This is a genomic window from Nocardioides oceani (genome assembly GCF_030412965.1).
GTDB classification, from domain to species: Bacteria; Actinomycetota; Actinomycetes; order Propionibacteriales; family Nocardioidaceae; genus Nocardioides; species Nocardioides oceani.
The window spans coordinates 460,060-690,745 of the sequence record NZ_JAUHJQ010000001.1 but is presented as its reverse complement, the minus strand read 5'-3'; the positions used below and the strand labels follow the sequence as shown (position 1 = coordinate 690,745).

Genomic DNA, 230,686 nt, shown 5'->3' with positions numbered 1-230,686 from the left:
GACGTAGGGGCTGGTGCCGAGGCCGGCGCTGACGTGCAGCCAGGCGGAGCCGGGATCGCCGGGGCCGGAGTCGGCGGGGTGGCGGTGCAGGCCGCGGGCGCGGGCCGGCTCGAGGTCGCAGTTGGTGGTGAGGGCGCGGCCGCCGGGGAGGCAGACCTGCCCGCCGTGGGTGTGCCCGGCGATGACGGCGTCGCAGTCGTCGGCGGCGAAGGCGTCGAGCACCCGGAGGTACGGCGCGTGGGCGACGCCGAGGCGGACGTCGGCGTGCCGGTCGGCGCCGGCGACGCCGGTGACGTCGCCGAGCCGGTCGTAGCCGAGGTGCGGGTCGTCGACGCCGGCGAACCCGAGCGTGGTGTCGCCGACGGTCAGCGCGCCGGTGCGGTTGGTGAGGTCGAGCCACCCGGCGTCGGTGAACCCGTCGACGAGGTCGCGCCACGGCAGCTGCGGGGTGTCGGTGTGCCGGCGCCCGTCGTCGGGGAGCAGGTAGCGGACCGGGTTGCGCATCGTCGGCTCGAAGTAGTCGTTCGAGCCGAGGACGAAGACCCCCGGCACGTCCAGCAGGGGCCCGAGCGCCTCGCGCAGCGGTCCGACGCTGTCGCGGTGGGCCAGGTTGTCGCCGGTGTCGACGACCAGGTCGGGGCGCAGGTCGCCGAGCCCGGCGATCCAGTCGAGCTTGCGGCGCTGCCCGGGGGTCACGTGCAGGTCGCTGAGGTGCAGCACGCGCAGCGGGCGGTGGCCCGGGGGCAGCAGGGGGACCTCCACGCGCCGCAGCGTGTAGGCCCGGGCCTCGCACGCGGCGTACGTCGCCAGGCCGAGCCCGAGGGCCGCCCCGGTCGCGGCGACGGCGGCCAGCGAGCGGGCGGCGACGGGGAGCGGGCGCATCCGGCAAGGCTGCCACAATGGCCCCATGAGCCAGCTCAAGGACCGACTGCGCACCGACCTCACCACCGCGATGAAGGCCCGCGACGAGGTGCGCTCCTCGACCCTGCGGATGGCCCTGACGGCGGTGACCAACGCTGAGGTGGCCGGCAAGGTGCAGCGCGAGCTGAGCGACGAGGAGGTCGTCGACGTCCTCTCCGGCGAGGCGAAGAAGCGTCGCGAGGCCGCGATCGCCTTCGACGACGGCGGACGCAGCGAGATGGCCGCCAAGGAGCGCGCCGAGGCGGCCGTGCTGGCCGACTACCTGCCCGAGCAGCTCTCGGTCGAGGAGATCTCCCGCATCGTCACCGAGGCCGTCGAGCGCACCGGCGCGGCCGGCGAGGGCATGAAGGCGATGGGCAAGGTGATGGGCGCCGTGCAGCCGCAGGTCAAGGGTCGCGCGGACGGCGCAGCGGTGGCCGCGGAGGTACGCCGCCAGCTCGGCTGACGGCGTACGTCGGGGTCACTCGTCGTCGAAGTCGTCGTCGTCGAAGTCGTCGGTGCCGCTGGAGTAGCTGGTCACCGACGACGGCGGCGTGAAGGACTCCGCCGGCAGCTCGTCGAGGATGCCGCGCATGGCCGAGCCCCACATCGGCGCCGCGTAGTAGGAGCCGGACGCGTTGTAGATCGTGGTCGGGCCGAGGCTGACGCCCTCGAGGCTCTTCGGGGTCCCGGACTCGTTCGCGCCGGCGATCATGGCGGCGGCCGCCATGTTCGGCGTGTAGCCGACGAACCACACGGCCTGGCCGTTCTGCGTGGTGCCGGTCTTGCCGGCGGCGTCGCGGCCCAGCGCCTGCGCGGAGGCGAAGCCGCCCTCGATCACGCCGCGCAGGATGTCGTTGACGGCGTCGGCGGTCGTCTCCTGCATGACCTGCTCGCACTCCGGCTCGTACTCCTTGAGCACGGTTCCGCGGGAGTCCTCGATGGCCACGACCGGGTGGGCGTCGCAGTGGAGGCCGCGGGCGCCGAAGGTGGCGTAGGCCTCGGCCATCTCCAGCGGGCTGGCGTCGGGGATGCCGAGGACGAACGACGGCACCCGCTCGGGCAGGCCCGGGCCCTCGCCCTCGGGGTTGGTGAGGTCGACGCCCATGGCCTTCGCGAGCTCGTAGGGCTCGCAGATGCCGGTGAGCTGCTCGAGCTGGGCGAAGTAGGTGTTCACCGACTCGCGGGTCCCGCGGTACATGTCCATGTAGCCCGAGGAGGTCGAGTTGCCGACCGGCCAGGTGCCGTAGCCGTAGGGCTCGCCGTCGCAGTCCTCGAACTCGTACTCCGGGATCACCATCTCCGGCTGCGCGTCGAAGCTCTGCGTGGTCGGGACCCCCTGCTCGATGGCCGCCGCGAGCACGAAGACCTTGAACGTCGAGCCGGGCTGGAAGCCGGCGGAGTCGCCGTACTTCTGGTTGACGACGTAGTTGAGGTAGGTCTGCCCCGCGGACCGGTCCCGGCCCATCGGGCGGGACTGGGCGATCGCGCGCACCTTGCCGGTGCCGGGCTCGACCATCGCGAGGCCGCCGATCGCCTCGGACTCGGGGTAGACGGCGCTGGTGACCGCCTCGTCGGCCGACGCCTGGGCCTGCAGGTCGATCGTCGTGCGGATGGTGAGGCCGCCGGAGAAGATCAGGTCGCGGCGCTCGGCGGCGGTGCGGCCGAGCGAGCGGTCCTTGAGCAGGTAGTTGAGCAGGTAGTCGCAGAAGAACGGGGCCCGGGCGTTGACGCAGCCGTTCGGCGTGGTCTGCACGTCGAGGCCGAGGTCACGCTTCTTGATGCGCTCGACGCGCTTGCCCTTGACGATCCCCAGCTCGGTCATCCGGTCGAGGACGACGTTGCGCCGCGCGACGGCGCGGTCGGCGAACTTGGTGGGGTCGTAGCCGTAGGGGTTCTTGACCAGCCCGGCCAGCAGCGCCGCCTGCGGCAGCTTGAGCTCACTGGCGTTGACGCCGAAGTAGTGGCGGGCGGCGGACTGGATGCCCCAGGCGCCGTCGCCGAAGTAGGCGGTGTTGAGGTAGCGCTCGAGGATCCAGTCCTTGCTGTGGCGCTGCTCCAGCGCGACGGCGTACCGCAGCTCGCGGAGCTTGCGCGCGTAGCTGTCGTCGGTCGCCTCGCGCTGCTCCTTCTTGTTCTCGGCCTGGTCGACGAGGGTGAGCTTGACCAGCTGCTGGGTGATCGAGGAGCCACCCTGGACCACGCCGGAGCTGGCCTGGTTGGTGATGAAGGCGCGCAGCGTGCCCTTCAGGTCCAGGGCGCCGTGCTGGTAGAAGCGGTAGTCCTCGATCGCGACGATCGCCTTGACCATCACCCGGGAGACGTCGGAGAGCTGGACGTTGACCCGGTTCTGGTCGTAGAGGGTGGCGATGGTCTCGCCGTCCTCGTCGAGCACCTGGGTGCGCTGGGCGAGCGCCTCGGTCTCGAGCTCCGCCGGCAGCTGGTCCATGGTCTCGGCGACGTTCTTCGCGCCGATGCCGACGACGCCGGCGAACGGGATCGCGAGCCCGGCGACGACGACCCCCAGGACGGCCGCGACGGCGAGCATGACGCCGAGGTGGGAGGCCACCCGGGCAGGGGTGAGGTGCTCGGGGCGCTGCGCGGTCATGCCTCCAGGCTACGCGAGCGCGCGAAGCCCCAGTGCCGCCTGACACCGGGGCACTAGTCATTTCGGGCTATGCCACTTGGGCTGAACGTGTCTGTACCGGTTCCGCGAGCCGCCTTTACCTTGGAGGCCGAGGGGACTTCCCGGGTAGGCGTCATGGGGACGCGCACCTATCTCGGAGCAGATGTGGGGACATCATGTGGGTTGAGGACTGGACGCCGCGCGCTGCCTGCAAGTCGGCGCAGCCGGACCAGCTGTTCGTGCGTGGAGCCGAGCAGAACAAGGCCAAGCAGCTGTGCGCCGGGTGCCCGGTGCGCACCGAGTGCCTCGCGGAGGCGCTCGACAACCAGATCGAGTGGGGGGTCTGGGGCGGCATGACCGAGCGGGAGCGTCGTGCGCTGCTGCGTCGCCGCCCGAACGCCTCCTGGCGCACGGTCCTGGAGTCGGCGCGCGAGCAGTCGGCCACCGCGCCGGCGAACCGGCCCGCCTCCGTCTGACCGACCGCTCGGCGGGTCGCGGACGGGTCGCCGACGGCGATCGGGGTCGACTTACCAGGGGAGTCCCGCACTCATCGGGGCAGATCTCCCCTGAGAAGTGCAGCGGTCACCGGTGAACCGGGGACTCCTGCAGCCCGCCGGCCAGCAGCTCGCCCACCCGGCGCAGCCCGTCGAGGTCGTGCACGTCGCCCGCGAGGGCGGGGACGACCGCGGTCGGCACGTCGGGGTGGGCGGCGGCGAAGCGCTCGCGCAGCGTCGCCTCGCGCTCGACCATCCGCGTGCGGTCGGCGTGCAGCCGCAGCAGGCCGGCGGTCAGCGACGCCGGGTCCTCCCCGCGCAGCCGGGCGGCGGCGGCCATGGCCTCGTCGCCGGACAGCTCGCCGCGCGGTGCCGGGCTGGCGCGGTTGACCACCAGGCCGGCGAGGGGCATGCGGTCCTCGCCGAGCCGCTCGACGAAGTACGCCGCCTCGCGCAGCGCGTCCGGCTCGGGCGCCGCGACGACGAGGAACGCCGTCTCCTCGGCCTGCAGCAGCGCGTAGGTCTTCTGCGCCCGCGCACGGAACCCCCCGAAGACGGTGTCGAGCGCCGCGACGAACGTCTGCAGGTCGCGCAGCACCTGCCCGCCGAGGATCTTCGTCAGCGCGTTGGTGATCAGCCCGAACCCGGCGGTCATCAGCTTGGCCGGGCCGCGGGCCGGGGCGAGCATCAGCCGGATGAACCGGCCGTCGAGGAAGCTCGAGAGCCGCTCGGGCGCGTCGAGGAAGTCCAGCGCCGAGCGGGACGGCGGGGTGTCGACGACGATCAGGTCGTAGGTGCCGGTCCGTTGGGCGTCGCCGTGGATCTGGCCCAGCTTCTCCATCGCCATGTACTCCTGCGTGCCCGCGAACGAGCTGGACAGCGCGACGTAGAAGGGGTTGGCGAGGATCTGCTCGGCCTTCTCCGGCGTCGCCTGGCTCAGCACGACCTCGTCGAAGGTCCGCTTCATGTCGAGCATCATCGCGTCGAGCCGCCCGCCGGCGGCCCCGTCGACGCCGACGACCGGCCGCGGGGTGTTGTCGAGCATCGCGATGCCCATCGACTGCGCCAGGCGCCGGGCCGGGTCGATGGTGAGCACGACGACCTTGCGGCCCCGCTCGGCGGCCCGCAGGGCGAGCGCGGCCGACGTGGTGGTCTTGCCGACGCCCCCGGAGCCGCAGCACACGATGATCCCCGTGCCGCGGTCGTCGAGCAGCGCGTCGACGTCCAGGGGGCCGGTCGCCCGCCGGCCGCTCAGCGGCCCCACCCGTGTCCGGTTCCCGCTCATCGGTCCTCCCTCATGCCAGGCCCTGCGCCCGCAGCTCGCCGGCCAGCTCGTAGAGCCCGCCGAGGTCCACCCCGCCGGGCAGGCGCGGCAGCTCGTACGTCGGGCGGTCCAGCGCCGCGACCACCTCGCGCTGGCTGTCCTCGAGCCCCCGGCGCTCGGCGTGGTCGTGCGCCTCGGCCAGCAGACCGGTCACCAGGTCGTCGTCGGTGGCCAGCCCGGCGTGCGCGAGCTCCTCGGCCACCCGGGCGGCGTCCAGCGTGCCGGCGCGCGCGGCCACGAGGTCCTCGGCGTCCAGGTCGCGCGGGCGGACCAGGTTGACCACCACGCCGCCCACCGGCAGCCGTGCCGCCTCGAGCTCGGCGATCCCGTCCGCGGTCTCCTGGACCGGCATCTCCTCCAGCACGGTGACCAGGTGCACCGCGGTCCGCGGGGAGCGGAAGAGGGTCATCATCGTGTCGGACTGGTTCTTGATCGGGCCGACCTTCGCGAGCCCCGCCAGCTCGTCGCTGACGTTGAGGAACTGCACGATCCGGCCGGTCGGCGGGGCGTCGAGCACCACCGCGTCGTACTGCGTCGCGCCCTTGTTGCGGCTGTTGCGCTGCACGGCCTCGAAGACCTTGCCGGTCAGCAGGACGTCGCGGACGCCGGGCGCGATCGTCGTCGCGAACTCGATGACGCCGAACTTGTCGAGCGCGCGGCCGGCGCGGCCGAGCTTGTAGTACATCGCGAGGTACTCCAGCAGCGCCGCCTCGGGATCGATGTGCAGCGCGTGCACGACGCCCGGCGGGCCGGGCTCCCCGGGGACGGGCAGCCCGGTGGCGATCCGGCGCTCGGCGTACGGCAGCGGGTCGACGTCGAACATCCGGGCGATGCCCTGGCGGCCCTCCACCTCGCACAGCAGCACGGTGCGCCCGGAGGAGGCGAGCGCGAGCGCGAGGGCGGCCGCCACCGTCGACTTCCCGGTGCCGCCCTTCCCCGTCACCACGTGCAGCTGGACGCCCGGCCAGTCGGTCATGGGGGCGAGCGTAGCCAGCACCCGCCAGCGCGGGTGATGATGCGGCGATGACCTCCGCCGACGCGCCCACCGACGGTCCCGCCGAGCCCGCGGCACCGGGCGGAGCGCCGCGCTGGAGGGTCGTCGGTCCGGGGCTGGTGGTCGCCGCCACCGGCGTCGGCGCGGCGGACCTGGTGGCGACGCTGGTGGCCGGCGCGAAGTTCGGCTACACGCTGCTGTGGGTGGCCGTGCTCGGGGCCGTCATCAAGGTGGTGCTGGTCGAGGGCGCCGGTCGCTACTCGCTGGCCACGCAGCGGACGATCTTCGAGGGCTGGCGGAGCCTGGGCCGCTGGACGACGTGGTACTTCGCGCCGTACATCCTGGTCTGGGGCCTGGTCTACGGCGCCACGGCGATGTCGTCCTCGGCGCTGCCGGTCGTGGCGCTCTTCCCCGACCTGCCGCTGCGGTGGACGGCGATCGCCTTCGGGCTCGCCGGTCTGGCCCTGGTGTGGTTCGGCAGTTACGCGGCGTTCGAGAAGATCACCGCCGCGCTGGTCGGCGTCATGTTCGTGACCGTCGTCGGCGCGGCCGTGCTGACCCTCCCCAACCTCGGCGAGGTGCTGCTCGGGCTGCGTCCGGTCCTCCCCGACGACTCGCTCGTCAACGTGCTGGGCATCGCGGGCGGCGTCGGCGGGACGATCACGCTGGCGGCGTACGGCTACTGGCTGCGTGAGAAGGGCTGGCACACGCCGCGCTTCATGCGCGTGATGCGGATCGACAACGCGGTGGCCTACGCCGTCACCGGCGTCTTCGTGGTCTCGATGCTGGTGGTCGGTGCGGAGCTGCTCTACTCCGCCGGCATCGCGATGGAGACCGGCGACCAGGCGCTCGTGCAGCTCTCCGACGTGCTGACCGACCGGTACGGCGAGGTGTTCGGGAAGGTCTTCCTCGTCGGGTTCTGGGCCTCGTCGTTCTCCTCGCTCATCGGCGTGTGGAGCGGCGTCAGCCTGATGTTCGCCGACTTCGTCGGCAACCTGCGTGACCTGCCCTCGGGCCACCCCGACACCCGCACCGGCGGCCGCCTGTTCAAGGGCTACCTCCTGTGGCTGACCTTCCCGCCGATGCTGCTGCTGCTGCTCGACGAGCCGGTCGGCCTGATCCTCGCCTACGGGGTGCTCGGGGCGCTCTTCATGCCGTTCCTGGCGATCACCCTGCTGGTGCTGCTCAACAAGCGCCGGCCGGGCGCCCTGCCTCACTCCGACGTGCCGCAGGAGTGGCGCAACGGCTGGCTGTCCAACACCGGCCTGGTCGTGTGCGCGGTGCTCTTCCTGCTGCTCGGCGCCAACGAGCTGCGCGAGGTGCTCGCGCCGTACGTCCCGTTCCTGGAGGGTTGACCCGTGACCACCCCGAAGCCGGAGCTCGAGGAGCTGGTCGTCCCCGATGCCGCCGCGTGGCGCGCCTGGCTCGAGCGGCACCACGACGACTCGCCCGGCGTGTGGCTGGCGCTGACCAAGAAGGGCGGCGACGCCACCACGTTGACCCGGGCCGACGCGCTCGACGAGGCGCTGTGCTTCGGCTGGATCGACGGGCAGGCGCGCAGCCGGGACGCCGGCACGTCGCTGCAGCGGATGACGCGGCGCACGGCCCGTAGCCGCTGGTCGCAGGTCAACGTCGGCTTGGTCGCCCGGCTCGAGGCGGAGGGACGCATGGCCCCCGCCGGCCGGGCCGCCGTGGAGGCGGCCCGGGCCGACGGGCGGTGGGAGGCGGCGTACGCACCGCCGTCCACGGCTGAGGTGCCCCCGGACCTGCTGGCGGCCGTCGCCGCGGACCCGCGGGCCCAGGCGATGTTCGACGTGCTGACCTCCGCCAACCGCTTCGCGCTGGCGCACCGTCTCGGGGCGGTCAAGCGGGCCGAGACGCGGGAGCGCAAGATCGCGGAGTACGTCGCCATGCTGGCCCGCCACGAGACGATCCACCCGCAGCGGGCCAGGCCGGTGACCGGCTCGTCCTAGTCCAGGGCGAGCCCGGCCGCGGGGGCGACCCTCGCGGCCCGGCGTGAGGGGAGCACGCCCGCGAGCAGCCCGGCCGCGGCGGCGACCAGCACGACCACCGCCAGCTGGCCCCACGGGAGCACGACCGCCGCGTCGTCGACCGCGACGTCGACCATCGTCCGCACCGCGACCCAGGCGAAGACCACCCCGATGACGGTGCCGAGCACGGTCGCGACGACCGAGAGCAGCACCGCCTCGGCGGCGAGCATCCGGCGCAGCTGGCGCCGGGTGAGGCCGAGCGCGCGGAGCAGGGCGTTCTCCCGGGCCCGCTCCAGCACCGAGAGCCCGAGGGTGTTCCCGATCCCGATCAGCGCGATGGCGACCGCGATCCCCAGGAGCGCCACCACGGCGCCCGTCAGGATGTCGAGCTGCAGCTCCACCCATGCCCGCTCGGCGAGGCCGTCGTGCAGGTCGGCGTCGGCGGTGACCGCCACCGCGCCGAGGTCGCCGGTGAGGTCCTCCACGTCGACCCCGTCGTCGGCGCGTGCCCAGACCGCCCGCGGCAACGGGTCACCGCCGAGGGAGGCGAGCGTCGCGGTGTCGACGAGGCCGGCCTCGCCCCAGCCGTCGCCGGTGCTGACCCGGAGCCGCTCGGTGTGCCCGTCGACGGTGACGTCGACCCGGCGGGGGACGTCGCCGCCGGGCAGCAGGTCGTGGGGGAGCGTGACGACGCCGGCCGGGGGCTGGGTGACGGTGGCGTCGCGGATGACCGCGGCGGCCGGGCCGACGTCGAGCAGCGGCACCCGGCCGATGCCCTCGACCCGCGCGACGACGCCCTCGAGGGCGACCGCCTCGACCACGCCGTGGGTCGAGCGGACGTCGGGCAGCACGGTCTCCGCCAGCGGCGCGGCGGGCGAGGTGAGGGTCAGGTCGACCGGGTGGGAGAGGTCCATGTCCTCCGCGACGGCCGAGCGGGAGCTGGCCAGGCCGGTCAGCACCGCGGTGGTCAGCGTGACGCCGACGAGGAGGGAGGCGGCCGTGGCGGCGGTACGCCGGGGGTTGCGCACGGCGTTGCCGGTCGCGAGGCGCGGTGGTGCCGTGCAGGGGAGCCCCGGCGAGCCGGACGAGTGCCGGCACGACGAGGGGGCCGAGCACCAGGACGCCGGTGAAGGCGAGGGTGCCGCCGGCGACCATGACGCCGACCGAGTGGCCGGCGATCGCGACGACCAGGAGACCGGCGCCCGCGGCGACGGCGAGGAGCCCGGTCGCGGTGCGGAGCCGGCCCGCGCCGCTGCGCAGGTCCATGCCGGTGTCGGGGCGCAGCGCGGTCAGCGGGCTGACCCGGACGACGGTGCGGGTCGGCAGCCACGCGGCGACGACGGTGACGAGCAGACCGACGGCGAACGCGGCGGCGTACCACCGCGGGGAGACCGCGGCCTCGCCCATCGTGCCGGCGGCCAGCTGCGTGCGGGCGATGGCGACGAGGGCGCGGCCCAGCAGGGTGCCGACCACCAGGCCGAGACCGGCCGAGAGGGCCCCGAGCGCCACGGCCTCGAGCCGGACCGAGCGCAGCAGCTGGCGGCGGGTCGCTCCGACGCAGCGCAGCAGCGCGAGGTCGCGCCGGCGCTGGGCGAAGAGGATCGAGAAGGTGTTGGCGATGACGAGGACCGAGACGAACAGTGCGATGGCGGCGAAGACGAGCAGCACGATCGCGATGACGTCCACCTCCTGGGTGATCTCGGCCTGCCGCTCCTGGACGAACTCGTCGGTCGGCGAGACCCGCGCGGAGGTGCCGCGGGCGGCCTCCCGGGCGCCGTCGCCGGCGTAGGCCACGCCGTCGACCCACAGGGTCGACGACCACCGCTCGAGGTCGCCCCAGGAGAGGTAGAGGGCGGCGCCGGCCGAGGCGGACGGGCTGTCGACCAGGCCGACCACCTCGGTGTCGAGGGCCCGGCTGCCGGCGCCGACCCGGACCCGGTCACCGACCGCGAGCCCGGTGGCCTTGGCGTCGTTGAGGTCGGCGACGGCCTCGCCGGCTCCCGTGGGCCACCGGCCCTCGCGCAGCTCCTGCCAGCGCAGGGCCTCGTCGTCGGCGATCGGCGCGAGGGCGACCCGCTGGCCCACGACCGCGCCGCTCGCGGTCACCGGCTGGGTGACGTACCCGAGGACCGCTGCGCTGTCGCCGGCCTCCTCCGCGCGCCGGACGACCAGCGCGGCGTCCTCCGCGGAGAGCTCGGAGACGACGGCGTCGGACCCGCGGTAGGGCAGGCCGACGCCGGCCACGAGGCCGTCCTTCGTCGCCGCGGACAGGGCGCTGGTGACGACGACGAACGAGACGCCGATGACGACCGCGACCGCGGCGGCGACGTACCGCCGGGCGTGGGTGCGCAGCGAGGCCAGCAGCACGGTCCTCATCGCTCGCCCCGCAGGGTCGCGACGAGCTCGTCGGTCGACGGCTCGACGAGGTGGGCGCGGATCGCGCCGTCGGCGATGACGACCACGTCGTCGGCGTACGCCGCGGCGTCGAGCTCGTGGGTGACCATCACGACGGTCTGGCCGAGCTCGCGCACCGAGCGGCGCAGGAAGCCCAGCACCTCCGCGGAGGCGGCGCTGTCCAGGTTGCCGGTGGGCTCGTCGGCGAAGACGATCGCGGGCTCGGCGACCAGCGCGCGGGCGATCGCGACGCGCTGCTGCTGGCCGCCGGAGAGCTCCGCGGGACGGTGGCCCAGCCGGTCGCGCAGCCCGAGCACGTCGACCACGAGGTCGTGCCGCTCCCTCGCCGCCCCGGTGACCTTCCGGCCGGCCAGCTCGAGGGGGAGCGCGATGTTCTGGCCGGCAGTGAGCATCGGCAGCAGGTTGAAGGCCTGGAAGACGAACCCGACGTGGTCGCGGCGGAAGAGCGTCAGCTCGGTGTCGTCCATCCCCTCCAGGGCGCGGCCGGCCACCTCGACGGTGCCCGACGTGGGGACGTCGAGCCCGGCCAGGCAGTGCATGAGGGTCGACTTGCCGGAGCCCGAGGGGCCCATGACGGCGGTGAACCGGCCGGCCGGCAGGTCGAGGTCGACGCCGCGGAGAGCGTGGACGGCGGCGTCGCCGCGGCCGTGGACGCGGGTCAGCCCGCGGGCGCTGGCGGCCAGGGTGCCGCGGCCGGACGGGGCCGGGGAGAGGGTGCTCGTGGTCATGGCACGAGCGTCGTCGTCGGGGGCGCCGGGGTCGTCAGCCCGCGGGCGGGACCCGGCGTACGACTCAGGTCGTACGCGCGAGCCCGGTCTCGTACGCCAGGACGACCAGCTGCACCCGGTCGCGCGAGCCGGTCTTGGCCAGCAGCCGGCCGACGTGGGTCTTGACGGTCGTCTCCGCGACCACGAGCTCGGCGGCGATCTCGGTGTTGCTCAGCCCGCGACCGACCAGGGCGAGGACCTCCCGCTCCCGCTCGGTCAGCACCGCCAGGCGGTCGTCGGCCGGCTGCTCGGCCGCGCCCCGCGGGTCGGGCAGGACGGCCGCGAACTGCTCCAGCAGGCGCCGGGTCGTGCTCGGCGCGACGACCGAGTCGCCGGCGTGGACCGTCCGGATCGCGCCGAGGAGCTCCTCGGGCCCAGCGTCCTTGAGCAGGAACGCCGCCGCGCCGGCGCGGATCGCGGCGAAGGCGTACTCGTCGAGGTCGAACGTGGTCAGCACCAGCACGCGCGGCGCGTCGGGCTGCGCGGCCAGCCGCCGGGTGGCCTCGACGCCGTCCATCCGCGGCATCCGCACGTCCATCAGCACCACGTCGGCGCGGGTGACGGCCAGCCGCTCGAGCGCCTCTGCGCCGTCGCCGGCCTCGCCCACGACCTCGAGGTCGGGCTGGCTGTCGACGAGCATCCGGAAGCCCCCGCGGACCATCTGCTGGTCGTCGACGAGGAAGACCCGGACCCGGTCGGCTGCGGGTCCGCTCACGCCGGGATCCTCGCAGAGACGGCGAACCCGCCACCGGGCCGTGGGCCCGCCTCGACCGTGCCGCCGTGCACGGCTACCCGCTCGCGCATGCCGAGCAGCCCCAGCCCCCGGCCGTCGTCGTCGGCGCTGGCGCCGCGCCCGTCGTCCTCGACGCGGAGCACCACCGCTCGGCCGCGGCCGACGCCGGTGAGCTCCACGTCCACGCGCACGGACACGTCCGGCCCGGCGTGCTTGCGGACGTTGGTGAGCGCCTCCTGGACCACGCGGTACGCCGTGAGGCCGACGCCGTCGGGCACCTCGCCGGCGGCCGCCGGGTCGGGCAGCCGCGCCTCGACCCGGGCGCCGGCGGTGCGCGCCTCGGCGACGAGCGCGTCGAGGTCGCCGAGGCCCGGCTGCGGGCGCAGCGCAGGCAGGCCGCCGTCACCCGTCGCGTCCTCGGCGCGCAGCAGCCCGAGCATCCGCCGCATCTCGGTCAGCGCCTCGCGCCCGGTCGAGGCGACGGTCTCCAGGGTGCGGGCCGCGACGTCGGGGTCGGTGCGGGCGGCGTACCGGGCACCGTCGGCCTGCACGACGATCACCGACAGCCCGTGCGCCACCACGTCGTGCATCTCGCGGGCGATCCGCGCCCGCTCGTCGGCCGCGGCGAGCGCCACCTGCTGGGCCGCCTCCCGCTCGACCCGCTCGCTGCGCTCGACCAGCGCGTCGACGTACGCCTGGCGGGTGCGGCCGAGCGTGCCGAGCGCCCACGCGGTCGCGGCGACCGCGCCGAGCAGGAACGCGTTGGTGAGCACGGTGACCCGCGGCTCCGGGGACCCCACGGTCCAGTCGAGGGCGGCGGTGAGCGCGGCCACCGCGCTGACCGCGAGCGCCGCCCAGCCGTGCGGGGCGGCGGCGTACCGGGCGACGGAGTAGACCGCGACCGGCCACGCGGTCTGCCCGAGCGAGGGCTCGTCCTGGACCAGCACCTGGAGCGCGTGCGCGGCGGTGACCGCCCAGAACACCGCGACCGGGTGGCGGCGGCGCCACAGCAGCGGGAGGAGCTCGAGGAGGGCCACCCCGACGGCCAGCAGCCCGACGGACCAGCCCGCCGGCAGGAGCGGCAGCGCGAGACCGGCGACGAGCAGCACGTCGAACCACCACCGCCCCCGCGGGCCGAGCCGCAGCGGCCGGCGCAGGAGGGTGGGGGACGGCGCGGCGGTCACCCGCCGAACCCTAGGGCGGCGTCCGGCCCCCGCGCGTCCGACCACGGGAGGACGTCGGGTGGCCGCGAGTAGGGTGCGGCCCATGACCAAGTGGGAGTACCTGACCGCCCCGATCCTCACGCACGCGGCCAAGCAGATCCTCGACAACTTCGGGGCCGACGGCTGGGAGCTGGTGCAGGTCGCGCCGGGGATGAACCCCGAGAACCTCGTCGGCTACTTCAAGCGCCCGGTCGAGGGCTGAGCGGTGGCGGCGACGCCGGCGGCGACCCCTGAGGAGCGACTCGCCGAGCTGGGGCTGGAGGTCCCGGAGGTGGCGGCGCCCGTGGCGGCGTACGTCCCGGCCGTCCGCGACGGCGACCTCGTCTTCACCTCCGGCCAGCTGCCGATGCGCCAGGGCGAGCTGCTCATCACCGGCAAGGTCGGTGGCGAGGTGAGCGCCGAGGAGGCCTACGCCTGCGCCCAGCAGTGCGCCCTCAACGCGATCGCCGCGATCAAGGCGCAGGTCGGTGACCTCGCGAACGTCGAGCGCGTCGTCAAGGTGACCGCGTTCATCGCCTCCACCCCCGACTTCACCGGCCAGCCGGGCATCGCCAACGGCGCCTCGGAGCTGTTCGGCAACGTCTTCGGCGACGCCGGTGTCCACGCCCGATCCGCGGTCGGCGTCCCCGTGCTCCCGCTCGACGCGCCCGTCGAGGTCGAGGTCGTCGTCGCGGTCCGGGCGGGCGCGTGAGGATCCCGCTGCCGCCGGTGCCGCTGCCCGAGCACCTGCTCGCCGTGGCCCGGGAGTACGACGACGGCACGCGCGCCCCCGCCCAGCCGCGCGACGCGGCGACGGTGGTCGTGCTGCGCGACGGCGCGGACCCCGCCCTCGGGCCGGAGGTCTACCTGCTGCGCCGGCAGGTCTCGATGGACTTCGCCGGCGGCATGGCCGTGTTCCCCGGCGGCGGGGTCGACCAGCGCGACTTCGACGCCTCGGTCGGCTGGGCCGGCCCCGACCCGGCCGCCTGGGCCCGCCGGCTCGGCACCGACGAGGAGCTCGCCCGGGCCCTGGTCTGCGCCGCGGTCCGCGAGACCTTCGAGGAGTCCGGCGTGCTGCTCGCCGGCGAGTCCGCCGGGACCGTCGTGGCCGACACGACCGGCGAGGACTGGGAGGCCGACCGCGAGGCGCTCGTCTCCCGGGAGCTGGCGATGACCGAGTTCCTCAACCGGCGCGGGCTGGTGCTCCGCACCGACCTGCTCGGCACCTGGGACGGCTGGCTGACGCCGGTCTTCGAGCCCAAGCGCTACCGGACCTGGTTCTTCGTCGCCGCCCTGCCCGAGGGCCAGCGCACCCGCGACGTGTCGACCGAGTCCTCCTCGGTCACGTGGCTGCCGGCGAGGGTCGCGGCCGACCAGGCGGACGGTGGCGAGCTGGCGATGCTGCCGCCGACGTACCTCACGTGCCTGGAGGTGGGCACCCACGCGTCGACCGACGAGGTGCTCGCGGCGGCGGAGGGGCGCACGGTGGAGATGTTCACGCCGTCCGTCGAGCCGCTGGGTGAGGGGTGGACCCTCTCGATGCCCGACCGGCTGCGGCCGCTGGTGGCCGAGCGGCGCCGCCCGTGACCGGCGCGTCCTGGACCGGGGGCGCCTTCGGGGAGCGCGGCTCGTGCGTGCTCGCGCCGAACCCGGACCTGATGACGCTCGACGGCACCAACACCTGGGTGCTGCGCGAGCCGGGCGCCCGCCGCTCGGTCGTCGTCGACCCCGGCCCGTCGATCCTCGAGCACCTCGACGCGGTCGCGGAGACGGCCGGCGAGGTCGGCGCGGTGCTGCTGACCCACCACCACCTCGACCACTCCGAGGCCGCCCGGGAGTTCGCGGAGCGGGTCCGCTGCGGCGTCCGCGCTCTCGACCCGGCGTACCGCCTGGGGGCCGAGGGGCTCGGCGACGGCGACGTCGTCGAGGTCGACGGCCTCGAGGTGCACGTCGTGGCCACGCCCGGCCACACCGCCGACTCGCTGTCGTTCCTGCTGCCGGCCGAGGGCGCGCTGCTCACCGGCGACACGGTGCTCGGCCGCGGCACCACCGTCGTCGCGCACCCCGACGGACAGCTGGGGGCCTACCTCGACAGCCTCGACCGCCTGCACGCGCTCGCCGAGGCCGCCGAGGCGCGGACCATCTGGCCCGGGCACGGTCCGGTCATCGACGACGCGCTCGGCGTGCTCGACTTCTACATCGCCCACCGCCGCGACCGGCTCGCCCAGGTCGAGGCCGCCGTCGCGGCGCTGCAGGACGTGCCGGCCGCGGAGCTGCCGCGCCGCGTCGTCGAGGTCGTGTACGCCGACGTCGCCCCGGTCCTGTGGGGCGCGGCCGAGCTGTCGGTGCGCGCGCAGCTGACCCACCTGGGCCACCTCGGCCACTGACCCGCCCGACTTGCCGCGAAGTCCCCGCGCGGCCCGCGCCGCTCTGGCAGCCTGACGCTCGGCCGGACCGGGACGACGGGTGGGAGGACGCCGCGATGCGCGTGCGCACCGCTGGAACGACGATCGTGGCGGCGCTCGTCGCGCTGCTGGTCGTGGTGGTCGTGGTCCCGTCCCTGGCCGCGCCGGCCGGGTCCGCGGGCGCCCCCGCCGCGGCGCCGCTGCGCCCGACCTACCGCCTCGAGGTGGTCACGGCGAACATCGACGGCGCGGAGCACCGCCGGAGCGGGGACAAGCTCGCGACCGTCCAGCGGGTGGTCGAGACCTCCGCGCCGGACGTGGTGATGCTGCAGGAGGTGTGCTTCGGGCACTTCCGCCGCTTCGTGGCCGCCAACCGCTCGTGGATCGGCGCCGGCGAGGGCTGGCGCGACCACTTCCGGTTCCAGAAGCTGCGCCGGCACCCCGGCTGCGCGCGGGACGGGCGGGTGCAGCGGCACGGGCTGGTCATCGCCTCACGGCACCGGCTCAGCGACGTCGACACCCACCGGCTGCCCAACCCGGGCGCCCGCACGCCGCACCGGTTCCGCATGCTGTGCGCCGACGTCGCCGTCCGCGGGCCGCTGCTGCGCTTCGCCGACGACGCGGTCCGCGCCTGCACCCTGCAGCTGCGGGCCGGTCGCGGCCGCACGTCCGGCGCCGGGCCCGCCCGTCGCGCCCAGGCCGTCGCGGCACGCCGGGTGCTGGCGCCGCTCGTCCGGGGCGACCGGGCGGCGGTCGTGCTCGGTGGCGACTTCAACGCGGTGCCGAAGAAGGGCACGATGAGCGAGCTCTACCGGCTCTCCCGCAGCGGCTGGCTGACCAACCGGCGCGGGCTGTTCTTCGAGGCCGACCAGACCGGGGCGTACGGCGCCCGCCCGGCCGGCCGCGGCGCCGGCCTGGAGCAGATCGTCTGCCGGGTGACCCCGCGCGTGTGCCGCTGGGGCGAGCCCACCCACCGCTCGCGCGGGCACAGCCGGAAGCTCGACTACCTCTTCTTCGGGGTCAACCGGGCCGAGCCGGCCGCGACCACCGGCCTGCTCGGCACGCAGGAGCACCTCGGCGGCGACGTCGTCCGCTCGCCCTCGGCCTCCCACGAGGTGTTCCGCGGCTGGGCCGACCTGGCGCTCGACCTCTCCTGACGGCCTGCCCGGGCGCCGCACCGGGCCGGGGCCACGAACGCGGCGCGGCGACAGGCGGAGCGGGGAACGGGTGGGTCAGCGGGCGCGGCGGGAGAGGCGCTCGACGTCCATGATGACGACCGAGCGGGGCTCGAGGCGCAGCCAGCCGCGGGAGGCGAAGTCGGCCAGCGCCTTGTTCACGGTCTCGCGGGAGGCGCCGACCAGCTGGGCCAGCTCCTCCTGGGTGAGGTCGTGGTGGACGTGGACGCCGTCGTCGGCGGTGCGGCCGAAGCGGTCGGCGAGGTCGAGCAGCGCCTTGGCGACGCGGCCCGGGACGTCGGAGAAGACCAGGTCGGCGACGACGTCGTTGGCCTTGCGCAGCCGGCCGGCGAGCTGCGTGAGCAGCCCGCGGGCGACGACCGGGCGGCCCTCGAGCCACCGCAGGAGGTCCTCGTGGGAGAGCGAGGCGAACGACGCGTCGGTCACCGCGGTCACCGTCGCCGAGCGCGGCCCGGGGTCGAAGAGCGAGAGCTCGCCGAACATCTGGCCCGGCCCGAGGATCGCGAGCAGGTTCTCACGACCGTCGGAGGAGGTGCGGCCGAGCTTCACCTTGCCGTCGAGCACGATGTAGAGCTTGTCGCCGGAGTCCCCCTCGTGGAAGAGCACGTCGCCGCGGCGCAGGCGGCTCTCGGACATCGAGGCCCGCAGCGCCGTGGCCGCCTCGTCGTCGAGCGCGCTGAACAGCGGCGCCTGACGCAGTACGTCGTTGTCCACGGGTCCTCCTCCTCGACGGGCCCACCGGGCATGGGTCACGTCCGCGGGAATCCTACTCAGTGCCGTTGCTCACAAGCACCACCGGCTCGGGCGGTCGGCGCGTCGCGCGTCCGGACGGCCCGTCGTCGGCGGAGGTCCGTACCCTTGGCGCCGTGCCAGCCGAGCCCGTCGTGGAGTCACCGACCGCGCTGGTCCGCCGCGCCCGCAAGATCGACCGCGTCCTCGCCGAGACCTACCCCGAGGCGCGGTGCGAGCTCGACTTCGCCAACCCCTTCGAGCTGCTGGTGGTCACGGTGCTCAGCGCGCAGACCACCGACCGCCGGGTCAACGCCGCGCGGCCCGCGCTGTTCGCGGCGTACCCCGACGCCAAGGCCATGGCCGCCGCCGACCGTGCGCACCTCGAGCAGCTGGTTGGGCCGCTGGGCTTCTTCCGGGCCAAGACCGAGTCGCTGCTCAAGCTCAGCGCCGCCCTCGTGGCCGACCACGGCGGCGAGGTGCCCCCGCGGCTCGACGACCTGGTCAAGCTGCCCGGGGTCGGCCGCAAGACCGCGAACGTCGTGCTCGGCAACGCCTTCGACATCCCCGGGATCACCGTCGACACCCACTTCGGGCGGCTGGTGCGCCGGTTCGAGTGGTCCGCCGAGACCGACCCGGTCAAGGTCGAGCACGCCGTCGGCGCGCTCTTCCCGAAGCGGGACTGGACGATGCTCAGCCACCACCTGATCTGGCACGGTCGCCGCGTCTGCCACGCCAAGAAGCCCGCGTGCGGCGCCTGCCCCGTCGCGCGCTGGTGCCCGTCGTACGGCGAGGGCCCGACCGACCCGGAGACGGCTGCGGCCCTGGTCAAGACCCAGGGCCCGGCGTGAGCGCGGGCGGGCCGGCGCGACCGGGGCTGCCGGACTGGATGCAGCCGGTCGCCGAGGCGGTCTCCAGCATCGAGGCGACCGACCTGACCCGGTTCGTGCCACCGGAGGACTCCGACGCGCGCGAGGGTGCGGTGCTCATGCTCTTCGGCGAAGGTCCGCGCGGCGGTGAGGTGCTGCTCACCGAGCGCGCGCACGACATGCGCAGCCACCCGGGCCAGGTGTCGTTCCCCGGTGGGTCGATCGATCCGGGGGAGACGGTCGTCGAGGCGGCGCTGCGCGAGGCCGAGGAGGAGGTCGGGCTGGTGCCGTCCTCGGTCGACGTGGTCGGCTGCCTGCCCCAGCTGTGGCTGCCGCCGAGCAACTTCGCCGTCACGCCGGTCGTGGGCTGGTGGCGCGAGCCGTCCGACGTCTCGGTGGTGAGCCGCGCCGAGGTGCATGCCATCCACCACGCCGCGATCGCGGACCTCGTCGATCCCGAGAACCGGGTCACCGTGCGCCACCCGGTCGGCTACACCAGTCCCGGGTTCCTGATCGGGCCGAAGCGCGACGTCATCCTGTGGGGCTTCACCGGCGGGATCATCGCCCGGCTGTTCGACTTCCTCGGCTGGACCCGGGAGTGGGACGCCTCGCGGGTGCGCGACCTGCCGGCGTACATGCTCGCCGGCGACTCCCGCGTCCAGCGCAACGCCCGCGCGGGCATGCTGGACATCGAGGAGCCCGAGCGGTGAACGCGCTCGACTGGCTGCTCGTGCTGCTGGTCCTCGCCTACGCGCTCTCGGGCTACTGGCAGGGGTTCGTCACCGGCGCCTTCGCGACCGCGGGGCTGCTGCTCGGCGGCCTCGCCGGCGTGTGGCTCGCGCCGGTGGCGCTCGGCGACGCGGCGCCGTCCCTGGTGGTCTCGCTCGGGGCGCTGTTCATCGTCATCCTGACCGCCTCGCTCGGCCAGGCCGTGCTGCAGTACGCCGGCGCCCGGATCCGCGACCGGATCACCTGGCAGCCCGTGCGCGCCCTCGACGCGATCGGGGGCGCGGCGCTCAGCGCGGCGGCGGTGCTGCTCGTGGCCTGGGCCCTCGGCGTGGCGATCTCCGGCTCCGCGATCGCGGGGGTCACGCCGCTGGTGCGGGGCTCGAGCGTGCTCGCGAAGGTCGACCAGGGCCTGCCCGGCTCGGCCGACGCCGTGCTGGAGTCGTTCAACGACGTGGTCGGCACGACGTTCTTCCCCCGCTACCTCGAGCCGTTCGCACCGGAGCGGATCGTCGAGGTCGGCCCCGGCCCGCGGCGGCTGCTGCGCGACCCCGACGTCGAGGCCGCCCGCGAGAGCGTGCTGAAGATCCGCGGCACCAACGGCTGCGGCCGCGGGATCGAGGGGACCGGGTTCCTCTACGCCCCCGACCGGCTGATGACCAACGCCCACGTCGTCGCCGGCGTGGCCGACCCCGAGGTGGAGATCGACGACTCCTCGGTGCCGGCGTCGGTCGTCTACTACAACCCCGAGCTCGACGTCGCGGTGCTCGCGCTCGACAGCGGCGACCGCGGCCTGCTGGCGTTCGACGAGGGCGCGGAGCCCAAGGACGGCGTGGCGATCCTGGGCTACCCGCAGGACGGCCCGTACAACGTCACCGCCGGCCGGATCCGCTCCGAGCAGCGGCTGCGCTCGCCCAACATCTACGGCGACGGCACGGTCATCCGCGAGGTGTTCTCGCTGCGCGGCCTGGTCCGGCCGGGCAACTCCGGCGGACCGATCGTCTCCTCGACCGGTGACGTCGTCGGCGTGGTGTTCGCCGCCTCGGTCACCGACGACGACACCGGCTACGCGCTCACCGCCGAGCAGGTCGCCGACGCCCGGCGCATCGGCGTCACGAACACCGAGGAGGTCTCGACCGGCGACTGTGCCGGCTGAGGCTCCCGGTTCCGTCTCCGGCAGGTCCTGGTCGCGGCAACTGCCTGCGTTCCCCTCGGGGCCCGGGGCGGAACCGGTGGCCGCGGGGTCACCGGGGTGCTGGGCCGCCGGGGTCGTGGGTCGCCGGGGTCGTGGCGTCAACAATCGTTCAATTGAACGGTTGCGACGGGGTGGAAGCGCTCCCACCCGTCACAACCGCGCAATTGAACGATCGTTGACCGGCCCCAGCCCCTAGCCCCGCGGACGCCCAGCCGCGGGAGGTGGGCGGTCAGTGGCTCAGGACTGGCCCTTGAGCGCGCGCGGGATCTCGCGGCCCTGCTCGATGGCCTTCTCCGGCGCGCGGACCTGCTTGACCTTCTTCAGGCCGACGAAGCCGAGCAGCCCGGCGAGCAGGAGGTAGAAGGCGAAGACGATCAGGAACGCCCAGTGCAGCTCGAGGCCCTTGTCGTCCCAGTGGATGAAGTAAGCGATCGCGACCGACAGCATGATGATCGCCAGCACGGCGACGAAGCCCGCCGCGGCGAAGAGGCCGACGCCGATCCCGCCGGCCTTGACGCTGACCTTGAGCTCGGACTTCGCGAGCTGGATCTCCTTGGAGACCAGCGTCGAGATGTCGCGGCTCGCGTCGGCGACGAGGCGCCCGATGGTGGGGTCGCCCTCCTGCGGCGGCCTGACCGGATGCGACATTCGTTCGTTCCCCTTGCGTCGAGATGTGGGCCTGACCCTACAGAACCCCTCCGAGCACGGGATCAGTCCTGGGCGCGGTCCTGCTGGTAGACGTCCGGTACCCCGTCGGCGTCGTCGTCGCGCTCCTCCGCCTCGCAGATCCGGCGGTAGACGCGGTTGCGCGCCCGCAGCACGACGGCGGCGAGCACGGTGGCCGCCAGCGAGCCGACCAGGACGCCGACCTTGACGTGGTCGTCCTGGGTGCCCTTCCCGAAGGCGAGCTCGCCGATGAGCAGGGAGACGGTGAAGCCGATGCCGGCGAGCATCGCCATGCCGATGACGTCGACCCAGGCCAGCTCCTCGTCGAGGTCGGCGCGGGTGAAGGTCGCCAGCAGCCAGGTCGACCCGGCGATGCCGACCGTCTTGCCCACGACGAGGCCGAGCACGATCCCGAGCGCGACCGGGTCGGCCAGCGCGTCGACCAGCCCGTCGAGACCGCCGACCGTGACGCCGGCGGCGAAGAACGCGAAGACGGGCACGGCGACGCCGGCCGACAGGGGTCGGACGACGTGCTCGAGGTGCTCGGCCATCCCCGGGCCGTCCCCGCCGTCGCGGCGCAGCACGGGCACGCTGAAGCCGAGCAGCACGCCCGCGACCGTCGCGTGCACGCCGGACTCGTGCACCAGCACCCAGGTGAGCAGCGCCAGGGGGACGAGCAGCCACCCGGACCGGATCCGCTTCTGGACGAGGAAGGCGAACGCCGCGAGCGGGAGGAGGGCGAGCGCGAGGTACGGCAGGTGGAGCTCGTCGGTGTAGAAGAGCGCGATGATCGTGATGGCCAGCAGGTCGTCGACCACGGCCAGGGTCAGCAGGAAGGTGCGGAGCCCCGCGGGCAGGTGGGTGCTGATCACCGCGAGGATCGCCACCGCGAACGCGATGTCGGTCGCCGTCGGGATGGCCCACCCGGACAGCTCGCCACCGAAGGCGGCGTTCCACGCGACGTACACGGCGGCGGGGACGGCCATGCCGCCGACCGCCGCGGCCACGGGGAGTGCCGCGCGCCGGGGGTCGCGCAGGTCGCCGGCGACGAACTCGCGCTTGAGCTCCAGGCCGGCGACGAAGAAGAAGATCGCCAGCAGGCCGTCGGCGGCCCAGGTGCCGACCGTCAGGTCGAGGTGGAGCGACTCCGGGCCGATCCGGAAGTCGCGCGCCGCCTCGTAGAGGTCGGCCCACGGCGTGTTGGCCCAGACGATCGCCACCAGTGCGCCGACGATCAGCAGCATGCCGCCGGTGGTCTCCGCGCGGAGCACCTCGGCGATGCGGGTGTTCTCCAGCAACGAGGGGCGGCGGAAGAGGCGGTCGCGCTGGCCGGGGGACTGCGGCGCGGGCGGCGTGGGCGGGGTGCTCATGGGTGCTCCAGGGGTCGGGGAAGAGACGCCGACCAGACTTCCCGGCACACCGGTGACGACCTTACCCGCCGACGCGTGACCTCCTGCCCGGGCGGCTCGTTCCCTCCGTGTGAACGCATCCGTCCGGCGCCCCCGTCGCGCCCTCGCCGCCCTGGTCGGCTCCGTCGTGCTCGCGCTGGTGGCCGCCGCCGGGGGGCCCGCGGCGCAGGCGGACACCGGCGACGACGTCGTGGTCGAGAAGTCGACGACCGACACCGGCGACGCGGAGTCGTCCTGGCGGTCCTACCTCGAGCTGATGCTGGTCCCGTCGATGCCGACCGACTACCAGCCCTCGGACGAGTCGCCCGGCGTGGACGGGCCGCGCGCCTGCCCGCCGGCGCGGTGCCGGGACTTCCGGGTGCCCGTGCCGTCGGACGTGAAGGTCACCAGCAACATGGTGCGCGTCCTCTTCCCCGTCGGCTACAAGGCGAAGAAGAACAAGAAGAAGCGCTACCCGGTCGTCTACCTGTTCAACGGCGCCCGCAGCCCGTACATCCGCTGGAGCGTCGGCACGGAGCTGACCGCGGTCACCCGGCCGCTCAAGGCGATCTTCGTGATGCCCGAGGGCGGCATCGGCGACGAGGCCGGGATGTTCAGCGACTGGAAGGACGGCTCCTGGCAGTGGGAGACCTTCCACACCGAGATCCTCACCCGGTGGGTCGACCGCAAGTTCCGCACCAGCGGCAAACGGGGCGCGGTCGGCGCGTCGATGGGCGGCCTCGGCGCGATGGCCTACCCCGCCCGGCACCCGGGGCTCTACCAGGCCGCGTTCACCCTCTCCGGCGCTGTCGACACCAACCTGATGGTCGGCAACATCCTCCCGCCCGAGATCGCCAAGGCGATCGGCATCAGCCCGCCGAACCTGCTGCGGGTGTGGGGCAACCCCGTCCTCGACCGGGCCGAGTGGGACGCCCACAACCCCGTGGCGCTGGCGCCGAGGCTGAAGGGCGTCGAGCTGTTCGTCGCCTCGGGCACCGGCTCGTCGAGCACGGTCAGCGAGACCACCGACCCCCTGCACACCGGCTACACCGAGCAGCTGATGTGGACCGGTCACCGGACGTTCCTCGAGGCGCTGACCCGCGCCGGCGTGCCGTACTCCGCCTGGATCCGCCAGGGCGGCGTGCACAACTGGCCCTGGTTCGACGCCCCGCTGCGGTGGGGGCTGCCCAAGGTGGTCGCCGCGCTGCAGTGAGCGCCGCGTCGACGGCCGGGATAGTCACGGACGTTTTCGTCCTCCGAGGGGGTAGTCAGGGACGTTTCTGTCCGTGACTACCCTCTCGAACGGGTACGGCGGGGGGTCAGTCCTCGGCGCCCTTGCCGGAGGTGAGCTTGCCGGAGATCAGGTCCATGACCGTGGAGTCGGCGAGCGTGGTGACGTCGCCGACCTCGCGGTGCTCGGCCACGTCGCGGAGCAGGCGGCGCATGATCTTGCCCGAGCGGGTCTTGGGCAGCTCGGGGACGACCATGATCTGCCGCGGCTTGGCGATCGCGCCGATCTCCTTGCGGACGTGGTTGCGCAGCTCCTCGACGATGTCGTCGCCTCCGTCGCCCGCCTCGTCGCGGAGGATGACGAACGCGCAGACCGCCTGGCCGGTGTCGGGGTCCTGCGCGCCGACCACCGCGGCCTCGGCGACCTTGGGGTGGGAGACGAGCGCGGACTCGATCTCGGTGGTGGAGAGCCGGTGGCCGGAGACGTTCATGACGTCGTCGACCCGGCCGAGCACCCACAGGTCGCCGTCGTCGTCCTTCTTGGCGCCGTCGCCGGCGAAGTACCACCCCTGCTGGGCGTAGCGCGACCAGTAGGTGTCCTTGAACCGCTGGTCGTCGCCCCAGATGGTGCGCAGCATCGAGGGCCACGGCTCGGTGAGCACGAGGTAGCCGCCCGAGCCGTTCGGGACCGACTGCCCCTCCTCGGTGACGACGTCGGCGGAGATGCCCGGGATCGGGATCATCGCCGAGCCCGGCTTGCCGTGGGTGACGCCGGGGAGCGGGCTGATCATGATCGAGCCGGTCTCGGTCTGCCACCAGGTGTCGACGACGGGGGTACGGCCGCCGCCGACGACCTCGCGGTACCAGACGTAGGCCTCGGGGTTGATCGGCTCACCGACCGAGCCGAGGACCCGCAGCGTGGACAGGTCGCGGGCGTCGGGGATCTCGCGGCCCTGCTTCATGAACGACCGGATCGCGGTCGGCGCGGTGTAGAAGATCGTGACGCCGTACTCCTCGATGATCTGCCACCAGCGGCCCTTCTCCGGGGAGTCGGGCGTGCCCTCGTAGAGCACCTGCGTCGCGCCGTTGGCGAGCGGGCCGTAGACGATGTAGGAGTGGCCGGTCACCCAGCCGATGTCGGCGGTGCACCAGTAGACGTCGGTCTCCGGCTTGAGGTCGAAGACCGCCCAGTGGGTGTAGGCGCAGCCGGTGAGGTAGCCGCCGGTGGTGTGCAGGATGCCCTTGGGCTTGCCAGTGGTGCCGGAGGTGTACATGACGTAGAGCGGGTGCTCGGAGTCGAAGGCCTCCCATTGGTGCTCGGTCGGGGCCTGCGCGACCGACTCGTGCCACCAGACGTCGACCGCGTCGTCCCACTCGACCTCCTGGCCGGTGCGTCGGACGACGAGCACCTTCTCGACGGTGTGCCCGTCGCGGTCGGCGGCCTTCGCGCGGGCCTCGTCGACGGCCGGCTTGAGCGCCGAGGGCGCCCCGCGGCGGTAGCCGCCGTCGGCGGTCACGACCACCTTGGCCTGGCAGTCGGTCAGCCGGGAGGCGAGCGCGTCGGAGGAGAACCCGCCGAACACGACCGTGTGCGGGGCGCCGATCCGGGCGCAGGCCAGCATCGTGACGACGGCCTCGGGGATCATCGGCATGTAGATCGCGACCCGGTCGCCGGCGCCGACGCCGAGCTCGGTCAGCGTGTTGGCGGCCTGGCTCACCTCGGCCTGCAGCTCGGCGTAGGTGATCGAGCGCTTGTCGTCGACCGGCTCGCCGACCCAGTGGATGGCGACCTTGTCGCCGCGGCCGGCCTCGACGTGCCGGTCGACGCAGTTGTACGCCGCGTTGAGCCTGCCGCCGACGTACCACTTCGCGAACGGCGGGTCGGTCCAGTCGAGCACCCGGTCCCACGTCTGCGTCCAGTCGAGGCGCTCGGCCTGCTCGGCCCAGAACGCCTCCCGGTCCGAGGCGGCGCGGGCGTAGGCCTCCTCCGTGAGGTTGGCGTCCGCGGCGAGGTCGGCCGGCGGCTCGAACCGACGGTCCTCCTTGAGGAGGTTGGACAGGGTCTCATCGCTCATCGTCAAGCTCCTGGTCGTCCGGCGGGGGTGGCCCCCGCCACAGTAGTGAAGGGTCGTGTGCCCCGGAACGCGGGCGAGCGCGTCCCGGGGCACACGACCCGGGGTGGGTGGGGTCAGTGCTGCACGGCCTGCTCGGCGCCGGCGCCGGTGAGGGCGCGGACCTCGAGCTCGGTGTAGCGGTCCTCGGCGGCGGGCTCGCGGCTGGTGACCGTGCCGAGCCAGCCGAAGAAGAAGCCCAGCGGGATCGACACGATGCCCGGGTTCTCCAGCGGGAACCAGGAGATGTCGATGCTGGTCGGCAGCAGCGAGAGGTTCTTGCCGGTCGGGTCCTCGCCCTTGCCGGAGACGACCGGCGAGAAGATCACCAGGCCGACCGCCGAGATCAGGCCGCCGTAGATGCTCCACAGCGCACCGCGGGTGTTGAAGCGGCGCCAGAACATGTTGTAGATGATCGTCGGCAGGTTCGCCGAGGCGGCGACCGCGAAGGCCAGCGCCACGAGGAACGCGATGTTGAGGCTCTGCGCCGGGATCGCCAGCAGGATCGAGACCAGGCCGATGCCGGCGGCCGCCCAGCGGGTCACCTTGATCTCGTCGGCCTCGCTCGCGGTGCCCTTCTTGATGACCGAGTTGTAGATGTCGTGGGCCACCGACGCCGAGGAGGTCAGGGTCAGGCCGGCGACCACCGCGAGGATCGTCGCGAACGCCACCGCCGCGATCAGGGCCAGCAGGATGGCGCCTCCGGTCGAGCCGGCGCCGCCGCCGACGGACTCCGCGAGCAGCGGTGCGGCCAGGTTGCCCGAGGCGTCGAGCTCACCGGACTTCCGCAGGCCGGGGATGTCGAGCAGCGCGGCGGCACCGAAGCCGAGCACCAGGGTGAACAGGTAGAAGACGCCGATCAGCCCGATCGCCCACAGGACCGACTTCCGCGCGTCGCGGGAGGTCGGGACGGTGTAGAAGCGGATCAGGATGTGCGGCAGGCCGGCGGTGCCGAGGACCAGCGCGATGCCGAGGCTGATGAAGTCGATCTTGCTGGTCGCGGTGGCGCCGTACTTCAGGCCCGGCTCGAGGAACGCCGAGCCCTGGCCGGAGTTGCTGGCCGCGGCGCCGAGGAGCTCGGAGAGGTTGAAGTCGAACTTCGCCAGCACCAGCACGACGATGAGCGCCGAGCCGGTCATCAGCAGGACCGCCTTGACGATCTGCACCCAGGTGGTGCCCTTCATGCCGCCGACGGTGACGTAGAAGATCATCAGCGCGCCGACGCCGAAGATGACGATGTTCTTGACCGCCTGGTCGTCGACGCCGAGCAGCAGGGCCACGAGGGCGCCCGCGCCGACCATCTGCGCGAGCAGGTAGAAGATCGACACCACGACCGTGGAGGTCGCGGCCGCCATCCGCACCGGGCGCTGCCGCATCCGGAAGGCCAGCTGGTCGGCCATCGTGTAGCGGCCGGAGTTGCGCAGCATCTCGGCCACCAGCAGCAGCGCGACCAGCCACGCGACGAGGAAGCCGATCGAGTAGAGGAATCCGTCGTAGCCCGAGAGCGCGATGGCGCCGGAGATGCCGAGGAACGACGCCGCCGACATGTAGTCGCCGCCGATCGCCAGGCCGTTCTGGACCGGCGAGAAGGACCGACCGCCGGCGTAGAAGTCGGCCGTGCCGGAGGTCTGCCGGCTGGCCCAGAACGTGATGCCGACCGTCAGCGCGACGACGGCCAGGAACAGGATCGTGGTGAGCACCTGGTCGTCCATCAGCTGGCCCCTCCCTCGTGGTGGCGGCGCGGCGAGTGGGTGCCCAGCTGCGCGACGTACTCCTCGTTGAGCTGGCGGGCCAGCGGGTCGAGCTTGCCCTCGGAGTAGCGGGCGTAGAGGAACGCCAGCCCGAACGTCGTCGCGAACTGCAGCAGGCCGAAGACCAGGGCGACGTTGACGTTGCCGACGACCTTGGTGTCCATGAAGCCGCCGGCGTAGTTCGACATCAGGATGTAGAGCAGGTACCACGCCAGGAAGGCGGCGGTGGCGGGCAGGACGAAGCCCCGGTAGCGCTTGCGCAGCTCGTGGAACTCCGGGGCGGCGGACAGCTGGTCGTAGACCGGATCGTGGCGGCTCGCCTGGTCCGGCACGTCGGGCGGTGTGGTCACCGAGGGGCCCCTCTCGTGGCAGGTGTCGATCAGGTGTGATCGGCGTCACCGTAGGAGTGGCGGCGGTCACGTCGGCAGGTCTGCGCGTCGGTACGTCGCCCAGCGGTGACCGCGCGTCGGTGAGCGGTCGGTCGGACGCGACGAACGGTCGCCTCGGGACCGGCCGTGAGGCCGTGGCCGTGAGGTCGTGAGGCCGTGAGGACTGTGAGGTCGTGAGGACAAGTTGACGTCCCCGAACCCGCGGTCGACGGCGGGAGTCACATCCGGCGCCGAGGGTCGGGGTCATGACGACGACCGCACCCACGCCGGAGGTCGCTGCCGCGGCGCCGCCGGCCACGCGACGTACGACGCGGCGCACCGGACGGTGGATCGACGACTGGCGGCCCGAGGACGAGGCGTTCTGGGCCGGGACGGGCCGGGCCGTCGCCCGCCGGAACCTCGCGTGGTCGATCTTCGCCGAGCACCTAGGCTTCTCGGTCTGGCTGATCTGGAGCGTCAGCTCGGCGTTCCTGGTGTCGATGGGCTTCGACTTCACCGCCCAGCAGCTGTTCCTGCTGGTGGCGCTGCCGAACCTGGTCGGCTCGCTGCTGCGGCTGCCCTACACGTTCGCGGTGCCGCGCTTCGGCGGGCGCAACTGGACGATGGTGAGCGCGGCGCTGCTGCTGGTGCCCACGCTGCTGTTCGCGTACGCCGTCCAGCAGCCGGCCACGCCGTACTGGGTCTTCTGCCTGATCGCCGCGACCGCCGGCCTCGGAGGCGGCAACTTCGCCTCCTCGATGGCGAACATCAACTTCTTCTACCCCGCGGCCAAGAAGGGCGCCGCCCTCGGCCTCAACGCCGCCGGCGGGAACCTCGGCGTCTCGCTGATCCAGCTCTTCCTCCCAGTCATCGTCGGCGGCGCCGGGATCTTCGGGATGGTGCAGGCCTCCGACGGCGGCATCCACCTCGAGCGGGCGGCGTGGGTCTACGCCGGGCTGGCGGTCGTCGCGACGTTCGCCGCCTGGCGCTGGATGGACAACCTCGGCACCGCGGTCTCCCGCCCCCGCGAGCAGCTGCGCGTGGTCCGGCACCGGCAGACCTGGGTGATGGCGTTCCTCTACGTCGGGACGTTCGGGTCGTTCATCGGCTACTCCGCGGCGATGCCGCTGCTGATCAAGCTCAACTTCTGGGTGCCCGAGCCGGCGCCGCTCGGCACGGGGATCTTCTTCGCCTACTACGCCTTCCTCGGGGCGCTGGTCGGGTCCGCGACCCGCCCGCTCGGCGGCTGGCTGGCCGACCGCGTCGGCGGCGCGAAGGTCACCCTCGGCGCCTTCGCCGCGATGATCGCGGCGACCCTCGCGGTGCTGTGGACGCTGACCCAGCTCACCCCGAACCCCACGCAGGACCCGGCGATCGCCACCGACAACCGCTCGTGGTTCCCGTGGTTCCTCGCGTTCTTCCTCTGCGTCTTCGCCGCCACCGGCATCGGCAACGGCTCGACGTACAAGATGATCCCGGCGATCTGGCGCACCGAGGCGGAGCGGGCGACGACGCCCGGCACGCCGGAGCGGTCCGCGGCGCTCGACGCGGCCACCAAGCAGGCCTCGGCCGCCATCGGCGTCATCGGTGCCGTCGGCGCGGTCGGCGGCTTCCTCATCCCGCTGGCGTTCAGCGCACCGTGGGTGGACGACCCGATGGCGGCCACCAAGGGCGCGTTCGTCGTCTTCACCGCGTTCTACGTCGTCTGCGCCGGGGTCGTGTACGCCGGGTTCCTGCGGCGCCGCGCGGGCGCCACGGGCCTGGCCCGGGCGGGGATCTGACCGTGGCCGGCACCCGCACGCACTGCCCCTACTGCAGCCTGCAGTGCGGCATGACCCTCGAGCGGGTCGGCCGCACGCTGGAGGTGCAGCCCTGGCCGGAGTTCCCCGTCAACGAGGGGGCGCTGTGCCGCAAGGGCTGGACCGCCACGGGGCTGCGGGGCCACCGCGAGCGGCTCACCACGCCGCTGGTGCGCGACCGGGCGACCGGGACGCTGCGGGCGGCCGGGTGGGACGAGGCGCTCGACCTCGTCGCCGACCGGATCGAGGCGGTGCAGGCCGCGCACGGGAGGGACGCGGTCGCGGTCTTCGGAGGCGGCGGCCTGACCAACGAGAAGGCCTACCAGCTCGGCAAGCTGGCCCGGGTCGCGCTCGGCACCAGCCAGGTCGACTACAACGGGCGCTGGTGCATGAGCTCGGCCGCCTCGGCCGGCAACCAGGCCTTCGGCGTCGACCGCGGGCTGCCGTTCCCGCTGGCCGACGTGGAGCTGGCCGACGTCGTCGTCCTCGTCGGGTCCAACCTCGCCGAGACCATGCCGCCAGCGGCGCGCCACCTCGACCGGCTCCGCGAGCGCGGCGGCCGCGTCGTGGTCGTGGACCCGCGGCGCACCCCGACGGCGGACCGCGCCGACCTCTTCCTCCAGCCCGTGCCGGGCACCGACCTGCCGCTGGCGATGGGCGTGCTGCACCTGCTGGTCGCGGCCGGCGCCGTCGACGAGGAGTACGTCGCCGCGCGCACGACCGGCTTCGACGCGGTCCGCCGGTCGGCCGCCGCGTGGTGGCCGGAGCTGGTCGAGCGGGTCAGCGGGGTGCCAGCCGACCAGGTGCGCGAGCTCGCGGCGCTGCTGGCCGACGCCGAGCGGGTGATGGTGCTGACCGCCCGGGGCGCCGAGCAGCACAGCCAGGGCACCGCCACGGTGCTGGCCTGGCTCAACGTCGCGCTGGCCCTCGGGATGCCCGGCAAGGTCGGCGCCGGCTACGGCTGCCTCACCGGCCAGGGCAACGGCCAGGGCGGCCGCGAGCACGGCCAGAAGGCCGACCAGCTCCCGGGCTACCGGATGATCGACGACCCGGCCGCCCGCGCGCACGTCGCCCGCGTCTGGGGCGTGGACCCCGACAGGCTGCCGGGCGCCGGCCGGTCGGCGTACGAGCTGCTGGACACGCTCGGCACCGACGACGGCGCCCGCGCGCTGCTGGTGCTCGGCAGCAACATCGTGGTCTCGGCGCCGAACGCCACCCACGTCACCGAGCGGCTCGCCGCGCTCGACCTGCTCGTGGTCGCCGACATCGTGATGTCGGAGACCGCGGCGCTGGCCGACGTGGTGCTGCCGGTGACCCAGTGGGCCGAGGAGACCGGCACGATGACCAACCTCGAGGGCCGGGTCGTGCTGCGCGAGCGGGCGGTCGCCCCGCCCGAGGGGGTGCGCAGCGACCTGGAGGTGATGGCCGGCCTGGCCGAGCGGCTCGGGTCCCCGGTGCCGTTCGCGACCGACCCGGCCGAGGTGTTCGCCGAGCTGGGGCGGGCCTCGGCGGGTGGACGGGCGGACTACGCCGGCATCTCGCACGAGCGGATCCGCGCGGAGCACGGGGTGTTCTGGCCGTGCCCCGACGCCGACCACCCCGGGACCCCGCGGCTGTTCGCGGACTCCTTCGCCACGCCGGACGGTCGCGCCCGCTTCGTCGCGGTCGACCACGTCGGCGCCGCGGAGCAGCCGGACGCGGCGTACCCGCTCCACCTCACGACCGGCCGCGTGCTCGCCCAGTACCAGTCCGGCGCGCAGACCCGGCGGGTGCGCGACCTGCCCGACGACGGGCCGTTCGTCGAGCTGCACCCGATGCTGGCCGAGCGGATCGGCGCGCGCGACGGCGAGCCGGTCGTGGTCACCACCCGGCGCGGGGAGATGAAGGCACCGGCGCGGGTGGTCGCCACGATCCGGCCGGACACCGTCTTCGTGCCGTTCCACTGGGTCGGCGCCAACCGGCTGACCAACGACGCGCTCGACCCCTCCTCGCGGATGCCGGAGTTCAAGGCCTGTGCCGCGGCGGTGCGCGCATGAGGGCCGGGCGGGCGGTCGAGCGGGTGGTGGTCGTCGGGGCCGGGATGGCGGCCGTCCGGCTCGGCGAGGGCCTCGCGGCCGGCGGGGCGCACGACGTGACCCTCCTCGGCGACGAGCCGCACGCGCCGTACAACCGGATCCTGCTCTCGGCCGTGCTCGAGGGCACCCACGACCCCGCGGCGCTGGCGATGCCGCTGCCGGACGGCGTCGACCTGCGGCTCGGCACCCGCGTCGTCGAGGTGCACCGGGACGAGCGGGAGGTCGAGCTGGCCGACCGCAGCCGGGTGCCGTACGACGCGCTCGTGCTCGCCACCGGCAGCATCCCGACGCTCCCGCCGATCCGCGGGCTGGTGCGCGTCGACGGGCGGCTGCACGAGAAGGTGCACGCCTTCCGCAGCCTGGCCGACTGCCGCCGGCTCGACGCGGCCGTGTCCGGCGCACGCCGCGCCGTCGTGGTGGGGGGTGGGCTGCTCGGGCTCCAGGTCGCCCGGGCGCTGAGCGTGCGCGGCCTCGACGTCGAGGTCGTCGAGGGCGGTGAGCACCTGCTGCGCAGCCAGGTCGACGCCCAGGCCGGGCGGATCATCGCCCGCGACCTGACGCGGCTCGGGGCGACGGTCTACGCGGGGACGCGTGCCGTGCGCCTCACCGACGCCGGGCTGGTCCTCGACACCGGGGTCACGCTCGACACCGACCTGGTCGTCCTGACCGCGGGCGGCCGGCCGTCCACCGCGCTCGCCCGCCGCGCGGGCCTGGAGGTACGCCGCGGCGTGGTCGTCGACGACCTGCTGCGCACCAGCGACCCGCGCATCCTGGCCATCGGCGACTGCGCCCAGCACCGCGGCCGCACCACCGGCTTCGTCCCGCCCGCCTGGGAGCAGGCGCGCCTCGCCGCGGCCCACCTGGCCGGGGAACCGGTCGCCTACACCGGCACTCGCAGCGTCGCCCGGCTGCGCGCCACCGGGCTCGACGTGGCCGTGCTCGGCGACCCGACCACCACGCAGGGCGAGGTCGTCGAGGTCACCAACCCGGTCGTCGGCTCGCACCGCAGGCTGGTGGTGCGCGAGGGGCGGATCGTCGCGGGCGTGCTGGTCGGCGACCTGTCCCGCATCGGCCTGATCACCCAGCACTACGACCGCGGCACCGTCCTCGGCCCGACCGAGCCCGGCCGCCTCCTGATGCCCGACGCGGTCACGGCCGCCACGCCGGTCGTGCTGCCCGACGACGCCGAGGTCTGCGCGTGCGCCGGCGTCTCAGCCGGGCGCGTGCGCGCCTGCTCCTCCCTCGCCGACGTGGCCACGTCCACCCGTGCCACCACCGGTTGCGGCGGCTGCGCCTCCGCCGTCCGCGACCTGCTCGCTGCTCGCCCACTGGAAGGAACCCCCCGATGAGCCCCCACCTGCGCAAGACCCTCGTGGTCGTCGGCCACGGCATGGTCGGCCACCGCTTCGTCCAGGCCGCGATCGAGCGCGGCCTGACCGAGACCCACGACGTCGTGGTCGTCGGGGAGGAGCCGCGCCCGGCGTACGACCGCGTCGCGCTCACCTCGTTCTTCGAGGTCGGCGCCGAGGCGCTGTCGTTCCTGCCCGACGGGGAGTACGACGACCCGCGGGTGCGGCTGCTGCTCGGCACGACCGTCGAGGAGCTCGACCCGGTGCAGCGGACCCTTCGCCTCTCCAGCGGCACCGAGGTCGCTTATGACGAGCTGGTGCTCGCGACGGGTGCGGCCCCGTTCGTGCCGCCGGTGCCGGGCCACGACCTGCCCGGCTGCTTCGTCTACCGCACGATCGAGGACCTCGAGGCGATCCGCGACGCGGCCGCCGGCGCGCGGACCGGCGTCGTCGTCGGCGGCGGGCTGCTCGGGCTCGAGGCGGCCAACGCGCTGCACGGCCTCGGCCTGGAGACCCACGTCGTCGAGATGGCGCCCCGGCTGATGCCGGTCCAGGTCGACGACGCCGGCGGCGCGACCCTCGCCCGCCACGTCGAGGCGCTCGGCCTGCGGCTGCACACCGGCGTCGCGACCAGGGCCGTCGTCGGGCGCGACGGCAGGGCGGCCAGCCTGGACCTCGGAGAGGAGACCGTGGAGGCCGACGTCGTGGTCTTCTCCGCCGGCATCCGGCCGCGCGACGCGCTCGCCCGCGCCGCCGGCCTCGACCTCGCCGAGCGCGGCGGGGTGCTCGTCGACGAGCAGTGCCGCACCTCCGACCCGCACGTCTGGGCGATCGGCGAGTGCGCCGCGCCGGCGGGCCGGATGTACGGCCTGGTCGCGCCGGGCTACGCCATGGCCGAGGTCGTCGTCGACGCGCTGCTGGGCGGGCCGGGGTCGTTCACGGGCGCGGACATGTCGACCAAGCTCAAGCTGATGGGCGTCGACGTGGCGTCCTTCGGGGACGCGTTCGCGACCACCGAGGGTGCCCTGGAGCTGGTGCTCGCCGACGCCGTGGCGGGGGTCTACAAGAAGCTCGTCGTCTCCGAGGACGGCCGCCGGCTGCTCGGCGGGATCCTGGTCGGCGACGTGTCGGCGTACGGCGTGCTGCGCCCGATGGTCAGCTCCGGCATCGAGCTGCCCGCCAACCCCGAGGAGCTGATCCTGCCCGCGGGCCGCGGCGGCGGGGAGGTGGCGCTCCCCGATGAGGCGCAGGTCTGCTCCTGCAACGACGTCAGCAAGGCTGACATCGTCGCGGCCGCCGCCTGCGACGGCACCACCCGCGCCGGCGCGACCTGCGGGTCGTGCAAGCCGCTGGTGAAGAAGGTGATCGAGGAGTACTACGCCGCCCAGGGCCGCACCGTCGACCGCAGCCTGTGCGAGCACTTCGCCATGACCCGCCAGGAGCTCTTCGACGTGGTCGCCGTCCACGGGTACACCGGCTTCGACGAGGTCGTCGCCGCCCACGGCACGGGCCGCGGCTGCGACGTCTGCAAGCCGACCGTCGCCTCGGTGCTGGCCTCCCAGCTCGGCCAGCACGTGCTCGACCAGGGCCGCGCGACGCTGCAGGACACCAACGACGCCTACCTCGCCAACATCCAGCGCAACGGCACCTACTCCGTCGTCCCGCGCATCGCCGGCGGCGAGATCACCCCCGAGGGCCTCATCGTGATCGGCGAGGTCGCCCGCGACTTCGGGCTCTACACCAAGATCACCGGCGGGCAGCGGATCGACCTCTTCGGCGCCCGGATGGAGCAGCTGCCCGACATCTGGCGCCGGCTCGTCGACGCCGGCTTCGAGTCCGGCCACGCCTACGGCAAGTCGCTGCGCACGGTGAAGTCGTGCGTCGGGTCGACGTGGTGCCGGTACGGCGTCCAGGACTCGGTCCGGATGGCGATCGACCTCGAGCTGCGCTACCGCGGGCTGCGCTCGCCGCACAAGCTCAAGGGCGGCGTCAGCGGCTGCGCGCGGGAGTGCGCCGAGGCGCGGGCCAAGGACTTCGGGATCATCGCGACCGAGAAGGGCTGGAACCTCTACGTCGGCGGCAACGGCGGCGCCACGCCGGCCCACGCGCGGCTCCTGGCCGGCGACCTCGACGACGAGACGCTGGTGCGCTACCTCGACCGGTTCCTCATGTACTACATCCGCACCGCCGACCGGCTCCAGCGCACCGCGCCGTGGATCGACTCCCTTGAGGGCGGTCTCGACCGGGTCCGCGAGGTAGTCGTCGACGACGCGCTGGGGCTGGGCTCGGAGCTGGAGGCGGCGATGGCACGGCACGTCGCCGGCTACCGCGACGAGTGGCGCGACACGCTCGAGGACCCCGACAAGCTGCAGCGGTTCGTCTCGTTCGTCAACGCGCCGGACGTGCCCGACCCGCACATCGGGTTCCGGGCCGAGCGGGGCCAGGAGGTCCCGGCCGAGCCCACGGGCCCGGTCGTCCTCGGCACGTCCATCCCGGTCGGGGCGCCCCGGTGAGCGGCCGCGCGGGCGTGGAGGTGTCGGCGGCGGCGTACACGCTGGTCTGCGGGCTGGACCGGATCCCCCGCGAGGGAGGGGTCTGCGCGCTGGTGGACGGCGCGGCGGTGGCGGTCTTCCGGACCTACGACGACGAGGTGTTCGCCCTGGGCAACTACGATCCCTTCTCGCGGGCGTCGGTGCTGGCCCGCGGCATCGTGGGCACGCGCGGGGAGGTCCCGTTCGTCGCCTCGCCGATGCACAAGCAGGCCTTCGACCTGCGCACCGGGCAGTGCCTCGACGACGCGGCGGTCCGGGTACCGACGTACGACGTCGCCGTCCGCGACGGGGCGGTCCTCGTGGGACCGGCCAGGGAGAGCCCGGAGGAGGGGACGTGACCGAGCCGCTCCCGCTGGGCGGGTACCGCATCGGCGTGACCGCCGCCCGCAAGGTCGAGGAGCAGATCGGCCTGCTCGAGCGCCGCGGGGCCGAGGTCGTCTGGGCGCCCGCGCTGTCGCTGGAGCCCAACCGCGTCGACGACGCCTCGCTGCGCGCCGCGACCGAGGAGGTGCTGGCGCGGCCGGTCGACATGTTCCTGGCGACGACCGGCATCGGGATGCGCACCTGGTTCGAGGCGGCCGACTCCTGGGGCCTCGGCGACGCCCTCGTCGCGGCGATCGGCCACGCGGAGATCCTCGCGCGCGGCCCGAAGTCGGTCGGGGCGCTGCGCCGGCGGGGCCTGCGGGAGCTGTGGGCGCCGGAGTCGGAGTGCTTCGAGGACGTCCTCGAGCACCTGCGCGGCCGCTCGCTGGAGGGCATGCGGATCGTCGTTCAGGAGCACGGCCAGTCGCTCTCGATGGTCGCCCACGCGCTGCGCCGGCAGGGCGCCGACGTCACCGTGGTGACCGTCTACCGCGTCGAGTCGGCCGAGGACCTCGACCCGCTCTTCCGGATGATCGACCTGGTCGCCGACCGCCGGCTCGACGCGGTCACCTTCACCTCCGCGCCGGCCGTGGCCGCCCTCATGGACGCCGCCGGCCCGACCGGGCGCCGCGACGACGTGGTCGCGGCGTTCCAGGCCGACGTCGTCGCCTCCTGCGTCGGACCGGTCACCGCCGCGGCCTTCGAGCTGTGGGGCGTGCCGACCATCCACCCCGAGCGCAACCGGCTCGGCGCGATGGTCAAGCAGCTCGAGACCGAGCTGCCCTCGCGCAGCGCCGGGGTCAGCGTCGAGGTCGCCGGGCACCTGCTGCTGCTCCACGGCGAGGAGGTGCTCCTCGACGGCGCGCCCGTGCGGCTGTCGCCGGCACCCTTCGCGCTGCTCCAGGCGCTGCTGGTCAACCCCGGGCACGTCGTCTCACGACGCGAGCTGCTCGCCGCGCTGCCCTCCGGCACCGCCGGCTCCGAGCACGCCGTCGAGATGGCCGTCGCCCGGCTGCGCGCCGCCCTCGGCACGCGGATCGTGCAGACGGTCGTCAAGCGTGGCTACCGGCTCGCGGTCACGTCGTGACGCTGCTGGTCACGGTCGCCCACGGCACGCGCACCGCCGCCGGGAACGAGGTCGCCCGCGGGATCACCACCGCGGCGGCCGGCCGGCTCGGCCTCGCCGGCGTGGCGGCGTACGTCGAGCTGGCGGAGCCGCTCCTCTCCGACGTCGCCGCCTCGGCTGCCGGCCGCGGCGAGGCCGGTGTGGTCGTGCCGCTGCTGCTGTCCACCGGGATGCACGTGCGCTCGGACCTGCCGGCGATGGTGGACGGCTCGTCGCTCCGGCTCGGGCGCCAGCTCGGGCCGCACCCGCTGCTCGCCTCGGCGATGGTCGACCGGCTCTTCTCCGCCGGCGCGGCCCCGGGGTCGCCGGTGGTGATGGTGGCGGCCGGCTCCACCGACCCGCTCGCCGTCCGCGACCTCGAGCGCTCCGCGGTGCTCCTCTGCCGGGCCTGGGGCGCGCCCGTGCGGTGGGCGACGCTCACCGGGCTCGGGCCGCGGCCGGCCGAGGTCGTGCGGCCCGGCGACGCGGTGGCGCCGTACCTGCTGGCGACCGGCTACTTCGACCGCCGGCTCCGCACCGACTGCCTCGACGCCGGCGCCTCCGTCGTCGCCGACGTCATCGGCCCGCACCCGCTCGTCGTCGACCTGGTGGTCTCGCGGGCCTGGGCGCTGCTGCGTGCACGATCGTTCAATTGCTGAGTTGTGGACGTGTGCAAGCGCTTCTACCACGCAAGAATCGCGCAATTGAACGATCGTTGACGCCGCAGGGGCAGCCGCAGCCGGGACCCTCGGGGCCGCCGGATCACCCCCGGTCGAGGTCGAGCGCCTCGGGCGTGTGCAACCGGACCATGAACCGGCCGGTGTGCGCGGGGACCCGCGAGCGGGTGGCCAGGGACACGCCGACCATCGTGGCGAACGCGAGCGGCACCGACCACGCGGCCGGCTGCTCGAGCAGCGCCGTCGGCCAGCCGGCAGGTGCGGCGGCGGAGAGGGTCATCGCGACCGCGGCGCCCGAGCCGAGGCCGCCCGCGGCGAGACCCGCGATCGCGCCGGCGTCGGTGAGCCCGCGCCACCAGATGCCGAGCAGCAGGAGCGGGCAGAACGTCGACGCGGCGACCGCGAAGGCGAGCCCGACCGCCCGGGCCACCCCGACGTGCGGCGCGGCGAGCGCCATGAGCAGCGGGACGACCACCGCGACGACCGCGCCGACCCGGAAGGCCGTCACCCCGGCGAGCCGCCGCCCGCGCCACGCCCGACCCGTGACGTCCTGCGAGAGCACGCCCGCGACCGCGATGGACAGCCCCGAGGAGGTGGAGAGGAACGCCGCGAACGCGCCGGCCGTCACCAGGCCGGTCAGCGCCTCGCCGAGCAGCCCGGGGACCATCAGCCGCGGCAGCTCGAGCACCAGCACGTCGGAGCGCCCGGAGGCGGCCAGCTCGGCGGCGTACGCCCGGCCCAGCGCGCCGTAGACCGGCGGCAGCAGGTAGAAGAGCCCGAGCAGGGCGAGCACGACGAGGGTCGTCCGGCGGGCGGCGCGGCCGTCGGGGTTGGTGTAGAAGCGCACGACCACGTGGGGGAGGCCCATGGTGCCGAGGAAGGTCGCGACGACGAGGGAGTACGTCACGTAGAGGCCCGGTCCGCCGCCGGGGGCCAGGGGTGCCGACCACTCCTCCGCGGGCATCGGGGCCGCCGCGCCGGGCCGCCCGTCGGCGTACCAGACCGCGACCAGGACCGCGGCGGGGAGGAGGAGCGCCCAGAGCTTCAGCCAGTACTGGAAGGCCTGGACGAAGGTGATGCTGCGCATGCCGCCGGAGCTGACGTTCGCGAGCACGACCGCCCCCACGACCACCGGACCCACCCAGGTCGGCGCCCCCACCGCGGAGCGGAGGGTGAGCCCGGCGCCCTGGAACTGCGGGTAGAGGTAGAGCAGCCCGATCGCGACCACCAGCACCGAGCAGACCGCGCGGACGCGCCGCGACCCGAAGCGCGCCTCGGCGAAGTCGGGCAGCGTGTAGGCGCCCGAGCGGCGCAGCGGCGCGGCGACGAGCGCGAGCAGGACGAGGTAGCCGGCGGTCCAGCCGATCGGGTACCACAGCATGTCGGAGCCGAAGGTCAGCACGAGCCCGGCGACGCCGAGGAACGAGGCGGCCGAGAGGTACTCCCCGCCGATCGCGCTCGCGTTGAGCCGCGGCCCGACCGAGCGCGAGGCGACGAGGAAGTCGCTGGTCGTGCGGGAGACCCGCAGCCCCCACGTGCCGATCGCGAGGGTCGCGACGGCGACCAGCACCACCGCGACGATGCCGGGGGCGCTCGTCACTCCCGGACCTCGCTCATCAGCTCGAGGAAGTCGGCCTCGTTGCGCTCGGCGCGCCGCACGTAGTGCCAGCCCAGCAGCACGAGGAACGGGTAGACCGCGACGCCGAGCAGGACCCACGGCAGCGGCGCCCCGAGCAGCCGCACGCCGGTCAGGCCCGGCCAGACGTGGAAGGCCAGCGGCAGCGAGCCGACCACCACCGCGAGCACGACCAGCACCCGCACCGCGAGCCACAGCTGCTCGCGCAGCAGGGAGCCCATGTAGACCTCGCCGAGACGGGTCTCGGCCTCGATGTCGCGCGTGCGCGCCCCGGGGGTACGTCGCCGGGCCGGCCCGGTCACCCGGACCCGCTCGACCCGGACCCGCTCGACCCGCGCCCGCTCGGGCGGCTGCCCGCTCATGCCCCCGACCGGCGCAGCAGCAGGTCCCGCAGCTCGCGGGTGTGCCGCCGGCTGACCCCCAGCTCGGTGCCGCCAGCGACGACGACCGAGCAGCGCCCGGCGTCCATCCGCAGCTCGGCGACGTGCGCGAGCGAGACCAGCAGGGAGCGGTGGATGCGCACGAAGCCGGCCGGGCCCCACTCCTCCTCCAGCTGGGAGAGGGCGGTCCGCACGAGGTAGGACCCGGTCGCGGGGCCCTCGCCGACGTGCAGCCGGGCGTAGTCGCCCTGCGCCTCGACGTGGGTGATCGCGGACCGGTCGACGAAGCGGGTCACCCCGCCCCGCTCGACGGGCACCTGGACGTCGTCGCGCACCGGGGAGGGCTCCGCGCCGGCCTGGCGACCGCCCGTCGCCTCCACCACGCGGCGTACCGCCTCGGCCAGGCGGTCGGCCCGCACCGGCTTGAGGACGTAGTCGACGGCCCGCACCTCGAACGCCTCGACCGCGTGCTCGTCGTGGGCGGTGACGAACACGATCGCCGGCGGCGTGCGGAACCGGCTCAGCACCTGCGCGAGCTCCAGGCCGGTCAGCCCGGGCATCTGCACGTCGAGGAAGACCACGTCCACGTCGGCCTCCTGCAGGATCCGCAGGCCCTCGGTGGCGGAGTCGCTGGCGAGCACCTCGCGGATCCGGGCGTCCTGGCCGAGCAGGAAGCGCAGCTCGTCGAGCGCCGGCCGCTCGTCGTCGACGACGAGCGCCCTCACCGGTCGGCCCTCACGGGTGCACCCCGGGCGCGAACTTCGGCACGCGGACGACGACCTTCGTGCCGGCTCCGGGCGCGGTCTCGACGACCAGCCCGAAGTCGTCGCCGAACGCGTTGCGCAGGCGCGCGTCGACGTTGCCGAGCCCGACGGAGTCGAGGGAGGCGTCGCCGGCGAGCGCGCGGCGTACTCGCTCCGGGTCCTCGCCCACGCCGTCGTCCTCCACCTCGATCACGCACTCCTGGCCTCGGTCGTGCGCGGTGATCCGGATGTGCCCGACGCCCTCGGCCGACTCCAGGCCGTGCCGCACGGCGTTCTCGACGAGCGGCTGGACGCAGAGGAAGGGTACGGCGACGGGGAGCACCTCGGGGGCGATGCCGAGGGTGACCTGCAGCCGCTCGCCGAACCGCGCCTGCTCGAGCAGGAGGTAGCGCTCGACGGACCGCAGCTCCTCGGCGAGCGTCGTGAAGTCGCCGTGCCGGCGGAAGGAGTAGCGGGTGAAGTCCGCGAACTCCAGCAGCAGCTCGCGGGCCCGGTCGGGGTCGGTGCGCACGAAGCTGGCGATCGCGCCGAGGGAGTTGTAGATGAAGTGCGGGCTGATCTGCGCCCGCAGCGCGCGGACCTCGGCCTCCATCAGCCGGCGGCGCGACGCGTCGAGCTCGGCCAGCTCGAGCTGGCCGGAGACCCACTGCGCGACCTCGTCGGTCGCGCGGGCGAGGCCGGCGGTGGGGTACGGCGCGAACGCCTGCAGGGTGCCGACCACCCGCTCCTCGACGACCAGCGGCGAGACCACCGCGGTGCGCACCGGGCAGCCGGGCTCCTCGCACGGCAGGTCGGCGCGGTCGAAGCTGCGGGTGCCGCCACGCTCGACGGTGGCCGTGACGAGCACGGGCACCCGCGCCTCGTGGTGCTGGCCGGTCCCGTCCCAGGCCAGCAGCCCGGCGGTGTCGGTCAGCGCGAGCGCGGGCGTGCCGAGCAGCGCCCGCAGGTGCCGGATGCTGCGCTCTGCCGAGCCGGCCGTCAGCCCCTCGCGCAGGGCGGGGCTGGCGAGGCTGGCCGAGTGCAGGGCGCGGAACGTCGCCCGGTCGGCCTCGCTGCCGAGGTGGGTGCGCCGCCAGGCCCGGACCACGCTCTCGCCCCCGCCCGCCCGCTCAGCGGAAGTCGATCAGGAGCATGTCGGTGTCGGTGCCGTCGGAGATGGTGTCGGTCATCGGGTCCCGCGGTCCCTCCGGCTCCTCGAGGGCCACGCCGGCGTCCTCGCGGACGACGGTCGCACGGAAGCACCGGGCCAGGTAGGGCAGCTGCATGCCGTCCATCCCGCGGCCGTACTCGTCGTAGAACGCCACCACCTCGGCCAGCTTGGCCTCGCGGGCGTCGGCGTCCAGCGTCGCGACGTTCGAGCGGGAGAGCGCCAGGTCCTGGATCGACGCACGGTCGACGACCTGCCAGTGCTTGAACGAGGCGTCCTCGACGAAGCCGAAGTGACCGGAGACCACCACCGGCCCGGCCGGGTCGTCCTGGTGCTCCTGGGTCCCGATGAGCGCGCCGAGCCGGCGGACCCACGGGATCCGGAGGTCGGTGACGTTCCAGACCAGCGCCAGCCGGCCACCGGGGCGCAGCACGCGCGCGATCTCCGGCAGCGCCCGCTCGTGGTCGAACCAGTGGAAGGACTGCGCGGCCACCACCACGTCGACCGAGGCGTCGGGCAGCGGGAGGTCCTCGGCCGCCGCCCCGCTCACCGGGACGTCGGGCAGGTGGCGCTTGAGCACCTCCAGCAGGGCCGGGTCCGGCTCGGTGGCGTGCACGTCGTGGCCGAGGTCGACGAGGACCTCGGTGAGCTTGCCGGTGCCGGCGCCCACCTCGAGCACGGTGCAGGCCTCGGTGCCGGCGAGCCACTCCGCTGCCGCTCGGGGGTACGACGGCCGGCCGCGGTCGTAGGCGTCCGCGACGCCGCCGAAGGAGCGCGCGGGACCGGTGGCCGCGCTGGTCGCGGGGGACTGGTCTGCCATCGGGCCGAGGTTACCGGCTGCGTACCCTTCTCGCCGTGACCGCCGATCCGCTCGCCTGGCTGGTGTCCCTCGAGGGAGTGCCGTCCGCCTACGCCGCGACGCGCGACGGCATCGACGCCATGCTCCGCGACCGAGGGCTGCGTCGGACCTCCCCGGAGACGACCGGCGACTCGCTGCTCCGCGGCGCGCACGCCAGCGCCGTGCTGGAGGGGTCGGCCTCCTCGCTCGAGGACGTCCGTGCGGGCACCGGCGACGCGATCGCCCAGGACGCCGTCCGCGTCTCGACCGAGCTGCTCGGCCTCGCCCCGCTGCTGTCCCGGTCGCCGCTGCAGGCCCTCGCCCGGCTCCACGCCCTGGCCGCCCGCGGCACGCTCGCCGACGACGAGCTCGGCCGCCCCCGGGGTGCTGAGTCCGCGGCCCGGCTGCGCGACATCGCCGCGCTGCTGACCAGCACCACCTCCGCGCCCGCCCTGCTGGTCGCCGCGGTCGTGCACGCCGACCTCGTCTCCGTCGCGGCCTTCCCGTCCCACAACGGGATCGTCGCCCGCGCGGTCGAGCGCCTCGTGCTGGTCGCCCGCGGGGTCGACGAGAAGTCGCTCGTCGTGCCGGAGGCCGGCCACCTCGCCAACCGGGCGGCGTACGAGTCGAACCTGCGGGGGTACGCCGGCGGGACCCGCAACGGCGTCCACTCCTGGCTGCTCTACGCCCCGGAGGCGTACGCCGCCGGCGCCGACGCCAGCCCGCTGCGCGACTGAATCGTCCCCCGCCGGGACCCGAGCCCGGACATGCAGGTGGCACCCGAATCAGGACGAGACTCGAGTGCCACCGCTGACACGTGGATCATGGCTACCAAGCGTGCATCATCGTTGCTGCCGCGGAAGTCTTCCGAGTGCAGGCGCCCTGAAAAAGGGTGGATCGCCGCGTGGGTACCTCGGTCCCCGTGTACGTCTGTGGAGTTCTGGCTCCCGTTCTACGCCGGTCCGGCAGCCTGATCAACCCTTGACATCGGGCTCGCGGAGTGGGCGGGCGTGTCGCGCCGCTCAGGCCCCGACGCGCCGGCGCCGGGCGTTGGCCCACAGCACGCCACCCACCGCGGCGATGCCCCCGACCGCGAGCGCGGCCAGCGTCGGTCCGGCCGGCGGGAACGGCACGCGGCTGCGCAGCGCGACCGGCTTGACGAAGACCAGGACCGGCCAGCCCTTGCCCGTCGCGACCTTGCGCAGGTCGCGGTCGGGGTTGACGGCGTACGGGTGGCCGACGGCCTCGAGCATCGGCACGTCGGTGATGGAGTCGCTGTAGGCGTAGCACTGCTCGAGGTCGTAGCCGCGCTCCTCGGCGAGCTGCCGGACGGCGTTGGCCTTCTCCTCGGCGTAGGCGTAGTACTCGATCTCGCCGGTGTAGCGCCCGTCGACGATCTCCAGCCTGGTCGCCACGACGTGGTCGGCGCCGAGCATCGCGCCGATCGGCTCGACCACCTCGCTGCCGGAGGTGGAGACGATGACGACGTCGCGCCCGGCGAGCCGGTGCTCCTCGATGAGCGAGACGGCCTCGTCGTAGACGAGCGGGTCGACGACGTGGTGGAGGGTGTCGGCGACGATCTCGCGGACGGTGGCGACGTCCCAGCCGCCGACCAGCTGGGAGAGGAACTGGCGCAGCTTCTCCATCTGGTCGTGGTCGGCGCCGCCGACGAGGTAGACGAACTGGGCGTACGCCGAGCGCAGCACCGCCCGCCGCGAGATCAGCCCCCCGGCCTGGAAAGGCTTGCTGAAGGCCAGCGTGCTCGACTTGGCGATGATGGTCTTGTCGAGGTCGAAGAAGGCCGCGGTCGGGCGGGACATGTCGCCATCGTAGGGCGCGGGGCATGGGCCCGGACGCGTCCACAGGAACCCGTCGAGTGCGGTTGTCCACAGCCCGACGTACGCCGCGCGGGCGCCGTCGGCGCCACCGGGAACGGTTCCCGCCATGCACACACCCCTCCTCGCCACCGCCGACCCCGCCCTCCTCGACGACCTGCGCCGGCTCGCCGCGGCCGCCGGCGTCGACGTCGAGGCGGCGCCCGACGCCGTCGCCGCGCTGCGCCGCTGGACCGGCCCACCGCTCGTGCTCGTCGGCGCGGACCTCGCCGGCGAGCTCGCCCACCTCGGCCCGGCCCGGCGAGCCGGGGTGCACGTCGTGACGTGGGGGCCGCCGGGGGAGTCGAGCTACCGGGACGCGGTCGGGGTGGGCGCGGAGTCGGTCCTGGCGCTGCCGCAGGCCGAGGCGCGCGTGACCGAGGTGCTCTCCGACGTCGGTGAGGGCGGTCCCGCGCCGGGCGTCGTGCTCGGCGTTCTCGGCGGCTCCGGCGGCGCGGGCGCGACCACCTTCGCCTGCGCGCTCGGCCAGGTCGCCGCCCTCACCGGGCGGGCGCTCGTCGTCGACGCCGACCCGCTCGGACCCGGGGTCGACCGGGTGCTCGGCCTCGACGGCTGCGAGGGGTTCCGCTGGGACGCGCTGTGCCGCACCACCGGGCGGCTCGGCGGACGCGCCCTGCGCGAGGCGCTGCCGCGGCGCGGCGGCCTCGGCGTGCTGGGGTGGTACGCCGGCGCGAGCGAGCCGCTGCAGCCCGGCGCGGTCCGGGAGGTGCTGTCCGCGGCCCGCCGGGGCCACGACACCGTCGTCGTGGACCTGCCACGCTCGGTCCACGGCCCACCGGGGTCGGCCACCGACGAGGTGCTCGCCCGGTGCGACCAGGTGGTCGTGGTCGTGCGGCCCACCGTCGCCGGCGTCTCCTCGGCCGCGCGGCTCTGCGCCCGGCTGCCCGACCCGGACCGGGTGCGCCTGGTGATCCGCGGTCGCGGGGTGCCACCCGCCGAGGTGGCCGGGGTGTGCGGCGTCCCCGTCGTCGCGACCGTCGCCGACCAGCGCGGGCTGCACGAGTCGATCGACCTCGGTCTGGGGCCGGTCCGCTCGCCCCGCTGCCACCTCGGCCGGTCGGCGGAGGCGGTCCTGACGCGCATCGCGGTCCTCGGGGTGGCCGCGTGAACCCGGCCGGCCGGGACGGCTCGGTGACGCCCGAGGTCGTCGAGGCGGTCCGCGAACGGCTGGCGCGCACGCCCGGTGACCTCACCCCGCACCGGGTCGCCGAGGCCCTGCGCGACGCCGGGCGGCCGGTCGGCGACGCGGCGGTCCTCGCGGTCCACGACGCGCTGCGACGCGACGTCCTCGGCGCCGGGCCGCTCGAGCCGCTGCTTCGCCTTCCCGGCGTCACCGACGTGCTCGTCAACGGCCCGGACGCGGTCTACGTCGACCGCGGCGAGGGCCTGGAGCGCACCGAGGTCCGGTTCCCCGACGACGCGGCGGTACGTCGCCTGGCGCAACGCCTCGCCGGTCTGGGCGGGCGCCGGCTCGACGACGCCGTGCCCCACGTCGACCTGCGGCTCGGCGACGGGTCCCGCCTCCACGCGGTCCTCGCGCCGCTGGCCCGGCCGGGGACGACCATCTCCCTGCGCGTGCCGCACGCGCGGACCTTCACCCTCGCCGCGCTGGTGGCGGCCGGGATGCTGACGCCCGAGACCGCGCGGCTGGTCCGCGCCGTGGTCGACGCGCGGCTGGCGTTCCTCGTCACCGGCGGCACGGGCACCGGCAAGACCACCCTGCTCGCGGCCCTGCTCGCCCAGGTCGACCCGGGGGAGCGCCTGGTGGTCGTCGAGGACTCCTCCGAGCTGCGGCCCGACCACCCGCACGTCGTGGGGCTCGAGGCGCGGCCCGCCAACGTCGAGGGCGCCGGCGAGGTGGGCCTGCGGACGCTGGTGCGCCAGGCCCTGCGGATGCGCCCGGACCGGATCGTCGTCGGCGAGGTCCGCGGCGGGGAGGTCGTCGAGCTGCTCGCGGCCCTCAACACCGGGCACGACGGCGGCTGCGGCACCCTCCATGCCAACTCGGCGGCGGACGTGGCCGCCCGCGTGGAGGCCCTCGCCCTGGCCGGCGGCCTCGACCGGGCCGCCGCGCACAGCCAGCTCGCCTCCGCCCTCGACGTCGTGCTCCACCTCGTCCGACCCCGCGCCGGCGGTCGGCGGTTGGCGCAGGTGGCGGTGACCGAGCGCTGCCCCGACGGCACCGTCCGGGTCGTGCCGGCTGTCGAGGTGGCCGCCGACGGGACGGTCCGCGCGGGGCCGGGCGCCGACCGGCTCGAGGAGCTGCTCGCCCGGCGGAGCGCGGCGTGAGCGTCGTGAGCGCCGTCGGTCCGGCGGAGGGCGCGGTCGCCGCCTCGCTCGCGGCGTCCGTCGCCGCCGGGGTCGTCGTGCTGCTCCTCCTCCCCGCGACGCCCCGCATGGCGGCGGCCGGGCCCGGGGCGGACCGCCGGGCGGGACGGCTGCCGCTGGGCCTGACCGTCCCACTCGCGTGCGGCCTGCTCCTGCTCGGCGCAGGTGCCACAGCGACCGCGCTGGCCGTGGTCGCCTCGCTCGCGGCCGTCGGCGCGCGGTCGCTCCTGCGCAGCCGGCGCCTCCAGCGAGAAGCGCTGACCGCCGGCGACCACGTCCTCGAGGCGTGCGACCACCTCGCCGCCGAGCTCGCGTCCGGCCAGCCGCCGGGCGCGGCGCTGGAACGGGCCGCCGCGTCCTGGCCGCCGCTGCGCCCGGTGGCGGCCGCGCACCGGATGGGCGCCGACGTGCCGTCCGCGCTGCGGCAGGCCGCCGCCCGTCCGGGCGCGGGCGACCTCCGCCTCGTGGCCGCCGCCTGGCAGGTCGCCTCGCGCACCGGCCAGGGCCTGGCCGACGCTGTCGACCGCGTCGCCGCCGACCTGCGGGCAGCCGGGGCCACCCGGCGCGTCGTCCGCGGCGAGCTGGCCTCCGCCCGCGCGACTGCCCGGCTGGTCGGGTGCCTCCCGGCCCTCGCGCTGCTCATGGGCTCCGGAGCCGGCGGCGACCCGTGGGGCTTCCTGCTCGGGCACCCCGTGGGTCTGGCCTGCCTCGCCGCCGGGCTCGCGCTCGGGTGGGCCGGGCTCGCGTGGATCGAGGCGATCGCCCGCGACGTGGACGGTGCGACGTGACCACCGTGGTGCTGGCGGTCGTCGCGGCCGGCCTCGCCGCCGCACTGCTGCCGCCGGCCCGCGAGCGGCTGCCCGCCGTCGGCCCGCCCGCGCCGGCCGAGGTCGACGAGGCGGGGTGGATGCGGCGGCACCGGCCGGTCCTCGCGCTGCTGAGCGGGGCGGCGGCGTACCTCTTCCTCGGCGGGCCGGCCGCTCCTGTCGCGGGCCTGTCCGCCGCGGTCGGCGCCTGGGTCGTGCTGGGCCGGGCCGAGCCGCCGCAGGTCCGGCGGCGCAGGGAGGCGGTCCGCCGGGAGCTGCCGCACGTGGTGACGCTGCTCGCGACGGCCCTGCGTGCCGGGTCGGCTCCCGGTGAGGCGGTGGAGCTCGTGTGCCGGGCGCTGCCGGGGCCGGCCGCCGACCGGCTCGCGCCCGCCGCCGCGCGCCTCGCGCTGGGCGTCGACCCCACGGCGGTCTGGGCGGGGCTGGGCCAGGACGCCGAGCTCGCGCCGCTCGGCCGCGCCCTCGCGCGGGCGCACACCACCGGTGCGCCGGTGGTGGCCACGGTCGAGCGGCTGGCCGCCGAGCTCGCCGCACGGGCCCGCGGAGACGTCGAGGACCGCGCACGGACGGTCGGCGTCCGCGCCGCCGTGCCGCTCGGTCTCTGCCTGCTGCCGGCCTTCCTCCTGGTCGGCATCGTCCCGCTCGTGGCCGGCCTGCTCGGCGAGCTGACCGGGTGACCGGCCCGCTCGCGTCCACAGCCGATGCTCCCGCGCCCCGCTCCACAGGGCGGCCCCGACCGCCCCGGAGCGGACCGTCCCGGCGAGCACGCTCGTCGCACCCGGCCACGCCCGTGGCCCCGTCCTCGAAGGAGCACGACATGTCCCTCCCGCCCATCCGCACGCGCCCGTCACGACCGTCCCGCAGGACCCGCAGGGAGGACGGCATCACGACCGCGGAGTACGCCGTCGGCACCGCCGCGGGCGCCGGCCTCGCAGGGCTGCTCTACAAGATGCTCAGCGGCGGCTTCGGCAACGAGCTGCTGACCACCCTGTTCGACCACGTCCTCGGCCTGCTGGGCATCGGATGACCCGCCGCGCCGACCGCGGGCCCACGAACCTGCTCCGCCGACCCGACGAGCGCGGCATGGCGACCGCTGAGCTCGCGCTCGTGCTGCCGGCGCTCGTCGCGGTGACCGCGGGCCTGGTCTGGCTGCTCGCGGTCGGCGCGGCCCAGGTCCGGGTCGTCGACGCCGCCCGGGAGACCGCACGGGCGGCCGCCCGGGGGGACGACGACGCCTCGGCGGTGGCCCGCGGCGAACGGGTCGCCCCGGCCGGCAGCCGGGTCGTCCTCCGGCGGTCCGGCGGGGAGGTGGTCGCGGAGGCGACCGGCGAGGTGGACGGGCCCGGCGGGCTGTTCGACGTCATGCCGGCAGTCACCGTGCGCGCCACGGCCCACGCGCTCGACGAGGCGGCCGTCCCGTGAGCCGATCCGTGCACCGGTCCGTGGACCGGCCGTCGCGTGCCGGGGACGAGCGCGGCTCGGTCACCCTGTTCGCGATCGGGTGCCTGGCGCTCCTCCTGCTGGTGGGGTCCGCCCTCGGCGTCGTCGCCGCCATGGTCCGCGCGCACCGCACCGCCCAGGCCGCGGCCGACCTGGCCGCCCTGGCCGGCGCCGCCACGATCGGCGGCCCGGGCGACCCCTGCGCGGCCGCCGCGACGGTTGCCGACCGGAACGGCGCCGCGCTCCTCGCCTGCACCGTCGAGGGTCGCGACGTCCGGGTCCGCGCCCAGGCCCCCGGCCCACGGTGGATGGGCCAGGTCGCCGACCTCGCCGCCGAGGCCCGGGCCGGCCCTTCCTGACCGCCCGCTCAGCCCTCGCCGAGCAGCACGTCGAGGAGCGCGGCGGCGCCGTGCTTGTCGAGCGGGTTGTTCTGGTTGCCGCACTTCGGCGACTGGATGCAGGAGGGGCAGCCCTCGTCGCAGGCGCAGGAGCGGATGGCGTCGCGGGTGGCGCCGAGCCACTCGCGTGCGGCGGCGAACCCGCGCTCGGCGAAGCCGGCACCGCCGGGGTGGCCGTCGTGGACGAAGACGGTGAGCATGCCGGTATCGGCGTGCAGCGCGGTCGAGACGCCGCCGATGTCCCAGCGGTCGCAGGTGGCGAAGAGCGGCAGCAGGCCGATCGAGCAGTGCTCGGCGGCGTGGGCGGCGCCGGGGAGGTCGCGCTTGTCGAGGCCGGCCTCGGCGAGGGCGTGCTCGGGAACGGTCCACCACACGGCCGTGGTGCGCAGGGAGCGGGCGGGCAGGTCGAGCGGCTCCTCGCTGACCACCTCGCCGCTGGGCTGGCGTCGCTTGAGGTAGGAGACGACCTGGGAGGAGACGTCGACGTCGCCGAAGGCGAGCCGGCAGTCGCCCCAGCGGCGGGCGTCGCGCTCGGCCACGATGGTGATGTCGGTGACCCCGCGCGCCGAGGTGGAGTAGTCGACCTCGGCCCGGTCGACGACCGCCACGTGGTCGTCGAGGTCGAGCTCGGAGACGAGGTAGGTCTCGCCGCGGTGGACGTAGACCGCGCCGGCGTGGGCCGTGCCGTGGGCGCTCGAGGCGTCGACCGTGCCGACGACCCGGCCGGTCCCGCCCTCGACGAGCTGCACCGGTCGCCCACCGGCCGAGCGGATGTCGGCCAGGTCGGCGGCGCGCCGGCGGTCGGTCCAGAACCAGCCGCGGGGCCGCTTGCGCAGCAGCCCGGCCGCGGTCAGCTGGTCCACCACGGCGGGGGCGGTCGGGCCGAAGAGCTCCAGCTCGTCGGCCGCGAGCGGGATCTCCTGCGCGGCGGCGCACAGGTGCGGCCCCAGGACGTAGGGGTTGCCGGGGTCGAACACGGTCGCCTCGACCGGCCGCCCGAGGAGGGTCTCGGGGTGGTGCACGAGGTAGGTGTCCAGCGGGTCGTCGCGGGCGACCAGCACGCCGAGGGCGTCCTGCGCGCCGCGACCGGCCCGGCCGACCTGCTGCCACAGCGCCGCGCGGGTGCCGGGGAAGCCCGCCATGAGCACGGCGTCGAGGCCGCTGACGTCGATCCCCAGCTCGAGGGCGTTGGTGGCCGCCATGCCGGTGATCTCGCCGCGCCGCAGCGCCTGCTCGAGCGCGCGTCGCTCCTCGGGGAGGTAGCCGCCGCGGTACGACGCGACCCGGCCCGGCAGCGAGGGGTCGACCTCGGCGAGCAGCCCGGCCGCGGTCATCGCGACCTGCTCGGCGCCCCGGCGGGAGCGGATGAAGGCCAGCGTGCGGACGTCCTCGGCCACGAGGTCGGCGAGCAGGTCGGCGGTCTCCGAGGAGGCCGCCCGGCGGACGGGTGCGCCGTTCTCGCCGGTGTAGGAGGTGAACGGCGGCTCCCACATCGCCAGCGACACCTGCCCCCGCGGCGAGGCGTCGCCGGTCACCGCGAGGACGTCGAGCCCGGTGAGCCGGGCGGCCGCGACCTCGGGGTCGGCGACGGTGGCGGAGGCGAGCACGAACGTCGGCGAGGCGCCGTACGACGCGCACACCCGCCGCAGCCGCCGCAGCACATGGGAGACGTGCGCGCCGAAGACCCCGCGGTAGTGGTGGCACTCGTCGACGACGACGTACTGCAGCGAGCCGAGGAACTGCGACCAGCGCTGGTGCCCGGGGAGCAGCGAGCGGTGGAGCATGTCGGGGTTGGTGAGGACGTACTCCGCGTGGTCGCGCGCCCAGTCGCGCTGGTCGCGGCCGCTGTCGCCGTCGTGGGTCGTCGCCCGGACGTCGAGCCCGAGCTCGCGGATGCCGGCGAGCTGGTCCTGCGCCAGGGCCTTGGTCGGCGCGAGGTAGAGGACGCTCGCGCCGCGCTGGCCGCGGCGACCGCGGCCGGCGAGGATGCCGGACAGGGCGGGCAGCTGGTAGGCCAGCGACTTGCCGGAGGCGGTCCCGGTGGCGAGGACGACGTGCTGCCCGGCGTGGGCGGCGTCCGCGGCGACGGCCTGGTGGCGCCAGGGCCGCTCGACGCCGCGGGCACGCAGGCCCGCGACGACGCCGGGGTCGGCCCAGTCCGGCCAGTCGGCCGTCACGGCGGCCCGCGGGGGGAGCGTCTCGAGGTGGGTGAGGCGGCCCTCGCGTCCCGGGACCGAGGACAACCGGTCGACCAGGTCGGCCACGGAGGGCCGGTGCGCAGCGGTCGAGGTCACCACGCCAGTGTCGCAGGGGCCGGGGACAGAGCCTTCTTTACTGTCTTTGTGCACCGTGCCGGTCCGCGTGGTTTGATAGTGCGGGCCGAGTGTGCGGGCCGAGTGTCGGGGCACGGCGCCGACCACGTACAGTCGCCAACGACCGGACAGTCTCCAGGGAGAACACGTGGACCTGACTCTTGCGACGCGCGACGTCGATGGGACGACCATCGTTGCCGTCGGTGGCGAGATCGACGTGTACACCGCTCCCAAGCTGCGCGACAAGATCACCGAGCTCGTCGCCGCCGGGGTCTACGACCTCATCATCGACATGGAGGCCGTGGAGTTCCTCGACTCCACCGGTCTCGGCGTCCTCGTCGGCGGCCTGAAGAAGGTCCGCGCGCACGACGGCTCGCTGCAGCTGGTCTGCACGCAGGACCGCCTGCTGAAGATCTTCCGGATCACCGGCCTGGCGAAGGTCTTCGTCATCCACGACTCCGCCGACGCCGCCCTCGCGAGCAGCTGACCCGGCCGCACCGCTCCTCCGCACGGCCGCGCCCACCGGGCGCGGCCGTCGTGCGTCTGGAGGCTCGACGGGCGGGCTCGACCGGTGGGCCCGGCCGGCGACGCGCCGTGTGACCCAGGTCACGTCGTCGTGCCTCCCGGCGGCTCGGCGTGCGTAGACTCCGGCTCGATCGTGACCTGGATCACGTCGACGTCGCTGCCGTCGTGACCGCACCCCGCACTCCCAGGAGGTAGCGCATGACCGGGATCCATCCCGCCGTCGTAGCGGTGGAAGGAGGGAACCTCGTCCTCGTCATCGTGGTCGCGCTCATCGCGCTCGGAGCGATCGCGATGGCGGTGATGTTCCGGCAGGAGGTCCTCGCCGCCGGCGAGGGCTCACCGAACATGAAGACGATCGCCACGGCGGTCCAGGAGGGCGCCAACGCCTACCTCCAGCGGCAGTTCCGCACGTTGGCGGTCTTTGCCGTCGTGGCGTTCTTCCTGCTGCTGGTCCTCCCGGCCGACGACGCGGTCGTCCGCGTCTTCCGCTCGGTCTTCTTCCTCGTCGGCGCCGGCTTCTCCGCGGCCATCGGCTACCTCGGCATGTCGCTGGCGGTCCGCGCCAACCTGCGCGTCGCCGCGGCCGCGGAGACGACCGGCCGTGAGCCGGCCATGAACATCGGGTTCCGCACCGGCGCGGTCGTCGGGATGGCCACGGTCGGTCTCGGCCTGCTCGGCGCGAGCCTGGTGGTGATGTTCTTCCAGGACGACGCCCCCGACGTCCTGGAGGGCTTCGGCTTCGGCGCCGCGCTGCTCGCGATGTTCATGCGCGTCGGCGGCGGCATCTTCACCAAGGCCGCCGACGTCGGCGCGGACCTCGTCGGCAAGGTGGAGAACAACATCCCCGAGGACGACCCGCGCAACGCCGCGACCATCGCCGACAACGTCGGCGACAACGTGGGCGACTGCGCCGGCATGGCCGCCGACCTCTTCGAGTCGTACGCCGTCACGCTGGTCGCGGCGCTCATCCTCGGGTCGCAGGCGTTCGGCGACAAGGGCCTGGTCTTCCCGCTGCTGGTCCCGGCGATCGGCGCGCTCACCGCGGTGGCCGGCGTCTACCTGTGCAAGCCGCGTGCCGGTGAGAACGGCCTGACCACGATCAACCGGGCGTTCTACATCTCCGCCGGCGTCGCGGCGCTGGCCTGCATCGTGCTGTCCTTCGTCTACCTGCCCACCAGCTTCGGCGAGCTGACCGGCGTCCCGCAGGGCGGCAGCCCGCTCGACCTCGCCTTCGGCTACGACGCGGCGGAGGGCAACCCCGCGCTCATCGCGGCCCTCGCCGTGGTCATCGGCGTCGTGCTCGCCGCGGCGATCCTGGCCCTGACCGGCTACTTCACCGGCACCGAGTTCAAGCCGGTCCAGGAGGTCGGCCGCACCTCGCTCACCGGCCCCGCGACCGTCATCCTCTCCGGCCTCTCGGTCGGCTTCGAGTCGGCCGTCTACACGACCCTGGTCATCGGCGCCGCCGTCTTCGGGGCGTTCCTGCTCGGCGGCGGATCGCTGTCGATCGCACTGTTCGCGGTCGCGCTGGCCGGCTGCGGACTGCTCACCACCGTGGGCGTCATCGTCGCGATGGACACCTTCGGCCCGGTCTCCGACAACGCCCAGGGCATCGCGGAGATGTCCGGCGACGTCGGCCCCGAGGGGGCGCAGATCCTCACCGAGCTCGACGCGGTCGGCAACACGACCAAGGCGATCACCAAGGGGATCGCGATCGCGACCGCCGTGCTGGCGGCGAGCGCGCTCTTCGGCTCCTACATCGGGACCGCGATCGACAAGCTCATCGAGATCGAGCGCGGGGACGACGACACGCTGAGCTTCTTCGTCTTCAGCCCCGACGTGCTCGTCGGCCTGCTCATCGGCGTCTCGGTGGTCTTCCTCTTCTCCGGCCTGGCGATCAACGCCGTCGGCCGTGCGGCCGCCGCGGTCGTCTACGAGGTACGCCGCCAGTTCCGCGAGATCCCAGGGATCATGGAGGGCACGGGCCGCCCGGAGTACGGCAAGGTCGTCGACATCGTCACCCGTGACTCGCTGCGGGAGCTGGCGACGCCGGGCATCCTGGCGATCCTGGCCCCGATCGCCGTCGGGTTCGGGCTCGGCGTCGGCCCGCTGGCGGGCTTCCTGGCCGGCGCCATCGGCGCGGGCACGCTGATGGCGGTGTTCCTCGCGAACGCCGGCGGGGCGTGGGACAACGCCAAGAAGCTCGTCGAGGACGGCCACCACGGCGGCAAGGGATCGCTGGCCCACGAGGCGACGATCATCGGCGACACCGTCGGCGACCCGTTCAAGGACACCGCCGGCCCGGCGATCAACCCGCTGCTCAAGGTGATGAACCTGGTCTCGCTGCTCATCGTCGGCGCGGTCGTCTCGCTCACCGTGGGGGAGGACGCCAACCGTCCGCTCTCGGTCGTCATCGCGCTCGTCGCCACCGCCGGCATCGTGGTGTCGGTCGTGCTGTCCAAGCGGCGCTCGGTCGTGATCGGGGACGACGACGGCAACCCGACACCGCCGCCCGCGCCCCCGGCCCCGCCCGTCGGCGCGACCGACCCGGTCGTCGGGTCCGGTCCCGTGCCGACGACCGACCCCGTCGGCGGCCCGGGGATCGACGAGCACCCGACGCGGCCCTACCAGTCGCCGACGCCCTAGGCCGCACTCCGGGCGCCACGCGGCGTACCGGCACGAGAGCCCCCGACGCGACCGCGTCGGGGGCTCTCGTGCGTTGCGGGTGGGGCTACTTCTTCTTCAGCACGGTCAGGACGACCGCCGCGGACCGCGAGCCGGCCGCCGTGGTGCTGCCGGCGTACACCGCGCGCAGCTGGTGCTTGCCCGGCTTGAGCTTGGGCAGGGTCACCGACTTGCGGCCGTTGTCGGAGGCGCGGACGACGTACTTCTTGATCGCCTTGCCGCGGTCGAGGACGGTGACCGAGCCCGCCGGCGTGAGGCCGTCGGCGCCGAGCCGGATCGTGAGGACGCCCTTGGCGCCCCGGGCGATCTTCTTCTTCGCCAGCCCGACGGTGACCGTGCTGCTCGCCTTGGCGACCTGCTGCGGGTCGGTGCTGGCGCGGCCGGGCTGGTAGCCCGTCCGGGTCGCCGCGACGACCGCCCAGACCTGCTGGCCGGCGTCGGCGCCGCGCACGACGTACGTCGAGCCGGTCTCGCCGAAGATCGCCTGGTCGCCGCGCATCCACTGGTAGGCGAACTGCACGGGGCCGGTGCCGCTCCAGGTGCCGGGGCTGATCGACAGCGTGCGACCGATGACCGGCTGGCCGCCCAGGGTGGGCGCGCTGATGACCGTGGGCGCGTCGCCGAGCACCGGGGTGACCTCGGCGCTCGAGACGGTGGTGAGGTCGCCCTTCTTGCCGGTCGCCCGGAAGGTCAGCGCCTTCTGGCCGTCCTCGGGGGCGACGGTGTAGGTCAGGGCGGTCGCGCCCGGGATCGGGACGCCGGAGCGCAGCCACTGGTAGGTGGTCTCGACGCCGTTGCTGTCCTTCCACGTCGGCGCCGTCGCGGTGAGCAGCTGGCCCACCTTGGCCAGGCCCTTGATGCTGGCCGCCGTCTCCACCTTCGGAGCCTCGGCCGCGGCGCCGGGCAGCTGGACGGCGGAGGTGATCATCTCCAGCGGCAGGAAGCCGAGGAGCGTGGTCGTCACCTTCGCCGCGACCTGGCAGCCCTGCTGCGCCTCGGTGGGCACGAACTGCCACGGGTCGGCGCCGCCGGGCAGCGTGATGAGCGAGCCGTCGCAGAGCCACGAGACGTCGAACGACAGCAGCGTGGCCAGGTTGACCGGCAGCGTCTCGAACAGCGGCTTGGTGAGCTTGAGGACCTCGCCCACGCCGGGGATCGTCTCGAGCGAGAGCGACGGCGGCGTGGTCGGCGCCGGCAGCCCGGGGACGCCGGGCAGACCCGGCAGCTCGGGCATACCAGGCAGCCCGGGGATGCCCGGCACGCCGGGGATGCCCGGCAGGGGCGGCAGCCCGGGAAGGTCCGCGGCCGGCGCGGCCGGTGCGGCGTGCGCCGGGGTGACGGCGGAGCCCGCCACCAGCCCGGTGCTGATCAGTGACGCGGTGGCGACGGCGCCCAGGGCGCGCTTGTACGACTGCATGTTTCCCTCCCATGTCGGCGTCCTCCCACGGACGCCGGAAAAGTGCTTCCTCCGCTCGCGACGGTACGGCGGGGAGTGACGTGGGACACGCGGATCGTCCGCGGGGCCCCGGTGGTCTGGACCGGCGGGGCCGGTCACTTCTTCTTGACGACCTTCAGCACCAGGACCTTCGAGGCCGACGGGGCGGTGGTGCGGGAGCCGACGTAGGCGACCCGGATCCGGTGCTTGCCGACGCCGAGCCTGGGGAGCTTGATCGTCCGCTGGCCCGCCACGGACACGGTCTTCAGCAGCCGCTGGCCGTCGTGGACCTCGACCTGGCCGGTCTGGGCTTTCCCGGCTGCCTGGAGCGCGATCCGCAGCGTGGCCTTGGTGCCCTTGCGGACGGTCCGGCTGGTCAGCGAGGCGGCCGTGGTCGAGGAGAGCCGGGCGATGCTGACGGCACGGGAGGTCTCCGAGGCCTCGGTGAACCCGGCGGCGGTCGCGGTGACCACGACGCTCAGGGTCCGGCCGATGTCGGCGACCTGGGTGAGGTAGGTGGGCGACGTGGCGCCCGGGATGGTGATGCCGTCGCGGCGCCAGACGTAGGTGAACGTCGCGCCCGGGGCGTTCCAGGTGCCGGGGGAGGCGGTCAGCGTCTGGCCGACGACGGCCGGCCCGGCGATGCTCGGCGGGACGGTCGCGGTCAGCGGCTCGGTGGCCCCGACGGTGACCGGCGCGGTGGTGGCCGTCCCGGCGGCGTACCCGGTGCGCGTGCCGGTGACCCTCGCCGACAGCGCCCTGCCCGCGTCGGCGGCGGTCACGACGTACGTCGCGGTGGTGGCGCCGGCGATCGGCTGGCCGTCGCGCAGCCACTGGTAGGTGTTGGCCGTCGTGCCGGTGCCCGACCAGGTCGGCGGCCTGACGGCCAGGGTCTCCCCGACCTCGGCGACGCCCTGGACGGCGGGCTGCACGGTGGCGGTGGGCGCGTCGCCCTGGGCGACGGTGACCGCGCTGCTGGTGGAGACGGTGGGCTCGGGTGCCTTGTCCCGCGTGCCGGTCGCACGGACCGAGAGCGCCTTGCCGAGGTCCTCGGCGGTCGGGGTGTACGTCGCCGTGGTGGCGCCCGCGATGGGGGCACCCGCGCGCAGCCACTGGTAGGTGGTGACCACGTCGGTGGCGTTCTCGTCCCACACCGGAGGCGTCGCGGCCACGAGCGTGCCGACCTTCGCGGTGGCGGGGACCGCGACGGCCTTGGTGGCGACCGGCGACTTCACCGCGCCGGGGAGGTTCTGCAGCGGGATCTCGACGACGCTGGTGATGCCCGAGATCGGGACGCCCAGCACGGTGGCGATCGTCTTCGCGGCGAGCTGGCAGCCGGCCTGGGCCTCGGTCGGGACGAAGGTCCAGAAGCCCTGGGAGCCGGGGATCTCGTTGCCGTCGCACAGCCAGACGATGTCCAGGTCGAGGACCCCGAGGAGGTTGTCGACGACGGGCTCGGTGACCGAGACGGCCTGGCCGACGCCGGGAACGCCCCCGAGCAGGTTCAGGACCGGGTTGGTGACCAGCGCGATGAGGTCGCCCAGCCCGTCGGCGGACTGCGTCCGGACGACGGTCGCGGGCTGCGCCGGGGCGGCCTCGGCGGCGCCGGCCGTGCCGAGCGCGAGGCCCGAGGACAGCAGGGCGGTGGTGGCGAGCGCGCTCAGGGCGCGGTGGTGCGTGGGCATGCGGGTTCCCTCCCCATCGGACGCCCGAGCCGGTGCCGGGCGTGTGGTCTGACGACGCGCCGAGCGCGCCATGTCGTGTTGCTCCCCACCTCCGAACCTAGGGGCTCCGGGCTCGATTAGGAGGGCTCTTTGACCGGGTATGGCCCGATCGGACTAGTCCACCCGGGCCATGCCCGGCGACCGGTCCCGTCGACCGGATGACCCGTGCGGGCGGTGGGGGGTGGTCATCGAGGCCCTAGGCTCGATCCGATGAGCACCTCCGCCTCCGACCTGCCGGCACGTCTGCGCGCCGCCCTCACCGTCGCCGGGTTCACCTACGACGCCGTCGCCGAGCTGCTCGGCCCGCACGCCCATGCCGCGCTCGCCCGTAACGAGACGACGCCGGGGCTGCGGCGCACGCAGGGCGGCTCGCCGCTGGAGACCCTGGTGCGGCTGTTCCTGCTGCAGACGCCCGTCGAGCTGGCCGCGGCCGAGCGCGCCCTGCCCGACCTCGTCGACCGATTGGCCGCCGAGGGGCTGGTGGAGCAGACGGTCGGCGAGGTGGCCGCCCGCCTCGACGTCCGGCCGTACGCCGCCGACGGCCGCGACCTGTGGGTGGTCAGCGACCTCACCCCCGGCCTCGACGGCGGCCCGCAGGCGGTCGGCGCCGACCACGTGCTGGGCATCAGCTCGGCGTCCACGTCGCTGGCGCAGCTGACGATCCGCGAGCCGTTCGGCCGCGCGCTCGACCTCGGCACCGGCTGCGGCGTGCAGGCGCTGCATCTCGCGACCCACGTCGACCAGGTGGTCGCGACCGACGTCAACCGGCGGGCGCTGTGGGTCACCCGCTTCAACGCGGCCCTCAACGAGGTCGCCGGCAGCATCGACGTGCGCGACGGGTCCTACTTCGAGCCGGTCGCGGGCGAGCGGTTCGACCTCATCGCGACCAACCCGCCGTTCGTGATCTCGCCGGCCACCGGCGAGCGGCTGGTCTACCGCGACTCCGGCCTGCCCGGCGACCGCGTCGTCGAGGACATCGTCCGGGCGGCCCCGGCGCACCTCGCGGACGGCGGCTGGTGCCAGGTGCTGGCCAACTGGGCCGTCGTCGAGGGCCGGTCGTGGGAGGAGCGGCTGGGCCCGTGGATCGCCGACGACTGCGACGCGCTCGTGGTCCAGCGCGAGCTGCTCGACCCCGCGGCGTACGTCGAGCTGTGGCTCAAGGACGCCGGCCAGCACGGCGCGCCGGACTACCTCGTGCGCTACGACACCTGGCTCTCGTGGTTCGAGGAGCAGGGCGTCGAGGCGATCGGCTTCGGCTGGGTCAACCTGCACAAGGTCGGTGCCGGCGCGCGCCGCCGTACCTTCCTGGACTGGCCCTACGACGTCGAGCAGCCGATCGGCCCGGCCATCGCGGCCTGGGGCCGAGCGGGCGGGGTGCCGGTCGGTCCCGAGGCGGTGCTGACGACCCGGGAGGACGTCCGGCAGGAGACCGTCGGCCCGGTCGGCGCCGAGGACCCCGAGGCGATCGTGCTGCGCCAGCAGCGCGGGCTGCGCCGGGCCCGCCAGGTCGACACCGTCGAGGCGGCCCTCGTGGGCGCCTGCGACGGCGAGCTCGGTGTCGGGCAGATCCTCGACGCCGTCGCCCAGCTCACCGACCGCGACGCGGCGGAGACCCGCGCCACCTACCTGCCGGTCGTGGCCGAGCTCGTCGAGGAGGGCTTCCTCACCGCAACTCGCCCGTGAGCGGCATCGCCGGCCGATCGGCCAGCTCGCTGCCGAGCACCGCGTCCACGGTCAGCGACAGCACCGGCTCGGGCCCGCAGGAGGCCTCGTGGACCACCACGGTCCCGCTCGAGCCGTCCTCGGCGCTCGAGAGCTCGTTGTGGTGCTCGGGGCCGGCGTCGTCGGTCGCGAAGAACAGCAGCAGCGGGTTGTCCTCCGAGCCGCCCGGTCCCTCGAGCGGCAGGCGGAGAGTCGTGCCCGGCGCGAGCACGGAGGGCCGCGCCTCGATGTGGAGGAAGGGCTCGACCAGCCGCTCGTCCTCGCCCCGGCCCACGAGCTCCGGCCGCGTCTGCGCGGTGATCGTCCCCTCCGTGCAGGTCACCTCGACGCCCTCGAACGTGTACGTCGTGCCGTCGGCGAGCGTCGTGCCGAGCCCGTCCGCCGGGGGCTGGGTCGCGACGTCGACCGCGCGGTCCGGTTCGCCGCCGGTGGTCACCGCAGCCGCGCCGACCCCGCCGACGAGGACGAGGGCGGCGAGCCCGGTCGCCGCGCGGCGCCGCCGGCGGCGTACGACGATCCGGCGCCGGACCCGGTCCGGACCGTCGGCCGGCGCCCGCAGCGTGGCCCCCAGCCGGTCGTAGGCGGCGCCGATGGCCGGGTCGTGCTCGGTGGTCTGGTTCATCGCACTGCGTCCTCTCGTCGGGTCGAGCCCGGGACGGTGGGGAGGTGGTGGCGGGCGTGCTCCCGCAGCCGCTCGGTGCCGCGGGACAGCTGGCTCTTGACGGTCCCCTCCGAGCAGCCCATCCGCTCGGCGATCCCGCGCACGTCGAGGTCCTCGACGTAGCGCAGCGCCAGCGCGGTGCGCTGCCGCGGGCTCACCGTGGCCAGCGCCTCGACCAGCCACCCCTCGGCCTCGCCGGCGTGCTGGACCGGCGTGCCCGCGCGCTCGCCGCCCCCGAGCAGCGGCAGCTCGCGGCGCAGCCGGCGGACCCGGTCGATGTTGAGCCGGACCATCACCGTCCGCGCCCACGCCTCCGGCACGTCGGGCCGCCGCCGGTCCCACCGCTCGCCGAGGCGCGCCAGCGTCTCCTGGGTGAGGTCCCACGCGTCGTGGGGGTTCGCGGTCAGCGCGTGGGCGAGGCGCAGCAGCACACCCTGGTGCGCCGCCACGAAGTCGGCGAAGTCGGCGTCGCCGGCGGCGTCGTCACCTGGCACGGGTCGTCTCCCTGGTCGTCCTGGTCGTCACTGTCCCCCCTCTGACGGTGGCGCGCGCCGGAACGTTGAGGGTCGTGTGCCCGAGGTCGCGACGGGGCGCGTCGTGGGGCACACGACCGGGCCCGTCGCCGCACCGCCGGGGCGGGCGGGTGGACAGCACGCGCTACCGTGAGCGGCCGTGAGCCCCGGGAACCGCGGCTCCGACCCGGCAACGTGAGGAAATGACAGGTCCGTGGCACACAAGTTGGTGATCGTCGAGTCCCCGGCGAAGGCCCAGAAGATCGGGGGCTACCTCGGTCAGGGGTACGTCGTCGAGTCCTCGGTCGGCCACATCCGTGACCTGCCGCAGTCCGCCGCCGACACCCCGGCGAAGATCAAGGACAAGCCGTGGGGCCGCCTGGCGGTCGACGTCGACAACGGCTTCGAGCCGTACTACGTCGTCCCGAAGCGCTCCAAGGACCAGGTCAAGAAGCTCAAGTCGCTGCTCAAGGACGCCGACGAGCTCTTCCTCGCCACCGATGAGGACCGCGAGGGCGAGGCGATCGCCTGGCACCTGCTCGACGAGCTGAAGCCGAAGGGCATCCCGGTGCGCCGGATGGTCTTCCACGAGATCACCGAGCCCGCGATCCTCGCCGCCGCCGAGAACCCCCGTGAGCTCGACATGGACCTCGTCGAGGCCCAGGAGGCGCGCCGCATCCTCGACCGCCTCTACGGCTACGAGGTCAGCCCGGTGCTGTGGAAGAAGGTCATGTCCGGCCTCTCCGCCGGCCGCGTGCAGTCGGTCGCGACCCGCCTGGTCGTCGACCGCGAGCGGGAGCGGATGCGCTTCCGGGTCGCGTCGTACTGGGACCTCGACGCCACCTTCGACGCCGGCTCGAAGCACGACCAGCGGATGTTCCCGGCCAAGCTGCACTCGGTCGACGCCGTCCGCGTGGCCCGCGGCTCGGACTTCACCCAGGACGGCGTCCTCAAGGACGGCGCGAAGGTCGTGCACCTGGACCGGTCGCGCGCCGAGGCGCTCGCCCAGGCGCTGCAGGAGAGCACCTTCGAGGTGCGCTCGGTGGAGTCCAAGCCCTACCGCCGCTCGCCGTACGCGCCGTTCCGCACCACGACGCTGCAGCAGGAGGCCAGTCGCAAGCTCGGCATGAGCGCGAGCGTGACGATGTCGGTCGCGCAGCGGCTCTACGAGAACGGCTTCATCACCTACATGCGCACCGACTCCTCGACGCTGTCGGGGGCCGCGGTCGACGCGGCGCGGTCGCAGGTGCGCGAGCTGTACGGCGCGGAGTACCTCCCCGACGCCCCCCGCACCTACGCCGGCAAGGTCAAGAACGCCCAGGAGGCGCACGAGGCGATCCGCCCCGCGGGCGACACCTTCCGCACCCCCGGCCAGACCGGCCTGACCGGCGAGCAGTTCCGGCTCTACGAGCTGATCTGGATGCGCACCGTCGCCTCCCAGATGAAGGACGCCACCGGCCAGTCGGTGTCGGTCCGCATCGGCGGCACGGCCGCCACGGGCGAGGACGTCGTGTTCTCGGCGAGCGGCCGCACGATCACCTTCCACGGGTTCCTCAAGGCGTACGTCGAGGGCACCGACGACGGCGGGCAGAAGGACGACGCCGAGACCCGGTTGCCGGTGCTCACCGAGGGCGACGCGCTCTCCGCGGCCTCGATCGCCGCCGCCGGCCACGAGACCAAGCCGCCCGCGCGGTACACCGAGGCCACGCTGGTCAAGGAGCTCGAGGAGCGGGAGATCGGCCGCCCGTCGACGTACGCCTCGATCATCAAGACGATCGTCGACCGCGGCTACGTCTACAAGAAGGGCACCGCCCTGGTGCCGGCCTGGCTGGCGTTCTCGGTGATCCGGCTGATGGAGGAGCACTTCCCCCGGCAGATCTCCTACGAGTTCACCGCCCAGATGGAGGACGTGCTCGACGAGATCGCCGCCGGCCGCAAGGACCGCGGCACCGAGCTGGCGGAGTTCTACTTCGGCTCCGGCGACGTCGAGGGCCTCAAGAAGCTCGTCGACGGGCTCGGCGACATCGACGCCCGGGAGCTCGCGACCTTCCCGGTGGGCGGGCCGGACTCCGGCATCCACCTGCGCGTGGGCCGCTACGGCCCCTACCTCGAGGGCCCCGACGACGAGGGCAACCCGATCGGCAAGCGGGCCAACGTGCCCGACGACCTGCCGCCGGACGAGCTGACCCTGGAGAAGGCCACCGAGCTCTTCGCCAACCCCGCCGGCGAGGAGATCCAGCTCGGCCGCCACCCGGAGACCGGCCTCGAGGTCGTGGCGAAGAACGGCCGCTTCGGCCCCTACGTCACCGAGGTGCTCCCCGAGGACGCCCCGAAGTCGGCCAAGCCGCGCACCGGCTCGCTGTTCAAGTCGATGTCGCTCGACACCGTCTCCCTCGAGGACGCCGTCAAGCTGCTGTCGCTGCCGCGGGTGGTGGGCACCGGCGAGGACGGCGAGGAGATCACCGCCCAGAACGGCCGCTACGGGCCGTACCTCAAGAAGGGCACCGACTCCCGCTCACTGGCCTCCGAGGACCAGCTGCTGACGATCACCCTCGACGAGGCGCTGCGGATCTACGCCCAGCCCAAGCAGCGCGGGCGCGCCGCGGCCGCCCCGCCGCTCAAGGAGCTCGGCAACGACCCGGTCTCCGGGCAGCCGGTGGTCGTGAAGTCCGGCCGGTTCGGCGAGTACGTCACCGACGGCGAGTACAACGCCACCCTGCGCAAGGACGACACCGTCGAGTCGATCACGATCGAGCGCGCCGCCGAGCTGCTCGCCGAGCGGCGCGAGCGCGGCCCGGCCAAGAAGGGCGCCAAGAAGACGACGAAGGCGCCGGCCAAGAAGGCGGCGGCGAAGAAGACCACCGCGAAGAAGGCCGCCACCAAGAAGACGGCGGCGAAGAAGACGACGAAGGCCGCGGCCAAGAAGGCCTGACGGGCGTCGCTGCTCAGGAGTCCCGGACCGCCCGCCCGTGCGGGCGGCCCGGGTCGTCGTACGCCGGGTCCGGCTCGCCGGCGCGGTAGGCCTCGAGCTGCGCGCACACGGCCGTGCCGTAGAACAGGCCGGTCGCGCTCAGCCACGACCACAGCAGCAGCGCCATGATCCCCGCGAGCGGGCCGTAGGTGTCGCCGAACGACCCGCTCAGCCGGACGTACGCCGCCAGGCCGGCCGCCGCGAGCAGGCTGACCGCCACGGCGGTGGCCGAGCCGAGGGCCAGCCAGGACAGCGCCGGCTGGCGTCGCCGCGGGGCGTGGTCGAGCAGCACCGCGATCGTCACGACGAGCAGCAGCAGGCCGGTCGGCCACCGGGCGACGTCCCAGGCCCGGTCGGTGCCCGCGGACCAGCCGTAGACCTCGACCATCGCGTCCCCGAACGCCCCGCCCGCGACGAGCAGCAGGAAGCCGAGCCCGACCGGCACGGCGAGCAGCGCGGTGAGCACCGCGGCCCGGCCGTACTTGTGCAGCGCGGGCCGGTCGCGGCGGATGCCGTAGATCCGGTTCGTGCCCCGCTCGACCTGGCCCATCGCGGTCGTCATCGACACCAGCGACAGCAGCAGGCCGAGCACGAGCGCCACCTCGCCGGCGTCCTCGCTGCTGTCCCCGCCGGCGACCGCCCCCGCGAGCGCGTCGCCGCCGCCCTGGCCGGGGGAGACCTGCTGGACGGTCAGCGCGACGACCTCGGCGAGGCGCTGCTGGTCGAGGTCGGCGGTGAGCCCGGTGAGCGCGAGCAGGAACGGCACGACCGCCAGGCAGGCCTGCAGGGCGAGCGCGCGGCTGTTGGTGAACCCGTCGCCGTACCGGAAGCGCACGAAGGAGTCGACCGCCACGCGCCGCAGGCCGTGGTGGCGTGCGAGGTGCCAGGCGTCCTCGGCGTCGAGCTCGTCGCCGTCCATCTCGGTCGTGACCGGGACCGTGCGCGCGGTGGTCATGGCCGGGGAGTCTGGCAGGCGCCCGGCGTTGGCCGGTGTCGGTGCCCCCACGTAGGTTCGGGCCGTGCACCCAACGACCGGCGTCCTCGTCTGCTTCGAGGGTGGCGAGGGCTCGGGCAAGTCCACCCAGTCCCGCCGGCTCCGGGCATGGCTGGAGGAGGAGGGGTACGTCGTCGTCTCGACCTTCGAGCCCGGCGACACCGAGGTCGGCCGCGAGCTGCGCCGGCTCGTGCTGGACCCGGCGACCGGCGCCCTCGACCCCCGCACCGAGGCGCTGCTCTACGCCGCCGACCGCGCCGAGCACGTCGCGCGGCTGGTGCGTCCCGCCCTCGAGCGCGGCGAGGTCGTGGTGATGGACCGGTACGTCGACTCCTCGCTGGCCTACCAGGGCGCCGGCCGCGACCTGGACGTCGCGATGGTCGAGCGGATCTCGCGCTGGGCCACCGACGACCTGCGCCCCCACCTGACCGTCGTGCTCGACCTCGAGCCGGAGCAGGGCCTGGAGCGGTTCGCCGACCGCGACAAGATCGAGGGGGAGTCGCTGGACTTCCACCGCCGCGTGCGCGAGGCGTTCCTGCGGCTGGCGCAGGCCGACCCCGACCACTACCTCGTGCTGGACGCCCGCGCGCCGGTCGAGGAGATCGCGGCGACCGTCCGTGCGGGGGTCGAGCCGCTGCTCGGGCAGGCCCGGCGATGACCGCGACCGTCTGGGAGTCGCTGGTCGGTCAGGGCCGCTCGGTCGAGGCGCTGCGGACCGCGGCCGAGGGGCACGGCATGAGCCACGCGTGGCTGTTCACCGGCCCGCCGGGGTCGGGGCGCTCGAACGCCGCGGTCGCCTTCGCGGCCGCGCTGCAGTGCGAGCAGGCCGGCTGCGGCAGCTGCCACGAGTGCCGCACCGCGCTCGGCGGGTCGCACGCCGACGTGACCGTCGTGCGGACCGAGAAGCTCTCCATCGGCGTCGACGAGGTGCGCGAGCTGGTGCGCCGCTCCGCGCTGGCCCCCGTCGGCCGCCGCTGGCAGGTGCTGGTCGTGGAGGACGCCGACCGGCTCACCGACCAGGCGTGCAACGCGCTGCTCAAGGCGATCGAGGAGCCGACCGACCGGACCGTGTGGATGCTCTGCGCGCCCACCGTCGAGGACGTCCTGCCGACCATCCGGTCGCGCTGCCGGCTGGTCACGCTCGCGACGCCGGCGACCGACGACGTCGCGAGGTTCCTGGTCCGGGCCGACGGCGTGGAGCCGTCGCTCGCGGCGTACGCCGCCCGCGCCAGCCAGGGGCACATCGGTCGCGCGCGGGCGCTCGCCCGCGACGAGGGCGCCCGGGCCCGGCGCGCCGAGGTCGTCGGCATCCCGGTGCAGCTGACCAGCCTCGGCGCCTGCATGCGCGCGGCCTCCCGCCTCGCGGAGGTCACCAAGGAGGAGGCCGACGTGCTGACCGGCGAGCTCGACGCCCGGGAGAAGGCCGACCTGGACTCGTCGTACGGCGTGGTGGAGCGCGGACGCCGGCCACGGGAGTACGCCCCGGCCCTCGCCACGCTCGAGCGGGGCCAGAAGACCCGCGCCAAGCGGCGCCACCTCGACGTCGTGGACCGCGGCCTGATGGACCTGGTCTCGGTCTACCGCGACGCCATCGCCATCGCCACCGGCGCACCCGCCGAGCTGGTCAACTCCGACATCCGGCCCGCCGTCGAGCAGGTCGCCCGCACCTCGACGCCGGAGCTGAACCTGCGCCGCATCGGCTGGATCTTCGAGGCGCGCGAGCAGATGCTGGAGTTCAACGTGCCGGTCGCGCTGGCGCTGGAGTCGATGATGGTCGCGCTGCGCGTGCCCGACCAGGGGAGCCGACGATGAAGCAGGGAACCGTCCGGGTCATCGTGCTGGTGCTCGTCGCCGCGCTCGTCCTCGGCGGCATCGGGATCGCGATCGCCGGGCTGTCCAGCGGGTCGGGCTCCGACGGCTCGCCCGAGGACGCCGCCCGCACCGTCCCGGCGCCGACCACGACGCCGGCCCCGGGCGCGCAGGACGCGCCCCGCCCGGCCCTGGCCCGCTTCTACGAGCAGGGCCTGGACTGGCAGGCGTGCGGCGACCAGGAGTGCACTCGGCTCACCGTGCCGCTCGACTACGCCGAGCCCGGCGGCGAGACCATCGAGATCGCCGTCCTCCGCGTCCCGGCGCAGGACCCCGACGCACGGATCGGCTCGCTGGTGGTCAACCCCGGCGGGCCCGGCGCACCCGGCACGACGTACGCCGCGCAGGCCGGCCTGGCGTTCGGCGACCGGCTGCTGGAGCGCTACGACCTCGTCGGCTTCGACCCCCGGGGCACCGGCTTCTCCGCGGCGGTCGACTGCGTCTCCGACGAGCAGCTCGACGTCTTCCTGGCCGCCGACCCCTCCCCCGACGACCGCGAGGAGGCCGCCGCGCTCGAGCAGGCCCAGCGTGCCTTCAACGCCGGCTGCGCGGCCGAGTCGGGGGACCTGGCGAACCACGTGACGACCGTCGAGGCCGCCATGGACATGGACGTGCTGCGCTCGGCGCTGGGGGAGTCGACGCTGGCCTACTTCGGCGCGTCGTACGGCACCAAGCTGGGGGCGACGTACGCCGAGCTCTTCCCCGACCGCGCCGGTCGTCTCGTCCTCGACGGTGCGGTCGACCTCTCCCTGACCCCGCGGCAGCAGGCGCTGGGCCAGGCCGAGGGCTTCGAGACCGCCCTCCGCGCCTACGTCGAGGACTGCGTCGCGCAGGCCGGTTGCCCGCTGGGCGACTCGGTCGAGGGTGGGCTGCAGCGGCTGACCGACTTCCTCGACCAGGTCGACGCCGAGCCGCTGCCCGCGGGGGAGCGGGAGCTCGCGGTCGGCAACGCCTTCTACGGGATCGTCACGCCGCTCTACAACCGCGAGTACTGGTTCCTGCTCAGCCGCGCGCTCGGTGCGGCGTTCGGGGGCGACGGGGTGCCGCTGCTGCAGCTGGCCGACGCGTACGCCTCGCGCGGCCCCGACGGCTACACCGACAACAGCGCCGAGGCGATCCTCGCGATCAACTGCCTCGACGACCCGACCGCCGTCGACCCCGCCGACGTGCCGACACAGGTCCCGGCCTTCGAGCGGGTCTCGCCGACCTTCGGCGAGGTCTTCGCCTGGGGGCTGGCCGGTTGCCTCGGGGTGGAGTCCGAGGCGACCGTCGAGACCCCCGAGGTCGACGCCTCGGGAGCCCCGCCGATCGTCGTGGTCGGCACCACCCGCGACCCCGCCACCCCCTACGCCTGGGCCGAGGCGCTCGCCGACCAGCTGGAGTCGGGGGTGCTCCTCACCCGCGACGGCGACGGGCACACCGGCTACCACTCCGGCAACGCGTGCGTCGACGACGCGATCGAGGGCTACCTGCTCGACGGCACCGTCCCCGAGGACGGCCTCACCTGCTGAGCGGTCCTCGTTGCCGGCTCGGGCGTCGGGTCGGTGGTCCTCCGGCGGCGTGTCCAGCGACCCTGTGGTCGCTTCACACGCCGCCGGCGGCGTGTGCAGCGACTGTGTGGTCGCTTCACACGCGTTCCGGTCAGCCTCGGCCTCAGCTGATCAGCTCGTCGATGCGGGTGTAGGCGTCGGAGCTGCCGGCGACGACGCGGCTGGTGCGGCCGTCGATCGAGACGGGTACGTCGCCGACGAGCGTCACGCGGCGTACCTCGCGCCGGTGGTTGTCGAAGTCGGCGACCGCGTAGTGCTGGGTCGCGCGGTTGTCCCACATCGCGACGTCGCCGGGCTGCCACTGCCAGCGGACCGTGTTCTCCAGCCGCGTGACCCGGTCCTGGAGGAGCTTGAACAGGGCGCTCGACTCGCTGGTGTTGAGCCCGACGAACCGCTTGAGGAAGTGGCCGAGGACCAGCGAGCGCTCGCCGGTCTCTGGGTGCACGCGCACCACGGGGTGCTCGGTCTCGTAGTAGGTCGCGCGGAACTGGCCGCGGTCGAGGGCGTCGCGGTCCGGCGAGTCGCCCTCGGGGTCCTCGGAGCTGGCGACGTAGTCGTACTCGTTGGTGTGCACCGCCCACAGGCCGTCGACGAGCGCGCGCAGCGGCGGGGTGAGCGCGTCGTACGCCGCGACGGTGTTGGCCCAGACGGTGTTGCCGCCGTACGGCGGGATGGTGACGCCGCGGAGGATGCTGATGGCGGGGATCTTGTCGACGAAGGTGACGTCGGTGTGCCAGCTGTTGGCGGCCATGCCCTTGGTGGCGTTGAGGCTGAGCACGTGGGCGCTGCCGGTGTTGACCGTCGGGTGGGCGGTGGTGAGGGCGCCGAGCTGCTGGGCGAAGGCCAGCTGGCCGGCGTCGTCGAGGTGGTCCTGGCCGCGGAAGAAGACGACCTTGTGGGCGAGGAGCGCGGCGCGGACGGTCGCGACGACCTCGGGGTGGAGGTCGGGGCCGAGGGTGACGCCCTCGACGACGGCGCCGATCCGGCCGCCGACCTTGCGGACGGTGGGCAGGGTGGGCACCGGCGCGGTCGTCGTCGAGCCGGCGGGTCGGTCCAGGGTGCTGGTCATGCTTCCTCCTGCTAAGTCGAGTGAGTAACTCGACAATAACAGGGGACCGGGTCAGCGTCGGTGGACCGGCTCGGTGATCTCCTGGATGCGCCGGGTCGCCAGCTCGATCATGAGCTGCGCGGCCGGCGAGAGGATCGCGTCGGCGCGGTGGACGATCGCGAGGATGTCGTGCTGCCGGGGCCGCAGGGAGGTCCAGCCGGCGTTGGGGGCGAGTCGCGGGAGCAGCTGGTCGACGACCCCGCGGGGCACGACGCTGTCGGCGAGGCCGCGGCCGACCAGCTCGACCGCGGTCTCGACGTCCTCGACCTCGATCCGCGTGACCGGGTTCCGGCCGGTCTCGTGCAGCATCTGGCGCAGCACGATCCGGGTCGAGTCGTTGGCCCGCCAGGTCGTCTCCGGCATGACGAGGGAAGCTTGCGAGAGCCGGGCCGCAGTGACCGGCGAGGCGACCCGCTCGGGGTCGGCGGAGATGTAGACGAGCTCGTCGCGCGCCACCGGGGTGATCGTCATGCCCTCGCTGGCGGCCGCGGCCACCGCGATCATCGCCGCCTCGAGCCGGCCGCGGCGCAGCTCCTCCTGCACGTCGGTGGAGTTCTGGCCGATCAGCTCGACCCGCACGCCGGGGTAGCGCTCGAGCACGTCGGCGACGAGTCCCGCGCCGGCGTACAGGCGGGCGGTCCCGAACATCCCGAACCGGATGGTCCCGGTCTCCAGCGAGCGCACGCTCTGCACCGCCCGCTCGGCCTCGTCGATCGCGCCCAGCACGCGCTCGGCGTACGGGCGCAGCGTGTCGGCCACCGTCGTCGGGACCACCCCGCGGCCGACCCGGCGGAACAGCTGCACGCCCAGCGACTTCTCGAGCGCGCGGATCTGCTCGGAGACCGACGGCTGGGCGTAGCCGAGCTCCTCGGCCGCACGGGTCAGCGACCCTTGCTCGTAGGTCGCGAGGAAGCATGTGAGCTGGTGCACAGAAAGCATAGGTCGAGCCTATGTCGTGCGAAGGAAACTCAGGCTACCCCTATGACTGGAGCGCCTCCAGAATGGAGTCAGCACCCCTGCATCCCGACTCGAGAAAGGACCCGCCGTGTTCACCCACGTCTGCACCGCCTGCGCCAAGCGCCAGCTCATCTTCCCCTCCCAGGTCACGGCGGTCGCCGAGAGCGAGCGGGGCCCCGTCGCGACCTTCACCTGCTGGTGCGGCGCCGAGCAGTCGGCCCTCTACACCCTCGCCCCGGCGAAGCCGGCCAAGGTCGTCCTCGCGGCCTGAGCAGGGCTCCCGCCCGCACGCGTACGCCGGTTTCGCACCCGGCAGGCGGCGTCCGTATACTCACCCGGGTTGCCCGGCAGGTCCCGACCGCGCCGGGCAGCGCGCCGCCTTAGCTCAGTCGGTAGAGCGATTCACTCGTAATGAATAGGTCGTCGGTTCGATTCCGACAGGCGGCTCCGACGAGGGCCCTCGACCAGCAGCGATGCGGTCGGGGGCCTTCTCCGTCGGGGTGGGGTCGGGCCGATGTCCCACAGAGTCCCACCAGACCGGGCTGGCCCGAGGCTCGCGAACATCTCGGCGCTGACGGGCGTCTCAGCTGTCATGCACACCTCGAGAACCGCCGGCGCATCCGCCCTGGCGAGCCTGCTCCTCTCCACGGTCCTCAGCATGACCACGGGTGGTGCTGCGACCACGTCGGCGGAAGCGGCGGCCTCGCATCCGACCGTCGCGGCCACCGAGGCCGTTCGAGCTGACAGGCTCGCCGGCCGCCAGCTCCACCTCGTCACCGGTGCGCGAGTGCGTCTGCCGGCCGCGCTCGGGCTCAGATCCGTCCTCCTCGGCACCGCAGACGAGGGCTGGGTGCTGGGATCAGGCGGGAAGTTCCGCATGCTCCGTCCGGACGGGCGCCTCACCACGATCGGTCCTCAGAACACCACCGACCTCTATGTCACCGAGATCCTCTCCGACGACGTCGGCCGCATCGCGAGCAGCACCACTGCCTACGGCTGGGTCGACGTGCACGTCGTCGACCTCGACGGTCGCCATCTCCTCGACGAGAGCGTGGAGAACATCGGCGGCGAAGTGCTTGCTGCCCATGACGGACGGGTCTACGTCGGCGGTGGCGACGGTCTCGACGTGCTCGAGGAAGGTTCAGGGTCCGCTGTTCGCCTGACCACCCGGTCCGTTCGTCTCGTCAGTGTCGAGCACGACGTCATCTTCGCCCAGCCGAGGAAGAGCTACCACCGGTGGGGCCCGACCAGCTTGAGCGATCCGGGGAAGCTCCGTTGGCGCGCGGACTTCGAGCCAGAAGCCCTGTCGCCTGATGGACGCCACGTCGTGGGAAGCGATGGCACAGTTCGCGCGATGGCAGACGGGCACATCGTGCGTCGCTTCCCCGTCGCGACTGACAACGACGAGATCTACCGCTACGTCGGCTGGGCCTCGAACAAGCGGGTCCTGACCGAATCGGTCACAGGAGGACGCAGCAGGCTGCTCGCGTGCGCTGTCCCACTCGGCACATGCCGACCCGTCGGCCCGAGGGCCGCACAGGTGTCCGTGCCGACCAGCCACGCTGGTCCCTACCGGACGCCGTGAATCCGGCCCGGGGCGAGACGGCGCTTCCCATGCCAGCGGCCCGGATGCAGGGAGGTGCCGCAAGCGTCGGGAGGGCCGGCCCGGCACCGGGGCCCGGGACTCCATGCGCTGGCCGCCTCCTTCGGCCGCTCCAGGGTCGCCACGGAGCTCGTCGAACCTCCGGCGCTCGCGGAGGTCTTCACCGTCCTGGAAGCGCGGTCCGCCACGACAGCCCGACGCGGTGCGCCGGCGAGGGGCGGAGGGATGCCCGCGACGCGATCGCGTGACATCGGCGGGTGCGTGCGCGCGGGGTTCGGCCGAGAATGCGTTCGTGACGCCCATCCGCCCGGCAGCCTCGACCGCTGTGCAGCCTGGTGCGTCGCCGCGAGTGACCCTCCAGTTCCATCCGGATTGGCCCTACCGGGACGGCATGGTCATCGAGTCCATGGCCCGCGACAGGGTGTATCGCTCGCAGTTCGAGACCGGAACCTCCAACGGAGGGCTGACCGCCTTCACGGGCGGTGACCGTTGGCGTTGGGAGAGCCGGCTCTTCGAGGGGCGCTACGACGACGCGCCGCCTTCCTCGCGCCCGGTCTACGGTGCTTGGAACCGGAAGCTGGACCCGTATGGCGGTGCTGTCCGGTTCGGCTCCGCGTACTTGCGGCTCCGAGCGGAGGTCACCCACCGCTGCACGTTCTGCTTCCCGGACTCGGTCTTCGAGCCTGTCGATGTCGGCGATGCCAGCCTCCTGCCACACCTGGGCCAGATCGCGGATGAGTCCGGGTTCGACGACCTCGACGACTGCGTCGAGGCTCACGTCCACGGCGGGGTGAGCCTTCCCAGGGACGTCGAAGCGGTCGTCCTGGACCCGTGCTTCCGTGGGACCGGAGTGGAGTACGCGGCTCGTGCGTTGGGCTGCGGCGTCGAGTTCCATCCCGGCTTCAGGGCGTCGCCCGATGACTTCGACGTGGAGTACCGCGGTCCGCACATCGTCGATCTCGCGCGGTCGCTGGGGAACGACCTCGACCCGGAGGTGCTCGGAGCGGCAGCCCGTTCTGGTCGACACCCCCCGCAGCACATCAAGCAGGTGTGGCACTGCCTGGCCCGGTTCGGGCGCCAGCAGCGTAGGACCTGAGGGGTCCGGCGCAGCCGCGTCGCCTTCCCGCCTGCCATCGGCGGAGGCGGTCCGGTCGCGTGGAGCAGGAGCGCTCTGTGCGGCCCCATCATGCGGTCACCAGCTCAGGGCGCGGTCGGGAGCGATCCGCTTCGTGGCTCGGGGTTCTCCACTCGTGAGGAAGGTCGTCGATCCGCTTCCGACAGGCGGCCCGGTGTGAGCGAGGCAACGCCGCGTGGGGCACCGGACGCGGAATGCCGGGCGGCGGAGCCGGTTGACCATGGGTCCCCTCGCGGTGCCGTGACCCGGCGGCCGCGGCCCGACCCAGCACAGACGCAAAGGACCCCGCGTGTCGAACACCCCCTCGGCCGGATCCACCCCGCTCATCGAGGCGCCCCGGCGCAAGCGTTGGCCGCTCGCGCTGGCCGCGCTGGTCGCGGTCGCGATCGTCGTCGGCCTGGTCGTCGTCCTGACCGGCGGCGACGATGACACCGCCTCGGACCGCCGCTCGGTGCGGCTCGGCGTCGTCGGCGCCAGTGACCCGTACTGGACCGACTTCCAGGACGCGGCCGCCGACGCGGGCATCGACGTGGAGATCATCGACTTCTCCGACTACAACCAGCCCAACCCGGCCGTCTCCGAGGGCGAGCTGGACATGAACCAGTTCCAGCACATCGTCTTCCTCGCCGACTACAACGTCGCGGCCGACGACGACCTGCAGCCGGTCGGCGCGACCGCGATCTACCCCCTCGGCCTGCACTCCAAGCAGTACGACGCGGTCGAGGACATCCCCGACGGCGCCACCGTCGCGGTGCCGAACGACGCGAGCAACCAGGCCCGCGCGCTGGTGCTCCTGCAGTCGGCCGGCCTCATCGAGCTGAAGTCCGGCGGCACCATCTTCTCCGACCTCGCCGACATCGACGAGGACGCCTCCCGCGTCCAGGTCGAGGCGCTCGACGCCGCGCTGACCGCCACCTCGCTGGACGACCTCGCGGGCGCCGTCGTCAACAACGACTTCGTCGAGCGGGCCGGCCTGGACTTCGACGACGCGCTCGCCCAGGACGACCCGAACGACCCGAAGGCGCTGCCCTACGCCAACATCTTCGCGGTCCGGGCCGACGACGTGGACGACCCGACGTACCGCGAGCTGGTCGAGATCTACCAGGAGACCCAGGTCGTCCAGGACGGCGTCGTCGACGTCTCCGGCGGCACCGCGGTCATGCTCGACACCCCCGTCGAGGAGCTGCAGGCCTCGCTGCGCGAGGTCGAGGCCGACACCCGCGCCGCCGAGCAGGACTGACCCGGCGCACCGGAGGACGACCGATGACCCCCACCCCCAGCACCCCGTCAGGTGATCCGCTCATCCGCCTCGCGGACGTGAGCCGGGTCTTCCCGGCGCGCTCGCGCCAGGGCGCCGCGGTGACGGCGCTCGACCACGTCGACCTCGACGTGCGGGCCGGCGAGGTGCTCGGGGTGGTGGGCTACTCCGGCGCGGGCAAGTCGACCCTGCTGCGGCTGGTCAACGCGCTCGACCGGCCGACGAGCGGCACCGTGACCGTGGCGGGCCGGGAGGTCAGCAGCCTCTCCGAGCGCGCGCTGCGGGAGGTGCGCCGCGACATCGGAATGATCTTCCAGCAGTTCAACCTGTTCTCCTCCCGCACCGTGTGGGGCAACATCGCCTACCCGCTCACCGTCGCCGGCGTCCCGAAGGAGCGGCACCGCGAGCGGATCTCCGAGCTGCTGCACTTCGTGGGCCTCGCCGACAAGGCGCACGCCCACGTCGAGCAGCTCTCCGGCGGCCAGAAGCAGCGCGTCGGCATCGCCCGCGCGCTCGCGACCGACCCGCGGATCCTGCTCGCCGACGAGCCCACCAGCGCCCTGGACCCGCAGACGACCGGGGAGGTGCTGGCCCTGCTGCGGCGGGTCAACGAGGAGCTCGGCATCACCATCGTGCTCATCAGCCACGAGATGGAGGTCGTCCGCTCGCTGGCGCACCGGGTCGCGGTCATGGAGGCCGGCCGGGTGGTCGAGCTCGGCGACACCTACGACGTGTTCGCCGCGCCGCAGCACCCCGCGACGCAGCGGTTCGTCAGCACGCTGGTCGAGAAGGGTCCCGAGCCGCGCGCGCTCGGCCGCCTCCGCGAGCGGCACCCGGGCCGGATGGTCACGCTGTCCTTCCGCGACGGCGCCGCCTCCCCGGCCGACGTGTTCGCGGCGTTCATCGAGCGCGGCGTCACCTTCGAGCTCGTGCACGGTGGGGTCGAGGACGTCCACGGCCGGACCTTCGGCCACCTGACGTTCGCCCTCACCGGCGACCCCGCCGCCGTCGCCGACGCGGTGTCGTACGTCGCCACGCTGGTCGAGGTCTCGGCACCCGGGACCGCGGACGGGCCCGACCACCGGACGGAGGCCTCCTGATGGACCGGCTGCTCGAGCTGGACTCCCTCTTCTGGGAGGCCACCCGCGAGACCCTCGGCATCGTCGCCGCCACCCTGCTCCTCGGCGGGATCGGCGGGCTGGTGCTCGGCGTGCTGCTGCACACGACCCGGCCGGGCGGGATCGCCCCGAACCGGGTCGTGCACGTCGTGCTGAACCTGGTCGTGAACTTCTTCCGGCCGATCCCGTTCGTCATCTTCATCGCCGCGGCGCAGCCGGCTGCGCGGCTCGTCGTCGGGACCGGCATCGGCAACCCGGCGATCATCTTCGCGCTGTCGGTGGCCGCCTCGTTCGGCATCAGCCGGATCGTGGAGCAGAACCTCGTCTCCGTCGACCCGGGCGTGCTCGAGGCCTCCCGCGCGATGGGCGCCGGCCGGCTCCGCACGACCCTGACCGTGCTCCTGCCCGAGGCGCTCGGCCCGTTGGTCCTCGGCTACACCTTCGCGCTGGTGGCGATCGTCGACATGTCCGCGGTGGCGGGCGTCGTCGGCGGCGGCGGGCTCGGGTCGTTCGCGCTGACCTACGGCTACCGGCAGTACGAGCCGGTCGTCACCTGGGCCGCGGTGCTGGTCATCGTGGCGCTCGTCCAGGTCGCGCAGTTCGCCGGCAACCGGCTCGCCCGGGCGGCGATGCGGCGGTAGCCGCGGCCCCGGTGGACCTGGGTACCGGGCCGGGGATGGACATCGGAGGAGACGACCAGGTCGACGGGTGCGTGCGCGTCCGCGGCGCGAGCGAGCACAACCTCAAGGACGTCGACGTCGACCTCCCGCGGGACGCGATCGTGGCGTTCACCGGGGTGTCCGGCTCCGGCAAGTCCTCGCTCGCGTTCGGCACGTTGTACGCCGAGGCGCAGCGCCGCTACTTCGAGTCGGTGGCGCCGTACGCCCGGCGGCTGCTGCACCAGGTCGGCGTGCCCCACGTCGAGGAGATCACCGGGCTGCCGCCGGCGGTCGCGCTCCAGCAGCGCCGGGGAGGGACGAGCTCGCGCTCGACGGTCGGGACGATCACGACCCTGTCGAACCTGCTGCGGATCCTCTACTCCCGCGCCGGCACCTACCCCGAGGGCGCCGACCACCTGGCGGCCGAGGCGTTCAGCCCCCACACCGCCGCCGGCGCGTGCCCGCAGTGCCACGGCGTCGGCGTCACCCACGACGTGGCCGAGGACTTGCTGGTGCCGGACACCTCGCTGAGCATCCGCGAGGGCGCGATCGCCGCGTGGCCGGGCGCCTGGCAGGCGCACAACCTGCGCCGGATCGTGAAGAACCTCGGCATCGACGTCGACCGCCCCTGGCGCGAGCTGTCCGCGGAGGACCGGCACTGGCTGCTCTTCACCGACGAGCAGCCCTCGGTGCTCATCCGGCCGCAGGACAAGGACGGCGGCGGTGGCCGCGACTACATGGGCACGTTCCGCAGCGCCCGCCGGCACGTGCAGCAGACCCTCGCGAGCTCACCGAGCGAGAAGATGCGCGAGAAGATGCTGCAGTTCGTGCGCAGCGCCCCGTGCCCGACCTGCGGCGGCAGCGGGCTGCGGCCCGAGGCGCTCGCGGTGACCTTCGCCGGGATGACGATCGCGGAGGCGAACGCCACGCCGTTCACCGATCTCGTCGAGCTGCTCCGGCCCGAGGCGAAGGGCGACCCTGACGAGGCGTCGGTGCGGATCAGCGCCGACCTCGTCGCCCGGATCGAGGTCCTGCTCGGGCTGGGCCTGGGCTACCTCTCCCTCGGCCGCGGGTCGACCACGCTGTCCCCGGGCGAGGCCCAGCGGCTGCGGATCGCCACCCAGCTGCGCTCGGGCCTCTTCGGCGTCGTCTACGTCCTCGACGAGCCGTCCGCCGGGCTGCACCCCGCCGACGCCGAGCCGCTGCTCGCGGTGCTCGACCAGCTCAAGGCGGCGGGCAACACGCTGTTCGTCGTCGAGCACGACATGGACGTCGTGCGGCGCGCGGACTGGGTCGTCGACATCGGCCCCGGCGCCGGCGAGGGCGGCGGGCAGGTGCTCTACTCCGGCCCGGTCGCGGGCCTGGAGGAGGTCGAGGCGTCGCTGACCGGCGCGCACCTCTTCGGCCGGGCCGAGCGGCTCGAGCACGAGCCGCGGGAGCCGAGCGGGACGCTGCGGCTCGAGGGCGTCACCCGGCACAACCTCGACGACGTCACCGTCGACCTGCCGCTCGGCGCGTTCACCGCGGTCACCGGGCCGTCCGGGTCGGGCAAGTCCACCCTCGTCGTCCACGTCCTCGCCGAGGTCGTCCGCCGCCACCTCGGACAGCCGCCGGCGGAGCCCGAGGACGAGGACGGAGCCGCCACGGGCCCGGTCGGCGACCTCGACGTGCGGGCGACCAGCGGCCTCGAGCAGGTCGACCGCCTGGTGCTCGTCGACCAGCGGCCGATCGGCCGGACGCCGCGGTCCAACCTGGCGACGTACACGGGGCTGTTCGACGCGGTGCGCCGGCTGTACGCCGCGACGCCGGAGGCGAAGGAGCGGGGGTACGGCGCCGGGCGGTTCTCGTTCAACGTCGCCGAGGGCCGCTGCCCGACCTGCCAGGGCGAGGGGTTCGTGTCGGTGGAGCTGGTGTTCCTGCCCAGCACCTACGCGCCGTGCCCGACCTGCGGGGGCACGCGGTACGACGCCGAGACCCTCGAGGTGCTCCACCGCGGCCGCAGCATCGCCGACGTGCTGGCGATGCCGGTCGACGAGGCCGCGGAGTTCCTGGCCGACCTGCCCGCGGCCGCCCGCGGGCTGGAGGCGCTGCGCGAGGTCGGGCTGGGCTACCTGCGGCTCGGCCAGCCCGCCACCGAGCTCAGCGGCGGCGAGGCCCAGCGGATCAAGCTGGCCACCGAGCTGCAGCGGGCCAACCGCGGGCACACCCTCTACGTCCTCGACGAACCGACCGCGGGGCTGCACCCGTCGGACACCGCGCGGCTGCTGCGGCAGCTGCACCGGCTGGTCGACGCGGGCAACACGGTGGTGCTCGTCGAGCACGACCTCGACACGATCGCCACCGCCGACCACGTCGTCGACCTCGGCCCGGGCGGCGGTGACACCGGCGGCCGGGTGGTCGCGACGGGCACCCCGCGGGAGGTCGCGGCCGCCGGGGTCGGGGCGACGGCGCCGTACCTCGCGCGGCGCCTGGGCTGACCGCCCGGCGCGGTCAGTCCTCGTCGAGCCAGGCGCGGACCGACGCGTTGTGCTGGCCGAGCGTCGGCGGTGCGAGGTGCTGCTCGCGGCCGCCGGAGTAGGGGTTGTCGTCCAGGCGGATCGGCGAGCCGGGGAGCTGGATCGGGCCGAGCGTGGGGTGCTCGACGTCGAGCAGCAGGCCTTGGGACCGGGTCTGCTCCCAGGCGTAGACGTCGTCGAGGCTGCGCACCTTGCCGGCCGGCACGCCGGCGGCGTCGAGGCGGGCCAGGACGGTCTCGGCGTCGATGTCGGCGAGGTGCCCCTCGATCACCGCGGTGAGCGCGTCGCGGTTCGCGACCCGCTCGGAGTTGGTGGCGAAGCCGTCCTCGACGGGGTCGATCCCGAGCTCGCGGGCGAACGCCTGCCACAGCTTCTCCGAGCCGCACGCGATCTGCACCGGTGCGGTCCGCGAGCGGAACATGCCGTACGGCGCGATCGACGGGTGGTGCCCGCCGGCCAGGCCGGGGACCTCGCGGGCGACGGTCCACTTGGTGCCTTGGAAGGCGTGGACACCGACCATCCCGGCGAGCAGCGAGGTGTGCACGACACGGCCCCTGCCGGTGCGCTCCCGCTCGTAGAGCGCCGAGACGACGCCGTACGCGCCGTTCATGCCGGCGAGCAGGTCCGCGATCGGCACGCCGACCTTGGTCGGCTCGGCCAGCCCGGTCAGCGACATCAGCCCGCCCTCGCCCTGCGCGATCTGGTCGAACCCCGAGCGTGACGCCTCCGGCCCGTCGTGGCCGAAGCCGGTGATCTGCAGGACGACGAGGCGGGGGTTCAGCCCGTGCAGCCGGGAGACGGGGAAGCCCAGCCGGTCGAGCACGCCGACGCGGAAGTTCTCCATCAGCACGTCGGCCCGCTCGACCAGCCGGGCGAGGACCTCCTGGTCGGCCGGGTCCTTGAGGTCGAGGGTGATCGACTCCTTGTTGCGGTTCGTGGAGAGGAAGTACGTCGACTCCCGCGACGCGCCGCTCGGGTCGGTCGCGGGGTCGACGAACGGGGGTCCCCAGCCGCGGGTGTCGTCGCCCGCGGGGCTCTCGACCTTGATCACGCGGGCGCCGAGGTCGCCCAGCATCATCGCGGCGTGCGGGCCGGCCAGGGCCCGGGTCAGGTCGAGCACGAGGACGTCGTCGAGCGGCGCGGTCATGGGTCGGACGCTATCGGTGCCGTCGGCAGGAGCCGGCAGGAGCCGGTCGGGGCCGGTCAGGACCGGCAGATCGCGGTCTCGACGGTCCGGCTGACGGCGGCGACCATGTCCAGGTCGAGCGGCAGCGAGGTCACGGTGACGACCGCCCAGCGCCCGTCGGGGGTGGCCAGGTTGCGGGTCTCGAACCCCTGGATGTCGCCGCCGTGGCCCCAGCCGGTGACGCCGCAGCCCAGCTCGTGGCTCGCCAGCCCGAGGCCGTAGCGCCAGCCCGGCTCGGCGTCGAAGCCCGGCGCCCGCACGGTCCGCCGCATCTCGGCCAGCTGCTCGGCGGGCAGGAGCTCGCCGTCGAGCAGGGCGGCCATGAACCGGCCGAGGTCCCGCGGCGAGGAGACCAGCTGCCCCGCGGCCCAGCCCAGCGACGGGTCCATCCGGGTGAGGTCGTACCAGCGGCCGCCCCGCTCCTCGGCGTGGTAGCCACGCGGGTGGGTGCCGCGGATCCGCTGCTCGCCCGGGCGCGGCCAGTAGGTGTCGGCGAGGCCGAGCGGCGCGATGATCCGCTGCTCCACCAGCTCGGCCAGCGGCCGACCGGTGACCCGCTGCACGACCAGGCCGAGCAGGACGTAGTTGGTGTTGCTGTAGGCCCACCGCTTCCCCGGGGCGGAGCGGCGGCGCTCGGCCAGCGCCGCGTCGAGGAGCTCGTGCGGCTCGAAGTAGGTGTGCGCCACCTCGCGCAGCGAGCCGCCGGCCTCGATGACCAGCGAGTCGTAGTCGGGCAGGCCGCTGGTCTGCTGCAGCAGCTGGCGCACGCTGATCCGGCGGCCGTCGCCGCCGGGGCCGCGGACGAGGCCGGGGAGGTACTGCTCCACCTTCGCGTCCAGCGCGACCCGGCCCTCCGCCACGAGCTGCAGCACGAGCGTCGCAGTGAACGTCTTGGTGTTGCTCGCGATCCGCACCCGCCCGTCGCGCGGCATCGGCGCGCCGGTCCGGAGGTCGCCGGCGCCGGCACGGTAGGTGCGGACCTCGCCGTCGCTGCCACGCACGGTCGCGATGGCGCCCGGGAAGCCGTGTCGCTCCACCAGGCGGTCGACCCGGCGCTGGATGGCTGCGCGGTCGGGGGCGTCCCGGTCGGCGGCGTCCTGGGCGCTGGTCGTGGTGGTGCTCGTGGTGGTGCTCGTGGTGGTGGGCGCGGGGGCGGCCGGGGCGGCTGCAGCGGGGAGGAGCGGGAGGGTCACGGCCGCGGCGAGGGCGGCGAGGGCGGTGCGGGCGGTGCGGGCGGTGGGTCGCATGGTGGTTCTCCTCCTGGTGGGGACGGGTCGGGTGTGGGGTCGGTGTGGGTCAGGCGCGGACGAGCCGCGCGGCGACGGTCGGGACGGTCCCGGCGACGCTGACGAGGAGCGCGAGGGCGACGAGCACGACGTACGCCGTCAGGTCGAGCGCGGGCGGCGCGGCGCCGAGCAGGCCGAGCGACGTGCCGAGCAGCGCGGGGACGACCGCGAGGGTGCCGATCACGACCGCGGCCAGTGCGACGACGAAGGACTCGACGAGCGCCATGCGGACCAGCTGCGGCCGGGTCGCGCCGACCTGCCCGAGCAGCCGCAGCTCGCCGCGGCGGCCGGCGGTGGTCATCACCAGGGCGTTCCCCGCGCCGAGCAGCACGAAGGCGAGCAGGGCCAGGAGCAGCACCGTCGAGAGCCGCTGCTCGGCCGCGTCGGCGCTGGTCGCGGTGGCGACGTACGCCGCCTCGTCGGTCGCCCTCAGTCCGTCGGACCGCAGGGACCGGACGGTGGCCGCGCGGTCCGCGCTGTCGACCAGGACGGTGTCCACGGCCGGGTGGAGGTCGAGCGCGGCCGGTGTGGCGGCGCCGAGGACGTGGTCGCCGAAGCCGAGGCCGCGCTCGTAGGCCGCCACGACCCGCAGCTCGGTCGTCGGGCCGCCGGCCAGGCGCACCGCGACGGTGTCGCCGACGCCGTGGCCGGAGAGCAGCCGGGCGTCCGTGCTCACCGCGACGGTCCCGGGCTCGGCGAGCTCGTGGAGGGAGCCGTCGACCACGTCGAGGTCGTACGCCGGGTCGCCGGTGCCCGCCCCGGTGGGCAGGACCCGCAGGGCGGCCGCCTCCCAGGCGAGCGCCTCGGAGGGGACCTCGTCGTCGGTGCGCACCTGCGCCGGGACGGTCGCCAACGGCGTGGCGTGGGTGACGCCCGGGGCGGACCCGACCTGCTCCAGCGCGGCCGGGTCGAGCCCGGTCGGTGCGGTCACGACGACGTCGGCGCTGAGCCCGGCGGAGAGCTGCTGCACCGCGGCGGCGCGGACCGCTTCGCCGGTGCTCGTCTGCACGGCGCCGAGCGCGACCACCGCGGCCAGCGGGAGGACGACCGCCGTGAGCCGGCGAGCCGAGCCGCGGGTGGCGGCGAGCGCGAGGTGCACGACGGGGGAGCGGTGGTGCCGGACGGAGCCCGCGCCGAGGACCTGGCGCACGAGCACCGGTCCGGCGAGCGCCGCGGCGGCGACCAGGAGGAGGGCGGAGGTCGAGGCCGTCGCGCCGCCGATCGTGCCGGGCACGACGAGCGGCGAGCCGGCGGCGAGCAGGCCGAGCGCTCCGGTGACCCCCGCCAGCACGACCCGCACGCGGCCGACCTCGCGGGGCTCGGCGGCGGCCGTGCGCAGGGCGGCGGTGACCGGCAGCCGGAGGGTGTCGCGGGCGGCGAGCCGGCCGGCCGCGACGGCGACCGCTGCGAGGACCAGCACTGCGCCGGCCGCGGGGAGCGGCGACAGCGTGGGGGAGAAGCCCGGCGGGACGAGGGACGCGTCGACCAGCAGCGGGCTCACCCACCGGCCGGCGAGCAGGCCGACCGCGGAGCCGACCGGGCCGGCCACCGCGGAGAGCAGGAGCAGCTCGGCGGTCACCAGGCGACGTACCTGGGTGCTCGTCGCGCCGACCGCGCGGAGGACCGCCAGGTCGCGCTGCCGGGGCCGCATGGCCAGGGCGACGGTCGAGGCGAGGACGAGGACGACCACGAGGGACGCGGTGCCGAGGTACGACGACGCGAGCGCCACCAGCGCGCCGCCGTCGGGCGCGAGGGGGCCGCCGCCGGTGCCGCTCGCCGGGGCCGAGCCGGCCCGGACGCCGGACTCGACGAGCGCGCCGCCGGCGGAGAGGAGCGCGGCCGCGCAGGTGAGCGCGAGGGCGGTGCCGGCGAGGGAGCCGGGGTGCGCGGCGACGGCCGAGCGGGCGAGGCGCCACATCTCAGGCACCCGCCGCGCGCAGGACCCGGCCGGCGACCAGGTCGGTGGTGGGGTGCTCGACGCGGTCGACGAGGCGGCCGTCGGCGAGCACGAGGACCGTGTCGGCGGTCGCCGCCACCGTCGGGTCGTGCGTCACGAGCACGACGGTCTGGCCGAAGCGCTCAGCGGTCGACCGCAGCGCCGCGAGCACCTGCCGGCCCGTCGCGGAGTCCAGTGCGCCGGTCGGCTCGTCGGCGAAGACCACGTCGGGCCCGGTCACGAGCGCCCGGGCGATCGCGACCCGCTGGGCCTGCCCGCCGGACAGCTCGCTGGGTCGCCGCTGCTCGAGGCCGCCCAGCCCGAGGGCCTCGACGAGGCCGGCCTGCCGGGCGGGGTCGGGGGTGCGGCCGGCGAGGAGGAGGGGGAGCTGGACGTTCTCGACCACGTTCAGGTGGCTGACCAGGTTGTAGGCCTGGAAGACGAACCCGACGTGGTCCCTCCGGAACCGGGTGAGCGCGTCGGCCGAGAGCCCGGCGAGGTCGTGGCCGCCGACGACGACCCGGCCGCGGGTGGGGGTGTCCAGGCCGGCGGCGCAGTGGAGGAACGTCGACTTGCCCGAGCCCGACGCGCCCATCACGGCGGTGAAGGAGCCTGTCGGCAGCGCCAGGGACAGGCCGCGCAGCGCGTGCACCGGCTCGGCGCCGGGATAGGTCTTGTGGACGTCGTCCAGGACGACGGCCGTCGAGGCGGGTACCCCGGCGGGTCGGTCGGTGGGTGCGCCGGCGGGCTCGCCGGCGGCCGAGGTGGCGTGGCCGCCGGTCCGGTTCGTGGTACGGGTGAGGGTGCGCATCGTCGGCTCCTGAGGTCGTCGTGGGGATGACCACGACGCTAGGAACCTGCGACCGCCGCCACGAGCGGCGAAGGGACCAACCTGCGCGGTTCCATCTTTCGATGGAGGGAGGCCCCGGACGTGCCGGTGCCCCGCCGCCCGGTGGCTCCGGCGGGGTGTGGGGCGAGGCAACCATTGCTGAGGCTTGCCGGGTGGTGGGAGTTCGAGGTCGTGGGTGCCGCGGTGGTCGACCCGGTACGTCAGTCCGCCGGGGCTGCGCATCGTTGGTCGCGAAGCCGGACCTGTTCGGAGAGTCGGTCGGGGACCTCGTGGGCGGTGACGTCGATCCGCTCGGCGAGGTCGATGACGGGCTTGCCCGGCTCGCGGGCCACGGTCGGCTCACCGGGTTTCGACACGCTCGCTGGCGCTCGCTGCTCAACCAGCGTTCGACACGCTCGCTGGCGCTCGCTGCTCAACCAGCGTTCGACACGCTCGCTGGCGCTCGCTGCTCAACCAGCGTTCGACACGCTCGCTGGCGCTCGCTGCTCGACCAGCGGAGGCCGGCGGACCGCCACCCCGCGGCGTGCCTGCTCCCGTAGCTGCCCATCACCGCGACCGCCCGCGGTGCCGGGCCGAGCGACCGGGTAGTCGCGCGGGCGGTCAGTCGGGCAGGTCGACGAGGCGGTTCTGGTAGGCCCAGACGGCGGCCTGCAGGCGCGAGCGGACACCGAGCTTGGGGAGGATCCGGGCGAGGTGGGACTTGACCGTGGAGACCTCGAGGACGAGCTCGCGGGCGATCTCGTCGTTGGACATCCCCTGGGCGAGCAGCAGCACGATGTCGAGCTCGCGGGCGGTGAGCAGGTCGGTGCCGCGGGCGGCGGTGACCGGCTGGCTGCGACGACGGGTGAGCACCTCGCCGACGACGCGCTTGGTGAGGCTGTCGTCGAGGGTGCCGTTGCCGGCGGCGACCGACCGGACCGCACGGACGAGCACCTCCGGCTCCGCGTCCTTGAGCTGGAAGCCGGCGGCACCGGCCTCGAGGGCGCCGAAGAGGTACTCGTCGATCTCGAACGTCGTCAGCACCAGGACGGGCACCGGGTCCTCGACGCCCGGACCGGCGAGCTCGCGGGTCGCGGCGATGCCGTCGATGCCGGGCATCCGGATGTCCATGCACACGACGTCGGGGCGCAGCCGCCGGGCGACCTCGACGGCCTCGAGCCCGTCGGAGGCCGTGCCGACCACCTCGATGTCCGGCTCGGCGCCGAGCAGGGTCTGCAGGCCGGCGCGGACCAGCGCCTGGTCGTCGGCGACCACCACCCGGATCACGTCGGGCTCCCCTCGCGCGGCACCACGAGGCGCACCTGCCACCCGCCGTCGTCGGTCGGCCCGACCTCGAGGTCGGCGCCGGTGAGCTGCGCCCGCTCGCGCATGCCGACGAGGCCGAACCCACCGCCCGTCGTCGCTTCCGCGGGCGCGGTGCCGCGCCCGTTGCGGACCACGACGACGACGGCATCGCCGGCGCGGGCGTCGAGGGTGACGGTGCAGGCCGAGCCGGGCGCGTGGCGGGCGGCGTTGGCGAGCGCCTCCTGGACGACGCGGTACGCCGCCAGCTGGGCCAGCGGCCCGACCTCGGCGGCCGCGGCCTCGACGTCCCCCAGCGCCGTCGAGGTCACCGTCCGCCCGGTGGCCGCGACCTCCGCGACCAGCTCGGCGATGCCGGCCAGCGTCTCGGGCCGGGCACCGGTGGCGGCATCGCGGTCGCGCAGCAGCCCGACCAGGCTGCGCAGGTCGCGCAGCACCGACGTGCTCTGACGGCGTACCTGCCGGGCCGCCTCGCGCGCGCCCTCCGGGTCGCTCCCGACCTGGCGCTCGAGCGCGGCGGCGACGACGGCGATCCCGGACAGGTGGTGCGCGGCGATGTCGTGCAGCTCGCGGGCCATCGCGGTGCGCTCGCGGTCGACGGCGGCCTGGACGAGCGCCCGCTGCTCGCGGTCGACCGCACGCCGCTCGTCCGCCCGGGCACGCGCCCCCTCGCGCAGCGCGCGGACCCACGTCGCCACGACGAGCACCAGCGCCAGGGTGCCGACCGCCTGGACCGCGGCGAGACCGACCGCCACGAGCGGCTCGGAGCCGGTGTCGGCGGCCGCGACCGCACCGCCCGCCGTCACGAGCACCGCGACGACCGCGAGCGACGGGACGAGGGTGCCGAGCGGCCGCGTCGTGCCGGCGACGTACGCCGCGACGACGAGGGCGAGCGTGGTGGTGCTGGTGGCGTCCCGCGCACCGGCCAGCGCCGCGACCGGGCCCGCCGCCGCGACCGCGACCAGCACCGTGCGCGCTCGCAGCCGCACCCAGCACAGCGCGACCGCCTGCGCGAGCAGCACGGCCACGACGACCCACCAGGCCGCGCCGCCGGTCCGCGGCAGGCCCGAGGCGACCTCGGGACCGGCCGCGCCGGTCAGGCCCAGGGCGGCGAGGGCGACCACGGCGCAGCCGGCCGCGACGAGGATCTCGGGGCGGCCGGGGCGCTCGGCGGGGAGGTGTGGCGACGTACCCACCCCCTGCCCTCGACGCGGCCCTCGCGTGCCGGCCGAGCGTAGCGATCGGGCCCGAGCGTGCGACGCGTGTGGCGCACCTCTCAGCCACGGACCCTCCCGGACGGGGCACTGACCGCAGTGAGATATGGGCCCGTCACAGTGGGTCGTTGGCAAGCAAGCCCTGCGCTGAGCGATCAGGAGAACGGCCCGTGCAGCCTGACGGAAACGATGTGGTCCGCGACACCGCGGCGACCTACGACGCCCTGCTGGTGGGCGGCGGGATCATGTCCGCCACGCTCGCCACGCTGTTGCACCACGTCGAGCCCACCTGGCGGATCGGCATCGTCGAGCGGCTCGACGAGCTGGCCCAGGAGTCCTCCGGCCCGTGGAACAACGCGGGGACCGGTCACGCCGCGCTCTGCGAGCTGAACTACTCCCCGCAGCTGGCCGACGGCAGCGTCGACGTCAGCAAGGCGATCGACGTCAACGAGCAGTTCCAGGTCACCCGCCAGCTGTGGGCGTTCCTCGTCGAGAACGGTGCGCTGCCCGACCCGGCGACGTTCGTCCGCCCGACGCCGCACCTGTCGTTCGTGTGGGGCGCGGAGAACGTCGAGTACCTCCGTCGCCGCCACGAGGCGCTCGCCTCCCACCCGCTCTTCGCCGGCATGGAGCTCACCACCGACCCCGAGGTCATCGCCGAGTGGGCCCCGTTGCTCATGGACGGCCGCGACCGCTCCGAGCCGGTCGCGGCGACCCGCGCGGTCGGCGGCACCGACGTCGACTTCGGCTCCCTGACCCGCCGGCTGGTCACCGGCCTCGCCGACAGCGGCGCCGTCCAGCTCCTCACCGGCGTCGAGGTCCGCGGCCTGCGCCGCACCGACACCGGTTGGCACGTCACGGGGAAGGGCGGCTTCGCGGCCGACGCCCGGTTCGTCTTCGTCGGTGCCGGCGGCCAGGCGCTCACGCTCCTGCAGCGCTCGAAGATCGACGAGATCCGCGGCTTCGGCGGGTTCCCCGTCAGCGGTGAGTTCTGGCGCACCACCGACCCCGAGCTGGTCGCCCGGCACCAGGCGAAGGTCTACGGCAAGGCCGCCGTGGGCGCGCCGCCGATGTCGGTGCCGCACCTCGACACCCGCGTGGTCGACGGAGCCCCGAGCCTGATGTTCGGCCCGTACGCCGGCTTCAGCCCGCGCTTCCTCAAGCACGGCTCGCTCTTCGACCTGCTCCGCTCGGTGCGCCTGCACAACCTGCGCCCGATGCTGCAGGCCGGCTTGCGCAACCTCGGCCTGGTGGTCTACCTGGTCAAGGAGCTCCTCGCCGGACGCAACAAGCAGCTGCGCGAGCTCCAGACCTTCTTCCCCGCCGCGACCGCGGACAAGTGGGAGCGGATCACCGCCGGCCAGCGCGTCCAGGTCATCAAGGACGTCCCGGGCAAGGGTGGCGTGCTCCAGTTCGGCACCGAGGTCATCACCGCCCGCGACGGCACGATCGCCGGCCTCCTCGGCGCCTCGCCGGGCGCGTCGACCGCCGTCCCGGCAATGCTCGACGTGATGGCGCGCTGCTTTCCCGACCGGATGGAGGACTGGCGCCCCGCCCTGGAGAAGGCGATCCCGAGCTACGGCCGTCGCCTGGGCGACGACCCCGAGCTGGCCCGCAGCGTCCTCGCGCAGACGGCGTACACGCTCGACCTCGACCCCACCGCGCCGCCCGTCCGCTGACCTGCCTGCGCTGGGTCGGGTTGCGGGGCGTCTCCGGGCGCGTCGACGATCGTTCAATTGTGCGGTTGTAGCGGTGTCCCGGGGCGGAATCGGTACATTGCCGTTCAATTGAGCGATCGTGTACGCCGCCGGGGCTGAGCTCCGCTCGCCACGGCCGTGCGCGGAGAGTCAGGCCGCGGGGCCTCGGCGGGCGCCCCGGGCGCGTCGACGATCGTTCAATTGTGCGGTTGTAGCGGTGTCCCGGGGTGGAATCGGTACATTGCCGTTCAATTGAGCGATCGTGTACGCCGCCGGGGCTGAGCTCCGCCCGCCACGACAGCGACGCGCAGAGTCAGCCGGCGGGGAGGTCGATCCAGAAGACCGAGCCCCGGCCGAGCACCGAGGTCGCGCCGAGCGTCCCGCCGTCGCGCTCCGCGAGGGTGCGGGTCAGCGCCAGGCCGAGCCCGGTGCCGGGCGTCTGCTCGCCGGCGTACCGCACGAAGGGCTCGAAGACCCCGTCCAGCTGCTCGTCGTCCAGGCCCGGCCCGCTGTCGCGGACGCTGGTGCGCAGCCGGGCCTCGCCGTGCTCGCCGCGCAGCGGCTCGACGGTAACCTCGACGGTGCCGCCCGGGTGGTTGTGCACGATCGCGTTGCCGACCAGGTTGGTGAGCGCCTGCCGGAACGCCGACGGGCGGGCCCGCACGACCGCCCCGGGCGCCACGCTGTTGGTCACCGTGATCCCGGCCGGCTCGGCCGTGGCGCGGTGCCAGTGCAGGACGTCGCGCACCGCGTCGGCCACGTCGACGTCGGCGACGGTCTGGGTGTCGGCCGCCAGGCGACCCGTGCTGAGGAGGTCCTCGACGACGGCGAGCAGCTGGTCGCTCGCACGGAGGATCACCCGGCTGTCGCGGGCCACCATCTCCGCCAGCTGCCGCGCGGGCGCCGGGTCGTCCGTGCCGTTCTCCACGACGGCGTCGGCCTCGTCGGCGAGGACCTCGGTGTACGCCGTGATCGCGGCGATCGGTGTGCGCAGCTCGTGGCCGAGGGCGGCGAAGAACTGCTGCTGGCTGGCCCGTACCTGCTCGCTCAGTGCCACCGCGTCGTGCAGGGCGCGGCGCTGGTGCTCGAGGGTCATCCGGGCCGTCAGCGCGGCGTGGAGGAGCTGGAAGTCCGCGAGGTGGTCGTCGGACCACGCGCCAGGGGTGGCGCTGACGGCCGATAGCGAGCCAGCCATGGTCTGACCGACGAACTGCGCAGACGCGATGATGGCCGATCCGTTGCCACTCGCCAGCTCGCGGGCGTCCTGTGCCGCCTCCGGGGGCAGATCACGAGCGTCGGCAAGAGCAACCATCCCGTAGCGGCCGCGGCTCGACAGCCACGGCATGGTGAGGGCCGCCTCGGGCCCGGCGCCCGGCGGCGGCACGACGCGGACGGGGCCGTCCGGCAGCCGCCACTCGCGCAGCCAAGCCCGCCCGCCGAGGGCAGTCCATCCGTCGTCGTCCACGGGCGGGAAGGCCGTCCGGGCGGCTACGACCGAGTCGACCCGGGGCAACGAGAGGAGGTGCTGGCCGACGGTCTCGAAGGCGTCGTCCATCGCCGTGTCTGAGAGCAGCACCCGCATCGCCGCGCGGGAGGCCGCGGCGGTCGGTGTCGCGTCGTCGGGGATCGGCTGCAGGGCGGGGTCGCTCACGGCCGCGTCTCCGCTCCAGGGACGCGGACGCCGACTCGCGCCGGCACGGGAAACAGGCCGCGGGACTGGTCAATGGCCGCTGGGGCGGCGCTGACCAAGTCCCACCTCGCTGCGCAGCGCGCGAGGTCGGTGAGCAGGGCCAGCCCCAGCGAGCGGCCGGGGCAAGCGTGCGGACCCGCCCCGAACGGCAGCCACGCCCCAGGCCGGATGTCGTCGCGACGCCAACGGTCTGGGTCGAAGACGTCGGGCGGACTGGTCACGGTCGGCACGAGAGCCGGCAGCTGGCCGAGGAGCAGGGGGCTGACGAGCACGACCTCACCGGCCGCGAGCTCCGTATCGGCGAGGCGCGTCGCGGCGCTGGTCAGCCGAGCGGTCACCCATGTCGGTGGAGTGACCCGGATGGTCTCCCAGGCGACGTGGGCCGGGTCGTAAGGCTCGTCAGAGGCGGGGGTCGCGGCCAGGTGGACCAAGAGCCAGGCGCCCGCAGCGATCGGCACCTGGATGCCGGCGGCGAGCACCGTCGCGGTCGCGGACGGGTCCTCGACGCCGACGTCCGCGAGCAGCGCCTCGAGCGCGTTGCGGGTGCGGGTCTCGGCGCGGCGCACGCGGCTCCAGCGGGAGGGGTTCCGTGGCGAGGATATGACCGGCGCCAACGCGTCGATCCAGGCCAGCACGGCGTCGGCGACCGCGTCGCGGGCGGACTCGTCGAGGCGACCGAGCAGGGCGGCGGTCGTAGCGCGCGCGACGGGACGCCGCAGGATGAGGTCCGCGTCCAGCTCGGCCGAGGCGCCGGCGTTCGCCGCTACCTCGGCGTCGAGCGAGGCCGCGAAGACCGCCCGTCCGGCGGCTACCTGCTCGCGGGTCGTCGACGGGGTGGTCGTGTGGGACGTGCGAGGGCCGCGCGCGCCGGTCGGGCCGCCGGTGCTGCGCGGCCTTCGAACCGGCCGACGGCTGACGTCCATCGGGAAGTCGAAGTGGTCAGGATCGGCGAGCACCGCCCGCGCCTGATCGAGGGTGGTCGCGAGCCAGGGCCCGCCGGGCGCGAGGCGCAGCGGCCCGGGCGAGCCGACGGCGCGCAGAACAGCCCCGAGGCGCCCGGTGGACGCCTCGGGGCTGCGCAGCACGTCGCTGGACCTCAGTTGCGGCCGCCGCCCGGACGCCAGAGGTAGAGGCTCGACAGCTCGCGAGCGGCCAGCTTGGCAGCGCGGCGCTGCCGGATCTTCGTCATCATGATGGGTGTCCCTCCCGTTGCGGTGCAGCGGACGCGGGCGCGGCCGCCGGCCGGCCCGTGGCTCCCACCGGGCCGACAAGGCAAAAGATACCCACCCGGGCATGTGTCGCGCAGCAGTTCAGGCGCGGGGTTCGGTGCTCTCGACGAGCTGCACGAGCTGCGCCTTGCGCAGCGGCTTGGCGATGTAGTCGTCGACGCCGAGCTCGTCCAGCGCGCCCCGTCGTTCGCCGCCCCAGGCACTGACCACGACGACGCGCAGCCCCTGGCCGTGCTCGGGGTTGTCGCGCAGCCAGCGCACGACGTCCTCGCCCGTCATCCGCGGCATGCTGAGGTCGAGCAGCATGACGTCGTACGTCGCCGCCTGGAGGGCCTCGACGGCCTCGACCCCGTCGGCGGCCTCGTCGGCGTGGTGACCGAGCTGCTGGACCATGCGCGCGGTGACCCAACGGATGTCCTCGGTGTCCTCGACGACGAGGAAGCGGAGGGGTCGTGCGGGAGGGTCGTCCACCCGCCTGACGCTACTCCCCGGCACGGTCGGCTGCTCCCCCGAGGTCGGCCGCGAGACCGGCCTGACCTGCGCCGACGCCCTCACCGGCGCGGACGGTCGTCCGGACCGGTCCAGTCCGGCGTAGAAGGCCAGGTGGCGGCGCGCGGCGGCGGACCAGGTGTAGGAGCGGGCGAGGTCCCGCCCGGCCCCGGCGTCGGGGGGAGCGGCGAGGACGCCGTCGAGCGCGGCGGCGATCGAGAGCGGGTCGCGGCCGTAGGCCACGGCGTCGCCGAGGACCTCGCGCAGCACCGGCAGGTCGCGCGCGACGACGGGCACGCCGGCCGCGAGCGCCTCCATCGCAGCGAGCCCGAACCCCTCCTTGGTCGAGACCATGGCCAGCGCCGAGGCCTGGGCCACGAGGGCCGGGAGCGCGTCCTCCTCGACCGTGCCGAGGACGACGGGCTCGACCCCGAGCGCGGCCGCGCGGGCGTCGAAGGCGGCCCGGTAGTCGCGGTAGTCGAACAGCGTCTCGCCGCCGCCGATCACCAGCCGCAGCGACGGGCAGCGCGTCCGCAGCGCGGCGTACGCCTCGAGCAGGTCGATGCTGCCCTTGCGCGGCTCGATCCCGCCGAGCGCGAGGACGTAGTCCCCGAGCCGGTCGCCCCACGCCGCACGCCGCACGGCGTCGCGCGCGCCGGCCTCGAACCGCGCCGCGTCCACGCCGTTGGGGATCACGGTCGGCTCGAGGCCCCACCCCTCCCGGACCTCGGCGGCGACGGAGGCGGACACGCAGATCCGGGCGGTCGGCTCCACGACCGCGCGCTCGTGGCACGCCGCGAGCTCGGGCGTGGTGAAGACGTCGAGGTGGTGGATGGTGCGCACGCACGGCAGGGCGGCGTTGGCGCTGATGCAGTCCTGCGCGTGCACGACGTCGTACGCCGCGTGGTCGAACGCCGCGCGGAGCGTGTCGATGGAGCGCACGATCCGGGCGCCGACGGTCTCGTCGTCCCGCGCCTCGAACGGCACGGCCCGCACGCCCACACCGGGGGCGACCGGCCGGAAGAACGTCGTGTCCCCGCCGCGGGCCAGCGTCCACACGTCGACCTCGGTGCCGAGCTCCGCGAGCGCCTCGGCCAGCGCGAGGGTGTGCACGACCCCGCCGCGAGGGCGGGTGGAGTAGGTGAGCAGCGCGACCCTCATCGGGTCGCCCGGGGGGCGTCGTGCCGGCCGTAGGCGGCGGGGGAGATCTCGGCGAGGTGGTGGAGGATCCGCCGCGACCGGGCGACCTCGGCGGCGACGTCGACCTCGGCGACCGCGAGCCCGCCCTTCGAGGACGTCCGCGCGAGCACGTCACCGCCCGGGCCGACGACCTTGGCCTGCCCGAGGAACCGCAGCCCGCCCATGACGCCGGTCTGGTTGGAGGAGACCCAGACGACCTGGTTCTCGGCGGCGCGGGCGGCGTCGTAGAGGTCGAAGAGCCGCGACTGCCGGTCCTGCGGCAGCCGGGAGGCGCGGTCGGTCACCGACGCCGGCCACGCGGACAGGCAGGCCAGCACGGTGGCCCCGTCGAGGGCGAGCGCCCGGGCGGCCTCGGGGAACGTCTTGTCGTAGTCGATGAGCATGCCGAGCCGCCCGACCGGGGTGTCGAACGCGGAGAACGAGTCGCCGGCGGCGTACACCAGCGACTCGCCGGCGGGCTGGTGGACCTTGCGGTGCCGGCCCAGGACGCCGTCGCCGCTGACGCACAGGGCGGAGTTGTAGAGCCGGTCCACGCCGTCGGCGACGACCTCCTCGGCGTACCCGAAGCACACGACCATCGGCCCGGCCAGGGCGACCACGCGACGTACCTCCCAGGAGTCCTCGGCCAGCCCGGGCGGCAGCGTGGCCGGGTCGGGGTGGCGCAGGTCGGAGAGGTAGCCGCCGAGGGTGGCGTCGGGCAGCACGAGCAGGTCGACCCCGGCGGCCCGCGCGTCGGCGACGATGCCCTCGACCTTCGCGAGCGCCCGGCCGAGGTCGCGCCCGAAGTGGGCGGCCACGGCACCGATCCGCGTCACGGCCTCACCCGGCCACCGCGGTGCGCAGCGACGAGGTGATCGCGCCGGCCACGTGCTCGGCGTCGCGGGCGATGCCGTGGAAGCGGCCGGAGCCCCAGGTGTGCAGCCAGGGCAGGCCCAGGAAGAACAGCCCCGGCGCCGAGGTGACCCCGCGGGTGTGGGTCGGACGCCCGGAGCCGTCGAAGACGCCGACCTCCGCCCAGCGGTAGTCGGGCCGGTAGCCGATCGCCCACACCACCGACGTCACGCCCTCGGCGCCGAGGTCGAGGGAGGTCGGCTCGGCCGGTGGCTCCCAGACCGGCTCGTACGTCGACGGCGGCGGCGCGTCGATGCCGCGCGCCTCGATCCAGCGGTCGATGTCGCGGCAGATGGAGGTGTAGACCGCGTCGGCGTGGTCCAGCGCCGAGGCCAGCGTCGGCCGGAACGTGACCGTCGACCGGGCGCCGTCGGGTGACAGCCCGTCGAGCAGCCCGTAGAGCCGCATCCCCTCGCGGGCGAACGCGCGCAGGTCGATGTCGCGGCCGCCGTCGCGGCCCGTGACGTAGTGGTTGGTCTTCTCGCGGGCGGCGAGGCCGCCGGGGTACTGCGCGACGGCGGTGTCGTAGAGCCCCATGTCGGCCAGCCAGGTCATGCAGTCGCGGCCGCGGTAGGTCCGCGCGACCCGTGGCGCGTCGCCGAGCGCGAGGTGGACCTGCCGACCCGCGAGGTGCAGGTCCTCGGCGATCTGGGCGCCGGACTGCCCCGAGCCGACGACGAGCACGGCGCCGTCGGGCAGCTGCTCGGGGTTGCGGTAGTGCGCGGAGTGCAGCTGGGTCACCGACGGGTCGAGCGCCGGCGCCCACGGCGGGACGATCGGCAGGTGGTAGCCGCCGGTCGCGACCACGACTGCGTCGGCCTCCCACGTCTCGGGCCCGTCCGGGCCGGTCGCGTCGAGGACGTAGCCACCTTCGGCGCGCGGGGCGAGGCGGGTGACACGGGTGTGCTCGCGCAGCGGCGGGCCGAAGGTCGGGGCATAGCCCGCGAGCCACGCGACCACCTCGTCGCGGGTCATGAACCCGTCGGGGTCGGGGCCGTCGTACGCGTAGCCGGGCAGGCGGCAGTGCCAGTTCGGGGTGACCAGCGTGAAGGTGTCCCAGCGGCTGTCGGCCCACTCGTGCGCGGCGGTCGCGGCCTCGAGGACGACGTGGTCGACGCCGTCGCGGGTGAGGTACCAGCTGGTCGAGAGCCCGGCCTGTCCGCCGCCGACGACCGCGACCGAGGTGCGGTGGGTGGTCATCGGCCCTCCCCGGGGAGCGGCGGCTGCAGGGCGAGCACCTCGACGAGGTCGTCGGGGGCGTGAGCGGCGGCGGAGCGCTCGATCTGCGCGACGGTCGCGGCGGCCGAGGTGCAGGCGAAGCCGAACTTCTCCCGCACCCGCTCGCTCGCGACGGCCATCGCGGTCGTCGAGCGGGCGGTGAAGTCGCGCACGGAGTACGTCGTACCGGCGGCGAGGTGGTCGTGGACGACGAGGGAGGGGGAGTAGCACTCCTCCACCCGGCCGTCGGGCCAGCGCACGGTGAAGGTCATCTCAGGCACGGGCGGCCTCCAGTGCGTCGTAGGTCTCCGGGCGGCGGTCGCGCAGGTGGAACATCGCGCGGCGGGCGGTGTCGAGCTCCGCGGCCAGGTCGACCTCGGCCACGGCCATCCCGGCCCCCGTGCCGGTCTCGGCGCGTACGTCGCCGCCCGGGCCGACGACCTTGGCGTTGCCGACGAAGCGCAGCGAGCCGAAGGTGCCGGTCTGGTTGGCCGAGACCCAGACGACCTGGTTCTCCAGCGCGCGGGCCCGGTCGAAGAGGTCGAACCGGTGCCGCCAGCGGTCCTCGGCGACGTCGCCGGCGGTGGCCGTCCGCGAGGCCGGCCAGGCGGAGATGCAGGTGACCACCTCGGCGCCGTCGAGCGCCAGTGCGCGGGCCGACTCCGGGAACGCCTTGTCGTAGCAGATCAGCGTGCCGAGCCGGCCGACCGGTGTGTCCACCGCGCGGAACCGGTCGCCGGCGAGGTAGTGCAGGTCCTCCCCGAGCGGCTGGTGGACCTTGCGGTGCACGTGCAGGACGCCGTCGCCGGTCACCACGGCCGCGGAGTTGTAGCGGTCGGGCCCGTCGAGCTCGCAGAAGCCGACGACCAGCGTCATGTCCCGCGCCAGCGCGGAGACGCGGCGCAGCTCGGGACCGTCGACGTCCATCGCCGGCGGCAGCGACTCGGGGGCCTCGTCGTGCGAGCCGTCCCGGCCGCGGCCGAGCACGGACAGGTAGCCGCCGAGGCAGGCCTCGGGCAGGGCGAGGAGGGAGACGCCGCGCTCGCGGGCGGCGGCGACGTGGTGGGCGATCGCGGCGAGGTTGTCCTCGACGTCGCGGCCGAAGCTGCCGGCGACGGCCGCCAGGGTGGTGGTGGTCATGCTGCTCCCAGTCCGGTCACGGGCGAGTCGATCGCCTCGGTCACGACACCGTCGGGCCAGCGCAGGCCGACCCCGGTGCCGTCGGTCAGCTCCCCGCAGGTCCGCGAGACGACGAAGCCGGGCAGCGCCGCGTCGGCGGCCGCTGCCGCCGTCGTCGCCTCGGTCGTCACCATCGCGAAGCCGGGGAAGCAGGTCAGCCAGTCGGCGGTGCGCGCCGCCGCAGGTGCGGGCACGGCGGCCACGTCGAGCACGGCGCGGCAGCCGCTCGCCTCGGCGAGCATCCCGGTCGTGCCGACGAGCCCGCTCATGCTGACGTCCTTGGCAGCCGACGGGTCGAGCGCGGGCACGACGCCGGCGAGCGCCCGCAGCTCGGCCGGCGTGCGGTGCGAGGAGGAGTCCCACTGCGCGCCGGTGTAGCCGGGCCGCCAGCCGCCGCCGAGGTCGGCGGTCACCCGGACCGCCTGCCCGGGCCGACCGCCGCCGCCGGGGACCGGGCGGGTAGTCCGCCCCAGGGCGGTGACCGACAGCGCCGCCGGCACGCCCAGCTGGGTGTGGCCGCCCAGCACCGGGACCCCCCAGGCCTGCGAGGCGTCGGCGAGGCCGCGCAGCACCCGGCGGGCGAAGGAGGCGTCCCGGGCCCCGACCGCGTCGAGCAGCGCCACCGGGGTCGCCCCCATCGCGCTGAGGTCGTTGAGGTTCACGAGCGCTGCGCACCAGCCGGCCCACTCGGGGTCGCGCTCGACCATCGAGGGGAGGATCGCGTCGCAGGCGGCGACCACGTCGGTGCCCGGCACCGGCGCCCCGTCGTCGCCGAGCCAGCCGGCGCCGCTGTCGACGAGACCGTCGAGCAGCCCGCCGAGGGCGGACTTCGTCGCGTCGGCCAGCCGCTGGACCCGCGCGATCGGCCAGTCCACGACGACGTGGGGGTGGCCGTGCAGGTGGACCCGCTCGCGGGAGACCCAGCCGAGCCGGCGGAACAGCCGCTCGTTCTGGGCCTGGACGGTCGCGTCGAAGCGCAGCGCGCCGAGGTCCTCCGCCGCCGCGCACGCCGCCCGGACGAGGGCGGCGCCCACGCCGAGCAGCAGCCGCGCGCCGGGCGCGACCACGAGGCGGCTGCCGCGCCACCAGCCCAGGTCCCGGTCGCGGGTGGCCGGGTGGTGCGCCGGGTGCAGGCGCACCCCGCCGAGCACCTCGCCGTCGGCGGCGCGGGCCACCAGCACGACCGTGCGGGGGTCGTCGTCGACCTCGTCGCGGTCGGTGCCGGGGAACAGGCCCTGCTCGGCGACGAAGACCTCCCTCCGCAGGAGGTGGTACGCCGCCAGGTCGGCCGCGTCGGCGCGGACGACCACGAACGCGTCGAGGCTCGGGGTGACCCGCGGGGCGCCGGTCAGCACCACGTCGGAGGCGGTCACGGCGCTCATCCGGCGGCCTGCCCGCACGCGCCCGGCCCGGGGATCGTGCCGTCCATCGAGCCCCGGTCCATCGAGCCCCCGTCCATGGAGCCCAGCGCGGAGCAGGCCCCGCACGCGGCGCAGCCCGCGGCCTGGCCGGCCCCGGTCATGCCCGCCTCGCGCAGCAGCTCCGCGACACGGGACGTGACGTCGTACACGAGCTCGTGCGGCGGGGCGGGGACGCCGTCGACGTCGGTCGCGAGCGTGCCGGCCAGCGGCCGGAACGGCACCACGAAGGGGTAGACGCCCATCGCGACCAGCTCCGCGCAGCCCGCGACCAGCTCGTCGGGGTCCTCGCCGAGGCCGACCAGGACGTACGTCGACACCTGGTTCCAGCCGAAGACGCGGACCGCCTCGGCCCAGGCGGCGCGGTACTCCGCCATCGGCACCGAGCCCTTGCCGGGCATCCACCGGCGCCGCACCTCGTCGTCCAGCGACTCGACGTGGATGCCGATGGAGCGGGCGCCGGCGTCGTACAGCTCCTGGATCGTGGCCAGGTCGCCCGGCGGCTCGCACTGCACCTGGATCGGGAGGTCCGGCAGCACCGCCCGGACCGCGCGGACGCACCGGGCCAGGTGCGTGGCGCCGCGGTCGCGGCCGGTGGAGGTGCCGGTGGTCATCACCATCTGGGTGATGCCGTCGAGGTCGTGCGCCGCCCGGGCGACCTCGGCCAGCTGGGCCGGGGTCTTCACCGCGACGGTGGAGCCCTGCGTGAGGGACTCCTCGATGGCGCAGAAGCGGCAGCGCTCGGACTCGTCGTACCGCGCGCAGGTCTGCACCACCGTCGTCGCGAGCACCCGGTCGGAGTGCAGGCGCGCGATCTTCTCGTAGGGGACGCCGTCGGCCGTGGTCAGGTCGTAGAACCGCGGGCGGGCCACGGCCTCGACGCCGAGCCCGGTGTCGGCGCCGTCGAGCAGCAGCTTGCCGCCGCTGACGGAGTAGGGGCTGCGGGGGTTGAGGGGGACGGCCGCGCCGACACCGTCCAGCAGCACGTGTCCGTCGTCGCTGGGCCCCGCTCCCGCACGGCGGGAGACGGGGGCGTCGAGCAGCCGGATGCCGCGGATCGCGACATCGACGCGGGTGTTCGGTGCGGGCGCGGCCATCGGTCGGCCCTCAGAGGTTGTAGACGGAGTTGATGATGGCGCCCTTGTTGGCGAAGTGGATGACGCAGTCCTGCACGTCCAGCGGGTGGCAGGGCACGACGCCCTCGATGAGGTCCTCCTCGCGGCAGCCGTGCAGCGCCATGCCGAAGCGGCAGCAGAAGACGGTGCCGCCCTCGGCGATGAAGGTCTTGATCGAGTCGTTCATGTTCTGGTTGCCCGGGAACGCCACGTCGCCGGTGGTCGGGAAACCGCGGGTGTCCATGCAGGCCAGCGCGCCGGGGCCGTAGAAGTAGAGGACCGACTCGAAGCCCTTGCGCAGCGCGCGGGTCGCCTGGAGCACCGCGACGAAGCTGACCGAGGACTCGTGGGGGATGCCGTGGACCAGCGTGAGGTAGCTCTGCCCCTCGCTGGCCTGGTAGTCGGGGAAGATCTTGGTCGAGCCGTAGAGGTTGGTCCCCTTGGCCTGGGAGGGGTGCGGGATCTCCTGCACCGACTTCTGGATGTTGGCCATGATCTCGTCGTCGAACGCGGGCATCGGTTCTCCTGGTGCTCGGTGGGCATGGGTGGTGGGGTGCTGCTCGTGGTGCGGTCTCTCAGCCGTAGAGGGCCTCGAAGTTCTCGGTGAAGAAGGCGTCGGCGAGCGCGCCGTCCCCGGCGGCCGCGGCGAGGCGCGCGTGCTCGCCGGCGAAGTCGCCCCAGGGCGTGTCGGTCGCGAAGAGCACCCGGTCGTGGCCGGTGCCGCGCCGCTCGACCTCGCGGGCCAGCCAGGCCGGGGCGAAGCCGATCGCCCAGGAGGTGTCGGTGTAGACCTGCTTGCCGGCCTCGATCCAGTCGAAGAACCGGCCGCCGATGAGCTTGAGGTGGCCCGACATCCCGCCGCCCAGGTGGACCAGGTGGATCCGGGTGTCGTCGCCGTACCGCTCGACGAGCCGGCCGACCTGGTCCACGTCGCTCGCGGCGCCCGGGCTGGTGTGGACGTGGACGACCAGCCCGAGCTCGGCGGCCGTCGTGAAGACCCGGTCCAGCTGCTCGGCGCAGTCGGGGTCGGTGGGCGAGCCGCCGAGCAGGAAGCTGGTCTTCAGCGCCGCGACGCCGCTCTCGCGGGCCAGCGCCAGCGCCTCGTCGTTGCGGGCGGCGTCGGAGGCCTTCGGGGAGACCCACAGGCCGCAGCGGACCCGCTCGTCGGCCTCGGCCGCCTCCAGCGCGAGGTGGTTCAGGCCGAACGCGACGTCCGGGTCCGGCACGCCGTAGTTCGGCAGCACCAGCGCCCGCTCCACGCCCTCCGCGTCGAGGTCGCGCAGCAGCTCGGCGACCGTCGCCCGGGCGGTGGTGTCCGGGCTGATCGGCGGGCCGCCGTAGAAGCCGTACGCCGGCAGCACGCCGATGTGGCGGTGGGCGTCGTGGGGCTTCTTCGGCATGCCGAGGAGCCTCGGGCGCCGGCGTTTCGGACTGGTTTCGCGCGGAACACGGTTCGCGACCCGGTACGTAAGTTCGCTGTTACCCGGTCCCCACCCGCCCCGTCCCGGCGACTCGACCCGCCAGGGATGACTACTCGGCGGGCGGGGTGGTGGGCGTGGAGCGGCCCCAGCCGGCGGTGCGGGTGAGCTGGTCGAGGAGCGGCTGCACCCGGTAGGGGACCGGCGTGGCCACGGTGAAGGTGGAGGTGGTCTTGCGGACGCCGTCGATGTCGACGATGGAGGCGGTCAGCCGCTGGAGCTCCTCGAGCGAGCCGATCGCGACCTGGGCGAGGAGGTCCTCGCGGCCGGCCTGGATCCGGACCTCGAGCACCTCCGGCAGCGCGCGCAGGCCCTCGACGATCGCGCCCATGACGCGCTGGTCGATCTCGAGGGTGATCGTCGCCCGGACACCGAGGCCGACCCGGGTCAGGTCGACGACCGGCTGGAAGCCCAGCAGGATGCCCTCGGCCTCCAGCCGGCGCATCCGCAGCTGCACGGTCGTGCGGCTCACGCCGAGCGCGGAGGCGAGCTCCGCGACGCCGACCCGGGCGTTCTCGGTGAGCCGCGCGAGGATCTCGACGTCGAGGCGGTCGAGCGGAGCGCTGGTTGGCATGGTGACCACTTCCGTCGTGCTGATCGGTGCCGAGATAGGCGGAATAAACACTAGTACGCCGCCGGTTTGACCAGCCTGCGCCGCACTCGCACGCTGAACGCTCCACATCGCCACCCCGAGGGAGCCGCCATGACGACGGAGCCGACCGCCAGCGCCGAGCCCGCCTGGGAGCGGCTGAGCGTCGTCTTCGACCCGGGTTGCGAGGCGCCCCTGCTCCTCGTCGCCTCGCTGATGGCCAGGCGTGCGGTCGAGGTGCGCTCGGCGTCGCTGGCCGAGGACGACGCGGGCCGGCTGCGCTTCGAGGCGCTGGTGCGCGGGCGCGACCGCCGCGTCCGGTCCGTGGTGTGCGCGCTGGAGTCCCGGATGGGCGTGCTCGACGCGGTCGTCGTGCCCGAGGAGCGGCCGGAGGGGCCGGCGGCCCGCCGGGAGGCGCGCCACGCGACGTACCGGCGGGACGGCGACCTTGTCGGCGCCGACAGGGCCTGGGGGCGATAGTCGTGCGGATCGACCAACACGGCTCGGGGGGCGGCTCCTAGCGTCGCGGAGGTGACCACCTCACTGACCGACGTGCAGCGGCGCCTCGACGACGAGATGCCCGCGCTCCTGGCGAAGCACGACGTCCCAGGCGCTGCCTGGGCCGTCCTCAAGGACGGGGAGGTCGTCGACGGCGCGACCGGCCTGCTCAGCACGGCGACGGGTGTCGAGGCGACGGTCGACTCGGTCTTCCAGATCGGCTCGATCACCAAGCTGTGGACCAGCACCCTGGTCATGCAGCTGGTCGACGAGGGCCTGCTCGACCTCGACGTCCCGGTCCAGCGCTACCTCCCGACGCTGCGCCTGCGCGACGCCGACGCCGCGGCGTCCATCACCACGCGCCAGCTGCTGACCCACACCGCCGGCTTCGAGGGCGACATCTTCACCGACACCGGCCCGGGCGACGACGCGATCGAGAAGTACGTCGAGGTCCTCGCCGACGTGCCGCAGCTGTTCCCGCCGGGCGAGCAGTTCTCCTACAACAACGCCGGCTACTGCCTGCTCGGTCGCCTCGTCGAGGTGCTGCGCGAGAAGACGTACGACGCGTGCCTGCGCGAGCACCTCTTCGCCCCGCTCGGGCTGACGCACGCGGCGACCAACGCCTACGAGGCGATCCTGTTCCGCGCGGCCGTCGGCCACGTGCAGCCCGAGCCCGGCGCGGCGTACGAGCCGGCCCCGATGTGGGCGATGGCCCGGTCCAACGCCCCGGCCGGCACGATGCTCGCGATGCGGCCGCGCGACCTGGTGGCCTTCGCCCGGATGCACCTGGAGGACGGCCGCTCGGCCACCGGCGAGCAGGTGCTCGCGCCGGGCACCGCGGCCGCGATGCAGGCCCGCGCCGTGGAGCTGCCCTACACCGGGATCATGGGCTCCTCGTGGGGCCTGGGCTTCGAGCGCTTCGACATGCCCGACGGCGACGTCGTCGGCCACGACGGCAACACGATCGGGCAGAGCTCGTTCCTGCGGATGGTGCCCGAGGCGGGCCTCGCGATCGCGCTGCTGACCAACGGCGGTGACGTCTTCGCGCTCTACCACGACGTCGTCGGGCGGCTGCTGCCCGAGCTGAGCGGCACGCGCATCCCCGAGCTGCCGACCCCGCCGCTCGAGCGCGAGCCGGTGGACGCCGGCCGGTTCGTCGGTACGTACTCCGCGGAGGTCCTCGACCTCGTCGTCCGCCAGGACGAGGAGCAGCGGATCTGGCTGGACACGATCTACAAGGGCGTCTTCGCCGACATGCCGCCGGAGGACCCGACCGAGCTCGTCGCGTTCGGGCCCGACAGCCTCATCCCGCTCCGACCGGACCGCGGCATGCACATGCCCCACAACTTCCTCGGCGACGACGGCTCCGGCCGCGCGCGCTACCTCCACCTCGGCCGCGCCTTCCAGCGCGCCTGACCAGCACCGACCTCACCAAGCACCGACTCCGACCCGACCGAAGGAACCTCGATGAAGCGGACCGCAGCACCGATCGGACTCTGCCTGGCCGCGGCCGCGCTGGTGGGATGTGGCGCCACCGGCGGCGGCTCGGGCGACGGCGGCGACGGAGCCGGCGGGGGAGCCGGCGGCGTCGTCGACGGCGGCACCTTCACCATGGCGATGAACGCCGACCCGGGGAACCTCGACCCGCAGTCGTCGGTGTCGAGCGCGCTGTTCAGCATCAGCCAGCTGCCCTACGACCGGCTGCTCAACATCGACTTCGACAGCGGCGAGGTGCGCTCGGGACTGGCGTCGGACTGGGAGGCCGACGGCACGACCATCACCCTCACCCTGGCCGAGGGCATCACCTGCTCCGACGGGTCGGAGCTGACCGCCACGGACGTCGTGGCCAACCTCGACCACGTCGGTGACCCGAAGAACAAGAGCCCCTTCCTCGGCACCTTCCTGCCGGTCGGGGCGAAGGCGACGGCGGACGACGAGGCGCGCACCGTCACGGTCGAGCTGGCCGAGCCGGCGCCGTTCGCCCTCCAGGGGCTCGCCAACGTGCCGATCATCTGCGCCGCCGGCCTCGACGACCGCGCCTCGCTGGCCGAGAGGAGCGTGGGCACCGGGCCCTACGAGCTGACCGAGGCCGCGCCCGGGGACAGCTACACCTTCACGATCCGCGACGGCTACGCGTGGGGCCCCGACGGCGCCACGACCGACACCGAGGGCATGCCCGACACGATCGTGGTCAAGATCGTGCAGAACGAGTCGACCGCGGCGAACCTGCTGCTGTCCGGCCAGCTCAACGGCGCGGTCGTCACCGGCCCGGACACCAAGCGGCTCGAGGCGGCCGGCCTGACGACGTACGACACGGCGACGCTGAGCGGCGAGCAGTTCTACCACCAGGCCGAGGGCCGCGCGACCAGCGACCCGGAGGTCCGCCTCGCGCTGACCCAGGCCCTCGACCTCGAGGAGCTGCAGCGGGTGCTGACCTCCGGCGAGGGCGCTCCGGCCACGACGCTGGCCGCGCTCGACCCGGTGGCCTGCCCCGGCGACTCGGTCAGCGAGGCGCTGCCTGCGCAGGACGTCGACGCGGCGAGCGCGACCCTGGCCGAGGCCGACCTGCCCGAGCTGACGTTCCTCTTCGACCCGAGCAGCGGCAGCGGCGTCGCGGCGGCGGCCGAGCTCGCGGTGCAGCAGTGGAAGGCCGCCGGCGTCACGGTGACGCCCAAGCCGCAGAGCGGCTCGGCCATCCAGCAGACCGTCTTCGGCACCGGCGACTGGGACGTCGCCTGGCTGCCGCTCAACGTCAACAGCCCCGACCAGCTCGTGCCGTTCCTCTCCGGGCCGGGCGTCGCGGAGGGGGGCACGAACTTCGCCGGGATCGAGAACGCCGACTACGAGGCCGGTGTCGAGGAGGCCTCGGCGATGGTCGGCCAGGAGGGCTGCGACACCTGGTTGGCGGCCGAGTCGAACCTCGTCGCCGAGGCCGACGTCGTGCCGTTCGCGACCACGGTCGGCAGGACCTGGCAGCAGGGCGCCGAGTTCGAGTACCCCGGCCAGATGGTGCCGACCAGCATCCGCATGCTGGCCGAGTGACCCGTGGCCACCACGGCGAGCCCGGGTGTCGCCTGGCCGGCGCGCACCCTCGACGCGCGGCCCTGGCTGCGGTTCGGCCTGCGCCGCGCCGGCCGGCTTCTCGTGTCGCTGTGGGTGCTGCTGACCGCGTCGTTCCTCATGACGCACCTCATCCCGGGCGACCCGGTGCGGGGCGCCCTGGGGCCGACCGCCCCGGCGGAGCTCGTCGCGGCCAAGCGGACCGCCCTCGGCCTCGACGACCCGCTGCCGGTGCAGTACCTCGACCACCTGCGCGGCGTCCTCACCGGTGACCTCGGCACGTCGCTGATCTCGCAGGTGCCGGTGTCCGACGTCATCGGCCAGCGGCTGCCGGCCACGCTGTGGCTGGCGGTCCTCGGCTTCGCGGTCGCGGTGGCCGTGGCGGTCCCGGTCGGGGTCGCCGCCGGCGTGCTGACCCGGCGCGGGCACGGCCGCCGCACCGAGCTGGCCTTCACCGGCACCAGCGTCGTCCTCGGCACCATCCCGGACTTCCTCGTCGGGGTCGCCCTGGTCTACGTCTTCGGCGTGCGCCTCGGCCTGCTCCCGGTCGCCGGCAACGACACGCTGTCCTCGCTCGTGCTGCCGGTCCTCGCGCTGGCCATCGGTCCCGCGGCGATCCTGGCACGGGTCCTGCGGGTGGAGATGGTCCGCGTCCTGCAGGCCGACTACATCCGTACGGCGCGTGCCAAGCGGCTCCCGGCCCGCACGGTCCACCTGCGCCACGCGCTGCCCAACGCGCTCACCGCAGCGCTGACGCTCTGCGGGCTGCTGCTCGGGGCGCTCGTCGCCGGGACCGTGCTCGTCGAGAACGTCTTCGCCTGGCCCGGCCTCGGCAGCACGATCGTCTCCTCGATCCTCACCAAGGACTACCCGGTCGTGCAGGGGATCGTGCTGGTGTACGGCGTCGGTGTGCTGCTCGTGAACACCCTCGTCGACGTGGCGCTCGCCCTGCTCGACCCGCGCTCGATGATCCGGGAGGACTGAGTGGCCGGGGTGGACGGGATCGCCGGGGTCGACGCGGTGAGCGATCCGAGCCGAGCGGGCCGGGACCCGCGCCGGGCCTCGCGCTGGGCGGGTGTCGTCCGCACGCCGCTCGGGCTGGCGGCCGTGGTGCTGACCCTCGCGCTGCTCGTCCTCGCCGTGGTCGCGCCGATGCTGTGGTCCGCCGACGCGAGCGCCGTCGACACCGACGACATCCTCGCCGGCCCCTCGGCCGAGCACTGGGCGGGCACCGACAACCTCGGGCGCGACATCGTCCTGCGCACGCTCGTGGCGACCCGGCTCTCGATCGGGCTGGCGCTCGGGGCGACCGCGATCGCGGTCGTCGTCGGCCTGGTGCTCGGCACGGCGCCGCTGCTGCTCGGCCGGCGCGCGGGCCGGGCGGTGGTCGCCGGGGTCAACGTGGCCGTCGCGTTCCCGGGCCTGCTGCTCGCGCTCTTCTTCGCGGTCGTCTTCGGGGTGGGCGCCACCGGCGCCGTGCTCGCGGTCGGGTTCGCCGGCGCGCCGAGCTTCGCCCGCCTGGTGCAGACCCTCGTCGCCGGCGTCGCCGCGCACGACTACGTGTCCGCGGCCCGGGTCGCCGGCGTCGGCGAGCTGCGCATCCTCGTGCGGCACGTGCTCCCGAACATCGCCGAGCCGCTGATCGTCAACGCCACCATCGGCGCCGGCTCCGCGCTGCTGTCCTTCGCCGGCCTGTCGTTCCTCGGGCTGGGCGTGCAGGCGCCGGCGTACGACTGGGGGCGGCTGCTCTTCGAGGGCGTCGGCTCGCTCTACGTCAACCCGGCCGCCGCGTTCGCGCCGGGAGCCGCGGTGCTGCTGGCCGGCCTGGCGCTCAACCTCCTCGGCGAGTCGGCGGCCAAGGCCGTCGGCGTCGCCTCGCCCGGCGAGCTGAGCGTCGCCCCGCGGCGCCGGCGGGCCGCGCGGGCGACGCCCCTGCCGGGGCCGGCGGAGCCGGACCCGCAGGCCGACGCACCCGACCTCGTGCTCGACGTCCGGGACCTGCACGTCGGCTTCCCGGCCCGCGACGGCCGCGTCGAGCCGGTGCGCGGCGTGACGTTCGCGGTCCGCCGCGGCGAGGCGGTCGGCATCGTCGGCGAGTCCGGCTCGGGGAAGTCGCTCACCGCGCTCGCCGTCGCCCAGCTGCTCGACGACCTCGCCGACGTGCGCGCCGAGCGCCTCGACGTGCTCGGCGAGGACCTCACCGCCCCGGGCGGTGAGTCACGGCGCCACCACCTCGGCACCTCCCTGGCGATGGTCTTCCAGGACCCGATGTCGTCGTTCAACCCCACGACCCGCGTCGGCGCCCAGCTCGCCGAGGTCGCCCGCCACCACCAGGGGATGGGTCGCCGCGAGGCGATGGACCGCGCGGTGGACCGGCTCGCCGCCGTACGCATCGACGACGCGGAGCGCCGCGTCCGGCAGTACCCCCACGAGTTCTCCGGCGGCATGCGCCAGCGCGCCATGATCGGGATGGGCCTGATGGGCTCCCCCGAGCTGGTGATCGCGGACGAGCCGACTACGGCCCTCGACGTGACCGTGCAGCAGCAGGTCCTCGACCTGCTCCAGGCGATCCGGCGGGCCGACGACGTCGCGCTCGTCCTCATCAGCCACGACGTCACCGTCGTCGGCGACGTCTGCGACCGGGTCCTGGTGATGTACGCCGGTCGCGTCGTCGAGGACCTGCCGGCCACCGGTCTGACGACCAGCGCTCGGCACCCCTACACCCGGGCGCTCGTCGCCGCGGTGCCCACGATGGACACCGACCTCGACCGCCCGCTCACCGTCATCCCGGGCCGTCCGGTCGACCCGGCCGACGTCCCCGTCGGCTGCGCGTACGCCGCCCGCTGCCCGCTCGCGAGCGACCGCTGCCGGGCCGAGGACCCGCCGCTGGCCGGCGACGGCACGGCGCACCGGGTCGCGTGCTGGCACGCGGGGGACCCGATCGACGTGGACCCGGGCGGCCGGCCCCTGGCGCAGGTGGAGGCGACGTGAGCGAGCTGCGCTTCGAGCAGGTGAGCGTCCGCTACGGGCGCAGCACCGTCGTGGACGGCGTCTCCCTGGTGGTCCCGCCCGGCGAGGTCGTCGGCCTGGTCGGCGAGTCCGGCTCGGGCAAGTCCACGCTGGCCCGCGCGGCCGTCGGGCTGGCGCCCCTGCACGGCGGGTCGATCCTGCTCGACGGGGAGCCGGTGCCCCTGCGCGGGCGCCGGCGACCGGTGCAGATGGTCTTCCAGGACCCGTTCTCGTCCCTCGACCCGCGGATGACCATCGGCGCGAGCATCGCCGAGGCGATGCCCCGCGACCTCGACCGGTCTGCCCGGCGGGTCGAGGTGGCGCGGCTGCTGGAGCTGGTCCACCTCGACGCCGCCCGCGCCGACGCGCGCCCCGCCGAGCTCTCCGGCGGGCAGCGCCAGCGGGTCGCGCTCGCCCGCGCGCTGGCCGCCCGCCCGGCGGTCGTCGTCGCCGACGAGATCACCTCAGCGCTCGACGTCTCGGTCCAGGGCACCGTGCTCAACCTGGTCCGCGAGCTCCAGCGCGAGCTGGGCCTCTCGATGCTGTTCATCTCCCACAACCTCGCCGTCGTCCGGTACGTCGCGTCGTACGTCGCCGTCATGCACCGCGGCGTGGTCGTCGAGCAGGGCCCCGCCGCGCAGGTGCTCGCCGAGCCGGCCGAGCCCTACACGCGCGACCTGCTGGCAGCCGTCCCCGGCAGCACCCTCCGAAGGAGCCACCCATGACCCGCACCCCGCGCATCGAGGACCTCGGCGAGCTCGCCGTGCCGTCGCAGCCGGCGCTCTCGCCCGACGGCACCACCGTCGTCCACGTCGTCCGCACGCTCGACCTGGCCGAGGACCGCAGCGTCGACCGGCTGTGGCTGGTCGGCGTCGCCGGCGGCGACGCCCGGCCGCTGACCGCCGGGCCCGAGGACACCTCGCCCGCGTGGTCGCCGGACGGCTCCACGATCGCCTTCCTGCGGGGCGGGCAGGTGCACGTGGTGGCCGCGGCCGGTGACGAGCCGCGCGCGGTCACCGACCTGCCGCTCGGCGCCGGCGCGCCGGCGTGGAGCCCCGACGGCGCCCGGCTGGTCCTCTCCGCTGCGGTCGACCCCCGCGAGCCGGCCGCCGCCCACCGACCGCTCGTCGCCGGGCGGCTGGACTACCAGTCCGACGGCGCCGGGCTGCTCGGGCCGGTGCGCCGCCAGCTGCACGTCGTCGACGTGGCCACGGGCGCCTGCCGACAGGTGACCGACGGCGTCGAGCACGCCGACGGACCGGCCTGGTCGCCCGACGGCCGCGCCATCGCCTTCCTGCGGCGCGTCGGCGAGGACAGCGACCTCACGTTCCGCACCGCCGTCCACCTGCTCGACGTGGCCGACCCGAAGGCGTCCCCGCGCGTGGTGGCCCTGGCCGAGGGGGTCGCCGGCGCGGTCGTCTTCGCCCCCGACGGGGCGAGCCTGCTGGTGGTCGGCCACCCCGGCGCCCCCGTCGGGCACCAGCACCTGCTGCGCGTCCCCCTCGCCGGTGGCGAGCCGCGCGACCTCACCGGGCACCTCGACCGCAACGTGATGGCCGGCGGGCCGGCGTACCCCGGCGCGCGCCCGCACCAGCTCGCCGACGGCCGCGTGCTCGTCGCCGTCCGCGACCGCGGCTGCAGCCACCTGTGGGCCCTCGAGCCGGGCCAGGACGAGCCCCGCGCCACGCCGGTCCTCGCCGGCGCCGGCCGGGTCGTCTCGGGGCTCTCGGTCGTCGGGGACACCGCCGTCGTCGTGCTCACCACGCCGACGTCGTACGGCGAGCTGGTCGCGCTCGACCTCGCCACCGGCGCCGAGACCGTGCTGACCGACCACGGCGCGCCGTTCGCGGACGTCGAGCGGTACCTCCCCGAGGAGCGCACCTTCACGATCTCCGACGGCGTCGAGGTGCAGGGCTGGCTGGTCCGCGACCCCGCCCGCCCCGGCCCGCGCCCGGTGCTGCTCGACGTCCACGGCGGACCGCACAACGCGTGGAACGCCGCCGCCGACGAGATGCACCCCTACCACCAGGAGCTCGCCGCCCGCGGCTGGGCGGTGCTGCTGGTCAACCCGCGCGGGAGCGACGGCTACGGCGAGGCGTTCTACGACGGCGTCAACGGCGCCTGGGGCGTCGCCGACGCGCAGGACTTCCTCGAGCCGATCGACGCGCTCGTCGCCGAGGGGATCGCCGACCCCGACCGGCTCGCGGTCACCGGCTACAGCTACGGCGGGTTCACCACCTGCTGGCTCACCGCCCACGACGAGCGGTTCAAGGCCGGCGTCGCCGGCGGCGTGGTCAGCGACATGGTCAGCATGTACGGCACCTGCGACGACGGCACCTGCATGAGCTCCTACGAGCTCGGCGGGACGCCCTGGGAGCAGCCGGAGCGGTACGCCGCCATGTCACCGATCACCCACGTCGACCGGGTCACCACCCCGACGCTCGTGCTGCACGGCCTCGAGGACCGCACCTGTCCCGTGGGGCAGGCGCAGCAGTGGCACACCTCGCTGCGCCACCGCGGGGTGCCCACCGAGCTGGTGCTCTACCCCGGCGCGGCGCACGCGTTCATCCTGCTCGGCCGCCCGTCGCACCGCCTCGACTACGCCCGCCGGGTGGTCGACTGGGTGGAGCGGCACGTCCTGGGCGGCGGCCGCCCGCGCCTCGACGTCGCTCACTGGCAGCGGCGGCTCGCCGCGCTGGCCGAGAAGCACGGCGTCCCGGGCGCGCAGCTCGGCATCCTGCGTCTCGGCGCCGACAGCGCTGACGGGACCGGCGGTTCCGAGGACGAGCAGATCGTCGCGACCCACGGCGTGCTCAACCTGCGCACCGGCGCCCCGGTCACCGCGGACTCGGTCTTCCAGATCGGCTCGATCACCAAGGTGTGGACCGCGACCGTGGTCATGCAGCTGGTCGACGAGGGGCTCGTCGAGCTCGACGCTCCGGTGGTCGAGGTGCTGCCCGAGCTGCGGCTCGCCGACCCCGACGTCACCAAGCAGGTCACCCTGCGCCACCTGCTCACCCACACCAGCGGCATCGACGGCGACGTCTTCACCGACACCGGCCGCGGCGACGACTGCCTGGAGAAGTACGTCGCGCTGCTGCAGGACCAGACGCAGAACCACCCCCTCGGCGCCACCTGGTCCTACTGCAACGCCGGCTTCTCCGTGCTCGGCCGGGTCATCGAGGTGGTGACCGGGACGACGTGGGACCAGGCCCTGCGCGACCGGCTGTTCGGCCCGCTCGGCATGCGGCACGCGCTGACCCTGCCCGAGGAGGCGCTGCTCGAGGCGGCCGCGGTCGGCCACGTCACCGAGGACGGCCGCAAGCAACCCGCGTCGGTCTGGCAGCTCCCGCGCTCGCTCGGCCCGGCCGGGCTCGTCACCGCCACCGCCGCCGACGTGCTGGCCTTCGCCCGGCTGCACCTGGCCGAGGGGCTGGCCGCCGACGGCACCCGCGTGCTCGCCGAGGAGTCCGCGCGGGCGATGGCCGCCCACCAGGCCGACCTGCCCGACGTGCACTCCCTGGGCGACTCGTGGGGCCTGGGCTGGATCCGCTTCGGCTGGGACGGCCGCCGGGTCTTCGGCCACGACGGCAACACCATCGGCCAGGCGGCGTTCCTCCGCGTGCTCCCCGAGGCCGGGCTCGCCGTCACGCTGCTGACGAACAACGACGGCGCGCGCGACCTCTACGAGGACCTCTACCGCGAGCTGTTCGCCGAGCTCGCCGGCGTCGCGATGCCGCCCCGACTGGTGCCGCCGACGCCGCCTGCGGACGTCGACCTCGCGCCGTACCTCGGCACCTACGAGCGGGCCGGCGTCCGCATGGAGGTGCTCGACGGCGCCGAGGGGCCGCGGCTGAAGGTGACCGTCCTCGGTCCGATCGCGGAGATGGTCCCCGACCCCGTCGAGGAGCACGCGCTCGTCGCCTGCGCGCCCGGGATGTGGCTGACCAAGCCGCCCGAGGCGGAGACCTGGTTCCCGGTGACGTTCTTCGAGCTCCCGACCGGCGAGCGGTACCTCCACCACGGTGCCCGCGCGACCCCGAAGGTCGGCTGATGGACCTCGACGCGATCCTCGGGACCGTCCTCGAGGACGCGCGGGAGATGATCGCCTGCGAGTCGCCGTCGACCGATCTCGCGGCGGTCGCCCGGTCCGCGGACGTCGTGGCGCGGGTGGGCGAGCGGCGTCTCGGCGCCGCGCCGGAGCGGATCGTGCTCGACGGCCGCACCCACCTGCGCTGGCGGCTCGGCACCGGCCCGTCCCGCGTGCTGCTCCTCGGCCACCACGACACCGTCTGGCCGCTCGGCTCGCTCAAGACGCACCCGTGCACGGTCGAGGGCGGCGTGCTCCGCGGCCCCGGCTGCCTGGACATGAAGGTCGGCCTCGCCATGGCGTTCCACGCGGCTGCCGGCCAGGACGGCGTCACCGTGCTGGTCACCGGCGACGAGGAGCTCGGGTCGCCCAGCTCCCGCGGGCTGGTCGAGGACGAGGCCCGGCTCGCCGAGGCCGCGCTGGTGCTCGAGGCCGCGGCCGACGGCGGCGCGCTCAAGCACGAGCGCAAGGGCGTCTCGCTGTACGACGTCCGCCTGGTCGGCCGCGCCGCCCACGCCGGCCTGGAGCCGGAGCGCGGGGTCAACGCCACGCTCGAGCTGGCCACGCAGGTGCTGGCCGTCGCCGCCCTCGGCGACCCCGCCGCGGGCACCACCGTGACGCCGACCAGCGCCCGGGCCGGGGTCACCACCAACACCGTCCCCGCGACCGGGTCGTTCGCGGTCGACGTCCGGGTCCGGTCGGTCGCCGAGCAGGACCGGGTCGACGCCGCCGTACGCGCGCTGCGACCGAGTCTCGCCGGCGCGGCCGTCGAGGTCCACGGCGGGCCGAACCGCCCGCCGCTGGAGGCCGCGTCGTCGGCCGCGCTGCTCGAGCGTGCCCGCGCGGTCGCGGCCTCGATCGGGCTCCCGCCGCTGACCGCCTCCGCGGTCGGCGGCGCCTCGGACGGCAACTTCACCGCAGGTGTCGGCACCCCCACCCTCGACGGGCTCGGGGCGGTCGGCGGTGGTGCGCACGCCGACGACGAGCACGTCCTGCTCGACCCGCTGCCCGGTCGCGCCGCGCTGCTGCGCGCGCTCGTCGCGGACCTGCTGGCCGCGCCGACGAACGCGGTGGCCGCGGCTCGTGGGGCTCGACCATGACGTCCGCGGACGGCGCCAGCAGCATCGGACCCGTGACCCACCTCGCCACCGGACCGGTGCTCGAACCCGCCGCGGACCCCGTCGACCGCGCGGTCCAGGCCGCGGACGCCGCAGCGGTCGCCGCCGGGGTGACGGTCCGCGAGCTGGGGAGCCTCGACGAGCTCGAGCGGGTGGTCGCGCTGTACGCCGACATCTGGGGGCGGGCGGCCAACCCGCCGGTCACCCTTGAGCTGCTCCGGGCCTTCACCAAGGCCGGCAACTACGTCGGCGGGGCGTTCGCCGACGGGCGGCTCGTGGGGGCCTGTGTGGCCTTCTTCCATGCCCCGGGCGACGACGCGCTGCACAGCCACATCGCCGGCGTGGCCCCGCAGATGGCCGGCCGCAGCGTCGGCTTCGCGCTCAAGCTGCACCAGCGCAGCTGGGCGCTGCTGCGCGGCGTCGCCGACATCGCGTGGACCTTCGACCCGCTGGTCAGCCGCAACGCCTACTTCAACGTGGCCAAGCTCGCCGCCCGGCCTGTGGAGTACCTCCCCAACTTCTACGGGCTGATGCCCGACTCCCTCAACGGCCAGGACGAGACCGACCGGCTGCTCGTCCGCTGGCACCTCCTCGACCCCGACGTCGTGGCCGCGTGCTCCGGCGTCCGGCCCCGCGCGCTGCCCGCCCTCGCCGCCGAGGAGCGGGGCGCCGTGACCGCCGTCGGTGCCGCCGCCGACGGCTCGCCGGTCCGGGGTCGCCTCGACGCCGCCACGCTCCGGGTCGCCGTGCCCCGCGACATCAGCGGCCTGCGCGTGACCGACCCGCCGCTCGCCCGCCGCTGGCGCACCGCCGTGCGGGAGGCGCTCGGGACGCCGCTCGCCGAGGGCGCCCGGATCACCGCTTTCGACCCAGCCGGCTGGTACGTCGTACGGAGGAACCTGTGAAGCTCGACGGTGTGGAGCTCCTCCACGTCTCCCTGCCCCTCGTCTCGCCGTTCCGGACGTCGTTCGGGACCCAGGTCGCGCGCGACCTGCTCCTCCTGCGCGTCGTCACCGACGCCGGCGAGGGCTGGGGCGAGTGCGTGACGATGGCCGACCCGCGCTACTCCTCGGAGTACGTCGCCGGCGCGGCCGACGTGCTGCGCCGGTTCCTCGTGCCGGCCCTGGCCGCGGCCGGGCCGCTCGAGGCCACCCGGGTCGCCGAGGCGCTCGCGCCGTTCAAGGGCCACCGGATGGCCAAGGCGGCGCTCGAGATGGGGGTGCTCGACGCCGAGCTGCGCGTCGAGGGCCGCTCCTTCGCCCGCGAGCTCGGCGCCGTGCGCGACCGGGTGCCCGCCGGGGTCTCGGTCGGGATCATGGACAGCGTCCCGCAGCTGCTCGACGCCGTGGCCGGCTACCTGGCCGAGGGCTACGTGCGGATCAAGCTGAAGATCGAGCCCGGGTGGGACGTCGAGCCGGTGCGGGCCTTGCGCGAGCGGTTCGGGGACGAGGTGCTGCTGCAGGTCGACGCCAACACGGCGTACACCCTCGCCGACGCGCGGCACCTCGCCCGCCTCGACCCCTTCGACCTGCTGCTGGTCGAGCAGCCGCTCGAGGAGGAGGACGTCCTCGGGCACGCCCGGCTCGCGCGGCTCATCAGGACACCGGTCTGCCTCGACGAGTCCATCGTCTCGGCGCAGTCGGCCGCCGCCGCGATCGAGCTGGGCGCCTGCTCGGTCGTCAACATCAAGCCCGGCCGCGTCGGCGGCTACCTCGAGGCCCGCCGGATCCACGACCTGTGCCGCGCCCACGGCGTGCCGGTCTGGTGCGGCGGCATGCTCGAGACGGGGATCGGCCGGGCCGCCAACGTCGCGCTCGCGGCGCTGCCGGGGTTCACGCTGCCGGGGGACACCTCGGCGTCCTCGCGCTACTACACCACCGACGTCACCGACCCGTTCGTGCTCGAGGACGGCGCGCTCGCCGTGCCGCAGGGTCCCGGGCTCGGCGTCACCCCCGACCCCGACCGGCTGGCGGCGGTGACCACGCGCGCTGAGTGGCTGCCGGCCTGAGTGCCGGAGCCCGTCGGGCGGCGCGCCGCTAGGGTCGCTCCCGTGTCGTCCTCGCCGGCCCCGGGTCCCCGGGCCCGCGCGAGCCTCGCCCGGGTGATGGACGACCTCGGCAGCACGCTGCTCGAGCTGGTCCACGGCGACCGGGAGCGCGACGAGGCGATCAGCGGCGTGGTGATCCACGACCCGCTCGACGCGCCCGTGCTGGCGCCCCGCGCGCTCGTGCTCGGCATCGGGGTCGACGACCCCGCCGCGGTCGTGGCGCTCCTCGGCGACCTGGGCAGGCAGGAGGCCGCGGCCCTGGTGCTCCGGGCACCGGTCGCGGTGACGCCCGAGCTGCGCGAGGCCGCCGACGCCGCCGGCGTACCCGTCCTCGGCCTCAGCCGCGGCACGCCGTGGACCCACCTGGCCGCGATGCTGCGCTCGCTGCTCGTGGAGGGCGACGTGGGCGCGTCGGGGTCGGAGTCGGAGTCGCTCGGCGGGCTGCCCTCGGGCGACCTCTTCGCCGTGGCGAACGCGGTCGCCTCGCTCCTCGACGCCCCCATCACCATCGAGGACCGCAGCTCGCGCGTGCTGGCGTTCTCCGGCCGGCAGGAGGAGGCCGACCCGTCCCGGGTCGAGACGATCCTCGGCCGCCAGGTGCCGGAGCGCTACTCGCGGATCCTCAGCGAGCTCGGAGTCTTCCGCGAGCTGCACCGCAGCGACCAGCCGATCTTCGTCGACCCCGGCCCGGCCGCCGACGACGTGTTCGTCATGCCCCGGGTCGCGGTCGCCGTGCGCGCCGGCGACGAGGTGCTCGGCTCGATCTGGGCGGCCGTCCCGGCGCCGCTGTCACCCGAGCGGACCGAGGCGCTGCGCGAGGCCGCCAAGCTCGTCGCCCTCCACCTGCTGCGGGTGCGGGCCGGCGCCGACGTCGAGCGGCGGGTCCGCGCCGACCTCCTCGGGTCGGTCATCGAGGGTGGCCCGGGTGCGCGCGAGGCGCTCGAGCGGCTCGGCCTCGCCGACACCCCGCTGCTCGTGCTGGCGCTCGCCGTGCCCGACCCCGACCCGGAGGCCGGCGACGACCCGCTGGTCGCCCACGAGCGGCAGCGGCTGGCCGACGCGTTCGCCGTGCACCTCGGCGCGGTCCACCCCCGCTCGGCCACCGCGCTCGTCGGCGGCGTCGCCTACGGGTTGGCGGCCTACGCCGGCCCGGCCGAGGAGGGCGAGCCGCGCGCCGTCCGCGTCGCCACCGACTTCCTCGAGCGGATCGGCGAGCGGCTGCCCGCCGTCGTCGCCGTCGGGCCGGTCGCGACCGCGCTCACCGAGATCTCCCGCGCCCGGGAGACCGCCGACCGGGTGCTCCGCGTGCTGCGGGACAACCCCGCCGCCGGACCCGTCGCCCGGCTGGTCGACGTGCAGACCGACTCCCTGGTCCTGGAGCTCCGCGACCGCGTGCTGGCCCGCGGCGAGACGGTCGCCGGCCCGCTCGCCCGCCTCGTCGCCTACGACGCGGACCACGACGGCAGCCTCGTGGCGACCCTGCACGCCTGGCTCGACGCGTTCGGCGACGTCAACCGCGCCGCGGAGACGCTCTACGTCCACCCCAACACGTTCCGGTACCGCCTGCGCCGGGTCCGCGAGGTCGGCGGCCTCGACCTCCTCGACCCCGCCCAGCGGTTCGCCGTCCAGCTCCAGCTGCGGCTCTGGCCCGGTCTGGCCACCACCCCGCCCCCGCTCGACTAGGCGAGGGTCAGGCGACGAGGGCGCCGAGGACGACGCACAGGGGGACGACGAGCAGGCCCTCGCGGAGGAACTGCAACCAGCCGACGTGCAGGCCGGCGAGGCGGCACCGCCGCCGCCAGAGCAGGTTGGCCAGGGAGCCCCACAGCAGCAGCATGCCGCCGGTGTTGACGCCGACGAGGAGCGCCGGCTGCAGGGCGTCGTCGGTGAGCGGGGCGAGGGCGAGCCAGGCCGGGAGGTTGTCGACGGCGTTGGCGAGCGCGGCCGCCCCGACGGCAGTGGCGACCGGGCCGGGCCAGTCGACCCGGTCGACGTCGACGAGGCGCAGCCCGAGCTCGACCAGCGAGAACAGTGCGAACGTGGCGACCAGGATCGTCGCCGGCACCGAGCGCAGCAGCCGCCGCGGCCGCACGAGCCCCGGAGCGCGGACGGCCGCCAGGAGCACCAGCACGACCAGCCCGCCGGTCGCCGCGAGCCACGCGGGGGCGCCGAGCACGGTCGCCGTCGCGATCCCCACCGCGACGGTCGCGCTGCCGGCGACCAGCACGGCGTCGTACGCCGGGAGGGCGGGCGGGGCGGCGTACCTCCCGGTGAGCGCGGCCCGGTGCCGCAGGGCAAGGACCGTGAGCACGACGGCGAGCACGACGACCTGTGGCAGCCAGAGGTCGGAGATGAAGGCGCCGGCCGACTGCCCGGTGCGCTCGACGGCGAGGAGGTTGGTGAGGTTCGAGACGGGGAGCAGCAGGCTCGCGGCGTTGGCCAGCCAGACGGTGGCGAAGGCGAAGGGCAGCGGTGCGACGCCGACCCGCGCCGCGAGGGCCAGCGAGACGGGGGTGAGCATCACCGCGGTGGTGTCGATGCCGAGCAGCACGGTGGTGACGGTGGCCAGCAGGCAGTGCGCGGCGAAGAGCAGCGGGGTGCGGCCGCGGGCGAGGCGGGCCACGAGCCCGGCGGCGACGTCGAAGAGCCGGGCGTCGGCGCACAGGTCACTGACCAGCGTGATGACCAGCAGGAAGGTGAGGACCGGCCAGGTCGTGGTCCACGCCGCCGCCACCGCCGCGAGCAGGACGTCCGGGACCACGGCGGCACGCTAGTGCCCCGAGAAGCGACGAGCCCGGCCACCCCTCGCGGGGCGGCCGGGCTCGTGCGGGTGACCCGAGGGTCAGCCGGGGTGGGTCACTTCAGGTCGAAGCGGTCCAGCTCCATGACCTTGGTCCACGCCGCGACGAAGTCCTGGACGAACTTCTCGCGGGCGTCGGCGCTGGCGTACACCTCGGCGAGGGCACGCAGCTGGGAGTTCGAGCCGAAGATCAGGTCCACCGCGGTGGCGGTCCACTTCAGCTCGCCCGAGGCGGCGTCGCGGATGTCGTAGACGTTCTCCTCCGACTCCGAGGCCTTCCACTGCGTGCCGGGGGCGAGCAGGTTGGCGAAGAAGTCGTTGGACAGCACGCCGGGCCGGTCGGTCAGCACGCCGTGCTGCACGCCGCCGACGTTGTTGCCCAGCGCCCGCAGGCCGCCGACCAGGACGGTCATCTCCGGCGCGGTCAGGTCGAGCATGTAGGCGCGCTCGACGAGGAGCTTCTCCGGCTGGAGCTTCTCGCCGCCCCGCAGGTAGTTGCGGAAGCCGTCGGCCCGCGGCTCGAGGACGCGGAAGGAGTGGACGTCGGTCTGCTCCTGCGTGGCGTCGGTGCGACCGGGGTGGAACGGCACGGTGACCTCGACGCCGGCGTCCTGGGCGGCCTTCTCGACCGCCGCGGAGCCCGCGAGGACGATGAGGTCGGCCAGGGAGACCTGGGCGCCGCCGCGGCCGTTGAACTCGGCCTGGATCGACTCGAGCTTCTCGAGCACGGAGGCCAGCTGCTCGGGCTGGTTCACCGCCCAGCTGCGCTGGGGCTCCAGGCGGATCCGCGCGCCGTTGGCGCCACCGCGCTTGTCGGTGGAGCGGAACGACGCCGCCGAGGCCCACGCGGTCGAGACGAGCTCGGCGATGGTGAGGCCGGACTCGAGCACGGCGGTCTTGAGCGCCGCGACGTCGGCGTCGCCGACCAGCTCGCCCTGCACCGGCGGGACCGGGTCCTGCCACAGCTGCGGCTCCGGGACCCAGGGGCCGAGGTAGCGGTCGACCGGACCCATGTCGCGGTGGAGCAGCTTGTACCAGGCCTTGGCGAAGGCCTGCGAGAACTCGTTGGGGTTCTCCAGGAACCGGCGCGAGATCTTCTCGTAGTCCGGGTCGAAGCGCAGCGCGAGGTCGCTGGTCAGCATCGTGGGGCGGCGCGGCGGGCTGTCCGGCGTCGGGCCGGGGACGATGGCGTCGGCGTCCTTGGCCACCCACTGCCAGGCGCCGGCCGGGCTCTTCTCCAGCTCCCACTCGTACTTGAAGAGGAACTTGAAGTAGTCGTTGCTCCACCGCGTCGGCGTGGAGGTCCAGGTGACCTCGAGGCCGGAGGTGATGGCGTCCTTGCCCTTGCCGGAGCCGAAGGAGGACTTCCAGCCCAGGCCCTGCTCCTCGAGCGGGGCGGCCTCCGGCTCGGGGCCCACGAGGTCGGCGTCGCCGGCGCCGTGGGTCTTGCCGAAGGTGTGGCCGCCGGCGATGAGCGCGACGGTCTCCTCGTCGTTCATCGCCATCCGGGCGAAGGTCTCGCGGATGTCGCGGGCCGAGGCGACCGGGTCGGGGTTGCCGTTCGGGCCCTCGGGGTTGACGTAGATGAGGCCCATCTGGACCGCGCCGAGGGTCTCCTCGAGCTCGCGCTCGCCGGCGTACCGCTCGTCGCCCAGCCAGGTGTCCTCGGGACCCCAGATGATCTCCTCCGGCTCCCAGATGTCCTCGCGGCCGAAGCCGAAGCCGAAGGTCTGGAAGCCCATGTCCTCCATCGCGACGGTGCCGGCGTAGACCAGCAGGTCGGCCCAGGAGATCTTCTGGCCGTGCTTCTGCTTGACCGGCCACAGCAGCCGGCGGGCCTTGTCGAGGTTGGCGTTGTCGGGCCAGCTGTTGAGCGGGGCGAAGCGCTGCGAGCCCTCGCCCGCGCCGCCGCGGCCGTCGTAGATGCGGTAGGTGCCGGCGGCGTGCCAGCTCATCCGGATGAAGAGGCCGCCGTAGTGACCGAAGTCCGCCGGCCACCAGTCCTGGGAGGTGTTGAGGACCTCGACGACGTCGCGGCGCAGCTCGGCGAGGTCGAGCTTCTTGAACTCCTCGGAGTAGTCGAAGTCCGGGCCGAGCGGGTTGCTCTTGGAGGAGTGCGCGTGCAGCGGGGTCAGGTCGAGGCTGTTGGGCCACCAGTCCTGGTTGGTGTGCGGGCGGCGGTCGGTCGCCGGGGTCGGCGAGTCGATCGCCGGGTTCTCGCTCTCGCTGCCGTGCGCGGCGGCGGAGTCGTGCATGACCGGGCAGCCGCCCTCGGCCTTGCGGTCGACCCCCTGGGGGCTGACGGGGGCGTTGTCGTCCTGGGTCATCTGGTTCCTTCCGGCTGCGGTACTGGTGGACGGGTCAGGCAGTGGTGGTGCGGGCTGCCGCGCACGCGGGGCACGTGCCCCAGTACACGACCTCCGCCTCCTCGACCACGAAGCCGTGGTCGTCGGAGGCGGTGAGACAGGGGGAGTGGCCGACGGCGCAGTCGACGTCGGCGATCGTGCCGCAGGAGCGGCACACGACGTGGTGGTGGTTGTCCCCGACGCGCGACTCGTAGCGCGCGGTCGCGCCCGCGGGCTGGATCCGGCGGACGATCCCGGCGTCGGTCAGCGCGCGGAGGACGTCGTACACCGCTTGGTGGGACACGGCGCCGAGGTCGGCGCGGACGTGCCCGATGACGGTGTCGGTGTCGGCGTGGGGGTGCTCGTGGACCGCGGTGAGGACCGCGAGGCGGGGCCTGGTGACGCGGAGCGAGGCCTCGCGCAGCATGGCTGCGAAGTCGGGCATCGGCATGCCTGCATCCTGGCGGCTTTTCTGGAACAAGTCAAGAATGGGTGGCGCGGACTCCGGTCCGCCCTCACTCGACCACGTCGGCGCGGCCGGCGACAGCCGGGGGTCCCGGCTGGCAGGGTCGGGCCATGGTCAAGGGGCTCGGGCTGGTCCTGCTGGTGCTCGTCGTCGACACGGTGCTGCTGGCCGTGGTGGGGGTGGCGATGCAGAGCGATCCGCCCGCGCCCGCGGACGCCGCGGTCGGGAAGGGGCTGGCCGCACTGGCAGGAGCGCTCGGCCTCGCGGCGGTCGTCCTGGCGGTGGCGCTGCTCGAGCCCGCGCCCGGGTCGGACGGGACGCCGGCCGACGGAGGGACGAACGACCCGGTCTAGGGTCGCGGGCGTGGACCTGCCTACCGCGTCGGACGTCGAGCACGCGGCCCGGCTCCTCGGCGACGTCGTCGGCACGAGCCCGCTGCAGCCGTCGCCCCGCCTGTCGGCCGTGACCGGCCTGGACGTCTGGCTCAAGCGCGAGGACCTCCACGAGGTCCGCTCCTACAAGGGTCGCGGCGCCTACAACCTCGTGGCCGGCCTCAGCGCCGAGGAGCGCGAGCGCGGGGTCACCTGCGCGAGCGCGGGCAACCACGCGCAGGGCGTGGCCTTCGCCTGCTCCCGCCTCGGGGTGCGGGCCACGATCTTCCTGCCGCGCACCACGCCCCGGCAGAAGCGCGCCCGGATCGCGGCGCTCGGCGGGCCGCTGGTCGACGTGGTCGTCGACGGCGACACGTACGACGACGCCGACCGCCGCTGCAGGGAGCTGGCCGCCACCACCGGCGCGGTCGTCGTGCCGGCGTTCGACGACCCGCGGACGATCGCCGGCCAGGGGACCGTCGGGCTCGAGGTCCTCGACCAGCTCGCCCGGGCCGGCCGGACCCCCGCAGCCGTCGTGGCGCCCGTGGGTGGCGGCGGCCTGCTCGCCGGGCTGCTCACGGTGCTCGCCGAGCGCGCGCCCGAGGTCACCGTCGTCGGCGTCGAGCCGGCGGGGGCCGCGTCGATGACCGCCGCCCTCGCCGCGGGTGCGCCGGTCGCGCTCCAGGCGGTCGACTCCTTCGTCGACGGCGCGGCCGTGCGCCGCGTCGGCGACTGGACCCACGCCGTCGCCGCCCGGCACCGCCCGCCGGTGCTCGCGGTGCCCGAAGGCCTGGTCTGCGTCGAGATGCTCGACCTGTACCAGTCCGACGGGATCATCGCCGAGCCCGCCGGGGCGCTCGCGAGCGCGGCGGTCCGCGACCACGCCGTCGCCGCGCCCGGGTCGACGGTCGTGTGCGTGCTCTCCGGGGGCAACAACGACGTGAGCCGGTACGCCGAGGTGGTCGAGCGCGCGCTCGTCCACGAGGGGCTGCGGCACTACTTCCTCGTGGAGTTCCCCCAGGAGCCCGGCGCGCTGCGGATGTTCCTCGACGAGGTCCTCGGGCCCGACGACGACATCGTGCTCTTCGAGTACATCAAGCGCTCCAACCGCGAGACCGGGCCGGCCCTGGTCGGCATCGAGCTGCAGCGGCCGGCCGACTACGCGCCGCTGCTGGAGCGGATGACCCGGTCCGGCATCCGCGTCCAGGTCGTCGAGCCGACGAGCCCGCTCTTCCGGATGGTGCAGTAGCGCCGCGAGCGGATCGCCGCCCACCGATCGGGTACCCCGCCCGCACCCGGCGGACGCCGGCCGAGGAGGCGCACGGCATGGCTGCGATGGAACCGCTCCCCGAGACGCGGCGGGCGATCGACGAGCTCGAGCTGGACCCCGCCGTCGACCCGGCGCTCGACGCCGACCCCGACGACGTGCTGGACCAGCTCGTCGCCGCCGGCCGGGAGGTGCGCCGCATCGTGCCCGACTGCCTCGGCCTCAGCCTGTGCCACCTGCGCGACGGCATCGTGCTGACGCTCGTGGCCAGTGACGCCGACGTCACCGTGCTCGACGCGGTGCAGTACCTCGCGGGCGGGCCCTGCGTCGAGGCCGTGGCCGAGGAGTCCGTCCGGGAGGAGACCGCCGAGGACGTCCTGGACGAGGACCGTTGGCAGCTCTTCGCCCGCGCCTCCGCCGCTCGTGCCGTGCGCAGCAGCCTCACGCTCCCGATCCTCGACGGCGGCCGGGTGGTCGGCAGCATCAACCTCTACGGCGCGTCGGGGAACGCCTTCACCGGTCACCACGAGGAGCTCGCCGAGGTCTTCGGCGCCTGGGCACCCGGCGCGGTCGCCAACGCCGACCTCTCCTTCCGCACCCGGCTCGAGGCGCAGCGCGCGCCTGAACGGATCGCCGAGCAGCGCCTGGTCGACACCGCCGTCGGGGTGGTCAGCGAGCAGTCGGGCATCGACGTGGACGCCGCGCGTGCCCGGCTGGTCGAGGCGGCGGCGCGCGCCGGGGTCCCGGTCGCCGAGCTGGCCGAGGCCGTGCTGGAGGCGCTCCACGACCGGCCCGACACCTCCGGCGGGACCGAGGGAGCCGACGGGACCTGGCCGGTCTAGTCCGGGTTTCGCCCGTCGGGGGCCCGGGGACGATGGGGGCCTGCTGGAGGGAGCATGACTGCCGCAAGGCGCCAGCAGGACGGGTCGCCTCCGTGGCCCGTCGGGCTGTTCCGGCCGGTCCCCCCACGTCAGCGGCCGGGACAGCCCACTCGCTCGTGCCCGGGAGCGCCCCCCGGTCAGCCGGGACCGTCGCGGCGGACGGTGCGCGGCGCGCGGCCCCACCAGCGCCGGGCCGAGCGGGAGAGGGCCGACTGCTCGGCGAAGCCGACCATCCCCGCGACCTGGCCGAGCGGCAGGTCGGTGGTGGTGAGCAGCCGCTGGGCGACCTGACGGCGTACGTCGTCGAGGAGCGCGCCGAACGTCGTCCCCTCGCCCTCCAGCCGCCGCTGCAGCGTGCGGGGGTGCATCGAGAGCAGCGCGGCTACGGTGCCGACGTCGACCGGCCGGGTGCCGAGCGCCTCCTGGACGACCGCGCGGACCCGTGGGGCCAGCCGGCGTTCGACGTCGGGGGACTGCTCGGCGAGGAACGCGAGCGCGAGCAGCCGCAGGTTGTCGTTGACCCCGGTCAGCTCGTGCTGGGAGAGCTCGCGGGGCACCCGCAGCACCGCGGCCGGCACGTCGCGACCGGGGCGCACGGGGGCGCCGAAGAACTCCTCGTACGCCGCGGCCGGGGCCGGCGGACGGTAGGGCAGGTCGACGCTGCGCAGGCCGTACGGCCCGCCGACCAGGTAGGTGATCGTGCGGTGCACGAACCCGACCCCGAGGTCGGTGCCCTGCACCGGCCCCGCGGAGGTCGCCGGTCCGTAGAGCAGCGCCGCGGCGGACCGGTCGCCCGAGGGGTCCGGGCCGACGGTGAGGCTCAGCGAGCGGCCGTGGACGAAGAGGTAGCGCGAGGTGCACGCGAGCGCGTCGCCGAGCGTGGGGGAGTGCTGGATGGCGACCGCGAGCGAGCCGAGCATCGCCAGGTCCTGCCGCGCGGCGATCCGCAGCCCGAGGTCCGGCGCGCCGAGCTCGCGGGCGGCGAGCTCCAGCACGGTGGCGGCCGCCTGCTCGTCGACCAAGACGTCGTCGCGGTCCAGCGCCTCGACCGGCAGCTGCGCGGCACGCGCCAGCCGCTCGGCGTCCCCGCCGAGCTCGGCGACGGTCGCGCGCAGGCCGCGCAGGCCGGCCGAGCGGATGTGACCCATGCCGGCCAGCCTGCGGCAGGTGTCGCGATCGGGCAAGTTCGTGTCGCGTCGGGACAAGTGTGTGGCGGACCGCTGGCGGAGGATGGCAGGCATGGAGCAGAGCGAGCACGTCGACGTCGTGGTGGTCGGAGCAGGCCTGTCGGGGGTCGGGGCGGCGTACCGCCTGCAGACCGAGCGGCCGGGCACGACGTACGCCGTCCTCGAGGCGCGCGCGGACCTCGGCGGCACCTGGGACCTCTTCCGCTACCCGGGCGTGCGGTCGGACTCCGACATGTACACGCTGGGCTACTCCTTCAAGCCCTGGCGCGACGGCCGCTCGCTCGCCGACGGCCCGTCGATCCTGCGCTACATCCGCGAGACGGCGACCGAGCACGGCATCGACCGGCACATCCGGTTCTCCAGCAAGGTCGTCGGCGCCGACTTCGACACCACCGCGGGCCGCTGGACGCTGACCGTGGAGGACACCGTCACCGGCGAGCGGCGCACGCTGACGTGCGGCTTCCTCTACTCCTGCGCCGGCTACTACGACTACGACCACCCGCACGACCCGCAGCTGCCGGGCGTGGAGACGTACGCCGGCGCGCTGGTGCACCCGCAGTTCTGGCCAGAGGACCTCGACGTCTCGGGCAAGCGCGTGGTGGTGATCGGCTCCGGCGCGACCGCCGTGACGCTCGTGCCGTCCCTGCTGGAGGGCGGCTCCGAGGCGACCGGCGCGGCCGCCCACGTCACCATGCTGCAGCGCACGCCCACCTGGATCAGCGCCGTGCCCGCGAAGGACAAGAAGGCCGAGAAGATCAAGAAGGTGCTGCCCGCCGGCGCGGCCCACCACGTCATCCGGGCGAAGAACATCGCCTTCAGCACGGCCTTCTACCAGTTCTGCCAGCGTCGGCCCCAGCAGGCGCGGAAGCTGCTCACGGGCCTCTCGACCCGGATCCTCGGCGACCCGCAGCTGGTCGCGGACCACTTCACGCCGTCGTACGACCCCTGGGACCAGCGCCTCTGCGCGGTCCCCAACGCCGACCTGTTCCGCGTCATCAAGGACCGCCGCGCGGAGGTCGTCACCGACCGGATCGACTCCTTCGTGCCCGAGGGGATCCGGCTGGCGTCCGGCCGCGTCCTCGAGGCCGACGTCGTGGTCACCGCCACCGGCCTCAAGCTGCTCGCCTTCGGCGGCATCGAGCCACACGTCGACGGGCAGCGGGTGGACCTGGCCGAGCAGTACGTCTGGAACGGCGCGATGATGACCGGCGTGCCGAACTTCGCGGTGTGCATCGGGTACACCAACGCCTCCTGGACGCTGCGCGCCGACCTCACCCACCGGCTGGTCACCAAGGTGCTGGCCTGGATGGAGCGCACCGGTGAGCGGGCCGTCGTCCCGCAGGTCGACGGTGGCCTGTCGCCGCGGCCGCTGCTCGACCTGGCCGCGGGCTACGTCCAGCGCTCGATCGGCGCGTTCCCGCGCCAGGGCGACCGGGCGCCGTGGCTGGTGCGGCAGAACTACGTGCTCGACTCGCTCCGCACCCTGCGCACCGACCTGTCCCGCACGCTCGTCCCCGTGCGTCCGGGCTACACGCCGGGCGCCGAGGTGACGGGGGCGGGTGCCGGGGCGGCCGACGAGCTCGTGGAGGTGGGCGCGTGAGCGGGACCTGGGAGCCGGACCTGCTCGGGGACGGCTACGAGCAGCAGGTGCTCGAGCTCGGCCCGGACCCCGACGGAGAGGGCGAGGTGTGCGCGGTCGTCGTGCGCCGCGTCGTACGACCGGAGGAGAAGGTGCGCGGCGCGGTGCTCTACGTGCACGGCTTCTCCGACTACTTCTTCCAGACCGGCCTCGCCGACTTCCACGCCGAGCGCGGGCTGGCGTTCTACGGCCTGGACCTGCGCAAGTCCGGCCGTGCGCGCCGCTCGGGCCAGACCGCGCACTACGCCTCCGACCTCGAGCAGTACGACGCCGAGCTGGAGCGGGCGATGGAGATCATCGCCGCCGACCACGGCGTCGACACCCCGGTGGTGGTGCTCGCGCACTCCACCGGCGGGCTGATCACGCCGCTGTGGCTGGACCGCCGGCGTCGCGCCGGCCGGACCGCGCCGGTCGCCGGGCTCGTGCTCAACAGCCCGTGGTTCGACCTGCAGGGCCAGCCGGTGCTGCGGGGGCCGGTGACCCAGGCGCTGCGCGTGCTGGCCAAGGTCGCCCCGCTGCGGGCGCTCGACCTGCCGAAGAGCACGGTGTACGGCGACTCGTTGCACACCAGCGGCAAGGGCGAGTGGGACTACGACGTCGTGCTCAAGCCGCTCGAGGGCTTCCCCGTCACGGTCGGCTGGCTCAACGCCGTGCGCCGCGGCCACGCCCGCCTCCACCGCGGGCTCGAGGTCGGCGTGCCCTCGCTCGTGCTGCGCTCGGACAAGACCCACTACGCCCGCGAGCACACCGACGCCAGCGACCGCGCCGACACCGTCCTGGACGTCAAGCAGATCGCCCGCTGGGCCGGCTGCCTCGGCGGCGAGACCACGGTCGTCCCGGTCGTCGACGCCCGGCACGACGTCTTCCTGTCCCTGCCCGCGCCGCGCGCCGCGGCGTACGACGTGCTGGGCGAGTGGCTGGACCGGCACCTGGGCTGAGGTCGGCGCTGCCGGCCGGGGTCGGGGCTGCTGGCTGGGGCTGCACCATCGCGCAGTTGAACGATGGCGACGGGTTTCGGGCCGGGCAGGCGACAAAACCGCGCACTTGAACGATGGCGACGGGTTTCGGGGCCCGGCAGGCGACAAAACCGCGCAATTGAACGATGGTGCGCGCGGAACGAGCACCCGAGCTAGGACGCGCCGCGCCCGACGGACGCCGGCGGCTCGGTGAGCACGCGCAGCGCCAGCGCGGTCGTCGACTCGACGCCGAGGTGGCCGACGACGCGGGTGACCCGGTCGGCGTCGAGCGGCAGCAGGCCCGGTGACCCGGGCACGTCCGGCGTCAGCCGCAGGTCGACCTCGCGGCCGCGCATGATCGAGAGGTTGAACTCGTACCGCTCGCGCGCCCCCGGCGCGGTCAGCCGCGTCAGCAGCCGCCGCCCGACCCGCGCAGTGCCGGTCTCCGCGCACCAGGAGTCGACCGCCGCGACGACGGTGGCGCCGGCGCAGTGGTCGATGTCGGCCCACACGGCCTGCATCGAGCCGGCCTGCGCGAGCAGCACGGCAGCGGTCTTCTCGCCGATGCCGGAGACGCCGGGCAGGTTGTCGCTGGCGTCCCCGCGCAGCGCGGCGAACTCCAGGTAGCTCGTCGCCGCCACGCCGTACATCGCGTGCAGCCGCTGCGGGGTGAGCAACGGCGAGGCCGAGATGCCGCCGTCGATGAGTCGCAGCACCGACGTGTGCTCGCTGATGTGTGCGAACGAGTCGCGGTCGGAGGTCACGAGCACGCAGCTCCACCCCTCGCGCTCGGCCCAGGTCGCCGCCGTGGCGTTGACGTCGTCGGCCTCGAGCCCGGGCGGGGTGACCGCCAGCAGGCCGAGCGCGTCCAGCAGCGCGCCGGCCCGCTCGAGCTGGTCGACGAGGGTCGCGTCCTTGGGTGCGCGGCCCGCCTTGTACGCCGGGTACGCCGCCTCGCGCTCCGACGAGGTGCGGTCGTCGAGCCCGAACAGCACCGCGTCCGGGGCGAACTGGTCGACGGCCTCGAGGATCTGCCGCAGCATCCCGTGCAGTGCCCACGCCGGGCGGCCGCCCCGGTCGCGCAGGTCGGAGTGCGCGCGGGCGTGGTGGTTGCGGTGCAGCAGCGACGGAGCGTCGACGGCGAGCAGCAGCTGGCGGGGACGGTCGGGTGGCAGGCGCATGACGGTGCCCGCGAGCCTACGTCCCGCCACGGGAAGGGCCCCGGTCCCGGTACGGTCGGGCCACACGGACCCGCGCCCACCGCGCGGTCGCGGACCGGAGGTGCGGATGGGCAGGCGCTCGGCACCGTTCGGCGCGCGCGTCCTGGGGCGGCCCGACCAGTCGGTGCGCGCCCTGCGCCTGCGGGTACAGCTGCTGCTGACCGTCATGCTGGTCAGCACCAACGTCATCGCCGCCGGCGTCGTCTTCCTCATCGCGTCCTTCGTCGTGCCCGCACCCCGGCCGACGAGCGCAATGGTCGTGGCGCTGGCGATCGCGGTGCCGACGTACGTCGGCGTGGCGGTCGTCATCGGGATCGGGGTCGGCACGCGACTGAGCCTGCGCGCCCTGCGGTGGGCGACCCTGGGCCGGGAGCCGGACCTGCGGCAGCGCCTGGCCGCGTTGCGCGTGCCGCTGTGGCTGACCGTCATGCAGGGCGCGCTGTGGCTCGGCGCGACCGTGCTGTTCACGACGCTGTCCCTGGCGCTCCAGCCCGAGCGTGCCCTCGGGTCGGGGGTGGCCGTCGGGATCGCCGGCCTGGTGGCGTGCGGCATCGCCTTCCTGCTCGCCGACTTCGTCATGCGGCCGATCTCGGCCCGCGCCCTCGACGGCCTCGCGGTCACCCACCGGCCGCGCGGCGCCGGCGTCGGCGGCCGGATGGTGCTGTTCTGGTGCTTCGGCACGGCCGCGCCCGTCGGGGGGATGGTGGTGGCCTCCGTCGTCGGCCTCGCCGGCGACGACGACGTACGGGAGCGGCTGCCGTTCACCGTCCTGGCGATCAGCGCGGTCGTCCTCGTCTTCGGCCTGCTGACCACGGTGCTCAACGCCCGCTCCATCGTCGCGCCGGTCATCTCGGTGCGCGACGCGCTGCTCGACGTCGAGCGCGGCGACCTCGAGCGCGAGGTGGTGGTCTTCGACGGCACCGAGCTCGGCTCCCTGCAAGCCGGCTTCAACGCGATGGCCCAGGGCCTCCGCGAGCGCGAGCAGCTGCGCGACCTGTTCGGCCGGCACGTCGGCCGCGACGTCGCGCTGGCCGCGGCCGCGCGCGGGGTCGAGCTCGGCGGCGAGGCGCGCGTGGTGTCGGTGCTCTTCATCGACCTCGTCGGCTCCACGACGTACGCCACCCGACACGAGCCGGCCGAGGTCGTGCGCACCCTCAACCGGTTCTTCGGCGTGGTGGTCGAGGAGGTCGACCGGCAGCAGGGGCTGGTCAACAAGTTCATCGGCGACGCGGTCCTGGCGGTCTTCGGGGCGCCGGTCGACCACCCCGACCACGCGACCGCGGCGCTGGCCGCGGCCCGCGCGATGGCGCGGCGGCTCGTCGACGAGGTCCCCGAGATCGACGCCGGGATCGGCGTCGCGACGGGCGAGGTGGTCGCGGGGAACGTCGGCGCCGCGAGCCGGCTGGAGTACACCGTCATCGGCGACGCCGTGAACAGCGCCGCCCGCCTCACCGACCTCGCCAAGGAGGTCCCCGGCTGCGTGCTGGCCGCCTGGCAGACCATCGAGACCGCGACCCCCGACGAGGCCGAGCACTGGAAGCGGCACGACCCCGTCGTCCTCCGTGGCCGGCACGAGGAGACCGAGACCGGCGTCCTCTGCGGCTGACCGGGAGGGGTGTGCAGCGACTCTACGGTCGCTGCACACGCGTCAGGAGCCGTGTGGAGCGACCACAAGGTCGCTGAAGACCCCCTCAGCGGAGCTCGGCCGCGCGCGCCTGCACCTCGCTGCGGATCGCGGCGAGGGCGGCGACGGCCGGGGCACGGCGCACGCTCGCGCTGGCGAGGGCCGCCACGAAGCCGAGCTCGACGCGGACCCGGCTGGTGAGCACCGGCTCCAGCCCGGTGGCGCGGCGTGCGAGGAACTTCGGCAGCAGCGCGATCCCAGCCCCGGCCCGAGCGGCCTCGAGCTGCGCGAACACGCTGGTCGCGCCGAGCTGCACCGCGCGCTCCGCGAAGAGCCGGTCGACCAGCTGCAGGTCGCTGACCCGCAGCGACCCCTCGACGTAGTAGACGAGCGCGTGCTCCTCCAGCTCCGCCTGCGAGCGCGGGCGACCGGCGCGGTCGAGGTAGGAGGGCGCCGCGAAGAGCCCCAGCTCGTACGTCGCCAGGTCGATCGTCCGGATCCGCGGCGACAGCGGCTCGCCGACGCCGACCTCCACGTCGGCCCCGCTGCCGTGCACGATCGGTCGGGTGGCGGCGGTCAGCTCGACGGTGACCCGCGGGTGCCGACGGCGCAGCGCGGCGAGCGCCGGCGCGGCGTACACCGCGGCGAACGCCTCGGGCGCCGAGACCCGCACGAGCCCCGCGAGCTCGCCCTCGCCGTCCCCGTCGGTGGTCAGCGCGTGCCGGGCGGTCGTGACCGCGCGCTCCACCGACTCCGCGGCGGGCAGCAGCGACCGGCCCAGCTCCGTGAGGTGGCAGCCGCGGGTCGTGCGGGAGACCACCGGTGCGCCGACGGTCGCCTCGAGCGCGTCGAGGCGGCGCGAGACGGTCGAGTGGGTGAGCCCGAGCGCGGTGGCCGCGGCGCTGAGGTTGCCGGTGCGGGCGACCTCCAGCAGCACGACCAGGTCGTCGGCGCGCATCGACCACCCTCTCCTCCGGCGTGCTCGCGGCTGTGCATCCTTGCACAGCCGGTGTGCGGGTCTTGGCGTTGTCCGGCGGGCCGACGTGGGCGAACCTGTACGACGTCCGCGCCCGCGCGCGCACGCCGTACCCCGAGCCGTAGGAGGCCGCCCCCGTGAAGCTGCAGACCACCATCGACGCCCCCGACGCCGGCACCCCCGACTGGCCGATGCTCATCGGTGGGGAGTGGGTGGCCTCCGAGAGCGGCGAGTGGCGCGACGTGGTCACCCCGGCGCGTGCCGAGCAGGTCCTCGCCCGGGTGCCGGAGAGCACGAAGGCGGACCTCGACCGTGCCGTCGCCGCCGCGACCGCGGCGCTCCCGGCCTGGCGGGCGCTGCACTTCCGCGAGCGCGGCGCGATCCTGCTGCGCATCGCCGACGCCCTCGAGGCACGCGCGGAGGACTTCGCGCAGCTGACCGCGCAGGACACCGGGAACGCGCTGCGCACGCAGGCGCGCCCGGAGTCGGCGACGCTCGTCGCGCTGTTCCGGTACTTCGGCGGCGTGGCGGGCGAGTTCAAGGGGACCGTGCTGCCGGCCGGCGACGACCAGCTGCAGTACACCCGGCTCGAGCCGCTCGGCGTCGTCGGCGCGATCCTGCCCTGGAACTCGCCGCTGATGATCGCCGCGATGAAGCTGCCGGCCGCGCTCGCCGCCGGGAACACCCTCGTGGTCAAGCCGGCCGAGGACGCCCCCCTCACGATCCTGCTGCTCGCGCAGGTCATGTCCGAGCACCTGCCCGCCGGCGTCCTCAACGTGGTCACCGGTGTCGGGGAGACCGTCGGCCAGGCGATCTCCGAGCACCCGGGCATCCACAAGGTGTCCTTCACCGGCTCCTCCGAGGTCGGCCGCATCGTCGGCGCCACCGCCGGCGGCCGGCTCGCCCACCAGTCCCTCGAGCTCGGCGGCAAGAGCCCGAACATCGTCTGCCCCTCTGCCGCGACGCCGGACGTCATCGAGGCCACCGCCGAAGGCGTCCTGCTCGCGATGCGCTTCACCCGCCAGGGCCAGTCGTGCACCGCCGGGTCGCGGCTGTTCCTGCACGAGGACGTGCACGACGAGTTCCTCCGCGTGCTGGTCGAGAAGGTCTCCGCGCTCAAGGTCGGCGACCCGCTCGCCGAGGAGACCGACATGGGAGCGATCATCAACCGGTCGCAGTACGAGCAGGTCCTCGACTACATCGAGGACGGCAAGGCCCAGCCCGGCGTCCGCGTCGCCCTCGACATGTCCCGCGAGGTGCCCGAGGGGCTCGAGGGCTACTACCAGGGCCCGACGATCCTCGCCGGCGTCGCCAACGACTGGCGGATCGCCCGCGAGGAGGTCTTCGGCCCGGTGCTGGTCATCATCCCGTGGAACGACGAGGACGACGTCGTCCGCATGGCCAACGACTCCCACTACGGCCTCGCCGCGTTCGTCTGGTCGCGCGACATCGACCAGGCGCTCGGCCTCGCCCACCGGATCGAGTCCGGCTGGGTCCAGGTCAACCAGGGCGGCGGCCAGGTCGTCGGCCAGTCCTACGGCGGCTACAAGTCCTCCGGCATCGGCCGGGAGTTCTCCATCGAGGGCGCCATCGAGGGTTTCACCCAGACCAAACAGATCAACGTCAAGCTCGGCCGCTGAGGCACGCCCGGACGCAAAGTTTCATCGGCTGGCCGCTCAAACTCCCGGTGGGCCGATGAAACTTCGTCGGCCCACCGACAACTGCGTCGGCCGGCCGATGAAACTTCGAGCCCGCCGACCTCACGTCCCGCAGTACGTCGTGTAGGAGCCGAAGTCGGGCGGGGCGGGGGTGGCGTACCGCTCCAGCCCGGGCCGCTCGTCGTACGGCGACCGCAGCACCTCGACGAGCCGCTCGACCGGCTCGAGGTCACCGGCCGTCGCGGCGTCGAGCGCCTCCTCGACCAGGTGGTTGCGCGGCACGTAGACCGGGTTGACCCGGTCCATCGCGTCGGCGTCGGGGCCGAGCGCCCGCCACCGCTCGAGCCAGTCGTCGAGCGGTCGCAGGTCGAGCACCAGCCCGCGCACGGGCTCGGCGTCGCCGCGGGCCGCCGAGGAGAGGGCGCGGAAGAACGACGTCCAGTCGACGTGGCCCGATCGCAGGATCGGGAACAGCTCGTCGACGAGCGGGACGAGCACGTCGTCGGCGAGCCCGGCCGGGAGCCCTGTCTTGCGCCGCACGAGGTCGGTGAACGCCGCGCTGTAGGCGACGCGGAAGCCGCCCAGCGCCTCGGTCGCGATCTCGATCGCGCGGTCCTCGGACTCATCGAGCAGCGGCAGGAGCGCCTCGGCGAGCCGGGCGAGGTTCCACTCCGCGACGACCGGCTGGTTGCCGTAGGCGTACCGCCCGCCCTCGTCGATCGAGCTGAACACCGTCGTGGGGTCGAAGGCCTCCATGAACGCGCACGGCCCGTAGTCGATGGTCTCGCCCGACAGCGCCATGTTGTCGGTGTTCATCACGCCGTGGACGAACCCGGCCGCCATCCACTGCGCCACCAACGAGGCCTGCGCCGCGACCACCCCCTCGAGCAGCGCGAGGTACGGCGCGTCGGCCTCGCGCGCTGCGGGGTGGTGCCGCTCGATCGCGTGGTCGGCGAGGCGGCGCAGCAGGTCGAGGTCGCCGGTGGCCCGGGCGTACTGCACCGTGCCGACCCGCAGGTGGCTCGAGGCGACCCGCGCCAGCACCGCGCCCGGCAGCACCGTCTCGCGCTGCACCTTCCGGCCGGTCGCGACCACCGCGAGCGAGCGGGTCGTCGGGATGCCCAGGGCGTGCATCGCGGTCGAGACGACGTGCTCGCGCAGCATCGGCCCGACCGCCGCGAGGCCGTCGCCGCCGCGCGCGAACGGCGTGCGCCCCGACCCCTTGAGGTGCAAGTCGCGCAGGCCGCCGCGGCCGTCGGACAGCTCGCCCAGCAGCAGGGCCCGGCCGTCACCGAGGCGTGGGGAGAAGCCGCCGAACTGGTGGCCGGAGTAGCCCTGGGCGACCGGCCGCGCCCCGGCGGGGACGACGGTGCCGGTGAGCAGGCCGAGCCCGTCGGGGGTGCGCAGCCAGTCGGCGTCGAGGCCGAGGTCGGCGGCGAGCCGCTCGTCGAGCGCGAGGAGGCGCGGCTCGGGGGTCTCGGCGGCCTGCCAGGGGACCGCGAGCTCGGGGAGCTCGTCGGCGAAGCGGTGGCCGAGCTGGACGGTGGAGGAGGGCGCGACGGTCACCCCCTCGACAGTACGTCGCCGGGCGGCGCTCCGACGACCCACGCATCGACGGCGCCCGCCTGCACCCGCCGTACCTCGTCGGGCCCGGTCTGTCAGGTCACGATCCGGAAACGTCCGGACAACCTGGCTGTCACCTCTGGACGTGCCCGCCGTCACACCATATGTTGTGCCGCACAACAAACGCGCGATGCCTGCCGGCGGTCGGTGAGCAGCGCGGACGAACGCTGTAGGAGGCGGATCGCGTGAAGCGGAAGCACAGCCTGGCCCTGGCGGCCCTCATGGGCCTGGCCATGACCGTGACGGCCTGCGGGTCGGACGACGGCGGCGAGAGCGCCGGCGACGGCGGCACCAGCCAGAGCGGCGGCGCCGAGGGCAAGATCGGCGTCATCCTCCCCGACACCGAGTCGTCGGTGCGCTGGGAGAGCGCCGACCGCCCGGCCCTCGCGGAGGCCTTCGAGGCCGCCGGCGTGGAGTACGACATCCAGAACGCCGAGGGTGACGCGGAGCGGATGACCCAGATCGCCGACACCATGATCGGCGACGGCGTCACCGTCCTCGCGATCGTCAACCTCGACTCCGAGTCGGGCGCGGCGATCCAGGAGAAGGCGTCCTCGCAGGGCGTCGCCACCATCGACTACGACCGGCTGACGCTGGGCGGCTCGGCGGAGTACTACGTCTCCTTCGACAACACCGTCGTCGGCGAGCTGCAGGGCCAGGGCCTCGCGGACTGCCTGGGTGAGAAGGACGCCAACATCGTCTACCTCAACGGCTCGCCCACCGACAACAACGCGACCCTGTTCGCCGAGGGCGCTCACAGCGTCCTCGACGGCATGTCCAACTACAAGGTCGTCGGCGAGCAGGCCGTCCCGGACTGGGACAACGAGGAGGCTGCGACGATCTTCCAGCAGCTCTACACCGCCGCCAACGGCAAGGTCGACGGCGTCCTGGCCGCCAACGACGGCCTCGCCGGCGCCGCGATCGGCATCCTCGAGGGCAACGGCCAGGCGGGCAAGGTCCCGGTCACCGGCCAGGACGCGACCGTCGAGGGCCTGCAGAACGTCCTCGCCGGCACCCAGTGCATGACGGTCTACAAGTCCGCCACGCAGGAGGCCGAGGCGCTCGCCGAGGCCGCGATCGCGCTGGTCAACGGTGACGAGGCCGAGACCACCGGCACCACCACCGACAGCGAGGGCGGCCGCGACGTGCCGTCGATCCTGCTCGAGCCGCAGTCCATCACCAAGGACAACGTCGGCGACGTGATCGAGGACGGCGGCCAGAAGGCCGAGGACGTCTGCACGGGCGAGTTCGAGAAGCTCTGCGCCGACGCCGGGATCTCCTGACCCGACCGAGCACCCGCAGGACGGCGGGCTCGCCCGCCCGGCCTGACCGAGAGGCGCCCGGGCCACACTGGCCCGGGCGCCTTTCGTCCATCCGAACAACAAATTTCCGAGGAGAGTAGGACTCCATGACTCAACCGCTGCTCGAGCTGCGCGGGGTCAACAAGAGCTTCGGTGTGGTGCACGTCCTCCACGACGTGGACTTCGCGGTGTACCCCGGACAGGTCACCGCGCTCGTCGGTGACAACGGCGCCGGCAAGTCCACGCTGGTCAAGATCATCGCGGGCATCTACGGCCGCGACAGCGGCGACTACGTCTTCGAGGGCGAGCAGGTCACCGTGCACGGCCCGCGCGACGTCGCCGCGCTCGGCGTCGAGGTCGTCTACCAGGACCTCGCGCTGTGCGACAACCTCGACATCGTCGAGAACATGTTCCTCGGCCGCGAGGAGACCAAGGGCATCGGCCTCGACGAGGTCACCATGGAGGCCCGCGCCCGCGAGACCCTCGCCTCGCTCTCGGTCCGCACCGTGAAGTCGGTGCGCCAGAGCGTCTCCAGCCTCTCCGGCGGGCAGCGGCAGACGGTCGCGATCGCCAAGGCCGTGCTCTGGAACTCCAAGATCGTGCTGCTCGACGAGCCCACCGCGGCGCTCGGCGTCGCCCAGACCCGCCAGGTCCTGGACCTGGTACGCCGCCTGGCCGACCGTGGCCTCGGCGTCGTGCTGATCTCGCACAACATGACCGACGTCTTCGAGGTGGCCGACCGGATCACGGCGCTCTACCTCGGCCGGGTCGCGGCCGACGTGCCCGCCAAGGACGTCACCCACAGCCAGGTCGTCGAGCTGATCACCGCCGGCCGGTCCGGTGACCTCGGCATCACCAACGTCGCGACCGCCACGATCTGAGGACGAGACCCATGAGCATCGAGTCGGACACCACCGGCCACGCCCCCGACCACGCCGGCAGCCACGGCACGCCCGGCAGCCACGCCGCCCCGCCGCAGGCCGCCGGCTTCGACAACGACAACCAGCAGGCGGAGACGATCGGCGACTCCGCCCGCGAGTACCTCAACCGGCTGCGCGGCGGCGACATGGGCTCGCTGCCGGCGATCTTCGGCCTCGTCGTCCTGTTCGTCGTCTTCGCCTCGCTGCACGACCGGTTCCTGACGACGTACAACATGGCCAACCTGGTCGTGCAGGCCGGCTCCATCATCGTCCTGGCGATGGGCCTGGTCTTCGTCCTGCTTCTCGGCGAGATCGACCTGTCGGCCGGTGTGGCCGGCGGCGCCGCCGCGACGATCACCGCGCTGGTGATGATCGACCACGACTGGCCCTGGTGGCTGGCGACCCTCGCCGGCATCGCGGTCGGGGCGCTGATCGGAGCCGTGATCGGCTCCTTGGTCTCCCTGCTCGGCATCCCCTCCTTCGTCGTCACGCTGGCGTTCTTCCTCGCCCTGCAGGCCGTGCCGCTCAAGCTGATCGGCTCCGGCGGCTCGCTGCGCTTCAACGACGAGGTCCTGCGCGGGTTGTCGATCAAGAACGTCCCGGTCACGGCAGGCTGGATCGCAGCGGCGCTGATCGTGGTCGGCTTCGCCGCGCTCTCCCTGTGGCGCTACCGCTCGCGCTCGACCCGCGGCCTGGTCCACAAGCCGCTCCCGCTCGTGGTCATCCAGGTCGTCGTGCTGGCCGTGATCGTCTTCGGCCTCACCGCGCTGCTCAGCGCCAACCGCGCGCCGAACCCGGACATCTTCGACATCAGCGGCATCCCGTGGGTCGCGCCGGTCGTCATCGCGCTCCTGCTGTTCTGGACCTTCGTGCTGACCAAAACCCGCTTCGGGCGCCACCTGTACGCCGTCGGCGGCAACGCCGAGGCGGCCCGACGCGCCGGCATCAACGTCACCCGGATCAAGATCACCGCCTTCGTCATCGCGTCCTCCATGGCGGCGGTCAGCGGCCTGCTCGCCGCGTCGTACACCGGCAAGGTCTCGCCGGGCTCCGGCGGCGGCAACGAGCTGCTGTACGCCGTCGGCGCGGCCGTCATCGGCGGCACCAGCCTCTTCGGCGGCCGGGGTCGGGCGATCGACGCGGTCGTCGGTGGCCTGGTGATCGCGACCATCCCGAACGGCCTGGGCCTGCTCAACCAGGCGAGCTACATCAACTTCCTCGTCACCGGTGGCGTCCTGCTCCTGGCGGCCAGCGTCGACGCCATCTCGCGGCGCCGTCGCTCCGCGGCCGGCGTCTAGGCACGGGGTGACAGCGCAGCGGCGTGGCCTCGGCACCAACCAGGAGGCCGTGCGACGCCACAACCTCGGCACGGTGCTCCGCCACGTCCACGGCGCGGGGCAGGTCTCGCGAGCCGAGCTGACCGCCCTGATGGGCCTCAATCGCAGCACGATCGCCGACCTGGTCCTCGAGCTGGAGTCGCTCGGCGTGGTCGAGCAGACGGTGCCGGTCGGCGTCCGCTCGGGCGCCGGCCGGCCCTCGGCCGGCGTGCGGCTGGCCGAGGTCGGGCCGTACGTCGTCGCGGTGGACCTCGGGGTCGACCGTGCCGTCGTGGCCCGGGTGGCGCTCGGCGGCGACGTCGTCGAGCGGGCCACCGCCCCGATCCCCAGCGGCGGCGGGGAGGCGTGGCAGGTGGGTTCGACGGTCGCCGGCCTGATCCGGCGGGTCGTCGAGGCCGCCCCGTCGTCGGCGCCGCTGCTCGGCGTCGGCATCAGCGTCCCGGGCCTGGTGCGCCGCAGCGACGGGCTGGTGCGGCTGGCCCCCAACCTGGACTGGCAGGACGTCTCCTTCGGGGCGATCGTGCTGGCCGCGCTGGGGGTCGACGTGCCCGTCCAGCTCGCCAACGACGCCGACCTCGGCGCGCTGGCCGAGCACCGCCGGGGCGCCGGCGTCGGGGTCGACGACCTCATCTACATCTCCGGCAACGTCGGCGTCGGCGCCGGCGTGATCACCGGCGGCGTACGCCTCGAGGGCGCGGGCGGGTACGCCGGCGAGGTCGGCCACCTGCCGTTCGCCCCCGAGGGCCGGCTGTGCCACTGCGGCAACGTCGGCTGCTGGGAGACCGAGGTCGGGGCGCACGCGATCGCGAAGGCGATCGGCTGCCCGGAGTCCGACGTGGTCACCCTCGGCGACGTGCTCGACGAGTACGCCGGGTCGCCGCGCGAGCTGGGCGCGACCGGGAAGGCGCTGGGCTACGGCCTGGCCTCGATCGTCAACGCGTTCAACCCGCGGCTGGTCGTGCTCGGCGGGTACCTCAGCTCGCTCTACGCGCTGGTGCGCCACGAGGTCGACGCCGCACTCGCCGAGCGGGCGCTGCCGGCGCCCCTGGAGTCGGTCACCCTCTCGCTGCCCGGGCTCGGCTCGGACTCGGTGCTCCTCGGCGCCGCCGAGATCGCCCTCGAGCCGCTCTTCGCCGACCCCGTCGCCGCGCTGGGCACGGCCCTGGTCGACGTCGGCGCCCGCCTGGCGGGGTAGTCACGGACGAAAACGTCCCTGACTACCGCCGCGGAGGACGGAAACGTCCGTGACTATCCCCGGACGGGCAGGTCGGCTGCGCCGCCGCGTGCTCGGCGGCACGGTCCTGGTCGACGCCGGCGCGCGCCTGGCGGGGTAGTCACGGACGAAAACGTCCCTGACTACCCCCGCGGAGGACGGAAACGTCCGTGACTATCCCCGGACGGGCAGGTCGGCTGCGCCGCCGAGCACGCGGGCCAGCGACTGCTCGGCGGCGCCGAGGGCCGCGGCGCGCAGGCCGAGCGTCCCGAGCCGCAGCTCCGGGCGGACCTGCACCTCGGAGGCCAGCCGGGCGTCCAGCACGCGGCGGGCCGGCTCGAGCACGAGGTCCCCGAGCGGGACGAAGTAGCCGCCCAGCACCACGACGGCCGGGTCGAGCACGCCGCTGAGGATCGCCAGGCCGAGCCCGAGGTCGTGGCCGACCCGCTCGACGGTCGCCCGGGCGGCCGGGTCGCCGGCGGCGCGGGCCGCGACCGCCTCGGCCGTCGTGACGGGGGTGTCGAGCTCCTCCATGCCGACCGCCTCGAGCACGGCGTGGAGGCCGATCGAGGCCTCCCAGCAGCCGCGCCGCCCGCAGCCGCACGGGGCGCTGGGGTCGCCGACCGGCATGTGGCCGACCTCGCCGGCGAACCCGGCGGCGCCCTGCACGAGCTGGCCGCCGACGACGATGCCGGCGCCGATGCCGACGGTGCCGGTCAGGTAGAGCGCGTGGTCGACGCCGCGGGCGGCGCCGTGGTGCGCCTCGGCGTACGCCGCGCAGTTGGCGTCGTTGACGACGCGCACGTCGCAGCCCAGCGCCGCGGCCAGGTGCGCGACGAGCGCGTCGCCGTGCAGCGGCAGGTTCGGTGCCCACGCGACCGTGCGGTCGTCGTCGCGGACCAGTGCCGGGACGGCGACGGTCGCGCCGAGCAGGCTGCCGGGGTGGTCGGTGCGCACCTGCTCGGCCAGCGCGAGCAGGGCCTCCACCCGGTCCTCGCCCGCCGCTCGGGACTCGCTGGCCAGGACGCCGCCGGCGAGGTCGACCACGACGGCCGAGACGTAGTCGACGTTGAGCTCCAGGCCCAGGCCGAGGTGGGCGCCGGGACGCAGGGCCACCGGACGGCTCGGCCGGCCGCGGGCCGGCTGCGCCGGCGCCTCCTCCATGACCGCGCCGGCCTCCTCGAGGTCGGCCACGATCGCACCGACCGTCGCCTTGGCCAGGCCGGTGCGCTGCGCCAGCTCGGCCCGCGAGGCGGGTCCGAGCCGGCGCAGCGAGTGCAGCACGGCCGCGGTGTTGGCCCGGCGCAGCTGGCCGGTGCCGCCGCCGGGGCCGCCGCCGAGACCGCTGCTCATGCGCGGACGGCTCAGCGCACGCCGTACAGGTGCTCGAGCGCGAGCTGGTCGAGGTGCTCGACCGCCGCGCCCTGCTGGGCGAGGACCTCGGGGTCGGGCAGCTCCCACTCGAGGAGGCCCTGCCAGCCCTCGCCCTCGCCGAGGGTCGGCTGGGCGAGCTCGGGCAGCTTCGCGGCGGCCAGCGCCTCCTGGACCTCGGGGTCGGCGCGGAACGCCTTCACCTTCTCGCGCAGGATCAGGTAGTTGCGCATGTTGGCCGCGGCCGAGACCCAGACGCCGTCCTCGTCCTCGATGCGCGCGGGCTTGTAGTCGAAGTGCACCGGGCCGTCGTAGCCGCCGGCGAGCAGGGCGTCGACCACCCAGAATGCGCCACGGACGTTCCCGGCACCGAAACGGAGGTCCTGGTCGTACTTGGGACCGTTCTGGCCGTTGAGGTCGATGTGGTACAGCTTCCCGGCCCACATCGCCTGGGCGTAGCCCGCGGCGGCGTTCATGCCGGCCATCTCCTCGTGCCCGATCTCCGGGTTCACGCCGACCAGCTCGGGCCGCTCGAGCTCGTTGATGAACGCCAGCGCGTGGCCGATCGTCGGGAGCAGGATGTCGCCGCGGGGCTCGTTGGGCTTCGGCTCGATCGCGAAGCGCAGGTCGTAGCCCTGGTCCACGACGTACTGGCCGAGGAGGTCGAAGGCCTCCTTCATCCGGTCGAGGGCGACGGCGGTGTCCTGGGAGGCGCCGTACTCCGCGCCCTCGCGGCCGCCCCACGCGACGTAGACCTTCGCGCCGAGCTCGGCCGCGAGGTCGACGTTGCGCATGACCTTGCGGATCGCGAAGCGGCGGATGTCGCGGTCGTTGTTGGTGAAGCCGCCGGCCTTGAACACCGCGTGGCTGAACAGGTTGGTGGTCGCGGTCGTGACGACCAGCCCGGTGTCGGCCAGGCCCTTCTTGAACCGGTCGATGATCTGCTGGCGGGTCGCGTCGTCGCTGCCGAACGGGATGACGTCGTCGTCGTGGAAGTTCACGCCGTACGCACCGAGCCCGGCGAGCTTCTCGAGCGCGTGCACGGTGTCCATCGGCGGGCGGGTCGCGCCACCGAACGGGTCGACGCCCTGCCAGCCGACGGTCCAGAGGCCGAAGGAGAACTTGTCCTCCGGGGTGGGGGTGGGGATCTCGATGCTCATGGGGTGCCTTCCGAGGGTGGTTGCGGACGGGAGATGCGGGTGAGGGGTGGTCAGGAGCGGTCGCGCAGGGCGGCGTAGCGGGCGCGTACGTCGGGGGTCGGGTCGGCCTCGAGCAGCTGCGTGCCGGGCAGCGGCCAGGTGGGCGGCGCGTCGGTGCCGGCGAGGGCCCAGGCGGCCTGCCGGGCGGCGCCGAGGGCGACGTACTCCCCGGCCGGCGGGAGCGTGACCGGGCGGCCCAGCACGGCCGGGGCGAGCGCGCGGACGGCGGGCGAGCGGGTGGCGCCGCCGACCATCAGGATGCGGCGGGGCTGCTGGCCCATGGCGGCGACGAGGTGGTCGACGGCGTCGGCCAGCGAGCACAGCAGTGCCTCGAAGGCGGCGCGGGCGAGGTCCTCGCGGCTGGTGCGCGGGGTGAGGCCGGCCCAGGTGCCGGTGGCGTCGGGACGGTTCGGGGTGCGCTCGCCGCCGTAGTAGGGCACCAGCGTGATGCCGTTCGCGCCGGCCGGCGCCGCGAGGGCGAGGTTCGCGAGCTCGGCATGGTCGACGCCGAGCCACCGAGCCTGGAGGTCCAGGATCTGCGCGGCGTTGACGGTCGCGACGAGGGGGAGGAAGCCGTCGTGGGCGTCGGCGAACCCGGCCACCGCACCGCTGCCGTCCGCCACCGGGACCGGGCTGACCGCGCAGGCCACGCCGGACGTGCCGATCGAGATCAGCACGTCACCGGTCTCGAGGCCGAGGCCGAGCGCGGCGGCCGCGTTGTCCCCGGTGCCGCCGGCGAGCACGGCGCCGGTCGCGGTCTCGCCGGCCGCCGTGCCCGGTGCGACGACGCGGGGCAGTGCGAACGGGCGACCGAGCGCGGCCTCCGCCAGGTCGGGCCGCCAGTGGCCCTCGGCGGTCGCGAAGTAGCCGGTGCCGGAGGCGTCGCCGCGGTCGGTGAACGGCTCGGTGCCCGGTGCGGCGAGGTGGCCGGAGAGGTAGTCGTGGGGGAGCAGCACCTGCGCGACGCGCGCGGCGTTCTCGGGCTCGTGGTCGCGCAGCCAGCGCAGCTTGGTGGAGGTGAACGACGCGACGAGGACGCTGCCGATCGCGTCCGCGCAGGCCTGGGGACCGCCCATCTCGGCGATGAGCTCCGTGGCCGACGAGGCGGAGCGGGTGTCGTTCCACAGCAGCGCGTCGCGGACCGGCTCCCCGCCCCCGTCGAGGGCGACCATGCCGTGCTGCTGGCCGCCGACCGCCACCGCGGCGGCACCGGCGGCGGCCGCGCCGAGGCCCGCGACCGCCTCGTCGTGGGCGGCCAGCCAGGCGCGGGGGTCGACCTCGGTGCCGGGCGGGTGGGGCACGGACCGGTGGGCGACGACGGTGCCGTCGGCAGCGTCGACGAGCAGCACCTTGGTGGACTGCGTCGAGGTGTCGACGCCGAGGACGAGGGTCACCCCGCTATTAAGTACGACACTCGAACTAAAGTCAACGGGGCCCGGCCGGATCGACGTCGACGGTCACCTCGGAGGTCCACCGGTACGTCCCGCCCGGGCGCAGCACGGCCGAGGGCCAGCCCGCCTCGCCCTCGTGGTGGGGGCTGTCGGGGTGGAGCTGCGGCTCGATCGCCACCCCGGCGAACCGGGGGTGGAACCGGCCGTCGAAGAGCCCGCCGGTGTAGACCTGCACGCCGGGCTGGTCGGCCGCGATCGTCAGGCGCAGGCCGTGGGCCCGCAGCCGCGCCACCTCCCGCAGCGGGCCGCCCGGGGTCCAGCCGGTCTCGCAGCCGCGCACCACGAAGGGGTGGTCGAGGTCGCCCGGCGGGCCGCCGGCCCGCAGGTCGAAGCGGGTGCCGGTCACGTCGGCGACCTCGCCGGTCGGCACGCCGTCCTCGACGGGGAGGTAGGCGTCGGCGTGGAGGATCAGCTCGTGGTCGGCCGCGGTCTGCCCGCCCAGCCGGTAGTAGGCGTGGCTGGTCAGCGAGACCACGGTCGGCGCGTCCGTCGTGGCGGCGTACGACGTGCGCAGCGTGCGGCCGGTGACCTCGAAGCGCGCCCGCACCGTCACGGTGCCGGGGAACCCCTGGTCGCCGTCCGGGCTGACCAGCTCCAGCTCCGCGGACCGCTCGCCCGCCTCGACGACGGTCCAGGTGCGCCGGTCGAACCCGTCGGGGCCGCCGTGCAGGGTGTGGCCGCGGTCGTTGGTCGGCAGGGCGTGGGTCGCGCCGTCGACGACGAGCTCGCCGCGGGCGATCCGGTTGGCGTAGCGCCCGACCGACGCCCCGAGGTAGGCGTCGTCGTCGAGGTTGTCGGCCACCCTCGGCAGGCCCAGGACCACGTCGCGCCAGGTGCCGTCGCCGTCGCGGGCGCGGAGCCGGTGGACCCGGGCGCCCAGCGGGGCGAGGCCCAGGCGGAGGTCGTCGCTGCCGAGGTCGAGGACCTGCTCGGTCGGGGGCACGTCGGTGGTCACGGGGACGACGCTAGGCCCGATGCCGGGCCCCGACGCACGCCGCCTCGTGATGCCCAGGGTGCGGCAGGGCGCACGGTGGGCATCACGAGGCGGGTGGTGGGGCGGCCGGGCCGGTGGTCAGGCGGGGTACTGGCCGCCGACGGGGCCGCGCAGCGCGCGGTAGCCCGCGAACCCGAGGGCCAGCATGGTGAGAGCCAGGGCGAGGTGCAGCCAGTTGTCGGCGGTGTTGAGCGGCACGAAGTTGGCGTCGCTGCCGTGGCCGACGGCCAGGCCGTAGACCCAGAGCAGCAGGTAGACGAAGCCGCCGCCGACGAGGTACGCCGCCGAGGCGGTGGCCTTGCGGGCCACGGCCAGGCCGACGACGCCGAAGAGCAGGTGGACGATGTTGTGCAGGATCGAGACCTGGAAGATCCCGAGCAGCTCGGCGTGGCTCTCGTGGCCGGCGAACTCGAGGTGGTCGTAGTTCGTGGTGATCCCGGGGATGAAGCCGGCGATGCCGACGAGCACGAAGACCGCTCCGTAGACGAGCGCGGCGGTGCGCAGGAACGGCACGGCCTTCGACGGTCCGGTTGCTCCGGTGTGGGTGGCGTCCATGGGGGCTCCTCGATGTGTGGTGCGGGGGTCGTGCAGGTGGTGCTCCGGGAGTACCCGCGCGGCGCCGGGTCAGTACGCCGGGCGTGTGCGGGCGCGCCGGGTGGGCACCGCGAGGGGGACGAGATCGACGGCTCCAGGAGGACACGCATGGCACAGGCAGTGCTCGGGCTGTGGGTGGTGACCGCGTTCGGCGGCGCCTACATGTTCAGCTTCACCCTCGGCGCGGCCCGGTCGCGGGCGGAGGCCGAGCCGGGGCAGCTGACGAGCAAGCTGCCGCCGCTGGCGCTGTTCGTGCACCCGCTCTTCGGGCTGAGTGCGCTGCTGCTGTGGATCGCCTACCTCGCGGCCGGCCAGCAGTCGCTGGCCTGGACGACGCTGGTCGTGCTGGTCCTCGGCGCCGCCATCGGCGACATCCTCGTGGTCCGCACCCTCAAGGGCCGCAAGGACGCCGAGCCGACCGTCGAGGACCGGATCCCGACCGTCGCGATGGCGATGCACGGCATCTCGGCGGTCGCCCTCATCGGCGCGGTGCTGCTCGTGTGTCTCGGCGTGGACAGCCAGGCCGGCGACGACGACGCCGACTTCGGCGACACCCGCGCCCCGCTGGTGGAGGTCCTGCGATGACCGCGGACGGGCTCGACGAGGTCTGGGACGACTGGAAGGAGGCGGTCAACATGACCGCCGCCGAGGTCGAGAAGTGGCTCGACACCGACGAGTCCCAGGCGGTCGGGCAGAAGGCCGGCGGCAGCGGCGAGTCGACCGGCCACCGGTCGGGGAGGCGCATCGTCGAGATCCTGCGCACCAACAAGGGCGACCTGTCCGAGGACGACGTCGCCCACATGCGCAAGGTGGTCGGCTACGTCCACCGCCACCTGGCGCAGGGGCCTGACAAGGACGTCGAGCACAGCGACTGGCGCTACTCCCTCATGAACTGGGGCCACGACCCGACGAAGCAGTGATCTCCGCGAGCGCGTCGGCCACCGCGTCGACGCCGCGCTCGACCTCGGCGAAGCTCGTGCTGAGCGGGGACAGCCCGACCCGCAGCCCGGCCGGCGGGCGGAAGTCGGGCACGACGCCCCGCTGCCACAGCAGGGCGGTCACCTCGCGGAACGCCGGGTGCTCGAGCATCACGTGCGCCCCGCGCTGGGCCGGGTCGCGCGGGCTCGCCAGCCGGACGTCGTACGTCGCCAGCCGCTCGTCGGCGAGCGCGACGGCGTGCTCGGTGAGCGCCATGGCCTTCGCGCGGACCGCCGCCATGCCGGCCTCCTCGATCAGGTCGAGCATCGCCTGGAGCGGCTGCATCGCGAGCACCGGCGGCGTGCCGGTGAGCATCCGGCGGATGCCCGGCGCCGGCTCGTAGCCCGGCCCCATCGCGAACGGGTCGGCGTGGCCCATCCAGCCCCACAGCGGCTGCTGGAGGTCGGGCAGCAGGTCGGCGCGGACGTAGGCGAAGGCGGGGGAGCCGGGACCGCCGTTGAGGTACTTGTAGGTGCAGCCCACCGCGAGGTCCGCGCCCCACGCGTCGAGCGCCACCTCGACCGAGCCCGCCGAGTGGCTGAGGTCCCAGACCACCAGCGCGCCGGCGTCGTGCACCAGCGCGGTGAGCGCCGCGCCGTCCGCGACGTGACCGGAGCGGAACGCGACATGGCTGAGCAGCACGAACGCCGTGTCCGGTCCGAGCGCCGGCGCGAGGTCGTCCGCGGTGACGCCGCCGTCGGGGTCGGCCTCGACCCACCGCACGGTGAGGCCGCACTCGCCGGCGACGCCCTCGAGGAGGTAGCGGTCGGTCGGGAAGTTGTCGCGGTCCACGACCACCTCGCGGCGGTCGGGCCGGGCGGCGGCCGCGGCGCGCAGCAGCTTGTAGAGCAGCACCGACGTCGAGTCGCCGACGACGACCTGGCCGGGCGCGGCCCCGAGGACGACCCGGCCGAGCCGGTCGCCGACCCGCGTCGGCTCGTCCATCCACGACTCGTCCCAGCTGCGGATCAGCCGGTCGCCCCAGGCGCCCTCGACGAACTCCGCCAGCCGCGCCGGCACGGTCGCGACCGGCCGGCCCAGGGAGTTCCCGTCGAGGTAGGCCACGACGGCGGGGTCGTCGGCCCCGAGGAAGCGCGAGCGGTACGCCGCCAGCGGGTCGCGCGCGTCCAGCTCGGCCGACGACGGGCGGGTCCCGGCGGGCCGGCCGCTCACGCGCGGACCTCGCCGCGCACGGCGTACAGCTCGGGGAAGAACGTGAGGTCGAGTGCCTTGCGCAGGAACCCGACGCCCGAGGAGCCGCCGGTGCCGCGCTGGAAGCCGATCGTGCGCTGGACGGTGCGCAGGTGGCGGAAGCGCCACTCCTGGAGGTTGTCCTCGAGGTCGACCAGGTCCTCGCAGGCCTCGTAGAGCCCCCAGGGCAGGTCGCGCTCCTCGTAGACCCGGCGGAAGACCGGGACCAGGTCCTCGCGGAACGCCCACGGCTCGCGCACGTCGCGCTCGAGGACGTCGGCCGGGACGTCGAGGCCGCGCCGGGCGAGCAGCCGCAGGAAGGCGTCGTAGAGCGTCGGCTCCTCGAGGAGCTCGGCCAGCAGGGCGTGCGCCTCGGGCTCGGACTCGAAGACCGTGAGCATGGCGGCGGACTTGTTGCCGAGGACGAACTCGACGGCGCGGTACTGGTGGGACTGGAACCCCGAGCTGCTGCCCAGCGCGCCGCGGAACTCGGCGTACTCCCGCGGCGTCAGCGTCGCGAGCACCGACCACTGCTGGATGAGCGTGCGCTGGATCGCCTTGACCCGGGCCAGGCACTTCAGCGCCGGCTCCAGCCGGTCGGCGTCCAGGAGCGCGCGGGCCTCGCGCAGCTCGTGGAGGACGAGCTTGAGCCACAGCTCGGAGGTCTGGTGCTGGACGATGAAGAGCATCTCGTCGTGGTGCTCCGGCACGCTGCGGGGGTGCTGGGCGGAGAGCAGGCGGTCCAGGTCGAGGTAGCGGCCGTAGCTCATCGCGCCGTGAAAGTCGGTGCGCACGCCCTCCTCGAGGGGGCGCTCCGCGGGGGTGCCGGTCATGCGGTGACGGTATCCCCGGCGGTCGCGAGGACCGCACAGCCGTCGACCTCGTCGTCCTCGACCACGGTGGTGGCCAGCCCGGCGTCGTGGAACAGCGCCGCGGTCCGATCGGCCTGGTGCCGGCCGGTCTCCACGACGACGGTCGCGCCGCTCGCCAACCAGGGCGCGACGGTGACCGCCAGCCGCCGCTGGATGTCGAGGCCGTCGGCGCCGCCGTCGAGGGCGACCCGGTGCTCGTGGTCGCGCGCCTCGGGCGGCATCAGGGCGACGTCGCCGGTCGGGACGTACGGCGCGTTGGCCACGAGCACGTCGACCCGGCCGAGCAGGCGGCGCGGCAGCGCGTCGAGGAGGTCGCCCTCGTGGACCGCGCCCGCGGGCAGGTTGCGCCGGGCGCACGCGACGGCCGCGGGGTCGACGTCAGCCGCGTGCACCTCGGCGTCGGCGCGGCCCGCCCGGACGGCGGCCGCCACCGCGCCGGAGCCGCAGCACAGGTCGACGACCACCGCGCCGGGGCCGCGCCCGGCCAGCCGCTCGAGGGCGAGCCGCACCAGCAGCGTCGTACGCCGCCGGGGCACGAAGACGCCCGGCTCCACCACCACGCGCAGGCCGCAGAACTCCGCCCAGCCGACGACCTGCTCCAGCGGTGTCCCCGCCACCCGGGCGGCGACGAGCCGCTCCAGGTCGTCGGCGTCGAGCGCCGCCCCGCGCAGCACCGCGGCCTCCTCCTCGGCGAAGACGCACCCCGCCGCCCGCAGCCGCTCGACCACCGTCACGGGTCGATCCTGCCGGTCGGCGAAGTAGAACGCGTTACAGTTCCGGCCGTGGCTGTTCCCGACGTCTTCTCGCCCATCACCCTCGGCCCGGTCCGCCTGCGCAACCGCACGGTCAAGGCGGCGACGTTCGAGGGCCGCACGCCGCACGGCCAGGTGACCGACGAGCTCATCGACTACCACCTCGGCCCGGTCCGCGGCGGCGTCGCGCTGACCACCGTGGCCTACCTCGCCGTCGCGCCCGAGGGCCGGACCCACCGCGAGGTGATCGTCGTCGGCGAGGACACCCTCGCCGGGCTCGCCCGCCTCGCCGACGCCGTCCACGCCGAGGGCGCTGCGATCGCCGGCCAGGTCGGCCACGCCGGCCCGGTCGCCAACGGTCGCTCCAACGGCGTCAGGGCGATCGCCGCCAGCGGCATGCCGAGCCCGCTGTCGATGCAGATGATCCGCTCCGCCACCGAGGCCGACCTCACCCGCGTGACCAAGGCGTACGTCGCCGCCGCGCGCCTGCTCGTGCGGGCCGGCTTCGACGTGCTCGAGCTGCACATGGCGCACAGCTACCTCATCTCCTCCTTCCTCGCACCCGGCCTCAACCGCCGCAAGGACCGGTGGGGCGGCTCGCTGGAGAACCGCGCCCGGCTCGCCCGCCAGGTCGCCCGGGCCGTCCGCGACGAGGTCGGCGACGAGGTCGCCGTGACCGCGAAGGTGTCGACCTCCGACGGCTTCAAGGGCGGCGTCACCACCGAGACCGGCCTCGAGGTCGCCCGCCTGCTCGAGGCCGACGGCAACCTCGACGCGCTGCAGCTCTCCGGCGGCAGCTCGCTGATGAACCCCATGTACCTGTTCCGCGGCGGCACCCCCGTCGCGGAGTTCGCCGCCGCCATGCCGCTGCCGGTCCGGCTCGGCATGCGCACGCCGGTGGGGCGGTCGTTCATGAAGTCCTACGAGTTCCACGAGGGCTACTTCCGCGACAAGGCGCTGCAGTTCCGCGAGGCCCTGTCGATGCCGCTGATGTTCCTCGGCGGCGTCAACCGGCTCGAGACCATGCAGCAGGCGATGGCCGACGGCTTCGAGCACGTCGCCATGGGCCGTGCCCTCCTCCGCGAGCCCGACCTGCTCGCGCGCATGCAGGCCGGTCGCGCCGTCGAGGGCGTCTGCATCCACTGCAACCGCTGCATGCCGACCATCTACGCCGACGGCGGCACCCGCTGCCCGGTCGCCCTGGAGATCTCCGGCGCTCCTGCGCCCGCCTGACGCCGACCCCGTCCCGGCCTTGTAACGCGACGTTCGCCGCTCTGCATGCACGCTGCAGCGTGCATGCAGAGCAGTGAACAGGTCGTTACATGCGGCCGACCCCGCGGCTCTTCCGCATTTCTAGAACGTGTTCTAGGTTGTGCGCCATGTCACAGGTCATCCCCGAGAAGCCCCTGCGCGTGGTCGTCTGGTCGACGGGCACCATCGGCCGGCACGCCATCGCCGGCATCGACGCCCACCCGGACCTCGAGCTGGTCGGCGTCTGGGTGTCCAACCCGGCCAAGGACGGCCGGGACGCCGGCGAGCTGGCGGAGCTGGGCCGCGAGCTCGGCATCCTCGCGACGACCGACCGCGACGCGCTCATCGCGCTGGCGCCCGACGCGATCGTGCACACCGCGATGGCCGACGACCGCGTCTTCGAGTGCATCGAGGACCTGATCGGGTTCGTCGAGGCCGGGATCAACGTGACGAGCAGCGGCCCGGTGCTGCTCCAGTGGCCCGAGGGGATCCTGCCGCCGGAGATGATCGACCGCATCGAGCAGGCCTGCCGCCGCGGCGGGGCCAGCCTGCACGTCAACGGCATCGACCCGGGCTTCGCCAACGACGTGCTGCCGCTGGTGCTCACCAGCCTGTCCCAGCGCATCGACGAGGTGCGGGTGATGGAGGTCTGCGACTACTCGACCTACTACCAGCCGGTGGTGATGGGGGAGATGTTCGGCTTCGGCAAGCCGATGGACGAGCTCGGCATGCTCTGGCACCCCGGCATCCTCACGATGGCCTGGGGCAGCGTCGTCCGGCAGATCGCCGCCGCGCTCGACGTGACGCTCGACGAGCCGCTGACCGAGGAGGTCGATCGCCGGCCCGCCGCGCGGGACACCCGCTCGGTCTCCGGCGACATCGCGGCGGGGACCCTCGGGGCGGTGCGGTTCCAGGTGGTCGGCAAGGTCGACGGCGTACCCCGCGTGGTGCTGGAGCACGTCACCCGCACCGATGCCAGCGAGCACGACGACTGGGAGCGCCCGCCGGCCGGGACGGACGGCTGCTACCGGGTGCGGATCACCGGCGAGCCGATGATGCAGGTCGACTTCCTCCACCACGGCGAGCACGGGGACCACAACGTCAGCGGCATGATCACCACCGCCCAGCGGATCGTGAACGCGCTGCCCGCGGTCGTCGCCGCCGAGCCGGGCATCGTGCGCGCCGTCGACCTGCCGCTGGTCACCGGCCGCGGCCTCGTCACCGGCACCCACGGGCAGGCCGGCCGATGAGCATCCTCGACCGGTTCACCACCACCGACCAGGTCGCGGTCGTCACCGGCGCCGGCCGCGGGATCGGCGCCGCCACGGCCGTCGCGCTGGCCGAGTCCGGCTCGGACGTGGTCATCTCCGCGCGCACGGCCGGCCAGCTCGAGGGGGTCGCCGAGCGGGTCCGCGCCGCCGGTCGCCGAGCCGTCGTCGTACCTGCCGACCTCAGCGACCTCGACGCCGTCGCCGGCCTCGCGCACGCGGCGTACGACGCCTTCGGCCGGCTCGACACGGTCGTCAACAACGTCGGCGGCACCATCCCGAACGCCTTCCTCGACACGACGCCGGACTACCTGGAGGAGGCGTTCCACTTCAACGTCACCACCGCCCACGCGCTCAGCGTGGCGGCCGTCCCGTTGATGCTGAAGGGCCCCGAGGGGCAGAAGTCGATCACCTGCATCAGCTCGATGATGGGTCGGTCCGCGGGCCGTGGCTACCTTGCGTACGGCACGGCCAAGGCCGCCCTCGCGCACTGGGCGCGGCTGGCGGCGACCGACCTCGCGCCGAGCATCCGGGTCAACGGGATCTACGTCGGGTCGGTGATGACCAGCGCGCTGGAGTTCGTCGCCGGCGTGCCCGAGATGATGGACCAGCTGGAGACCAAGACGCCGCTCGGCCGGGTGGGCGAGGCCGAGGACATCGCAGCCGCGGTGGTCTACCTCAGCTCGCGCGCCGGGCAGTACGTCACCGGCAAGCTGCTCGAGGTCGACGGGGGCATCCAGGCGCCGAACCTGGAACTGGGACTGCCCGACCTCTCCGGGTGATCCCGACCGTAGAGTCCGGCCGGTGACCACCTCCAGCACCTCGACCGCCCACGCCGTCTCGCCCGACTCCGGCGAGCACTGGACGGCCGAGGGCGCCTGGCAGGTCGCCGAGGGGATCCACCGGATCCCGCTGCCGCTGCCGATGGACGGGCTCAAGGCGATCAACGTGTACGTCGTCGTGGCCGACGACGGGCTGACGCTGGTCGACGGCGGGTGGGCGATCCCGCAGGCGCGTGACCTGCTCGACCGGTGCCTGGGGCAGATCGGCGCGGGCTTCGGCGACATCCGCCGGTTCCTCGTCACCCACGTCCACCGCGACCACTACACGCTCGCCCGGGTGCTCGGCACCGAGCTCGGCGTCGACGTCGCCCTCGGCGTCGGCGACCGCCCGGCGCTGGAGCTCATGCAGGACGCCGCCTCGATGACCGAGAACCCCTTCGCCGGCGCCCTGCGCACCGCCGGCGCCGCCGAGCTGGCCGCGGAGTGGAACAGCCCCGGCCAGGAGTCCGACGAGGCCTCGCTGCCCGACCCGACGCACTGGGCGTTCGCCGACACCTGGCTCGACGGCGACATCCGGATCGCGGTCGGCCCCCGCACCATCGACGCCGTGCACACCCCCGGCCACACCCCCGGGCACTACGTGTACGCCGAGCGCGACGCCGGCCTGCTCTTCGCCGGCGACCACGTGCTCCCGACGATCACTCCGTCCATCGGCTTCACCATGCCGATGGACGACCAGCCGCTGGGTGACTTCATGGCCTCGCTGACCAAGGTCCGCTCGCTCCCCGACCTGCAGGTCCTGCCCGCCCACGGCCCGGTCGCGCCGTCCTCGCACGCCCGTGTCGACGAGCTGCTCGCCCACCACGAGACCCGCCTCGCCGACTCGCTGGCCGCCCTCTCCTCCGGCCCGCTCACCGCCCACCAGGTCGCCGGCCACCTCGGCTGGACCCGCCACGAGCACCCCTACGAGACGCTGGACGTCTTCAGCCGCGGCATGGCCGCCATGGAGACCAAGGCCCACCTCGAGCTGCTCGTCGCCCGCGGCCGCGCCTCCCGCGCCGACGCCTCCGATGGGGTCGTGTTCGCGGCGGTCTGAGGGGGCTCGACATCCCAAGTAAACGTGGGATGTTGACGCTTCGCGGCCATTGCGATGGCAGGGAAGCGTCAAGGTCCCAAGTTAACCTGGGATGCTGGTCGACACGTCCGCCACTCCGGCCCCAGCAGTCACACCCGCAGGCGCATCGGCAGGTGCGGGATGCCGTCCTCGACGAACTCCGGGCCGTCGCCGACGAAGCCGAAGGTGGCGTACCAGCGGGCGAGGGGGGACTGGGCGTCGAGCACGACGTCGCGCCCGGGGCAGGTCGAGAGCGCGGTGCGCATGACCACGTCGGCCAGCCCGCGGCCGCGGGCGGAGGGATCGAGCAGCACCCGGCCGATCCGCCACACGTCGCCGTCGTCGAGCACCCGCGCGTAGCCGAGCAGCCCGGAGCTGGCGGAGTCGTCGAGCAGCAGCACGTGCCGGGTGCCGTCCTCGAGGTCACGGCCGTCGAGGTCGGGGTAGGGGCACGCCTGCTCGACGACGAACACCTGCTGCCGCAGCCGCGCGACGGCGTAGACGTCGAGGGCCGAGAGCGCGGAGAAGGGGACGGAGACGGCGCGGACGGTCATCGGGGCACCGCCAGGAACTCCTCGGTACGCCGCCACGCGCGCCGGGCCTCGGGCACGAGCGGCAGCAGCGGGTAGACGTGGAGCAGGTCCGGCTCCTCCACGTAGGTCAGCGCCCAGCCGGCCTCGCGGGCGCGCCGGACGAGCAGCCGGGTGCCCGGCGTGAGCAGGTCGCGCGTCCCCTGGAAGACCAGCGCCGGGGGCAGGCCGGCCAGGTCGCCCAGCGCGGGCGAGACCTCCGGGCGCACCAGGTCCTCGGGCGAGCCGGCCCACCACAGCGCGTACGCGCGGAGCTTGCCGAGGAACAGCCACGGGTCGACGGCGTCGTACGCCTCGGTCTCCGGCGTGCTCGTGCTCAGGTCGACCCACGGCGCGTGCAGGAGGAGCCGGTCGGGCTGCGCCAGCCCGCGGTCGCGCAGCGAGAGGGCCAGCGCGAGCGCCAGCCCGCCGCCGGCGGAGTCGCCGGCGAGCACGGTCCCGCCGGGGGAGCGCTCGCCCCACGAGGCGACGAGGTCGACGAGCGCGTCGTGGGAGTCGCGCCAGGTGTGCTCGGGCGCGACGGGGTAGTCCGGGACGACGACCCGCACCCCGAGCCGCGAGGCCAGCCGCGCGGCGTACCGCACGTGGAAGGGGTCGATGCCGGCGGTGTACCCGCCGCCGTGCACGTAGACCACGGTCCGCGTCGGCGACGTGCCCCGCGCGGTGAGGGTGTACGACGGGAACGACCCGGCCGCGGCGGGCACCTCCTCGCGCACCACCGAGAAGCGCCGCTCGAACCGCGTGACGGCGTTGGTCGGCAGCGGCTGCCCGACGGTGCCGAGGTGCCACTGCTCGAGCCGCGCGCGCTCGGCCTCGGGCGAGTCGAGGTCGCGGGAGCGGCGCAGCCGGGGGAGGGCCCAGGCGAGGGCCTGGTGGGTCGGGGACGGCACGGCGCAACTCTCACACGTCGCGCCAGCACGGTCGCCGGGGTGCCCGAACGCACGCCCGGGCGCACTCCCGGACCGCCGCTGGCTACGGTCCGCAGGTGACCCCCGCCCAGTCCCACGGCCAGTCCCATGCCGAGCTCTTCGCGACGTACCGCAACCTCCTCTTCACCGTCGCCTACGAGCTCCTCGGGTCGGCCGCGGACGCGGAGGACGTCGTGCAGGAGTCGTGGTTGCGCTGGGCGGAGGTCGACCTCGCCGAGGTCCACGACCCGCGCGCCTACCTCGTCCGCGTCGTGACCCGGCAGGGCCTCAACCGGCTCCGCGCGCTGGCGCGGCGCCGGGAGTCCTACGTCGGGCCGTGGCTGCCGGAGCCGCTGCTGACCGTCCCGGACGTCGCCGAGGACGTCGAGCTGGCCGACAGCGTGTCGACCGCGATGCTGCTGGTGCTGGAGACGCTGACGCCGACCGAGCGGGCCGTGTTCGTGCTGCGCGAGGTCTTCGACGTGCCGTACGACGAGATCGCGGCCGCCGTGGACCGGTCACCGGCGGCGGTGCGCCAGGTCGCGCACCGGGCGCGTGGCCACGTCGAGGCCCGACGGCCCCGGGTCAGCGTGAGCCGGAGCGAGCAGCGGGCGGTCGTCGACCGGTTCCTCGCGGCGGCGGCCACCGGAGACCTCGCCTCGCTCGTGGAGGCGCTCGCCCCCGATGTCGTGCTCACCAGCGACGGCGGCGGGCTGCGGTCGGCGGCGCGGCGGCCGGTCCTCGGGCGGGACAGGGTGCTGCGCTTCCTGCTCGGCGTCGTGCCGAGCGGGGGCGACGTCCGGATGGAGCCGGTCGACCTCAACGGCGCCCCGGGCCTGCGGTTCGTCGTCGACGGCGTGCTCGACACGGTCGCCACGCTGCTCGTCGAGGACGGCGCGGTGACCGGCATCTACCTCGTCCGCAACCCCGAGAAGCTCCAGCGCCTCGGACACCCCGTCGGGCCGGTGGTGCTCGCGCGCTAGGTTGGCCTCTCACGACAGGGGAGCACGCGCGAGCGTGCTGAGAGTGCAGAAGAGCTGCAGACCCTCGAACCTGCTCCGGTTAGCACCGGCGAAGGGAGTCACCATGAGATCCGTGCGCGCGCTCGCGTCCACCGCCCTGGTCGGCCTCACGGCCACCGCCGTCACCTCCTGCTCGCTCGTGGGCGGGGGTGACGACGACGAGCCGACGAGCGAGGGCGGCACCCCGACCGAGGTCGTCCTGGTCACCCACGAGTCCTTCACGCTGCCCGACGAGGTGCTGGCGGCCTTCGAGGAGGAGAGCGGCTACCGCCTCGAGGTCCGCAGCGCCGGCGACGCCGGGTCGCTGACCAACCGGCTGGTGCTGACCGAGGACGCCCCGCTCGGCGACGTCGTCTTCGGCGTCGACAACACCTTCGCGTCCCGTGCGCTCGAGGAGGGCGTGATCGCCGACACCGACGTCGAGCGGCCCGCCGGCGCGGCGGCGTACGACCTCGAGACGGGGGACGCCGCCGACGACCTGGTGCCCGTGGACACCGGCAACGTGTGCGTCAACGTCGACGACACCTGGTTCGCCCGGGAGGGCCTCGAGCCGCCGGCCGACCTCGACGACCTCGCCGACCCGGCGTACCGCGACCTCCTCGTCGTCCCCGGCGCCACCACCAGCTCGCCGGGCCTGGCCTTCCTCCTCGCGACCGTCGCGGAGTACGGCGACGGGTGGCCGGCCTACTGGGAGCGGCTGGTCGACAACGGCGCGAAGCTGGTCGACGGCTGGTCGGACGCCTACCAGGTCGACTTCACCCAGGGCGGCGGCAAGGGCGACCGGCCGATCGTCGTCTCCTACGACTCCTCACCGGCCTTCACCCTCGACGGGGAGGGCGGCACGACCACCAGCGCGCTGCTCGACACCTGCTTCCGCCAGGTGGAGTACGCCGGCCTGCTCGAGGGCGCCGCGAACCCCGAGGGCGGCGAGGCGCTGCTGGAGTTCCTGCTGACCCCGGAGGTCCAGGCGGCGCTGCCGGAGTCGATGTACGTCTTCCCGGTCCGCGACGACGTGGAGCTGCCCGCCGACTGGGCGCGCTTCGCCGAGCAGCCCGACGAGCCGTACGCCGTGGACCCGGCCGACATCGCCGAGAACCGCGACGCGTGGCTGCGCGAGTGGAGCGACGTCACCACCCGGTGACGGTCCCCGGCACCCGATGAGGCGCACGCTCGCCCTGCTCGGCCTGGCCCTCGGGCCGGTGCTGGTGCTCGGCGTGTTCTTCGTGCTGCCGGTCGGCGGCATGGTCGCTCGCGGCTTCTGGCCCGACGGCGGCTTCGACCCCGGCGGGGTCGTCGAGGTGCTGACCCGGCCGCGGACCGGGCGGGTGGTGTGGTTCACCGTCTGGTCCTCGGCCGTCGCGACGCTGGTCTCGGTGGCGCTCGGGCTCCCGGCGGCGTACGTCCTGCACCGGCTGGACCTGCCGTTGCGCCGGGCCGTGCGCGCGGCGCTGCTCGTGCCGTTCGTGCTGCCCACGGTCGTGGTCGGCGTCGCCTTCCGGCAGCTGCTGGGCGAGTCGGGCCCGCTCGGCGGCCTCGGCCTCGACGGCACGCCGGTCGCGATCGTCGCGGGGCTGGCGTTCTTCAACGTCGCCGTGGTGATCCGCAGCGTGGGGGCCGCCTGGGAGGGGCTCGACCCGCGGCCGGCGGAGGCGGCGGCCGCGCTCGGCGCCTCCCCGCTGCAGGTCCTGCGCACCGTCACGCTGCCGGCGCTGCGGCCCGCGATCGTCTCGGCGGCGAGCGTGGTGTTCCTCTTCTGCGCGACCTCGTTCGGCGTGGTCCTCACCCTCGGCGGGCTGCGGTACGCCTCGGTGGAGACCGAGATCTACCTGCTGACCACCAACCTGCTCGACCTCCAGGCCGCCGCCGCGCTCTCGGTCGTCCAGCTGGTCGCGATCACGGTGCTGCTCGCGCTGGCCGCCCGGCTGCGGGCGGTCCCCGACCCGACGGTGGCCCGGCGGACCGCCCGGCCCCGCGCCGTACGCCGCTCCGACTGGCCGCAGGTCCTCGCCACCGTCCTGCTGCTCGCCCTGGTCGCGGCGCCGGTCCTCACCCTGGTGCTCGGCTCCCTGCGGGTCGGCGACGCCTGGAGCCTGGGCAACTACCGCGCCCTCCGCTCGACCGGTGAGGGAGCGCTGCTCGTGCCGGTGACCGAGGCGCTGGTGACCTCGCTGCGCACCGCCGTCGATGCGACCTGGATGTCGCTGCTGCTCGGGCTGGTCGTCGCGGTCGTGGTGACGCGCCGCTCCCGGACGCCCGCCGAGCGGCGGGTGCGCTCGGTGCTCGACGGGTTCTTCATGCTGCCGCTCGGGGTCTCGGCGGTGACCCTCGGCTTCGGGTTCCTCATCACCCTCGACCGGCCGCCGGTGGACCTGCGCGACTCCGCCCTGCTCGTGCCGGTCGCGCAGGCCCTGGTCGCGCTGCCGCTCGTGGTCCGCACGATCGTCCCCGTGCTCGGCGGGATCGACGACCGCCAGCGCCAGGCCGCTGCCTCGCTGGGCGCCGGACCGCTGCGCACCCTCGCCACGGTCGACCTGCCGGCGGTGTGGCGCCCGCTGCTCGCGGCGGCCGGCTTCGCGTTCGCCGCGTCGCTCGGCGAGTTCGGCGCCACGGCGTTCCTGGCCCGCGACGAGCGCGCCACCGTCCCCGTCGTGATCTTCCGCCTCATCGGCAGCCCCGGTGCGATGAACTACGGGATGGCGCTGGCCGCCTCCGTCGTCCTCGCCGCCACGACCGCCGTCGTCATGCTCGCGGTCGAGCGGCTGCGCGTCCCCTCCCTCGGAGTCCTCTGATGCTGTCCCTCACCGACGTCTCGGTCTCCTACGACGGCGTGCCCGCGGTCCGCGACGTCGGGCTCGACCTCCCCGACGGGCAGGTGCTCGCCGTGCTCGGCCCGTCCGGCTGCGGCAAGTCGACGCTGCTGCGTGCCGTCGCGGGCCTCGAGCCGGCGACCGGCTCGATCGCCTGGGACGGCGCCGACCTCTCCCGGACCCCCACCCACAAGCGCGACTTCGCGCTGATGTTCCAGGACGGCCAGCTCTTCGGCCACCTCACCGTCGCCCGCAACGTCGGCTACGCCCTGCGGCTGCGGCGCACCCCCGACGCGGCCGCCCGCGTCGAGGAGCTGCTCGCGCTCGTCGGGCTCGAGGGGTACGCCGACCGGCTGCCCGGCACCCTCTCCGGCGGCGAGCGCCAGCGGGTCGCCCTCGCCCGCTCGCTCGCGGTGCAGCCGCGCCTGCTGCTGCTCGACGAGCCGCTCTCCGCCCTCGACGCCGGTCTGCGCGAGCGGCTCGCCGTCGACCTGCGCCGGATCCTGCGCGAGGCCGGCACCACCGCCCTGATGGTCACCCACGACCACGAGGAGGCGTTCACCGTCGCCGACCGGCTCGCGGTGATGCGCGCGGGCCGGGTCGTCCAGCAGGGGGCGATCGACGAGGTGTGGCGGGCGCCGGTCGACCGGGACACGGCGCTGTTCCTCGGCTACGCCCGCGTGCTCGAGGGCGACGCGGCCGAGCTGGTCCTCGGCCGCGCCGCCCCGGCCGTCGCCGTACGCCGCTCGGCGCTCGTGCTCGACGACGCCGGCCGCCTCCACGGCACCGTCGTCGGGGCGCGCGCCACGCCGACCCAGGTACGGCTGGTGGTGGACGTCGCCGGCCTCGGCGAGGTGGACGCGGTCGCGCCGCTCGACCGCCGGCCGGCGCTCGGCGCCGACGTACGACTGGGGGTCGACGGGTCGCGACTCGCCGTGGTGGGAGCGGCGCCCACTGGCCAGGCGGTGTGACGACCTACCTAGGATGACCCCCGTGTACCGCCGCGCCTACGCCCTGCTCGTCGCGACGGCGCTGGCGATCGGCGCGTGGGCCGTGGTCACCGCCGTCATCATCGACCGGCCCCTGATCGACCCCGAGGGCAGCTTCCTCGGCCCGTCCTGGCTGCGGCTCCCGCTGCTGTGCCTCGGCGCGCTGCTGCTCGACCTGGTCCCGCGGGCGCTGTGGCTCTCGCGCGGGCGGGTCAAGGAGATGCCGGAGATCGTGCGCGACCGGCTCCGGTCGCACTGGAACCGCGAGCGCGTGCTGCTCGTGATGCTCGGCATCGTCAGCTTCTACGTCATCTACGTCTGCTACCGGAACCTCAAGTCGTTCCTCCCGCTGGTCAGCGACCGGATGTACGACCGCGAGCTGCACCTGGTCGACCGGATCCTGTTCTTCGGCCACGAGCCGGCCGGGATCATCCACGACCTGCTCGGCCGCACGGTCGTGGCCCACGTGCTCTCAACCTTCTACCTGCTGTTCATCCCGATGGTCGCGATCCTCGTGACCGTCTGGTTGGTGTGGTCGCGCAACCTGTCCTTCGGCTGGTGGTTCGTCACCTCCCAGGGCCTGGCGTGGACGCTCGGGACCATCTCCTACTACGCGCTGCCGACGCTCGGCCCGGGCCTGGAGTACCCGCACCTCTACGACCTCGCCCACACCGGCACCACGGACCTGATGAACTCCCTGGTCAACGCGCGACAGAACGTCCTGTGGAGCGACGGCCAGGCGCAGACCGTCGCAGGCTTCGCCAGCCTGCACACCGCGATCTCGCTGCTGTGGGCGCTGATGGTGCAGTACACGGTGCAGAGCCGCGCGTTGCGCATCGTGTTCTGGGTCAACTTCGGGCTGACCGTGGTCGCGACGCTCTACTTCGGCTGGCACTACGTCGCCGACGACATCGCCGGCGTCTTCATCGCGCTCGTCTCCTTCTACGTCGCCGGCGTCGCCACCGGCCAGAGGTTCGACCGGCACGGGCTCGCCTCGCACCCCACCACCACGACCGCCGCCGTCCCGGTCGACCGCGACTGATCCTCGCTTGCCGGCACGGCGCCGAGGACCTGGCCTGGAACTACATCGGTGTGATCCGCAAGCCGACACGCCGGTCGATCGCGGAAATCTGCTCCAGATGTGGCGGACGTGACTGAAGTGACCTAAGTTGCCGCGCGTGCGCTCCCTCGGAACGGCTGCCCTGGCCCTCTCGATCGTCGCCGGCGGTCTGTCGGCGACGGCCGGCGTCGCGCTCGCCGACGGCCGCGACCGGGCTCCGTCGCAGCGGGAGGTCCGGAGTGCCGAGCGCGCCGCCACCGACCGCGCGGGCGACGTGGCCACCGTCCGGGCCCGGCTGGTCGTGGCCCAGCACCGGCTGGACCGCGCGGCGATCGACGCCGCCCGCGCCGCGGAGGCCTGGAACGGTGCCCGCTGGCGCGCTGCCGAGGCGCGTCGCGAGGTGCTCCGGGCGAAGCGGCGCGCGACGGCCGCCGAGGCCGACCTGACGCGCCAGCGGGAGGCGTACGCCGGCGCCGTCACCGCGTCGTACCAGCTCTCGCCCAGCCTCAACGCGCTCACGGCGCTCACGTCCGACGGCGGGATCGAGGGCGTCCTGGGGCGGTCGGCGACCGTGCGGAACGCCGCGGACGCCCTCGAGGGCCGGTACGACGAGTTCCGTGCGGCGGTCACGCTGGCGCAGGTCGCGGGCGACCAGGCCGCGCGGGCGCAGGAGGACGCGCAGGTGGCGGCCGCCGAGGCCCGAGCGGCGCGCGACGCGGCGTCGGCCGCGGCGGGGTCGGCGGCGGGGGAGGCGCAGGCCGTGGCCGTGGAGCGGGACGCGCTCGTGGCCGACCTGGCCCGCCTCCAGGGCATCAGCACCGAGCTGGCCGCGCAGCGGCAGGCCGCGCTCGAGCGACGTGCCCGGGAGGCGGCCGCCCAGGCCGCGGCCGAGCAGGCCCAGGAGCCGGCCCAGGAGCCGGCTCCCACGCCGAGCCCGACCCCCACCCCGAGCCCGACCCCCACCCCGAGCCCGGCCCCCACGCCGAGCCCGACCCCCACGCCGAGCCCGACCCCCAGCCCGACGCCCACCCCCACCCCGACCCCCAGCCCGACGCCCACCCCCAGCCCGACCCCCGAACCCGCACCCCAGCCCGCCCCCGCGGCGGCCGGCGCCCAGGCGGCGATCACGTTCGCGCGCGCCCAGCTCGGCGAGCCCTACCGGTGGGGCGCCGCGGGGCCGTCCGCGTGGGACTGCTCCGGGCTCACGTCCGGCGCCTGGGCGGAGGGCGGCACGACGCTGCCGCACTACTCGGTCGCGCAGTACGAGCAGTCGACGCCGATCACCGCCGCCCAGCTGCGCCCCGGCGACCTCGTCTTCTGGAGCGACGGCGGGCCGTCCTCGATCTACCACGTCGCGCTCTACACCGGCGCCGGCCGGATCATCCACGCCCCGCGCACCGGCCGCCCGGTCGTCGAGGAGTCGATGTGGGCCTGGCCGCCCGACCTGTTCGCCCGGCCCTGAGGGCTGATCCAGACCGCTCCGTGACACCGCTCGCACCCGGGTTGGCCGATCCTCCCCGCGGGTAACTTGAGGGTCATGGCGACCGACACCGTGACCCCGTCCTCCGCCGAGGACGTCCCCGCCGAGCCCGGCGGCACCCCGCAGACCGACACCGACGCGCAGGTCGAGTCCAAGTCGGGCTACCGCCAGCCGCAGGTCGACGTCCCCGCGCTCACCCGGCTGCTGGACGGCAAGTACGCCGAGGTCCGCAACCTGGTCCGCACCAACCTGGCGGAGTACTCCTCGATCCTCGAGGACGCCGAGACGATGTCGACCGACGACTTCCGCGAGCGGGTCAAGGACGTCGTCGTCGAGATGGCCTCGACCGGCCAGACCGGCATGGGCTTCCCCGAGGAGTACGGCGGCGGCGGCGACATCGGCGCCTCGATCGCGGCGTTCGAGACGCTGGCGTACGGCGACCTGTCGGTGCTGGTGAAGGTCGGCGTCCAGTTCGGTCTGTTCGGCGGCGCCATCCTGCAGCTGGGCAGCAAGCACCACCACGACGCCTACCTCGAGGACCTCGTCACCGGGAAGCTGATGGGCTGCTTCGCGATGACCGAGTCCGGCCACGGGTCGAACGTCCAGGCGCTCGGCACCGTCGCGACGTACGACGTCGCCTCCCAGGAGTTCGTGGTCACCACGACCCACGAGGCGGCCCGCAAGGACTACATCGGCAACGCCGCGAAGCACGCCCGTCTCGCGGTCGTCTTCGCCCAGCTCGAGGTCGCGGGGGAGTCCCACGGCGTGCACGCGTTCGTCGTGCCGGTGCGCGACGAGGACGGCAACGTCCTCGACGGCGTCCGGATCGAGGACGACGGCCGCAAGATGGGCCTCAACGGCGTCGACAACGGCCGGATCTGGTTCGATGGCGTGCGCATCCCCCGGGAGAACCTGCTCAACCGGTTCGCCGACGTCACCCCCGCCGGGGTCTACGAGAGCGACATCGAGAACCCCAACCGCCGCTTCTTCACCATGCTCGGCACCCTCATCCAGGGCCGGGTCTGCGTCGGCGGCGCCGGCATCAACGCCTCCAAGGTCGCCCTCACGCTCGCGGTGAAGTACGCCCTGCGCCGCCGCCAGTTCGAGGCCACCCAGGAGGACACCGAGGAGCTGCTCCTCGACTACGGCATGCACCAGCGTCGGCTGCTGCCGCTGCTCGCCCGCACCTACGCGCTGCACTTCGCCCAGGAGGAGCTCGCCTCCCAGCTGCACGACGTGCTCTCAGGCGTCGTCGAGGACGAGCACACCCAGCGCGAGCTCGAGGCCCGCGCGGCCGGCACCAAGGCGCTGGGCACCTGGCACGCCACCCGCACCATCCAGGAGTGCCGCGAGGCCTGCGGCGGCGCCGGCTACCTCTCGGTCAACCGGTTCGCCGCGCTCAAGGCCGACACCGACGTCTTCACCACCTTCGAGGGCGACAACACCGTCCTGCTGCAGCTGGTCGCCAAGGGCCTGCTGACCGACTACGCCAGCGAGTTCAGCGACATGGACCAGCTCGGCATGGTCCGCTTCGTGACCGGTCTCGCGGTCGAGACGGTCATCGAGCGGACGGCGGTCAACAAGCTGCTCGAGCGGATCCGCGACGTGCTGCCCGGCGGCGACGAGTGGGACCAGGAGGCCGGCCTGCTCGACCCGGACTACCAGCTGGCGATGTTCCGCTTCCGCGAGGAGCACGTCGTCTCCGGCGTCGCCCGGCGGCTCAAGCGCGGCATCGACCGCGGGATGAACCCCGGCGAGGTGTTCTCCCGCGTGCAGGACCACGTGATCGCCGCCGGCCGCGCCCACGTCGAGCGGCTCGTGCTCGAGGCCTTCACCGCCAAGACCGCGGCCCTGCCCGACGGCGACCAGAAGGTCGCCCTCAACCTGCTCTGCGACCTCTACGCGCTCAGCGCGATCGAGGCCGACCGCGCCTGGTTCATGGAGCACGGCCGGCTCTCGGTCGCCCGCTCCAAGGCGATCAGCCGCGAGATCGGCAGCCTGTGCCGCAAGATCCGCCCGATCGCCGACGAGCTGGTCGAGGCGTTCGCGGTCCCGCGGGAGATGCTGCGCTCGCCGGACCTGCTCGAGTGGCCGCCGGCCTGACGGCGTACGCCCTGCCGACGCGCGAGCGCCCGGTCCCCTCGCGGGGACCGGGCGCTCGTCGTACGTCGCGGGGTGCGGCGGCTCAGTGGCCGCCGTTCTCCTTGAACCGGTCGAACGAGGCGTGGACCTCGGCCTCGGCCTCGGCGCGGCCGACCCACTCGGCGCCCTCGACGGACTTGCCGGGCTCGAGGTCCTTGTAGACCTCGAAGAAGTGCTGGATCTCGAGGCGGTCGAACTTCGAGACGTGGCTGATGTCGCGCAGGTGCTCCAGGCGCGGGTCGGTCGACGGGACGCAGAGGACCTTGTCGTCGCCGCCGGCCTCGTCGGTCATGCGGAACATGCCGATCGCGCGGCACTTGATCAGGCAACCCGGGAAGGTCGGCTCCTGGAGGATGACCAGCGCGTCGAGCGGGTCGCCGTCCATGCCGAGGGTCTCCTCGATGTAGCCGTAGTCGGCCGGGTACTGCGTCGAGGTGAACAGGGTCCGGTCCAGGCGGATGCGCCCGGACTCGTGGTCGACCTCGTACTTGTTGCGCTGACCCTTCGGGATCTCGACCAGGACGTCGAACTCGAGCACGTGTTTCCTCCGCTGGCTCCGGGGGCGTTCGGGACGGCCCGGGACGGGCCAGGAGCACAGTGTCCCGCAGAATGGGCCGGGACGCTCATCCGGAGGGAGGAAACGTGGCGCGACGTGACGTACGCCACGGTCGTCGGCGTGCGCGCCTCCTCCCGTTGGTGGCCCTGGTCTGCCTCGCGCTCGCGGCCGCCGGGGCGTGGCGGTACGACGTCCTCGACCGTTGGCTGGCGCCGGGCCGGCCCGCGGACCCGGCCGCCATCGCGCCCCCGGACGAGCTCACCCTGCCCGCCGTCGTCGAGCCGCCCACGGTCGCCGACGAGCCGGCCGGGGGACCGCTGGGGGTCGACACGGTCCGGCGCGCGATCGCCCCGCGGCTGCGCGACGAGGACCTCGGGCGCCACGTGCTGGCAGCGGTCGGCGCGCTCGACGGGGCCGGGGTGCTCGTGCGGACCGGCACGGGCAGCCCGCTCGCGGTGCCCGCGTCCACCACCAAGGTCGTCACCGCGGTGGCCGCGCTGCTGGCGATGGCGCCCGACACCACCTTCCGCACGCGGGTCGTCGACGACGGGCCGCGGGGGATCGTCCTGGTCGGCGGCGGCGACCCGCTCCTGGCGAGCGAGCCGGCCAGCCCGCGCGAGGAGCCGGCATGGCCCGCGCGGGCCGACGTCACCACGCTGGCGCGCGAGACCGCGGACGCGCTGGCCGCGGAGGGCCGGACGCGGGTGCGGGTCGGCTACGACACCTCGCTGTTCACCGGCCCCGCGGCCAACCCGCGGTGGCGGGCGGACTACGTGCCGGACGGGGTGGTCTCGCCGATCACCGCGCTGTGGGTCGACGAGGGCCGGCCGGCGGAGGGGTTCGGGCGGGTCGAGGACCCGGCCCTCACCGCCGCCACGGTCTTCGCCGGCGAGCTCTCCCGTCGCGGCATCCGCGTCGTCGGCATCCCCCGGGAGCGGGTCGCCGCCGAGGACGCCGCCGAGCTGGCCGCGGTGGCCGGCGCGCAGCTCGGCCAGGTCGTCGAGCACGTGCTGCAGCTCAGCGACAACGAGGCCGCCGAGGTGCTGCTGCGCCACGTGGGCCTGGCCGCCGAGGGCGAGGGGTCCTCCGAAGCCGGCCGGCGCGGCGTCGTACGCCTGCTCGACGAGGCCGGCGTCGACCTGGGCCGCACGCGGCTGTGGGACGGCAGTGGGCTGTCGCGCCAGAACCGGATGGAGCCGGCGGCGCTGCTCGACGTCATCCGTCTCGCCGCCTCCGACGAGCGGCCCGAGCTGCGCGCCGTCCTCACCGGCCTGCCGGTCGCGGGGTTCACCGGCTCGCTCACCGACCGGTTCGGCACCGGCGCTCCCGAAGGCCGCGGGCGGGTCCGCGCCAAGACCGGCACGCTGACCGGCGTCACCTCCCTGGCCGGGCTCGCGGTGGACCGCACGGGCCGGACGATGGTCTTCGCGATGTTCGCCGACCGGGTCCGCGTCGAGGACACGATCGAGGCGCGCGACGCCATGGACGCCGCCGCCGCCGCGCTCGGCGCTTGCCGCTGCGGATAGTTTCGGTCCATGAGCGATCGCGTGGACGCCATGGTCGACTGGGGCCTGGCGGTCTCCCTGGGCACCCGCATCGCGGGCGAGGGACCGGTCGTCAGCCGGGACGAGGCAGCGGCCGCCGTCGCCGAGCTGCGCGCGGACGCCGACCGCTCGACCGGCCTGGTCCGGGAGTTCACCGGCCTCGTGGCCGAGGAGCGCACCGCCCCCGTGCTGGTCGTCGACCGCGCCGGCTGGGTCCAGGCCAACGCCGACGCGTTCCAGACCGTGCTCGGCCCGGTCGTCGACAAGCTGACCGAGAAGAAGCCGCCCGGCGCGCTCTCCCAGGCGATCGGCTCGAAGATCACCGGCGCGGAGGTCGGCGGGCTGCTGGGGTTCCTGGCCGGCAAGGTGCTCGGCCAGTTCGACCCCTTCCACGACCCCCACGGCAGGCTCCTGCTCGTCGCGCCCAACATCGTCCACGTCGAGCGCGAGCTCGGCGCCGACCCCACGGACTTCCGGCTCTGGGTGTGCCTCCACGAGGAGACCCACCGCGTGCAGTTCACGGCGGTGCCGTGGATGCGCGATCACCTGTTCGCGCAGGTCGAGGCGCTCGCGTCGACCATGGAGCCCACGGCCCTGCTCGACGACGGGCTGAAGCGGGCCGTCGACGCGTTCAAGCAGGGGGCCGGCGCCGGCAGCCTGCTCGACATCGTCGGCTCGCCGGAGCAGAAGGAGATCCTCGACCGGGTCACCGCCGTGATGTCGCTGCTCGAGGGGCACGCCGACGTGGTCATGGACGGCGTCGGGCCCACCGTCATCCCGAGCGTCGCGAAGATCCGCGCCAGCTTCGACGAGCGTCGCAAGGGCGTCGGCACGCTCGACCGGATCCTGCGCCGGCTCCTCGGGCTGGACGCCAAGATGGCGCAGTACCGCGACGGCGCCCGCTTCGTCCGCGGCGTCGTCGACAAGGTCGGCATGGCGGAGTTCAACGCGGTCTGGGAGCGGCCCGAGAACCTCCCCACGCGCGCAGAGGTCGCCGACCCCGACCTGTGGGTGTCGCGGGTCCTGTGACGCTCTTGCCGCGCTGATGTCCCTGCACCCCTCCGTCGCGGCGGTACGCCGCGGCGTGCGCGCCGCCCTCGCGCCGCTCTCGCCCGGCGTACCCGTCGTCGTGGCGTGCTCCGGCGGCCCGGACTCCCTCGCGCTGCTCGCCGCCGCCGTCTTCGAGGGCCGCAAGGCCAGGCTCCGCATCGTCGGCGCGGTGGTCGACCACGGCCTGCAGGACGACTCGGCAGCCCACACGGCCCGCGTCGTCGAGCAGATGGCCGGGCTCGGCGCCGACGAGACGCTCTCCGCGCGGGTCCAGGTCGACCCGGCCGGGCTCGGCGTCGAGGCGGCCGCCCGGAGAGCCCGGTACGCCGTCCTCGAGCAGGTGTCCGCGCACTTCGCGACCGCCGACGGTCCCGCCACCGTGCTCCTCGGCCACACCCGCGACGACCAGGCCGAGACCGTCCTCCTGGGGCTGGCCCGCGGCTCCGGCGGCCGCTCGCTGGCCGGCATGCGGCGCTCGTTCGGCCCGTTCGTCCGGCCGCTCCTCGACGTCACCCGCGACGACACCGTCACCGCCTGCCAGGTCGAGGGCATCCCCTTCTGGGACGACCCCCACAACGCCGACCCCGGCTACGCCCGGGTGCGCGTCCGGCGCACCGTGCTCCCGGTGCTCGAGGAGCAGCTCGGCCCCGGCGTCGCCGCCAGCCTCGCCCGCACCGCCGACCAGGTCCGCCACGACGTCGACCACCTCGACGACCTCGCCGAGGCCCGTCACGCGGAGCTGGCCGCACCCGACGGCGCCCTCCCCGTCGACAGCCTCCTCGCCGACCACCCGGCCGTCCGCCACCGCGTCCTCCGCCTGGCCGCCCTCGCCTCCGGCGCCCCCGCCTCCGAGCTGTTCCATGAGCACGTCCTCGCCGTCGACGCGCTCCTCACCTCCTGGCACGGCCAGAAGTGGGTCGACCTCCCGGGCCACCTCCGCGCCCGCCGCGTCGACGGTCGGGTCGCCATCACCCGCGCCTGACCCGTCCCACCCGCCGGGGTGAGCACACCCCAGGGTGGCCCTAGTCACATCAGGCTCCGGCTGCTCCCGTCTCCGTTTCCAAACGGGTCATTCCGGTGGCATTCCTGCCCGAGACCGGTGCCGGGGGCCCGCTCGCCGACCTACGTTCCGCCCAACTGTTTGTCCTCCGGACCGCTTGGGGTGCGCATGTCTGGCTTGGTACGTCGTCCTGTCCTGTTCCTTCTCGCCGTCGTCTCGATGGTGCTCTCGGGTCTGGCGCCGGTCGTCGGCACCGCAGGCGCCGCGGCTCCCGTCGATGAACCCGGCCGGCCTCTCACGATCACCTTGATCGGCGTTGACGAGGTACCGAACTGGATGGACCAGGTCCATCCGCAGCTCTTCCGATGGGCGGAAGGGCCGGATCGGTGGGACTTCGTCCATGACGCGAACGTCGTCGGGAGCGAGGGTTCGTTCCGCTACGTCCTCTCCGAGCCCGGTTGGTACACCGCGCGCCTGGTCTCGCCGTCGGGCCGCTACCGGCTCACCTACCTCGACGGGACGGAGGAGGAGCCCGCCGGGCCGGGCTCGCCCGGCACGGTGCAGTTCGACGGCCTCGACGAGTCTGAGGTCGTGACGTCGGTCGAGGTGCCTCGCGCCGGATCGGGCGACGCCACGTCCCAGTTCCGCGGCGTCATCACGGACGCGGACGGTGCCCCGCTCGACGGGATCCGCGTTCGCGCGCTGCGCAAGATGGCATCCGGCTTCTACGCGGTCGTCGCAGAGGACCTGACGTACGCGTCGGTGCGTGCGGGCGGCCCGCAGCACGGCTTCTACCGCCTCTACGTCCCGGCCGGTGAGTACCGCTTCGACGTCTCCACCATGCCGGACGACGAGCGGGCGCTGAAGGACCTGCACTTCCCAGCGCGTCGCGACGACTACGTCATCGGTGAGGGCGAAAAGGTCCGGCTGGCCACCCGCAGCATGCTCGGCGCCGACGGCAGCGTCGCCGGGCAGGTGTCGGACGAGTCCACCGGGTCCTCGTTGGACGGGGTGGCGGTCCGGATCCGGGACGCCGAGACGGGCGAGGTCGTCGGCCGCGGGACGACGGGCAATCGGTACCCCGGGGACACCCAGGGGCCCGGTGCGTTCGTGGTCGACGTGCAGCCCGGCACCTACCGGGTCGACTTCAGGGGCCCTCGGGACGAGACGGGCGCGCGAACGCACCAGAGCACGACGTACCGCGACGGCGAGACCATCGAGGTCGTCGCGGGGGAGACGACGGCGCTCGATCCTGTGGCGCTGGCACCGGAGACGGGTCTCGACCCGATCGTCTCGGGTCTCGTGACCGACGAGGCGGGTTCGCCCCTCGACGAGGTGCAGGTGCGGTTCGAGGACGCGAGGACCGGTGACACGAGCTGGACGACGACGTGGGACGGCGGCCGGTACGCCCGTCGCCTCGCCCCGGGCAGCTACGTCGTCGACTTCTTCGGGCCGCGTTCGGCGGAGGGAACGTCGTACGGCGACGTGACCTACGGCGACGGTGAGCCGATCGAGGTGGTCGAGCGCCAGGACCTCGAGCTCGACCCGGTGACGCTGCCGACGCTCCGGGTGGCCTCGGTGACCGGCGAGGTCGTCGACCAGGACGACGTCCCGCTGGGCGGGGCGTACGTCGAGCTCTACCGTGTCGACGAGGAGGGCGAGCGCGTCTACGTCGACAGCACCTACACCAGCTCCTCCGGCGGTGAGGTCGACTCGGCGCCGGCGCGGTCGCTGGCCGCCGCAGGGTCCGAGGGCTCCTACCTCTTCACCGGGGTCGAGCGGGACCGCACCTACACGCTGAGCGCCAGCTACGGCGGCAGCACGCGCTGGCTCGGTGACGTCGAGTCGGGCGACGACGCGGCGACGTTCACCATCGGCGCCGACGAGTCGGCCGTCACGCTCGACGACCCGATCGTCGTCCCGGACTCGACCTGCGGCCGCGTCATCGGCAACGGCACGGTCTCCCTGGGCGTCAACTGCCTCGGCCAGCTCAACCTGTCCAGCCGCGGAGTCGGCATCCAGTACGACCCGACCGGGAACGACGCCACGTTCCCCGGTTGCGAGTGCGAGGGCTGGGGCGTCGCCGACGCCGAGTCCGAGGTGTCCGGCTACGCCAACAACGACCACGGCGTCGCCGGTCTCGAGCTCGAGGACTTCACCGTCAGCGAGGACCGCACCACGGCGACCTCGGTGGTGACGGTCGGTGACACGTTCCGGGTCACCCACGAGTACGCGCCGCACCCGGAGACCGACAACGCCTACCAGGTCAACGTCACCGTCGAGAACATCGGCGCCACCACGACCGACCTGCGCTACCGCCGCGTCATGGACTGGGACGTCGAGCCGACCGCGTTCGCCGAGTACGTCACGATGGTGACGGGCGACGCCGAGGAGCTGGTGTTCACCTCCAACGACGGCTTCGCCAGCGCCGACCCCCTCGCCGGCCCGTCGGACATCGGCCTCACCGGTGAGTGGGAGGACGAGGGGCCCGACGACCACGGGGCGCTCTTCGACTTCGCCTTCGGCAGCCTGGCGCCCGGTGAGGAGAAGTCCTTCCGCACCTTCTACGGCGCGGCGGGCGACGAGCAGGGCGCGCTGGACGCGCTGGCCACCGTCGGTGCCGAGGCCTTCTCGCTCGGACAACCGAGCACGGAGGACGGCTCCACCCTGGGCACGCCCAACACGTTCCTCTTCGGCTTCGGTGGCGTCGGCGGCAGCACCGTCGTCAGCCCGCCGGTGGCCGTCGACGACACCGTCAAGGTCCTGGTCGACACGCCGACGACGCTCTACCCGCTGGACAACGACACCGACCCGGAGGTCGACCGCCTGCGCATCACCAGGGCAGGCGACCCCGCGCACGGCACGGTCGACTGCTCCGCGCGGACGAGCTGCGTCTACACCCCCGACGAGGGGTACGTCGGCGAGGACTTCTTCGACTACACGGTCACCGACGGTCACCTCGGGTTCGACACCGGTCGCGTCGCGGTCGTCGTCACCGACGACCGGGCCGGGTCCAACACGGCCCCGCCGGCCATCTCCGGTGCGCCGAAGGTCGGCTCGACCCTGACGGCCGAGCCCGGCAGCTGGGAGCCCGCGTCCGGGCTGGAGTTCGCCTACCGCTGGCTCGTCGACGGCGAGCCGACGGCGACCGGCCGGACGTTCACGCCGACCGCCCCGATGCTCGGTGCCGACCTCGAGGTCGAGGTCACCGCGACCCGGCCCGGGGCGCCCGACACCGTCCCCGTGACGGAGCTGTCCGAGCCGGTGACGATCGGAGCCGGTGACCCCGCGGTCTCGACCCCGGGCGCCGGCCCGACGATCAGCGCACCGGCCCGGTTCGGGGAGCGGCTCACCGTGTCCCCCGGCACGTGGACCCCGGCGCCCGCCCGCTTCGCCTACCAGTGGCGACGCGACGGCGAGGCGATCCCGGGCGCGACCGCGTCGTCGTACGTCCCGACGGCCGAGGACGTCGGCACCCGCGTCTCGGTCGTGGTGACCGCGCGGATCCCCGGTCACCAGTCCGGCAGTGCGACGACCAACGACCTGGCCGTCGTCGGCGGGCCCGCGCCCGTCAGCACCGTCCGCCCGGCCGTCCACGGGACGCCGGCCGCCGGCCAGGTGCTGACGGCCGATCCCGGCCGCTGGAATACCGGGCTGGACGACCACGAGTTCCAGTGGCTGCTGGACGGGGTGCCGGTCGCCGGCGCGACGGCCAGCTACTGGACCGTGACCGGCGCGGACAACGGTGACCTCGTGACCGTGCGCGTCCGGACCGTCAAGGCCGGGCACGAGCGCGGCGAGGCGGTCTCCGCCCCGGTCGAGGTCGGTGCCGTCGCAGCCGAGGTGCAGCAGCCGCCGGTCATCACCGGCACCGCTCGGGTGGGCCAGACGCTGGCCGTGACGAACGCCGTCTTCACGCCCGCGGCTGCCGCGGTCGGCACCACCACGTGGTGGGCCGTCTACGACTGGGGCTACAGCTATCCGGTCCACACCGGGCCGACGTTCACCATCCCGGACTGGCTGAGCGGCGTGAAGCTCAAGGCGGTGCAGGAGATCACCCGCGCCGGGACGGCGACGGTCGAGTCCGGCAGCGCGCCGACCGCGGCCGTGACGGACATCCCGACGCTCTACGGCGACTGGGCCGCCACCCCGACGGTCTCCCCGCGGGCGAAGGTGGGGGAGACCCTCACCGCCGACCCGGGCGGTTGGGTGACCTACACGTCCGAGGGGACGCGCGTCGCCGTCGCCGACGGGCTCGGCTTCGCCTACTCCTGGCGGGTCGACGGCCGTGAGGTCGGCACGGGCACCAGCTACCAGCCGACGGCCGCTGACGGTGGCGGCTACCTGGAGCTCCAGGTGACGGCGAGCAAGGCCGGGCACCGCGACGGTCGGACCTGGTCCTACCTCGGCCGTGTGCAGCACGCCGACGAGGCCGACGCGACGGTCCGGGTGCGGGTCAAGCGCGCCGCGGCGCCGTTCACCGACGTGTCCTCGGGCTGGGTCTCGATCTGCCCGACGACCGACTGGTCCTACGGCTGTGCCTCGGCGGAGGTCGAGGACGGCTTCGCCTCGGCGTCCGTGGTCGGTCGGGACGGCGGGGTGTCCTACACCGTCCAGGTCAACCCGGAGAGCCCGTTGATCGCGAGGAGCGTGGTCACCTCGGTGCGTCCCGGGGCCAACGAGGTCCTGGTGGAGGTCGACGCACCCGCACCGATCCCCGACGGCACGGCGCTGTCGAACCCGATCGGGTCGACCAGCGTCGGCGGCGGCCGCAGCTTCCCGACGGTGTACGTGTCGACCCCGCAGGAGCTGACGGTCACCGGTTGCGCCGGTCGGACCGACCGCAGCTGGACGGTGTCGTTCTCGAACGGGGCGGCCCCGATGACCGGCTCGCTGACCGAGGGCGAGCCGGGCGTCTACACCGGGACCATCCCCGGCTTCACCAGCACCGGGATGGCGACGATCACCACGGACGTGCCGCGCACCGACTGCGGCAGCGCCACCGGGGGCTCGCCGGTCGTGTTCAACGTCTACATCGACCCGAGCGGTCACGTCACCGACCAGTACGGCCGTCCCATCGCGGGCGCTGACGTCACCCTGCTCCACCAGGTCGGCGGGGCCTTCGTCCCGGTGCCGGACGGGTCCGACGTGATGAGCCCGGCCAACCGGTCGAACCCGTCGGTGACGAGCGAGACCGGGTTCTTCCGCTGGGACGTCCAGGACGGCTCCTACAAGGTGTCGGTCACCCGGGCCCGGCAGCTCGGGGTCACCTGCGACGTCGTGACCACCAACGCCATGGTCGTCCCGCCCGAGCGCGTCGACCTGCTGGTCAAGGTGCCGTGCGCCGGCGTGGCGGTGCCCACCCCGACGGTCGAGCCGACGCTCACGGGCACCGCGCAGGTCGGACAGACGCTCACCGCCACCCAGGGAACCTGGGCGCACGAGATCGAGCCGGGCGCCATCGAGTGGCGTCGCGACGGGACCGTGGTCGGCACCGGCACGACGTACGTCGTCAAGGCGGCCGACGTCGGCAAGGCCCTCACGGCCCGCTTCTCCGCCCGGCGGCGCGACAAGGTCCAGGAGAACGGGGCGGGGGCGCTCGTCTCCTTCGAGCCCTTCACCGTCGACAAGGTCTCGGCCGTCGTGACGGCCGCCCCCGCCGGGGGCGGCGGTGGTGCCGGCGGCGGCGGCGGTGGCAGCACCGCGCTGGTCGCCACCAAGGCGCCGACGGTCACGGGCACGGCCAAGACCGGTCAGAAGCTCACCGCGCAGCCGGGTGAGTGGAACGGCCAGGGCCTGACGTTCGGCTACGTCTGGTCGCGGGGCGGCACGCCGATCGCGGGGGCCACCGGCGCGGAGTACGTCCTCACCGCGGACGACGTCGACAAGGCGATCGCCGTGACGGTGACGGCCAGCAAGACCGGCCTGACCGACGGCACGGCGACCAGCGCCCCGGTGACGGCGGCGAAGGGCGACGCACCGACGGCGACGACCGCGCCGGCGGTCACCGGCTCGGCGGTGCCGGGCGGCCGGTTGACGGCGTCGACCGGCGCGTGGAGCGAGCCGGGCGTCGCGTTCGCCTACCAGTGGCTGGCGGGCGGCTCGCCGATCGACGGGGCCACCGGCCCGACGTACGACGTCCGGCCGGGCGACGTGGGCAAGGCCGTCTCGGTCCGGGTCACCGCGACCAAGGCCGGGTACGCCGACGGGTCGGCGACCTCCGCGCCGGTGACGGTGACCGAGGGCCAGCAGCCCCCGCCGCCGGTCACCAAGGCGGAGTCCACGACCACCGCGACGCTCGTGCGCACCGTGGTCAGGGCCGGCCAGCGTGCCAAGGTCCGGGTCGAGGTCGCCCTCGCCACCGGGAAGCGGGCGCTCGGCACGGTCGTCGTCCGGGTCGATGGCCGGAAGGTCACCGAGCAGGGCCTCGGCTCGGGGGCCGACGGGCGCGCGACCGTGACGCTCCCGGGGCTCACCGCCGGCGAGCACACCGTGCGCGTCCGCTACCTCGGCAACGCGAAGGCGAAGGCGTCCTCCTCGGAGAAGCTGACGCTGGTCGTGCGGCCGAGGCGGAGCAGCAAGCCGATGCCGTCGATCTTCTGACGGCCGGTGCGTGACCGAGGGGCGGGGGTGCGCGGTGCACCCCCGCCCCTCGGGCGTCCCGCCGAGCCCCGGGGCCCCCGGACCGGGCTCCCGGCGGCGGCGGAATACGCTGCTGCCATGGACGCTGCTGACGTGTCGGACGACCTGCTCAACGTGCTCTACACCGAGGCCGAGATCCAGGCGCGGATCAAGGAGCTGGCCGCCGACATCGAGGCCGACTACGCGGGCAAGGACCTCCTGATCGTCGGCATCCTCCGCGGCGCGGTGATGGTCATGGCCGACATGGCGCGCAGCTTCTCCCGCCACGTCGAGATGGACTGGATGGCGGTGTCGTCGTACGGCTCCGGCACCAAGTCCAGCGGCGTGGTCCGCATCCTCAAGGACCTCGACACCGACATCAGCGGCCGCCACGTCGTGATCGTCGACGAGATCATCGACACCGGCCTGACGCTGTCGTGGCTGACCTCGAACCTGAGCAGCCGCAACCCGGCGAGCGTCGAGATCGCCACGCTGCTCCGCAAGCCCGAGGCCCTCCAGATGCCGGTCGACGTCAAGTACGTCGGCTGGGACATCCCCAACGAGTTCGTGGTCGGCTACGGCCTCGACTACAAGGAGCGCTACCGCAACCTGCGCGACATCGGGACGCTGGCCCCGCACGTCTACTCCTGACGTGTTCCTGAGGGGAGCCTGAGCGGGCCGGACCGGCCCTGCTCCCGTTGCCGCGGACCTGTACCGTCAGAGGTTCAAGACGAGCGTCGGAAGAAGCCTGTGAAGCGGATATTCAAGGGTCCTTGGATCTGGATCGTGGTCGCCGTGGTCGGCGTCCTGCTGGCCCTGCAGTACCTCGCGCCCAGCGGCGGGTACGACGAGATCGACACCTCCCAGATGGAGGAGTACATCGCCAACGGCGACGTCCAGGAGATCACGTTCATCGACGGTGACCAGAAGATCGAGGCCACGCTCGACGACGGCGTCCGCGACGACGGCGAGAAGGTGATGACCCACTACGTGCTGGGTCAGCAGACCGACATCATCGACGCCGTCGACGAGCAGCGCGCCGAGGGCACCATCGAGAAGTCGAACTCCGAGAACCCCCAGCCCAGCCTGCTCGGCTCGATCCTCGCGACGCTCCTGCCGTTCGCGCTCATCATCCTGCTCTTCCTGTTCCTCATGAACCAGGTGCAGGGCGGCGGCGGCCGCGGCGTCATGCAGTTCGCCAAGAGCCGCGCCAAGCTGATCTCGAAAGACATGCCGAAGACGACGTTCAGCGACGTCGCCGGCGCCGAGGAGGCCATCGAGGAGCTCGGCGAGATCAAGGAGTTCCTCCAGGAGCCGGCGAAGTTCCAGGCCGTCGGCGCGAAGATCCCCAAGGGCGTCCTGCTCTACGGTCCGCCGGGCACCGGCAAGACGCTGCTCGCCCGCGCGGTCGCCGGCGAGGCGGGCGTGCCGTTCTACTCCATCTCCGGCTCCGACTTCGTCGAGATGTTCGTCGGCGTCGGCGCCAGCCGCGTCCGGGACCTCTTCGAGCAGGCCAAGGAGAACGCCCCGGCGATCGTCTTCATCGACGAGATCGACGCCGTCGGCCGCCACCGCGGCGCCGGCATGGGCGGCGGCCACGACGAGCGTGAGCAGACGCTCAACCAGCTGCTGGTGGAGATGGACGGCTTCGACGTCCGCGGCGGCGTCATCCTCATCGCCGCGACCAACCGCCCCGACGTGCTCGACCCGGCCCTGCTGCGCCCGGGCCGCTTCGACCGCCAGATCCAGGTCGACGCCCCCGACCTCGCCGGCCGCCACCAGATCCTGCAGGTCCACAGCCGCGGCAAGCCGATGTCCCCGGACATCGACCTGCTCTCGGTCGCACGGCGCACGCCGGGCTTCACCGGCGCCGACCTGGCCAACGTGCTCAACGAGGCCGCCCTGCTGACCGCCCGCAGCAGCCAGAAGCTGATCACCGACCAGGCGCTGGACGAGGCCATCGACCGCGTCATCGCCGGTCCGCAGCGCCGTACCCGGCTGATGAGCGAGAAGGAGAAGCTCATCACCGCCTACCACGAGGGCGGCCACGCCCTCGTCGCGGCGGCGCTCCCGGGCACCGACCCGGTCCACAAGATCACGATCCTCCCGCGCGGCCGGGCCCTCGGCTACACGATGGTGCTGCCGGACGAGGACAAGTACTCGCAGACCCGCTCGGAGATGCTCGACAAGCTCGCCTACATGCTGGGCGGCCGGGCGGCCGAGGAGATGGTCTTCCACGACCCGACCACCGGTGCCGGCAACGACATCGAGAAGGCGACCTCGCTCGCCCGCGCGATGGTCACCCAGTACGGCATGACCGAGCGGCTCGGCGCGATCAAGCTCGGCGAGACCCAGGGCGAGCCGTTCCTCGGTCGCGACATGGGCCACTCGCGCAACTACTCCGAGGACGTCGCCGCGATCGTCGACGAGGAGACCAAGCAGTTCCTCGCCGCCGCGCACCAGGAGGCCTTCGACATCCTCGAGGAGAACCGCGACGTCCTCGACGCGCTGGTCCTGGCCCTCCTCGACAAGGAGACGCTGGACAAGGCCGAGGTCGCCCGGATCTTCGAGCCCCTGCGTCGCCGCTCGCCGCGACCGGCATGGACCGGCTCGCCCACCCGCAACCCCTCCGCGATCCCGCCGATCGAGATCCCGCAGGAGATCCGCGACCGGGCCAAGGCCAACGGGACCGTGCCCGCCGGTGGTGAGGGCGGGTCCATCGTGACCCCGCCCGGGCCCGGCGGCGACGTCCACGGCGGCCCCGGCGCGGGGCCGATCGGCCCCGTCGACCCGCCCGCGCCGCCGTCCCCGGGTCCCTACCCCGGCGGGCCGGCATGACCGACCGGGTGAGCCAGGTCGAGCGTGACCCCTCCGAGGTCCCCGCGTTCGACCAGGCCCGCGCCGAGGCGGCCGTCCGCGAGCTGCTCATCGCGATCGGGGAGGACCCCGACCGCGAGGGGCTGCTCGAGACCCCGGCCCGGGTCGCCCGTGCGTACGCCGAGGTGACCGCCGGGCTGCGGATGCGGCCCGAGGACGTCCTCTCCACCACCTTCGACCTCGGTCACGAGGAGATGGTGCTGGTCCGCGACATCGAGCTGTGGTCGATGTGCGAGCACCACCTGGTGCCGTTCACCGGCGTCGCGCACGTCGGCTACATCCCGGCGGAGTCGGGCAAGATCACCGGCCTGTCCAAGCTGGCCCGGCTCGTCGACGTCTACAGCCGCCGCCCGCAGGTGCAGGAGCGGTTGACCACGCAGGTCGCCGACGCGCTCGTCTCGATCCTCGAGGCCCGGGGGGTCATCGTCGTGATCGAGGCCGAGCACTTGTGCATGACCATGCGCGGCGTGCGCAAGGCCGGCGCGCGCACCATCACCTCCGCGGTCCGCGGCAGCTTCCTCACCGAGCCCGCGACGCGTGCCGAGGCGATGTCGCTCATCCGCGGCGGCACCCGCTGAGGGCACCGGTGGCCACTCCCGTTCCGGGCCCGCGCCCGGCGTCGGCGGTCGGCGGGCTGTTCGTCCCGCTCGGCCGGCCCCGCGTCATGGGGATCGTCAACGTCACGCCCGACTCCTTCTCCGACGGCGGCCGGTATGTCGAGCCCGACGCCGCCGTCGCCCACGGCCGGCGGCTGCTCGCCGACGGTGCCGACGTCCTCGACATCGGCGGCGAGTCCACCCGACCCGGCGCGACCCGGCCGCTGGTCTCCGAGGAGCTCGACCGGGTCGTCCCGGTCATCCGCGAGCTCGCCCGCGAGGCGGTCGTCTCGGTCGACACCATGCGCGCCGAGGTCGCCGAGGCCGCGCTCGAGGCGGGCGCGACGATCGTCAACGACGTCTCCGGCGGCCTCGCCGACCCGCGGATCCTCGCGGTGACGGCCGCTGCGGACGCGGTGTACGTCGCCATGCACTGGCGCGCCCACAGCACCCGGATGGCCGACTTCGCGACGTACGACGGGCCCGGCGGCGTGGTCGGCACGGTCGCGGCGGAGCTGGCCGAGCGGCTGGAGGCCGTCCTGGCCGCCGGCATCGACCCCTCCCGCGTCGTCCTGGACCCGGGGCTCGGCTTCGCCAAGCGCGGCGAGCACAACTGGGAGCTGCTGCGCGACCTCGACCCGATCACCGCCCTGGGCCAGCCGGTCCTGGTCGGGGCCAGCCGCAAGTCGTTCCTCGGACGCCTGCTCGCCGGCGACGCCGGCGACCCGCGGCCGGTCGAGGAGCGCGAGCACGCGCACACCGCCGTCGTCGCCCACCTCGCCCAGCAGGGCGTGTGGGGCGTCCGGGTGCACGACGTCCGAGCCGCCCGGGACGCCCTCGCGGTGGCCGAGGCGCTGCACCGTCCACGACCCGAGGAGGGGCCATGACCGACGAGATCTCCGTCACCGGCATCGAGTGCTGGGGCCACCACGGGGTCTTCGACTTCGAGCGACGCGACGGGCAGACGTTCGTCGTCGACCTGACGCTCGGCGTCGACACCGCTCCCGCGGCCGCGAGTGACGACTTGCACGACACCGTGGACTACGGAAGTCTCGTCGCGGCGGTCACGACCGCCGTGCAGCAGGATCCGGTCGACCTGATCGAGACCCTCGCCCAGCGGATCGCGGACGTCTGCCTCGCGGACGCCAAGGTCGAGTGGGCGCGGGTCACGGTGCACAAGCCGGACGCACCCGTCGACGCGACGTTCGCCGACGTCGCACTCACCATCACTCGGAGGGCCACCCGTGACTGAGACCCCCAACCCGCACATCATCGACGCGGACACCCTCACCGGGGAGATGCGCCCGATCCGCCGTGCGGTCCTGGCCCTGGGGTCGAACCTCGGCGAGCGGATGGCGAGCCTCCAGGGAGCGGTCAACGCGATCGCCGACACCCCCGACGTGTGGGTCACCTCCGTCTCGCCGGTCTACGAGACCGAGCCGGTGGACTCCCCGGCCGACGCGAAGACGTACCTCAACGCCGTCGTCCTCATCGACACCACACTCGCCGCCACGCGCCTGATGGACCGCGCGCTGGCGATCGAGGACGCCTTCGAGCGCGAGCGCGGCGAGGTCCCGAACGCACCGCGCACCCTGGACGTCGACCTCATCGTCGTGGGCGACCGCCGCAGCGACGAGCCGAGCCTGCAGCTGCCGCACCCCCGCGCGCACGAGCGGGCCTTCGTGCTCAAGCCGTGGTTCGACCTCGAGCCGGACGCCGAGATCCCCGGCCGCGGGCCGATCAGCGAGCTCCTGGCCGGCATCGGCACCGACGGCATCGCCGTGCGCGAGGACCTGCGGCTCGAGGTCGAGTGAGCGACCCGCTCGGCACCCCCGGTCCGCCGGGGGAGGAGCCGGGCGGGACCCTGCGGCCCACCTCGCCCGCCGCCCTCACGGGGTGGGCGATCGCCGGGCTGGTCGGCGGGTGGCTCGTGCACCCGGTCGCGGACAGGTACGGCACCGCGCCGATCATCACCTGGGCCCAGCCGCTCGCGCTGCTGCTCGTCGTGGCGATCCTCGGCGCGACCGCCTGGGTGACGCACCGCCAGGTGCACGTGCGCCGCGAGCGGCTCGACCCGCAGCAGGCGGTCAACCGGTTGGTGCTGGCTCGCGCGTGCGCGTACGTCGGCGCGCTCGTGGCCGGCGGCTACCTCGGGTACGCCGTGTCGTGGATCGGCGTGCCGGCCGAGCTCGCCGAGCAGCGCGCGTGGCGCTCAGCCGCTGCCGCGCTCGCCGGCGCCGGTGTGGCGATCGCCGCGTTGCTGCTGGAGCGAGCGTGTCGCGTCCGGTCCGACGACCCGGCGCCCTAACCTGCTCGACATGGCAACCCCAGCAGCAACACCGGTCACGTCCGCCTCGCGTCGTCGGCAGCGCTCGACGCGGCTGACCGTCGCCGTGGGGCTGCTCGTCCTCAGCGCGGTCCTCGTCGCCGCGGCCCTGGCGACCGGCTCGTGGGCGCTGACCGCCGCCGCGGCCGTCCTCGCCGTCGCCCTCGGTGCGGCCGCCACCAGGATCACCCACGCCGAGCTCGCCCAGTCCCGGCGCGACGCCGCCCGCGACCGTGCCGAGCAGGCGCAGGCCTACCGCCGGATGAGCGACGACCGTGCCGCCGAGCACGCGGCGTACGTCGAGACCGTCGAGCGGCGCATCGCCGAGCGCGAGGCGAGCATCGCCGACCTCGAGCAGGGGCTGACCGCCGCGCAGCAGCGGGTCGCCGACGCGACCCTCAAGGTGGGCGCCGAGGCGCGCCGCGCGGACGCCGCCGACCGGGCCCGCGCCGACCTGGCCGCGGACCTCGACGCCGCCGAGGAGCGCGCGGCCGAGGCGATCGTGCGGATGGCCGAGCTCGAGCAGGAGGTCGACGTCCTCCGTGCCGAGCTCGAGGTCGTGACCGCGGCTTGGCAGAGCGCCGAGTCGCTGCGCAAGCGCGCCTGACCCGCGGACGACGCGTGGTTCGCCACACCGGCCCGGGGTTTGCCCCACCCCGCTCCGGGGAGACTTCTCCTTCGTGATCCCTGAGGACTCCCGGTTCGAGAACGACCCCGAGGAGCTCGTGGCGGAGGCGCCGGAGCTCCCGAGCGGATGGGCGGTCGGGAGCCCCGACCCGGCCGACCGGTTCGACGTCGCGCGGCTCACCCACCTGCTGCGAGCCCACGAGCGGCACGGTCGCGGGTGGGCCGGAGCAGGGGTCGACGACGTCCTCGTCGAGGTCTCCGAGCACGGCCTGCGGACCCGCCAGAACGTCGTCGTCCGCGACGCCGACGGCGAGATCCGCGCCTGGGGCAGCGCCCACGACCGGGCCGCCGGCCGGATGCTCTTCGTGCACGTCGTCGAGCGCGACCTGCCCGAGCGGGTCGCGAAGGCCTGCTCCGACGTGCTGTTCGAGTGGGCCGTGGGCCAGGCCAAGGTGCTCGGAGCGGCGCGCGGCCTGGAGTCGCAGCAGATCGACACCGGCGCGTTCGCCGACGACGAGCGCCAGCACAAGTGGCTCGCCGACGCCGGCTTCGAGCGCGTGCGCACCTGGTGGCAGATGAGCCGCCCGGTGGTCTCCGACGAAGCGGACCTCGTCCCGGAGCCCGCGCGCTGGGAGGACCGGGGCGTGGTCTTCCGCCGGGTCCGCCGCGCGCCCGAGGGCGGCATGCCGGACGCCGAGGACCTCCGCAAGGTGCACGAGGTGCTCGAGGGCGCGTTCGTCGACCACTTCAACCACCACGAGGAGACCTTCGAGGAGTTCGTCCACCGCCTCCGTGAGGACCCCGGCCACCGCTGGGACCACTGGTGGCTCGCCGAGCTGGTCGAGGACGGCGGCCGCACGCCGGTCGGCACCCTCGTCGGTGCGGTCTCCGAGAGCTCCGGCGGCGGCCCCGACGGCTCGTACGTCGAGTACCTCGGCGTCCTCGAGGCCGCCCGCGGCCGCGGCGTGGCCAAGGGCCTGCTGCGCACGATCATCGCCGACGCCGCCGCCCGCGGGCGCGACCGCGTGGGGCTCGAGGTCGACGCCGACTCCTCCACGGGCGCCGACGGTCTCTACACCTCCATGGGCTGGGTGACGAAGTACGTCACCGAGTCCTGGCACCGCGACGTCCCCGTCGGCTGACCCGGCGCCGCCACGCAGGCGCTCGGGGTCAGGCCAAGGAGGCCCGCAGCGCCCGGTGGACGCCGGCGGGGGTGAGCACGCCGAGCATCTCCGGCCCGCGGCGCACGGCGACCATGCCGTGGTCGCTGCGCAGCATGGCCGCGAGCGCCTCCTCGAGCGTGGCGCCCACCTCGATCGCGGCACCGAGGTCGCCGAGGCGGACGCCGTCGATCGGCTCGAGGTGCTCGGGGTCGACCGGCGTGACCGTGAGCCGCCGGAGCCCGCGCTCGGAGCCGACGAAGTCGGCCACGAAGTCGTCGGCCGGCCGGGCGAGCAGCTCGGCCGGCGTCGCGTGCTGGGCGAGCCGGCCGCCGGCGGCGAAGACGGCGACCCGGTCGCCCATCCGCACCGCCTCGTCGATGTCGTGGGTGACCAGCACGACGGTCTTGCCGAGCTCGCGCTGGAGCCGCAGGAACTCGTCCTGCAGCCGCACCCGCACCACCGGGTCGACCGCGCCGAACGGCTCGTCCATCAGCAGCACCGGCGGGTTCGCCGCGAGCGCCCGGGCCACGCCGACGCGCTGGCGCTGGCCGCCGGAGAGCTGGTGGGGGTAGCGGTCGGCGTACGTCGCCGGGTCGAGCCCAACGAGCTCCATCAGCTCGCCGGCGCGCGCCCGCGCGGTGGCCCTCGACTCGCCGTACAACAGCGGCACCGTCATCACGTTGGTGAGGATCTTCTGGTGGGGGAAGAGGCCCACCTGCTGGATGACGTAGCCGATGCTCCGGCGCAGCCGCACCGGGTCCTCGCCGGTGACGTCGCGGCCGTCGATCTCGATGCGGCCGGTGCTGGGCTCGATCAGCCGGTTGATCATCTTCAGGGTCGTCGACTTGCCGCACCCCGAGGGGCCGACCAGGCAGAGCAGCTCGCCGGCGGCGACGTCGAGGTCGAGCGACTGCACGGCGACCGTGCCGTCGCCGTAGGTCTTCCCGACACCCGAGAGCCGGATCATCGCCGTCCCGCCCGCAGGCCCGGTAGCGTCCATGCGCGTGACAGTACTGGGGGTGGCCGCGTCGGCGCCTGCGGTCGAGCCGAGCTGCTACAGCCGGCTGACCAACGAGTGGTTCTGCCTCGACTACGTCAGCGACCGGCGCGAGGAGATCCTGGACGCCGCGAGCGAGCACCTGCTGATCACCGTGCTGGCGGTCGGTCTGGGCGTCGTGATCGCCGTTCCGCTGGCGCTGCTGGCCCGGCGGCTGCCTCGGCTGGAGTCGACGGTGCTGGGGCTCAGCACCGGCCTCTACACGGTGCCCTCGATCGCGCTCTTCCCGCTGCTCGTGCCCTTCACCGGGCTGACGATGACCACGGTGGTCATCGGTCTCGCGCTCTACGCGCTCACCGTGCTGGTGCGGGCCTTCCTCGAGGGCCTCCGCGCGGTCCCGGCCGAGGTGCGCGAGTCCGCCCGCGGCCTGGGGTACGGCGCCGGCCGGATGCTCGTGCGGATCGAGCTGCCGCTCGCGCTGCCGGTCGTGATGGCCGGACTGCGGGTGGCGACGGTGTCGACCGTGGCCCTCACGACCGTCGGGTCGCTGGTGTCGCACGGCGGGCTCGGCAACCTGATCCGCGACGGCGTGACCACGAACTTCCGGGCCGAGCTGCTGACCGCGGCCGTGCTCTGCGTGGTCATCGCCTTCGCGCTGGACGCGCTGATCGTGGTGGCCCAGCGGCTGCTCACGCCGTGGACCCGGGTCGGGGGTGCCCACTGATGCGGGTGCTCCGCGACGCCTGGGACCACCTCCTCGCCGCCTCCAGCTGGACCGGCGAGGGCGGCATGCTCGAGCTGCTGGGCCAGCAGCTGCTGCTCACGGCGACCGCACTGCTCCTCGCCCTCCTGGTGGGCCTGCCGGTGGCGCTCGGCCTGGGCCACCTCGGCCGCGGCGGGTTCCTCGCGGTCAACGTCTCCAACGTCGGGCGGGCGGTGCCGACGTTCGCGCTCCTGGCGCTGCTGGTCACCCTCGACTGGCCCGGCACCGACTCCTTCGGGCCCTACGGCCGGGCCGGCATCGCCACCCTGCTCGCCCTCACCCTCTTCGCGCTGCCGCCGATCATCACCAACGGCTACGTCGCGGTCCGCGAGGTCCCGGGCGACGTCACCGAGGCCGCCACGGGCATGGGGATGACCGGCGCCCAGCGGTTCTGGCGGGTCGAGCTCCCGCTCGCGCTGCCGCTCGTGCTCTCCGGCGTGCGCCTCGCGCTCGTGCAGGTCTGGGCCACCGCGACCATCGCCGCGCTCGTCGCCGGGCCGGGCCTGGGCCGGGTGATCACCGATGGCTTCTACCGCAGCCAGTACGGCCAGGGCATCGCCGGCGCCGTCGTCGTCGCTCTCGTCGCGCTGGTCCTGGAGCTGCTCGCGGCCACCCTCCAGCGGCTCGTCGCCCGGGACCGTCGGGACCCCGTGGCTACTGTGTCGACCGGGCACCACCCGGCCGGGTGAGGCCTGCTCCATCCGGACACGCGCGGTGAGCAGCGCCGCGGGACACAGAAGGAACACCAGCATGCAGGTACGACGCCCACTCGCCGCCGCCCTCGCGGCGGGATCCCTCCTCCTCGCCGGGTGCGCCGGCGACGACCTCGCCGAGGACCCCGCCGAGGACGACTCGACGCCGGCGGCGACCGCCGGCGGCCCGGTCAGCATCTCCGGCCAGAACTTCCCGGAGGCGACCCTCGTCGCCTCGATGTACGAGCAGCTCCTCGAGGACGCCGGCTACGACCCGACCGTGCGCCTGGTCGACTCCCGCAGCGTCTACATCGAGACCTTCCCCGGCGACGTCGACGTCGTGCCGGAGTACGTCGGCGGCATCGTCAACGAGCTCAACGCCCGCAAGCTGGGCGACAAGGCCGAGCCGTTCACCGCCGGCGACGGCGACGAGCTCGCCGAGGAGGGGGCCGACCTCCTCGAGGAGCAGGGCATCACGCTGCTCGACGTCTCCGAGGCCACCGACACCAACGCGTTCTTCGTGACCCAGGAGTACGCCGAGGAGAACGGCGTCACGAAGCTCTCCGACCTGGAGGGCGAGTCGGTCACGCTGGCCGCCGCACCGGACTGCGAGGGCCGCCTGGACTGCGAGGGCGGGCTGGTCGACGAGTACGGCATCGACGTCACCAAGGTGCTCCCGCTCGGCTTCGCCAGCGACCAGACCTACCAGTCGGTGCTCGACGGGGAGTCGCAGCTCGGCCTCACCAGCACCACCGACGGCACCCTGGAGTCCCAGGGCCTGGTCGTCCTCGAGGACGACAAGCAGATCCAGCCGGCCCAGAACCTCGTGCCGGCCGTCTCGACCGACTTCCTCGAGGAGCACCCCGACGTCGAGGAGGTGCTCAACGCGCTGATGGCCGCGCTCACCACCGAGAACCTCACCGAGCTCAACGGTCGCGTGGCCGTCGACCGCGAGAAGCCCGAGGACGTCGCCCGCGACTTCCTCGAGCAGGAGGGCCTGCTCTAGGCCTCGTGCGGACGCAGCTCCAGGGCCGCGGGTGCGACGGTGCGCAGGTCGATGACCGGCACGTCCAGCCGCGGCCCTGTCGGCGTCTGCACCCGCGGCAGCGGGCCGTCCAGCGCGCGCAGGTGCGACACGACCGCCGCCGCGTCCTCGCGCCGGCCCTGCTCGACCAGCCACCCGACGAGCCGGTACGCCGGCGTCAGGCCCGAGTGGGTCAGCGACCGAGCGCTGTACAGCTCGACCACGCCGGCGTGGAGCAGCTCCCACCACGCGTCGGGGCAGCCGGGGATCTCGTCGAAGTAGCGGTGCAGGTCGCCGGCCAGCACCCGGTCGCGGAAGACGCGGGTCACGGCCTCCGAGCCGTGCGCCTCGACGCTGGCCAGCGCCATCCGCTTGGTCGCCCAGCGGTCGCGCAGGTCCTCCAGGGAGGAGCGCTGCTGGGTGATCGAGGTGCCGTCGTGGCGGATCCGCCAGTGGTAGACCACCTCGGGCACCACGCCGAACCGCCGGGCGCGCAGGTAGGCGTCGGTCGTCGTCGGCTGGTCCTCGTAGCGCACGCCCTCGGGCCACGCCAGGCCAGCGCCCTCCCAGAAGTCCCGGCGGAACAGCTTGTTCCACGCGAAGACGTCCCCGAGGAGCTCCGGGTGCTCCTCGATGGTCAGCGCCTCCCGGGTGGCGTGCAGGCGGCGCATCCACGGCGGCTCGGCCAGCCCGCCGTCCTCCCACCGGGCCACCGACCCGGTCACGAAGTCGCTGTCGGTGCGCTGCAGGTGCCGCAGCAGGGTCGCGTACGCCCCGGGCGGCACGACGTCGTCGGAGTCCGCGAACGTCACCAGGTCGCCGGTCACGTGGCGCAGCCCCTCGTTGCGCGCGGCACCGAGGCCGTGGTTGCCGGTGTGCACGACGCGGACCCGCGGGTCCCGCTCGGCGTAGGCGTCCGCGATCGCGCCGGATGCGTCGGGGGAGCCGTCGTCGACGACGACCACCTCGAGGTCGAGGCCCCGGGACGCCTGCGCCAGCACGCTGTCCAGGCACGCGGCGACGTACTGCTCGACGCGGTAGACCGGGACGACCACGCTGACCCGTGAGCGGGCGCCCGTCCGACGTGCCCACGGTCGCAGCTGCATGGCCCGACAGTAGTGAGCGATAGGCTCCTCGGTCGTGAGTGCCCCCGCAGCGCAGCCGCCCGTGGACCCCTCGGCCGTCGACCCCACCGACTACCCGCGCAAGGTGCTGTTCGTCGCCGGTGCCGGACGCAGCGGCACCAGCACGATGGCCGGCCTGATGCAGATCCTCGGCCTGCACGTGCCGCAGCCGGAGGTCGTGGCCGACGAGACCAACCCCAAGGGGTTCGGCGAGCCGGCGTGGGCCGTCGAGCACCACGACCGCCTCCTCAAGGAGGCCGGCGTGCAGGTGAGCGACTCCCGCCCCGACGCGTGGTTCGAGACCGGCCGGGTCTCCACCCGGGAGAAGGAGCGGATCACCACCGCCGAGTGGCTGGAGTCGCACTTCGCCGTCAGCAGCGAGCTGGTCGTCAAGGACCCGCGCCTGGCGTGGTTCCTCTCGCTGTGGCGCGTGGCCGCCGTGCGCACCGGCGCCACCCCGGTCTTCGCCACGATGCTCCGGCCGCCGGCCGAGGTCGTCGGCAGCAAGCAGACCTACTACAAGAACCGCCTCGGCTCCGCCCACCTCGCGGCGTCCTGGCTGAACATGCTGCTGCACACCGAGCGCGCCACCCGCGCCTCCGCGGAGGCCGGCGCGGACGGGACCGACGGAGCGGTCGACGGCAGCGCGCGGGTCTTCGTGCGGTACGGCGACCTCCTCGACGACTGGACCCGGACCTGCATGCACGCCGGCGAGACGCTCGGCCTGCAGCACGTCCTGCACGCGCGCAGCGAGCAGATCCGCGACGGCCACCGCTTCGTCGACCCGTCCCTGCGCCGGGTCACCCAGTCCCTGGAGGACCTCGGCCTGCCCCGCCGCCTCCACGAGCTGACCGCCGACACCTGGACCGAGCTGAACAAGCTCGCCGACCCCGGCGGCGACACCCCCGAGGTGCACCGCACCCTCGACCAGCTGCGCGAGGCGTACGTCGAGCTCTACGAGGAGTCCGAGGCCATCTCGCGCTCCTCGGTGGTCGCCGCCGAGCAGCGGGTGCGCCGCGAGCTCAAGGGCCGCGCGCCCGCCGCCCGTCCGGGCCGGGCCCCGGCCGCTCCCGCCGGTGACCTCGCGGACCGGATCCCCCACGGGCTGCGCGCGGCCATCCCGCCGTCGGTGCGCCGCGGACTGCGCAAGGCCGTCGGCAAGACCCGCCCGTGACGGCGCACCTGGGCCGCACCGGCCTGAGCAACCTCGAGGGCCACACCGACTACGACATCACCTGGCCCTGGACCCGGCCCGAGGGCCTGCGCCCGGGCACCACCGCGGTGCTGCGGGTCAAGGACGAGGCGCCGTCGCTGCCGTTCGTGCTGCCGCCGCTGCTGCGGGCCTGCGACCACGTCCTCGTGGTCGACAACGGCTCGACCGACGGCACCCCCGACGTCGTCCGGGAGACCGCCGAGCGGCACGGCCGGGCGGACCGGCTCACCCTGACGTCGTACCCCTTCGCGGTCGCCCGCGCCGGCGCCGAGCACCTGGCCGTGCACGAGCTGTCGGTGCACTCGCTGTCGTACTTCTACAACTGGTGCTTCGCGCAGGTCGGCACGCGCTACTCCTGGAAGTGGGACGGCGACATGGTGCTGACCACCGAGGGCGAGGTCTCCATCGCGGACCTGTCCTGGCAGGTCGGCGACGTGCAGACGATCGTCCGCGTGCCGCGGCATCCGCTCTTCCTGGCCTCGGACTCCCTCGGGTACCTCGACCTCGGCCTGCGCAACGCCGAGGAGTGGGGCTTCCCGATCGGGCCGGACTTCGTCTACACCAAGGCGTTCGAGTGGGAGATCCGCACGACGCCGGAGGACGTGCGGTCGATCGGGCTGCCGTTCGGGCTGTGCGTGGAGCTGAAGTACCTCGACGGCGACGAGTTCGCCCACTGGACGGACCCGGACTCCTTCGCGACGTCGTGGCGCAACAAGCGCAAGCGGCGCGAGTGGGAGGTCTTCAACGCCCTGCGTGAGGGGACCGTGCCCGCCGGCGTCGTCCGGATCGAGGCGCCCGCCGGCACCCACATCGTCGACCACGTCACCCACGAGTGGCTGCCGCGTGCGCCCCGCCCCCTCGACGTGGGCCCCCAGCGCCGCTGACCTTGCCCCGCCCGCTGCCTGAGCGTGTCGAAACCCCGTGAGCCGGCGCTCCCGCTGGTTGAGCAGCGAGCGCTGGCGAGCGTGTCGAAACCCCGTGAGCCGGCGCTCCCGCTGGTTGAGCAGCGAGCGCTGGCGAGCGTGTCGAAACCCCGTGAGCCGGCGCTCCCGCTGGTTGAGCAGCGAGCGCTGGCGAGCGTGTCGAAACCCCGTGAGCCGGCGCTCCCGCTGGTTGAGCAGCGAGCGCTGGCGAGCGTGTCGAAACCCAGTGAGCCGGCGCCCCCGCTGGTTGAGCAGCGAGCGCTAGCGAGCGTGTCGAAACCCAGTGAGCCGAGCTGCGGCCTCGGGAACGCCGGGTGGTGGGTCGGAGCCTGCGGCTCCCGCCGGACGGGCAGGCCCGGTCCGGCTTGGGCGGGCTGTCCCCGCGGGTGGCCCAGGTCACGCGGGGAGCCGTTCCGCGCCGGACTGGACCGGCGTACCGTTGTCGCGCTGGGCCTGCCAGGACATGGGTACAGCGAGTCACCACCAGGACACGAGCACACCGTCCGGTACCCACACCGGCCCACGGACCCGAGCACCGGGCGAGCGGGTGGTCGGAGGGACTGGAACGAAAGGTTCGGACACATGACGCACCAGCCCCTCGGGGTGGGCGTCGTCGGCGCGGGTCGCGTCGGCGCCGTCCTCGCCGCTGCCCTCCGTGCCGCCGGCCACCCCGTGGTCGCCGCCGCCGGCGAGTCCGACGCCTCCGTGGCGCGCATCGCCGCGCTGCTGCCGGGGGTGCCGAACGAGAAGCCGACCGCCGTCGCGCGCGCCGCCGACGTGCTGCTGCTGACCGTGCCGGACGACATGCTCGGCAACGTCGTCGCGATGCTGGCCGCGAGCGGGGCCATCCGCGAGGGCCAGTACGTCGTGCACACCTCCGGCCGGCACGGGCTGGCCGTGCTGGAGCCGGCCCGCGAGGTGGGCGCCCGCGTGGTGGCCATGCACCCGGCGATGACGTTCACCGGCACCGCGCTCGACCTCGAGCGGCTCGGCGGCTGCGTCTTCGGGCTGACCGCCGGCGCGGAGGAGCGGGCGACCGCGGAGGCGCTCGTCGCCGACCTGGGCGGCCGGCCGATGTGGGTGCCCGAGGAGATGCGCACGCTCTACCACGCCGGTCTCGCGCACGGCGCGAACCACCTGGTCACGCTGGTGACCGAGGCGATGGAGATGCTGGCCGCCGCCGGCGCCGACGACCCGGCGGGCACGCTGCGCCCGCTGCTGGGCGCCGCGCTGGACAACGCGCTGGCCCACGGCGACGCCGCGCTCACCGGACCGATCGTGCGCGGCGACGCCGGCACGGTGGAGGCCCACCTCGACGAGCTGCTGGCGGGGGCGCCGCAGACGGTGGCGTCGTACGTCGCCATGGCCCGCGCCACGCTCGACCGCGCCGTCACCGACGGCCGCCTGCTGCCGATCCGCGCGCTGAAGATCCACGACCTGCTGGCGCGGGCGTCGGTCGCGGCCGCCGCCGCGGCGCCGTCCACCACGGTGCGCCGGGCGACCCACCTGCGATGACCACGACGCCTGTCCTCGCGCCGACGCGCGAGGAGCTCTCGAACCTGCTCTCCGGGGCCCGCCGCGAGGGACGCCCGATCGGGCTGGTGCCGACGATGGGTGCCCTCCACGAGGGGCATGCCAGCCTGGTGCGCGAGGCGCGCGCCCGTGTCGGCGACGGCCCGGTCGTCGTCTCGGTCTTCGTCAACCCGATGCAGTTCGGCGCCGGCGAGGACCTCGACCGCTACCCCCGCACCCTCGACGCCGACCTCGAGGTGTGCGCCCGCGAGGGCGTGGACGTCGTCTTCGCGCCGAGCGTCGAGGAGGTCTACCCGGGCGGCGACCCGATGGTGACGGTCGAGCCGGGCCCGCTGGCCGACGTCCTCGAGGGCCGCAGCCGGCCCGGCCACTTCCGCGGCGTGCTGACCGTCGTCGCGAAGCTCCTCGGCCTGGTCCGCCCCGACGTCGCGGTCTTCGGGCAGAAGGACTACCAGCAGCTCGCGCTCGTCCGCCGGATGGTCGCCGACCTGTGCCTCGGCGTCGACGTCGTCGGCGCGGAGACGGTCCGGGAGGCCGGCGGGCTGGCGCTGTCCAGCCGCAACCGCTACCTCGACGAGGAGCAGCGTGTCGAGGCGCTCGCCCTCAGCCGCGCCCTGCTCGCCGCGCAGGAGGCGGCGGCGTACGGCCTGGGGCCGGCGCTCGACGCCGCCCGCGCGGAGCTGCGCGCCGCGAAGACCGTCGACCTCGACTACCTCGAGGTCACCACCCCCGATCTCGGGCCGTTGCCCGATCCCGTCCCGGCCGGCACCGAGGCGCGTGTCCTCGTGGCCGCCCGGGTCGGGACCACCCGCCTCATCGACAACATGCCGCTCGTCCTCGGGAACCCCGACGGCGCGCACGACCAGCAGGGAGAGCGCTGATGCTCCGCACGATGATGAAGAGCAAGATCCACCGGGCCACCGTGACCCAGGCGGACCTCCACTACGTCGGGTCCGTGACCGTCGACGAGGACCTGCTCGACGCCGCCGACCTGCTGGCCGGCGAGCTCGTGCACATCGTCGACATCACCAACGGCGCGCGGCTGGAGACCTACACGATCGCCGGCGAGCGGGGCTCGGGCGTGATCGGCATCAACGGTGCCGCGGCCCGCCTGGTGCACCCCGGCGATCTGGTCATCCTCATCGGCTACGGCCAGATGGAGACCGCCGAGGCCAGGGAGCACCAGCCGCACGTGGTCTTCGTGGACGCCGACAACAAGATCATGGCGACCGGCTTCGACCCGGCCGAGACCTTCGGCGGCGCCGGACTGGTCCGCGGCGACGCGACCGCGGCCCGCTAGCCTGCGCCAATGCCCGGTGCCCTGACCGTCCCGGCGGCGCGCCGCCTCCCGGGGCGCCTGACCGCCCCCGAGCCCGGGTGGTCGACCCGCGCCGACGTGGTCGTGATCGGGTCGGGGATCGCCGGGCTGACCGCCGCGCTGCGGCTGCGCGAGCACGTCGCGAAGGTCCTCGTCGTCACTAAGGACGTGCTGTCGGCCGGCTCGACGCAGTGGGCGCAGGGCGGGATCGCCGCCGCGCTGGGGGAGGGCGACACCCCCGAGCAGCACGAGGTCGACACCCTCGTCGCCGGCGCGGGCGCCTGCGACCTCGAGGCGGTGCGGGTGCTGGTGGGGGAGGGGCCGGAGGCCGTGCACGAGCTGATCGCGCTCGGCACCCGCTTCGACGTCGACGCCGCCGGGCTGCTCTCGCTCACCCGGGAGGGCGGTCACCACCGCGACCGCATCGCGCACGCCGGCGGCGACGCCACGGGCGCGGAGATCCAGCGGGCGCTGATCGCCGCCGTCGAGGCCGCCACCGACATCGAGGTGGTCCCGCACGCCCTGGCGGTCGACCTCCTCCTCGGCGCCGACCACGGGGTCGCCGGGGTCACCCTGCACGTCATGGGGGAGGGTGAGCGCGACGGCATCGGCGCGGTCCACTGCCGGGCGGTGGTGCTCGCCAGCGGAGGCCTCGGCCAGGTCTTCTCCCAGACGACCAACCCGGCGGTCTCCACCGGCGACGGCATGGCGCTCGCGCTGCGGGCCGGCGCGACCCTGCGCGACCTGGAGTTCGTCCAGTTCCACCCGACCGTGATGTACCTCGGGCCGGACTCGCGGGGGCAGCAGCCGCTCATCTCCGAGGCGGTCCGAGGCGAGGGCGCCTTCCTCGTCGACTGGGAGGGCCGGCGCCTGATGACCGGCGTCCACGAGCTCGGCGACCTCGCCCCGCGCGACGTCGTCGCGAAGGCGATCACCCGCCGGATGCACGAGACGGGGCGGCCGCACATGTGGCTCGACGCCCGTCACCTCGGCGCGGACTTCTGGGAGCGCCGCTTCCCGACGATCCTCGCCACCGCCCGTCGTCACGGCGTCGACCCGGTCGCCGAGCCGATCCCCGTCGCCCCGGCCTGCCACTACGCCTCCGGCGGCGTCCGCACCGACCTGTGGGGCCGCACCGACGTCCCGGGCCTGTACGCCACCGGTGAGGTCGCCTGCTCGGGGGTGCACGGCGCCAACCGGCTCGCATCGAACTCCCTGCTCGAGGGGCTGGTCTTCTCCCGGCGGATCGCGAGCGTGCTGCCGGCCGAGCTGCGGCCGTGGACCGAGCCGGTGCCGGACACCCGCCCGCCCGGGTTGGTGTCGGGTTCCGCGCGCCAGGACCTCCAGGAGGTCATGACCGAGCGGGTCGGCGTGCTGCGCAGCGCCGCGGGCCTGGCCGAGGCCGCCGCCGTCCTCGACAAGCTCGCCGACACCCCCGCCGGCGCTGTCGACCTCGACGCGTGGGAGACCACCAACCTGCTCACGATCGCCGTCGCGCTCACCGACGCCGCGGCGCTGCGCGAGGAGACCCGCGGCTCGCACTGGCGCGAGGACCACCCGGAGCGCGACGACGCCCGCTGGGCCGGGCACTGCGACACCCGGCTCGACCTGCGGTCGGCCGACGGCGCCGCCACGCTGACCTTCGACCCCGCCCCCGCGACCGATGGAGGCCTCCGCCGATGATCACCCCCACGCCGTACGACGCGCTCCCGGCGGGCCTGCTCGCCGAGCTCGAGGCCGGCGGGCTGGACCCGCGCGCCGTCCACGACCACGTGCTGCAGGCGCTGGCCGAGGACGTCCCGACCGAGGACGTCACCAGCGTCGCGACGATCGCCGCGGACGCCCGCGCGGTCGGCGACTTCGGAGCCCGCGAGGCCGGCACGGTCGCCGGCCTCGGCATCGCGGCCCTCGTCTTCCACCTCGTCCTCGGCGACGACGTGGAGGTCAGCGACCGCCTGCCCGACGGCACCCGGGTGCGGCCCGGCGACGTCGTCATGCGGGTCGCGGGCCCCGCGCGCGGTCTGCTGACCGCCGAGCGGACCGCGCTCAACTACGCCAGTCACCTCTCCGGCGTCGCGACCGCCACGGCCGCCTGGGTCGACGCGCTCGAGGGCACCGGCGCGCAGGTGCTCGACACCCGCAAGACGCTGCCGACCTACCGCGCGCTGCAGAAGTACGCCGTGCGGTGCGGCGGCGGCCGCAACCACCGTGGCAGCCTGTCGGACCGGGCGATGGTCAAGGACAACCACGTCGTGGCCGCCGGCGGGGTCGTGCCGGCCTACCGCGCGGTCCGCGCGGCGTACCCCGACCTGCGCGTCGAGGTCGAGGTGACCGACCTCGACCAGCTGCGCGAGCTCGTCGAGGCCGGGTGCGAGGAGGTCCTGCTCGACAACATGTCGACCGCGACGATGGCCGAGGCGGTGCGGCTGGTCGACCGGATGGGGGCCAGCGGACGGGTGGCCCTCGAGGCGTCAGGCGGGCTCACCTTCGACCGGGCCCGCGAGGTCGCCGCCACCGGCGTCGACTTCATCTCCGTCGGCGCCCTCACCCACTCCGTCGACGTCTTCGACCTCGGCCTCGACCTCCACGAGGAGTAGCCGTGCCGCTCCTCGCCGCCGACATCGGCAACAGCCACACCCAGCTGGGCCTCGTCCAGGACGGGGAGGTCAGCGCGCACTGGCGGGTCGGCACCGAGGAGCGCCGCACCGCCGACGAGTGGTCGGTGCTGCTGCGCGGCCTGCTCGGGCGCGACGCCGCGGCGGTGGACGGGGTCAGCGTCTGCTCGACCGTGCCCTCGGTCCTGCACCAGTGGCGCGACATGCTCGCGCGGCACTTCGCGCAGCTGCCGAGCCTGGTCGTCGAGCCGGGGGTCCGCACCGGGGTGCCGGTGCTCATGGACAACCCGCGCGAGGTGGGCTCGGACCGGATCATCAACGCCCTCGCCGCGGCCGAGCTGCACGGCGGGCCCGCGATCGTCGTGGACTTCGGCGGCACGGCCACCACCTTCGACGTGGTCAGCGCGCGCGGGCAGTACGTCGGCGGCGCGATCGCCCCCGGCATCGAGATCTCCCTGGAGGCGCTCGGGCGCCGCGGGGCGCAGCTGCGGATGGTCGAGCTGGCCCGGCCGCGGACCGTCATCGCCAAGAACACCGTCGAGGCGCTCCAGTCCGGCATGGTCTTCGGCGTCGCCGCGCAGGTGGAGGGGATCGTCGCCCGGATGACGGCGGAGCTCGGGGTCGACCCGGGCGAGGTGCGCGTGATCGCCACCGGGCACCTCGCGCCGCTGGTGATCGAGGAATGCTCGGCATTCACCGACCATTCACCCTGGTTGACGCTCCAGGGGCTCGAGCTGGTATTCCGGCGCAATAAGCGGGAATGATCCCGGGTGTTTTCCGGTCGGTCCCGCGAGCACTGGGTAAAGAATCGGCCGACACGGCAATCCCGGAATTGTTCGGTGGCAATTGTTCTGGCACGATGAAGCACGCCGGAAATCAAAAGTGCCGGCGCGCGTTCCACCTATTCCGGACAGCAAGGAAGCCCCTACATGGCGCAGAAGATCCACATCGTGCTCGAGGACGACCTCGACGGGAGCGAGGCGACCGAGACCGTTTCCTTCGGTCTCGACGGCACCTCCTACGAGATCGATCTGAACGACGAGAACGCCTCGGCGCTGCGCGAGGCGCTGGCGACGTACGTCGGCCACGCCCGCAAGGTCAGCGGCGCCCGCCGCAGCGGCGGCAACGGCCGCCGCTCCAGCAGCACCTCCTCGACCGCCAACGGCTCGGGCGGACCCACCGCCAAGGAGATCCGTGACTGGGCGCGCGAGAACGGGCACGACGTGCCCGACCGCGGCCGCGTCTCGGCCGAGGTCCGCGAGGCGTACGACGCCGCGCACTGACCCACCGGCACCACGCGGTACCAGACAGCAAGCACGTCCCACCCGGGGCATCCGCCGAGCGTGTTCGCTCACAGCGGATGCCCCGGGTGCGTTGTGCGGGAACGCGTAGGCTGTCCGCGGGGTTGAGCCTCATGTCCCGCCCGCCCCGGATGGTGGTGGGCGGTCCCCCAGAACTCGAGGAGCGTTGCATGTTCGAGCGGTTCACTGACCGAGCCCGCCGGGTGGTCGTGCTGGCCCAGGAAGAGGCCCGCATGCTGTCCCACAACTACATCGGGACCGAGCACATCCTGCTCGGCCTCATCCACGAGGGCGAGGGCGTGGCCGCCAAGGCCCTCGAGAGCCTCGACATCTCCCTCGAGGCGGTCCGCGCCCAGGTCGAGGAGATCATCGGCCAGGGCCAGCAGGCGCCCAGCGGCCACATCCCCTTCACGCCGCGTGCCAAGAAGGTGCTCGAGCTGTCCCTGCGCGAGGCGCTGCAGCTCGGCCACTCCTACATCGGCACCGAGCACATCCTGCTCGGCCTGATCCGCGAGGGCGAGGGCGTCGCCGCCCAGGTGCTGCAGAAGCTCGGCGCCGACCTCAACCGGGTCCGCCAGCAGGTCATCCAGCTGCTCAGCGGCTTCCAGGGCAAGGAGTCCTCGCAGTCCGCAGCGGCCGCGGCCGGCGCCAGCGGCGACGCGCCGTCGTCCTCGCTGGTCCTCGACCAGTTCGGTCGCAACCTGACCCAGGACGCCCGCGAGGGCAAGCTCGACCCGGTCATCGGGCGCGAGCAGGAGATCGAGCGCGTGATGCAGATCCTGTCGCGCCGCACGAAGAACAACCCCGTCCTCATCGGCGAGCCGGGCGTCGGCAAGACGACCATCGTCGAGGGCCTGGCCCAGGACATCGTCAAGGGCAACGTGCCCGAGACGCTCAAGGACAAGCAGATCTATACCCTCGACCTCGGCGCGCTCGTGGCGGGCTCCCGCTACCGCGGCGACTTCGAGGAGCGCCTGAAGAAGGTGCTCAAGGAGATCCGCACCCGCGGCGACATCGTGCTGTTCATCGATGAGATCCACACCCTCGTCGGCGCCGGCGCGGCCGAGGGCGCGATCGACGCCGCCAGCATCCTCAAGCCGATGCTGGCCCGCGGCGAGCTGCAGACCATCGGCGCGACCACCCTCGACGAGTACCGCAAGTACCTCGAGAAGGACGCCGCGCTGGAGCGTCGCTTCCAGCCCATCCAGGTCGCCGAGCCCTCGATCGCCCACACGATCGAGATGCTCAAGGGCCTGCGCGACCGGTACGAGGCGCACCACCGGGTCACCATCACCGACGAGGCGCTGGTCTCGGCGGCGACGCTGGCCGACCGGTACATCTCCGACCGGTTCCTCCCCGACAAGGCGATCGACCTCATCGACGAGGCCGGCTCGCGCCTGCGCATCCGCCGCATGACGGCTCCGGCCGACCTGCGCGAGTTCGACGACAAGATCGCCGAGGTGCGCCAGCGCAAGGAGGCCGCGATCGACGGGCAGGACTTCGAGGCCGCGGCCCGCCTGCGCGACGAGGAGAAGCAGCTGATCCTCACCAAGTCCGAGCGCGAGAAGCAGTGGCGCGCGGGCGACATGGACGAGGTCGCCGAGGTCGACGAGGAGCTGATCGCCGAGGTGCTCGCCGTGGCGACCGGCATCCCGATCGTCAAGCTCTCCGAGGAGGAGTCGACCCGGCTGCTCAAGATGGAGGACGAGCTCCACAAGCGCGTCATCGGCCAGGACGAGGCCGTCAAGGCGCTCAGCCGCGCCATCCGGCGTACCCGTGCCGGCCTGAAGGACCCCAAGCGCCCCGGCGGCTCGTTCATCTTCGCCGGCCCCTCGGGTGTCGGCAAGACGTGGCTGTCCAAGACGCTCGCGGAGTTCCTCTTCGGCGACGAGGACGCGCTCATCCAGCTCGACATGTCGGAGTTCGGCGAGAAGCACACCGTCTCCCGGCTCTTCGGCTCGCCTCCGGGCTACGTCGGTTACGAGGAGGGCGGCCAGCTCACCGAGAAGGTGCGCCGCAAGCCGTTCTCGGTGGTCCTGTTCGACGAGGTCGAGAAGGCCCACCCCGACATCTTCAACAGCCTGCTGCAGATCCTGGAGGAAGGTCGCCTGACCGATTCCCAGGGCCGGGTCGTGGACTTCAAGAACACCGTCATCATCATGACCACCAACCTCGGCACCCGGGACATCGCCAAGGGCATGAACCTCGGTTTCGCCGGTGCCGCCGGTGGTCCGGGCGACTACGACCGGATGAAGAACAAGGTCTCGGAGGAGCTCAAGCAGCACTTCCGCCCCGAGTTCCTCAACCGCGTCGACGAGGTGATCGTGTTCCCGCCGCTGTCGCAGGAGCAGATCATCTCGATGGTCGACAACATGGTCGCCTCGGTGGAGGTCCGCCTCCGCGACCGCGACATGAAGCTCGAGCTCACGCAGAACGCCAAGAACCTCCTGGCGCAGCGCGGCTTCGACCCGGTCCTCGGTGCCCGTCCGCTGCGCCGCACGGTGCAGCGCGAGATCGAGGACGTCCTGGCCGAGAAGATGCTCTTCGGCGAGGTCGGCCCCGGGATGATCGTCCTGGTCGACGTCGACGGCGACGGCCCGGCCGCGAACTTCACCTTCGAGGGCCAGAAGGTCGGCGAGCTGCCCGACATGCCGCCGTTCGAGACGGCCGGCGTGGAGACCAGCATCGAGACGACGCCGGTCGAGGGCGAGGGCCCGAACGACGACGCCTCGGGCACCGACGTCCCGCGCTCCGGCACGGACGACTGACCCAGGCTCCACCAGCAGCACCCGCCACGGGCGGCACCCATCCGGGTGCCGCCCGTGCGGCGTTCCGGGCCGGTCGGGGCTGCGCCTAGGGTGGCGACGTGCTCTTCACCGTCAGCACCGTCAAGGACACCCTGCCCAACATCGAGCGGTTCGTGACCGGCAACCTCGCCGGGGGGGTCGACCACATGGTGGTGTTCCTCGACGCGGGCGACCCCGAGGTCCGCACCTGGCTCGACGAGCACCCCCACGTCACCTGCGTGCGCACCGACTCCTCGTGGTGGAACGGCGAGCGGCCTGCCGAGCTCAACGTCCGGCAGCGGGTCAACGCCAACCTGGTCAAGGCCGCGCTGAGCCTCGTGGAGGTGGCCAGCTGGGTCTTCCACGTCGACGCCGACGAGATCGTCCAGGTGGACCGGGGAGTCCTCGCGGCCGTGCCCGCGGAGACCCGCGTCGTCCGGCTGGCGCCGCTGGAGGCGGTCAGCCGCAAGCACTGGGACGGCGACCCGACCCTGTTCAAGCGGCTGCTCGACAAGCCCGACCTCACCCTGCTGCAGACCCTCGGCGTGATCGACCGGCCCTCGAACGGCGCGTACTTCCACGGCCACGTCGACGGCAAGTCCGGCGTGCGGCCGGCGACCGACGTGTGGCTGACCCTCCACCACGGCGTGGACGCCGACAAGCAGGAGCTGCCGGCGTACGCCGACGCCGACCGGCTGCGGGTGCTCCACTACGAGTCGTACTCCGGGGAGGACTTCGTCCGGAAGTGGACCTCCATCCTCGCGGCCGGCCCGATGGCCAACTTCCGCCCCGCCCGCGAGCCCACGGCGGTCGCGCTGCGGGCGCTCATCGGCAAGGGGCTCAGCGAGGAGCAGGCCGCGCCGTACCTCATGCGCATCTTCGAGCGCACCACCGAGGACGACGTCGACACCCTGCGCGACCTCGGTCTGCTCGTCGAGGCCGACCCTCGGCAGGGCACGCACGTGCCGGCCACGTCGCCCGAGGCCATCGCGGACCTCCGGGCGCTGCTGGAGGCTCTGCGCGCGGAGCCCAAGCGGCCCTTCCACCCCGGCGAGCCGGCGGCGGCGGCCGAGGAGGTCCTGGCCCGGGCGGCCGGCGGGAGCCGGGACGCGGCTAGGGGAGCGCGTAGGTTCCTGCGTCGGTCCTGACCGCCAGGCCGTCCTCGACGAGGCCGGCCAGGCACCGCGCCCGCTGCGCCTCCTCGGCCCAGATGGCCTCGAGCCGGCTCGGGTGCACCGGGCCGTCGGCGTCGCGGAGGACCGCCAGCAGCCGGCCCCGGCACTGGCGGTCGGTGCCGGCCCAGGTCTGCACTCTGCGCGGCGGTCCGTCGTACGCCGGGTAGCCGGCCGACCGCCAGGCGCACAGCGAGGCCACGGGGCACTCGGTGCACCGTGGGCGGGCGGCGGTGCAGACGAGCGCGCCGAGCTCCATGACCCCGACGGCCCAGGTCGCGGCCGTCGCCTCGTCCTCGGGCAGGAGCTCCGCTGCGGCCTCCTTCTCGGCCTTGGTGACGTGCGCGGCCGGCAGCTCGACGCCGCCGACGGTCCGGGCGAGCACCCGCCGGACGTTGGTGTCGAGCACGACGTGGCGCTGGCCGAAGGCGAAGCTCGCGATCGCTGCGGCGGTGTAGTCGCCCACGCCGGGCAGGGCCAGCAGCGCCGCGTGGTCGGCCGGGACCTCGCCGCCGTGCCGCTCGACGATCGCGGTGGCCGCGGCGTGCAGGCGCAGCGCCCGGCGGGGGTAGCCCAGCCGTCCCCACATCCGCACCGCCTCGCCCGTGGGCTCCGCGGCGAGGTCGGCCGGGGTCGGCCAGCGCTCGAGCCACTGCTCGTGGACCGGCAGCACCCGGCTCACCGGGGTCTGCTGGAGCATGAGCTCGGAGACCATCACCGACCACGGCGAGGCCTCCGGCCGGCGCCACGGGAGGTCGCGGGCGTGGGCGTCGTACCACCGCAGGACCGGCTCGTGCAGGGCGCTCACCGCGACATCCTCCCCGACCACCTCCCGGAGGTCGCAGACGCCCGGTGTGGCACCCCGGATCGGCGGGTCCGGCTGGCTAGCCTGCGGCCATGACGACGCTGACCCGGGGACCGCTGCCGGCGGCGGTGTACTGGCGACGCCGCCTGGTCCTGCTCTCGGTCGCGCTGGTCCTCGTCCTCGGCATCGGCAAGGTGCTGGGCTCCGGCAGCGACGGCTCGGACCCCGACCGGGCCGCGCCCGCCGCCGCCGACGCCAGCCCCACCGCCACGGTGACCCTGACCCCGTCTGCCGACGCCCTCGGCGAGGAGCTCCCCGGCGCGACGGTCCCGCCGGCGACGACCACCACCGCCGGCGCCGCCGGGGCCGGCAAGGGCACGGGCAAGCCCGGTCAGCCCACGACGACCGAGCCGGTGCTGGCCGCACCCGTCGGGCGCTGCGAGGGGACCGACGTGGCCGTGACGCCCGAGGTGTCGAAGGCGGTCGCCGGCCGCGACGTGACGGTCGTGCTCAACGTCCGCACCATCACGACGCCGGCGTGCACCTGGCGGGTCAACCGCTCCAACGTCACGCTGTCGATCACCTCCGGCCGCGACGGCATCTGGTCGACCCGCGAGTGCGGGAAGGCGCTGCCGGGCGACGACATCGTCGTGCGCAACAACGTCACCACCGCCGTGCCGATCACCTGGAACGCCGCCCGGATGGACGACGACTGCGCCCGGATCACCGAGTGGGCGATGCCCGGCTACTACCACGCGACGGCCGCCGCCCTCGGGGGCGAGCCCAGCGACGTGCAGTTCGAGCTGACCGCGCCCGTGGCCGCCACGGTCACCAAGACCGCGGAGCCGAAGCGCCGCTGAGCCGCTGACCCGGACGGGCGACGGTCAGACGTACCGCTCGAGGATCGTCGACTCGGCGAGCCGGGAGAGGCCCTCGCGGACCGAGCGGGCGCGCAGCTCGCCGACGCCGTCGACGGCCTGGAGGTCGTCGATCCCGGCCGAGAGCAGCTTCTGCAGGGTGCCGAAGTGGTCGACCAGCCGGTCGACGACCGCGGCGGGCAGCCGGGGCACCTTGGCCAGCAGCCGGTAGCCGCGCGGGGCGACCGCGCCGTCGAGGTGCTCCGCGGTGCCCAGGCCCAGCACGCGGGCCGTCGAGGCGGGGTCGACGAGCTCGGTGGGGGAGAGCGCCTCGAGGCGGCCGATGACGTCCTCGGGGCTCTTGCTGCGCTTGCCGGCCGGCAGGTAGTCGCGGATCACGAGCTCGCGCTCGGCGTCCACGCCGGTCACCAGCTCCTCGAGCTGCAGGCTCAGGAGGCGGCCGTCGGTGCCGAGCTCGAGCACGTAGTCCTCGATCTCGCGCGCGATCCGGATGACCATCTCCAGGCGCTGCGCGACGACGGCGACGTCGCGGACGGTGACCAGGTCCTCGATCTCCAGCGCGGACAGGGTGGAGGCGACCTCGTCGAGGCGCAGCTTGTAGCGCTCGAGGGTCGCGAGCGCCTGGTTCGCGCGGGACAGGATCTGGCCGGAGTCCTCCAGCACGTGGCGGGTCTCGCCGACGTACGCCGCGATGATCTGCATCGACTGCGACACCGAGATCACCGGGAAGCCGGTCTGGCGGGCGACCCGGTCGGCCGTCCGGTGCCGGGTGCCGGTCTCCTCCGAGGGGATGGTGTGGTCGGGCATCAGGTGCACCGCCGCGCGCAGGATCCGCGTGAGGTCCTTGTCGACGATGATGCCGCCGTCCATCTTGGCCAGCTCGCGCAGGCCCGTGGCGGTGAACGGGACGTCGAGGACGAAGCCGCCGGTGGAGATGGACTCCACGACCTTGTCGTTGCCCAGCACGATCAGGGCCCCGGTGCGGCCGCGCAGGATCCGCTCGAGCCCGTCGCGCATGGCGGTGCCGGGCGCGATCGACGCGAGCGTGGCGCGCAGGCGGAGGACGTCGTCGGAGCGGTCGTTGGCCACCACGCGTGTCCTCCTCGGTTCCGGTCGAGCGGGGCGGGTGCAGCCTAAGCGACGCGGGCGCTCACTCGCCCATGGACGGCAGGCGACGCGCCTGCCGGGCCGTCAGGCCGAGGTAGTGCAGGGCGGAGAGCACCGAGGGCACCTCGACCACCCGCATGCCCTCGACGGTCCGCGGCTGCTCCGCACGCGGGTCGACCGGCGCACCGGCCGGACGCGGGACGAGGGCGGTGGTGAACCCCAGCCGCGCGGCCTCGCCGAGGCGGACGTCGAGGTCCCGCACCCGCCGCAGCTCGCCGGACAGGCCGATCTCGCCCATCGCCACCACGCCGGCCGGCGGGGGCGTGGACAGCGTCGCCGAGGCGAGGGCGACCGCGATGGCCAGGTCTGCGGATGGCTCGTGCAGCCGCGCCCCGCCGACGGTGGAGGCGAACACGTCGTGGGTGACCAGGCGGAGCCCGACGTGCTGCTGCAGCACGGCGAGGACCATCGCGAGCCGGGAGGAGTCCAGGCCGGAGGTCGTGCGCCGGGGACGCTCCTGGGCCGAGAGCGTGGCCAGCGCCTGCACCTCCGCGAGCAACGGGCGCCGCCCCTCCATCGTCACCGCCACGCAGGTGCCGGCCACGCCGGCGTGGTGGTGCTCGACGAACAGGCCGGTCGGGTCGGCGACGGCGGTGATGCCGTCCGGGCCGAGGTCGAAGCAGCCGACCTCGTCGACGGGGCCGAAGCGGTTCTTCATCGCCCGCACCATCCGGAAGCGCGAGTCGCGGTCGCCCTCGAAGTGCAGCACGACGTCGACGAGGTGCTCGAGCACCCGGGGGCCGGCGATCGAGCCCTCCTTGGTGACGTGGCCGACCAGCACGGTCGTGATGCCGCGGGTCTTCGCCATCCGGATCAGGGCGGCCGAGACCTCCTTGACCTGCGTGACGCCGCCCGGGACGCCGTCGACGTCGGAGGCGGCGATCGTCTGCACCGAGTCGACCACCAGCAGCGTCGGGCGGACCTGCTCCACGTGGGCCAGGACCGCGCCGAGGTCGGTCTCGGCGGCGAGGTAGAGCTGCTCGTGGACGCCGCCGGTGCGGTCGGCGCGCAGTCGCACCTGCGAGGCCGACTCCTCGCCGGTGACGTAGAGGGTGCGCTGCTGGTAGCGCGCGGTCTGGGCGGCGACCTCGAGCAGCAGGGTGCTCTTGCCGACGCCGGGCTCGCCGGCCAGCAGGATCGCCGCGCCCGGCACCAGGCCGCCGCCGAGCACCCGGTCGAGCTCCGGCACGCCGCTGGTCCGGTGCGTGGCGTCCTCGACCGCCACCTGCCCGATCGGCACGGCCGGGCTGGTCACGGCGGTCGCGGTCTGGCGGGACCTCGGGGCGAGGGCGGCCTCGGCGACCGAGCCCCAGGCCTGGCACTCGCCGCACCGGCCGACCCACTTGGCGGTCTCCCAGCCGCACTCGCTGCAGCGGTAGGTCGGGCGGGGTGGCTTCGGCATGCCCCGAACGCTAGGCGAGGGCGCCGACAACGGTGCGGACGCCGCCACCCGGACGGAGCAGAACCCGCGCAGCGTACGGTCGTTATATCGTTTGGAACGATCCAGTTGATCGAGCGACGTTGACGGACTCGGAGGCCGAGGTGGCGCGGATCCCCGGGCGACAGCCCACGGCCCCGCCGACCCTCGCCGACGTCGCGGAGCGGGCGGGCGTCTCGCGCCAGACCGTCTCGAACGCCGTCAACAACCCCGACCTGCTCCGGGCCGACACCCTGCTGCGGGTCCAGGAGGCGATCGAGGAGCTCGGCTACCTGCCCAACCGCGCCGCCCGCAACCTGCGCACGCGCGCCTCGCACCTCGTCGGGCTGCGGATCAACCCGGTGCAGGAGGGCACGGCGAGCGCGATCATGGACCGCTTCGTGCACTCCCTCGTCGAGACCTCCCGCGAGGCCGGCAAGCACGTCCTGCTCTTCGCCGGCGACCCGCTGGATCCGCTCGCCGGCTACGACGACCTGCTGCGCTCCACCGCCGTGGACGCGTTCGTCGTCACCGACACCTACCTCGGCAACCCGCAGGCGACCTGGCTGGGCGCGCGCCGGGCGCCGTTCGTGGCGTTCGGCCGCCCGTGGGACAACCCCGGGGCGACGCACCCGTGGGTCGACGTCGACGGCGCCGCCGGCTGCGACCTCGCGACCAGCCACCTGCTCGACCAGGGGCACGAGCGGGTCGCGTGGATCGGCTGGCGCAAGGACTCCTGGATCGGCGAGGACCGGCGGTCGGGCTGGACCCGCGCCATGCGCGCCCGCGGGCTGGCGACCACCGGGCTGGCCTCCCGCGTCGAGGACACCGTCGCGTCCGGCCGCGGCGCGAGCGCCGTGCTGCTCGACGAGGCGCGCCCCACCGGCTTCGTCTGCGCCTCCGACACGCTCGCGATGGGCGTGCTGCACACCCTGGCCGAGCGCGGGCTGGTCGCCGGCCGGGACGTCGCGGTGGTCGGGTTCGACGACTCGCAGGTCGCGCAGGTCGTGCCGCCGGGCCTCACCTCGGTGCGCCAGCCGCTGGAGGAGGTCGCCGTCGAGGTCGTCAAGGCGCTCGAGGGCCTGCTCGCCCACCCGCCGGCGGTCGGTCCCGGCGTGCTGCTCACGCCGAGCCTCGCCGTGCGCGGCTCGTCGTCGGCCGTCGGCTTCGGCGCCTGAGGGTCCGGCGGGCCGGTGTGAGCGGCGGCGTCGACGATCGTTCAATTGAACGATCGTGGACCGGTGCGGGGTGGTGGGGGCGCGGAAACAGCGCAATTGAACGATCGTGGACCGGTTCGGGCCGGCGGGGGCGCTGAAACAGCGCAATTGAACGATCGTCGGCCGGTTCGGGCCGGCGGGGGCGCTGAAACAGCGCAATTGAACGATGGTCGACCGGTTCGGGCCGGCGGGAGCGCTGAAACAGCGCAATTGAACGATCGTCGACCGTTCGGGGTGGGTGGAAGCGCTCGTCAGAACGTGCGCCACCACAGGTTGACGGCGTAGTCGACCGAGGTGCCGGAGTGCTCGGCCAGCACCTGCTCGGCCATGGAGGTCGGCAGCTCGATCCGGACGACCGCCTCGAGGTCGGCGCGCGAGGAGAACGACCAGCCCACGTCGAGCGGCACGCGGGTCCAGCCCCGCTGCGCCCAGAACCGCTCCACGACGGCCGGCTCGGGCAGGTGCGGGAAGCCACGGCGGAACCACCGCCCGAAGGTCGAGCGGGAGGCGTCGTTGTCGATGACGAACGCGGTGCCGCCCCGGCGTACGACGCGGGCGACCTCGGCCAGGCCCGGCTCGCAGCCGGGGCCGAAGAAGTAGGCCCACCGCGCGTGGAGCACGTCGACCGAGTCGTCCGGCAGCGGCACGGACTGGGCGGTGCCCTGGGTGACCGTCACCCCCGCCAGCCGGCGAGTACGTCGCCGGGCCAGCGCGACGAGGTCGGGGTGCGGCTCCACGCCGACGACCCGGGCGGCCGTGGCGGCGAACCGCGGCAGGTGGAAGCCCGTCCCGCAGCCGAGGTCGAGGACGGTGCGCCCGTCCCAGGGTGCGACCGCGGCCATCGCGGCCTCGATCCGGCCGTCGGGGTCGACGGCGCGGTTCTCGATCTCGTAGGTCGCGGTGTGGTGCCAGATGTTCGGGCTCGGCACCGCGCCCGCCGGGACGGCCGGCATCCTCAGAGGCGGACGAGCCCGTTCGGGGTGGCGACCTGCGCGGCGATGATGCCGGGCGTGCCGTGCGGGGCGACCCAGTCGACCTTGACGTCCTCGAGCGGGGCGTCGACGGTCTCGCCGAGCCACTCGCTGACCCGCTGCGGGTCGCCGGCGATCTCCAGGCAGGCCAGCGACCAGTCGGCGGACGCGCCGGCCGACGGGTGGAGCTCCGCGGGGCTCTCCCACTCGACGAAGAACGGCAGCTGCGGGTCGGCGATGAGCCCGTTGACGCCGATCTGCTTCCAGCGCAGCTCGGTGCCGTCGGGGCGGTGCCGGTTGCCCTGGGCGGCCTGCCGGCCGAGCCGGGCCTCCACGGGGGCGATGTCGGGGACGGCCACGACCCAGCCGAGCCAGCCGCCGCCGAGGGCGGAGCGGGCGCGGACGGCCTGGCCGAAGGGGGCCTTGTCCGAGGCGGGGTGGTCGAGCACCTCGACGATCTCGAGGTAGGTGCCCCCGTCGAGGGCGAGGGTCATGTTCCGGGTGCCGAAGCGCGGGTGCACGCCTCCGTCACTGAACTCCCGGCCGAGCAGTCCCCCGATGCGCTGGGCGGTGCTGGCCAGGCCATCGGGTCCTGCGGCGTACGACAGATGGTCCAGGCGCATGTCGGGATTGTGCGGGAGAGTCGCAGATCACCCCGACACTGGGGTCGCGGTCTCTTGACGTCGAGAGGTCTCGTGTGTCCGCGACCACTCGGTCCGGCCCCCGGGAAGGGCCTGCGCCAGGGTCAGGAAGCGCTCAGGACGGGCTGGCGGGGTGGATCGCGAGCGCCGAGCGGGAGCGCACGTGCGCGTCGCAGTGCCGCGCCAGCTGGTCGTACGCCGCCTGGCCGACGAGCGCGACCAGCTCGGCCGCGGAGGTGAGGTAGAGCGGCTCGACGGCGACGTGGGCCTCGGTGTTGCCGGTGCAGTACCAGTCCAGGTCGTGGCCGCCCGGGCCCCACCCGCGCCGGTCGTACTCGCCGATCGAGACCTCGGTGTAGGACGTCCCGTCGGGGCGCTCGACCTCGCGGAACGTGCGGCGGATCGGCAGCTGCCAGCAGACGTCCGGCTTGGTCTCGAGCGGGTTGCGGCCCAGCACGTAGGCCAGCGCGTGCAGCGCGCAGCCCGCGCCGCCGCTGCCGGGGCCGCCGGAGGCCGGGGCGAAGTCGGGGCGGTTGTGGAAGACGCAGGCCTGCTGGTCGTCGACGACGACGGTGCGCGTCTTGCGCTCGCCCTCGTCGTCGACCTCGACCCAGTCCGAGCGCTCCACGGCGCGGCCGGCCGGCTTGAGCTGCCAGAGGTCCTCGTCGAGCAGCTCGACGAACTCCGCGACCCGCTCCTCGTCGGCCTCGTCGGCGAAGTGGGCGCCCAGCGTGCAGCAGCCGACGTCCGGGGCGTCGGCGTAGATGCCGGCGCACCCGCGGCCGAAGATGCAGGTGTAGGCCGAGGTCAGCCAGGTCAGGTCGGCGCGCACGACCTCCGAGGGGTCGTCGGGGTTGGCGAACTCCACCCAGGCGCGGGGAAAGACGAGGTCCACTTCCGGCACGGGCGCCAGGGTACGGGCGAGTAGGTTGGCGCCCATGCGCCTGGGCGTCCTGGACATCGGGTCCAACACCGGTCACCTGCTGGTCGTCGACGCCCACGGGGGCGCGCCGCCGCTGCCGGCGAGCTCCTTCAAGCGGCCGCTGCGCCTGGCCGAGCACCTCGACGCCGCCGGCGCGGTGGGTGCGGACGGCATCGAGGCGCTGACGGCGTTCACCGCCGAGGCGCTGGTCGTCGCCGAGGAGAAGGGCTGCGAGGGGATGCTGGCGTTCGCCACCTCGGCGGTCCGCGACGCCACGAACTCCGACGCCGTCCTGCGCCACGTCCGCGAGCGCACCGGCGTCGACATCGGGGTGCTCTCCGGCGAGGACGAGGCGCGGCTGACCTTCCTCGCGGTGCGCCGGTGGTTCGGCTGGTCGGCCGGGCGGCTGGCGGTCTTCGACATCGGGGGCGGCTCGCTGGAGATCGCGGCCGGCTCCGAGGAGGCGCCCGACGTCGCCTGGTCCCTCCCGCTCGGCGCGGCCCGGCTGGCCCGGACCCACCTGACCGGCGGCGCCGTGGACGAGGACACCGTGCGGGCCCTGCGCCGGCAGGTGCGCGCCGAGATCGCCCGGGACGCCGGCCAGCTGCTGCGCGCGGGGCGGCCCGACCGTGCGGCGGCCACCTCCAAGACGTTCCGGTCGCTGGCGCGGATCTGCGGCGCGGCGCCCTCGGCGGACGGGCTGCTCGTCGCGCGCTCGCTGCCGCTGGACGCCCTGCGCGAGTGGCTGCCGAAGCTGGCCGCGATGGAGCCCGCCGAGCTCGCCGGGCTGCCGGGCGTCTCGGCGAGCCGTGCCCACCAGATCGTGCCGGGAGCGCTGGTGGCGGAGGCCTGCATGGACATCTTCGACCTCGCCGCGCTGGAGATCTGCCCGTGGGCGCTGCGCGAGGGCGTCATCCTCGAGCGGCTCGACGCCCTGAGCGTGCTGGACGCGCAGTGACGGTGCCCCGGATCGGTCTCTCGACGTCCTCGGTCTACCCCGAGACGGCCGCGCACGCCTTCGGGTGGGCGTCCCAGCTGGGCTACGACGCCGTCGAGGTGATGGTGGCGCTGGACCGGGTCAGCCAGCAGCCGGAGATGGTCAAGCGGCTCTCCGAGCACCACGGCATGCCGGTCTCGGCGATCCACGCGCCGACCCTGCTGTTCACCCAGCGCGTGTGGGGGACCGAGCCGTGGGCGAAGCTGCAGCGCTCGGCCGAGATGGCCCACGAGGTCGGCGCGGAGGTCGTGGTGGTCCACCCGCCGTTCCGCTGGCAGAAGGAGTACGCCGCCGGCTTCGTCGACGGCATCGCTGCGCTGGAGGAGTCGACGGGCATCGCGTTCGCGGTGGAGAACATGTATCCCTGGCGGGCCAGCCAGAAGCGCGGCGTGGAGATGTACCTCCCGGGCTGGGACCCCTCGTCCGAGCCCTACGCCAACACCGTCATCGACCTCTCCCACGCCGCCATCGCCCAGACCGACCCCGTGGCGATGGCCGAGCGCCTCGGCCCCCGGCTGCGGCACGTCCACCTGACCGACGGCACCGGCTCGGCCAAGGACGAGCACCTGGTCCCGGGCCGCGGCGCCATGGACGCCGCCGGGTTCCTCCGCCACCTGGCCCGCAGGGGGTTCTCCGGCGAGGTGGTGCTGGAGATCAACACCCGCCGCTGCAGCACCCGCGAGGAGCGCGAGGCCGACCTGCGCGAGTCGCTGGAGTTCGCCCGCGAGCACCTCGCGGTGGCGGCGGGCTGAGCGTCCCGCCCGCCGACGTACCCTCCACAGCATGTCCGTGCTCCGTCAGCCGCTCCTCCTGCTCTCCCGCAGCGACGCGGTCCGCAGGCTCGTCAGCACCATGCCCGTCTCCAGCGGCATCGTCCGCAGCTACGTGCCCGGGGAGACGACGGACGCGGCGGTCGCGACGTCCGCCGAGCTGGTCGACGGCGGTCTCAAGGTGACCCTCGACTTCCTCGGCGAGGACACCACCGACCTCGCGCAGGCCGACGCCACCGTCGAGGCGTACGTCGAGCTGCTGGCCCAGCTCTCGGCCCGCGGGCTCGCGCGGCACGCCGAGGTCTCGGTGAAGCTGTCGGCCATCGGCCAGGCGCTGGAGCGCTCCGAGCGCGGCACCGGCCACCAGGTCGCGCTCGAGAACGCGCGCCGGATCTGCCGCGCCGCCCGGAACGCCGGCACCACGGTCACCCTGGACATGGAGGACCACACCACCACCGACTCGACGCTGGCGGTCCTGCGCGACCTGCGCAAGGACTTCCCCGAGACCGGCGCGGTGCTGCAGGCCTACCTCCACCGCACCGAGGCCGACTGCCGCGAGCTGGCCCACGAGGGCTCGCGCGTGCGCCTGTGCAAGGGCGCCTACGACGAGCCGGAGGAGGTCGCCTACCAGTCCCGGCTCGACGTCGACACCGCCTACGTCCGCTGCCTGAAGATCCTGCTGGCCGGCCAGGGCTACCCGATGATCGCCACCCACGACCCGCGGATGGTCGAGATCGCCTCGTCGCTGGCCAGCAGGTACGGCCGCGAGCGGGGGACCTACGAGTTCCAGATGCTCTACGGCATCCGGCCCGAGGAGCAGCGGCGGCTGGCCGGGGCGGGGGAGACGGTGCGGGTCTACCTGCCCTACGGCGGCGAGTGGTACGGCTACCTCATGCGGCGCCTCGCCGAGCGTCCGCAGAACCTGACATTCTTCCTCCGGTCACTGATCTCCAAGAGCTAGGAGCGAACCCGTGTCGCAGACCGCGATCATCGGCGCCGGTGTCATGGGCGAGACCCTGCTCTCCGGGCTGGTCCGGGCCGGGCGACGCGTGGACGACCTCATGGTCGGGGAGAAGCGCAGCGAGCGCGCCCGCGAGCTGGAGGAGCGGTACGGCGTCGCCGTGGTGCCCAACGTCGAGGCGGCCGCCGCGGCCGACACCGTCATGCTGGTCGTCAAGCCGCAGGACATGGCCGACGTGCTGGCCGAGGTGGCGCCGGTGCTCCGGCCGGGCCAGCTGCTCGTCTCGCTCGCCGCGGGCATCACCACCGGGTTCATCGAGCAGCGCGTGCCCGAGGGCGTCGCGGTCGTGCGGGTCATGCCCAACACCCCGGCGCTGGTTGACGAGGGGATGGCCGCGGTCTCCCCGGGGTCGCACTGCTCCGAGGCCGACCTCGCCGAGGCCGAGTCGCTGATGGGCTCGGTCGGGCGGGTCGTGCGGATCCCTGAGCGGCAGCAGGACGCGGTGACGGCGATCAGCGGGTCGGGGCCGGCGTACATCTTCTTCGTCGTGGAGTCGATGATCGAGGCCGGCGTGCACCTCGGCCTGCCGCGGGCCACCGCCTCGGACCTGGTCATCCAGACCCTCGTCGGCTCGGCCAAGATGCTGCGCGAGACCGGCACCCACCCCACCGTGCTGCGCGAGCAGGTCACCTCGCCGGCGGGCACGACCGCCTCGGCGCTGCGGGAGCTGGAGATCCACCGGGTCCGCGCCGCGTTCCTCGCCGCGATGGAGGCCGCCCGCGACCGCTCGCGGGCGCTCGCCGAGGGCTCCTGACACACTCGGGTGCCATGACCGCCGACGTCCGGTTCTGGTTCGACCCCGTCTGCCCGTTCGCGTGGTTGACCAGCGAGTGGGTCCGCGAGGTCCAGCGGCAGCGCGGGCTCGCCGTCGAGTGGCGCTTCATCTCGTTGCGCCTGCTCAACAAGGACGTCGACTACGACGCGCAGTTCCCGCCGGACTACGAGGCCGGCCACACCGCCGGCCTGCGCCTGCTGCGGGTGTGCGCGCAGGTGCGCGAGGACCACGGCCCGGAGGCGGTGGCCCGGCTCTACGAGCTGCTCGGCCGCCGCATCCACGACGCCGAGCCGACCGGGCGCGAGACGCGGGGCACCGCGGCGTACCTCGCGCCGGTGCTGGCGGAGGCCGGGCTGCCGGCCGGCCTGGTCGCGGTGCTCGACGACGCCGCGCGCGACGCGCAGCTGCAGGCCGAGACCGACGAGGCACTGGCGATCACCGGCAAGGACGTCGGGACGCCGATCATCGCGGTGGCCGACGGGCCGGGGTTCTTCGGGCCGGTCATCAGCCGGCTGCCCGCACCGGAGGACGCGGCCCGGCTGTGGGACCACGTCGTGGGGCTGGCGTCCTTCCCCGGCTTCGCCGAGCTCAAGCGCAGCCTGCGCGAGCGCCCGCAGCTGCGCTCGTTCGGCGTGGAGCCGGACGGCGCGGGCGTCGAGGACGACTGGCACGCCGGGAGCAGGAGGCAGCACCGCTGATGGAGACGCACCGCACCCCCGAGGACCGCTTCGCCGACCTGCCCGACTTTCCCTGGGAGCCGGCGTACGCCGAGGTGCCCGACCCCGACGGCCCCGACGGCGCCACGCTGCGGATGGCGTACGTCGACGCCGGCCCGCCCGACGGGCCCGTCGTGCTCCTGCTGCACGGCGAGCCGACCTGGTCGTTCCTCTACCGCCACGTCGTCGCGGAGCTCGTCGACGCCGGCCTCCGGGCGGTCGTGCCGGACCTGGTCGGGTTCGGGCGCAGCGACAAGCCGACCCGGCCCGAGGACCACTCCTTCGCCCGGCACGTCGCCTGGGTCCGCTCGCTCGCGCTGGACCACCTCGGCCTCACCGACGTGACGCTGGTCGGCCAGGACTGGGGCGGGCTGATCGGCCTGCGGCTCGTCGCCGAGCACCCCGACCGGTTCGCCCGCGTGGTGGCGGCCAACACCGGCCTGCCGACCGGCGACGTCGACATGCCGGAGGTGTGGTGGGCGTTCCGCCGCGCGGTGGAGGGCGCCGGGGTGCTCGACGTCGGCCGGCTCGTGGCGTCGGGCTGCGTGCGCGGGCTCGACGACGCGGTGCGCGCGGCCTACGACGCGCCGTTCCCGGACGAGGCGTCGAAGGTGGGCCCGCGGGTGATGCCGCTGCTGGTGCCGACCCGGCCCGACGACCCCGCGACCGAGGCCAACCGCGCGGCGTGGCAGGCGCTGACCCGCTGGGACAAGCCGTTCCTGACCGCCTTCTCCGACTCCGACCCGATCACCGGCGCGATGGGCCCGATCCTGCGGCGCACCGTCCCGGGCGCTGCCGGGCGCGACCACCCGGTGCTCGAGCGCGCGGGGCACTTCCTGCAGGAGGACGCCGGCCGCGAGCTCGGCCGGGTCGTCGCCGACTTCGTCCGGGGCTGACCCGCAGACGGCTCGGGCGGCTCAGGTCTCGCGCAGCGCGCCGACCAGCCCCACCACGTCGTCGACCACGCCGCGGACCACCGGCAGGCGCGAGAGCCGCGCGAGCCGGTCGACCACCGGGACCGCGCGCTCCACGAGCAGCCGGCTGCGCTGCTGGTCCGGGCTGGCGTCGTACACCCAGAAGAGGACCAGGCCCATCTGCAGCAGCCACAGCAGGCCGGGCAGCTCGCGCCGCAGTCCCGCGGCGACCTTGAGGTCGGAGCCGGCGACGACCTGCTCGAAGATCGCGGTGCTCGCCTCGCGTGCGGGGGCGGACTCGGCGCTGAACGGCGACAGCGGGCTCGACGGGTCGGCGGCGTTGCGGAAGAACTGCCCGGCGAAGGCGTGGTGCGGCCGAGCGACCTCCAGCCAGGCCAGCAGGACCGCGCGGAGCCGGTCGGCGAAGGCCCGCTCGTCGGCCAGCGCCGCCTCGGCGGCCGCCGCGTGGTCGGCCTGGATGGCGTCGTAGAACGCCTGGATCAGGTGCTCCTTGGAGCCGAAGTAGTAGTAGGCGTTGCCCACCGAGACCCCGGCCTCCCGGGCGATCGCCCGCATGGTCGTGCGGTCGTAGCCCTCGGAGCGGAACAGCCGCATCGCGGCCTCGGCGATCGCCGTGCGGGTCTGCTCAGCCTTCGGTGATCGGGGAGCAGGATCCGGCACAGCGCCCAGGGTAGTCACCGCCGGCCACCTCCTCGGGCGGCACGGACCGGGCGGTCGACCCGAGCAGGTGCCGCAGGCCGGCGGCGCTGTACGCCGCGCCGCGGGCGAGCGGCAGCCACTGCGGCCGGGCGAGGCGCTCGGCCGTCGCCCGGTGCCGGGCGGTCGCCCACAGGCACATCACCCAGGCGTGCTCCCCGGTCCACAGCGCCCCGTCGTCGCCGACTACCGTCACCTCGAGCAGGGTCCGCTCGTGGTCGAGCGTCGGGAAGCGCCACCGCGCCTCCGCGGACCCGGCCGCCACGAGGTCCATCCGGACGAGCACCGGCTGCGCCGCCAGCCAGTCGCGGAACCGCGAGCACAGCGAGCAGCCGGCGTCGTAGAGCACGGTGATGCCGGTCGTCGGTGCCGCCACGGCCGCTCACCCGCCCGCGGGGTACGGCGCGGCGACGTAGGACTGCGGCTCCAGCGGCGGGCGGCGCAGCTCCTCCATGCGGTGCCGGCGGCGGATGGCGTTGAAGACGTAGACGTTGACGAAGTGCACGACGCCCAGCACGACGGTCACCACGCCGATCTTGACGCTGAGCTGCTCGACCAGGCCGCGCAGGTCCACCACGTCGGTGCCGACGCGGAGGTAGAGGCTCACGAAGCCGAGGTTGAGCAGGTAGAAGCCGACGACGAGCAGCCGGTTGACGGCGCCGGCGAGCCCGTCGTTCCCGGCGTAGACGTCCTCGAGGAACAGCCGCCCGTTGCGCGACAACGTGGTGGCCACCCAGATCGTGAGCGGGACGGCGATGACGAGGTAGGCGGCGTAGGTGCCGACGGTCCAGTCCATGACGGTCTCCTTCATTGAACGTGTTCAAAACGGATGCCACGACCATAGATCGACTTTTGAACATGTTCAAGTGCCGGCTCACAACCCCATCGACGACTCGACGGCGGCGAGCACCGGCGCGGTGACCGCCCGGCAGCGCGCCTCGCCCGCGGCGTACACCGCCTCGACATGTGCGGGGTCCTCGGCCAGCTCGGCGTACCTCGCCTGCACGGGCGCCAGCGTCGCGACGACGGCGTCGGTCACGGCCGCCTTGAGGGCGCCGTACGTGCTGATCCCGTCGGCGGACCCACCGCAGGCGCTGAGGACCTCGAGCAGGTTGGTGACGCCCGGCTTGGTCGCGCGGTCGGAGCGGACCGCGTCCGGGCCGGTGTCGCTGTCGGTGACCGCCCGGGCGACCTTGCGGCGCACGACGTCCGGCCCGTCGAGCAGGTGGATCACGCCGGCGGTCCCGGAACGGGCGTCGGACCCGGACTTGCCCATCTTGGCGGTGGGGTCGAGCAGGTCCATCACCCGCGCGGCGGCCGGCGGGGTGGTCATCTCCGGCACGACCAGGACCGGCCCGTACGTCGTGTTGAACCGCACCGCGAGGTCGCGGGCGAGCTCGACGTGCTGGCGCTGGTCGTCACCGACCGGGATCCGCTCGGGCCGGTGGAGCAGGATGTCGGCGGCCATCAGCACCGGGTAGGTGTAGAGCGACGCGCGGCTCCCCGGGCGGCCCTTCTCCTTGAACTGGATCATCCGCGACAGCTCGCCGGTCGTCGCCACGCACTCCAGCAGGTAGGCGAGCTGCCGGTGCGCGGGCACCCGCGACTGCACGAACAGCGTGGACCGGTCGAGGCCGGCGGCGAGCAGCAGCGTCGCGACCTCGCGGGTGCGCGTCCGCAGCTCGGTCGGGTCGTGCGGGACGGTCAGTGCGTGCAGGTCGGCCACGCCGTAGAAGCAGTCGGCCGGCTCGGCGGCCGCGTCCTGGGCGTCGGCCATGGGACGCAGCGCCCCCAGCAGGTTGCCGAGGGTCGGCGACCCGGTGGGCTTGACGAGGGACAGGGTGGTGGCGGGCACGGGGGCTCCTTCGGGGTGGGCCCCCGGGGCGACCGGATGGTGCTCGCCTCGGTCCCGGACCGGGTCCGGGGCGCGACGAGGCCGCCTCGAGGGCGGCCTGGTGGGTGGGGTGCTGGGAGGTGGGCCGCCTAGGAGGCGGGCCACCACTGGCGGGACGCGGGGAGCAGGGCTCCGGGCGACACGGGCAGGTCGGACAGCACGGGGCGATCATGGCACGGCCGAGTAGCGTCCCGCTCATGACCACGTGCGAGGGACCCTCGGCCGTCGTCTTCGACCAGACCCTGGCGGAGTACGACTTCGGCCCCTCCCACCCGATGTCGCCGCTGCGCGTCGACCTCACCATGCGGCTCGCGACCGAGCTCGGCGTCGTCGGCCCGGGCGCGACCGGTGGCCTGCGCACGGTGCCCGCGCCGGTGGCGAGCAACGACCTCCTCGCCACCGTCCACGACCCCCGGCTGATCGAGGCGGTCGAGCGGGCCGGGCGCGACGTGGCGCCCGACGGCCGGCACGGCCTGGGGACCGACGACAACCCGGTCTTCCGGGACATGCACCACGCCGCCGCGCACGTGGTGGGGGCGAGCGTGGAGGCGTTCCGCCAGGTCTGGTCGGGGGAGGTGCTGCACGCCGCGAACGTCACCGGCGGGCTGCACCACGCGATGCCGGACCGGGCCAGCGGCTTCTGCATCTACAACGACCTTGCCGTCGGCATCCAGCACCTGCTCGACAACGGCGCCCAGCGCGTGGCGTACGTCGACGTCGACGTCCACCACGGCGACGGCGTCGAGCGGATCTTCTGGGACGACCCCCGGGTGCTGACGATCTCCCTGCACGAGACCGGCCAGATGCTCTTCCCCGGCACCGGCTTCCCCGACGACACCGGCGGGCCGGACGCGCCGGGCAGCGCGGTGAACGTCGCGCTGCCGCCGGGCACCTCCGACGCCGGGTGGCTGCGGGCCTTCCACGCGGTCGTCCCGCCGCTGCTGCGCGAGTTCGATCCCGAGGTGCTGGTCACCCAGCACGGCTGCGACTCCCACGCGCAGGATCCCCTCGCCCACCTGATGCTGAGCGTCGACGGCCAGCGGGCGGCGTACCTCGCCCTCCACGAGCTGGCCCACGAGGTCGCCGGCGGCCGGTGGGTGGCGACGGGGGGCGGCGGCTACGCGCTCGTCGAGGTCGTGCCGCGGGCCTGGACCCACCTGCTGGCCATCGTAGGCGGCGCCCCGCTGGACCCCGCCACCGAGACGCCGGGCGGGTGGCGCGAGCACGTACGGGGCCGGCTGGAGCGCACGGCGCCGACCCTGATGACCGACGGCCGCACGCCGGCGTACCGCGACTGGCGCGAGGGCTACGACCCCGACACCTGGCTCGACCGGGCGATCCACGCGACCCGCCTGGCGACCTTCCCGCTGCACGGTCTCGACCCCATGCCGTAGTCCGCGCAAGCGGACACGCCGGTGTCGCAGAAGTTTCTCGAGGTTTCCCCTTCCCCACCAGTCACACGTGCCCCTATTCTCACCGGAGCGCGCCCGTGTGATCACCGGTGGGGAAGCCGGTGGCGGGCGCAGAGAAAGCACGGTGCGCCATGGCTGCCAACCCGCCCGGAGACATCTCCGACGCGAAGTTCCTGACCGTCGCCGAGGTGGCGGCGATGATGCGGGTCTCGAAGATGACCGTCTACCGCCTCGTCCACAACGGCGAGCTCGCCGCCGTGCGCGTGGGCCGGTCCTTCCGCGTCCGCGAGGAGGACGCGAACGAGTACATCCGGCGCAGCTTCTACGACGCCGGCTGACGGCGGCCCGGGCCTGCGGGCCCACGGTTCGGCACCCGATTCTGCTCAGTTCCACGCGGCGGATAGGCTGTCCCGGTCCCGCGGGCGACTCCCGGGGTGACGCACAGCTGTCGAAAGGTATCCCGTGGGTTCTGTCATCAAGAAGCGGCGCAAGCGCATGGCCAAGAAGAAGCACCGCAAGCTGCTGAAGAAGACGCGCGTCCAGCGTCGCAAGCTCGGCAAGTAGGCCTGCGCGCGGCGGTGTGGTGACCAGCGGCCGGGTCGTGCTCGTCACCGGGGTCTCGCGTGACCTCGGTCGACGCTTCGCGCGCTCGCTCGCCGCTGAGCCCTCCGTCCGACGCGTCATCGGCGTCGACGTCGTCCCCCCGCGGGGGGACCTCGGCGACGTCTCCTTCGTGCGGGCTGACATCCGCAACCCGGTGATCGCCAAGGTGATCGCCAAGGAGGACGTCGACACCGTCGTCCACATGAGCATCATCTCCACGCCCGCCAGTGCCGGCGGGCGGGGGACGATGAAGGAGCTCAACGTCATCGGGACGATGCAGCTCCTCGCCGCCTGCCAGAAGGCGCCGAGCCTCCAGCACCTCGTCGTGAAGTCGACGACGACGGTGTACGGCGCCAGCAACCGTGACCCGGCGATGTTCACCGAGGACATGGAGCCCCGCCGCGCCCCGCGCAGCGGCTACGCCAAGGACGTCGCGGAGATCGAGGGCTACGTCCGCGGCTTCGCCCGCCGGCGCTCCGACGTGCGCGTGACCCAGCTGCGCTGCGCCAACGTCATCGGGCCGCACGTCACCAGCCCGATCACCTCCTACTTCCGGCTGCCGGTCATCCCCACCGTCGTGGGCTACGACCCGCGCCTGCAGTTCCTCCACGAGGACGACCTGCTCGCGGTGCTGCGCCACGCGACGGTCGAGGACGTCCCCGGCACCTTCAACGTCGCCGGCGACGGCATCCTCATGCTCTCCCAGGCCGTACGCCGCCTCCGCCGGCCCAGCCTCGCGCTGCCCGCTCCGGCGGTCGGCAGCCTCGGCTCGGTGCTGCGCCGGGCCCGGGTCGCGGACTTCTCGCCCGAGCAGCTGGCCTTCCTCACCTACGGCCGCGGCGTCGACACCACCCGGATGCGCACGATGCTCGGCTACGAGCCGGCGTACACGACCGCGGAGGCGTTCGCCGACTTCGGCCGCTCGCTGCCCGCGACCGGCGGGCACGCCGACCGCGTCCTCGCCGCGGTGCAGGACCAGCTCGACCGCGGGGCCGCCCGGCCCCTCCCGACGCTCCCGGCGTCGGCCGCGCCGACAGGGGGGCCCGACCATGGGTGACGCCGAGATCATCCCGATCGGCACGCGTGGTCGGCCCGGCCGCGGCACCGGCAAGCAGCCGTCCTCGGCGGCGCGCGACCTCGCCGCGGGCCGCCCGGCCCCGCGCCGGCCCCAGTCGACGACCGGACCCGAGACCGGGCCCGGTCCGGCCGCAGGGTCGCGGCCGGAGCCGGTCGAGGAGTCCGTGCAGGTCCAGCCCGTGCAGCCCGTCGAGCCCGGCCCGGCGCCGGCGCCGCGGGTCCCGGTGACCACCGAGGACCGCGACCCGCGGGGCATCCCCCTCTCGGACTGGCTCGCAGCCTTCCAGCACGCGGCCCGTGAGGTCTTCGGCGACGAGTGGGAGCCGCAGCTGGCCCGGCTGCTCGCGTTCCTGCGCCGCCGGGTGACCGGCGACTACGCCGTCGACGAGTACGGCTTCGACCAGGAGATCACCGAGCGGTTCTTCATGGCCGCCCTGCGCCCGATCGCGGAGAAGTGGTTCCGCATCGAGGTGCGCGGCATCGAGAACGTCCCGGCGGACGGGGGAGCGCTCGTCGTCTCCAACCACTCCGGCACCATCCCGGTCGACGGGCTGATGACGATGGTCTCCATCCACGACCACACCGGCCGGTTCCTGCGCCCGCTGGGGGCGGACCTGGTCTTTCGGATGCCGGTGCTCAGCACGCTCGCCCGCAAGGGCGGGGCCACCCTGGCCTGCAACGAGGACGCCGAGCGGATGCTGCGCGGCGGGGAGCTCGTCGGCGTGTGGCCCGAGGGCTTCAAGGGGATCGGCAAGCCCTACTCCGACCGGTACAAGCTGCAGCGGTTCGGCCGCGGCGGCTTCGTGTCCGCGGCGCTGCGCACCGGGGTGCCGATCGTGCCGCTCTCGGTCGTCGGCGCCGAGGAGATCTACCCGCTGGTGGGCAACGTGACCTGGCTGGCGCGGCTGCTGGGCCTGCCCTACGTCCCGGTCACGCCGCTCTTCCCCTGGCTCGGCCCGCTCGGCCTGGTCCCGCTGCCCTCGAAGTGGCTGCTGGAGTTCGGCGAGCCGGTGCGCACCGACGAGTACGACGAGGGCGCGGCCGACGACCCGATGCTGGTCTTCAACGTCACCGACCAGGTGCGCGAGTCGATCCAGCAGACGCTCTACACGCTGCTCATGCAGCGTCAGTCCGTCTTCCGCTAGCTTCTGTCGGACGGCGCGTCGCAACGGAGCTCCGCTCCGTGCCGCGTCGCGGCCGGCGCCACGCCGCCGGTCAGCCGAGCGCGCGGGTCAGGGCTTCTTCGTGCTCGGGGAGCTCGGCGGCTGGAGGATGCCGTCGACGAGGTCGCCGACCCCGCCGAGGACGTCGTCGATGACCTCGGGGAGGGTGGTGGGCGTCGAGGTGGTCGTGCCGCCGCCGTTGCCACCGGAGCCGCCGGAGCCGCCGCCGTTGGTGCCGCCACCGAGGAGGTTGCCGAGCACGTCGCCGACGGTGGACGGCTGGCTCGACGGACCGGAGGACGGCTGCTGCTGGGGCTCGCCGACCAGCGGCGGGAGGGTCGGGGTGTCGGTGGGGGTGGCCTGCCCGCCGGTGCCCTGGCCGGGGCGGACGTCGCCGGTCCGGCCGCCGGTCTTGCCGTCGCCCTTGCCCGTCCCGGTCCCCTGGGGAGCCTGGGCGGTGCGGATCGGCTCGGTCAGCGCGCCGACCAGCCCGCCGAGGACGTCCTCGACGGCCTTCACGGCGAACGGCGGGATGACCGAGATGCCCTCGCCGCCGCAGACGGTGCACAGCGCGGCGGCCTCGGCGTCGATCTGGGTCAGCAGCTGGGCGGCCTGGATCAGGGCGGCGCGGGCGCCGTCGGGCAGCATGCTCTCCAGCTCGGCGAGGGCCGCCATGCTGGTGCCGGTGAAGTCGCGCAGGTCGGCGATCGCCTCGGCGTGGCCGTTCTGCTCGTAGTCGTTGATGAGGAGCTCGGAGGCGGCGCCGGCCTGCTCGGTGAACTCCGCCAGCGTCGTCGCGATGGTCTCGGCGGTCGCGGCCTCGCGCGCCTCCTCGGACTGGCTGAGCTGCTCGACCTCGCGCAGGCGACCCTCCGCGTTGGCGAGCAGCGTGCTGCCCTTCTGGTTGTCGCTGACGCTGAAGCCGGTCTGGGCGTTCTCGATGGCCCGCTTGAGCGGGTACAGCGTGTCGCCGGGGAGCGCGGACTGCGCGGCCACCGCCATGGAGGTGGTGGCGCCGACGATCGCGAAGCCACCGACCGCGGCAGCGATCCGCCGGTCCCGCGCGGTACGTCGCGGGGCGAGCGTCAGGCGGCTCTCGGCGTCCGCGCGGGTGCCTGCGGGCGTCGGCACGAGCGCCGTGGCGGCCTCGGTCATCAGCCGCTCGCGCAGGTCGGCGACGAACGCGGGCCGGGCCTCGACCGGCGGCGTGGAGCGCAGGGCCCGGGCCAGCTCGGCGAGCTCGGCGGTCCGTGTGTCGTGCAGCTCGCGCGTCGAGGCGCCCTCGACCAGGGAGTTGAACTCCTCGGCGCGTCGACGCGCCGCGAACACGGGGCTCATCGGATCAGTCCTGTCGTCTCGGTCGTGCCCACGCGCCACTGCGCAGGCACCCGGCACAACGACGGGTCGACGAGAGAGGTTACGCGCGGCGCGACGCGGCGCGCGTCACGGTCTGCACGGGCGCGGGGGAGGGCACAGGTCTCAGCCACGGAGCCCCTCCGGCATCAGCTTGGCGAGGTTGCGCACGCCCCGGAGCTGGAGCTGCTTGACGGCCCCGTCGCTGCGGCCGAGCACGGCGGCGGTCTCGGCGATGCTCATCCCCTGCAGGAAGCGCATGACCAGGCAGTCGCGCTGCTCGTCGGGCAGCTCGGTGAGGGCCTTGAGCAGGATCTCGTTGGTCAGGCTCGCGAGCACGGCGGCCTCGGGGCCCTCGGTCGCGTCGTCGTGCTGGCCCATGTCCTCGGTGGTCATCTCGAGGCGGGTGCGGCCGGCCTTGAAGTGGTCGGTCGCGAGGTTGCGGGCGATGGTCATCAGCCAGGCGCCGAAGTCCTTGCCCTGCCAGCGGAAGTTCTGCATCGAGCGCAGCGCGCGGAAGAAGGTCTCGGAGGTGAGGTCCTCGGCGAGCGCGGCGGAGCGGGTCCGGTAGAAGAGGAAGCGGTAGACCGAGCCCTGGTAGTGGTCGTAGAGCAGGCCGAACGCGTCGGCGTCGCCGCCGCGGGCCAGCTCGACCAGGGCGATCAGGCGGCTGCGGTCGGCCTCGGACTCCTCCGAGGAGGTGGCCAGCGCGCCGTCGTCGTACGAGGGGCCGCCGGGGCCGCCGGGCGCGCCCAGGCCGTCGCCGGCCAGCGCCTCGGTCCACAGCACGTGCGCGCCGGGCGCGGACCCGCCCAGGGCCAGCGCCGCGGTCGTGGCAGGGGTGAGCAGGCGCGCGACCTCGCTGCGCAGGGCTTCGAGCCCGCGCGCGACACCCGCACCGTCCCACGGCATGTGGACAACCCCTCCCGGCCGACAGCTCCCCCGAGCCACTGTCGATGGTAGGCCCGCTTCCCGCCCCGTGGGAACGAAACGGCCCAAGAGAGGTCCAGACCATCCGACACGCGGACGACGCGCTGTTGTTACCGGATGGTCACCTGCGCCGGCCGCGGAGCGCAACCCCCGCGGCGACGGTGCCGGTCGCGGCACCCGTCACGGCGCCGAGCAGGAGCCCGGCCCGGGCCGCCTTGCGGCCGGTGCGGTAGTCGCGGACCCGCCACCCCTGCTGGCGGGCGTGGGCGCGCAGCCGGGCGTCGGGGTTGATCGCGCAGGGGTCGCCGACGAGCTCGAGCATCGGCAGGTCGTTGTAGGAGTCGGAGTACGCCGAGCACCGGGCCAGGTCGAGCCCCTCGCGGGCCGCGAGGGCCTTGACCGCCTCGGCCTTGGCCGGCCCGTGGAGCATGTCGCCGACCAGGCGCCCGGTGTAGACGCCGTCGACGTGCTCGGCGACCGTGCCCATGGCGCCGGTCAGCCCGAGGCGCCGGGCGATGATCTGGGCGATCTCGATCGGCGCGGCGGTGACCAGCCAGACCCGTTGGCCCTCGTCGAGGTGGAGCTGGGCCTGGGCGCGGGTGCCCGGCCAGATCCGGTGCGCCATCGCCTCCTCGAAGATCTCCTCGCCGAGGTCCTGCAGCTCGGCGACGGTGTGGCCGGCGATGAAGCTGAGCGCGGAGTTGCGGGCGTCGGCGACGTGGTCGGGGTCCTCGACGCCGACCAGGCGGAAGTAGGCCTGCTTCCACGCGGCACCCACGATCTCCCGGCTGGAGAAGAACTTGCGGCGGTGCAGCCCGCGCGCGAGGTGGAAGATGCTGGCGCCCTGCATGACGGTGTTGTCGACGTCGAAGAACGCCGCCGCGGTCGGGTCGGCCGGATGGTTCAGGGCCCGCTCGACCTCGGCCGCCGAGGCCGCCGCCTCGCCCGCGAGCGCGGAGCGCTGGCGCAGGTCCAGCGGGATCCGGGGGCGCTCGGGCGGGGTCACGCGGCTCAGCGTAGACCTGACGCGGACCCCCGGCGCGGGCGTGCGCCGTGTGGAAGGATCCGTCCATGCCCGACCTGTCCGGACCGCCCGCGCGGACCGCCGGGCGCGCCCGCGACCTCGCCGACCTCGTCGCCGTCGCCGCGCAGGACAACCCCGGCAAGCTGGCCGTGGTCGAGGCCGGCGGCCGCAGCGCGACCTGGGCCGAGCTCGAGGACGAGGTCGGACGGGTCGCCACCGGCCTCGGCGCCGCAGGGATCGTCGCCGGCCACCGTGTGCTGCTCGTGCTCGGCAACCGGCTGGAGTTCGTGACGACGTACCTCGCGGTGCTGCGCGCGCAGGCCGTCGCCGTCCCCGTCAACCCCGGCTCGACCGCCGGCGAGCTGGCGCGGGTGCTCGCCGACTGCGGCGCCCGGATGGTCCTGGCCGACCCCGACACGGTGCGCACGGTCCGCGCCGCCGTCGTCGACCCCGCCGGGCCCGCGACCCCGCCCCGCGTGGTCGTCGTCGGCGGGACCCTGCAGCCGGGGGAGCGCTCCTACGACCACCTCCGCGCGGACCGCGCGCGGCCGGTGCCGCCGCTGCAGGACCCCGAGAAGCTGGCGGTGCTCCTCTACACCAGTGGTACGTCGGGGCTCCCGCGCGCCGCGATGCTGACCCACCGGGCGCTGCTGGCCAACATCGAGCAGGTCGCCTCGGTGAGCCCGCCGATGATCCACGGGGACGACGTGGTGCTCGGCGTGCTCCCGCTCTTCCACGTCTACGGGCTGAACGCGGTGCTCGGCGGCGTGCTGCGCCACCGCGCCAAGCTGGTGCTCGTCGACCGGTTCGACCCCGAGGGCACCCTGGACCTGGTCGAGGACGAGGCGTGCAGCGTCGTGCCGGTCGCACCGCCGGTCTTCGCCCACTGGCGGGGCGTCGACGGTCTCGCCGAGCGGCTCGGCCCGGTGCGGCTCGTGCTGTCGGGGTCCGCGCCCCTCGCGCCCGAGGTCGTGGAGGACTTCACCGGGGTCACCGGCGTCCCGGTCCACCAGGGCTACGGGCTCACCGAGGCCGCCCCGGTCGTCACCAGCACGCTGTGCTCCACCGCCCCCGCCGGGCCGGCGCGCGGCTCGGTCGGCGGCCCGCTGCCCGGCATCGAGGTGCGGCTCGTCGACGCGGGCGGCCGCGCGCTGCCCGCCGGCGACGACCCCGGCGAGATCCAGGTCCGCGGCGAGAACCTGTTCAGCGGCTACTGGCCCGACGGTGCGGACGGCCCCCGGGAGGACGGCTGGTGGAGCACCGGCGACGTCGGCATCCTCGACGAGGCCGGTGACCTCACGCTGGTGGACCGGGTCAAGGAGCTGGTCATCGTCTCCGGGTTCAACGTCTTCCCGGTCGAGGTCGAGGACGTCGTCCGGGAGACGCCCGGCGTGCTCGAGGCGGCCGTCATCGGCGTCGCCGACGAGACGACCGGCGAGGCGGTCGTCGCCTACGTCGTGGCCGAGCCGGGCGCCGACCCCGCGGCGGTCCACCGCGCGGCGGTCGAGCGGTGCGCGGCCCGCCTGGCGGCGTACAAACGTCCGGTCCGGCTCGAGGTCGTCCCCGAGCTCCCGCTGACCGTCACCGGGAAGGTCCAGAAGGGCCGGCTGCGCCAGCTCGAGCGGCGCCGGGCGCTGGGCCTGCTGGAGTGAGGCGGCGGTGAGGCTGCGCCGACGGGCCCCGGGGCCGCGGGTCACGCTCTACTCCAAGCCGGGCTGCCACCTGTGCGACGACGCCCGGCTCGTGGTCGAGCGGGTCTGCGCCGACCTCGGGATCGGCTGGACCGAGCAGTCGATCCTCGAGGACCCCGACCTGCTCGAGCGGTACGGCGAGGAGATCCCGGTGGTCCTCGTCGACGGCCGGCAGCACACCTTCTGGCGGGTCGACGAGGCGCGGCTGCGCTCCGCGCTCGTCCGCGGCTGACGCGTCCGGCCGCGGCCCGTCGCGGACGGCCCGACACCCCCGTGCGTGTTGGCCTTCTCACATGTGCTAGGCCACGGGCTCCGACGGCCGCCGTCCGTTTTGTTCTCCCGTTCACAAACTCCTACAGTGGCCGAGCCGCTGAGCGAACCCGGGCCCGGAACGGCCCCCGCCGCGGCATGGCTGGGAAGAGCTGCACGTGACCGCACGGACTTCGACCGAGAGTGCTCGGGACATCCCCGAGGCCACGGTCGCGCGACTCCCCGTCTACCTCCGTGCGCTGACGGCGCTCTCGGAGGCGGGCACCGGGACCTGCTCGAGCGAGGCCCTCGCGGCGGCGGCGGGCGTCAACAGCGCCAAGCTGCGCAAGGACCTGTCCTACCTGGGCTCCTACGGCACGCGGGGCGTCGGCTACGACGTCGACTACCTGCGCTACCAGATCGCCCGCGAGATCGGCGTGACCCAGGACTGGCCGGTCGTCATCGTCGGCATCGGCAACCTCGGGCACGCCCTGGCCAACTACTCCGGCTTCCGCAGCCGCGGCTTCCGCACGGTCGCCCTGCTCGACGCCGACCCGGCCCGCCACGGCGAGATGGTGGCCGGGATCGAGGTCCAGCCCTTCTCCGACCTCGAGTCGATCGTCGCCGAGCACGGCGTCGCCATCGGCGTCATCGCCACCCCCGCGGTCGCGGCCCAGGCCGTGGCCGACCGGATGGTGGCGTGCGGGATCACCAGCATCCTGAACTTCGCGGCCGGCGTGCTCTCGGTGCCGGCCGGGGTCGACGTGCGCAAGGTCGACCTCTCCGTCGAGCTGCAGGTCCTCGCCTACCACGAGCAGCGCAAGGCCCAAGGAGAGCTCGCATGAGCGTCCTCGTCGTCGGCATCTCCCACAACACCGCGCCGGTGGCGCTGCTCGAGCGGCTCGCCATGACGCGCGAGGAGGTGCCCAAGCTGGTCCACGACGCGTCGACCTGCGCCCACGTCAACGAGGCGACGGTCATCGCCACGTGCAACCGCCTCGAGCTCTACGCCGACGTGGACCGCTTCCACGGCTCGGTCGAGGAGCTCTCGACGCTCCTGGTCGACCGCGCGGGCGAGACGACCTCGGCGATGCTGCCGCACCTCTACGTCCACTACGACGACGGCGCGGTCTCCCACCTCTTCCAGGTCGCGGCCGGGCTGGACTCCATGGCCGTCGGCGAGGGCCAGATCCTCGGCCAGACCCGCGAGGCGCTGCGGATGGGCCAGGAGCTCGGCACGGTCGGCCCGGCCCTCAACGTGCTGTTCCAGCAGGCGCTGCGCGTCGGCAAGCGCTCGCGCGCCGAGACCGGCATCGACCGGGCCGCGCCGTCGCTGGTCACCGCCGCGCTGGAGCGGGTCGGCGGCGACCCGACCGCGCCCGACGACGAGCTCGACCCGACCGCCGACCTGCGCAGCTCGGTGGGCGGCAAGCGCGTCGTGGTCGTCGGCGCAGGTGCGATGGCCGGCCTGGCCACCGCCACGGTCGCGCGCCTCGGCGCCGAGGACATCGTGGTCGTCAACCGCTCCGCCGAGCGCGCCCAGCGGCTCGCCGAGGAGCACGGCGCCCGCCCCGCGCTGCTGGCCGACCTCCCGGGGGAGCTGGCCGAGGCCGACCTCGTCGTGACGTGCGCCGGCGCGACGGGCGTGCTCGTCACCGCCGACATGGTCGCCTCGCGACCGGTGCAGAAGCCGATCTCCTTCGTCGACCTCGCCCTCCCGCACGACGTCGACCCCGCGGTCGCCGACCTGCCGGGCGTGACCCTGGTCGACCTCGCGTCGCTGGCCGAGGCGCTGCACGCCTCCGAGGCCGGCCGCGAGGTGCTCGAGGTGCGCCGGATCGTGACCGAGGAGGTCGGCGCGTTCCTCGCCGCGCGCCGCAGCGCGAGCGTGACCCCGACCGTCGTCGCGCTGCGCTCGATGGCCACGTCCGTGGTCGACGCCGAGATGACGCGCCTGGACCACCGGCTCCCGGGTCTCGACCCGGCCGTCCGCGACGAGGTGCTCCACACGGTGCGGCGGGTGGCCGACAAGCTGCTCCACGAGCCCACCGTGCGGGTCAAGGAGCTGGCCAACGAGACCGGCGCGGTGTCGTACGCCGCCGCGCTGGCCGAGCTCTTCGCCCTCGACCCCGAGGCCGTCACCGCCGTCACCCGTCCCGAGGGCCTCTCGTGAGCGCCCCGATCCGGGTCGGCACCCGTGCCTCGGTGCTCGCGACCACCCAGAGCGGGCACGTCGCGGACATGATCCGCGAGCAGCTCGGCCGCGAGGTGGAGCTGGTGGAGGTCCGCACCGACGGCGACCGCAGCCAGGCGGCGGGCACCCCGCTGGCCGAGGCCGGCGGCGTCGGCGTCTTCGTGGCCGCGCTGCGCGACGCCCTCGTCGCCGGCGAGGTCGACGTGGCGGTGCACTCCCTCAAGGACATCCCGACCTACCCGACCCCCGGCATCACGCTGGCCGCGGTCCCGGTCCGCGAGGACCCCCGCGACGTCGTCGTCGCCCGTGACGGGCTGACCTTGGGCGAGCTCCCCGTGGGCTCCCGGGTCGGCACCGGTTCGCCCCGCCGGGTCGCCCAGCTGGAGGCGCTCGGCCTCGGCCTCGACCTGGTCGGGGTGCGCGGCAACGTCGACACCCGGATCGGCAAGGTCCGCTCCGGGGAGTACGACGCCGTCGTGCTCGCCCGTGCCGGCCTGGCCCGCATCGGCCGGCTCGACGAGGTCACCGAGGTGCTCGACCCGCTCCAGGTGCTGCCCGCCCCCGGGCAGGGCGCCCTCGCGATCGAGTGCCGCAGCGACGACCCGCTGCTCGCCGAGCTGGTCGCCCTGGAGGACCCGGCGACCCGCGCGGCCGTCGACGCAGAACGTGCCGTGCTCGCGACGCTCGAAGGCGGGTGCACCGCACCGATCGGTGCCCTCGCCGACGTCGTCGAGGGCGAGGACGGCGAGGAGCTGTGGGTGAGGGCCGTGGCGCTCTCGCCCGACGGGGCGCTCTCGGTGCGGATGTCCGCATCGGGTACCCCGGCCGACGCGGTCGGCGTCGGCACCCGGCTGGCCGGCGAGATGCTCGCCGACGGCGCCGGGGACCTCGACCAGCAGCACGACCAGCAGGACCAGCCACAACTCGAGCCAGAACAGGTGCGCAACGCATGACCCGAGGCAAGACCACCACCGCCACCACCACGCCCGGCTGGGTGTCGTTCGTCGGCAGCGGGCCCGGTGACCCGGACCTGCTCACCGTGCGCGCCGCGGAGCTCCTCCGCCAGGCCGACGTCGTGGTGACCGAGGCCCCCGAGCACGTCACGCTCGTCCGCACCGTCCTCGGCCTGCCCGAGCCGGTCGAGGGCGTCGAGACGAGCCCCGAGAAGGCCGGTCCGGAGCTCGTCGACGGCGGCTTCGGCGAGGACGGCCAGCCGCTGACCCACGCCGCCCGGGCGAAGGTCGTCGTCAAGCAGGCCAAGCGCGGTCTGCGGGTCGTGCGCCTGATGACCGGTGACCCGTTCCTCTACGCATCCGGCCCGGAGGAGGCCCAGGCCTGCGCCAAGGCCTGCATCGGCTTCGAGATCGTCCCGGGCGTCTCCTCGGTCAGCGCGGTCCCGGCGTACGCCGGCATCCCGCTCACCACCAAGGACCACCGCGAGGTCGCCGTCGTCACGTGCGGGGAGAAGGTCGAGTGGTCGCAGTACGCCGACGACCGCACGCTCGTGCTGCTCTCCGCCGTCGGCCAGATCGGTGAGATCTCCAAGGCGCTCGTCGCCGCCGGCCGCAGCCCGCAGACGCCGGTCGCGATGACCCGCGTCGGCACGACCACCGGCCAGTCGACCGTCTGCTCTACGCTCGCCGACATCGCCGCCGACGCCCGCGCGGCGCGGATGGCGCCGCCGGCGATCATCGTGGTCGGCGAGGTCGTCGACCTGCGCCAGACGCTGTCGTGGTTCGAGACCAAGCCGCTCTTCGGCTGGCGCGTGCTGGTGCCCCGCACCAAGGACCAGGCCGGCGTGCTGTCGGCCCGGCTCCGCGGCTACGGCGCCGTGCCCGAGGAGGTCCCGACGATCTCCGTCGAGCCGCCGCGCAACCCCCTGCAGATGGACAAGGCCGTCCGCGGCCTCGTCGAGGGCCGCTACGAGTGGATCGCCTTCACCTCGGTCAACGCGGTCAAGGCGGTGCGAGAGAAGTTCGAGGAGTACGGCCTCGACGCCCGCGCGTTCTCCGGCCTCAAGATCGCCGCCGTCGGCGACAAGACCGCCCAGGCCATCGCCGCGTGGGGCCTGCGCGCCGACCTGGTGCCGACCGGCGAGCAGTCCGCCGCCGGCCTGCTCGAGGTGTGGCCGGAGTACGACGAGGTGCTCGACCCGATCAACCGGGTCTTCCTGCCCCGCGCCGACATCGCCACGGAGAACCTCGTCGCCGGCCTGATCGACCTCGGCTGGGAGTGCGACGACGTCACGGCGTACCGCACCGTCCGCGCCACCCCGCCCCCGGCGCCGGTGCGCGACGCGATCAAGACCGGCAAGTTCGACGCGGTCGTCTTCACCTCGTCCTCGACGGTGCGCAACCTGGTCGGCATCGCCGGCAAGCCACACCCGTCGACGATCATCGCGGTCATCGGCCCGCAGACGGCCAAGACCGCCGAGGAGCACGGCCTGCGGGTCGACGTGATGGCGCCCAAGCCCGACGTCGAGGTGCTCGTCGACGCGCTCGCCGACTTCGGTGCGGCCCGTCGCACGTCGATGGTCGAGGCCGGCCAGCCCGTCACGCGCCCCTCCGAGCGCAAGCCGTCCGCCCGGCGTACCAAGGCCTCCTCGCGGTGACCGAGGCCGCCGCCGAGGGCCTCGCCAAAGGCCTGCGACCCGTCGTCCGCCCGCGGCGCCTGCGCACCACGCCGGCGCTGCGGCGGATGGTCGCGGAGACCTCGCTCGAGGCGCGGCAGCTGGTGCTGCCGCTGTTCGTGCGTGAGGGCATCGACGCCCCGGCGCCGATCTCCTCGATGCCCGGGGTCGTGCAGCACTCGCGGTCCTCGCTGCTCGGCGCGGTCGCGGAGGCGGCCGAGCTCGGGCTCGGCGGCGTGATGCTCTTCGGCATCCCGGGGAGCAAGGACGCCACCGGCTCCGGCGCGATCGATCCCGCCGGGGTGCTCAACCTCGCCATCACCGACGTGGTCGCCGAGGTCGGCGACGCGCTCACGGTGATGAGCGACCTGTGCCTCGACGAGTTCACCGACCACGGGCACTGCGGGCTGCTCACCCCCGACGGCCGCGTCGACAACGACCGGACGCTGGAGCGGTACGCCGAGATGGCGCTCGCCCAGGCCGACGCCGGCGTCGACATGGTCGGCCCCAGCGGGATGATGGACGGCCAGGTCGGTGTCGTGCGCGCCGCCCTCGACGCCGCCGGGCACACCGACGTCTCGGTGCTGGCCTACTCCGCGAAGTACGCCTCCGCCTTCTTCGGCCCCTTCCGCGAGGCCGTCGACTCCTCCCTCGTCGGGGACCGGCGCACCTACCAGCAGGACCCCGCCAACGGGGTGGAGGGCGTCCGTGAGGCGCTGCTCGACGTCGAGCAGGGCGCCGACCTGGTCATGGTCAAGCCGGCGCTGTCCTACCTCGACGTCGTCCGCCGCGTGCGGGACGCCGTCGACGTCCCCGTCGCGGCGTACAACGTCTCGGGGGAGTACGCCATGCTCGAGGCCGCCGCCGCCCAGGGCTGGATCGACCGCGAGCCGGCCATCCTGGAGTCGCTGGTCTCCATCCGCCGCGCCGGCGCCGACATCGTGCTGACCTACTGGGCCGCCGAGGCCGCGCGCCTGCTGCGTCGCTGACCCGTCCACGCGACCGCCGCTGGTCGAGCAGGATGGCCGCTGGGTAGCACCGTTGGTCGAGCAGGAGGGCCGCCAGGCCCGACGGTGTCGAGACCCGGTGAGGTGTGCGGGGCTTGGGGCTGTGGGTCGCTTGCGGGGTCTCGACGACGCTCGCTGGCGCTCGCTGCTCGACCAGCGGTTGGTCGAGCAGGAGGGCCGCCAGGCCCGACGGTGTCGAGACCCGGTGAGGTGTGCGGGGCTTGGGGCTGTGGGTCGCTTGCGGGGTCTCGACGACGCTCGCTGGCGCTCGCTGCTCGACCAGCGGTTGGTCGAGCAGGAGGGCCGCCAGGCCCGACGGTGTCGAGACCCGGTGAGGTGTGCGGGGCCTGGGGCTG

At 74.3% G+C, this 230,686-nt stretch carries 206 protein-coding genes, 1 tRNA gene and 1 riboswitch (1 of these 208 cut by a window edge); of the genes, 126 read left to right on the top strand and 81 right to left on the bottom strand.

Annotated features, from left to right (window positions below; all coding sequences use genetic code 11):
- Positions 1-882: the 5' portion of a metallophosphoesterase gene (locus tag QWY28_RS03310; RefSeq protein ID WP_300950877.1), read on the bottom strand. 72 nt of this gene lie to the left of the window's left edge; the window shows 882 of its 954 coding nt (coding positions 1-882); its start codon is at positions 880-882; the stop codon falls past the left edge of the window.
- 25 nt (positions 883-907) lie between these two features.
- Between QWY28_RS03310 and QWY28_RS03305 the strand changes: the two genes are divergently transcribed.
- Positions 908-1,366 (top strand): GatB/YqeY domain-containing protein, encoded by a 459-nt coding sequence (locus tag QWY28_RS03305; RefSeq protein WP_300950876.1) that lies wholly within the window; start codon positions 908-910, stop codon positions 1,364-1,366.
- A 15-nt stretch (positions 1,367-1,381) separates the two neighbouring features.
- Here the strand turns inward: QWY28_RS03305 and QWY28_RS03300 are convergent, their stop codons facing one another.
- On the bottom strand, positions 1,382-3,508 hold the full coding sequence (locus QWY28_RS03300) for a transglycosylase domain-containing protein (protein ID WP_300950875.1): 2,127 nt from the start codon (positions 3,506-3,508) through the stop codon (positions 1,382-1,384).
- A gap of 194 nt (positions 3,509-3,702) precedes the next feature.
- On the opposite strand from QWY28_RS03300, the gene QWY28_RS03295 reads away from it, so the two are divergent.
- A complete protein-coding gene (locus tag QWY28_RS03295; RefSeq protein WP_300950874.1) occupies positions 3,703-4,002 on the top strand; it encodes a WhiB family transcriptional regulator in 300 nt (99 codons plus the stop codon).
- 106 nt (positions 4,003-4,108) lie between these two features.
- On the opposite strand, the gene bagB is transcribed toward QWY28_RS03295, so the two are convergent.
- Positions 4,109-5,305, bottom strand: coding sequence for an ArsA family ATPase (gene bagB, locus QWY28_RS03290; protein WP_300950873.1), 1,197 nt, complete (start codon positions 5,303-5,305; stop codon positions 4,109-4,111).
- A gap of 10 nt (positions 5,306-5,315) precedes the next feature.
- On the bottom strand, positions 5,316-6,320 hold the full coding sequence (gene bagA, locus QWY28_RS03285) for an ATPase BagA (protein WP_300950872.1): 1,005 nt from the start codon (positions 6,318-6,320) through the stop codon (positions 5,316-5,318).
- 47 nt (positions 6,321-6,367) lie between these two features.
- Between bagA and QWY28_RS03280 the strand changes: the two genes are divergently transcribed.
- Positions 6,368-7,693 carry an Nramp family divalent metal transporter gene (locus QWY28_RS03280; protein WP_300950871.1) on the top strand — a complete coding sequence of 442 codons (1,326 nt, stop codon included), beginning with the start codon at positions 6,368-6,370 and terminating at the stop codon, positions 7,691-7,693.
- A 3-nt stretch (positions 7,694-7,696) separates the two neighbouring features.
- Entirely contained in the window at positions 7,697-8,311 is a 615-nt protein-coding gene (locus QWY28_RS03275; protein WP_300950870.1) for a YdeI/OmpD-associated family protein, read from the top strand.
- Here the strand turns inward: QWY28_RS03275 and QWY28_RS03270 are convergent.
- From QWY28_RS03270 to QWY28_RS03250, 5 genes are all read right to left on the bottom strand, one after another.
- On the bottom strand, positions 8,308-8,814 hold the full coding sequence (locus tag QWY28_RS03270; RefSeq protein ID WP_300950868.1) for an FtsX-like permease family protein: 507 nt from the start codon (positions 8,812-8,814) through the stop codon (positions 8,308-8,310). The genes QWY28_RS03275 and QWY28_RS03270 overlap by 4 nt on opposite strands.
- Positions 8,815-8,860: 46 nt before the next feature.
- Positions 8,861-10,705 carry an ABC transporter permease gene (locus tag QWY28_RS03265; protein ID WP_300950867.1) on the bottom strand — a complete coding sequence of 615 codons (1,845 nt, stop codon included), beginning with the start codon at positions 10,703-10,705 and terminating at the stop codon, positions 8,861-8,863.
- Complete coding sequence (locus QWY28_RS03260; protein WP_300950866.1) at positions 10,702-11,472, bottom strand: ABC transporter ATP-binding protein; 771 nt, start codon at positions 11,470-11,472, stop codon at positions 10,702-10,704. The genes QWY28_RS03265 and QWY28_RS03260 overlap by 4 nt, the downstream gene beginning before the upstream one ends.
- 64 nt (positions 11,473-11,536) lie before the next feature.
- Complete coding sequence (locus QWY28_RS03255; protein ID WP_300950865.1) at positions 11,537-12,226, bottom strand: response regulator; 690 nt, start codon at positions 12,224-12,226, stop codon at positions 11,537-11,539.
- Positions 12,223-13,428: a sensor histidine kinase gene (locus QWY28_RS03250; RefSeq protein ID WP_300950864.1), complete on the bottom strand. Its 1,206-nt coding sequence runs from the start codon at positions 13,426-13,428 to the stop codon at positions 12,223-12,225. Before QWY28_RS03250 ends, QWY28_RS03255 begins: the two co-directional genes overlap by 4 nt.
- Positions 13,429-13,510: 82 nt before the next feature.
- On the opposite strand from QWY28_RS03250, the gene sp36 reads away from it, so the two are divergent.
- The 5 genes from sp36 (at position 13,511) to QWY28_RS03225 (ending at position 17,008) form a co-directional block, all read left to right on the top strand.
- On the top strand, positions 13,511-13,669 hold the full coding sequence (sp36, locus tag QWY28_RS03245) for a Sp36 family protein (protein ID WP_091025199.1): 159 nt from the start codon (positions 13,511-13,513) through the stop codon (positions 13,667-13,669).
- Positions 13,670-13,672: 3 nt separating this feature from the next.
- Positions 13,673-14,158 (top strand): RidA family protein, encoded by a 486-nt coding sequence (locus tag QWY28_RS03240; RefSeq protein ID WP_300950863.1) that lies wholly within the window; start codon positions 13,673-13,675, stop codon positions 14,156-14,158.
- A complete protein-coding gene (locus tag QWY28_RS03235) occupies positions 14,155-15,033 on the top strand; it encodes an NUDIX hydrolase (protein WP_300950862.1) in 879 nt (292 codons plus the stop codon). Before QWY28_RS03240 ends, QWY28_RS03235 begins: the two co-directional genes overlap by 4 nt.
- Positions 15,030-15,833, top strand: a complete 804-nt coding sequence (locus QWY28_RS03230; protein WP_300950861.1) for an MBL fold metallo-hydrolase — start codon at positions 15,030-15,032, stop codon at positions 15,831-15,833. The genes QWY28_RS03235 and QWY28_RS03230 overlap by 4 nt, the downstream gene beginning before the upstream one ends.
- Positions 15,834-15,928: 95 nt before the next feature.
- Positions 15,929-17,008, top strand: a complete 1,080-nt coding sequence (locus QWY28_RS03225; protein WP_300950860.1) for an endonuclease/exonuclease/phosphatase family protein — start codon at positions 15,929-15,931, stop codon at positions 17,006-17,008.
- A gap of 75 nt (positions 17,009-17,083) precedes the next feature.
- On the opposite strand, the gene QWY28_RS03220 is transcribed toward QWY28_RS03225, so the two are convergent.
- Positions 17,084-17,761: a Crp/Fnr family transcriptional regulator gene (locus QWY28_RS03220; RefSeq protein WP_300950859.1), complete on the bottom strand. Its 678-nt coding sequence runs from the start codon at positions 17,759-17,761 to the stop codon at positions 17,084-17,086.
- 152 nt (positions 17,762-17,913) lie between these two features.
- Here QWY28_RS03220 and nth point away from each other — a divergent pair, with 152 nt between their 5' ends.
- Genes nth through QWY28_RS03205 form a run of 3 tightly spaced genes read left to right on the top strand, consistent with a single transcriptional unit; the run spans position 17,914 to position 20,527 of the window.
- Positions 17,914-18,627: an endonuclease III gene (nth, locus tag QWY28_RS03215; RefSeq protein ID WP_300950858.1), complete on the top strand. Its 714-nt coding sequence runs from the start codon at positions 17,914-17,916 to the stop codon at positions 18,625-18,627.
- The gene (locus tag QWY28_RS03210) at positions 18,624-19,355 is read left to right on the top strand and encodes an NUDIX hydrolase (RefSeq protein WP_300950857.1); all 732 of its coding nucleotides are present in this window, start codon (positions 18,624-18,626) and stop codon (positions 19,353-19,355) included. Before nth ends, QWY28_RS03210 begins: the two co-directional genes overlap by 4 nt.
- A complete protein-coding gene (locus QWY28_RS03205; RefSeq protein ID WP_300950856.1) occupies positions 19,352-20,527 on the top strand; it encodes a MarP family serine protease in 1,176 nt (391 codons plus the stop codon). Before QWY28_RS03210 ends, QWY28_RS03205 begins: the two co-directional genes overlap by 4 nt.
- Positions 20,528-20,803: 276 nt before the next feature.
- Here the strand turns inward: QWY28_RS03205 and QWY28_RS03200 are convergent, their stop codons facing one another.
- Together QWY28_RS03200 and nhaA are read right to left on the bottom strand one after the other, a co-directional pair.
- A complete protein-coding gene (locus QWY28_RS03200; protein ID WP_300950855.1) occupies positions 20,804-21,214 on the bottom strand; it encodes a phage holin family protein in 411 nt (136 codons plus the stop codon).
- Between the two features lie 62 nt (positions 21,215-21,276).
- Positions 21,277-22,602: a Na+/H+ antiporter NhaA gene (nhaA, locus tag QWY28_RS03195; RefSeq protein ID WP_300950854.1), complete on the bottom strand. Its 1,326-nt coding sequence runs from the start codon at positions 22,600-22,602 to the stop codon at positions 21,277-21,279.
- Positions 22,603-22,711: 109 nt separating this feature from the next.
- Here nhaA and QWY28_RS03190 point away from each other — a divergent pair, with 109 nt between their 5' ends.
- Complete coding sequence (locus QWY28_RS03190; protein WP_300950853.1) at positions 22,712-23,833, top strand: alpha/beta hydrolase; 1,122 nt, start codon at positions 22,712-22,714, stop codon at positions 23,831-23,833.
- Positions 23,834-23,939: 106 nt separating this feature from the next.
- On the opposite strand, the gene acs is transcribed toward QWY28_RS03190, so the two are convergent.
- The 3 genes from acs to QWY28_RS03175 form a co-directional block, all read right to left on the bottom strand.
- The gene (gene acs / locus QWY28_RS03185; RefSeq protein ID WP_300950852.1) at positions 23,940-25,925 is read right to left on the bottom strand and encodes an acetate--CoA ligase; all 1,986 of its coding nucleotides are present in this window, start codon (positions 25,923-25,925) and stop codon (positions 23,940-23,942) included.
- Positions 25,926-26,038: 113 nt separating this feature from the next.
- Entirely contained in the window at positions 26,039-27,673 is a 1,635-nt protein-coding gene (locus QWY28_RS03180; protein ID WP_300950851.1) for a monocarboxylic acid transporter, read from the bottom strand.
- Entirely contained in the window at positions 27,673-28,062 is a 390-nt protein-coding gene (locus tag QWY28_RS03175; protein WP_300950850.1) for a DUF485 domain-containing protein, read from the bottom strand. Before QWY28_RS03175 ends, QWY28_RS03180 begins: the two co-directional genes overlap by 1 nt.
- A gap of 284 nt (positions 28,063-28,346) precedes the next feature.
- Between QWY28_RS03175 and QWY28_RS03170 the strand changes: the two genes are divergently transcribed.
- The 7 genes from QWY28_RS03170 to QWY28_RS03140 are packed head-to-tail and all read left to right on the top strand — an operon-like array spanning position 28,347 to position 37,982.
- Positions 28,347-29,861: an MFS transporter gene (locus tag QWY28_RS03170; RefSeq protein ID WP_300950849.1), complete on the top strand. Its 1,515-nt coding sequence runs from the start codon at positions 28,347-28,349 to the stop codon at positions 29,859-29,861.
- A 2-nt stretch (positions 29,862-29,863) separates the two neighbouring features.
- Entirely contained in the window at positions 29,864-31,915 is a 2,052-nt protein-coding gene (locus QWY28_RS03165; RefSeq protein ID WP_300950848.1) for a molybdopterin oxidoreductase family protein, read from the top strand.
- On the top strand, positions 31,912-33,303 hold the full coding sequence (locus QWY28_RS03160; protein ID WP_300950847.1) for an FAD-dependent oxidoreductase: 1,392 nt from the start codon (positions 31,912-31,914) through the stop codon (positions 33,301-33,303). The genes QWY28_RS03165 and QWY28_RS03160 overlap by 4 nt, the downstream gene beginning before the upstream one ends.
- Complete coding sequence (nirB, locus tag QWY28_RS03155) at positions 33,300-35,816, top strand: nitrite reductase large subunit NirB (RefSeq protein ID WP_300950846.1); 2,517 nt, start codon at positions 33,300-33,302, stop codon at positions 35,814-35,816. The genes QWY28_RS03160 and nirB overlap by 4 nt, the downstream gene beginning before the upstream one ends.
- Entirely contained in the window at positions 35,813-36,193 is a 381-nt protein-coding gene (gene nirD / locus QWY28_RS03150; RefSeq protein WP_300950845.1) for a nitrite reductase small subunit NirD, read from the top strand. The genes nirB and nirD overlap by 4 nt, the downstream gene beginning before the upstream one ends.
- Complete coding sequence (locus QWY28_RS03145; RefSeq protein ID WP_300950844.1) at positions 36,190-37,305, top strand: uroporphyrinogen-III synthase; 1,116 nt, start codon at positions 36,190-36,192, stop codon at positions 37,303-37,305. Before nirD ends, QWY28_RS03145 begins: the two co-directional genes overlap by 4 nt.
- The gene (locus tag QWY28_RS03140; protein WP_300950843.1) at positions 37,302-37,982 is read left to right on the top strand and encodes a sirohydrochlorin chelatase; all 681 of its coding nucleotides are present in this window, start codon (positions 37,302-37,304) and stop codon (positions 37,980-37,982) included. The genes QWY28_RS03145 and QWY28_RS03140 overlap by 4 nt, the downstream gene beginning before the upstream one ends.
- Before the next feature lie 103 nt (positions 37,983-38,085).
- Here QWY28_RS03140 and QWY28_RS03135 read toward each other — a convergent pair whose 3' ends face one another.
- Genes QWY28_RS03135 through QWY28_RS03115 form a run of 5 tightly spaced genes read right to left on the bottom strand, consistent with a single transcriptional unit; the run spans position 38,086 to position 42,747 of the window.
- Positions 38,086-39,600: a sodium/solute symporter gene (locus QWY28_RS03135; protein ID WP_300950842.1), complete on the bottom strand. Its 1,515-nt coding sequence runs from the start codon at positions 39,598-39,600 to the stop codon at positions 38,086-38,088.
- Positions 39,597-39,998 (bottom strand): DUF485 domain-containing protein, encoded by a 402-nt coding sequence (locus tag QWY28_RS03130; protein WP_300950841.1) that lies wholly within the window; start codon positions 39,996-39,998, stop codon positions 39,597-39,599. The genes QWY28_RS03135 and QWY28_RS03130 overlap by 4 nt, the downstream gene beginning before the upstream one ends.
- On the bottom strand, positions 39,995-40,741 hold the full coding sequence (locus tag QWY28_RS03125; protein ID WP_300950840.1) for a LytR/AlgR family response regulator transcription factor: 747 nt from the start codon (positions 40,739-40,741) through the stop codon (positions 39,995-39,997). The genes QWY28_RS03130 and QWY28_RS03125 overlap by 4 nt, the downstream gene beginning before the upstream one ends.
- A 10-nt stretch (positions 40,742-40,751) precedes the next feature.
- Entirely contained in the window at positions 40,752-41,867 is a 1,116-nt protein-coding gene (locus QWY28_RS03120; protein WP_300950839.1) for a sensor histidine kinase, read from the bottom strand.
- A gap of 22 nt (positions 41,868-41,889) precedes the next feature.
- Positions 41,890-42,747, bottom strand: a complete 858-nt coding sequence (locus tag QWY28_RS03115) for a class I SAM-dependent methyltransferase (protein WP_300950838.1) — start codon at positions 42,745-42,747, stop codon at positions 41,890-41,892.
- Between the two features lie 35 nt (positions 42,748-42,782).
- Between QWY28_RS03115 and QWY28_RS03110 the strand changes: the two genes are divergently transcribed.
- Positions 42,783-43,502 (top strand): Fic family protein, encoded by a 720-nt coding sequence (locus tag QWY28_RS03110; protein ID WP_300950837.1) that lies wholly within the window; start codon positions 42,783-42,785, stop codon positions 43,500-43,502.
- A gap of 285 nt (positions 43,503-43,787) precedes the next feature.
- Here QWY28_RS03110 and QWY28_RS03105 read toward each other — a convergent pair whose 3' ends face one another.
- A complete protein-coding gene (locus QWY28_RS03105; protein ID WP_300950836.1) occupies positions 43,788-44,585 on the bottom strand; it encodes an HAD family hydrolase in 798 nt (265 codons plus the stop codon).
- 124 nt (positions 44,586-44,709) lie between these two features.
- Here QWY28_RS03105 and ssd point away from each other — a divergent pair, with 124 nt between their 5' ends.
- The 7 genes from ssd (at position 44,710) to QWY28_RS03070 (ending at position 49,614) form a co-directional block, all read left to right on the top strand.
- Entirely contained in the window at positions 44,710-45,768 is a 1,059-nt protein-coding gene (ssd, locus tag QWY28_RS03100) for a septum site-determining protein Ssd (protein WP_300950835.1), read from the top strand.
- Positions 45,765-46,949 carry a TadA family conjugal transfer-associated ATPase gene (locus tag QWY28_RS03095; protein WP_300950834.1) on the top strand — a complete coding sequence of 395 codons (1,185 nt, stop codon included), beginning with the start codon at positions 45,765-45,767 and terminating at the stop codon, positions 46,947-46,949. Before ssd ends, QWY28_RS03095 begins: the two co-directional genes overlap by 4 nt.
- A complete protein-coding gene (locus QWY28_RS03090; RefSeq protein WP_300950833.1) occupies positions 46,946-47,776 on the top strand; it encodes a type II secretion system F family protein in 831 nt (276 codons plus the stop codon). Before QWY28_RS03095 ends, QWY28_RS03090 begins: the two co-directional genes overlap by 4 nt.
- The gene (locus QWY28_RS03085) at positions 47,773-48,492 is read left to right on the top strand and encodes a type II secretion system F family protein (protein ID WP_300950832.1); all 720 of its coding nucleotides are present in this window, start codon (positions 47,773-47,775) and stop codon (positions 48,490-48,492) included. The genes QWY28_RS03090 and QWY28_RS03085 overlap by 4 nt, the downstream gene beginning before the upstream one ends.
- 140 nt (positions 48,493-48,632) lie before the next feature.
- Positions 48,633-48,842 carry a DUF4244 domain-containing protein gene (locus QWY28_RS03080; protein WP_300950831.1) on the top strand — a complete coding sequence of 70 codons (210 nt, stop codon included), beginning with the start codon at positions 48,633-48,635 and terminating at the stop codon, positions 48,840-48,842.
- 56 nt (positions 48,843-48,898) lie between these two features.
- Positions 48,899-49,237, top strand: coding sequence for a TadE family type IV pilus minor pilin (locus QWY28_RS03075; protein ID WP_300950830.1), 339 nt, complete (start codon positions 48,899-48,901; stop codon positions 49,235-49,237).
- Complete coding sequence (locus QWY28_RS03070; RefSeq protein WP_300950829.1) at positions 49,234-49,614, top strand: Rv3654c family TadE-like protein; 381 nt, start codon at positions 49,234-49,236, stop codon at positions 49,612-49,614. The genes QWY28_RS03075 and QWY28_RS03070 overlap by 4 nt, the downstream gene beginning before the upstream one ends.
- Before the next feature lie 8 nt (positions 49,615-49,622).
- On the opposite strand, the gene QWY28_RS03065 is transcribed toward QWY28_RS03070, so the two are convergent.
- A complete protein-coding gene (locus QWY28_RS03065; RefSeq protein ID WP_300950828.1) occupies positions 49,623-51,947 on the bottom strand; it encodes a DEAD/DEAH box helicase in 2,325 nt (774 codons plus the stop codon).
- A gap of 166 nt (positions 51,948-52,113) precedes the next feature.
- Between QWY28_RS03065 and QWY28_RS03060 the strand changes: the two genes are divergently transcribed.
- Positions 52,114-52,452: an anti-sigma factor antagonist gene (locus QWY28_RS03060; protein WP_300950827.1), complete on the top strand. Its 339-nt coding sequence runs from the start codon at positions 52,114-52,116 to the stop codon at positions 52,450-52,452.
- Between the two features lie 236 nt (positions 52,453-52,688).
- On the top strand, positions 52,689-55,136 hold the full coding sequence (locus QWY28_RS03055; RefSeq protein ID WP_300950826.1) for a sodium-translocating pyrophosphatase: 2,448 nt from the start codon (positions 52,689-52,691) through the stop codon (positions 55,134-55,136).
- 85 nt (positions 55,137-55,221) lie between these two features.
- Here the strand turns inward: QWY28_RS03055 and QWY28_RS03050 are convergent, their stop codons facing one another.
- Positions 55,222-56,592: an Ig-like domain repeat protein gene (locus tag QWY28_RS03050; protein WP_300950825.1), complete on the bottom strand. Its 1,371-nt coding sequence runs from the start codon at positions 56,590-56,592 to the stop codon at positions 55,222-55,224.
- A gap of 134 nt (positions 56,593-56,726) precedes the next feature.
- Positions 56,727-58,295, bottom strand: a complete 1,569-nt coding sequence (locus tag QWY28_RS03045; protein ID WP_300950824.1) for an Ig-like domain repeat protein — start codon at positions 58,293-58,295, stop codon at positions 56,727-56,729.
- 249 nt (positions 58,296-58,544) lie between these two features.
- Here QWY28_RS03045 and QWY28_RS03040 point away from each other — a divergent pair, with 249 nt between their 5' ends.
- The gene (locus QWY28_RS03040) at positions 58,545-60,017 is read left to right on the top strand and encodes a N5-glutamine methyltransferase family protein (RefSeq protein WP_300950823.1); all 1,473 of its coding nucleotides are present in this window, start codon (positions 58,545-58,547) and stop codon (positions 60,015-60,017) included.
- Here the strand turns inward: QWY28_RS03040 and QWY28_RS03035 are convergent.
- On the bottom strand, positions 59,998-60,678 hold the full coding sequence (locus QWY28_RS03035) for a hypothetical protein (protein WP_300950822.1): 681 nt from the start codon (positions 60,676-60,678) through the stop codon (positions 59,998-60,000). The two genes, QWY28_RS03040 and QWY28_RS03035, sit on opposite strands and share 20 nt — an antisense overlap.
- Complete coding sequence (locus QWY28_RS03030) at positions 60,675-61,211, bottom strand: sigma-70 family RNA polymerase sigma factor (protein WP_300950821.1); 537 nt, start codon at positions 61,209-61,211, stop codon at positions 60,675-60,677. Before QWY28_RS03030 ends, QWY28_RS03035 begins: the two co-directional genes overlap by 4 nt.
- A gap of 232 nt (positions 61,212-61,443) precedes the next feature.
- Between QWY28_RS03030 and topA the strand changes: the two genes are divergently transcribed.
- Complete coding sequence (gene topA / locus QWY28_RS03025) at positions 61,444-64,161, top strand: type I DNA topoisomerase (RefSeq protein WP_300950820.1); 2,718 nt, start codon at positions 61,444-61,446, stop codon at positions 64,159-64,161.
- Positions 64,162-64,174: 13 nt separating this feature from the next.
- Here the strand turns inward: topA and QWY28_RS03020 are convergent, their stop codons facing one another.
- Positions 64,175-65,155, bottom strand: coding sequence for a YihY/virulence factor BrkB family protein (locus tag QWY28_RS03020; protein WP_300950819.1), 981 nt, complete (start codon positions 65,153-65,155; stop codon positions 64,175-64,177).
- A gap of 64 nt (positions 65,156-65,219) precedes the next feature.
- On the opposite strand from QWY28_RS03020, the gene tmk reads away from it, so the two are divergent.
- From tmk to QWY28_RS03005, 3 genes are read left to right on the top strand one after another with little or no spacing between them, the layout of a single operon-like run.
- Positions 65,220-65,852: a dTMP kinase gene (gene tmk / locus QWY28_RS03015; protein ID WP_300950818.1), complete on the top strand. Its 633-nt coding sequence runs from the start codon at positions 65,220-65,222 to the stop codon at positions 65,850-65,852.
- Complete coding sequence (locus QWY28_RS03010; RefSeq protein WP_300950817.1) at positions 65,849-67,006, top strand: DNA polymerase III subunit delta'; 1,158 nt, start codon at positions 65,849-65,851, stop codon at positions 67,004-67,006. Before tmk ends, QWY28_RS03010 begins: the two co-directional genes overlap by 4 nt.
- Complete coding sequence (locus QWY28_RS03005; RefSeq protein ID WP_300950816.1) at positions 67,003-68,574, top strand: alpha/beta hydrolase; 1,572 nt, start codon at positions 67,003-67,005, stop codon at positions 68,572-68,574. Before QWY28_RS03010 ends, QWY28_RS03005 begins: the two co-directional genes overlap by 4 nt.
- Positions 68,575-68,716: 142 nt before the next feature.
- Here the strand turns inward: QWY28_RS03005 and QWY28_RS03000 are convergent, their stop codons facing one another.
- Positions 68,717-69,682, bottom strand: a complete 966-nt coding sequence (locus tag QWY28_RS03000) for a TauD/TfdA dioxygenase family protein (RefSeq protein ID WP_300950815.1) — start codon at positions 69,680-69,682, stop codon at positions 68,717-68,719.
- Positions 69,683-69,733: 51 nt separating this feature from the next.
- Entirely contained in the window at positions 69,734-70,660 is a 927-nt protein-coding gene (locus QWY28_RS02995; RefSeq protein WP_300950814.1) for a LysR family transcriptional regulator, read from the bottom strand.
- 106 nt (positions 70,661-70,766) lie between these two features.
- Between QWY28_RS02995 and QWY28_RS02990 the strand changes: the two genes are divergently transcribed.
- The 8 genes from QWY28_RS02990 (at position 70,767) to uvrA (ending at position 78,928) form a co-directional block, all read left to right on the top strand.
- A complete protein-coding gene (locus QWY28_RS02990; RefSeq protein WP_300950813.1) occupies positions 70,767-70,949 on the top strand; it encodes a hypothetical protein in 183 nt (60 codons plus the stop codon).
- Between the two features lie 103 nt (positions 70,950-71,052).
- Positions 71,053-71,125: transfer RNA gene (locus QWY28_RS02985), tRNA-Thr, on the top strand.
- 211 nt (positions 71,126-71,336) lie between these two features.
- Complete coding sequence (locus QWY28_RS02980; RefSeq protein ID WP_300950812.1) at positions 71,337-72,263, top strand: hypothetical protein; 927 nt, start codon at positions 71,337-71,339, stop codon at positions 72,261-72,263.
- 310 nt (positions 72,264-72,573) lie between these two features.
- Complete coding sequence (locus QWY28_RS02975) at positions 72,574-73,377, top strand: DUF3626 domain-containing protein (protein WP_336622399.1); 804 nt, start codon at positions 72,574-72,576, stop codon at positions 73,375-73,377.
- A 328-nt stretch (positions 73,378-73,705) separates the two neighbouring features.
- Positions 73,706-74,656 carry a MetQ/NlpA family ABC transporter substrate-binding protein gene (locus tag QWY28_RS02970; RefSeq protein WP_300950811.1) on the top strand — a complete coding sequence of 317 codons (951 nt, stop codon included), beginning with the start codon at positions 73,706-73,708 and terminating at the stop codon, positions 74,654-74,656.
- A gap of 23 nt (positions 74,657-74,679) precedes the next feature.
- Positions 74,680-75,774 (top strand): methionine ABC transporter ATP-binding protein, encoded by a 1,095-nt coding sequence (locus QWY28_RS02965; protein ID WP_300950810.1) that lies wholly within the window; start codon positions 74,680-74,682, stop codon positions 75,772-75,774.
- A complete protein-coding gene (locus QWY28_RS02960; protein ID WP_300950809.1) occupies positions 75,774-76,433 on the top strand; it encodes a methionine ABC transporter permease in 660 nt (219 codons plus the stop codon). Before QWY28_RS02965 ends, QWY28_RS02960 begins: the two co-directional genes overlap by 1 nt.
- Before the next feature lie 35 nt (positions 76,434-76,468).
- On the top strand, positions 76,469-78,928 hold the full coding sequence (gene uvrA, locus QWY28_RS02955; protein WP_300950808.1) for an excinuclease ABC subunit UvrA: 2,460 nt from the start codon (positions 76,469-76,471) through the stop codon (positions 78,926-78,928).
- Positions 78,929-78,941: 13 nt separating this feature from the next.
- Here the strand turns inward: uvrA and QWY28_RS02950 are convergent, their stop codons facing one another.
- From QWY28_RS02950 to QWY28_RS02920, 7 genes are all read right to left on the bottom strand, one after another.
- Positions 78,942-80,114, bottom strand: coding sequence for a CaiB/BaiF CoA transferase family protein (locus QWY28_RS02950; RefSeq protein WP_300950807.1), 1,173 nt, complete (start codon positions 80,112-80,114; stop codon positions 78,942-78,944).
- A gap of 56 nt (positions 80,115-80,170) precedes the next feature.
- Positions 80,171-81,400: a serine hydrolase domain-containing protein gene (locus QWY28_RS02945; RefSeq protein WP_300950806.1), complete on the bottom strand. Its 1,230-nt coding sequence runs from the start codon at positions 81,398-81,400 to the stop codon at positions 80,171-80,173.
- A 49-nt stretch (positions 81,401-81,449) separates the two neighbouring features.
- Positions 81,450-83,357 carry an FtsX-like permease family protein gene (locus QWY28_RS02940; RefSeq protein ID WP_300951302.1) on the bottom strand — a complete coding sequence of 636 codons (1,908 nt, stop codon included), beginning with the start codon at positions 83,355-83,357 and terminating at the stop codon, positions 81,450-81,452.
- A 1-nt stretch (position 83,358) separates the two neighbouring features.
- Entirely contained in the window at positions 83,359-84,186 is an 828-nt protein-coding gene (locus QWY28_RS02935) for an ABC transporter ATP-binding protein (RefSeq protein WP_300950805.1), read from the bottom strand.
- Between the two features lie 239 nt (positions 84,187-84,425).
- On the bottom strand, positions 84,426-84,581 hold the full coding sequence (locus QWY28_RS02930; RefSeq protein ID WP_300950804.1) for a hypothetical protein: 156 nt from the start codon (positions 84,579-84,581) through the stop codon (positions 84,426-84,428).
- A gap of 244 nt (positions 84,582-84,825) precedes the next feature.
- Positions 84,826-85,491, bottom strand: a complete 666-nt coding sequence (locus tag QWY28_RS02925; protein WP_300950803.1) for a response regulator — start codon at positions 85,489-85,491, stop codon at positions 84,826-84,828.
- A complete protein-coding gene (locus QWY28_RS02920; RefSeq protein ID WP_300950802.1) occupies positions 85,488-86,723 on the bottom strand; it encodes a sensor histidine kinase in 1,236 nt (411 codons plus the stop codon). Before QWY28_RS02920 ends, QWY28_RS02925 begins: the two co-directional genes overlap by 4 nt.
- 188 nt (positions 86,724-86,911) lie before the next feature.
- Between QWY28_RS02920 and mqo the strand changes: the two genes are divergently transcribed.
- The gene (gene mqo, locus QWY28_RS02915) at positions 86,912-88,420 is read left to right on the top strand and encodes a malate dehydrogenase (quinone) (RefSeq protein WP_300950801.1); all 1,509 of its coding nucleotides are present in this window, start codon (positions 86,912-86,914) and stop codon (positions 88,418-88,420) included.
- Positions 88,421-88,751: 331 nt separating this feature from the next.
- Here mqo and QWY28_RS02910 read toward each other — a convergent pair whose 3' ends face one another.
- The 12 genes from QWY28_RS02910 to QWY28_RS02855 all read right to left on the bottom strand — a co-directional run bounded on the left by QWY28_RS02910 (position 88,752) and on the right by QWY28_RS02855 (position 100,919).
- Entirely contained in the window at positions 88,752-90,089 is a 1,338-nt protein-coding gene (locus QWY28_RS02910; RefSeq protein ID WP_300950800.1) for a sensor histidine kinase, read from the bottom strand.
- On the bottom strand, positions 90,086-91,213 hold the full coding sequence (locus tag QWY28_RS02905) for a cytochrome P450 (protein ID WP_300950799.1): 1,128 nt from the start codon (positions 91,211-91,213) through the stop codon (positions 90,086-90,088). Before QWY28_RS02905 ends, QWY28_RS02910 begins: the two co-directional genes overlap by 4 nt.
- A gap of 225 nt (positions 91,214-91,438) precedes the next feature.
- Positions 91,439-93,007 (bottom strand): MSMEG_0565 family glycosyltransferase, encoded by a 1,569-nt coding sequence (locus QWY28_RS02900; RefSeq protein ID WP_300950798.1) that lies wholly within the window; start codon positions 93,005-93,007, stop codon positions 91,439-91,441.
- Positions 93,004-93,861 carry a carbon-nitrogen hydrolase family protein gene (locus tag QWY28_RS02895; RefSeq protein ID WP_300950797.1) on the bottom strand — a complete coding sequence of 286 codons (858 nt, stop codon included), beginning with the start codon at positions 93,859-93,861 and terminating at the stop codon, positions 93,004-93,006. Before QWY28_RS02895 ends, QWY28_RS02900 begins: the two co-directional genes overlap by 4 nt.
- A gap of 4 nt (positions 93,862-93,865) precedes the next feature.
- Entirely contained in the window at positions 93,866-95,137 is a 1,272-nt protein-coding gene (locus tag QWY28_RS02890; RefSeq protein ID WP_300950796.1) for an MSMEG_0569 family flavin-dependent oxidoreductase, read from the bottom strand.
- Positions 95,134-95,427 (bottom strand): MSMEG_0570 family nitrogen starvation response protein, encoded by a 294-nt coding sequence (locus tag QWY28_RS02885; protein WP_300951301.1) that lies wholly within the window; start codon positions 95,425-95,427, stop codon positions 95,134-95,136. Before QWY28_RS02885 ends, QWY28_RS02890 begins: the two co-directional genes overlap by 4 nt.
- Before the next feature lies 1 nt (position 95,428).
- Entirely contained in the window at positions 95,429-96,295 is an 867-nt protein-coding gene (locus tag QWY28_RS02880) for a carbon-nitrogen hydrolase family protein (protein WP_300950795.1), read from the bottom strand.
- Positions 96,292-97,716: an MSMEG_0567/sll0787 family protein gene (locus tag QWY28_RS02875; RefSeq protein ID WP_300950794.1), complete on the bottom strand. Its 1,425-nt coding sequence runs from the start codon at positions 97,714-97,716 to the stop codon at positions 96,292-96,294. Before QWY28_RS02875 ends, QWY28_RS02880 begins: the two co-directional genes overlap by 4 nt.
- Positions 97,713-98,849: an MSMEG_0568 family radical SAM protein gene (locus QWY28_RS02870; protein WP_300950793.1), complete on the bottom strand. Its 1,137-nt coding sequence runs from the start codon at positions 98,847-98,849 to the stop codon at positions 97,713-97,715. The genes QWY28_RS02875 and QWY28_RS02870 overlap by 4 nt, the downstream gene beginning before the upstream one ends.
- A gap of 10 nt (positions 98,850-98,859) precedes the next feature.
- Positions 98,860-99,384 (bottom strand): MSMEG_0572/Sll0783 family nitrogen starvation response protein, encoded by a 525-nt coding sequence (locus QWY28_RS02865; RefSeq protein ID WP_300950792.1) that lies wholly within the window; start codon positions 99,382-99,384, stop codon positions 98,860-98,862.
- Positions 99,385-99,442: 58 nt separating this feature from the next.
- A complete protein-coding gene (locus QWY28_RS02860) occupies positions 99,443-100,267 on the bottom strand; it encodes an amidohydrolase family protein (RefSeq protein WP_300950791.1) in 825 nt (274 codons plus the stop codon).
- 130 nt (positions 100,268-100,397) lie between these two features.
- Positions 100,398-100,919 carry an Lrp/AsnC family transcriptional regulator gene (locus tag QWY28_RS02855; protein ID WP_300950790.1) on the bottom strand — a complete coding sequence of 174 codons (522 nt, stop codon included), beginning with the start codon at positions 100,917-100,919 and terminating at the stop codon, positions 100,398-100,400.
- A 129-nt stretch (positions 100,920-101,048) separates the two neighbouring features.
- Between QWY28_RS02855 and QWY28_RS02850 the strand changes: the two genes are divergently transcribed.
- From QWY28_RS02850 to QWY28_RS02800, 11 genes are read left to right on the top strand one after another with little or no spacing between them, the layout of a single operon-like run.
- The gene (locus tag QWY28_RS02850) at positions 101,049-101,414 is read left to right on the top strand and encodes a hypothetical protein (protein WP_300950789.1); all 366 of its coding nucleotides are present in this window, start codon (positions 101,049-101,051) and stop codon (positions 101,412-101,414) included.
- Positions 101,415-101,465: 51 nt separating this feature from the next.
- Positions 101,466-102,848: a serine hydrolase domain-containing protein gene (locus QWY28_RS02845; protein ID WP_300950788.1), complete on the top strand. Its 1,383-nt coding sequence runs from the start codon at positions 101,466-101,468 to the stop codon at positions 102,846-102,848.
- Positions 102,849-102,899: 51 nt separating this feature from the next.
- Complete coding sequence (locus QWY28_RS02840) at positions 102,900-104,474, top strand: ABC transporter substrate-binding protein (protein WP_300950787.1); 1,575 nt, start codon at positions 102,900-102,902, stop codon at positions 104,472-104,474.
- 3 nt (positions 104,475-104,477) lie between these two features.
- Positions 104,478-105,476, top strand: coding sequence for an ABC transporter permease (locus tag QWY28_RS02835; protein ID WP_300950786.1), 999 nt, complete (start codon positions 104,478-104,480; stop codon positions 105,474-105,476).
- Positions 105,477-105,512: 36 nt separating this feature from the next.
- A complete protein-coding gene (locus QWY28_RS02830; RefSeq protein ID WP_300950785.1) occupies positions 105,513-107,483 on the top strand; it encodes a dipeptide/oligopeptide/nickel ABC transporter permease/ATP-binding protein in 1,971 nt (656 codons plus the stop codon).
- On the top strand, positions 107,480-108,226 hold the full coding sequence (locus QWY28_RS02825) for an ABC transporter ATP-binding protein (protein WP_300950784.1): 747 nt from the start codon (positions 107,480-107,482) through the stop codon (positions 108,224-108,226). Before QWY28_RS02830 ends, QWY28_RS02825 begins: the two co-directional genes overlap by 4 nt.
- Positions 108,223-111,555, top strand: coding sequence for a serine hydrolase (locus tag QWY28_RS02820; protein ID WP_300950783.1), 3,333 nt, complete (start codon positions 108,223-108,225; stop codon positions 111,553-111,555). Before QWY28_RS02825 ends, QWY28_RS02820 begins: the two co-directional genes overlap by 4 nt.
- Entirely contained in the window at positions 111,555-112,691 is a 1,137-nt protein-coding gene (locus QWY28_RS02815; RefSeq protein ID WP_300950782.1) for a M20/M25/M40 family metallo-hydrolase, read from the top strand. Before QWY28_RS02820 ends, QWY28_RS02815 begins: the two co-directional genes overlap by 1 nt.
- A 32-nt stretch (positions 112,692-112,723) precedes the next feature.
- The gene (locus tag QWY28_RS02810) at positions 112,724-113,614 is read left to right on the top strand and encodes a GNAT family N-acetyltransferase (protein ID WP_300950781.1); all 891 of its coding nucleotides are present in this window, start codon (positions 112,724-112,726) and stop codon (positions 113,612-113,614) included.
- Positions 113,611-114,717, top strand: a complete 1,107-nt coding sequence (gene menC / locus QWY28_RS02805) for an o-succinylbenzoate synthase (RefSeq protein ID WP_300950780.1) — start codon at positions 113,611-113,613, stop codon at positions 114,715-114,717. Before QWY28_RS02810 ends, menC begins: the two co-directional genes overlap by 4 nt.
- 42 nt (positions 114,718-114,759) lie before the next feature.
- Entirely contained in the window at positions 114,760-116,439 is a 1,680-nt protein-coding gene (locus tag QWY28_RS02800) for a helix-turn-helix domain-containing protein (protein ID WP_300950779.1), read from the top strand.
- A gap of 7 nt (positions 116,440-116,446) precedes the next feature.
- On the opposite strand, the gene QWY28_RS02795 is transcribed toward QWY28_RS02800, so the two are convergent.
- The 3 genes from QWY28_RS02795 to QWY28_RS02785 all read right to left on the bottom strand — a co-directional run bounded on the left by QWY28_RS02795 (position 116,447) and on the right by QWY28_RS02785 (position 120,352).
- Complete coding sequence (locus QWY28_RS02795; protein WP_300950778.1) at positions 116,447-117,517, bottom strand: SLC13 family permease; 1,071 nt, start codon at positions 117,515-117,517, stop codon at positions 116,447-116,449.
- A 95-nt stretch (positions 117,518-117,612) separates the two neighbouring features.
- Positions 117,613-119,883 (bottom strand): catalase/peroxidase HPI, encoded by a 2,271-nt coding sequence (gene katG, locus QWY28_RS02790; RefSeq protein WP_300950777.1) that lies wholly within the window; start codon positions 119,881-119,883, stop codon positions 117,613-117,615.
- 34 nt (positions 119,884-119,917) lie between these two features.
- Positions 119,918-120,352, bottom strand: coding sequence for a Fur family transcriptional regulator (locus QWY28_RS02785; protein WP_300950776.1), 435 nt, complete (start codon positions 120,350-120,352; stop codon positions 119,918-119,920).
- Between the two features lie 125 nt (positions 120,353-120,477).
- On the opposite strand from QWY28_RS02785, the gene QWY28_RS02780 reads away from it, so the two are divergent.
- The 3 genes from QWY28_RS02780 (at position 120,478) to QWY28_RS02770 (ending at position 122,847) form a co-directional block, all read left to right on the top strand.
- Positions 120,478-120,720, top strand: coding sequence for a hypothetical protein (locus QWY28_RS02780; protein ID WP_300950775.1), 243 nt, complete (start codon positions 120,478-120,480; stop codon positions 120,718-120,720).
- A gap of 10 nt (positions 120,721-120,730) precedes the next feature.
- Entirely contained in the window at positions 120,731-121,987 is a 1,257-nt protein-coding gene (gene ilvA / locus QWY28_RS02775) for a threonine ammonia-lyase IlvA (protein ID WP_300950774.1), read from the top strand.
- A 77-nt stretch (positions 121,988-122,064) separates the two neighbouring features.
- Positions 122,065-122,847 (top strand): GAF domain-containing protein, encoded by a 783-nt coding sequence (locus QWY28_RS02770; protein WP_300950773.1) that lies wholly within the window; start codon positions 122,065-122,067, stop codon positions 122,845-122,847.
- A gap of 176 nt (positions 122,848-123,023) precedes the next feature.
- Here the strand turns inward: QWY28_RS02770 and QWY28_RS02765 are convergent, their stop codons facing one another.
- Entirely contained in the window at positions 123,024-124,034 is a 1,011-nt protein-coding gene (locus tag QWY28_RS02765; RefSeq protein WP_300950771.1) for an AraC family transcriptional regulator, read from the bottom strand.
- 91 nt (positions 124,035-124,125) lie between these two features.
- On the opposite strand from QWY28_RS02765, the gene QWY28_RS02760 reads away from it, so the two are divergent.
- On the top strand, positions 124,126-125,673 hold the full coding sequence (locus tag QWY28_RS02760; protein WP_300950770.1) for a flavin-containing monooxygenase: 1,548 nt from the start codon (positions 124,126-124,128) through the stop codon (positions 125,671-125,673).
- Positions 125,670-126,650 carry an alpha/beta hydrolase gene (locus tag QWY28_RS02755; RefSeq protein WP_300950769.1) on the top strand — a complete coding sequence of 327 codons (981 nt, stop codon included), beginning with the start codon at positions 125,670-125,672 and terminating at the stop codon, positions 126,648-126,650. The genes QWY28_RS02760 and QWY28_RS02755 overlap by 4 nt, the downstream gene beginning before the upstream one ends.
- Positions 126,651-126,841: 191 nt before the next feature.
- Here QWY28_RS02755 and QWY28_RS02750 read toward each other — a convergent pair whose 3' ends face one another.
- On the bottom strand, positions 126,842-127,849 hold the full coding sequence (locus tag QWY28_RS02750; RefSeq protein ID WP_300950768.1) for a 5'-3' exonuclease: 1,008 nt from the start codon (positions 127,847-127,849) through the stop codon (positions 126,842-126,844).
- Between the two features lie 106 nt (positions 127,850-127,955).
- Between QWY28_RS02750 and QWY28_RS02745 the strand changes: the two genes are divergently transcribed.
- Positions 127,956-129,494 (top strand): adenylate/guanylate cyclase domain-containing protein, encoded by a 1,539-nt coding sequence (locus QWY28_RS02745; protein WP_300950767.1) that lies wholly within the window; start codon positions 127,956-127,958, stop codon positions 129,492-129,494.
- 85 nt (positions 129,495-129,579) lie between these two features.
- Here QWY28_RS02745 and QWY28_RS02740 read toward each other — a convergent pair whose 3' ends face one another.
- Complete coding sequence (locus QWY28_RS02740; RefSeq protein ID WP_300950766.1) at positions 129,580-130,470, bottom strand: LysR family transcriptional regulator; 891 nt, start codon at positions 130,468-130,470, stop codon at positions 129,580-129,582.
- A 155-nt stretch (positions 130,471-130,625) separates the two neighbouring features.
- Between QWY28_RS02740 and QWY28_RS02735 the strand changes: the two genes are divergently transcribed.
- On the top strand, positions 130,626-132,128 hold the full coding sequence (locus QWY28_RS02735) for an aldehyde dehydrogenase family protein (RefSeq protein WP_300950765.1): 1,503 nt from the start codon (positions 130,626-130,628) through the stop codon (positions 132,126-132,128).
- Positions 132,129-132,248: 120 nt separating this feature from the next.
- Here the strand turns inward: QWY28_RS02735 and QWY28_RS02730 are convergent, their stop codons facing one another.
- On the bottom strand, positions 132,249-133,712 hold the full coding sequence (locus QWY28_RS02730; RefSeq protein WP_300950764.1) for a protein adenylyltransferase SelO: 1,464 nt from the start codon (positions 133,710-133,712) through the stop codon (positions 132,249-132,251).
- Between the two features lie 242 nt (positions 133,713-133,954).
- Here QWY28_RS02730 and QWY28_RS02725 point away from each other — a divergent pair, with 242 nt between their 5' ends.
- The 4 genes from QWY28_RS02725 (at position 133,955) to QWY28_RS02710 (ending at position 138,522) form a co-directional block, all read left to right on the top strand.
- Positions 133,955-135,052 carry a sugar ABC transporter substrate-binding protein gene (locus tag QWY28_RS02725; protein WP_300950763.1) on the top strand — a complete coding sequence of 366 codons (1,098 nt, stop codon included), beginning with the start codon at positions 133,955-133,957 and terminating at the stop codon, positions 135,050-135,052.
- Between the two features lie 125 nt (positions 135,053-135,177).
- A complete protein-coding gene (locus QWY28_RS02720; RefSeq protein WP_300950762.1) occupies positions 135,178-135,951 on the top strand; it encodes an ATP-binding cassette domain-containing protein in 774 nt (257 codons plus the stop codon).
- 11 nt (positions 135,952-135,962) lie between these two features.
- The gene (locus QWY28_RS02715) at positions 135,963-137,288 is read left to right on the top strand and encodes a sugar ABC transporter permease (RefSeq protein WP_300950761.1); all 1,326 of its coding nucleotides are present in this window, start codon (positions 135,963-135,965) and stop codon (positions 137,286-137,288) included.
- 49 nt (positions 137,289-137,337) lie between these two features.
- Complete coding sequence (locus QWY28_RS02710; protein ID WP_300950760.1) at positions 137,338-138,522, top strand: ROK family transcriptional regulator; 1,185 nt, start codon at positions 137,338-137,340, stop codon at positions 138,520-138,522.
- 192 nt (positions 138,523-138,714) lie between these two features.
- Here QWY28_RS02710 and QWY28_RS02705 read toward each other — a convergent pair whose 3' ends face one another.
- The 5 genes from QWY28_RS02705 to QWY28_RS02685 form a co-directional block, all read right to left on the bottom strand.
- Positions 138,715-139,893: an ROK family transcriptional regulator gene (locus tag QWY28_RS02705; protein ID WP_300950759.1), complete on the bottom strand. Its 1,179-nt coding sequence runs from the start codon at positions 139,891-139,893 to the stop codon at positions 138,715-138,717.
- 11 nt (positions 139,894-139,904) lie between these two features.
- A complete protein-coding gene (gene xylA, locus QWY28_RS02700) occupies positions 139,905-141,071 on the bottom strand; it encodes a xylose isomerase (protein WP_300950758.1) in 1,167 nt (388 codons plus the stop codon).
- A gap of 50 nt (positions 141,072-141,121) precedes the next feature.
- On the bottom strand, positions 141,122-142,504 hold the full coding sequence (gene xylB / locus QWY28_RS02695) for a xylulokinase (protein ID WP_300950757.1): 1,383 nt from the start codon (positions 142,502-142,504) through the stop codon (positions 141,122-141,124).
- A gap of 31 nt (positions 142,505-142,535) precedes the next feature.
- Positions 142,536-143,516 (bottom strand): aldose epimerase family protein, encoded by a 981-nt coding sequence (locus QWY28_RS02690; RefSeq protein ID WP_300950756.1) that lies wholly within the window; start codon positions 143,514-143,516, stop codon positions 142,536-142,538.
- A gap of 117 nt (positions 143,517-143,633) precedes the next feature.
- The gene (locus tag QWY28_RS02685) at positions 143,634-144,110 is read right to left on the bottom strand and encodes a DUF4383 domain-containing protein (protein ID WP_300950755.1); all 477 of its coding nucleotides are present in this window, start codon (positions 144,108-144,110) and stop codon (positions 143,634-143,636) included.
- 147 nt (positions 144,111-144,257) lie between these two features.
- On the opposite strand from QWY28_RS02685, the gene QWY28_RS02680 reads away from it, so the two are divergent.
- Positions 144,258-144,734, top strand: a complete 477-nt coding sequence (locus tag QWY28_RS02680) for a hypothetical protein (protein WP_300950754.1) — start codon at positions 144,258-144,260, stop codon at positions 144,732-144,734.
- Complete coding sequence (locus QWY28_RS02675; RefSeq protein WP_300950753.1) at positions 144,731-145,069, top strand: DUF3140 domain-containing protein; 339 nt, start codon at positions 144,731-144,733, stop codon at positions 145,067-145,069. Before QWY28_RS02680 ends, QWY28_RS02675 begins: the two co-directional genes overlap by 4 nt.
- Here the strand turns inward: QWY28_RS02675 and QWY28_RS02670 are convergent.
- Genes QWY28_RS02670 through QWY28_RS02660 form a run of 3 tightly spaced genes read right to left on the bottom strand, consistent with a single transcriptional unit; the run spans position 145,035 to position 147,924 of the window.
- Complete coding sequence (locus tag QWY28_RS02670; RefSeq protein ID WP_300950752.1) at positions 145,035-146,300, bottom strand: kynureninase; 1,266 nt, start codon at positions 146,298-146,300, stop codon at positions 145,035-145,037. The two genes, QWY28_RS02675 and QWY28_RS02670, sit on opposite strands and share 35 nt — an antisense overlap.
- Positions 146,297-147,151, bottom strand: coding sequence for a tryptophan 2,3-dioxygenase (kynA, locus tag QWY28_RS02665; protein ID WP_300950751.1), 855 nt, complete (start codon positions 147,149-147,151; stop codon positions 146,297-146,299). Before kynA ends, QWY28_RS02670 begins: the two co-directional genes overlap by 4 nt.
- Positions 147,148-147,924: a putative protein N(5)-glutamine methyltransferase gene (locus QWY28_RS02660; RefSeq protein WP_300950750.1), complete on the bottom strand. Its 777-nt coding sequence runs from the start codon at positions 147,922-147,924 to the stop codon at positions 147,148-147,150. Before QWY28_RS02660 ends, kynA begins: the two co-directional genes overlap by 4 nt.
- A 48-nt stretch (positions 147,925-147,972) precedes the next feature.
- On the opposite strand from QWY28_RS02660, the gene QWY28_RS02655 reads away from it, so the two are divergent.
- The 4 genes from QWY28_RS02655 (at position 147,973) to QWY28_RS02640 (ending at position 152,339) form a co-directional block, all read left to right on the top strand.
- Positions 147,973-149,175, top strand: coding sequence for an oxidoreductase (locus QWY28_RS02655; RefSeq protein WP_300950749.1), 1,203 nt, complete (start codon positions 147,973-147,975; stop codon positions 149,173-149,175).
- A gap of 146 nt (positions 149,176-149,321) precedes the next feature.
- The gene (locus QWY28_RS02650) at positions 149,322-150,443 is read left to right on the top strand and encodes an NAD(P)H-dependent amine dehydrogenase family protein (RefSeq protein ID WP_300950748.1); all 1,122 of its coding nucleotides are present in this window, start codon (positions 149,322-149,324) and stop codon (positions 150,441-150,443) included.
- Entirely contained in the window at positions 150,440-151,243 is an 804-nt protein-coding gene (locus QWY28_RS02645) for an SDR family oxidoreductase (protein ID WP_300950747.1), read from the top strand. The genes QWY28_RS02650 and QWY28_RS02645 overlap by 4 nt, the downstream gene beginning before the upstream one ends.
- A 22-nt stretch (positions 151,244-151,265) precedes the next feature.
- Positions 151,266-152,339 carry an MBL fold metallo-hydrolase gene (locus QWY28_RS02640; RefSeq protein ID WP_300950746.1) on the top strand — a complete coding sequence of 358 codons (1,074 nt, stop codon included), beginning with the start codon at positions 151,266-151,268 and terminating at the stop codon, positions 152,337-152,339.
- Positions 152,340-152,467: 128 nt separating this feature from the next.
- Here QWY28_RS02640 and QWY28_RS02635 read toward each other — a convergent pair whose 3' ends face one another.
- Together QWY28_RS02635 and QWY28_RS02630 are read right to left on the bottom strand one after the other, a co-directional pair.
- Positions 152,468-152,911 (bottom strand): GNAT family N-acetyltransferase, encoded by a 444-nt coding sequence (locus QWY28_RS02635; RefSeq protein ID WP_300950745.1) that lies wholly within the window; start codon positions 152,909-152,911, stop codon positions 152,468-152,470.
- Positions 152,908-153,837: an alpha/beta hydrolase gene (locus tag QWY28_RS02630; RefSeq protein ID WP_300950744.1), complete on the bottom strand. Its 930-nt coding sequence runs from the start codon at positions 153,835-153,837 to the stop codon at positions 152,908-152,910. Before QWY28_RS02630 ends, QWY28_RS02635 begins: the two co-directional genes overlap by 4 nt.
- A 95-nt stretch (positions 153,838-153,932) precedes the next feature.
- On the opposite strand from QWY28_RS02630, the gene QWY28_RS02625 reads away from it, so the two are divergent.
- The 7 genes from QWY28_RS02625 to QWY28_RS02595 all read left to right on the top strand — a co-directional run bounded on the left by QWY28_RS02625 (position 153,933) and on the right by QWY28_RS02595 (position 163,316).
- Positions 153,933-154,838 (top strand): RNA polymerase sigma-70 factor, encoded by a 906-nt coding sequence (locus QWY28_RS02625; protein WP_300950743.1) that lies wholly within the window; start codon positions 153,933-153,935, stop codon positions 154,836-154,838.
- Positions 154,839-154,844: 6 nt separating this feature from the next.
- A riboswitch (TPP riboswitch) is annotated at positions 154,845-154,952 on the top strand.
- Entirely contained in the window at positions 154,942-156,018 is a 1,077-nt protein-coding gene (locus tag QWY28_RS02620; protein WP_300950742.1) for a thiamine ABC transporter substrate-binding protein, read from the top strand. Its footprint overlaps the riboswitch before it by 11 nt.
- A gap of 16 nt (positions 156,019-156,034) precedes the next feature.
- A complete protein-coding gene (locus tag QWY28_RS02615; protein WP_300950741.1) occupies positions 156,035-157,666 on the top strand; it encodes an ABC transporter permease in 1,632 nt (543 codons plus the stop codon).
- A complete protein-coding gene (locus tag QWY28_RS02610; protein ID WP_300950740.1) occupies positions 157,666-158,655 on the top strand; it encodes an ABC transporter ATP-binding protein in 990 nt (329 codons plus the stop codon). The genes QWY28_RS02615 and QWY28_RS02610 overlap by 1 nt, the downstream gene beginning before the upstream one ends.
- Before the next feature lie 13 nt (positions 158,656-158,668).
- Positions 158,669-159,715 (top strand): phosphatase PAP2 family protein, encoded by a 1,047-nt coding sequence (locus QWY28_RS02605; RefSeq protein ID WP_300950739.1) that lies wholly within the window; start codon positions 158,669-158,671, stop codon positions 159,713-159,715.
- A 136-nt stretch (positions 159,716-159,851) separates the two neighbouring features.
- A complete protein-coding gene (locus QWY28_RS02600; protein ID WP_300950738.1) occupies positions 159,852-161,195 on the top strand; it encodes a C40 family peptidase in 1,344 nt (447 codons plus the stop codon).
- A 75-nt stretch (positions 161,196-161,270) separates the two neighbouring features.
- Positions 161,271-163,316, top strand: a complete 2,046-nt coding sequence (locus QWY28_RS02595) for an acyl-CoA dehydrogenase family protein (RefSeq protein ID WP_300950737.1) — start codon at positions 161,271-161,273, stop codon at positions 163,314-163,316.
- A gap of 82 nt (positions 163,317-163,398) precedes the next feature.
- Here QWY28_RS02595 and QWY28_RS02590 read toward each other — a convergent pair whose 3' ends face one another.
- Positions 163,399-163,953: an inorganic diphosphatase gene (locus QWY28_RS02590; protein ID WP_439117226.1), complete on the bottom strand. Its 555-nt coding sequence runs from the start codon at positions 163,951-163,953 to the stop codon at positions 163,399-163,401.
- A 44-nt stretch (positions 163,954-163,997) separates the two neighbouring features.
- On the opposite strand from QWY28_RS02590, the gene dacB reads away from it, so the two are divergent.
- The 13 genes from dacB to QWY28_RS02525 all read left to right on the top strand — a co-directional run bounded on the left by dacB (position 163,998) and on the right by QWY28_RS02525 (position 181,694).
- Entirely contained in the window at positions 163,998-165,437 is a 1,440-nt protein-coding gene (dacB, locus tag QWY28_RS02585) for a D-alanyl-D-alanine carboxypeptidase/D-alanyl-D-alanine endopeptidase (RefSeq protein WP_300950735.1), read from the top strand.
- 9 nt (positions 165,438-165,446) lie between these two features.
- Positions 165,447-166,484 (top strand): zinc-dependent metalloprotease, encoded by a 1,038-nt coding sequence (locus QWY28_RS02580; RefSeq protein ID WP_300950734.1) that lies wholly within the window; start codon positions 165,447-165,449, stop codon positions 166,482-166,484.
- A gap of 16 nt (positions 166,485-166,500) precedes the next feature.
- Positions 166,501-167,487, top strand: a complete 987-nt coding sequence (gene tilS / locus QWY28_RS02575) for a tRNA lysidine(34) synthetase TilS (protein ID WP_300950733.1) — start codon at positions 166,501-166,503, stop codon at positions 167,485-167,487.
- 354 nt (positions 167,488-167,841) lie between these two features.
- A complete protein-coding gene (locus QWY28_RS02570) occupies positions 167,842-174,108 on the top strand; it encodes a carboxypeptidase regulatory-like domain-containing protein (protein WP_300950732.1) in 6,267 nt (2,088 codons plus the stop codon).
- A gap of 117 nt (positions 174,109-174,225) precedes the next feature.
- Positions 174,226-174,777, top strand: a complete 552-nt coding sequence (hpt, locus tag QWY28_RS02565; protein ID WP_300950731.1) for a hypoxanthine phosphoribosyltransferase — start codon at positions 174,226-174,228, stop codon at positions 174,775-174,777.
- Between the two features lie 99 nt (positions 174,778-174,876).
- Entirely contained in the window at positions 174,877-176,964 is a 2,088-nt protein-coding gene (gene ftsH, locus QWY28_RS02560) for an ATP-dependent zinc metalloprotease FtsH (RefSeq protein ID WP_300950730.1), read from the top strand.
- On the top strand, positions 176,961-177,581 hold the full coding sequence (folE, locus tag QWY28_RS02555; protein WP_300950729.1) for a GTP cyclohydrolase I FolE: 621 nt from the start codon (positions 176,961-176,963) through the stop codon (positions 177,579-177,581). Before ftsH ends, folE begins: the two co-directional genes overlap by 4 nt.
- Positions 177,582-177,589: 8 nt before the next feature.
- Positions 177,590-178,486, top strand: a complete 897-nt coding sequence (gene folP, locus QWY28_RS02550) for a dihydropteroate synthase (protein WP_439117219.1) — start codon at positions 177,590-177,592, stop codon at positions 178,484-178,486.
- Positions 178,483-178,851, top strand: coding sequence for a dihydroneopterin aldolase (gene folB / locus QWY28_RS02545; RefSeq protein WP_300950728.1), 369 nt, complete (start codon positions 178,483-178,485; stop codon positions 178,849-178,851). Before folP ends, folB begins: the two co-directional genes overlap by 4 nt.
- Positions 178,844-179,413 carry a 2-amino-4-hydroxy-6-hydroxymethyldihydropteridine diphosphokinase gene (gene folK, locus QWY28_RS02540; protein ID WP_300950727.1) on the top strand — a complete coding sequence of 190 codons (570 nt, stop codon included), beginning with the start codon at positions 178,844-178,846 and terminating at the stop codon, positions 179,411-179,413. Before folB ends, folK begins: the two co-directional genes overlap by 8 nt.
- Positions 179,410-179,907 carry a DUF3180 domain-containing protein gene (locus QWY28_RS02535; protein ID WP_300950726.1) on the top strand — a complete coding sequence of 166 codons (498 nt, stop codon included), beginning with the start codon at positions 179,410-179,412 and terminating at the stop codon, positions 179,905-179,907. Before folK ends, QWY28_RS02535 begins: the two co-directional genes overlap by 4 nt.
- Before the next feature lie 10 nt (positions 179,908-179,917).
- The gene (locus tag QWY28_RS02530) at positions 179,918-180,532 is read left to right on the top strand and encodes a hypothetical protein (protein ID WP_300950725.1); all 615 of its coding nucleotides are present in this window, start codon (positions 179,918-179,920) and stop codon (positions 180,530-180,532) included.
- 73 nt (positions 180,533-180,605) lie between these two features.
- Positions 180,606-181,694, top strand: a complete 1,089-nt coding sequence (locus QWY28_RS02525; protein ID WP_300950724.1) for a GNAT family N-acetyltransferase — start codon at positions 180,606-180,608, stop codon at positions 181,692-181,694.
- A 28-nt stretch (positions 181,695-181,722) separates the two neighbouring features.
- Here QWY28_RS02525 and QWY28_RS02520 read toward each other — a convergent pair whose 3' ends face one another.
- Complete coding sequence (locus tag QWY28_RS02520) at positions 181,723-182,715, bottom strand: ABC transporter ATP-binding protein (protein ID WP_300950723.1); 993 nt, start codon at positions 182,713-182,715, stop codon at positions 181,723-181,725.
- A gap of 4 nt (positions 182,716-182,719) precedes the next feature.
- Between QWY28_RS02520 and QWY28_RS02515 the strand changes: the two genes are divergently transcribed.
- From QWY28_RS02515 to QWY28_RS02505, 3 genes are all read left to right on the top strand, one after another.
- On the top strand, positions 182,720-183,436 hold the full coding sequence (locus QWY28_RS02515; protein WP_300950722.1) for an ABC transporter permease: 717 nt from the start codon (positions 182,720-182,722) through the stop codon (positions 183,434-183,436).
- The gene (locus QWY28_RS02510; protein WP_300950721.1) at positions 183,436-184,164 is read left to right on the top strand and encodes an ABC transporter permease; all 729 of its coding nucleotides are present in this window, start codon (positions 183,436-183,438) and stop codon (positions 184,162-184,164) included. Before QWY28_RS02515 ends, QWY28_RS02510 begins: the two co-directional genes overlap by 1 nt.
- Before the next feature lie 61 nt (positions 184,165-184,225).
- Complete coding sequence (locus QWY28_RS02505) at positions 184,226-185,173, top strand: ABC transporter substrate-binding protein (protein ID WP_300950720.1); 948 nt, start codon at positions 184,226-184,228, stop codon at positions 185,171-185,173.
- Here the strand turns inward: QWY28_RS02505 and QWY28_RS02500 are convergent.
- Positions 185,170-186,297, bottom strand: a complete 1,128-nt coding sequence (locus QWY28_RS02500) for a glycosyltransferase family 2 protein (RefSeq protein ID WP_300950719.1) — start codon at positions 186,295-186,297, stop codon at positions 185,170-185,172. The two genes, QWY28_RS02505 and QWY28_RS02500, sit on opposite strands and share 4 nt — an antisense overlap.
- Before the next feature lie 34 nt (positions 186,298-186,331).
- Between QWY28_RS02500 and QWY28_RS02495 the strand changes: the two genes are divergently transcribed.
- From QWY28_RS02495 to QWY28_RS02445, 11 genes are all read left to right on the top strand, one after another.
- Positions 186,332-187,489, top strand: a complete 1,158-nt coding sequence (locus QWY28_RS02495; RefSeq protein WP_300950718.1) for a sulfotransferase family protein — start codon at positions 186,332-186,334, stop codon at positions 187,487-187,489.
- Positions 187,486-188,412, top strand: a complete 927-nt coding sequence (locus QWY28_RS02490; RefSeq protein WP_300950717.1) for a glycosyltransferase family A protein — start codon at positions 187,486-187,488, stop codon at positions 188,410-188,412. Before QWY28_RS02495 ends, QWY28_RS02490 begins: the two co-directional genes overlap by 4 nt.
- Positions 188,413-189,033: 621 nt before the next feature.
- Positions 189,034-189,966: a Rossmann-like and DUF2520 domain-containing protein gene (locus QWY28_RS02485; RefSeq protein ID WP_300950716.1), complete on the top strand. Its 933-nt coding sequence runs from the start codon at positions 189,034-189,036 to the stop codon at positions 189,964-189,966.
- Positions 189,963-190,865, top strand: a complete 903-nt coding sequence (gene panC / locus QWY28_RS02480) for a pantoate--beta-alanine ligase (protein WP_300950715.1) — start codon at positions 189,963-189,965, stop codon at positions 190,863-190,865. The genes QWY28_RS02485 and panC overlap by 4 nt, the downstream gene beginning before the upstream one ends.
- Positions 190,865-191,284, top strand: a complete 420-nt coding sequence (panD, locus tag QWY28_RS02475) for an aspartate 1-decarboxylase (RefSeq protein ID WP_300950714.1) — start codon at positions 190,865-190,867, stop codon at positions 191,282-191,284. The genes panC and panD overlap by 1 nt, the downstream gene beginning before the upstream one ends.
- A gap of 9 nt (positions 191,285-191,293) precedes the next feature.
- A complete protein-coding gene (locus QWY28_RS02470; protein ID WP_300950713.1) occupies positions 191,294-192,985 on the top strand; it encodes an L-aspartate oxidase in 1,692 nt (563 codons plus the stop codon).
- Positions 192,982-193,899: a carboxylating nicotinate-nucleotide diphosphorylase gene (nadC, locus tag QWY28_RS02465; protein WP_300950712.1), complete on the top strand. Its 918-nt coding sequence runs from the start codon at positions 192,982-192,984 to the stop codon at positions 193,897-193,899. Before QWY28_RS02470 ends, nadC begins: the two co-directional genes overlap by 4 nt.
- A 2-nt stretch (positions 193,900-193,901) precedes the next feature.
- The gene (locus tag QWY28_RS02460) at positions 193,902-194,681 is read left to right on the top strand and encodes a type III pantothenate kinase (protein WP_300950711.1); all 780 of its coding nucleotides are present in this window, start codon (positions 193,902-193,904) and stop codon (positions 194,679-194,681) included.
- 165 nt (positions 194,682-194,846) lie between these two features.
- On the top strand, positions 194,847-195,200 hold the full coding sequence (locus QWY28_RS02455) for a histone-like nucleoid-structuring protein Lsr2 (protein WP_300950710.1): 354 nt from the start codon (positions 194,847-194,849) through the stop codon (positions 195,198-195,200).
- A 188-nt stretch (positions 195,201-195,388) separates the two neighbouring features.
- Positions 195,389-197,986, top strand: a complete 2,598-nt coding sequence (locus QWY28_RS02450; RefSeq protein WP_300950709.1) for an ATP-dependent Clp protease ATP-binding subunit — start codon at positions 195,389-195,391, stop codon at positions 197,984-197,986.
- A gap of 98 nt (positions 197,987-198,084) precedes the next feature.
- Complete coding sequence (locus QWY28_RS02445; protein WP_300950708.1) at positions 198,085-199,152, top strand: glycosyltransferase family 2 protein; 1,068 nt, start codon at positions 198,085-198,087, stop codon at positions 199,150-199,152.
- Here QWY28_RS02445 and QWY28_RS02440 read toward each other — a convergent pair.
- Positions 199,118-199,984: an HhH-GPD family protein gene (locus QWY28_RS02440; RefSeq protein ID WP_300950707.1), complete on the bottom strand. Its 867-nt coding sequence runs from the start codon at positions 199,982-199,984 to the stop codon at positions 199,118-199,120. The two genes, QWY28_RS02445 and QWY28_RS02440, sit on opposite strands and share 35 nt — an antisense overlap.
- Positions 199,985-200,073: 89 nt before the next feature.
- Here QWY28_RS02440 and QWY28_RS02435 point away from each other — a divergent pair, with 89 nt between their 5' ends.
- Positions 200,074-200,841, top strand: coding sequence for a hypothetical protein (locus QWY28_RS02435; protein ID WP_300950706.1), 768 nt, complete (start codon positions 200,074-200,076; stop codon positions 200,839-200,841).
- A gap of 24 nt (positions 200,842-200,865) precedes the next feature.
- On the opposite strand, the gene disA is transcribed toward QWY28_RS02435, so the two are convergent.
- Positions 200,866-201,948, bottom strand: a complete 1,083-nt coding sequence (gene disA / locus QWY28_RS02430) for a DNA integrity scanning diadenylate cyclase DisA (RefSeq protein WP_300951299.1) — start codon at positions 201,946-201,948, stop codon at positions 200,866-200,868.
- Between the two features lie 61 nt (positions 201,949-202,009).
- The gene (radA, locus tag QWY28_RS02425) at positions 202,010-203,428 is read right to left on the bottom strand and encodes a DNA repair protein RadA (RefSeq protein WP_300950705.1); all 1,419 of its coding nucleotides are present in this window, start codon (positions 203,426-203,428) and stop codon (positions 202,010-202,012) included.
- A 119-nt stretch (positions 203,429-203,547) separates the two neighbouring features.
- Between radA and QWY28_RS02420 the strand changes: the two genes are divergently transcribed.
- A complete protein-coding gene (locus QWY28_RS02420; protein WP_300950704.1) occupies positions 203,548-204,621 on the top strand; it encodes a LacI family DNA-binding transcriptional regulator in 1,074 nt (357 codons plus the stop codon).
- A 290-nt stretch (positions 204,622-204,911) separates the two neighbouring features.
- Here QWY28_RS02420 and QWY28_RS02415 read toward each other — a convergent pair whose 3' ends face one another.
- From QWY28_RS02415 to QWY28_RS02405, 3 genes are all read right to left on the bottom strand, one after another.
- Positions 204,912-205,613, bottom strand: coding sequence for a class I SAM-dependent methyltransferase (locus QWY28_RS02415; protein WP_300950703.1), 702 nt, complete (start codon positions 205,611-205,613; stop codon positions 204,912-204,914).
- Between the two features lie 2 nt (positions 205,614-205,615).
- Positions 205,616-206,254: a VOC family protein gene (locus QWY28_RS02410; protein ID WP_300950702.1), complete on the bottom strand. Its 639-nt coding sequence runs from the start codon at positions 206,252-206,254 to the stop codon at positions 205,616-205,618.
- Positions 206,255-206,387: 133 nt separating this feature from the next.
- Positions 206,388-207,176, bottom strand: coding sequence for a DUF3109 family protein (locus QWY28_RS02405; protein ID WP_300950701.1), 789 nt, complete (start codon positions 207,174-207,176; stop codon positions 206,388-206,390).
- Positions 207,177-207,210: 34 nt separating this feature from the next.
- Here QWY28_RS02405 and QWY28_RS02400 point away from each other — a divergent pair, with 34 nt between their 5' ends.
- Genes QWY28_RS02400 through QWY28_RS02375 form a run of 6 tightly spaced genes read left to right on the top strand, consistent with a single transcriptional unit; the run spans position 207,211 to position 212,369 of the window.
- Positions 207,211-208,152 (top strand): Ppx/GppA family phosphatase, encoded by a 942-nt coding sequence (locus QWY28_RS02400; protein ID WP_300950700.1) that lies wholly within the window; start codon positions 207,211-207,213, stop codon positions 208,150-208,152.
- On the top strand, positions 208,149-208,943 hold the full coding sequence (locus tag QWY28_RS02395; protein ID WP_439117218.1) for a sugar phosphate isomerase/epimerase family protein: 795 nt from the start codon (positions 208,149-208,151) through the stop codon (positions 208,941-208,943). The genes QWY28_RS02400 and QWY28_RS02395 overlap by 4 nt, the downstream gene beginning before the upstream one ends.
- Positions 208,944-208,974: 31 nt before the next feature.
- On the top strand, positions 208,975-209,922 hold the full coding sequence (locus QWY28_RS02390) for a proline dehydrogenase family protein (RefSeq protein ID WP_439117217.1): 948 nt from the start codon (positions 208,975-208,977) through the stop codon (positions 209,920-209,922).
- 10 nt (positions 209,923-209,932) lie between these two features.
- Complete coding sequence (proC, locus tag QWY28_RS02385; RefSeq protein WP_300950698.1) at positions 209,933-210,736, top strand: pyrroline-5-carboxylate reductase; 804 nt, start codon at positions 209,933-209,935, stop codon at positions 210,734-210,736.
- A gap of 14 nt (positions 210,737-210,750) precedes the next feature.
- Complete coding sequence (locus QWY28_RS02380; protein WP_300950697.1) at positions 210,751-211,455, top strand: mycothiol-dependent nitroreductase Rv2466c family protein; 705 nt, start codon at positions 210,751-210,753, stop codon at positions 211,453-211,455.
- Positions 211,455-212,369 (top strand): haloalkane dehalogenase, encoded by a 915-nt coding sequence (locus tag QWY28_RS02375; RefSeq protein WP_300950696.1) that lies wholly within the window; start codon positions 211,455-211,457, stop codon positions 212,367-212,369. The genes QWY28_RS02380 and QWY28_RS02375 overlap by 1 nt, the downstream gene beginning before the upstream one ends.
- Before the next feature lie 21 nt (positions 212,370-212,390).
- Here the strand turns inward: QWY28_RS02375 and QWY28_RS02370 are convergent, their stop codons facing one another.
- From QWY28_RS02370 to trpS, 4 genes are all read right to left on the bottom strand, one after another.
- The gene (locus QWY28_RS02370) at positions 212,391-213,068 is read right to left on the bottom strand and encodes a TetR/AcrR family transcriptional regulator (RefSeq protein ID WP_300950695.1); all 678 of its coding nucleotides are present in this window, start codon (positions 213,066-213,068) and stop codon (positions 212,391-212,393) included.
- Positions 213,034-213,480 carry a DCC1-like thiol-disulfide oxidoreductase family protein gene (locus tag QWY28_RS02365; RefSeq protein WP_300950694.1) on the bottom strand — a complete coding sequence of 149 codons (447 nt, stop codon included), beginning with the start codon at positions 213,478-213,480 and terminating at the stop codon, positions 213,034-213,036. The genes QWY28_RS02370 and QWY28_RS02365 overlap by 35 nt, the downstream gene beginning before the upstream one ends.
- A gap of 6 nt (positions 213,481-213,486) precedes the next feature.
- Positions 213,487-213,900, bottom strand: coding sequence for a hypothetical protein (locus tag QWY28_RS02360; protein ID WP_300950693.1), 414 nt, complete (start codon positions 213,898-213,900; stop codon positions 213,487-213,489).
- A gap of 78 nt (positions 213,901-213,978) precedes the next feature.
- On the bottom strand, positions 213,979-214,959 hold the full coding sequence (gene trpS / locus QWY28_RS02355) for a tryptophan--tRNA ligase (protein ID WP_300950692.1): 981 nt from the start codon (positions 214,957-214,959) through the stop codon (positions 213,979-213,981).
- A gap of 236 nt (positions 214,960-215,195) precedes the next feature.
- On the opposite strand from trpS, the gene QWY28_RS02350 reads away from it, so the two are divergent.
- The 5 genes from QWY28_RS02350 to QWY28_RS02330 all read left to right on the top strand — a co-directional run bounded on the left by QWY28_RS02350 (position 215,196) and on the right by QWY28_RS02330 (position 219,235).
- Positions 215,196-216,392 carry an acetoin utilization protein AcuC gene (locus QWY28_RS02350; protein WP_300950691.1) on the top strand — a complete coding sequence of 399 codons (1,197 nt, stop codon included), beginning with the start codon at positions 215,196-215,198 and terminating at the stop codon, positions 216,390-216,392.
- A gap of 149 nt (positions 216,393-216,541) precedes the next feature.
- Positions 216,542-216,748: a helix-turn-helix domain-containing protein gene (locus tag QWY28_RS02345; protein ID WP_300950690.1), complete on the top strand. Its 207-nt coding sequence runs from the start codon at positions 216,542-216,544 to the stop codon at positions 216,746-216,748.
- Positions 216,749-216,872: 124 nt separating this feature from the next.
- Entirely contained in the window at positions 216,873-216,974 is a 102-nt protein-coding gene (locus QWY28_RS02340) for a 30S ribosomal protein bS22 (protein WP_008356322.1), read from the top strand.
- Positions 216,975-216,990: 16 nt separating this feature from the next.
- Positions 216,991-218,070, top strand: coding sequence for an NAD-dependent epimerase/dehydratase family protein (locus QWY28_RS02335; protein WP_300950689.1), 1,080 nt, complete (start codon positions 216,991-216,993; stop codon positions 218,068-218,070).
- Entirely contained in the window at positions 218,063-219,235 is a 1,173-nt protein-coding gene (locus tag QWY28_RS02330; protein WP_300950688.1) for a 1-acyl-sn-glycerol-3-phosphate acyltransferase, read from the top strand. The genes QWY28_RS02335 and QWY28_RS02330 overlap by 8 nt, the downstream gene beginning before the upstream one ends.
- Before the next feature lie 87 nt (positions 219,236-219,322).
- Here the strand turns inward: QWY28_RS02330 and QWY28_RS02325 are convergent, their stop codons facing one another.
- From QWY28_RS02325 to QWY28_RS02315, 3 genes are all read right to left on the bottom strand, one after another.
- A complete protein-coding gene (locus QWY28_RS02325) occupies positions 219,323-220,591 on the bottom strand; it encodes a DUF5667 domain-containing protein (protein WP_300950687.1) in 1,269 nt (422 codons plus the stop codon).
- A gap of 141 nt (positions 220,592-220,732) precedes the next feature.
- Positions 220,733-221,518 carry a sigma-70 family RNA polymerase sigma factor gene (locus QWY28_RS02320; protein WP_300950686.1) on the bottom strand — a complete coding sequence of 262 codons (786 nt, stop codon included), beginning with the start codon at positions 221,516-221,518 and terminating at the stop codon, positions 220,733-220,735.
- A gap of 139 nt (positions 221,519-221,657) precedes the next feature.
- Positions 221,658-222,542 carry an HAD family hydrolase gene (locus QWY28_RS02315; RefSeq protein ID WP_300950685.1) on the bottom strand — a complete coding sequence of 295 codons (885 nt, stop codon included), beginning with the start codon at positions 222,540-222,542 and terminating at the stop codon, positions 221,658-221,660.
- 65 nt (positions 222,543-222,607) lie between these two features.
- Between QWY28_RS02315 and QWY28_RS02310 the strand changes: the two genes are divergently transcribed.
- From QWY28_RS02310 to hemB, 7 genes are all read left to right on the top strand, one after another.
- Entirely contained in the window at positions 222,608-224,212 is a 1,605-nt protein-coding gene (locus tag QWY28_RS02310) for a class I adenylate-forming enzyme family protein (RefSeq protein ID WP_300950684.1), read from the top strand.
- A 7-nt stretch (positions 224,213-224,219) separates the two neighbouring features.
- Positions 224,220-224,483: a glutaredoxin family protein gene (locus QWY28_RS02305; RefSeq protein ID WP_300950683.1), complete on the top strand. Its 264-nt coding sequence runs from the start codon at positions 224,220-224,222 to the stop codon at positions 224,481-224,483.
- Between the two features lie 196 nt (positions 224,484-224,679).
- Positions 224,680-225,345: a redox-sensing transcriptional repressor Rex gene (locus tag QWY28_RS02300; protein WP_300950682.1), complete on the top strand. Its 666-nt coding sequence runs from the start codon at positions 224,680-224,682 to the stop codon at positions 225,343-225,345.
- Positions 225,342-226,673: a glutamyl-tRNA reductase gene (locus QWY28_RS02295; RefSeq protein WP_300950681.1), complete on the top strand. Its 1,332-nt coding sequence runs from the start codon at positions 225,342-225,344 to the stop codon at positions 226,671-226,673. Before QWY28_RS02300 ends, QWY28_RS02295 begins: the two co-directional genes overlap by 4 nt.
- Complete coding sequence (gene hemC, locus QWY28_RS02290) at positions 226,670-227,647, top strand: hydroxymethylbilane synthase (RefSeq protein WP_300950680.1); 978 nt, start codon at positions 226,670-226,672, stop codon at positions 227,645-227,647. Before QWY28_RS02295 ends, hemC begins: the two co-directional genes overlap by 4 nt.
- A complete protein-coding gene (locus QWY28_RS02285) occupies positions 227,644-229,305 on the top strand; it encodes a bifunctional uroporphyrinogen-III C-methyltransferase/uroporphyrinogen-III synthase (protein WP_300950679.1) in 1,662 nt (553 codons plus the stop codon). Before hemC ends, QWY28_RS02285 begins: the two co-directional genes overlap by 4 nt.
- Positions 229,302-230,312: a porphobilinogen synthase gene (gene hemB / locus QWY28_RS02280; RefSeq protein ID WP_300950678.1), complete on the top strand. Its 1,011-nt coding sequence runs from the start codon at positions 229,302-229,304 to the stop codon at positions 230,310-230,312. Before QWY28_RS02285 ends, hemB begins: the two co-directional genes overlap by 4 nt.
- Positions 230,313-230,686 lie beyond the last annotated feature (374 nt).

Bases quoted from the DNA above. Each gene is read 5' to 3' on its own strand.
- QWY28_RS03020 (WP_300950819.1), bottom strand. From the start codon at position 65,155: ATGACCACCGCGCGCACGGTCCCGGTCACGACCGAGATGGACGGCGAC.
- QWY28_RS03130 (WP_300950841.1), bottom strand. From the start codon at position 39,998: ATGAGCGGGCAGCCGCCCGAGCGGGCGCGGGTCGAGCGGGTCCGGGTC.
- QWY28_RS02455 (WP_300950710.1), top strand. From the start codon at position 194,847: ATGGCGCAGAAGATCCACATCGTGCTCGAGGACGACCTCGACGGGAGC.
- QWY28_RS03200 (WP_300950855.1), bottom strand. From the start codon at position 21,214: ATGTCGCATCCGGTCAGGCCGCCGCAGGAGGGCGACCCCACCATCGGG.
- QWY28_RS02960 (WP_300950809.1), top strand. From the start codon at position 75,774: ATGGACCGGCTGCTCGAGCTGGACTCCCTCTTCTGGGAGGCCACCCGC.
- tilS (WP_300950733.1), top strand. From the start codon at position 166,501: ATGTCCCTGCACCCCTCCGTCGCGGCGGTACGCCGCGGCGTGCGCGCC.
- QWY28_RS02705 (WP_300950759.1), bottom strand. From the start codon at position 139,893: ATGAGCAGCGGTCTCGGCGGCGGCCCCGGCGGCGGCACCGGCCAGCTG.
- QWY28_RS03075 (WP_300950830.1), top strand. From the start codon at position 48,899: ATGGCGACCGCTGAGCTCGCGCTCGTGCTGCCGGCGCTCGTCGCGGTG.
- QWY28_RS02815 (WP_300950782.1), top strand. From the start codon at position 111,555: ATGGACCTCGACGCGATCCTCGGGACCGTCCTCGAGGACGCGCGGGAG.
- folB (WP_300950728.1), top strand. From the start codon at position 178,483: ATGACCGACGAGATCTCCGTCACCGGCATCGAGTGCTGGGGCCACCAC.
- QWY28_RS03005 (WP_300950816.1), top strand. From the start codon at position 67,003: ATGAAGCAGGGAACCGTCCGGGTCATCGTGCTGGTGCTCGTCGCCGCG.
- QWY28_RS02410 (WP_300950702.1), bottom strand. From the start codon at position 206,254: ATGCGCCTGGACCATCTGTCGTACGCCGCAGGACCCGATGGCCTGGCC.
- QWY28_RS02470 (WP_300950713.1), top strand. From the start codon at position 191,294: ATGCCCGGTGCCCTGACCGTCCCGGCGGCGCGCCGCCTCCCGGGGCGC.
- QWY28_RS03035 (WP_300950822.1), bottom strand. From the start codon at position 60,678: ATGAACCAGACCACCGAGCACGACCCGGCCATCGGCGCCGCCTACGAC.
- QWY28_RS02505 (WP_300950720.1), top strand. From the start codon at position 184,226: ATGCAGGTACGACGCCCACTCGCCGCCGCCCTCGCGGCGGGATCCCTC.
- QWY28_RS03045 (WP_300950824.1), bottom strand. From the start codon at position 58,295: ATGCCCACGCACCACCGCGCCCTGAGCGCGCTCGCCACCACCGCCCTG.
- QWY28_RS02740 (WP_300950766.1), bottom strand. From the start codon at position 130,470: ATGCGCGCCGACGACCTGGTCGTGCTGCTGGAGGTCGCCCGCACCGGC.
- QWY28_RS02680 (WP_300950754.1), top strand. From the start codon at position 144,258: ATGGCACAGGCAGTGCTCGGGCTGTGGGTGGTGACCGCGTTCGGCGGC.
- QWY28_RS03180 (WP_300950851.1), bottom strand. From the start codon at position 27,673: ATGGACGACCAGGTGCTCACCACGATCCTGTTCCTGGCCGTCGTCGCG.
- QWY28_RS02880 (WP_300950795.1), bottom strand. From the start codon at position 96,295: ATGACCACCACCACCCTGGCGGCCGTCGCCGGCAGCTTCGGCCGCGAC.
- QWY28_RS02350 (WP_300950691.1), top strand. From the start codon at position 215,196: ATGACCACGTGCGAGGGACCCTCGGCCGTCGTCTTCGACCAGACCCTG.
- bagA (WP_300950872.1), bottom strand. From the start codon at position 6,320: ATGACCGACTGGCCGGGCGTCCAGCTGCACGTGGTGACGGGGAAGGGC.
- QWY28_RS02820 (WP_300950783.1), top strand. From the start codon at position 108,223: ATGACCCGCACCCCGCGCATCGAGGACCTCGGCGAGCTCGCCGTGCCG.
- panD (WP_300950714.1), top strand. From the start codon at position 190,865: ATGCTCCGCACGATGATGAAGAGCAAGATCCACCGGGCCACCGTGACC.
- QWY28_RS02330 (WP_300950688.1), top strand. From the start codon at position 218,063: ATGGGTGACGCCGAGATCATCCCGATCGGCACGCGTGGTCGGCCCGGC.
- QWY28_RS02645 (WP_300950747.1), top strand. From the start codon at position 150,440: ATGAGCATCCTCGACCGGTTCACCACCACCGACCAGGTCGCGGTCGTC.
- folE (WP_300950729.1), top strand. From the start codon at position 176,961: ATGACCGACCGGGTGAGCCAGGTCGAGCGTGACCCCTCCGAGGTCCCC.
- QWY28_RS02980 (WP_300950812.1), top strand. From the start codon at position 71,337: ATGACCACGGGTGGTGCTGCGACCACGTCGGCGGAAGCGGCGGCCTCG.
- QWY28_RS02520 (WP_300950723.1), bottom strand. From the start codon at position 182,715: ATGGACGCTACCGGGCCTGCGGGCGGGACGGCGATGATCCGGCTCTCG.
- sp36 (WP_091025199.1), top strand. From the start codon at position 13,511: ATGACCAAGTGGGAGTACCTGACCGCCCCGATCCTCACGCACGCGGCC.
- nadC (WP_300950712.1), top strand. From the start codon at position 192,982: ATGATCACCCCCACGCCGTACGACGCGCTCCCGGCGGGCCTGCTCGCC.
- QWY28_RS02785 (WP_300950776.1), bottom strand. From the start codon at position 120,352: ATGCCGATGCCCGACTTCGCAGCCATGCTGCGCGAGGCCTCGCTCCGC.
- QWY28_RS02875 (WP_300950794.1), bottom strand. From the start codon at position 97,716: ATGAGCGCCGTGACCGCCTCCGACGTGGTGCTGACCGGCGCCCCGCGG.
- QWY28_RS02450 (WP_300950709.1), top strand. From the start codon at position 195,389: ATGTTCGAGCGGTTCACTGACCGAGCCCGCCGGGTGGTCGTGCTGGCC.
- QWY28_RS02415 (WP_300950703.1), bottom strand. From the start codon at position 205,613: ATGCCGGCCGTCCCGGCGGGCGCGGTGCCGAGCCCGAACATCTGGCAC.
- QWY28_RS02945 (WP_300950806.1), bottom strand. From the start codon at position 81,400: ATGCGACCCACCGCCCGCACCGCCCGCACCGCCCTCGCCGCCCTCGCC.
- QWY28_RS02675 (WP_300950753.1), top strand. From the start codon at position 144,731: ATGACCGCGGACGGGCTCGACGAGGTCTGGGACGACTGGAAGGAGGCG.
- QWY28_RS03260 (WP_300950866.1), bottom strand. From the start codon at position 11,472: ATGACCACGAGCACCCTCTCCCCGGCCCCGTCCGGCCGCGGCACCCTG.
- uvrA (WP_300950808.1), top strand. From the start codon at position 76,469: ATGGACATCGGAGGAGACGACCAGGTCGACGGGTGCGTGCGCGTCCGC.
- QWY28_RS02950 (WP_300950807.1), bottom strand. From the start codon at position 80,114: ATGACCGCGCCGCTCGACGACGTCCTCGTGCTCGACCTGACCCGGGCC.
- QWY28_RS03000 (WP_300950815.1), bottom strand. From the start codon at position 69,682: ATGACCAGCACCCTGGACCGACCCGCCGGCTCGACGACGACCGCGCCG.
- QWY28_RS02890 (WP_300950796.1), bottom strand. From the start codon at position 95,137: ATGACCACCCACCGCACCTCGGTCGCGGTCGTCGGCGGCGGACAGGCC.
- QWY28_RS03160 (WP_300950847.1), top strand. From the start codon at position 31,912: ATGAGGGCCGGGCGGGCGGTCGAGCGGGTGGTGGTCGTCGGGGCCGGG.
- QWY28_RS03280 (WP_300950871.1), top strand. From the start codon at position 6,368: ATGACCTCCGCCGACGCGCCCACCGACGGTCCCGCCGAGCCCGCGGCA.
- QWY28_RS02595 (WP_300950737.1), top strand. From the start codon at position 161,271: ATGGCGACCGACACCGTGACCCCGTCCTCCGCCGAGGACGTCCCCGCC.
- QWY28_RS02635 (WP_300950745.1), bottom strand. From the start codon at position 152,911: ATGACCGTCCGCGCCGTCTCCGTCCCCTTCTCCGCGCTCTCGGCCCTC.
- QWY28_RS02620 (WP_300950742.1), top strand. From the start codon at position 154,942: ATGAGATCCGTGCGCGCGCTCGCGTCCACCGCCCTGGTCGGCCTCACG.
- QWY28_RS02345 (WP_300950690.1), top strand. From the start codon at position 216,542: ATGGCTGCCAACCCGCCCGGAGACATCTCCGACGCGAAGTTCCTGACC.
- QWY28_RS03115 (WP_300950838.1), bottom strand. From the start codon at position 42,747: ATGGCAGACCAGTCCCCCGCGACCAGCGCGGCCACCGGTCCCGCGCGC.
- QWY28_RS02435 (WP_300950706.1), top strand. From the start codon at position 200,074: ATGACGACGCTGACCCGGGGACCGCTGCCGGCGGCGGTGTACTGGCGA.
- QWY28_RS02935 (WP_300950805.1), bottom strand. From the start codon at position 84,186: ATGCGCACCCTCACCCGTACCACGAACCGGACCGGCGGCCACGCCACC.
- QWY28_RS02860 (WP_300950791.1), bottom strand. From the start codon at position 100,267: ATGCCGAAGAAGCCCCACGACGCCCACCGCCACATCGGCGTGCTGCCG.
- QWY28_RS02850 (WP_300950789.1), top strand. From the start codon at position 101,049: ATGACGACGGAGCCGACCGCCAGCGCCGAGCCCGCCTGGGAGCGGCTG.
- QWY28_RS03305 (WP_300950876.1), top strand. From the start codon at position 908: ATGAGCCAGCTCAAGGACCGACTGCGCACCGACCTCACCACCGCGATG.
- bagB (WP_300950873.1), bottom strand. From the start codon at position 5,305: ATGAGCGGGAACCGGACACGGGTGGGGCCGCTGAGCGGCCGGCGGGCG.
- QWY28_RS02310 (WP_300950684.1), top strand. From the start codon at position 222,608: ATGCCCGACCTGTCCGGACCGCCCGCGCGGACCGCCGGGCGCGCCCGC.
- QWY28_RS02615 (WP_300950741.1), top strand. From the start codon at position 156,035: ATGAGGCGCACGCTCGCCCTGCTCGGCCTGGCCCTCGGGCCGGTGCTG.
- QWY28_RS02605 (WP_300950739.1), top strand. From the start codon at position 158,669: ATGACCCCCGTGTACCGCCGCGCCTACGCCCTGCTCGTCGCGACGGCG.
- QWY28_RS02745 (WP_300950767.1), top strand. From the start codon at position 127,956: ATGGGCAGGCGCTCGGCACCGTTCGGCGCGCGCGTCCTGGGGCGGCCC.
- xylA (WP_300950758.1), bottom strand. From the start codon at position 141,071: ATGAGCATCGAGATCCCCACCCCCACCCCGGAGGACAAGTTCTCCTTC.
- QWY28_RS02375 (WP_300950696.1), top strand. From the start codon at position 211,455: ATGGAGACGCACCGCACCCCCGAGGACCGCTTCGCCGACCTGCCCGAC.
- QWY28_RS03295 (WP_300950874.1), top strand. From the start codon at position 3,703: ATGTGGGTTGAGGACTGGACGCCGCGCGCTGCCTGCAAGTCGGCGCAG.
- QWY28_RS02840 (WP_300950787.1), top strand. From the start codon at position 102,900: ATGAAGCGGACCGCAGCACCGATCGGACTCTGCCTGGCCGCGGCCGCG.
- QWY28_RS02390 (WP_439117217.1), top strand. From the start codon at position 208,975: ATGTCCGTGCTCCGTCAGCCGCTCCTCCTGCTCTCCCGCAGCGACGCG.
- QWY28_RS03300 (WP_300950875.1), bottom strand. From the start codon at position 3,508: ATGACCGCGCAGCGCCCCGAGCACCTCACCCCTGCCCGGGTGGCCTCC.
- QWY28_RS02570 (WP_300950732.1), top strand. From the start codon at position 167,842: ATGGACCAGGTCCATCCGCAGCTCTTCCGATGGGCGGAAGGGCCGGAT.
- QWY28_RS02770 (WP_300950773.1), top strand. From the start codon at position 122,065: ATGGCTGCGATGGAACCGCTCCCCGAGACGCGGCGGGCGATCGACGAG.
- QWY28_RS02720 (WP_300950762.1), top strand. From the start codon at position 135,178: ATGACTCAACCGCTGCTCGAGCTGCGCGGGGTCAACAAGAGCTTCGGT.
- QWY28_RS02885 (WP_300951301.1), bottom strand. From the start codon at position 95,427: ATGACCTTCACCGTGCGCTGGCCCGACGGCCGGGTGGAGGAGTGCTAC.
- QWY28_RS02295 (WP_300950681.1), top strand. From the start codon at position 225,342: ATGAGCGTCCTCGTCGTCGGCATCTCCCACAACACCGCGCCGGTGGCG.
- nhaA (WP_300950854.1), bottom strand. From the start codon at position 22,602: ATGAGCACCCCGCCCACGCCGCCCGCGCCGCAGTCCCCCGGCCAGCGC.
- QWY28_RS03040 (WP_300950823.1), top strand. From the start codon at position 58,545: ATGAGCACCTCCGCCTCCGACCTGCCGGCACGTCTGCGCGCCGCCCTC.
- QWY28_RS02400 (WP_300950700.1), top strand. From the start codon at position 207,211: ATGCGCCTGGGCGTCCTGGACATCGGGTCCAACACCGGTCACCTGCTG.
- QWY28_RS02865 (WP_300950792.1), bottom strand. From the start codon at position 99,384: ATGCCCGCGTTCGACGACGAGATCATGGCCAACATCCAGAAGTCGGTG.
- QWY28_RS03050 (WP_300950825.1), bottom strand. From the start codon at position 56,592: ATGCAGTCGTACAAGCGCGCCCTGGGCGCCGTCGCCACCGCGTCACTG.
- QWY28_RS02995 (WP_300950814.1), bottom strand. From the start codon at position 70,660: ATGCTTTCTGTGCACCAGCTCACATGCTTCCTCGCGACCTACGAGCAA.
- acs (WP_300950852.1), bottom strand. From the start codon at position 25,925: ATGAGCGATGAGACCCTGTCCAACCTCCTCAAGGAGGACCGTCGGTTC.
- QWY28_RS02750 (WP_300950768.1), bottom strand. From the start codon at position 127,849: ATGCGCCTGCCACCCGACCGTCCCCGCCAGCTGCTGCTCGCCGTCGAC.
- nirB (WP_300950846.1), top strand. From the start codon at position 33,300: ATGAGCCCCCACCTGCGCAAGACCCTCGTGGTCGTCGGCCACGGCATG.
- QWY28_RS03055 (WP_300950826.1), top strand. From the start codon at position 52,689: ATGACCGGGATCCATCCCGCCGTCGTAGCGGTGGAAGGAGGGAACCTC.
- QWY28_RS02485 (WP_300950716.1), top strand. From the start codon at position 189,034: ATGACGCACCAGCCCCTCGGGGTGGGCGTCGTCGGCGCGGGTCGCGTC.
- kynA (WP_300950751.1), bottom strand. From the start codon at position 147,151: ATGACCGGCACCCCCGCGGAGCGCCCCCTCGAGGAGGGCGTGCGCACC.
- ssd (WP_300950835.1), top strand. From the start codon at position 44,710: ATGCACACACCCCTCCTCGCCACCGCCGACCCCGCCCTCCTCGACGAC.
- QWY28_RS02900 (WP_300950798.1), bottom strand. From the start codon at position 93,007: ATGAGGGTCGCGCTGCTCACCTACTCCACCCGCCCTCGCGGCGGGGTC.
- QWY28_RS02870 (WP_300950793.1), bottom strand. From the start codon at position 98,849: ATGGCCGCGCCCGCACCGAACACCCGCGTCGATGTCGCGATCCGCGGC.
- QWY28_RS02760 (WP_300950770.1), top strand. From the start codon at position 124,126: ATGGAGCAGAGCGAGCACGTCGACGTCGTGGTGGTCGGAGCAGGCCTG.
- QWY28_RS02380 (WP_300950697.1), top strand. From the start codon at position 210,751: ATGACCGCCGACGTCCGGTTCTGGTTCGACCCCGTCTGCCCGTTCGCG.
- QWY28_RS03010 (WP_300950817.1), top strand. From the start codon at position 65,849: ATGACCGCGACCGTCTGGGAGTCGCTGGTCGGTCAGGGCCGCTCGGTC.
- QWY28_RS03080 (WP_300950831.1), top strand. From the start codon at position 48,633: ATGTCCCTCCCGCCCATCCGCACGCGCCCGTCACGACCGTCCCGCAGG.
- QWY28_RS02325 (WP_300950687.1), bottom strand. From the start codon at position 220,591: ATGAGCCCCGTGTTCGCGGCGCGTCGACGCGCCGAGGAGTTCAACTCC.
- QWY28_RS02780 (WP_300950775.1), top strand. From the start codon at position 120,478: ATGGTCAAGGGGCTCGGGCTGGTCCTGCTGGTGCTCGTCGTCGACACG.
- QWY28_RS02530 (WP_300950725.1), top strand. From the start codon at position 179,918: ATGGCAACCCCAGCAGCAACACCGGTCACGTCCGCCTCGCGTCGTCGG.
- katG (WP_300950777.1), bottom strand. From the start codon at position 119,883: ATGACCCAGGACGACAACGCCCCCGTCAGCCCCCAGGGGGTCGACCGC.
- QWY28_RS02965 (WP_300950810.1), top strand. From the start codon at position 74,680: ATGACCCCCACCCCCAGCACCCCGTCAGGTGATCCGCTCATCCGCCTC.
- QWY28_RS02510 (WP_300950721.1), top strand. From the start codon at position 183,436: ATGCGGGTGCTCCGCGACGCCTGGGACCACCTCCTCGCCGCCTCCAGC.
- QWY28_RS02580 (WP_300950734.1), top strand. From the start codon at position 165,447: ATGAGCGATCGCGTGGACGCCATGGTCGACTGGGGCCTGGCGGTCTCC.
- QWY28_RS02940 (WP_300951302.1), bottom strand. From the start codon at position 83,357: ATGTGGCGCCTCGCCCGCTCGGCCGTCGCCGCGCACCCCGGCTCCCTC.
- QWY28_RS03265 (WP_300950867.1), bottom strand. From the start codon at position 10,705: ATGAGGACCGTGCTGCTGGCCTCGCTGCGCACCCACGCCCGGCGGTAC.
- QWY28_RS02650 (WP_300950748.1), top strand. From the start codon at position 149,322: ATGTCACAGGTCATCCCCGAGAAGCCCCTGCGCGTGGTCGTCTGGTCG.
- QWY28_RS02320 (WP_300950686.1), bottom strand. From the start codon at position 221,518: ATGCCGTGGGACGGTGCGGGTGTCGCGCGCGGGCTCGAAGCCCTGCGC.
- hpt (WP_300950731.1), top strand. From the start codon at position 174,226: ATGGACGCTGCTGACGTGTCGGACGACCTGCTCAACGTGCTCTACACC.
- QWY28_RS03170 (WP_300950849.1), top strand. From the start codon at position 28,347: ATGACGACGACCGCACCCACGCCGGAGGTCGCTGCCGCGGCGCCGCCG.
- QWY28_RS02855 (WP_300950790.1), bottom strand. From the start codon at position 100,919: ATGCCAACCAGCGCTCCGCTCGACCGCCTCGACGTCGAGATCCTCGCG.
- QWY28_RS02765 (WP_300950771.1), bottom strand. From the start codon at position 124,034: ATGGGTCACATCCGCTCGGCCGGCCTGCGCGGCCTGCGCGCGACCGTC.
- QWY28_RS02360 (WP_300950693.1), bottom strand. From the start codon at position 213,900: ATGGACTGGACCGTCGGCACCTACGCCGCCTACCTCGTCATCGCCGTC.
- QWY28_RS02715 (WP_300950761.1), top strand. From the start codon at position 135,963: ATGAGCATCGAGTCGGACACCACCGGCCACGCCCCCGACCACGCCGGC.
- radA (WP_300950705.1), bottom strand. From the start codon at position 203,428: ATGCCGAAGCCACCCCGCCCGACCTACCGCTGCAGCGAGTGCGGCTGG.
- QWY28_RS02610 (WP_300950740.1), top strand. From the start codon at position 157,666: ATGCTGTCCCTCACCGACGTCTCGGTCTCCTACGACGGCGTGCCCGCG.
- QWY28_RS02500 (WP_300950719.1), bottom strand. From the start codon at position 186,297: ATGCAGCTGCGACCGTGGGCACGTCGGACGGGCGCCCGCTCACGGGTC.
- QWY28_RS02685 (WP_300950755.1), bottom strand. From the start codon at position 144,110: ATGGACGCCACCCACACCGGAGCAACCGGACCGTCGAAGGCCGTGCCG.
- QWY28_RS03225 (WP_300950860.1), top strand. From the start codon at position 15,929: ATGCGCGTGCGCACCGCTGGAACGACGATCGTGGCGGCGCTCGTCGCG.
- QWY28_RS02285 (WP_300950679.1), top strand. From the start codon at position 227,644: ATGACCCGAGGCAAGACCACCACCGCCACCACCACGCCCGGCTGGGTG.
- QWY28_RS03105 (WP_300950836.1), bottom strand. From the start codon at position 44,585: ATGTCCCGCCCGACCGCGGCCTTCTTCGACCTCGACAAGACCATCATC.
- panC (WP_300950715.1), top strand. From the start codon at position 189,963: ATGACCACGACGCCTGTCCTCGCGCCGACGCGCGAGGAGCTCTCGAAC.